Consider the following 178,689-nt stretch of genomic DNA (forward strand, 5'->3'; position numbering starts at 1 on the left):
AACTGCGCGCCCAGCCCCCACCGGCCCGCAGGCACCCACCGGCCGGTCCGGCGCCGCCGAAATCCGCTGTCGTCGGGGAGCGCCGCTGCGGCGGGTAAAGGGTGACGGCGCTGAACGCTGAGCGGCGGGAGGGGCAGCCCACCTAGGGGCGCGGGGAACTGCGCGCCCAGCCCCCACCGGCCCGCAGGCACCCACCGGCCGGTCCGGCGCCGCCGAAATCCGCTGTCGTCGGGGAGCGCCGCTGCGGCGGGAAAGGGTGACGGGGCTGAATGCTGAGCGGCGGGAGGGCAGCCCACCCAGGGGTGCGGGGAACTGCGCGATCAGCCCCCGCCGGGCCGCAGGTGCCCGCCGGACGGGGAGGGGTCAGACCACGGGCTTGCCGGTGAGTTCTACGCCGGCTTCGCGGAGTTCTTCCAGGGCGCGTTCCGTGGTGGCCTCGGCCACGCCTGCTGTGAGGTCGAGGAGGACCTGGGTGCGGAAGCCCTCTCGCGCGGCGTCCAGGGCGGTAGCCCTCACGCAGTGGTCGGTCGCGATACCGACCACGTCGACCTCGTCGATCTTCCGCGCCCGCAGCCACTCCGCCAGCTCGACCCCGTTCTCGTCGACGCCCTCGAAGCCGCTGTACGCCGCGGAGTACGCCCCCTTGCTGAACACCGCGTCCACGGCCCCGGAGGCGACCGCAGGGGCGAAGTTCGGATGGAAGCCCACGCCCTCCGTGCCGGCGACACAGTGCGCCGGCCAGCTGCGGACGTAGTCCGGGTTGTCCGCGAAGTGGCCGCCCGGCGCGATGTGGTGGTCGCGGGTCGCCACCACGTGGCGGTAGCCGGCGGGCGCCTGCCCGATCAGCTCCGTGATCGCGGCGGCCACATCGGCCCCGCCGGCCACCGCGAGGCTGCCCCCCTCGCAGAAGTCGTTCTGCACATCGACGACGATCAAGGCGCGGCGCATGGTGGATGTCCTTCGCTATCGGTAGCGGGTCCGTCGACGGGGGAGACGCGGAAAGAAGGGGTGCGGGCCCGGCCTGAACCTCCGAGCGTAGAGACTTACGGGGGCGTAGGGGAGGGGGCTTTGCAGGGCGCGTACGCGGGCACCCGCTCTAGCTACCCGAGCGCCCCTGTACGTACTCCGTCGGAATGACCGGTTCCCCGCGCGAGAGCTGGGTCGCGGAGAGCGGCAGGTTCGCCCGTGCCGCCTGGTGCCGGGCCCGGGCCGCGTCCAGCGGCTCGCGGGCGACGACCTCGCCGGACTTCACCAGTTCCACCAGGAGCTGCCGGTCGACCAGACCGGCCGGGATCTCGCCGGTGCCGACCACCTCGGCCTCCGCCACCCCGTCGGCGTCCAGCCGCCGCGCCGCCCACTTGCGCCCCCCGACGGACGTCTTCCCGCCGGTCGACTTCTTGGCGACCGGTACCAGCGGCGCCTTCGGGTCGGCGGACTCGGCGCGCGCGACCAGCTTGTAGACCATGGAGCAGGTGGGGTGCCCGGAGCCGGTCACCAGCTGGGTGCCGACGCCGTACGCGTCCACCGGGGCAGCGGCGAGCGAGGCGATGGCGTACTCGTCGAGGTCGGAGGTGACGGTGATCCGGGTGTGCGCCGCGCCCAGCTCGTCCAGCTGCCGGCGCACCTGGTGCGCGACGAGGAGCAGGTCCCCGGAGTCGATGCGGACCGCGCCCAGCTCGGGCCCGGCCACCTCCACGGCCGTACGGACCGCCTCGGCGACGTCGTAGGTGTCGACGAGCAGGGTGGTGCCCCGGCCCAGCGAGTCGACCTGGGCGCGGAAGGCGTCCCGCTCGTGGTCGTGGAGCAGGGTGAAGGCGTGGGCGCTCGTCCCCACCGTCGGGATGCCGTAGCGGAACCCGGCCGCGAGGTCGGACGTGGTGGCGAAGCCGCCGACGTAGGCGGCGCGGGAGGCGGCGACGGCGGCCAGCTCGTGGGTGCGGCGGGCGCCCATCTCGATCAGCGGGCGGTCCCCGGCGGCCGAGGACATCCGGGAGGCGGCGGCTGCGATGGCGGAGTCGTGGTTGAGGATGGAGAGGATCACGGTCTCCAGCAGCACGCACTCGGCGAAGGACCCCTCGACCCGCATGATCGGCGAGCCCGGGAAGTAGACCTCGCCCTCGGGGTAGCCCCAGATGTCGCCGCTGAAGCGGTAGCCGGCGAGCCACTCCAGGGTCGGCCCGTCGACGATGTTCCGCTCCGCCAGGAAGTCGAGGACGTCCGTGTCGAAGCGGAAGTTCTCGACCGCGTCCAGGACGCGTCCGGTGCCCGCCACGACGCCGTAGCGGCGCCCTTCCGGCAGCCGCCGGGTGAAGACCTCGAAGACGCTGCGCCGCTCGGCCGTACCGGCCTTCAGGGCGGCCTGCAACATCGTCAGCTCGTACTGGTCCGTGAAGAGCGCCGTCGACGGGACGTCCACCGGCAGCCCAAGGTCCGCTACATCCACGACAGCTCTCCTAGCTTTGACTCCCGGGGTGTCCCCAGGCCGGCCGGGGGTTCGGGGGGTGTCCCCCGATGTATGCAGCATGACGACAGATGCTACACCCCTTCGCGTCAGTGTGACGATTTGTGGGGCCCGTGGCAGCATGGGCCTTGTGACGTCACCCGCTCCCGTAGAGATCGAACGCACCGAGTCGGCGGAGGAGACTTTCGCCGTCCCCGAGCCCGACGTCCCGTGGATCACGCTTGTGCACAACGATCCCGTCAACCTCATGAGCTACGTGACGTACGTGTTCCAGACGTACTTCGGCTATCCCAAGGACAAGGCCACCAAGCTCATGCTGGACGTCCACCACAAGGGCCGCGCGGTCGTCTCCAGCGGCAGCCGCGAGGAGATGGAGCGCGACGTGCAGGCGATGCACGGCTACGGCCTGTGGGCCACCCTCCAGCAGGACCGGAAGTAGCGCCCCCCCCTTCTCCGCCCGGCCCCGCCCGGCCCCGACCGGCTCCTCCTCGATCAGCTCCGGAAGCAGCGAATCCACTCCATGCCAGGAATCTTCGAACCGCTCCCCGGCGGCGGCGCGGCCGTCGCGCTCGACGACGTCGAGATCTCCATCATCCGGTCGCTGGCCGTCCAGCTCCTGGAGCTCATCGGTCCGGGCCCCGCCGAGGACGCCCCCGACGACCCGCTCGCCGAGCTCTTCGCCGAGGGCCCGAGCGAGGCGCCCGCCGACCCCGTGCTGCGCCGGCTCTTCCCGGACGCCTACGGGGACCCGGAGCGGCTCCCGCAGTCCCCGGAGGCGGCCGAGGAGCAGCAGGCGCACTCCGCCGAGTTCCGCCGCTACACCGAGAACGACCTCAGGGCAGGCAAGCGGGAGACCGCCCTCGCGGTGATCCGCTCCCTCGACGCCCTCGCGCCGGGGGAGAAGGGTGAGGCCGTCCTGAAGCTGACGCCCGCGGAGTCCCGGCAGTGGCTCGGCGCCCTCACCGACCTGCGCCTCGCGATCGGCTGCCGCCTCGACATCACCGACGAGGACGACACCGACCTCCTCTACCGGCTCCCGGACGAGGACCCGCGCAAGCCGATGGTGATGGCGTACCTGTGGCTCGGCGGTCTCCAGGAGACCCTGGTCGCGACCCTTATGCCGTAGTACACCCCGATTTCCTGCCGGTTGCGCGTTCGCTCAGAGGACGCTCAAATCCGGATAACGATCCCGTCACCGTTGCGGCCTGGTATGACCTTTTCGGTCGCGTTTTGTCCGCTTCTTCCAGTGGTGTGCGCCACAATCCCTCTCGGCGGAACCCGGTGATCAGTGTTGCGCCCGTGATAAATCTTCACGACCGCCCGGCGAGCACCACCCACGTGCACGCCGGGTGCGCCACCGAACCGGCCACCACCGGTCAGGCCTAGCGGACCCGGGGAAGCCCGAGCCCGCTCGCTCCAGCAATCCGGGGGGATCGAAACCCGATCCGAGGCCGACGAGAGGCCCGGGTCGGCATGGAGAAAGGCGCACACCACACATGACCTCCGCTCAGGTCGACACGTCGGGGAGTTCCGCGAACTCCCCGGAAGGCTCCGAAGAGGGGTACGAGCGCGGGCTCGGCAGCCGCCAGGTCCAGATGATCGCCATCGGCGGCGCCATCGGCGTCGGGCTCTTCCTGGGCGCCGGGGCGAACATCGCCAAGGCCGGCCCCAGCCTCATCCTGATGTACGCCCTCGCCGGCGGCATCATCTTCTTCATCATGCGGGCCCTCGGCGAGCTCCTGCTCTACCGCCCGGTCTCCGGCTCCTTCGCCGAGTACTCCCGGGAGTTCCTCGGCCCGTTCTTCGGCTACTTCACCGGCTGGACGTACTGGCTGATGTGGGTCGTCACCGGCATGGCCGAGCTGACGGCCGCCGCGATCTACGTGAACTACTGGTTCCCGCAGGTCCCGCAGTGGGTGACGGCCCTGGTCTTCCTGGTGGTCCTCTTCGGGGTCAACCTGATCTCCGTGAAGGTCTTCGGAGAGCTGGAGTTCTGGTTCTCCATGGTCAAGGTCACCGCCCTGATCGGCATGATCGTGATCGGCCTCGGCGTCCTCACCTTCGGCTTCAGCTCCGCCGGTGACACCGCGTCGGTCGCGAACCTCTACCAGTTCGACGGCTTCTTCCCCAAGGGCGTCGGCTCCTCCCTGATGACCCTCCAGGGCGTCATGTTCGCCTACCTCGCGGTCGAGCTGGTCGGCGTCACCGCCGGCGAGTCCGAGAACCCCGAGAAGACCCTCCCCAAGGCGATCAACACCCTCCCCTGGCGCATCGCCCTCTTCTACGTCGGCGCGCTCACGGTGATCCTCTGCGTCGTGAAGTGGACGGAGTTCGCCCCGGGCGTCTCGCCGTTCGTCGCCGCCTTCGCGAAGATCGGCATCCCGGCCGGCGCCGGCATCGTCAACTTCGTCGTGCTGACCGCCGCCCTGTCCTCCTGCAACTCCGGCATGTACTCCACGGGCCGCATGCTGCGGAACCTGGCCGACAGCGGCGAGGCCCCGGCCGCGTTCCGCAAGCTGTCCGCGTCGAAGACCCCGGCGTTCGGCATCACCGTCTCGGTCCTCTTCATGGGCATCGGCGTGATCCTCAACTACGTCGTCCCGGAGAAGGCGTTCGGCTACGTCACCTCGGTGGCCACCGCGGCCGGCATCTGGACCTGGCTGATGATCCTGATCAGCCACGTCCTCTACCGCCGCGCGGTCGACGCGGGCCGCCTGCCGGCCTCCTCCTTCCCGGCCCCCGGCGGCGCCAAGTGCAGCTGGATCGCCATCGCCTTCCTCCTCTTCGTCACCTGCCTGATCGCGTACGACGGCGACTCCCGGGTCTGCCTGTACGTGATGGCCGGCTGGGCCGCCGCGCTCGGCGTGGGCTGGCTGGTCCTGAAGAACCGCAACCCCGAGGTCGCCGAGCGCCGTGAGCCGGCACCGCTGGAGAAGGTGAACTGACCAACCCCTCCGGGACGCCCGCCGCGGGGAGCACTCGTGGCGCTCCCCTGCGGCAGCCGCTCAGGGCGTCCGGCATCCGGGCCGTCCCGTACCAGCCTTCGGTACGGGGCGGCCCCTTGCTTATCCTGGCCAGCATGCTGACCATCACCCAGGCCCTCGTCGACCAGATCGTCGCCCACGCGCGCAAGGACCACCCGGACGAGGCGTGCGGTGTCGTCGCCGGGCCGGCGGGCTCCGACCGCCCCGAGCGCTTCATCCCCATGCTCAACGCGGCGATGTCCCCGACGTTCTACGAGTTCGACTCCGGCGACCTGCTCAGGCTCTACCGCGAGATGGACGACCGCGACGAGGAGCCGGTGGTCGTCTACCACTCCCACACGGCCACGGAGGCGTACCCGTCCCGGACGGACATCTCGTACGCCAACGAGCCCGGCGCCCACTACGTCCTCGTCTCCACCGCCGACACCGACGGCCTCGGCGACTTCCAGTTCCGCTCGTACCGCATCGTGGACGGCGAGGTGACGGAGGAGGAGGTCAGGATCGTCGAGGCGTACTAGGTCTTTCGCCGCTCACCAGAATCTTTCTCCGCCGCAGCGCCGCTCGGCCACGACGGCGGATTCCGGCGGTGCCGGACCGGCCGGTGGGCACCTGCGGGCCGGTGGGGGCCGGTCGCGCAGTTCCCCGTGCCCCTTCACGTCGGCCGGCGGGACCCTCGTCTCAAAGTGCGGTCAGAATCCGTCCAGCATTCGGAATCACACTCCGGAACCGGTACCGGGAATCGATACGATGACCCCATGGTTCTGAAGGACGTGAGCGAGAGGGCGCCGGGCAGCATGCTCGTGGCGCGGCTGCACGTCGACCTGTGCAGGCTGAACAGCGCCATCTGTTGACGTTTCCCTGCCGCCGTACGGCCGTGAGCCGCGGCGTGCTGCTGTGCGCGCCCAACCATCCCAGACTTCCCGACAGGAGCCCGCGATCATGGCCATCGAGGTCCGCATCCCGACCATCCTCCGCCAGTACACCGACGGTCAGAAGGCGGTGGAGGGCAGCGGTGAGACCATCGCCGACCTCTTCAACGACCTCGAGACCCGGCACGCCGGCATCCACGCCCGCATCGTGGACGACGGCAAGCTGCGCCGCTTCGTCAACGTGTACCTGAACGACGAGGACGTCCGCTTCGTCGACGGCATCAACACCAAGCTCTCCGACGGCGACACCGTGACGATCCTGCCGGCCGTCGCCGGCGGCATGGCCTGAGATCGGCATGCGCTACGACTCCCCGTTGGCCGCGGTCGGCAACACCCCCCTGGTGCGCCTGCCGCGGCTCTCGCCGTCCGCCGACGTCCGGATCTGGGCCAAGCTGGAGGACCGCAACCCGACCGGCTCGGTCAAGGACCGTCCCGCCCTGCACATGATCGAGCAGGCGGAGAAGGACGGCCGGCTGACCCCGGGCTGCACCATCCTGGAGCCGACCTCGGGCAACACCGGCATCTCGCTCGCCATGGCGGCCAAGCTCAAGGGCTACCGCATGGTCTGCGTGATGCCCGAGAACACCTCGCAGGAGCGGCGGGACCTGCTGGGGATGTGGGGCGCGGAGATCATCTCCAGCCCGGCCGCGGGCGGTTCCAACACCGCCGTACGCGTGGCGAAGGAGCTGTCCGCCGAGCACCCGGACTGGGTGATGCTCTACCAGTACGGCAACCCGGACAACGCCGGTGCGCACTACGCGACGACCGGCCCGGAGATCCTCGCCGACCTGCCGTCCGTCACGCACTTCGTGGCCGGGCTCGGGACCACCGGCACGCTGATGGGCGTCGGGCGGTACCTGCGCGAGCACAAGCCCGACGTGAAGATCGTCGCCGCCGAACCCCGGTACGACGACCTCGTGTACGGGCTGAGGAACCTCGACGAGGGCTTCGTACCCGAGCTGTACGACGCCTCCGTGCTCACCACCCGCTACTCGGTCGGCTCCGCGGACGCCGTGACCCGGACCCGGGACCTGCTCCAGCAGGAGGGCATCTTCGCGGGCATCTCCACCGGCGCCGCGCTGCACGCCGCGATCGGCGTGGGGAACAAGGCCGTACAGGCCGGCGAGAGCGCGGACATCGTGTTCGTCGTCGCCGACGGCGGCTGGAAGTACCTGTCGACCGGCGTGTACACCGCCGCCACGACCGAGGAAGCCATCGAGACCCTTCAGGGTCAGCTCTGGGCATAGCGCTCATCATGTACGCGCCAAACCCCCTCTATGAGGGGGCTAAGCGCTGCCTATGGCGATGCAAAGATCTTCGTCCGGGGGAACCGGTCCCCGGCGAACCCGGCTAGGTTCCTCACCGTCCTGTCATGCCACGCTCATCGGCATCCCAGGGTGTTCGAAGTGTCATGCTCATGACGCCGCACTCTGCCGCCGCTACGCGCGTCACGGGCCTGCCTTGTAACCCCACCGATGGAGGCAGTACCCCCATGCGTGAATCACGACGGAGCCTGCGAAGACTTCTGGCCTTCGCCTTCCCCGCCCTCGCCCTCGCCGTCTCCGGATTCGTCGCGGCACCGGCCGCGCAGGCACAGGCGCACACCACCACCCCCCAGGTCAGCGCCCAGACCACCCGGGCCACCCAGAACTCCAAGGCCCTCACCGACCCCGCCCGGCAGGCCGTGCACAGCACCGGCAAGGCCGGGCAGAAGGTGCCCACCAAGCACCTGTGCGCCACCGTCTCCAAGCCCGGTGAGGTCAACTGCTTCGCGCAGCGCCGCACCGACATCAAGCAGCAGCTGTCCTCCGCGCTCGCCGCCGCCCCCTCCGGCCTGAGCCCGACCAACCTGCACAGCGCCTACAACCTGCCCTCCACGGGCGGTTCCGGCCTGACGGTCGCCGTGGTCGACGCCTACAACGACCCGAACGCCGCCTCGGACCTCGCGACCTACCGCTCGCAGTACGGCCTGTCGGCGTGCACCGTCGCCAACGGCTGCTTCAAGCAGGTCAGCCAGACCGGTTCGACGACCTCGCTGCCGACGAACGACTCCGGCTGGGCCGGCGAGGAAGCGCTCGACATCGACATGGTCAGCGCCGTCTGCCCGAACTGCAACATCATCCTCGTCGAGGCCAGCTCGGCCACCGACTCCGACCTCGGCACCGCCGAGAACGAGGCCGTCGCGCTCGGCGCCAAGTTCGTCTCCAACAGCTGGGGCGGCTCCGAGTCCTCCTCCCAGACCAGCGAGGACACCTCGTACTTCAAGCACCCGGGTGTCGCGATCACCGTCTCCGCCGGTGACGAGGACTACGGCGCCGAGTACCCGGCGACCTCCCAGTACGTGACCGCCGTCGGCGGCACCGCGCTCTCCACCTCCTCCTCCACCCGCGGCTGGACCGAGTCCGTGTGGAAGACCAGCTCCTCCGAGGGCACCGGCTCCGGCTGCTCCTCCTACGACGCGAAGCCGAGCTGGCAGACCGACACCGGCTGCACCAAGCGCATGGAGTCCGACGTCTCCGCGGTCGCCGACCCGGCCACCGGCGTGGCCGTCTACGACACCTACGGCGGCTCCGGCTGGGCGGTCTACGGCGGTACGAGTGCCTCCTCGCCGATCATCGCCGGCGTCTACGCCCTCGCGGGCACCCCGGGCTCCAGCGACTACCCGGCGAAGTACCCGTACTCGCACACCGGCAACCTGTACGACGTCACCAGCGGCAACAACGGCTCCTGCTCGACGTCGTACTTCTGCACCGCCGGCACCGGCTACGACGGCCCGACCGGCTGGGGCACCCCGAACGGCACCACCGCCTTCGCCTCCGGCACCAGCACGGGCAACACCGTGACCGTCACCAACCCCGGCAGCCAGTCCACCGCGACCGGCAGCTCGGTCAGCCTGCAGATCTCGGCCTCCGACAGCGCGGGCGCCACCCTCACCTACAGCGCCTCCGGCCTGCCCACCGGCCTGTCCATCTCCAGCTCCACCGGCCTGATCTCCGGCACGGCGTCCACCGCGGGCACCTACAGCGCCACCGTCACCGCGACCGACTCCACCGGCGCCTCCGGCTCGGCCTCCTTCACCTGGACCGTCAGCACCAGCGGCGGCGGCACCTGCACCTCCTCGCAGCTGCTGGGCAACCCGGGCTTCGAGTCGGGCAACACGACCTGGACCGCGAGCAGCGGTGTCATCACCAGCGACAGCGGTGAGGCGGCCCACGCCGGCTCCTACAAGGCATGGCTCGACGGCTACGGTTCGACCCACACCGACACGCTGTCCCAGTCGGTGACGATCCCGTCCGGCTGCACCGCCACCACGTTCACCTTCTACCTGCACATCGACACGGCCGAGACCACCACCAGCACCCAGTACGACAAGCTGACCGTCACCGCCGGTTCGACCACGCTGGCCACGTACTCCAACCTCAACGCGGCCTCCGGGTACGTGCAGAAGTCCTTCAGCCTCGGGTCCTACGCGGGCTCGACCGTCACCCTGAAGTTCAGCGGTGTCGAGGACTCCTCGCTCCAGACCAGCTTCGTCGTCGACGACACCGCCGTCACGACCGGCTGATCCCGCCCGTGAGCTGATCAGGTGAACTGACCGGATCCCGCACCCGGAAGCCGTCCGGGTGCGGGATCCGTACGAGGGGCGGATACGTCATATCGGCATCCAGGGTCCGTTCCCCGACGGAAAGGCGGACACCTCATGCGCCGTACGACGTTCCACCGCGCGTCGCTCGCCGCGGCGAGCCTGCTCCTGCTGGCGGGCTGCGGCTCGCAGAGCGGGGGCGACAACAGCGGGGGCAAGGGCAGCGGCACGGTGTCCGCCTCGCCGGGCACGAGCTCGCCCGGCGCACCCGCCACCCGCTGCGTCAGTGCCGGCGAACTCACCGCCGCGGACAACGGCAGCACCTACTGCATGGCGGTCGGCGGACAGCTCCGGCTCAGCCTCGACGGCACCGGACAGCGCCCCTGGAAGGCCGTCACCGCCAGCGGCTCCGCGCTGCGCGCCACCAACGCCGGGATCGTGCTCCAGCCGGGCGACGCCTCCGCCGCCTACGACGCGGTCGCCGCCGGCACCGTCACCCTCTCCTCCACCCGCCCCCTGTGCGCCCAGCCCACCGCGCCCGGCGGCGTCTCCTGCAAGGGCATCCAGGAGTGGCGGGTCACCGTCAAGGTGAGCTGAACCCGCCCCGCGCGCCCTACGGAACCCGCCCCGCGCGCCCTACGCCAGGTGCCGCACCTGGTCCCACAGCACCGGGTCGACCACGCCCACCCGGCGCCGGAACTCCCACAGCGCGATCTCCCGCAGCTCGTCCGTCTCCAGGAAGCTCGGCCGGCCCTGGGCGTCCCCGACCGAGCCCGGCGGCAGCGGGATCACCCCGGCGCGCTCGTCGTGGTACTTGCTGGTGATCTTCGCGATCGTCGCCCGGTTGCCGTGCACGGCCAGCACCAGGCAGGGCCGGTCCTTGGCGCCGGGACCGTCCTCGTAGGGCACGTTGGCCCACCAGATGTCCCCCGGGTGGGGCCGCCCGGTCTGCGGGTGCGTGCCGCGCGGATGTCCGGGAGGGCGGGTGCGGTGCCCGCGCGGCCGGTGTCCCCTGCCCCAGCCGTCGACGAGCGTGGCGACCAGCGCCAGCAGAACGACTGCCGCGAGCGCGAGCCACCAAGACGTGTCCATACGACGACGTTACCGGCGCGAGATAATCAATGCGCGCCCTTGCGCAATCCTCATACGCCCCCGGTCCAGCCGAACCGGTGACACCACAGGTGAGTTCGCCCACAACGGCCCCTGGCAGAGGAGCGACCGGCTCTTTTGCGCCTTACGCTCGACAAACCGCACGACCCCCGTCATGCCCTTTTCCCGACTCCGGTTCCCAGTGCGTCTGGGTTTCCGCCAACGGAGGTTTCTGCTTCATGAAGCTCACCGTCGTCGGCTGCTCGGGGTCGTTCCCGTCCGCGGAATCGGCCTGCTCGAGCTACCTCGTAGAGGCCGACGGCTTCCGGCTGCTCCTCGACATGGGCAACGGCGCCCTGGGCGAGCTGCAGCGCCACTGCGGTCTCTACGACCTCGACGCGATCTTCCTGAGCCATCTGCACGCCGACCACTGCATCGACATGTGCGCCTACTTCGTGGCGCGCTACTACCGCCACGACGGCGGACCGTGCCCCCCGATCCCGGTCTACGGCCCCGAGGGCACCGAGCACCGCCTCACCACCGCCTACGCCGACACGCCCACCGCCTCCTCGATGAGCGAGGTCTTCGACTTCCACACGGTCAAGCCGTCCACGTTCGACGTCGGCCCGTTCACGGTCCACACCGAGCGGGTCCGGCATCCCGTGGAGGCGTACGGCATCCGCGTCGAGCACGCCGGGAAGTCCCTGACGTACTCCGGCGACACCGGCGTCACCCCGGCACTGGAGGACCTGGCCCGGGACACCGACCTGTTCCTGTGCGAGGCCGCCTTCACGCACGGCAAGGAGAACATCCCGGACCTGCACCTCAACGGCCGCGAGGCCGGCGAGACCGCGGCCCGGGCCGCCGCCCGCCGCCTGGTCCTCACCCACATCCCGCCGTGGACCGACCCCGCCGTCAACCTCGCCCACGCCCGCGAGGCCTTCGACGGCCCGGTGGATCTCGCGGCGCCGCGCGCGACGTACGAGATCTGACGCACGTACGGCGTTCAGGGCCGTACGACGGGGAAGGCCCCCGCAGCCGCCGGGCTGCGGGGGCCTTCGCCACACCGTGGAGGGACTCACGCCTTCGTGAGGTCCTCGATCTCCTCCTCGGGCTCGCGGCCCGGGGTGGGGAGGTTGAAGCGGACGATGGCGAAGCGGAAGACGAAGTAGTAGACCGCTCCGAAGACCAGGCCGATCGGGATGATCAGCCAGGGCTTGGTCGCCAGGTTCCAGTTGAGTATGTAGTCGATGACGCCCGCGGAGAAGGTGAAGCCCGCGTGCACCCCGAGCGCCCAGGTGATCGCCATCGACAGGGCGGTGAGCACCGCGTGGATCGCGTACAGCAGCGGCGCGATGAACATGAAGGTGAACTCGATCGGCTCGGTCACACCGGTCACGAAGGAGGTCAGCGCCATCGACAGCATCATGCCCATGACGGCAGCGCGGCGCTCCGGGCGGGCGGTGTGCGCGATGGCCAGGGCGGCGGCCGGGAGGCCGAACATCATGATGGGGAAGAAGCCGGACATGAACTGACCGGCCGTCGGGTCACCGGCGAAGAAGCGGGTGAGGTCGCCGTGGACGATCGTGCCGGACGCCGTCTTGTAGTCGCCGATCTGGAACCAGGAGACGGTGTTCACGAACTGGTGCATGCCGACCGGGATCAGCGCACGGTTGATCAGGCCGAACAGACCGGCACCGAGGGCGCCGAGGCCGGTGATCCACTTGCCGAAGTCGGAGATGCCGTCGCCGACGGGCTTCCAGATCAGGCCGAAGAAGACACCCATGATCGTGCCGACGAAGGCCATGATGATCGGGACGAGCCGGCGGCCGTTGAAGAAGCCGAGCCAGTCCACCAGCCTGGTCCGGTGGAAGCGCTGCCAGACCACCGCGCTGAGCAGACCCATCACCAGGCCGCCGAGCACACCGGGGTTGTTGTAGGTCGCCGCGATGTCCGCGCCCGCCTGGACCTTGGCGTCGGTGACGGGGAACGCGGTGAGGACGTTCTTGTAGACGAGGAAGCCGACGAGCGCGGCGAGTGCGGTGGAGCCGTCCGCCTTCTTGGCGAAGCCGATCGCGACACCGACGCAGAACAGCAGCGGGAGGTTGTCGAAGATCGCGCCACCCGCGGTGGCGAACACCGCCGTGACCTTGTCCGGCAGATGCAGCTTGTCATGGATGTCCTGCTGACCGAAGCGGAGCAGCAGGCCCGCGGCCGGCAGCACGGCGATCGGCAGCTGAAGGCTGCGGCCGATCTTCTGCAGACCCTGGAAAAGACCGGATCCCCACTTCTTTGTGGGGGCCGCCGTCGCGGTGGCGGTTGTCATACTTCCTCCATCGGTGGTGGTCTACACCACTCAGTGGTGTAGACCTGTTGTACACGATGGGGGCGATATAAGGAACCCGTCAATTCCGCAACCGGAGCGCTACGCGGTGTATGTCATTCGGCCACAGCCCGCTCAGGCCCCGGTGACGTCCTCCACCTCCTCCTCCGGCTCCCTGCCCGGGGTCTTCAGGTCGAACCGCGTGATGGCGAACCGGAAGATCGCGTAGTAGACCGCCGCGAAGCACAGCCCGATCGGCACGATCGCCCAAGGCCGCGTCGCCAGCTTCCAGTTGATGACGTAGTCGATGAGCCCCGCCGAGAAACTGAACCCGTCGTGCACCCCGAGACCCCACGTCACCGCCATCGACACCCCCGTCAGCACCGCGTGCACCCCGTACAGCAGCGGCGCGACGAACATGAACGAGTACTCCAGCGGCTCCGTGATGCCCGTCACGAACGACGTCAGCGCCACCGACAGCATCAGGCCGCCGACCTCCTTGCGCCGGTGCGGCCTCGCGCAGTGCGTGATGGCCAGCGCGGCGGCCGGCAGCGCGAACATCATGACCGGGAAGAACCCCGACGTGAACTGACCCGCGTCCGGATCACCCGCCAGGAACATGTTGATGTCCCCGTGCACCGTCTGCCCGCCCGGCGTGGTGTAACTGCCGAACTGGAACCAGAGGGGCACGTTCAGGAACTGGTGCAGCCCCACCACCAGCAACGCCCGGTTCGCGAGCCCGAACACCCCCGCACCCCACGCCCCCGCGTCCCGCAGCCAGTGGCTGAAACTCTCCAGACCGCCACCGATCGGCGGCCACACCCACAGGCACAGCGCGGCGAACGCGATGGCCACGAACGACATGATGATCGGCACCAGCCGCCGCCCGTTGAAGAACCCCAGCCAGTCCACCAGCCTCGTCCGGTGGTACCGCGCCCAGAAGAACGCGGTCAGCAGCCCCAGCGCGATCCCGCCGAACACCCCGGGATTCTGGAACGTGAACGTCGACACCGACCCGTCCCGCACCTGGCACCCGATCCCCGGCACCGTCCTCGACCCACCCGGACAGTCCTCCGGGAACTGGTGCAGCACCCCGTAATAGACGAGAAAGCCCGCCACCGCCGCCAGCGCCGTCGAACCGTCCGCCTTCCGCGCCATCCCGATCGCGACCCCGACGCAGAACAGCAACGGCAGCCCGACCGAACCGTCGAGCAGCGCCCCGCCCGCCCCCTTCATCACCTTCGAGACCGCGGTCCAGCCCAGCCCCTGGTCCCCGAACACGTCCGGCTGGCCCAGCCGGTTCAGGATCCCCGCCGCCGGCAGCACCGCGATCGGCAGCTGCAGACTCCGGCCCATCTTCTGCAACCCCTGGAACAGGGAGTGCCACCGCTCCCGCGCGGGACCCACCGCACTGCCGGCACTCTCGGCACTCACGGGCGCCTCCTCCGGGGTTTGTCGACCGCCCACCAGCTGGTGTAGACCAGTCGGCAGACGGTTCCGCCGCGCTGCTCGCCATCATTCGGCACACGCGGTACGGCCGCTCGCAAAGATGGGCCAACTGTGGGTTACTGCGACAAAGCGGTTCGGATCAGGGAGAAAGAACATGGCCAGCAAGGCTGAGAAGATCGTCGCCGGCCTCGGCGGAATCGAGAACATCGACGAGATCGAAGGCTGCATCACCCGGCTGCGCACCGAGGTCCACGACGCCTCGCTGGTCGACGATGCCGCCCTCAAGGCCGCCGGCGCCCACGGCGTCGTCAAGATGGGCACCGCCATCCAGGTCGTCATCGGCACCGACGCCGACCCGATCGCCGCGGAGATCGAAGACATGATGTGAGCCACCCGCTCACCCGAGAAGGGGCTCTTCCCGCCGTGGGAAGAGCCCCTTCCCGCGCTCCGGATAGGCTCATCGCCATGTCTCGAATCGACGGCCGCACCCCCGAACAACTCCGCCCGGTCACCATCGAACGCGGCTGGAGCAAGCACGCCGAGGGCTCCGTCCTCGTCTCCTTCGGCGACACCAAGGTCTTCTGCACCGCCTCCGTCACCGAAGGCGTCCCCCGCTGGCGCAAGGGCAGCGGCGAAGGCTGGGTCACCGCGGAATACGCCATGCTCCCCCGCGCCACCAACACCCGCGGCGACCGCGAGTCCGTCAAGGGCAAGATCGGCGGTCGCACCCACGAGATCTCCCGCCTCATCGGCCGCTCCCTGCGCGCCGTCATCGACTACAAGGCCCTCGGCGAGAACACCATCGTCCTCGACTGCGACGTCCTCCAGGCCGACGGCGGCACCCGCACCGCCGCCATCACCGGCTCGTACGTCGCCCTCGCCGACGCCATCACCTGGGCCAGGGAACGCAAGCTCGTCAAGGCCGGCCGCCAGCCCCTGACCGGCACCGTCTCGGCCGTCTCCGTCGGCATCGTCGGCGGAGTCCCGCTCCTGGACCTCTGCTACGAGGAGGACGTCAAGGCCGAGACCGACATGAACGTCGTCTGCACCGGCGACGGCCGCTTCGTCGAGGTCCAGGGCACCGCCGAGGCCGAGCCCTTCGCCCGCGACGAACTCAACGCCCTCCTCGACCTCGCCGTCGCCGGCTGCACCGACCTGGCCACGATCCAGCAGGCGGCGCTCGACGAGGCCCTCGGGAAGTAGCGGCGACAGAAGTAAAGGGAAGGGAAAAACCCGAGGTACGACGGGGCAACCCCGGCGGCCCACCCCGCGTCCCTATCCATACGGGCGCACGGCATGTACAACCGTGCGCCCGGCCAGCCGTACCACGGGGAGGGACACCACCATGGCCGCCAGCCGACGCCGAGGACGCCGTCGCGTCACCACCATCGCCGCCGCAACCGCGACCGCCGCACTCACCGCCGCCCTCCTGGCCGGCTGCGACTCGGTCAGCACGGCACTGGACTGCGTCCGCACCGCCGACTCCATCGCCGACAGCGTCACCGCACTCCAGCAGGCCGTGGAGAACGCCGCGAACGACCCCACCCGCACCGAGGCCTCCCTCGACTCCATCCAGCAGAACCTCGGGAAGATCGGCGACAAGACCGACGACGCCGACGTCAACAAGGCGGTCGACCACCTCCAGCAGGCCGTCGACAACGTCCGCACGGCCGTCAGGAACGGCGACTCCACCCCCGACGTCACCCCGGTCACCGACGCGGCCGGCGAACTGACCAAGGTCTGCACGCCGTAAGGCACCGCCCCGGCCCTTGCGATACTGCTGGCCATGACGACCCGCCTGATCCTCGCCACCCGCAACGCCGGAAAGATCACCGAGCTGCACTCGATCCTCGCGGAGGCGGGGCTGCCCCACGAACTGGTGGGCGCCGACGCGTTCCCCGACATCCCCGACGTCAAGGAAACCGGCGTCACCTTCGCCGAGAACGCGCTGCTGAAGGCCCACGCCCTCGCCCAGGCCACCGGCCTCCCCGCCGTCGCCGACGACTCCGGCCTCTGCGTCGACGTCCTGAACGGCGCCCCCGGCATCTTCTCCGCCCGCTGGGCCGGCCGCCACGGCGACGACAAGGCCAACCTCGACCTCCTCCTCGCCCAGCTCTCCGACATCGCCGACGAACACCGCGCCGCCCACTTCGCCTGCGCAGCGGCCCTCGCGCTGCCCGACGGCACGGAACGCGTCGTCGAGGGCCAACTCCGGGGCACCCTGCGCCACACCCCCACCGGCACAAACGGCTTCGGCTACGACCCCATCCTCCAGCCGGACGGCGAGTCACGAACCTGCGCCGAACTGACCCCCACCGAAAAGAACGCAATCAGCCACCGGGGCAAGGCATTCCGGGCGTTGGTGCCGGTGGTGCGGGAGCTGTTGGGCTGAGAACGGGAGAGGGGCCGCCCGTGAAGGTGGCCCCTCGTATGTGCGGTCGGTGGGACTCGAACCCACACGGGATTTCTCCCACGGGCACCTAAAACCCGCGCGTATCGCCTATTTCGCCACGACCGCCCCAAAACGGACATTTCTGGAGCTGCCGTTTTGCTTGGCCCAGTGTACGGGGCTATGCCTTTCTTCGTGAGCCTCCTCGGCACCAGGTGCTCGTGACCGCATGGCAGTTCGGGCACAGCAATTGCAGGTTCTCCTGCCGGTCGTCAATCCAGTCTCCGTTGATGTGATCGACCTCCAGGGTCATGGGCCTCCCGAGCCACTCGGAACCCACTCCGCATTCGGCGCACACCGTCGGCACGCCGATGTCCCGAAGAGCCCGACGTAACAGCACGGTCCTCGTCCGGCGCGAGCCGTCGTGCTTGACCAGGATGTCCTCCGGACGCTTGACCTTGTCCGGGCGGCTCTTTCCGCGCGAATGCGCCTGCCCGAGGAGGTGCGCGGTGGATAGCCCTTCCTCGGTGATCCAGTGGCGGAGCAGTGTGCGCTGAGTGCTGGTATCCGGGCGCCGCAACAGGCGCAGTACCCCGGAGATGGAGACCGACCCGGTCACCGCCGCGCGCAACTCGTCGGCCCCGGGGCGTGGTTGCCGGCCGGAGTCAAGGAAGTGCGAGATGTCGATTCCGAAGTGGGCGAAGCGCTTGCGGAGGTAGCGATCGAGTTTGGCGTAGGGGTCGCTGCCGAAGTGGGCGATCACGGCATCGATGCTGGAGCACAGCCGGGCAGCCTCCTCCAGCCGTTCACGGGTGTACCGCACGCCGCAGCTCATGCCGAGCCACCCTGGGTGCGGCCTTTGCCTCGCCCTCGATAGCTGTCCGTGGTGGAGTGGCAGTTGGGGCAGAGCAGGCGCAGGTTCTGGATGCGGTTGTCGCGCCAGTTGCCGTCGAAGTGGTCGACCTCCAGCGGGAGTGGGTGACCTCGCCAGACTGCATCGGTACCGCACTGGGCGCAGCGCTCCGGTACGCCCATCGCCGTCATTGCCCACCTGAGCCGGTCGCTCGGAATGCGGCGGGCGCGGTCCTCCGACTGCTCGATGAGCAGCCCTTCGGGGGTTCGCGGACGCCACGGCTTGCCCTGCCGAGTCGGCAGCTGGAAGTGCGACGTGTCGATCCCGTACGCCTTGACCCGTCGACTGATGTGCGTGTGATGCCCGCCGACCACCTCCAGCCCCAGCCTCCGCAGCGCCTCCGACAACGTCCGTGCCCCCCCCCGAGCCCCCTCCGCCTCCGGCTGCGTGTTCGCAGTCCGTACGGAGTAACGAACAGGTTGTCGGAGGGTCACGTACGGGTATGGGAAACGGCTCGCGTCCGGAGGGTTCCGGTGCGAGCCGTCTGTGGGGGTGCGTCAGGGGGTGGTCAGATGCCCAGGTCCTTGATGATTTTGGCTACGTGGCCGGTGGCGCGGACGTTGTAGAGGGCCTTTTCCACCTTGCCCTGCTCGTCGACGATGATCGTGGAGCGGATGACGCCCAGGTAGGTCTTGCCGTAGTTCATCTTCTCGCCGAAGGCGCCGTACGCGTCGAGGACCTTCTTGTCGGGGTCGGCGAGGAGGGTGACCTTGAGGTTCTCCTTCTCGCGGAACTTGCCGAGTTTCGCGGGGGCGTCGGGGGAGATGCCGAGGACGTCGTAGCCGGCGTCGGCGAGGAGGGTGAGGTTGTCGGTGAAGTCGCAGGCCTGCTTCGTGCAGCCGGGGGTGAGCGCGGCCGGGTAGAAGTAGACGATGACCTTGCGGCCCTTGTGGGCGGAAAGGGACACCTCGTTGCCGTCGGCGTCGGGAAGGGTGAAGTCGGGGGCTACGTCCCCGGGCTGGAGTCGCTCGCTCATCGGTCTAGCGTAACGGGGGGTCCTGACCGTGCGGCGGCGGCGAGAGCTGACAGACTGTCCGGAACAGGCAGTACGGCAGACTTCGGAGGGCCTACGGTGGCGGAGACGTCGGACACCAGAACCCCGGCGCAGATCGAGGCGGACATCAAGCGCCGCCGCGAGGTGCTGGCCGAGACGCTGGACGAGATCGGGGTGCGGGTGCACCCGAAGACCATCGTCGGCGATGCGAAGGCCAAGGTGGCGGCCAACGTCGATCACACGCTCGGGAGGGCCTACGTCCAGGTCAACCGGGTCGTGAGCGAGGTACGGGCCCAGTTCGTGGACGAAGAGGGCGCGCCGCGACTGGAGCGGGTGGTGCCGGTCGCCCTCGTCGCCGCGGGCGTGGTCGGGCTGCTGGTCTTCAGCGGTACCCGGCGCCGTAAGAGCTGATCAGAGGCGGGTAGGTTCACAGGCGTGAGCGCCAAGAGAGACGAGCAGAGCAGCCAGCACGACAAGCTGCCCATCCGGATGCTGCACGACCGGGTCCTGGTCAAGCAGGACACCGGGGAGGGCGAGCGCCGGTCGGGCGGGGGCATCCTGATCCCCGCCACGGCGGCCGTCGGGCGCCGGCTGGCCTGGGCCGCGGTGGTCGCGGTCGGGCAGAACGTGCGGACGGTGGAGCCCGGCGACCGGGTGCTGTACGACCCGGAGGACCGTGCCGAGGTCGAGGTGCGGGGGGTGGCCTACGTGCTGATGCGGGAGCGCGATCTGCACGCGGTGGCCGCCGACCGGTTCGAGGGCTCGGAGGACTCGACCGGCCTGTATCTCTGATACCGCTGATTCAGAGGCTTGGAGGGGCCTGGTGACTGTGGTCACCAGGCCTCTTTGTCGTTTCTTTGCTATGTTCGAAGGAGCCAGCCCGACGAGACGCGCCGTACCGGGACCGTGAAGGCAAAGACGACGCACCCCGGTTGTACAGAAACGTCTCGGAGGTGCCGTCATGGCCTGGGTTCTGCTTGTCGTCGCCGGTCTGCTGGAGGTCGGCTGGTCGGTGGGGATGAAGTACACGGACGGGTTCACCCGGCCCCTGCCCAGCCTGCTCACCGGCGGTGGGATCGTCGCCAGCATGCTGCTGCTGTCCTACGCCGCGAGGACGCTCCCCATCGGTACCGCCTACGGCGTGTGGGTGGGGATCGGGGCGGCCGGGGCGGCGGTGGTCGGCATGGTGGTGCTGGGGGAGCCTGCCACCGCCGCCCGGATCTTCTTCGTGTGCCTGCTGCTGGTCGCCGTGGTCGGTCTCAAGGCGACCAGCGGCCACTGACCGGAGTCAGTGGCCGACGGTCATTGGACGAACCCGAACCCGCCTCCGTCGCCCGCCGTGGTGCCGGTACTGGTGCCGGTGTCGGTGCCCGAGGTCGTCGTGCCGGTACTGGTGCCGCCGGTCGTGGTGCCGGTGGAGGTTCCGGAGTCCGTTCCCGAGGTGGTCGTACCGGAGTCGGTGCCGGAGGTCGTCGTACCGGACGTGGTCGAGCCGTCGGTGGTGGACCCGTCCGTCGTGGAACCGTCGGTGGTGCCGGCGGTGGTGGAGCCGTCCGTCGTGCCGCCGTTGTCCTGGCCGCCGTCGGTGGTGCCGCCGTTGTCCTGGTTCCCGCCGGTGGTGCCGCCGTTGTCCTGGCCACCGGTGCCCGGGGTGGCCGTGCTCCGGGTGGGCGGGGCCACGGTCTCGGCGCCGGCCTGGAGGTTCAGGTCGAAGTCGGCGGCCGTGGTGCCCTTCAGGGCGTCCTTGGTGTACTGCGCCCAGATCTCGGTCGGGGCCCCGCCGCCGTTGATCCGCTCCAGGCCGAGCGCGCCGTAGAGCGACTTGTGGGCGGCCGTGACCGGGTCCTGGCCCATCACGGAGACGACGGTGGACAGGTCCGGGGTGTAGCCCGCGAACCAGGCGGCGGTGTCCTCCTCGGCGGTGCCGGTCTTGCCGGCGGCCGGGCGGCCCGCGGCCTGCGCGGCGGTGGCGGTGCCGTTGTCGACCACGCTCTGCAGGATGGAGGTGGTGGTGTCGGCGGCCTGCCGGCTGACGGCCTGGGTGGTCTTGGACTCCGGCAGCTTGATGTCCTGGGTGCCGTCCCTGGTGACCTTGTCGACCATCGTGTACGTGCCGTGCTTGCCGTGGTTGGCGAGCGTGGCGTAGGCCTCCGCCATGTCGAGGACGCTGGCGGTGGCGGTGCCGAGGGCGATCGACGGGTACGGCTGGAGGTCCTTGGTGTCGGCGGGGATGCCCAGGCCGACGGCGGTCTGCTTGACCTTGGACGGGCCGACGTCGACGGCCATCTGCGCGTACACCGAGTTCACGGAGAGGTCGGTGGCCTTGCGGACGGTGATCTGGCCGTACGACTTCTCGTCCTCGTTCTCCGGCGCGTAGGCGCCGCCGGGCCAGCCCTGGACGGTGCGCTTGTTGGTGCCGTCGTAGTAGGTGTTCGGGGTGATGGTCTGCCCGGACTGGGTGGTGGAGCCGTTGTCGACGGCGGAGGCGAAGACGAAGGGCTTGAAGGTGGAGCCGACCTGGAAGTCACCGCGGGTCGCGCCGTTGGTGTACTGCTTCACGTAGTCGATGCCGCCGTACATGGCGACGACCTTGCCGGTCTTCGGGTCGACGGAGGCGCCGCCGGCCCGCACGTAGCTGTCGACCTTGTTGTTCTTGCTCAGCTTCGACATCAGCTTGTCGTCGACGGCCTTGACGAAGGCGTTCTGCCGGTTCTTCTGGAGGGTGGTGGTGATGCGGTAGCCGCCGGCCTCCAGGGCGTCCGAGTCGACGATCTTGTTCTTGATCAGGTAGTCGTTGACCGCGTTGACGATGTAGCCGCGCTGTCCGGACATGCCGGTGGAGACGGTCTGCTGCTTGGGCATCGGGAACTTCATGCCGGTCCGCTTGGACTCGGTGAGCCAGCCCTTCTTGACCATGCCGTCGAGGACGTAGTTCCAGCGGGCGACCGCCGCCGCCTTGTTCTCGGGGTGGGCGACGACGTCGTACTCGCTCGGCGCGTTGACGAGCGCGGCGAGGTAGGCGGCGCGGGCCGGGTCGAGGTCGATGGCGTCCACGCCGTAGTAGGCCTGGGCGGCGGCCTGGATGCCGTAGGCGTTGCGGCCGAAGTAGCTGGTGTTGAGGTAGCCCTCGAGGATCTGGGCCTTGGACTCGCTGCGGTCCAGCTTGATCGAGATGAAGAACTCCTTCACCTTGCGGGTGACGGTCTGCTCCTGGGCGAGGTAGTAGTTCTTCACGTACTGCTGGGTGATCGTGGAGCCGGACTGGGTGCCCTTGCCGGTCGCGGTGTTCCAGCCGGCGCGCAGCATCGCCTTGGGGTCGACGGCGGACTCGGTGTAGAAGTCGCGGTCCTCCGCGGCGAGCACGGCGTGCTGGGCGTCCGCGGAGACCTGGGAGAGGTCCACGTTCTCCCGGTTGACCTCGCCGTCGCGGGCGAGCTGGGAGCCGTCGGCGTACAGGTACACGTTGGACTGCTTGGTGGCGAACGTGTTGGCGGCCGGGATGTTCACCATCGAGTAGCCGACGAAGAACAGGCCGATCACCAGCAGTACCCCGAGCACGAAGGTGCCGAGCACCATCCGCCAGGTCGGGATGATCCGCCGCCATCCGGTGCGCTTGGGCCGCTTCATCTTCTTTCCGCCCCCCGTCGTCTGCACGCCGGCCGCGGGCGGCTCCGTGCCGGGCGGTTCCGCCGCGGGCGGTGCGACCGCGGCGAGTGCCTCCGCCTTCGGCGGCCTGACCGCGGCGAGCTGCCGTGTCTCGGTGTCCTGCCCGCCCTGCGTGCGTTGCGTGTGCTGCGTGCTCTGCCTCTGCTGTGCGTCCTGTCCGTCCTGCGGGTTCTGCCCGTCCTGCGGGTCCGGTCTGTCCTCGGCCGCCGCCGCCGGTCGTGCCTTCGGCACTCTGACCGCGGCGAGCTGCCGCGTCTGCGTGTCCTCGGCGGCCGGCCGCCGCTCCGCCCTCGCCTGCCCGGCCGCCGTGGCCGGCTTCGTCCCGGACGGCTCCGCGCCGGAGGGTTCCGCTCCGGACGGTTCCGCGCGGGGCGGTTCCGTTCCGGCCGGTTCCGCTTCGGACGGTTCCGTCCGGGACGGCTCCGGCGTCGTCCTCTCGGCCGCCGCGGGCGGCTCCGGCTGCTTCGTCCCGGCCGTCGGCTGCGCCGGGGTCTTCTTCTCCTCGGCCGCAGCCGGCGGCTCCGTCGGGCCTCCGCCGCCCTGGTTCGGCTGTTGCGGCTGCGGCTCGTCGCTCATGTCGTGCACGGACTCCTGTTTCGCGTCGTACATTCGTTCCCGTACGACCTCGTACGCTTCTGCGCCCCCTGTTGAAGACTCTCGCACCGCGCGTTCCGTTCCCGGATTCCGGCACGCTTCGGTCACGGAAATTGCGTGGCCTGCGATGTCGCCGGCGCAGTAGGCTCCTGCGCTTCGGTGTCGGGCGGTCCGGGAGGTCGGTTGGCGTGGGCGCGGGACGGTTGTACACAGCCGTCGCGGCGGGGGGTTTCAGACGGTACGCGACGTACCGGGCCGCCACCGCCGCCGGGGTGTTCACGAACACCGCCTTCGGGATCATCCTCGTCTACACCTACTTGGCGCTGTGGGACGAGAAACCGCACCTCGGAGGCTATGACCAGGCACAGGCGGTGACCTATGTGTGGCTCGGGCAGTGCCTGTACGCGACGCTCGCGATCCAGGGCGGGGGCGTCGAAAAAGACCTGATGGAGCGTATCCGCACCGGCGCGATCGCGATCGACCTGTACCGTCCGGCCGATCTTCAAATGTGGTGGCTGGCGACCGACTTGGGCCGCTCGCTGTTCCAGATGCTGGGGCGGGGCGTGATCCCCTTCCTGGTCGGCGCGGCGTTCTTCCCGATGGCGCTGCCCACGGACGCCGGCACCTGGGCCGCCTTCCTGGTCGCGCTGCTCCTCGCGATGCTCGTCAGCTTCGGCATCCGCTACCTGGTCGCGCTGAGCGCGTTCTGGCTGATGGACGGGATGGGCGTCAACCAGGTGCTGATGATCACGGGGATCTTCTTCTCGGGCATGACCCTGCCGCTGAACGTCTTCCCGGGCGCCTTCGGCGAGGTCGCCCGTGTCCTGCCGTGGGCGGCGCAGATCCAGATGCCGGCGGACGTACTGCTGGGCGAGACGGGCGCGGCGGGGGCGCTCGCCTTCCAGGCCGGGTGGGCGGTGGTGCTGCTGGCGGCGGGCCGGCTGCTGCAGTCGGCGGCGACACGACGGGTGGTGGTGCAGGGTGGGTGAGCGCATGCGGGACGGTCTGCGGGCGTACCGGCTGATCGCCGCGATGTGGATCCGCTCCACGATGATCTACCGCACGTCCTTCGCCATCACCATGGCCGGGAACCTGCTGGTCACCGGGCTGGACTTCGCCACGATCCTGCTGATGTTCTCGCAGGTCGACTCGCTCGGCGGCTGGTCGCTGCCCGAGGTCTGTTTCCTGTACGGGCTGTCGGCGACCGCGTTCGGGGTGGCCGACCTGGTGCTGGGCTCGATGGACGTGCTGGGCGCCCGGATCCGCGACGGCTCCTTCGACACGCTGCTGGTCCGGCCGGCCCCGGTGCTCGCCCAGATAGGAGCGGACCACTTCGCGCCGCGCCGCCTCGGCCGGATCACCCAGGGCGCGGTGGTGCTGGGCTGGGCGCTGGTCTCCGTGGACGTCGTGTGGACGCCGGCGAAGGTGCTGCTGGTCCCGCTGATGCTGGCGGGCGGCGCGGCGATCTTCTGCGCGCTGTTCGTGGCGGGCGCGGCCTTCCAGTTCCTGGCGCAGGACGCGGCGGAGGTGCAGAACGCGTTCACGTACGGCGGTACGACGCTGCTCCAGTACCCGCCGACGGTGTTCGGGAAGGACTTCGTGCGCGGGGTGACGTTCATGCTGCCGCTGGCCTTCGTCAACTGGGTGCCGGCCGCGTACGTGCTGGGGCGGCCGTATCCGCTGCGGCTGCCGGCGTGGACGGCCTGGTCGACACCGCTGGTGGCGGCGGCGTGCTGCGTGCTGGCGGGCCTGGCATGGCGGGCCGGCCTCAGGTCGTATCGAAGTACGGGGAGCTGATCCGATGCCGGACGTGTCCGACGAGGCCAACGAGGTCGACGAGGCCAACGAGAACGACGAGGTCAACGAGAACGACAAGGCCGGAGGGGCCGGTGAGGTGGACGGGATGGACGAGGTCGACGAGGTGTTCATCCAGGTCGACGGGGTCGAGAAGGTCTTCGAGGTCCGGAAGAAGACCGGCTTCCTGAAACGGGAACGCCGGGAGGTACGGGCGGTCGACTCGCTCTCCTTCACGGTGGCGCGGGGCGAGATGGTCGGCTACATCGGCCCGAACGGCGCCGGGAAGTCGACCACGATCAAGATGCTGACGGGCATCCTCACCCCGAGCGGCGGCCGGCTCCGGGTGGCCGGCATCGACCCGTCCCGCGAACGCACCCGCCTGGCCCACCGCATCGGCGTGGTCTTCGGGCAGCGGACGACCCTGTGGTGGGACCTCCCCCTCATCGACTCCTACCGCCTGATGCACCGCATGTACCGCATCCCCGACGCCCGTTACCGCGAGAACCTGGACCGCCTGGTCGAACTCCTCTCCCTGGAAACCCTCCTGGACGTCCCGGTACGACAACTCTCCCTGGGCCAGCGGATGCGCGGTGACATCGTGGCCGCACTCCTGCACGACCCGGACGTCCTCTACCTCGACGAACCGACGATCGGCCTGGACGTCATCTCCAAGGCCAGGGTCCGCGACTTCCTCCGCGAACTGAACACCGAACACGGCACCACGGTCCTGCTCACCACCCACGACCTCCAGGACATCGAGCAGTTGTGCTCCCGGGTGATGGTCATCGACCACGGGCGGCTGGTGTACGACGGTCCGCTCGCCGGCCTGCACGAGGCGGGGGAGAGCGAGCGCACCCTCGTGGTCGACCTGGAGCGGGAGCTCCCGCCGATCGACGCCGGGCCGGCCGCCCGGGTGGTGAGGGTGGAGGGGCCGAGGCAGTGGCTGGCGTTCCCGGCGTCGGAGTCGGCGGCGCCGCTGGTGGCGCGGATCGCGGCGGAGTACCCGTTGGCCGACCTGTCGGTCCGGGAGCCGGACATCGAGGCGGTGATCGCGAAGATGCTGTATTCCATGGGGGACACCCCCAAATCCCCGCCGGACCGGGCCACCGCATAGTGGAGGCAGCACCCGTGGTCCCCGGCGCCGGGAACTCGTAGGCTGCTTCCATGACCGACGATGCCCCGGAGCTGCGCGCCTCCGACGCCGATCGTGAACGAGTCGCCGAGATCCTGCGGGACGCCCTCGCCGAAGGGCGTCTCGACATGGCGGAGTTCGAGGAACGGCTGGAGGCGACGTACCAGGCCCGTACGTACGGCGAGCTGACGCCGATCACCAGGGACCTGCCCGCGTCACCGGCCGTGTCGCTCTCCAAGCCGCCGGTGCAGAACGGTAGTTGGGGTCACCGGATCGTCGGCGGCGAGGGCTCCTCGTCCTGGGCGGTGGCCGTGATGTCCGGCTTCCAGCGCAAGGGCCGCTGGACGGTGCCGAGGCGCTTCACGTCCTTCGCGTTCTGGGGCGGCGGCGAGATCGACCTGCGCGAGGCGAACTTCGCGGACGGCGAGGTCGTGATCAACTGCATCGCGATCATGGGCGGGATGAGCGTGATCGTGCCGCCGGGCGTCGAGGTCGTGATGCGCGGCATCGGCATCATGGGCGGCTTCGACGAGCGCGAGCACGACATGTCGCCGGACCCGGACGCCCCGCGGGTGGTGGTGACGGGCTTCGCGTTCTGGGGCGGCGTCGAGGTGGCCCACAAGGTGACGAGGGCAGAACGCCAGCGCATCAAGGAAGAACGCCGCCAGGAACAACTCGACCGCAAATCCGCCCGCCACGAACTCCACGCCGCCCGCCAGGAGCGCCACCACCAACGCCGCGAAGACCGCGACCGCCGAAGGCACGACGACTACTGAGCCAGCGCCAACCCATCCACCCCAGAACCGCGCCTGCTCCCCGGCCGGGTATTCCGAGCACCGGTGACGCAGTCGCCCCAAAGGGGCGCGGGGAACTGCGCGACCAGCCCCCACCGACCCGCGGATGGCCACGGCCCGGTTCGGCACCGCCGGACACCGCCGTCGTGGTTGAGCGCCGTGGCGGCGGGGTGTAGGGGACGGCAGCGAGACGGGTTGTTTCGAGCGGCGGTGGCGTAGTCGGCCTGAAGGGGCGCGGGGAACTGCGCGACGAGCCCCCACCGGCCCGCAGACACCCACGGCCCGGTTCGGCACCGCCGGACACCGCCGTCGTGGCTGAGCACCGTGGCGGCGGGGTGTAGGGGACGGCAGCGAGCCGGGTTGTGTCGGGTGGCGGCAGCGAGACGGGTTGTTTCGAGCGGCGGTGGCGTAGTCGGCCTGAAGGGGCGCGGGGAACTGCGCGACCAGCCCCCGTCGGCCCGCGGGGAACCGCGTGGTTAGCCACCGCGGGCTTGTGGGTGTTAGGGGTGGGTGAGGAAGTTTCGGAGTACGGTGGCTGTTTCGTCGGGGGCCTCGAATGGCCAGAAGTGGCCGGAGTCGAAGAGGTGTACGCCGCTTCCGGGTGGGAGCTGTGCGAGCACCTCGGGGTCCGTGTAGAACTCGCGGGGCTGGAGGGGGTCGTCCGCCCCCTGTAGGAGGAGGACGGGACACCTCCACCGGGGAACGAGCCGGGTGCGCCGCTCGATCCACTCCTGGCGGAACGACGACGAGTGGAAGTAGCGGGGGACGGCGGCACTGATCCCCTCGTGCCCGAACTCCTGCACGGTCCGCACGAGGTCGGACGCCCCGACGCCGTGCTCCGTGAGCAGCGTGTACGCGGTGACCACGAACCGGCGGGCGTCGGCCAGCATGCCGGGTGCGTCGGGCGAGACGAACATCGCCTCCTGCGGGTGCAGGTCGGGATGCAGGTGCCAGAGGTGCTGCTGTCCCCGGCCGTAGCGCAGGACGCGGTCGCCGAGCCGGGCGACGAGATGGTCGCCGACCGGGGTCCCCCTGTCGTGCGTGACCAGGCTGAACCGCTCCGTCCCCAGCTGGTCGAGGAGGGCCTCCAACTGGACGGCGACCCCCTCCTGGCGGAAGTCCCCCGTGCCCTTCTCCGACTGGCCGTAGCCCTTCAGGTCGACGGCCAGACAGCGGTGGTCGGAGCCCAGGGCTTCGAGGGCGTGGTGCCACTGCCACCAGGAGTCGGGAACGCCGTGCAGGAACACCACCACGGGAGCGTCGGCGGGGCCGCACTCGACGTAGTGCCAGCGCACGGTCCCGCCGTCACCGGGAGCGTCGGCGAAGCGGTGGGTGACGGTGACGGCGCCCAGCTTCTCCTCGTCGCCGTCCGCGTCGGGCGCGCGGGGCGGGATGTCCGGCAGCGCGGCCACGGACGCGTCGACGCCGGCCAGCCGGACGGCCGCCTCGTTCAGCCCGTCCCGGATACGCGGCGGCGGTGGCGTGTAGGGGTGCGCGGTCGTGTCATGACGCATGGCGAAGTCCTCCAGAAGGCTGCGGCTCGGGACGGCTGCCGGTGGGACCCGAACGTTGATGAGTGTTCGGTCAGAGTTGATTGAATCCTCAGGAGTGGGGGAGGTCAAGAGAGCGGAACAGGTCCGGCCCGCCGCCGGGAACTCTTCCGCCGTTCCGGGAGTAGGTCGGGAAGGGACAATATGTGCGGGGTCACCGTGTGGGGTGACCGGCTGCGAACGGGTGGAGCAGATGGCGGAACCTACGGAGACGGCGGACCGGACGGCGGGCGTGCCCGCGCCGGCCACCCCGTCCTACAAGTCCATGAACGCCTTCACGCCGGCCGACGAGGAGCGCCAACGCGGCGTCCGCCGCATGAAGACCACGGCGACCGGCCTGCTCCTGCTCGTCGCGCTCGTGTACGTCCTGGCGAAGTGGGCGTCGAGCGCCGGCGCCGGCGTCTGGGCGGACTACGTGGCCGCCGCCGCCGAGGCCGGCATGGTCGGCGCGCTGGCCGACTGGTTCGCGGTGACCGCCCTCTTCCGCCACCCCCTCGGCCTGCCCATCCCGCACACCGCGATCATCCCGACCAAGAAGGACCAGCTCGGCGTCTCGCTCGGCGAGTTCGTCGGCGAGAACTTCCTCTCCCAGGACGTCGTACGCCAGCGCCTGCGCGCCGTCGGTATCGGCAGCCGCCTCGGTGCCTGGCTGGCCGAGCCGAAGAACGCCGACCGGGTCACCGCCGAGCTCGCGACGGCGCTCCGCGGCGCGCTCACCGTGCTGCGCGACTCCGACGTCCAGGCGGTCGTCGGCGAGGCCATCACCCGGCGCGCCGACGCCCAGGAGATCGCCCCCGGCATCGGCAAGATGCTGGAGCGGGTCGTCGCCGACGGCGGCCACAAGCGCGTCGTGGACCTCGTCGTCGCCCGCGCGTACGACTGGCTGGTGCTGCACGGAGACTCCGTGATGGACGCCGTCCAGGGCGGTGCCCCCGGCTGGACCCCCCGGTTCGTCGACCGCCGCGTAGGCGAGCGCGTCTACAAGGAGCTGCTCCGCTTCTGCTCCGAGATGCGGGACATGCCCTCCCACCCGGCCCGCGGCGCCCTCGACCGCTTCCTCTCCGACTTCGCCAACGACCTCCAGTCCGACACCGACACCCGCGCCCGCGTCGAGCGCCTCAAGGGCGAGGTCCTGGGCCGCGGCGAGGTGCAGGACCTGATCGCGTCCGCCTGGACGGCCGTACGATCCATGATCGTCTCGGCGGCCGAGGACGAGCGCAGCGAGCTGCGGCTGCGCGTGCGTGCCTCCCTGATGTCCCTGGGCGCCCGGATGGCCTCCGAACCCAAGGTCCAGGACAAGGTCGACAGCTGGGTCGAGGGCGCGGCCGTGCACGTCGTGTCGACCTACCGCAAGGAGATCACCTCCCTGATCACCGACACGGTGGCCGGCTGGGACGCCGAGCACACCACCCGGAAGATCGAGGCGCACATCGGCCGCGACCTGCAGTTCATCCGTATCAATGGCACGGTGGTGGGGTCGCTGGCCGGCGTGCTGATCTTCACGGTGTCGCGCGCGCTCGGGGCATAGGGCTCCCGGAGCCGGGCACCCGGCCGCGGGTTCCGGTACTTCTCCCGGCCGAGGAGGCGCGATGGGTACGGCTGCTGCGGACGTGGGCGCGGAGGGCACCGGCCGGACGATCACCACCCGCATCCCGGCCCGCCTGGACCGGCTCCCCTGGTCCCGCTGGCACTGGACGATCGTCATCGGCCTCGGCACCGTCTGGATCCTGGACGGCTTGGAGGTCACGGTCGTCGGCAACATCGCGAGCCGCCTCTCCGAACCGGGCAGCGGCCTGCCGATCTCCTCCTCCCAGGTCACCGGCACCGCCGCGGCCCTCTACGTGGCCGGCGCCTGCACCGGCGCCCTCTTCTGGGGCCGCCTGACCGACCGGTACGGCCGGAAGAAGCTCTTCATGACCACTCTGGCGGTCTACCTGGCCGCCACCGCCCTGACCTCGCTCTCCTTCGCCCCCTGGTGGTTCTTCACCTTCCGCTTCCTGACCGGCTTCGGCATCGGCGGCGAGTACGCGGCGATCAACTCGGCGATCGACGAGCTGATCCCGGCGTACCACCGGGGCCGCGTCGACCTGGTCATCAACGGCAGCTTCTGGGTGGGCGCGGTGGGCGGCTCGCTGCTCTCGATCGTCGCGCTGAACACGGACTTCCTGGCCGAGGACGTCGGCTGGCGGCTGACCTTCGCGCTGGGCGTCGTCCTCGGCCTGGTCATCCTGCTGGTACGGCGCAACGTCCCGGAGAGCCCGCGCTGGCTGCTGATCCACGGCAGGGAGCGGGAGGCGGAGGAGATCGTCTCCTCGATCGAGCACCGGGTGGCGACGGAGAAGGGCGGGCCGCTCCCCGAACCGGCCGGCGAGCTGGTGATCCACCAGCGCGGGAGCGTCACCTTCGGCGAGATCGCCCGCACGCTCTTCCGCGACTACCGCCGCAGGTCCGTCCTCGGCTTCTCCCTCTTCATCGGCCAGGCGTTCCTCTACAACGCGATCACCTTCGGCTTCGGCGCGATCCTCACGGCCTTCTTCGACGTGCCGACGGGGGACACGGGCTACTACTTCGTGGTCATCGCCGTCGGCAACTTCCTCGGCCCGCTGCTCCTGGGCAAGCTCTTCGACACGGTGGGCAGGAGGGTGATGATCTCGTCGACGTACATCCTCTCCGGGCTGCTGCTCTTCCTCACGGCCTGGCTGTTCGGCCGGGGTGTGCTGACGGCGGGAACCCTGACGGCGTGCTGGTGCGCGGTCCTCTTCTTCGCCTCGGCGGGAGCGTCCAGCGCCTACCTGACCGTCTCGGAGATCTTCCCGATGGAGACGCGGGCGATGTCCATCGCGTTCTTCTACGCTCTCGGCACGGCCGCTGGCGGCATCAGCGGCCCCCTGCTCTTCGCCGACCTCACGGGGACCGGGAAGGTGTCCGACACGGTGCTGGCGTTCCAGATCGGGGCCGGTCTGATGTGCGCGGCCGGGCTGGTGGCGGCGGCGTGCGCGGTGAACGCGGAGCGCCGGCCACTGGAGGACATCGCGCGTCCGCTGACCGCCGCGGCGGCTCCACAGCCGGGGGACTGAACGGCTCAGCGGCCCACGGACACCACGGTCACCGCCGACACCGCCGTCGCCACCAGGGCGACGCCCCCGCACACGGCCACCGCCCATCCCACGCAGCGCGCCCGCAGCGCGCGGTAGCGCCGCTCGTACTCGTCCCGCAGGGACACACACCGGGCGGCGATCCGTTCGAGGTCCTGCCGGGCGCGCCGCAGGCTGTCGTCGACGTAGTGCCGCTCGACCTCGTCGCGCTGGCCCGTGGTCAGCCACTCCATGCGCCCGGTGAACTCCCTCGCCCGCTGCTCGGCCTCCGTGATCCTGGCCCGCCACAGCAGGTATCCCTCCACCTCGTTGCCGAGGTCCCGGCCGCCTCCCGGCCGCGGCCCGCCGCCCACCCGGTGCCCCGGGTCGGTCATGAGCGGACGCCGTGGGCCTCGGCCTCCGCCAGGGCGATGTCGGGGTGGTGCAGGTCGAACGCCGGGGACTCGCTGCGGATCCGCGGCAGGGTGACGAAGTTGTGCCGCGGCGGCGGGCAGGAGGTCGCCCACTCCAGCGAACGGCCGTAGCCCCACGGGTCGTCGACACCGACCGGCTTGCCGTACCTGGCGGTCTTCCACACGTTGTAGAGGAACGGCAGGATCGACAGGCCGAGCAGGAACGAACCGATCGACGAGACCGTGTTCAGGGCGGTGAAGCCGTCGCTCGCGAGGTAGTCGGCGTACCGGCGCGGCATGCCCTCGGCGCCCAGCCAGTGCTGGACCAGGAAGGTGCCGTGGAAGCCGATGAACAGGGTCCAGAAGGTGATCTTGCCGAGGCGTTCGTCGAGCATCTTGCCGGTGAACTTGGGCCACCAGAAGTGGAAGCCGGAGAACATCGCGAAGACGACCGTGCCGAACACCACGTAGTGGAAGTGCGCCACCACGAAGTACGAGTCGGAGACGTGGAAGTCCATCGGCGGCGAGGCGAGGATGACACCGGTCAGACCGCCGAACAGGAACGTGACGAGGAAGCCCGCTGCCCACAGCATCGGCGTCTCGAACGACACCGAGCCCTTCCACAGGGTGCCGATCCAGTTGAAGAACTTCACCCCGGTCGGTACCGCGATCAGGAAGGTCATGAAGGAGAAGAAGGGGAGAAGCACACCGCCGGTGACGTACATGTGGTGCGCCCACACGGTCACGGACAGACCGGCGATCGCGATGGTCGCCGCGACCAGGCCCATGTAGCCGAAGACCGGCTTGCGGGCGAAGACCGGGAACACCTCGGTCACGATGCCGAAGAACGGCAGCGCGATGATGTACACCTCCGGATGGCCGAAGAACCAGAAGAGATGCTGCCAGAGCAGTGCTCCGCCGTTGGAGGCGTCGAAGACGTGGGCGCCGAACTTGCGGTCCGCCTCCAGCGCGAACAGCGCGGCGGCGAGGACCGGGAAGGCGAAGAGGACCAGGGTCGCGGTCAGCAGCACGTTCCAGGTGAAGATCGGCATCCGGAACATCGTCATGCCGGGCGCGCGCATGCAGATGATCGTGGTGATGAAGTTGACCGCGCCGAGGATCGTGCCGAAGCCGGAGAAGGCCAGACCCATGATCCACAGATCGGAACCGAGGCCCGGCGAGCGGACCGCGTCCGACAGCGGCGAGTACGCGAACCAGCCGAAGTCGGCCGCACCCTGCGGGGTGAGGAAGCCGCCGACGGCGATGGTCGAGCCGAACAGGTAGAGCCAGTAGGCGAACATGTTCAGCCGGGGGAACGCGACGTCGGGGGCGCCGATCTGGAGCGGCATGATCCAGTTCGTGAAGCCGGCGAACAGCGGCGTCGCGAACATCAGCAGCATCACCGTGCCGTGCATCGTGAACGCCTGGTTGAACTGCTCGTTCGAGATGATCTGCAGGCCCGGCCGGGCGAGCTCGGCGCGCATCAGCAACGCCATCACGCCACCGATCAGGAAGAACGCGAACGACGTCGCCAGGTACAGCGTGCCGATCGTCTTGTGGTCGGTGGTGGTCATCCACTTCACCACGACGTTGCCGGGCTGCCGGCCCCGCAACGGGACCTCGCTGTCGTAATGGGGGACGGCCGAGGGCTCGGGCTCGTTGAGAACGGTCACCGGTGTGTGTCTCCAGACGCTCGGGTTCACCCTCCGGCCATCCTGGCGGCTGGGGACCGCGACGGAAGGCGCTGAGCCGCCCGCATACGGCCGAACGGGCGGCCAGGACCCACGGGTGGAGCAAGCGCCCGCCCGCCCGGCCACGCACACGCCGGCACCCCTGCCCGCGTACGGTGGGGGCATGGCGCCGCCGCTTCCGGGCCCGCTGGCCCACCTGGCCCCGCTGCTCACCCACTACGGCTACTGGGCCGTCGGTGCCGTGGTCCTCGTGGAGGACTTCGGGGTCCCCGCGCCGGGCGAGACGATCCTGATCGCCGCCGGGGTCTACGCGGGGGCGGGACAGCTGAACGTCGTCGCCGTGGCGGTCATCGCGTTCGCCGCCGCCGTCGTCGGGGACAACATCGGCTACCTGATCGGCCACACCGGCGGACGGGCCTTCGTGCACCGCTGGGGCCGGTACGTCTTCGTCACCCCGGAACGCTTCCGGAAGGCCGAGGAGTTCTTCGCCCGCCACGGCGGCAAGATCGTCGTCGTGGCCCGCTTCGTCGAAGGGCTGCGCCAGGTCAACGGCATCATCGCGGGCACCAGCGGCATGCCCTGGCCCCGCTTCCTCGTCTTCAACGCCCTCGGCGCCGCGCTGTGGGTCGGCCTGTGGACCAGCCTGGCCTATGTGACGGGCACCCACATCACCGCCGTCTACGACGAGATCAGCCGCTACCAGCTCTACGCCCTCGTCGCCCTGGGCGCCCTCGTCACCGCACTCGTCCTCCGGCACCTGCTGCGCCACCGGCACCGGGACTGACGCCGCCCGCGTGCGGCGTGATCCGCCGGGCCGCACCCCCCCGGGGTCAGGAGGTCAGGCCAGGCCCGCTGCGATGGCGCGGCGTACGGCGTCGGCGCGGTCCCGGATGCCGGCCTTGGCGAAGAGGTTGTTGATGTGCGTCTTGACGGTCGCCTCGCTCACGAAGAGCTTCTCGGCGATCGCGCGGTTGGGCAGCCCCTGGCCGATCAGGGTGAGGACTTCGCGTTCGCGGGGCGTGAGGTCCGCGGGCAGCTGCTCTCCGGACGCCGTCGGCCTGGCGCGGACGGTGGCCAGCAGCCGGTCCTGGACCTCGCGGTCCAGGACGGACTGGCCCGCGGCGGCGGCGCGGATCGCGCGGACGATGTCCTGGCGTCCGGCGTTCTTCGTCAGATAGCCGCGGGCGCCCGCGCCGAGGGCCGCCAGGATCGAGTCGTCGTCGGCGAACGTGGTGAGCACGACGACGGCCACCTCGGGGTGTTCGCCGGTCAGCCTGCGGGTGGTCTCGATCCCGTCGAGCACGGGCATGCGCAGGTCCATCAGCACGACGTCCACCGGACCGGCGGCGACCGCCTCCAGCACGCCGGTACCGTCCGAGGCCGCCGCGACGACGTCGATGTCCTCGGCCAGCCCCAGCACCGCGGCGAGCGGTTCGCGGACGGCGGCCTGGTCGTCGGCGACGACCACGCGCAACGGCCGGGAGTTCTCGGTGGGTTCACTCATCGCGGGATCACTGCCTCCACGTGCCAGCCGCCCTGGTCCGGTCCCTCGGTGACCGGTCCCGCGGTGAGGGTGCCGCCCAGCAGGGCGACGCGTTCGCGCATTCCGATCAGCCCCATTCCGCTGCCGCCCCCCGCGTTCACCGTACGGGTGGCGTGCCGGTTGCGGATCGTCAGCGCCGTCGCGGAAGCCGTGAAGGCCAGCTCCACCCGCACCTCACCGCCCGGGGCGTGCCGCGCCGCGTTGGTCAGGGATTCCTGGGCGATCCGCAGCAGGTTCTGGGTCACCTTGGCCGGTATCTCCACGGGGGTGCCGCGGACGGTCAGGGCGTCGCGGTGGCCGGACGACTCGACCATCGCGGTGAGGGTCTCCACCAGCGGCAGCGAGTCCTCGCGGAGTGCGTGGACGGTCCACTGCGCCTGCTTCAGGCTCTCCTTGACGAGGCTGTGGGCCTTGTCGTTGACCGCCCTGACCTTCTCCAGGTCGCCGGTGTCGAGCAGCGCGTCGGCCAGTTCCAGCTGCATGTTGATCCCGGCCAGCGTGTGCGCCAGGACGTCGTGCACGTCCCGGGCGATCCGGCCGCGTTCGGTGAGCGCGGCGGCCTGCGCCTCGGCCCGGGCGGCGCGCTCCGCGCTCTCGGCCGCCGACAGCGCGGCCTCCACGGCCTGGTGCTGGGCGCGGTTGAGTATCCCGACCAGGACCGGTGCGCCGGTGGTGAGGCCGACGGCCCAGGGCAGCAGGTGGTGACCAGGGCCGACCTGGAAGTACAGGACGCCGCCGCAGAGCAGGCTGCAGGACAGGGCCAGGACGAGGGCCGGTCTGGTCGGCAGCCGGTATCCGATGTGACCGGAGAGGAAGAAGGCGAAGAGGTAACCCGATCCGCTGCGGCCCGTGCCGATCAGCGCGGCTGCCGCGAGGACGCCCAGCGACAGCCAGACGACGGCGGCACGCGGCGGGACCCTGCCCGGGGGCAGGCCCCGGGCCAGCAGCGCCGCACAGTTCAGTACGAACAGGACCGCGACCACCAGCCCCCGCCCGCTGACGCCCATCGGCCGGATCGTCAGGGCTCCGCTGGCGATGACCGCCAGGGTGAGGGCCCACTGCACCCGGGGGTCCCGGCCCGGGATCGGCCGGGGCGCGGCCGACGGGGGCGGGACCTGTCCGGGGGCGGCGGCGGTCTCGTCGGTGGGCACGGCCAGACCATAGCTCACGGTCGGACCGGGACGCGGTTCGAGGCGGGGGCGGGCTGCCCGGCGGTCAGCATCCGGCCGCGGATGAAGATCGTGGCCAGCCGGGTGACGACCTCGGTGAGCGCCATCAGGACGAAGGCCGCCACCCATGCCTGGTCGCTGGTGATGTGGTGGGCGAGGCTGAACCGGGCGACGTCGTCGGCGCCGCCGTGCTCGGTCCACAGCTGGAAGCCCATCCGGGCACCCATGCCGAGCACCCACAGGATCGCGGAGACCGCGCCCGCCTTGATCAGGATGTGCTCGCCCGCGGTCCTGACCCGGGTGTAGACGCCGCCGGCGATGCCGAGGACGGCGCCCGCGGCCATGAGCGCTCCGACCAGTACCAGGTCGTTGCCCGCGGTGGGAACGGAGTCCAGGTACGTGTGGGCCACGTAGGCCACGATCCCCAGCGGGATCAGGAAGGTCTTGAGGTCCAGTCGGCCTTCCCGCAGCTGCCGGAAGACGACGAGGATGAGGGCGATGTCGGTGATCCACTCGGTCGTTGTCATGCCCCCAAGCCTGCTGTCGCGGGGCCCGCGACGCCTGGACCCATGGGTGGAACCCGGGGTGGAGAACCACGCCGGGCGGTCCGGAGAACGGGCGGTCCGGAGAACGGGCGGTCCGGAGAACGGGCGGTCCGGAGAACGGGCGGTCCGGAGATCGGGCGGTCCGGAGGTCGGGCGGTCTGGAGATCGGGAAACGCGCGTGCGGTCCGACGTCGGCCGGAGGGACAGGGCCTAGCCGTCCTGGCGCCCGCGCCCCCGCCTGCGGAGCAACAGCAGCCCGCCCGCCAGCGCGGTGATCCCGGTGGCCGCGGTCCATCCGACGACGTCCCCGGAGCCGGTGGCGGCGAGATCGTCGCCCTTGCCCAGGGCGGAAGGGGCTGCCGCGGGCGTGGCTGCGGACCCGGCGACCGACGCCGATGCGGAGGCCGACGCGGAGGCCGAGTCCGACGCGGATGCCTTCGTGGCCGTCGGGGAAGGCGTCGTACCCCCCGCCGTACCCCCGTCCCCAGCGGTGTCCCCGGCCCCCGCGTTCACCCGGTCCCGCGTGAACGCCAATGTCCCGAAGCCCAGTTGGTCGTACCCCCCGCTGTTCGGCCCGTAGTCGCCGCCCCCGCCCTCCGGTGCCGCCTTCGCCGCGATGCGGGTGAGGTACGTCGCGGACATGCCCCGCCGCTTGGTGTAGTGGTTGGCGATCATGGCCCAGATGGGACGGATCATCGACGGGTCGACGCCCGCCGCGGCCGTCACCGTCTCGCTCCCGGACCACCCTCCGATCGCCCCCTTCCGCCGCGTGTTCGCCGTGAACAGCACCTGCCCGCCCAGGTTCCACCTGGCGACGTACTGCGCCCCCTTGAGGAACCGGCTGTCGTCGTAGCCGTACAGGTCGATCCCCTGGTTCCACGCCATCTCGCAGAGCGTGCCCATCAAACCCACCCCGAGCAGCGCATGCCCCTGGTCGCGCCCCGCCTCCAGCCACTCGCCGAGCCCGTCGTCGTAGAGCACGGGAATCGCGTTCCGGACCGCCCCGAGCCCGGCGCCGTGCTTGAAGTAGTCGACCGCTCGGGCGACTTGGGCGCGGTCGTCGCAGAAGATGCCGGTGGCGAGGACGCAGGCCATGTTGGCGAGGTCCCAGTTGGTCCAGTAGTTGGAGACGACGGCGCCGTTGTGCCGGACGAGGAAGTCGTCGCTCATCGCGCCGAAGTTCTTGCTCAGCATCTCCTGGAAGCGGGCCAGCTCGAAGTCCCCGTGGTCCCGGACGAGTTCGGCGGCGTTGGCGAACTGGTAGCCGTACAGCCCGGCGGCCAGGAACCGGTCGGCGGAACCGTTGACCGCGGTGAGCGTGGCGGACCAGGCGTTGAGGACGGCGACCGCGGTGTCGGCGTAGGCGCTCTCGCCCGTCACGTGGTAGCGCAGGGCGTTCTGGTAGGCGGCGTGGATGTCGTTGTAGAGCAGCGAGTAGTTCTCCGGGGTGCCCGACCCCCGGTACACCACGGACTGCGGCCGGGCCTGCCAGCCGCTCTGCGCGTGCCGGTTGGCGGTGAGCCTGGCGAACCCGGCCGCATAGGGCGCGGCGCCCGCCTTCACCTTGGCGGCCATCCGGTCGAGGTCGGTACGGGTGTGCAGCAGGCCGGGGTGGGCGAAGGCCCCGGCTCCGGTCCCGGCGGCGGCTCCGGTTCCGGCGGCTGCGGTTCCGGCGGCTGCGGGAGCGACCGCGCCGCCCACCGCGCCCACCACGGCGATCCCCACGGCCGCGCCCGAGGCCCTCACCATGCTCCGGCGGCTGATCTGTCGAGTCGTGTGCATGCACCGGGAGACGGACCCGCCCGCCTCCCGATAACAGAAACCCGGCTGCCCGATACGAGGGCTCAGGCGCCGGTCGTCGACCCCGGCCGCACGATCATCAGCACCGTCACGACGGCCCACAGGAGGTTGAACACCCCGGTGAACATGGCCAGTTGGACGGTCATCTGCCGGGTACCGGCACCCGCGCCGGCCTCCACCAGTGCGCTCTGCCGGGGCAGGACCAGCGCGGCGAGGACGAGTGCGGCGAGTGCGGTGAGCGCGATCGACGTGATCAGCCAGGCGCTGCCGAGCACGTGCATGTTGCTCGCCGTGGCGAACCCGAACACGGGGACGGCGACGCCGACGACGGCGTACACCCGGCATATCCGGTGCAGCAGCTGGACGGTCTCGGCGGCCCGGACGTCGTCCGGTGCCTCGATGGCGCGGCGGGCGGCCGGCGGGAACATGCTGGCGGCGACGGTGACGGGACCGATCGCGACGATCGCCGCGAGGACATGGACGGCGAGGAGGAACTTGGTCACGGCGACGACGGTAGGCGGCCGGAAGATCGCGTAGAAGCGGCGATACTGCCACCCTTCGACGGATTCCCGCCAGGCAGCAGGTGCCGGTACCAGGGAACCGTACCCACGGTTGGCGACAACCCGTCGACCGACTACGTTCCTGCCATGCACACCGTCGCCGTACTCGTCCTGGACCAGGTCATCCCGTCCGACTTCACCGTGCCGATCGACACCTTCGGCTGGGCCCGGCTGCCCGACGGCCGGGACGCCTACCGGGTGCGGGTGTGCGGGCCGGCGGCCGAGGTGACGGCGGCGGGCGGCGCGTTCACGATCAAGGCGCCGTACGGGCTGGAGGCGCTGGCCGAGGCGGACACGATCATCGTGCCCGGCGTCGCGGATCCCGCCTGCGTCCTGCCGCCCGAGGTGGCCGACGCCCTGCGCGCGGCGGCGGCGAACGGCACCCGGATCGCGTCGGTCTGCGTCGGGGCGTTCGTCCTCGCGGCCACCGGCCTGCTGGACGGCCTGCGCGCCACCACACACTGGGCCGCGGCTGACGCCCTGGCCGCGCTGCACCCGCGCGTCGACGTCGACCCGAACGTCCTGTACGTCGACAACGGCCAGTTCCTGACCTCGGCGGGCGCGGCGGCGGCCATGGACGTGTGCCTGCACATGATCCGCAAGGACTACGGCTCGGCGGTCGCCGCCCACGCGGCCCGGATGTCGGTCATGCCGCTGGAACGGGAGGGCGGCCAGGCCCAGTTCATCGTCCACGACCAGCCGCCGGCCCCGGCCGGGGCGACCCTGGAGCCGCTCCTGTCCTGGCTGGAGGACAACTGCGACCGGGACCTCACCCTGGACGAGGTCGCGGCCCAGGCCGGCATGAGCACCCGTACCCTCAACCGCCGCTTCCGCGACCAGACCGGCACGACCCCGCTGCAGTGGCTGCACCGGGCCCGGGTGCGCAGGGCCCAGCACCTGCTGGAGACCACCGCCCACCCCGTCGAACGCATCGCGACCCAGTCGGGCTTCGGCTCCCCGACCGCCTTCCGCGAACGCTTCAGGAGAGTGGTCGGCACCAGCCCCCAGGCCTACCGCCGGGCGTTTCGCACCTCGGACGTCTAGGGGCTGCGCGGTGGCTGCGGCGGCGGTGGTCAACGCTGCTCGCGTCGGCTGCGGATGCTCAGGGCGATGACGGAGACGAGGAACCAGAAGGCGCCGAACGCCGAGTATCCGGCCACGGTGGAGAGGCTGCTCGTCGCCGAGGCGGACGTGGCGGCGATGGTGGCACCGGCGAGGACGGACTGTCCGCCGCTGACGGCCATGGGCCACTGGGCGCCGACCGTGCGCCGGCGCCGGACCGCCACGACGAGCTGGACGGCTCCGGACAGGAGGGCCCAGACGCCGAACACGAGAAGGGCCCGCCCGATGGTGGAGAAGACGGCGGCGGCCATCCCGGCGGTGGCCGCGAGGCCGAGCCCCATGTTGACGACGCTGACGGTGTCCGTGGCGCCGGTGCCGGTCAGGCGGCGCTCGACGAGCGTGGCGACGGCGTCCCACAGGGGGTAGACGACGAGCAGCACGGCCGCGATCACCGTGGGCTCGTCCGCCGACCCGAGCGAGGCGGAGGTCGTGAGGACGAGCGCCACCCAGATCAGGGAGAAGGCGACCCGGATCAGGTGGAGCGATCGGAGCCCGGAAGACGCCGTCGTCGCTGAAGTGGCTGAAGTTGCCGAAGCGGTTGAAGTGGTCGAAGTCGCGGTGGTCTGAGTCATCGGATGTCCCGTGGTGATCGTGGTGACGGTGCGAGACGGTCGCCTCGACGAGGAGTCTCGGCGGCCTCGGGAGGGGCCGCGTACTTCGAACGAAGTACTTCTGCCGTCTCCGCCCACCGAAGCGGCTCGGCCGTCCACCTCGTCCCTCGTCCACCCCGCCCCGCGTCTACATCATTCGAAGTACACGGCCGCCGCACACGTGAACGAGAATCGGCTCATGGGCAAGGCGCAGAACAGTCAGGACGGGCCGGCCGCACCGCTGTGGGTCCGCCACCCCGAGGCCCTGCACCGGGTCGCCTACGCGGTGGCAGGGCTCGTGTTCACCGGGCAGCTCGTGGCGGCGGCGGTACGGGGGTCGGACTGGCCGACGATCCTGTCCGTGCTCCTCGCCGGCGGCGGCGTCGCCCTCTCGTGGTGGAAGCCGTGGGCAGGACTGGTCGTGACGAGTGCGGCCTCCTTCGCCGTCACGGCGACAGGCGACGACCCCCTGTCGGTGTGGATGATGGCGGTGCTCGTGCTGTTCTCCGTCACCCTCAGGGGAAAGCAGCCGCTGGCCGGGACCGGCATCGTGGCGGCCTTCTTCCTGGGGGCGTTCATGACGGTCGGAGGATTCCGCGGCGGTGCCGTCGTCGGAGCCGCCGCCCTCTTCTCGGCCCTGGCGGGAGGCGCGACGGGGGCCGCCCTCCGCATCCACCGGGAACACTGGTGGACCCTGGAGGAACGGGCCGAGACCGCCATCGCCACCCGTGAGATCGAAGCCACCCGACGGGTGACCGAGGAACGTCTCCGTATCGCCCGGGACCTCCACGACGTCATCGGCCACCAGGTCGCGATGCTGAGCATGCACCTCGGTGCGGCGGAGATCGGGCTGCCCGAGGGCGCCGAGTCCTCCCGGCAGGCCCTCGTCTCGGCCAGGTCCAGCGCCCGTACCGTCGTCGTCGAGACGCAACGCATCCTCGCGCTGCTCCGCCTCGGGGACGACGTCTCCGGCGTCGAGGCGCTCCGGCCGACCCCGGCGCTGAGCGGCCTGGAAGGACTCGTCGCCTCCTTCGAGAGCATCGGCCTCGACGTCCGGCCCTCCATCGACATCCCGGCCGGCTTCGTGGAGCCGAGCGTCGGCGTGACGGTCTACCGGGTCGTCCAGGAAGCGCTCACGAACGCCTACCGGCACGGCGAGGGGACGGCGACGGTGGAGGTGCGCGAGCACGACGGCAGGATCCGCGTCACCGTGGAGAACCGCGTCGCTCACTCGCCGCACGGCTCCGACCCGGGCAGCGGACTCGGACTCGTGGGGATGCGCGAACGCGTCGAGTCCTCCAGCGGGCGGCTGACGATCGACCGTCACGACGGGCGGTTCCGGGTCCACGCGGAGTTCAGCCCGCTGGGAGAGGTCGTCCGATGACACGGATCCTGATCGTCGACGACCAGGACGAGATCAGGGCCGGGATCCGGACGATGCTCCGGCTCGACCCGGGGCTCGTCGTCGTGGGGGATCTCTCCGACGGGCTCCAGGTCGTCCCCTTCCTCCGGGACCACCCCGTCGACCTGGTCCTGATGGACATCCGGATGCCCGGCATCGACGGCGTCGAGGCCACCCGCCGGATCCGCGCGGAGCATCCGCCCGAGAAGACGCGGGTGATCGTGCTGACCACGTTCGACCAGGACGACATCGTCCTCGCCGCCCTGCGCGCGGGCGCCAACGGCTTCCTGAGCAAGACCGTGAGCCCTGCCGAGCTCGTCGCCGGAATCACCGAGGTCGTGAGCGGCGGCGGTGCGCTGTCGGCCGCCGCGACGGCCGCGCTCATCGGTCACATGACCGACAGCCCGCCCCCGCTGATCGACAAGGAGCTGCTGCGCCGCTTCAGCGCTCTGACCCCCAGGGAGCGGGACGTGGTCGTCCTGGTCGCCGGCGGTCTCGGCAACGACGAGATCGCGGCCCGGCTCTCCGTGTCACCGCTCACCGTGAAGACGCACGCGGTCCGGGCGATGACGAAAGTCGGCGCCCGCGACCGGGCCCAGCTGGTCTCCTTCACCTTCCGGGCCGGCCTCTACCCGTGAAGCGGCGGTCGCCCCGGCCGCCGGGCCCCTCCGATCCCGCCGTCGGCCTGCACGACCGGCGCGGTCGGGAGGGCGTTCAGGTCAGGCCCGCCGGTCCGCGACGGCCCAGGACGCCAGTGCCACCGCACCCGCCACCCCGAGTACGGACGGCCAGGCGCCGACCTTCTTGGCCAGCGGGTGCGACCCGGCGAACGCGACGACATACGCGGCGGACAGCGCCCCGGCCGCCTTCCCGCCCGCCCGCTGCCGCCACTGCTGCGCGGCAGCCGCCCCGGCGACGGCCAGTACGGCCCCGCCCAGCGGGCGCTGCTTCGTCCACCGGGCCACGCCGTAGCCCCCGACGAGCCCACTCGCGGCGATCACCGAACTGGGAACCCTGGCCATGCCTGCCTCCTCGCGCCGTTCCTGCCGTCTTCGGGCCGGATCTCCCGAGGCTAACTCCCACCTCACTCCGGAGGTTCCGCAGGGCTCTACGACCGCCACTTCGGGCTGAGCGCGACGGCGCGGAGCTGCTTCATGGTCAGGGCCGGGGCGGTACGGGTCGCGGCGGTCTGCTGGGAGCCGGAGTTGAAGGCGCTGACCACCACGCGGAAGCCGTCGGTGCGCAGGGTGTCGACGGTCCACATGACGACCCCGGAGCCGCCCTTCTCCCCGGGCGTCTTGTGCTCGGCGACCCGGGTCCCGTCGGCGAGCGTCTCGGACCCGGCCCCGAACAGCTGGTCCGCGACATCGGACATGTCCGGCTGCACATTGATCTGGACGAGACTCCGCCCCTTGCCGTCGTCGACCACGACGTAGGTGAACTGCTCGTCGTCGTCGCTCCCGTGCGCCACCACCTTCAGCCCCTTCGGAAGGAGCGAGGCGAGGGTCTGCCGGATCGACGTGCCGTTCCCCTGCGTCTCGGGCGGTTCCTGGGTCTGCCGCGGATCCTCCGGGATGGCCTCGACGACCCCGCGCCACTCCGCCGCAGCCGCCAGCTTCGTCAACTGCGCGGCGGACAGCGGAGGTTCGTCCCGGCTGACCGGCGCGTCCTTCTCGGCGGCGGCGTTCCACTCGCTGACGGAGACGTGATGGCCGTCCGGGGTGACGAGGTTCGCCGTCCAGAGCTTGGTGTCCACCCGCCGGTCGGGATACTCGTATCCCTTCACGACGGTGACGACGGACGCGTCGGGCAGATGGCTGGTGCGGCAACTGTCGTACGGCGTATAGACCTTGTCCGGGCACCGGACGGCCTGCCGGGCGTCGGATCCGCCCGGCAGCACCCGGTTGACGGCGACGCTGACCGCGCCGGGGCCGTGCCCGTCGTCGAACACGACCTGCGCGTACGGCGCCACGAGCGGCTCGCTCACGTCGACGCCCCGCCCCTCCGCCTTGCCGAACTTCCCCTCGGGCAGCAGCTTCTCCAGCATGCCGATCATGTCGTCCGAGGTGACGGCGCGGGCGGTGGGGGAGGAGGTGGCGTGCGGGGTGGTGCTCACGGAGGAGGGGGACTGCGGCCGTCCGGACGGCGACCCGCCCCAGGGCACCAGCAGCGCCCCGCCGACCCCGGCGAGCGCAACCCCGGCGGCGCCGCCCAGCACGGTCGTCCGGCGCCGCAGCCGTAGCCGCCGCCCCCGCACCGTACCGCCGGCGACGAGCGCGCCCCGGTCGGCGTCGAAGGTGTCCCCGGCATCGTGCAGGGCGGCGGAGAGCCGCACCTCGAAGCCGTCGTCGTGACTGTTCCCGCCGCCGTTGCTGTCGCCGCCGCTGTTGCTGTCGTTGTACTGCCGCTCCACGGGCATGACGAACCACCGTCTCCACAAGGTTGATGTCAGGGGCGGGCGTACTCGGCGAGGTCCTCGCCCAGCAGCTCGCGCAACCGCCCGAGGGCGCGCACGCACCGCGTACGGACCGCGGCCGAGCTCATGTTCAGCGCGTCCGCGGTCTCGTGCACCGAACGGTCCTCCCAGTACCGCAGGACGACGACGGCCCGGTCCTTGGCGGGCAGCCGCGCCAGCGCGTCGAGGAGGGTCAGCCGCAGCGAGGGATCGGCACCGCCGGGATCCGCCCCGGTGTCGGCCAGTTCGGGGAACGAGTCCCTGGCCCGCTCCCTGCTGCTGAACCGCCGCCGGTGGGCGAGGAAGGTCCGGGTGAGGACGGTCTGCGCGTACCCGGCGGGGTTCTCGGCGCGGGAGACCCGGCCCCAGCGGACGTAGATCCGCCCCAGGGCCTCCTGCACCAGGTCCTCCGCGAGGTGGGTGTCCCCGGCGGTGAGCAGACAGGCGGACCGGTACAGATGCCCGGCCCGCGCCGATGCGAACTCGGCATAGTCCTCCCCAGCCCTCTGACTCATCCGCAGGCTCCCCCGTCCACGTCCCTGTCACCGTCCCCGTACCGCCCCGGCGCTCCGCCGCTCACCTTGTTGATGCGCTGGACCCGGGAAAATGTTTCAAAGGATTCTCAGAGGAGGCTCACCGGAGCGAGTCGAGCCAGGTCAGGAGCCGGGCGCCTTCGCGGGTCATGACGCCCGGGTCGCGCAGGGCGTTGGCCAGCAGCGACATGCCCTGGTAGCCGGCGACGAGGGTGAGGGCCAGGTCGTCGGGGTCGTCAGGGTGGTCCGCACCGTCCGAGCCGGACAGCCGCATCTCGCGGAACTGGCGTGCCGCCCACTCCAGCAGCCGCCGGATCACCGCGCCGACCTCCGTGTCGAGGCTCCCTTCGCTCCCCTCGCCGCGCTTGCCGAGCTCGGCGGCCAGGGTGCCGGTGGGGCAGCCGTACCGGGCGGCGACGTCACGCTGCTCGACCCACGCCTCGACCAGCGCCTTGAGCCGGTCGCGCGGGTCGGGCAACTGGTCGAGCCGGGCGGTGAGTTCGTCCAGGTGCACGGTGTGTTCGTCGAGCGCGGCCCGGACCAGCTCGTCCTTGGTCTTGAAGTAGTAGTAGACGTTCCCGACCGGGACGTCGGCCTCCCGCGCGATGTCCGCGAGGGTGGTGCGCTCGACGCCCTGCTCGTGCAGGACCCGGGCCGCCGCCGCCATCAGCCGCTGCCGCTTCTGCGACGCCCGCACCCGCCGGTCCACTGAGTTGGTCACCCAACTAACTATAGACAGCGGGGGAGTCGCCCGTGCTAGCGTCTGCGTCAGCCGACTAAGTCAGTCAGCTAACTAACTCGGGTGGGACCCGTAGGGGGAACTGATGATCACTGTGACGGGCGCGACCGGCACCATCGGCCGGACGTTGGTGGACCTGCTGACCGAGGCGGGCGAGGAGGTGGTGGCGGTGTCCCGGCGCCCTCGGCAGGGCTCATCCGCCGTCCCCGGCGTCCGGTGGGCCGAGGGCCATGTCGGGGACGCGGCGAGCATGCGGGCGCCCCTGACCGGCGCCCGGGCCCTGTTCATCGTCCTGGGCGGCGAACTCAACGCCTTCGGCGAGAACCCCGAGCTGTTGCTCCGGGCAGCCTCGGACGCCGGCGTCGAACGGGTCGTCCTGGTCTCCTCCCAGGTCAGCGCCACCCGCCCGGAGGCACCCTCGCACGCCCGCCTGCGCGAGTTCGAGGCGGCGGTACGCGCGTCGGGCCTCGACTCCACGATCCTGCGCCCCGGCGGCTTCGCCTCCAACGCCTTCGCGTGGGCCGACACGATCCGCACCAAGCGCACGGTCTTCGCCCCCTTCGCCGACGTGGCCCTTCCGGTCGTTGACCCGGCGGACATCGCGGCGGTCGCGGCGAAGGAGCTGCGCTCGGTCCGCGAGGACGGCGAGGGCGGCCACGGGGTCCGCGTCTACGAGCTGACCGGCCCGGAGTTGATCAGCCCGCGTCAGCAGGTGGCGGTCATCTCCGCGGCGCTGGGCGAGGAGGTGACGTTCGTGGAGCTTTCGCGCGAGGAGGCGCACGCGGCCATGGCCCGCTTCATGCCGGAGGAGGCGGTCGAGGGCACGCTGGACGTCCTGGGCGCGCCGCTTCCGGCGGAGTCGAGGGTCGGCACGGACGTGGCCACCGTGCTGGGCCGCCCGGCGGGCGGGTTCGCCGGATGGGCCGGGCGCAATGTGCAGGCGTTCCGGTAGGCGGGCGGCGTTCCGGTAGCGGGGCGGCGTCCCGGTAGCCGGGCGGAAGGTGTCCTGGCCGCACGGGATTCCGTGCGCGGCCAGGCCCCTTTCCACCTACTTCCGGCTACCGTGCCCGATCCCCCTGTGCCGTTGCCGGACTCACCCGGTCACAGCGCGGCCCGCACCGCCTCGACGAGCGAGGACGCCCGCGCGTCCTCCGCACCCTCGACGATGCTGTTCATGACGTACCCGAAGGCGATGCCGTGCTCGGGGTCGGCGAAGCCCAGCGAGCCGCCGCGGCCGGGATGCCCGAAGGCGCGGGGGCCGGTGAGCGGGTTGGTCTCGACGGGCAGCATGTACCCGGAGGCGAACCGGACCGGGAACATGATGACCTTGTCCACTCCGCCGGCCTGTTCCGCGGTCGCCGACGCGAGGGTCTCCGGGCTGAACAGCCGTACCCCGTCCACCTCCCCGATCAGCGCCGCGTACATCCGGGCGAGGCCGCGCGCGGTGCCGATCCCGTTGGAGGCGGGCAGCTCCGCGGCCTGCACCTCGGCCGAGTTGAAGTCGATCTCGGCGGGGTCGGTGACGGCGAACGCCCGGTTGCTCAGCGACTCCGGATCCTGCAGCGCGGCGACGAACTCCCGCACCTCCGGCGGCACCAGGTCCAGCGGTACGGTGCTGAGATCGACCTCCGGCTTCGGGTACAGCATCCGGCTGACCCGCCCGCGCTCGGCCGCCGGCAGCCCGATGAAGAAGTCGAGGCCCAGCGGCCCGGCGACCTCCTCGGCGAAGAACCGCCCCGGGGTGCGCCCGGAGACCCGTCGTACGACCTCCCCGACCAGCCACCCGAAGGTCCGCCCGTGGTACCCGTGCGCGGTGCCCGGCTCCCACTCCGGCCGTTGCGCGGCGAGCGCGTCGGCCATCGGCTGCCAGCGCAGCGCATCCGCCAACGGCACGGGCGGCTGGACCGTGACCACCCCGGCCCGGTGCGACAGCAGCCAGCGCACCGGGATCTCCGCCTTCCCCGCCGCCGCGAACTCCGGCCAGTAGTCGGCCACCGGAGCGTCAAGGTCCAACTCCCCGCGCTGGGCGAGCAGATGGGCCACAGTGGCGGTGGCCCCCTTGGTCGCGGAGTACACCAGCTGCAAGGTGTCCCGCTCCCACTCCCGTCCGGTCTCCGGATCCGCCACCCCACCCCACAGATCCACCACGGGCCGCCCGTCCCGGTACACGCAGACGGCGGCCCCGACATCCCCCCGCTCCTCAAAGTTGGCGCGGAACGCGTCCCGCACGCCTTCGAACCCGTCGGCCACTTCCCCGTGGATGGTCGTCATGCCCTCATCCTGCAGAAGAGTCGACGAGGAGGCGGCGAAAGCGATCGTCAATTACAAGTTGACGATTGAGGATCGTCAATTTAAAGTTGACGCATGAGCCCACTCGACATCAGTCTTGCCGACCTGATCGCCCGACTCGACGAGGAACTCCCCGAAGCCGGTGAACTGGCCCGCATCAGCGAGGCCCGGCTGCGCGCCCAGACCCTGTCCGACCTCGGTGACCAGCTCATCGACCACTACGTGAGCAAGGCCAAGCAGCGTGGCGCGTCCTGGACCGAGATCGGCGACGCCATCGGGGTGTCCAAGCAGGCCGCCCAGCAACGCCACGCTCCCGCCGCGTTCGAGCGGTTCACCAACCTGAACCGGCACGGCATCGTGCTGGCCCAGGAGGCCGCCCGCACCCACCGGCACGACTCCATCGGCACCGAACACCTCCTGCTCGGCCTGCTCGGCGAACCGCAGGGCCTGGCGTACGAGGTGCTGGTCGCGAAGACCGGGTCGGAACAGCGCGTCCGCGACGCGGTCCGGGAAGCGCTGCCCCCGGCCGGCAGGAAGGCGCCGCGCGGCCACATCCCGTTCCACGAGGAGAGCAAGGAGGTCATCGGCCAGGCCCGCCGGGCAGCGGCCGACCTCGGCCACGACTGGGTCGGCACCGAGCACACCCTGCTGGGCCTGATCCGCGTCACGGAGAGCCCGGCCGCGCGGATCCTCCGCAACCTCGGCTTCACGTCGGAGGAGTTGCACGAGACCGTCAGGACCGAGACCGCCAGGCGGCTCGCCGCGCGCGACGACCACTGACGCCTACGAAACGCCTACGAAAGGTGCCCAGGAGGCCGGAACCTCCTGGGCACCACATACGCGTGCGTCTACATACGACCGTCGGACCGTCAGCCGCCGGACCGTAGAACCCTCAGTCGTCCGTCGCCGTGACGTCCGAGGCGTACACCAGGGCGACCCGGTGGTTGTACTGGATGGTGTACATCGCCTTGGCGCCGGTGACGACCGTGCCGCTGGACGGGAAGAAGTCGTCCGTGAGCGACGGCGCCGTGGTGGCCACGTACGCCTGACCGGCCGGCACGGTGTACATGCTCAACGCGGCCTGCGTGGAGGGCGACAGACCCGCGGGGTACTCGGCGGCATCAGGGTAGCTGGAGCCGTACACCGCTACCGGGGAGGTCCCGGCCGTCGAGATCACCTTCACGCCGTGGGCGGGCGCGGTGTTGCAGCCGTGCGGGTTGTAGAACCACACCTTCGAGCCGCTGTACCAGACGGCGGTCCAGTCACCGTCCTGGTCCGCGACCACGAACTGCTGCCCGGCCGCGGCCGTGCTGCCCCAGTCGTTGATCCGGTCGGTGCCGGCCGCACCCGGGTGCAGCGCCTGGTCCCCGAAGAGGGGAGCGGTCTCGCTCGGCTCGGTCCGCAGGTACACGAAGTCCGACGGCTGCTGCGTCTCGGTGCACGCGGTGGTGGCGCCGGTCGGGTCGTCGGAGGGGCAGATCTGCACGGTCTGCAGGTTCTTCTCGAACCGGGGGGCGATGGTCACCACCGAGCCGACGGGACCGACCCCGTGCCGCCCGGTGTGCACCCCGAGCAGGTCCATGAGGTGGTTCCAGTCCCAGGACGGGCCCGGATCCCAGTGCATGCCGGAGACGAGGGACGACTTCGGCCCGGCGACGTTGTCGTGGCCGATGATGTGCTGCCGGTCCAGAGGTATGTCGAACCGGTCGGCGAGGTACTTCACCAGGTCGGCCGTGGCCTCGTACTGCGCCTCGGTGTACCAGGTGGCACCGTGCGCGGCGTAGCCTTCGTGCTCGATGCCGATCGAGTGCATGTTGGTCGAGTAGTTGCCCGCATGGAAGGCGAGGTCCTTCGTCGGCACCATCTGCGTCACCGCGCCGTCCGAGGACCGCATGACGTAGTGCGCGGCGGATCCGCCCGGCTGCGTGAAGAGGTTGACGGCCGCGTCGTACGACGTCTCCGTGTCGTGGATGACGATGCTGTCGATCCGGATGCCGTTGGCGGGACGGTTGGACACCTGGCCGTTGGACGGCGACGCCGGCACGAAGGTGCACGCGACGGTGGCCGGGCACTCGGTGTCGGTGGTCGCGGCCGACTTGAGCTCCAGGGCCTTCAACTGCCCGCTGTCCGGGGTGACATCGCTGTCAGCCGCCAGCTTTACCTGCTCACCGTCGGCCGTCGTGCGCCCGACACCCTTCTTGATGCTGGCGAACACCCGCCCGGCGAAGGAGGCGGCACCCTGCCGGTCGGTGGCCTGGCTGTAACGGGCCACGGCCCCGTACCAGTCACCGGGGTCGGCGGACACGGAACCGGCAACGGCCTTCTGGTAGGAGGCGAGCAGCGCCGCACCCCCACGGATGTTGGCCGCCGGGTCCTTGCGCAGTTCGTCTTCGGTCAGCCCGGTCAGCTTCGCCGCCGCCTGAACGGTGTGCAGAGCCGCACTGGCCGCCATCTGCTTCACATCACTGCGCCCCGCCGCCCCCGCGTCACCCCCGGCCATCATCGCCGGAGTCACGTCCGTGAGATGCATCGGCCCGAACCCGCCGTCGGTGCTGTGCTGCCCGGCGTGCGTGTCCCACGCCGACTCCTGGTACCCCACCGCCAACAGCACCTGGAGCGGCACGTCGTACGCGTCGGCGGCGGCAGCGAAGTCCTGCTGCAACGTGGTCACCGCACCCGTGCCCGTGCCCTCGGCCCCACCGTCGGCAAGCGCCGGCACCGGCACGGCCGCCCCACCCGCAACGGCGAGCGCGGCGACAGCGGTCAACAGAGCGGGACGCCGACGCCTCGACGCGTCGTCCCCACGTCTGGAATTGCTTGTGCTCATGAAAAAGTCCCCGAACCTCGGAGGATCAAATGGCGGAATGGAGGATGCATACGACGGCCCATCGGTTCACCGACCGCCCCGGTACGCGCACAACTCCGCGCCCAACGCGGGGTTCTGTCCGCCCACGCCTGGAAGCGGATGATCCCCCTCTGCGCGAAGCCGAGTCAACTCCACCACTTCAAACGGCACTTGAACGCCCGAAGGAGAACCCCGCACAACGCCGCCCCCTCCGGCCACACGGCCACATCCCCCGGCAACCCCTCACAACCCTGCCCGAAGAAGCCCCGAAACCCTGCCCGACGAGCCTCCGGAACCCTGCCCGCGGGGCCCCCGGGAGGGCCCGGCCACACGGAAGACGTACTGTCCCTGAACGACCCTGTGAAGATCACCTCACCGTGCCCGCGCTCGCAGCGCCGGCCGGCGAGAGAAAGCGACCGCGTGAACGAGATCCCGAACCCCGACACCTGCCACAGCGGCGTGGAACTGCAGATCGTCCGGGTGATCGTCGCGTCCCTCGAACAGGCCACCGTCAACGTGCGCTGTCTCCGGGGACCGGTCCGCCGCGGCGCCCGCTTCAACCGCCTCAACGGCTCAGCACAAACCCTCGACCTGACCCTGACCCAGGCCCTCGTCTACGGGCACCGAGTACCGGCACTCGACACCGGCCTCACCGCCTTCGTGACCCTCCGAGGCCAAGGCATCCACCACCTCACTTCGGACACCCCGGCCTCCGACTGCCCGGTCATCCAGGGCACCAACCTGCTGCCTTGACCCCGTCACCCCTCTGACCCGAATCCCCCCGCCGACGGCCCCTTGCGCCCCACCCCACCTTTCCCGGCCGCCCGCTCGCTTCTTCCCCGTGCTGGAGTGAGCCGAGTCAAGGGTCGGCCGAAGGCCGATCGGCGCCAGCCGACGCGGACGCGGAGCGCAGCGGAGCGGGAGCGCCCTTTACTCGGCTCGCGGAGGCACGACACTGACGAAGAAGCGGGCGGCTGGGGCACCTTGCAGCCGCCGGTTCGACAGGCGACCTCGATGCCGAGCCCCACCCCCAGAAGCAGTTCAAGCCCCCGGCACCTCAAGACCGGACATCTGCGCGTGGACCAGCCTCTGCTCCCTCCCGCACACCCGTAGTCCGAACGTCTCCGGTCCCGGACACCCTGCAGACTCGAAGGCGTCGACGACATCCTCAACGCGCTCCCACAACCGCACCGGCCCGGCCTCCCGCACCTCCCACCCACCGTCGCACGGCGTGAGCGACGCGGCCGAGCCACGGACGACGTCGACCAGGTGCACGATCTTCCCCACGGAGGTCATCTGAGTATCAGGCACAGCGCATTGGGCGAGGAAGCGCAGATGGAACGCCTCCGGGCGCGCAGCCGTGATCCGCTCCGGCCCGTGCCGCGCCACCCTCGCCTTCTCCGGCAGTCCTGCCACCCAGTGGGCGGGGTTCCCGAAAACCGGAGCGGCGTGCGCCCGGACCGACATGAAGGAGACGGTGCCCGGCAGCAACGGCCCCTCCGCCGTACCGTCCTCGCCGACCGTGAGGAGGACGCGCGCATAGCCGTACAACCAGCCCGACAGCGTGAGCAGGATCTTCCCGCCCGGCCGGGTCTGCGCGACGAGCGCGTCCGGCACGGAACGGAAGGAACAGGCTCCCACGATCCGATCGAAGCGAGCCTCGGGCCAGTAGCCGTACCGCCCGTCCGCCACGGCGAGCGTCGGCGTGTAACCGCAGCCGTACAGGGCGTCGGCCGCCACCGCCAGCCGGTCGGGATCGACGTCGATGCTGGTGACGTCGGCGGACCCGAGGCGCTCGCAGGCCAGCGCGGTCGAGTAGCCGCTGCCCGTGCCGATCTCCAACACGGTGTGCCCTTCATCCACCTCGGCGTCGGCCCACATCCTCAGGACGAGCGACGGCAGGGTCGAGGAGGAGGTGGGCGCCCCACCGTGCCGCACCTCGGGCGCGCTCCAGTCCGGCTCTCGGTCGTCGAACTGGGTGATCAGCGTGGTGTCGGAGTAAGCGGCGGCCAGCCACTTGCCGTGGTCGAGCTCGGCGGTGACGGGCTCCCACACCGTCAGTCCGTTCTCGTCGTTCTCGCCGGCCGCCAGATAGAACCCCGGCACGAACCGATGCCGAGGCACCTCGTCCGCAGCTGCCAACCAGCGCGGATCATCGACCGCCCCGCCCCGCGCGAGTTCCTTCGCCAGCTTCCGCCGAAGCAGAACGGCGTTGCTCTGAAGGTCATTTGATGTCGTCATGGCCTTCGTTTTCCTCTCTGCTCAGGATCTCGGCGATGGCGTCCGCGATGGCCGGGGCGTCCGGAAGCCAGCCCCACTGCCCGTTCGGATTGCACTCGATCGCCCACCAGTCCTCCGGAGCCGTCCCGTCACCGGTCAGTGCGAAGTCGAAGCAGCCGAAGACCAGCCCGAACGAGGCCAAGTAGCTGTGCAGAGCGGCCCGAACGGACTCGGGTACGGCGACGGAGGTGTGGACGAGACGGGCCCAGTCACCCCGGCGCCAGTCCAGCGCACCGTCCGGCGTGGTGATCTGCTGGGCGAACACCCGACGCCCGACCACGGTGACCCGTACATCCCCGCTCTTCGGAATCTCGGCCTGAAAGAGATGTGCGGTCACCGCGACCGTGTCGTCCTGCGCACCGGGCTCGATGCGCTGCGCCCAGATGGCCCCGGCACGCCCGTCCGCGCCCTCTGGCAGCCCACGGAACGACTTGTAGACGACGCGCTCGTGCTCGGCCGCAAACCTCCGAGCCTCCGCCACGTCATTGGTGATCAGCGTCGCCGGAACACGCAGACCGAGAGCGGCGAACCTCTGGAGCTGGGCGGGCTTGAAGTCGGCGCGGGCCACCGCGGACGGATGGTTGACGTACAACGCACCCCGCAGACCGTGAAGCACACCCCCGAGCCCATGACGTGCCTCGGCGACGGCGAACTCCCCAGCCTGTCGGGGCAACTGCCGAAAGCGCGCGGTGTACGGGGTCGGCCGGCGACAGTAGACGGCCGTCACGGTCTCCACATCCACCTCCCGGCTGGCGGTACGCAATCGCCCACCCCAAGTCGAGCCGCCTCCCGGCCCGAGCCGGAACCCGAAGACAAGTTCCGGCCCGACATCCCCCGGATCAACGCGCACGACGGCCGCGCCGCGATCGTTCAGGGCCTCGATGACCCGGTCCGCGGTGACGTCCTCCAACGCGGTGAGGACCAGAACAACGGACGCCACCGCTCAGTCCGACTCGTAGTCGGTCGTGTTGTCGTCCTGGGTCTGCGGCTGAGGCTTCTGCCCGTCCCCACCACCGGAGACCGACGCCGTACCCGTCGTCTTCGACGTCCCGTGCTTCCCCATCTCGACCACCTGCCCGGTGGCGTCCGTGTACACGGCGGTCTGCGAGGCGGCATCCAGCACCACGGACACGTACGACGGAGCCCCGACCGGCAGCCGATCGGTCACCAACCGCATGGCCCAGGGAGCCTGAACGGCCGTAGTCGTCATGTGATTGCTCACCATTCCCTTCGAGGTACTTCGCGGAGGAGGGTCAGACTTCCGAGCGGGCGGCCAGTCGTGACCGCCCCCTCTTGACCAGGGCCGTGATGGAACGCGGGGTGCAGAGATCGCCCTCGTAGCGCGGCGGAACCAGCCAGTAGGTGCCCGGGGACTGCTGCCGGTCGAGCCGAGGCACACCGAGATAGGTGCCATGCCCCAGACACGTGGCGATGTCGTCGTACGCCCAGACCAGACCGGCGTGCCCCTGGATCAAGGCGTAGTACGTGCCGCCTGCCACGCGGCGGTCGTAGATGATCGAGCCCCCGAGGAGGAGGCCGAGGCAGACGGCGACCTGGCCCGGGTCGCTCGAATCCACGGCTGCATGCACCTCGTCCGACGCCATCCGCACCGCTGCGAACCAGTCGCCGAGCGGTAACAGGGCGACGCCCTGAACCGCCCACTCGTGCCAGGCCTGCGCAGGCGTCGGATGGGCTCGTGCGAGCCATTCGGAGATCGCTCTGTCCAGGGCCTCTTGTGTGTCCACAACCTGCCTCCTGTCCTGGGGACAACACAAAGCCTCCAGTAGCCAGGCGTCAGATTCGAGGACTCAAAGAGGTCGCTGAAGGGACCCAATAGGGGCCTCGATGACTCCTTAGGAGGGAGAGCATGCCTGAAACAGGACTACCTGTGGGAGAGTTGGAAAAGCCGTAGCAGGAGGTGCTCCCATGCCCAGGCCCACCGGCAACGTCCGACTCAAGGCCGCCCGCGTAGCCGCGGGTTTCAACTCCCAGCAGCATCTGGCCGATGCACTCACCCAGCACGCCAAGGAGATGGGCGTTCGAGGGTTGTCGATCGGTGTACGGCAGGTTCGCCGCTGGGAGTCGGACAACCCGCCCTGGCCGCAACCGGACTGCCAACGCGTACTTGTGCACCTGCTCGGACAGAGCATGGAGGCATTGGGGTTCACGCCCCCTTGGGGTACGGACGGGCCGCAGCACTCAGAACACGCGCGGCGGCCCCTGGCCCCCGGCGGCCGGGCATCGCTGCCCCGCAAAGTTGCGGTGGCACCTCAACCCTCGACAGTCGGGGCCGACTTCATGGCGGTGACCCGCGCCCACCGGCGGCTCTACTGGTCGGTCGCACCGGCCGAGTTGCACCCGACCGTTGTCGCGCACGCGACGCTGGGATGCGCCCTTCTGCCGGAGACGGCGGACTCGACACGTCGTGAGGTCGCGGCTGCGATGGCGGAGACCTACCTCCTGGCAGGCCGTATCGAGTTCTTCGATCTCCGCGAGCCGACCACGGCCAATGACACCTTCCTGTTGGCTTTGCAGGCAGCAGGAGAGGCGGACGACGCGTTGCTCGGCTCGGCAATCATCGCGCACATGGCATTCGTCCCGGGGTGGGCGGCGGATCGCGACGGCGCGCTTGAGCGTATGACGGCCGCGCGCACCTACGCCCGACGGGTCCCCGCGTCCGCCGAGTTCCTGGCCTGGCTGGACGCGGTGGAGGCCGAGTGCGAGACGAGGTCGGGCAACAGCCCTACAGCGCTGCACCTTCTCCGCCATGCGGAGGACGTCCTGGCGGTGGGCAACGAACACTCTTCGCCGGAGTGGCTGGACTGGTTCTCCCCGGCCCGTCTGGCGGCCTTCAAGGGCAACACCCAGATGATCGCAGGTCACCTTCCGCAAGCCCGCGAAAGCCTGTTGTACGCCCTGACCGCGATGACACCGGCCGAGGACAAACAACGCTCGGTGGTCTACGGTGACCTGGCAGCCGTCGAGGCGACTTCCGGGAGCCCGGAGCAGGCGTGCGAGTACGCGGGCAAGGCCCTCGACCAGCTGGCGGTCACCTGGTACGCGACCGGCATGGACCGGGTGCGCGAGGTACGCAGGGCGCTTGCGCCCCATCAGGCTGAGCGCTGTGTCCGTGACCTCGACGACCGCTTGTACGACTGGTCGACGACGCTCAGCGCACTGGGCCGTTGAACTGATTGATCAGATCAGGCAGGTCGATCAGTCCCTCGACACGAAAGGTCGGCAGTTCCCTGGCGTCGCGGTCATTCCACTGGATGGTGGCCCAAGGTCCGCGGTGCACGAGAGCGGTGTGCATGCCGACCTGCCGGGCGGGACGGATGTCGTTGTCGCAGCGGTCCCCCACGTACAGGATCTCGTCGACGTCGAACGGCACGGCCTCGGCGACCCGCTTGAAGAACTCCAGGTCGGGCTTGCTGGCTCCCCAGTCGTCCGACGTACCGATCAGATCGACGTCGTCGGAGAACAACTCCCGCAGAATCCGACCTGCCCGGACGGTCTGGTTCCCGGCGATCCCGAGCCAGAGCCCGTTCTCCCGCAGACAGGCAAGCGCGGGCCTTACGTCCGCGTAGAGGTCCTCCTCCCCGAAGGACTCAGGCTGCCCTGCGGCTGCCCGCTTCTCCCGCTCCTCGTAGAGATCGAACCCCGGCCGGAACTCCTGGAAGACCTCACGGTAGTCCCGCCCCTGCGCGATTACGGCACCGAACATCGCGTGAAAGGTATGCCGAGGCACACCGAGCCAGTCGGCCCAGGTCCCGTACTCCCTGGTCTCGTCTACCAGGCACTCACCTACGTCGAAAACCGCTGCGCGAATCATGGGAGCAGGTTATCGGGAGGCTAACAACGTCACTCACTTTCGTCAGAAGTCCGCCCCCTGACCTGCGCGTACGCAAACAGCTCCTCGAAGTGCACGATCAATCTATCAACGGCTTCCTTTGGCGCCCTCTCCTCATCCGGACCTTGGGGCAGCTCGTTCCTTGGCGATGGAAGTGATGACTCTGCGCCCTCGATCCAGTCGCGCAGCGGCTCCCGATCCCTTTCCACATCCAGAGCGATGACGTCGTACATCAAGGTCGCTGCGGCAGCATTCACCGCAGAAGTCAGGGCATTGACTTCTCGACCTGTGCGAACAGTGCCCCGTTCTATGAGCCTGACGAGGGCAAGGGCCGTTGGGCGATGATCGATGACGTCGAGTCGAAGCGCAGAGTTGAGCATATCCTGGTTGCCGCAGGCCACTACGACAGGACGATAGTCAGCACCGTCACGAAAAAGTTCGGCTGCCCACCAGAGCCGGGCGAACGTCTGCTTGTAATGTGGGCCGATGAACCTGTCGCGAGCTACGCGCCCAGGCGATCCATCCGCTTTTGGTTCGGACAGGTGCCGCCACACTACGTAGTCCGGCGCAACTCCAAGGGCGAGATATGTCCAGAACCCCTTCTCGGCCGCTTCCCGGCGCGTGAGCCGAAGGGTCTCGTGCAGACGCGGAGCCAGCCATGCGTCCGCGGTTGTTGGGCGTTCGTTTCCAAATCTGTTCAGCGCGTGTTCGATCAGATCCCGAACTCGGTTCAGTCGCCGGCGCGCGTCGTCACCGGGCAGTCTCTCGGCAGTCTTGTTAAGCGCGATGGAGGGAACGTCCTCGCGTCCCTCGAGCAGTCCTGTCGAGATGAACTCGGCAGCCTGCACATCGGAGATCAGAGCAAGCCGTTCCGGCAGGTGCTCGGGACGGGAAGTCACGCGAGGGTCTCCTGGTCGATTCGTTCAATGTCACGGACAGTGGTGGCCAACGTTTTGGGAACCTCGGCACGGCGTGCGGCGGCGTACTGGATACGAGGTTGCAGGTCCGTCCAACTCCCCTCACCGGTGCGCCGGAGGTGCACTTCACGGAGTGCATCCTCTGCAGCCCGCCCAGGGACGATGTCCGGAAGCATCTCTCGCAGCACCGCGCCTCGCCAGTCGGGCGGGAAGAGTGGCGTCCCGTCGTCCTCGACCTCCAGGTCGCCGATGGCGGTATGAAAGACAGCGGTCCACACATCGGCGCACATCTGGGCCAGCAGCATCTCTCCCACCACGCCCTCCACCTTTGAGCCCCGACCCTCCACCAGCGCTACAAGGCCTTCGAAGTCCGAGTTGAGGCGAACGGTAGGCATGTGGCCCGAAGTGTCCACTACCCAGGGTGCGTCCCGGAAACTACGCAACCAATCGGCACCGCGGGCGAAACTGACTGTGCTGACGTCCAGTTGGCGATCCCTGAGCGGAACGTCGGAAGTGAGGTCGACCACCCAGTCCTGATCGATGGAGCCAATGATTCGTCCCGGCGTGTCCTCTACTGTGGCCACCACATGCACAGCCAGCGACGCGCGGTCCAGATGGTCGTCGCGGTCCAGTTCGATCTCGCCGGTCCACTCCTTGCCACCGTTCACTCCGCGCGCCAACGGAACGCAGGTACGTGTGTTGGTGGCTCCCTCTGTCAGAACGGCCACAACTGTGATGTCGGACCAATGACCCTTCATCTCGATCTCTCGGACCGGAACGGTCGCCGTAAGCGCGATCCGTGCGATCTGCCAGTCGTCACGCTCGGCCATTCCGAGGGCCACGACCTGCTCGACGACGGAGTATCCCTTGGATTCCAGCTGTTCGCGGACGTCTCCGGGGCCGCGCAGCCGGACGGCCGTGACGCGCGCCGTTACGGCACCGGTCAGCCGTGGGTACGGATAAACCCTCACGCGAGGCCCCCCTTGCTCTCGTGGAGTTCGACAACGAGACCGCTCAGTGCTGCGCTCACCGGGTGAGTGGACACGTCAGTGACGCCTCGAAATACGGCACGTCGGCTACCGGGCGGGAAATGCACTACGCCGTCGACTACTTCGCAGTTGCTGACCGCAACGAGCTCGGCCCATTTGACCGCTGGTCGAGGGCCGGATCGAACCTCCAGCTTGGCAACCGGGCTCATCTTCCAAGGGTCGCCCCCGGGTGGCACCTTGACCTCGGCAGTGATCTGCCATGCACCGGAGGCATCGACTACTGCATCCAGGTCATCCAGTTTAGGAGGCGTGACGGCCGCCCTGGCCTTGCCGACTGGCTTGCCCGAGATTTTGAGACGTTTGCTCACTCTGCCGGGCCCGTCGGACTTCTTCTCCTTGGGAACCGCTACGAGTTCGTGCACGGCCTTATTGGTCTCCGACGTCAATGCTGCAATCCGCCGATGGGCCGAAGGCGAATAGCGCATCCTCAACTCCTCCGTCTGGCCCCACTTGTTGTGCTCCGGAGGCTCGGAGGATCGAAGAAACTCCTCGGCTTCGGCGGCGAAGGGTGCGTCGTCACCCGCAGCCCGGCCCACGAGCAGGACTGCCTGGAACGGATTGGTTCCCGCAGGGAGGCCAGGCACCCAGCTGGTCTTGACTGTCATGCGATTGCCGCGCATCGCAGTCACCTGGTTGATCTTGCCATCGGCGTCCGTTGCCTCGGTGATAAGGAGCACGGCCCTGTGCTCACCAGCGGTTGCGGTCAAGCCGTCTCTCTCTGGCACCTTCAACGGCACTGTGACGAGGGCTACCTGACCAGCCTCGGTGAGCCGATCCACCGTAGTGCCGCTCAGAAATGCCTGAAGAGCACGCGAGCGCGCGGGTTGATGTACTTTCGGCTCGACCCGTTCCTCCTCCACGTATTCCACTCCGTTGCGCAACGTGCGCACGGACGCTTCCAGCAGGGGCCGGCGGCTCCCTCCTGCTGTCATGGCAGCCCAGAAATTACGACCGAGTGCACGTACCAACCGCTGGTGCATGCGCTCCAGGCTGTCCTCGTCATCACCCGCATCGCCGTCGAGGTCCTGCCCGGCCCCTGCGAGGCTGGCTACATCATGTGCCCCAACGATCAAGAACGATGTACCAGGGTCATCGCCCTCACGGGTGAGATGCAACTCCTCTGCCGTCTTTTCATCAGCCCACCAGGATCGAACGACCTCACTGTTATCGGCTGCTGGATCCGGCTGCCCGAACCAAGCGGGCCCGGCAAATCTCTTGCCGTCCACTTCTCGCCAGGGCAGATCGAGTCGTCCAATCAGCCGCCGCTGAGTGTGCCCCTCATGGGGCTCCGAGAGCGTGGAATTGATGAGAACGAGCCCTAGTCGGCTCGTCGCCCAGAGCGTGGCCTTTCCGAGTCCGTAAGAACCGCCAGCTGCCGCGTCCGACTTGCGGCTTTCGAGTTGGCGTCGTACTACGGCGGCGAAGCGGCCGTCGTCGTAGTCGTCACCAGTAAGTCCGTTGGCGTTGTAGTCGTCGACGCGAAGCAGGACCAGCCGATCTCGTTCCAACATCTCCCGCAAGCCGGCGCCGATGACTCGCCCGACCTTCTGGTCTTGTGCGGCAGCAGCCTGATAGTGCGGTTGGAGGTCGTGCCAGCGGATCGCAGTGCGGAATCGTTTCAGGGCCTCTCCGGTCAGTTCGTGCAGCGTGTAGCGGACCCTCACCGGGCGATCGTTACCTCTGTCGCGCTCGTCGAGGCTGTTCTGCGTCGCCTCACGAGCCAGAACCTCAAGATCGGCCTCGAAGGCGAAAGCCGCCGCGTTGCCGAATTCCCGCCCACCGTCGTCGTGCCCGGGTCGGTGGTACCACACGACCGATGTCTCCGAGGACGCGTTCGATCGTTCCGTACCACCCGTGAAACCCTGTCCACCTTTCATGTCGACTCCGAGGTTCTCCTGCACCTTGGCCGAAAGGTCGGGGCCGGGGATGGAGCGACCATCGAGCCAGGCTTCGACAAGCGGCTGTGTCACCGTCAACCGGTGTGCCAGTTGGCTTACGTCCATCCCCTCCTCCCCCATCCGCTCGGCCAACCACCGACCGAACTCAATCTCCTTCGAGGCCACTGCTCCCTCTTTCTCGTCGGAATCTCCCGCTGTCGCCGGCTTGCCCGGACCGTCCTTCTGCAGTGTTGCGCTGACCCCCACCTCTGCTCGTCCCGTCGGCCTACTGCGCCGCTCGGCCATCTCGGCGACCTCCTGAGCCATCCTCCGGGCGGCCTTTCTCCGGCGGCGTTCCGCATCGGGGTTGTCGGGATCCAACCCCATCTGGATCCTCAACTCCTCCAGAGCCCGCTTCTCGATCTGCCGGATACGTTCGCGTGTGATCTTGAATTTCTTCCCGATCTCTTCCAACGTCCAGGCCGTGCCGTCGATGAAGCCATTCCGCAACAGGAGAACATTCCGGGTTCTCTCCGTGAACATACATGCGTCGAAAAACTGGAAAAGTTCCTCGCGCTCAAATTCTGACCACAACTCCTGTTCCGGACTCGGAAGGCGTTGAAACTCGTCGACGGCCAAATCTCCGAGAGATGCCTTCTGGCCGACAGGTTGGTCGAGCGACAGAACTACCCGATGTGACAACTTCAAATACTCCGTCACCTTTTCGGGACTGAGTTTGCATGCCAAGGAAAGGTCATCCTCTGTGGGGACTCTTCCGCTGTCAAGAAACGCTCGCTCCTGCCTCCGGACCTTCTCCACATCAGTCCAGACATGAACCGGAAGTCGAATCGTGGCCTCTTCGTTGATCACGGCCCTCGTGATGCGTTGCCGAACCCACCAGGTGGCATAGGTGGAAAACTTGCAACCCATCGAGACGTCGAACTTCTCCAAGGCGCGAATGAGTCCAACCATGCCGTGCTGCGCAAGGTCTTCGTACATGGGGTCACCATCCCAGCGCCCCATACCACGGAGGATCTTGTGCACTAGCCGCTGATTGTGTACGACCATGGCAGAAGCGGCTCTATAGGACTCGCTGTCTCGCGGAAGTGTCCCCAAGTAGCCATGAGGCAACTCCTCCGAGGATTTTCTTGTTCCTCGGAAGAGAAGACAGAGCCCGACCTCCTCCTCTGCGCTCAGCAGGCGTCGGTGCGGGTGCACTCGTCGTCGATCCGTCTCGAGCAGGTCTCGAGCGGCGCGGCGGGCAGCCGACATGTCGCCGACACGTACCGTCCCTCGAAGGGACTCGAGGTCCGGGGCTCCGTCTCCTTCGTCGAAGGAATCCAGGTCATCGACCACCTCATCGAGACCGGTCCGCTCGTCGGGAGCCGGGCTCTCCGTGATGTCCTGTGCTGCTTCCTGTTCGGCCTCCTCCTGCACCGCCGCCACGGCTTCGTACAAGGCCTGGGACTCGTGCGGCTCGAGGCGTGAAGCCCTTATCACGTGCATCAGGGCTGCACTGTGCTCCACCCCTTCGTCCGTCAATCGACCTACGAGCCGGACGAGTAGATCTCGGCCGGATCGATCCAGCCGGATCTCGGATGCATCGCCCCGTTCCGTGGTCATCACGCCCCCGCGCCCCTACTTCGTCGCTGCTCCGTCGTAGTCCATCACTCAACGGGGAGTGGCTGCCAGCACTTCCTCGCCAGAGGTGGCCCGCCGACGATCTGTCGCTCGGTATTTTGGTGACGTCTGGGCGTGACCGTGGGGAGAGTTGATGCGAATTATTCCGAGCGAAGTCTCGAGCAGCACGAGGAGCGAGGCCGAGCGCAGGGTGTTCGCGGCGCTCAAGGCGATCCCCGATGACCAGAGCGTCGCCCTGCACACGGTTCATCTTCCCAAGCACCACAAGAAGCGTGTTGGCGAGATCGACTTCGTCGTCATCATGCCTGACATCCTGCTCTTCATCGAGGTCAAGGGCGGTAGGGTCCACCAGCGCGACGGAAAGTGGTACTACGGGCCTCCCGGCCGTGAAGACGGGCCGAAGGAGGGCCCCTTCGCCCAGGCCAGCGGAGGCATGCACGAGTTCGAGCGGGAGCTGGGTGCCCTGGTGGGGAACTTGAGGGACCACGGCGTCCCGAGTGGGTACCTCGTGATCACCACAGACGTCGACATCCAACGCACGACCGAGTTCGAGCCCCAACAGTATCTGGGCGCCACCGCGTACGACGGCGGACGCGGTCTTGCACAAGGCATCGAAAGAGCCACTCGCTTCTGGCTGGCGCGGAACAGGTGGGCCCGCACCCCTGTCGCCGCCTCCCTTCGCAAGAGGATGCTCGAGGCCGTCCGCCCGGAGTTCGACCTCGTGCCCAATTTGCGGTCCCGGCTGACGCATCTCGACGTCGTCTTCGAGCGCCTCACAAGTGAGCAGATCGACAGGCTCGACGAGTTGGAATCCAATGCACGCCTCGTCTGGACAGGGGGAGCTGGCACCGGCAAGACTTTCCTCGCCGCCGAGGCGGCCCGCCGCAAGTCCGTGACTGGCAGCGTCCTGTTCACCTGTGCGAGCACCACACTGGCTGCCCACATGAACCGGATCCTGACGGACGACTCGATCACGGTCCTGCCCTTCGACCGTCTGGACGAAGTTCGAGGCCACACCTTCGATCAGCTGATCGTGGACGAAGCACAGGACCTGATGACTTTCGACCATCTGGGCACCCTGGAGGAACTCGTCTCGGGTGGCCTTACGGGAGGCCACTGGCTCTTCATGCTCGATCAGAACAACCAGGTTCTGGCACCAGAAGCATTCGACCCCGAGGCCTGGGACTACCTGCGCCCCTTGGGCCTCGTGTATGGGCCTATGAAGCGCAACTGCCGTAACACCGTGCAGATCGTCAAGCAGGTCCATCACTACACGGGAGCCGACCTGGGAGTAGCGTCCGCAGGCGAGGGCGAGCCGGTCCTCTTCGTCGACACACAAGATGTCCGCGGGGAGGCGGTGGTCCTCGACGACTATGTCAATGAACTCGTGCGGGAGGGGGTCTCACTCCGTGACATCACGCTGCTGTCCGCCGCGGGGGAGTGGGAAGCGAGCTCGGCGCGTCTGACACAACGCGCTTCAAAGATCGAGCGGTTCTCCGACGTAGTCGGAACCGACCGCACGAAACACCGCCTCACCTGGTCTTCTGTCACAGACTTCAAAGGCCACGAGAACCACGTGGTCTGTGTGATCGATCTCGAGCCCGAACATCTCAAGGGCCGTCTTGACGCACTTTACGTCGCTCTGACCAGGGCTCGAGCCCAGCTCTGGGTCGCTTGCCGCCCCGGAACCCGCCAGGCGCTAAAAGAACTGGGTATAACCGTGCTCACACGCGAGGGACGTCTCCAGTGAACGACTCCGCATCACAACTCTCTGGCTACCGGTCCGACTTCGCGACGTACCTCCGCAAGCAACTGGTGGGGCCGGCAGGTCCTGAGGACGAGTCGCTCATCGACCCGCCTGACCGGCGTTACCTGATGGGCACGTTGTATCCGCGAGGCGCCTCGTTGCTGGAGCAGTCGCAGGGCGACGGCGAGCAGGACTTCAGCGAGGCGGTGGCGGGAAACGGGGAGGAAGACAGCTTTGCCGACGATCCTGTGGCCGAGGCGAACGCATGGCTTCCGTCCTCGCTTGGCTTCTCCTTCTTCACCAACGCTCGCCACATCGCGGTGACATGTGAGGCGTCCCGCTACCTGACAGTCCGAGAAGGTGGGCGTCGCAGCTGGCGAAGGCAACCGCGGCTGTCCACGACCGAGATCGTGTCCGCCGAGCGACCGACGCCGATTGGCGTTCTGGACGGTCATGGTCTTCTCCATGTCCGGTGGCGCCCTTTCGGTAACGGACATCTCATTACCTGCGTGCTCGCTAACGCGCATGATGAGGAGGAGAGCACGCACAAGGACCGCGAACTGATGCTCTTCCAGGCTCAACTACAGGCGACGACACTCGATGGGTCCTTCATCCTGGAGTACCCGAGTACTCGCCTCAACAGCCGGGATGAGGAAGAGCAGGAACTTCGGGTCCAGTACCGGGACATCGTGACCAGGGCTGTGGGGCACGGTTGTGCCGTCGAGTGGGACTACCGGTCCGACCCCGTGACCACCGTGCGAGCAGAGGTCATGCCACAACAAGTGGTCGAGCACATCAAGCCCGATGGTCCCAGGGACCTACCGGTGCTCAACCTCGCGCATCTTTCACAGCCGGATGTCGCCGTGGACGACCTGAAGGCTGAACTGCACCTCTTCGTTCAGGGCTATCGCGAGTGGTTCGGCACCCAGCGGTCGGATGCGGACTCCTTGCCGACATGGGCTGTCGCACCCACTGGGCGCATCTTGGAACGCATCGGGACGGCAGTTGACCGTATGTCGTCGGGAGTGGAAGCCCTCACAGCAGAGACCCCTGCAGGAACCAGGGCACGTGAGGCCTTCCGGCTGGCCAACCGCGCCATGGCGCTCCAAATGCTCCACAGCCGCAAAGAACTGGCGGGCAGCCGGCGCCGCAGAAACAGCGAAGTGCTCGAACTGTCCGAGCCCGACGGCGACTATGCCTGGCACCCCTTTCAGCTCGCCTATTTCCTCGTCGTGATCGAGGGGTTGATGAAGCCCGAGCACGAGAGTCGCAGGACAGTCGACCTCATCTGGTTCCCGACAGGCGGAGGCAAGACGGAGGCCTACCTCCTCACGGCCTGTTTCGAGATCCTCTGGCGCCGGTTGACGTTCGGTGCTGCTGGGGGTGGCACGGCCGTTCTGAGTCGGTACACGCTGAGCCTCCTCACCACACAGCAGTTCCAGCGCACTGCGACGGCAGTCTGTGCCCTGGAGTACATCCGGAGAGGTCACGACGGAGTGCTGTCTCATGAGCTGGGGCAGGAACCATTTTCCATCGGTCTCTGGGTGGGTAAGGAGACGACGCCGAACAAGATCTCGGCCGCGCAGGACGAACTAGATGCCCTGAAGCAGATGAACAGCCCCGATGATCGCTTCCTGCTCGAGCGTTGCCCTTGGTGCGGCACCGAGATCGTCCCAGAACGGCAGGGGCAGGATCGCGACTTTGGCATTCGGGCGGACGGAGTCACCACCTCGTTCTTCTGCCCGCGCGATGCATGTGTTTTCCACGAGCTACTGCCCGTATCCGTCGTGGACGAGCAGATGTACAAAGAACCGCCGACGTTCGTCCTGGGCACCGTGGACAAGTTCGCGCGACTGGCCTGGGAGTCAGAAGCGGGCAAACTTTTCGGTGGGAACGGCAAACGTGCTCCCTCGTTGGTCATCCAGGACGAGCTCCACCTCCTAGCCGGACCCCTGGGCACGACGGTCGGTCTCTACGAAGCAGCCGTCCTCGAACTCTGCACCCGCAGCGGCACCATCCCGAAGGTGATCGCGTCCACAGCGACGATCCGACGTTCGCAGGACCAGATCCGCAGCCTCTACGGTCGACCCGCACAGCTCTTTCCTCCGGCAGGGATCAACGCCGGTCACTCCTACTTTGCCTCACCCGACAACGACAAGCCCGGACGTCTGTACGTGGGTGTCATGGCACAGGGGCACACCGCCTCGACGTCGACCGTGCATGTGGGGGCGGCCGCGCTCCAAGCCCCGAAGGAGATCTGCGACGACGACAACCTTCGTGACGCTTACTGGACCACGGTCGCCTATCACAACAGCCTTCGAGAACTCGGCAGAACTGTCACGATTGCACGTGACGACATCCCCGCGCGGCTCGAGCATCTGACGAAGGACGACACGCAGCGACGCAGGCTGAACGACGATTCGGTCGTTGAGCTCACGAGTAACATTCCGCGCGCCGCTCAACCACGATTGCTCGAGCGTCTCGGCAAGAGCTTCAAGGAAGCCGGCAGTGTTTCCTTCCTCGCCACGACCAACATGCTGTCCGTAGGAGTCGACGTTCCTCGGCTCGGACTCATGCTCATGAACGGACAGCCCAAGACGACTTCGGAATACATCCAAGCCACCAGCCGAGTAGGTCGTCGTCATGTACCGGGGTTGATCGTCACCCTCTTCCGCTCGACCAAACCGCGTGACAGATCGCATTACGAGTCGTTCAGCGTGTACCACCGATCGCTCTATCGGCATGTCGAACCCACCAGCGTCACTCCATGGTCCATGCCCTCACGTAAACGAGCTCTCCATGCGGTGCTCACCATCCTTGTGCGACATCGAATCGGGCTGGACGCGGAGAACAAGGCCGGAGACATCCTCGATCACGCGGACGACGTCGCCCGAATCCGCGACCTCGTGGTGGATCACGCACGGCGAGCCGATTTGGAAGAGGCTGATGCCGCAGCCGAGCAGCTGGACTCCCTCATCGAAGCCTGGATGCAGGAGGCCGAGATCGCGCGCGGTGAGGGCAGCCGTCTGTACTACCAGCCCCAGGGACGACTGCACCAGGCGCTCCTCAGGGACTTCGGCAAGCAGGGCGGCCTGTGGGAGACGGCGCAGTCTATGCGAAATGTCGACCGTGAATGCCTTGTCAGTGTGAAGGGAACTTGAGGGCCGTGAAGGACATTCGACGCAAGGTTCGCAGATCGCAGACCATCGTCCCGTTCGGTGTAGGTGGAATCCTCGATCTGCGAGGCGAATCGTTTGTAGCCGCCGACATCCGCAGTTGGGCAGCCAATGCCGAGCGGGTTGATTCGCCACGGCTTGCGAGAAAATTGGGAGTCGAGGGATTCCGGTCAGCCCCCGTCATCCCTTCCGGGAAGGCTGCTTACGCGAGCCGCAGTGGGCCCTCGTACGTGCGGTTCCCCAAGTGGCTCTTCTGCCCTCAGTGCAGGGAAATGGAGTACTGGCGCCTGGAACGCGAGCAACGGGACAAGCAGCCGACCTGCGGGCGCTGTGCTGGGAGGCCGCAGTTGGCTCCGATGCGTTTCATTCAGGTATGCCGGGCAGGCCATATGGCTGACATCGACTGGCGTAGATGGGCTCACTCTAGGAGCGAGGGCCACGCTCAGCGTCAATGCCAGGTTCACCGGCTCCGGTTCCTCGCCACTCCTGAGTCCTCCGGATTGGAGGCGCTGCGCGTCGTCTGTGCCGTTTGCCGAGCTGGCCGAAATCTGGCAGGAATCAGCCAAAAGAACATCCTCAAGCAAACAGGTGTGGAGTGCGCGGGAACGCACCCCTGGCAATACGAGACCGACGAGACGGATCCCTGTGAGGAAACACCGCAAGCGGTACAGCGCGGTGCTTCCAACGTGTACTTCCCGATCACCCACTCGGCGATCGACATCCCGGCGCCGGCGGGCCTTTCCGAGGAAGACGAATCGACCCAGAAAGTCGTCAATCATTCTTTGTGGCCGGACTTCAACAGCGAGTACGGCAGCCCGATCTCTGATGCCTACAAGACCGTGATCGCCAACCAATGCGAGGTCACAGAGGAATTCGTGGAAACTGTGCGACGGCGCCATGCCGACGAAGCATTGTCGATGTCGCCTGAATTCGGTCAGGACGAGGACCTCAGTATTGCCGAGTGGGCGGCTTTCTCCGCGCCGGAGTCCGTCGCCGATTCCAAGACGTTTTCCGTGCGTCGGACTCATCTCGGGGTCGGTCGAGACGCCCCAGCATCTATGGAGGAGCTGGCCGCAGGCATAACTGCGGTGGTCGTCGCCGACCGGGTACGTGAAGTACGTGCGTTGCAGGGCTTCTCGCGGTACGAGCCCAGCTCAGGTGATGACGAAGAGGACGAGGGCGGGCGGGTGGTGTCGGTCAACACACAGAGCCGGGCCCGATGGCTGCCTGCCATCGAGACCTACGGCGAAGGCATCTTCATTGCTGTCGACGAGCAACGTGTGAGCGACTGGGAGAAGCTTGATTCAGTGCGCGGCTGGACACGACGCATCATGCGTAACATGGAAGCCTCCTTCAAGGCCGACCGCCTCAGAGAGAAAACGGGGCCGGACCTTCTTCCGAGATTCGTGATGCTGCACACCCTAGCCCATCAATTCATCCGTCAACTCTCCTATGACAGTGGATACAACGCAGCGTCATTGCGAGAACGTGTCTACGCTCGGAGCCACCCGCCAGGAAGTGATCTTCCGCCTCAGGCTGGCGTATTCATCTACACAGCCGCCGGGGACGCTGAGGGAACGTTGGGAGGACTGGTACGTCAAGGTCAGCCACCAAATCTCGTCGAGACTTTGATCCGTCTGCTCGAATCGGCGCAGTGGTGCTCCCAGGATCCACTCTGCGCCGACTCGACCGGTAGGTCGTTGGCCAACCTCAACCGTGCCGCCTGCCATGCCTGCACGCTGCTTCCTGAGACATGCTGTGAGATCGATAACTCACTCTTGGACAGGACACTATTGATCGGCGACGGCGAGGTCCCAGGGTTCTTCCGCGGAGTCGTCCAGGCCGCACTTGAGGAGTCGGCAAGAGCCGTAGATGTGCCGTGAAGATCCCGTCCCTTCTCGACCTCGACACCGAGCAACGGGCAGTTCTCGACCTTCCGTTCCACGGAAGGCATGTCGTCACGGGGGTACCCGGTGCTGGAAAGACCGTGATGGCCGTTTATCGGGCTTGGGCGTTGTCAGTTGCCGGGCGCGATGTGACCCTCTTTACGTACTCCAATCTGCTGCATCAATACCTCGCGCAATTGGCGCCAGATCTTACGGAGGCGCTGAATGTTACCACCTACCATCGATGGTTCAGAGAATTTTGGAAGAAGCGTTTCGGGACCGATCCACCCCTGAGTGGGGAAGATGCTTTTGGCTACGACTGGATCGGGATACAGCGAGAGTGCGTCAGAAAAAGGGTGACATCGAACGCGCATTTAGTGATCGACGAGGGGCAGAACTTGCCCGTCGCCTTCTACCAGTTGTGTCGCATTCTCGGTGTCGGCGTCACCGTGTTCGCAGACGAGAACCAGCGGATTGATGACGCCGACAGCAGCCTGTCCGAGATACGACGGTCTCTTGGTGTACCGACCGTTCCGCTCGTTCTGCGAGAGAACCGTCGATGCAGCAGGGAGATCGCGATCCTGGCATCTGAATTTCGAAATGCGTCGCGAGACCCTATGTGCTTGCCAACGCGTGTAGGGGCCATCCCCACCGTCCTAAAGATTCCGTCGGTGGAGTCTTTCCTCGTGCAAGTTTCCCACTGCTTCAAAGCCCATCCGGAGCGAAGTATCGGCATCATTTGCCGGTCCACGAGACTATTGCGGGACGTCCAGAGTAGACTCACGCGCCTTGGTCTGGCGAAATACACCCAGGCGTATGCACACGACGATCCCTACCGAGATGCCATTGACTTCTCGACTCGACCGATTCGGATTGTGACTGCGGCCAGCATGAAGGGTTTGGAGTTCGATAGTCTTTTCGTGCCGGACTTGGAAGCGTATGCAGACGATCCGACCAGCGTGGAAGCCCGTCTTCGACTTTTCGTGTTGTGTACACGCGCCCGCGACTATCTTCACTTTGCTTATCGTGGTCCCGACGAACCCGCCATTTTGTCAGATATCTCAGAATCTGTATTGGTGCGCAGGAATAGATAGATGAGGCGGTCGCAATGGCCGATCAGCTCCAGCTGTTGCGAGTCAAGTTGCTCCCCAGGCCGTGGAGGCCAACGTCTTTCAGCGCCCCGACCAGGTGGGACAGGAAGCTGACCCGTCTCGTCCTCGTGGCGACGATCAACGTCTCAGATGACCTTGGCTGTCCACGGGTCAGCCCTGGATGAGTCGCGCGTTCCTGAAGTGCTGCGGCGGGTCGCGGTGGCTGCGCTCGTCGTCTACTGCGCGGAGTTGTTCGAGAGGCCTCGGCCGCGGGGCAGACGGCCTTGGGGGGAGCGGGAGGGGGCTATCTGTCCGTGAGCGGGTGCCCCTTCAAGCCGGCATGCATTCGGGGCCTTACCGGGGCAGCAGGCTTCCAGGACTCAAGCCTCTCGGCGACTTGCTTCAGTCTGCTCTTGGCTTTGCTGTCGCTCACCCCGGGTTCAAGTACGTGCTGGAGCACGTGCAGCGCGAGCAGGGGAGGCACGGCGTTTCCGATCTGTTGAGGAACATCGTTGCCGCTCCAGGGGTATTTGACCGGAAATGTTTGGAGTACTCCAGCCTCGGCGTGGGTGAAGCGGTCGAATTCCTCCAGGTCATTGTCGGTTCCCTGGTGAACCAAGCGGTTTCGTGACACCTTTCCGGTGATCGTTGCGGAAGGGACGTTGTGGTCACGTCTACCGCGCGCCTCTGGATCCCCGCCGGTCCCGTAGTTCGAGATGACAGTGAAAGCGGGACGCTTGTGCACCTTCCCCGATGAGATCCTCCGAGCCTTGTTGAGTGCCAGTTCCATGGACATCCACTGCTCTCGGGGAGGGGCTTTGGGAGCCGAATCCGATGTCTCTCCGAAGAGAGTGTCCGGGTGAAGTGCTTTCGGTCGCACGCTCGGGTGGAATCCGGGTCGATAGCGCTTGTGAGTTTCGGGTACTTCGAGGAGGGTGCCGGTGGGCATCTCGTTCGAACGTGCGGTCGGAGCGAGACGGGCCATCAGTACCGCACGTCGTCGGGTCTGCGGAACGCCAAATTCTTCAGTGTGCATGAGCTGCCTTCGGGTCCGATATCCGAGGGATGCGAGCACCTTGGCGTACTCCTTCCATACTGGCATCACCGCAGGTACCTGCTCCAGGATCACGGCTTCGTAAGGCTTCAGGCCGGGACGCTTACTTCGTTCGATAATCCACCAAAGGGGCTGCAGGACCAACCCTGTTCGCTCGTCGCCCAGTTCTTCGAGTTTACTCTTCAGTATCTCGAGGCCGTCAGTAAGATCCCAAAATTCCTTGAGGATTCCCTTGAGTTCGTCATCATTATTCGGGATTTCAGGATATTGCGGGGTTTTGAGCTCTTTCAGGAAAGTTTTGATCTGATTTGGGGACTGCCCGAGCTCTTTCAGTCTGCTTTTTATTGCCTTACGGTTGCTGGCCCTGGCCTCTTCGATCTTGCATTTGTCGGCCCTGACTTCCTTGGCTTCTATTTCTTTCCGTCGGAGCTCCTCCGAGATCCTGCGCCAGGTTCGGAAGATCTTCATCCAGTCTGGAGTCTCGCTACGCACGACGTTGTGCAATTGCTCGATGTACTCCACTACCTGGTCGAGTGCACGTCGCCCTGCCCCGTGTCCGGCGACGGTGAAAGTCTGGCAGGGGGGGCCACCGGTCAGTACCTCGGCAAGAGGAAAGAAGGCTGCACGGTAGTGCCGGACGTCTCCCTGGAAGGTGTCCATTCCCGCTGCTGTGCGGGTGGCGCATGCTCCGGCATCCCATTCGATGCCGGTGACCTCGTACCCGAGGACATGTGCCGCCACATCCAGTCCACCCGGGCCCGCAAATAGGTCCAAAATGCGAAAACTTGCAGGTGGGGAGTGTTCTGGTTCGATGTGGCTCATGGGCTTGAAGTGTAGCCGGCGTTAGAGGTTTCTGGTTGCGCTAATGTCGCTAAACGCGGTGAGCCCCAGCGCTTCGCCCACAGCTGGTGACGCAGAGTTGCCCATCTGTCCGTAGCGAGCGGCCTCGTCACCGGCGAGGAGTCAGTCCTGAACTTTGATGGGCGGTCGTCTGGTCCGATGTGATCTGGACCAGTCCGTCGCTGACCCAGAGACGTGACCCGAAGGCATCCCGCCGCGAGACTTCGATCTACCTGCCGAAGTTGACGCCCACTCGCAGTCTGAGCCGCCCAGCGGTCGACGTCCAGCCAGTCGTGGGAGCGCATCGACAGCGTCGGTGCCTCTCCAACCGATGTGCGTTTCTGGGCGGTGGGGCAAGGCGACCAGCTCCACCGGGCCATTGCTGTGTGGACGGCCATGAGGGTGACCGGTTCTGCGCTGTTCAGAGACTCCGAAGCTGGCAGCGTGTGGGACGAACGAGGTCAAGTTGCAGCCGAGGTGTTCCAACTCATTGCGAGGGGGAGTTCGGTAAACGGGCGAGACGGCCCCTCATCGGCAGAGATGGGCATTCGTGTTGACCGGCAGGCGTGGCTCTGCGGAGTGGACCGGGCAGGTGGCCGCCCTGATGAGGCGGAGATCGGTGTCCGACGATCGCGCGTCACTGTCACGTTCGACTTCGCCAAGGATGTGCCAGCCGCCATCAGGCCGACGCCGTAGGCCTCCGGGGTACCCGCGAGGGCGTGTCGAGAGATCTCCGCACTAAGCAATTTCCGGTGCAGCCGGTGAGTGCGAGCATGTCACTGGTGTTCTGCTCGAAGTCCAGCAGGAGTCGAGGGGCGAGGTCTGCCTCGTTTCGGGCCAGCAGCCAAGCTCCTGGCCGGGTGCACATCGACGGACATACGCTCGGTTATCGAGCCTTCCCCTTTGATCGTCTTCCTGCAAGGGCTGCGCGGCGACGTTGAACTATCTCGGCGACGCGCAACGCCACCGCGTCGGGCGCCTCGTGTTCCCAGAATCGTAGGACCTCCCATCCGGCGGCCATGAGGTGTTCAGTGGTCTCCGCGTCTCGGGCCATGTTGCGGTCTAGCTTCTGACGCCACCACTGTGCATTCGCTTTCGGTTGCGTCGCGTGTTCTGGGCATCCGTGCCAGAAGCATCCGTCGATGAGTACGGCTAGCTTGATCGACGTGAATGCCACGTCGATCCGCCGCCGGGGCATGCCCGGCACGGGGTACTCGACGCGATAACGCAGGCCGGCCGCGTGCAACAGCCGTCTTACGGCCAGCTCCGCCGCCGTGTCTTTGCTCACCTGCTTGCTCATGCGGGCGGAAACGGCAAGAGAGGAAGGGACGACATTGGGCACGGGATTATCCTGCCGGCGTAGGCGGTCGGCGTGTACCCAGGGAGGGACTGCCGCACTGGAGTGGGCATCATCGGCAAAGCGCCCGCCCGCTTCTCCTCAGTGTCGTGCCTCCGCGCCCCGCCTCAAGGGCGCTCCCGCTCCGCTGCGCTCCGCTGCGCTCCGCGTCCGCGTCGGCTGCGCCGATGGCCCTGCGGGCCACCCTTGACCCGGGCCGCTCCAGCACGGGGTAGAAGCGAGCGGGCGGCCCGGGGAAAGTGGGCGGCTTGCCGGGGTGTGCCGTGGGGGTCGGCTGCGTTCCGGGGCGGGGTTGGGGCGCGGCGGGTGCGTGGGGGCACGCCGGGTGGGTTTAGCGGGTGCGGGAGGTGGCCTAAGAGCCGTGGCAGGCGTCGTACGGCTGGGGCTGGCCGCACCAGCAGTCCGACGTGCGCTGCGGCGGCCAGGCTACGGCGCGGCCACGTGCCGCCAGTGTCGTTGCGTACTGGGGGAGCAGGGCCGTGTCGGACGGGGAGGAGCTCTCCGAGGCGGCGAAGGCCTCGTAGGAGGGGACGGTGCCGGTGACGATGCCGAGGTTGCCGGTGCCGGAGACGGAGAGTTCGCGGAGGGAGGACTCTATGGTCGAGAGGTGTTCGGGGTGGGAGGGGTACTCCGTGGCCAGGTCCGGGTAGGCGGACAGGAGCTCGGAGAGTTCGTCCGCCGGCCAGTGGAGGACCGCTACCGGGAAGGGGCGGGAGAGGGCCTCTCGGTAGGTGCCGAGTTCGGCTCGGAGGCGGGAGATCTCGGCCTCCAGCTCCTGCGGGTTGTCGGAGCCCAGGGACCAGACGCGCTTGGGGTCGTGGAGCTCGTCCAGGGAGATGGGGGAGGAGTGGAGGGTGTCGGCGCGGGCGTCCCAGTCGTCGTGGGGGAGGCCGAGCATGCGGCGGACCCGGTGGCGGCCGAAGAGGAGCGGGTGCGTGGCGTAGGGGGGTTCGGCGACCTCCGTCAACAGGAGGGTGGCCGCCTCGGTGAAGGTGTCGTGCGCCGCTTCCAGCTCGTCGTGGGATTCGAGGGACTCCGCGACGATGACCCAGGGGGCCGGGTCCCGGGGGGCCGTGGTGCGGATGCCGTCGATGATCGCCCTGGCCTCTGCCTCGTGGTCGTACTCCCACAGGTTCGACGCCTTGAGGGCCCGGACCAGGGGCGCGTTCTCCAGGGTGTCCGGGGTGGCGAGGAGGCGGTCGTAGAGCGCGGTGGCGGCGGGGCGGTCGTCGGCCAGTTCCAGGTGGGCCGCGGCCTGCAGCAGCAGTGCTTCCGCGTCCTCGGGGTAGCGGTCGGCGGTCCGCTCCAGGCGTGCCGCTTCGGCGGTGTGGTCGACGTTCTCGGCAGGCGTGTCGGGGCGCATGAACGACACGGTACTGCCCGGCGGTGACAAAGAAGAGATAGGGATGGGGGGCAGTCGGTGCAGCGGGTGCAGTCGGTGGCGAGGGGAGTCGTGCGGTGCGGTTCGAGTTCGGTGGGTGTGTCGTGGAGTGGCGGGGGCCCGCTCCGTACTACTTCGTGCCGGTGCCGGCGGAGGAGTGCGAGGAGGTGCGGGCCGTGGCGGGCATGGCCTCGTACGGGTGGGGGGTCGTTCCCGTCGAGGTGACCTTGGGCGGGGTGGTGTTCGAGACGTCCCTGTTTCCGAAGGACGGGGGGTATCTGCTGCCGTTGAAGAGTGCGGTGCGGAAGGCGGAGGGGGTGGAGGCCGGGGACGAGGTGCGGGTCGAGATGCGGGTTCGGGTGCAGTAGGCGGTCGCGGTCACGGTGGTGGCGGTCGCGGTCACGGTCGCGGTGGTGGCGGCGGGGCACGGTGAGCTGCGTGGCCCCGCCGCCGGGTGAGCCCGGTCCGGGCCGTTCGGGTCAGATCGTCACGCCGTCGATCTGGAGGGTCTGGACCGCCTTCGCCGCGACCGACACCGCCACCGTCTTCCCGGAGAGGTAGGTGTCCGAGTACGACTTGTACGCGTCGCCGCCCGTCGTCACCGTGTTCCAGCGCGGGACCAGGCCGTTCGTGCCGCCCGTCACCGTCGTGAAGCCGGAGAGGTTGAAGGTGAAGGTCTGGGCGGAGGTGGCGGTGTTGAGGGCCACGATCACCAGGCGTTTGGCCGAACTGTCGTAGGCGGCCACCGCGTTGCTCACGCCCGTGTCGAGGATCTTCATGCCGGGGCGGATGTGGCGGCTGAACTGGGCCATCACGTAGTACTTGGTGGTGACCGCGCCGGCCGCCAGGGTGTCCGCGTCGTACGCGATCATCGCCCAGTTCGAGGACGGGTCCATGACCTGCCAGTAGACCCAGGCGGTGGGGTGCAGCCAGCGGAAGTCGTAGAGCAGGTTGAAGGCCAGGGTGTAGCCGGTGCCGTCGTTGTCGCCGGTCTCGGAGTTCCAGAGGGCCTTGCCGGCCGTCGTCACGACGTCGGTGTAGAGGAGGTCGCGACGGCCGCCCGAGCCCTGGTAGCCGTGGACGTTGACGCGGTCCACGTAGCCCTTGGTGGTGGAGGAGAAGGCGCTCCAGGTGGTGCGGGCCAGGTCGTAGCTGGTCTCGTCGGAGGCCGAGATCTTGGTGCTGGTCAGGCCTCGGCTGTTCAACTCGCTGCGGAGGTAGGGGAGTACGGCCGACTGGACGGTCGAGTCCATGTGGCAGCCCTCCTGCGTGCCGGTCGCCGTCCACCAGGCGGAGGACGGCTCGTTGAAGGCCTCCACCGTCGCGAAGTTCACGCCCCAGTTGTTCTTGGCGTACAGGGCCACGGAGGCGAGGTGGGAGGCGTGCTGGCGGTAGTTCCAGGACTGGAGGTTGTTGCCGCCGTCCGAGGCGCCGGAGGGGTTGTGGTTCAGGCACATCCACCACATGGGGGAGTTGGCGAAGAGCTCGGCCGTGGCGCCTCGGTTGACGGCTTTGACGAGCATCGCGCGCTGGGTGGCGTCCGCCGTCCAGTCCCAGGCCGAGGAGGTGGGGTCCTCGTTGTTCCAGTCCTGCCAGTAGCCCTCGATCTGCTTGAACGCGGGGATGTTCGCGGAGGCGACCATCGACTCGCCGCTCACGCTGTTCCAGCTGCATGCGCCCAGGTTGTAGCGGGCGATGTTCAGGCCGAGGCCGGGCAGCGAAGTGCTGTTGTACGTCGTCGACTTGGTGGTGAAGAAGATGTCGGCGAAGTCGTCGCGGGTGCCGAAGACATTGCCCCACCAGGCCAGGGAGGTGCCCCAGCCCTCCCAGGTGCCCCACGAGGTCGACGGACTGACGGCTATCGTCGCGTCGGCGTGGGCCGTGCCGGTGGCCAGGGCGCTGCCCAGGAGGCCGCCTCCCGCGGCGGCCAGGAGTGTTCTGCGTCGGATCATGGCTGTCTCTCAACCTCTCCGTGCGGCTCAAACACCGGTTCCCGGACCGGCGTCGACTCGTCCCCCCGCATGCCAACAGGAAGCATCAGGTGTGGTGCGTGAGGTTGTCGAGGGTTGTGACAGCGGTTTCTGACAGTGGTTTCTAAAACCAGTGAAGGAAGACGGTGGAGGGAGACCGCGGAGGAGGAGGTGCCGGGAGGAGTCGTGGGGAGGTGCGGTGACGGGTGGCCGTGCGGCTCTGGTGAGTTGGCGGCGGGCGCCTTATCGTGCGGGACCGACGCGGGGCCGGGGCCGACACGCGAAGGCCGGGGCCGGGGCGGTGGGAGGTGCGCGGTGCGGGTCGTGGGGCACGGTGAGCGGCGGTGGCGGGCCAGGCGGCGGCGGGCGCTGTGGACCGGGGGCGAACTCCTCGTCACGGTGGGCGTGGTGCTCATGCTGCTCGTCGTGCACCAGTTGTGGTGGACCAACCGGGAGGCGAAACAGGGAGCCGCGCGGAAGGTGGCGGCCCTGGAGCGGCAGTGGAGCGGCGGAGGAGCGGCGAACGGCTCCGGGGGATCGGGCGGTGGCGGGGAGAAGGCGGGTTCCGGTGCGGCAGAGGCCCAGGGGTCCGGCGGCGGGCGGCGGCAGACGTCGTACACCACGCGTGTCGTCGCCTCCCAGGCGTACGCCGTCCTCGTCGTCCCGCGGCTCGGGCTGCGCGTCCCGGTCGCCGAGGGCGTCAGCAAGCCGAACGTGCTCAACCACGGGTACGTCGGCCACTACCCCGGCACCCAACAGCCTGGCCAGGCAGGGAACTTCGCGCTCGCCGGGCACCGGAACACGCACGGCGAGCCGTTCCGCTACCTGCCGCGGCTCCGGATCGGGGACCCCGTCGAGGTCGAGACGGCGTCGGCGACCTACACGTACACCGTGGACCAGATCCTGCCGCAGACGTCGGCGCGCGACTCGGGGGTCGTACGGCCCGTACCGCGGTCGATCGTGAAGCCGTCGTACGGGTACAAGGAGCCGGGGTACTACATCACGCTCACCACCTGCACGCCGGAGTTCACGTCCCGGTACCGGATGGTGGTGTGGGGGAAGCTGGTGTCGATGCGGCCACGGGCGTAGCGCCGGGTGGGGACGTCCCGGGGCCGATGGTCCGTGCGGCGCCCGTCCGTGCGCGTATCCGTGCGCGTATCCGTGCGCCTATCCGAGGGGCTTCCGGACTTGCCGCGAGCGGGGGACGCGCTTCGGGGGGTATGTCCGTTTCGGGAAGGGTGACCCCCGGGGACCCTTGGTGGCCCCTGGAAGCCCCTGGAAGCCCCGGCAGGGCTCGGGATCGGTGAGGAGAGCGGCTATGTACGCAGTGGTACGGCGGTACGAAGGGGTGACGGACCCCGCCGAGGCGGGACGCCGGGTGGCCGAGGGATTCGTCCCCCTCCTCCGCCAGGTCCCCGGCTTCGTGGCCTACTACTGGGTCGACGCCGGGGGCGGAGTGATGCTGTCCACCAGTGTGTACGACGACCGGGCCGGGGCCGAGGAGTCGGTGAGGAGGGCGGCGGACTTCGTACGGGACCAGCTCGCGTCGCTGCTGCCCGATCCTCCCCAGGTCACGGCCGGCCAGGTCGTGGCCGCCGGGTAGCGGGCGCCGGCCGGCGGGCGGCTCACGCCCGCTCCCGCAGCGCCACCACTCCCGCCGCCCCCAGCACCGCGACCCCCGCGGACACGGCCATCGCGACGTCCGCGCCGTGCGCCAGGCCGCCGCCGGACGACGTGGCGAGGGCGATGGTCAGGGCGACGCCCGCGCAGGAGCCGATGTAGCGGAAGGTCTGCTGGGCGCCCGAGCCCATCGCCGCGCGGGCGGCGGGGACCGACTCCACCGCCTGGAGGGGGAGCGCGGCGTTGAGGAGGCCGCTGCCGGCGCCGCCCAGGACCAGGCCCGGCAGCAGGCGCGGCCAGGAGCCCGCGTCCAGGGCGCCCAGCATGGTCAGCGCGCCGGCCGCGTGCAGCAGGAAACCGGCGGCGAGTTGCCAACGCGGTGAGACCCGGCCCGCCAGGCGCTTGGCCTGGAGCGCCACCGTGAAGGACAGGCCGGACCAGAGCAGGAACAGCCAGGCCGTCTCCATCGCGGACATCCTCAGCAGTTGCTGGAGCAGCGCCGGGAGGTAGCTGAACAGGCCTATCACCGTCAGGCCCGTGACCAGGCCGCTGAGCGAGGAGACCAGGAAGCGGGGGGTGCGGAAGAGGGCCAGGTCGATCATCGGGGTGGGCGCGAAACGGCGCTCGATCAGGGTGAAGGCGCCCAGCAGGACGACCGTCGCCGCCAGCAGCAGGGCCACCGGTGCGCGCAGCCAGCCGTCCCGGCCCAGGGTGAGGGCCGCCACCAGGGAGACCAGCGCGAGGCCGAACGTCACGGCCCCGGCGATGTCCGGGCGGCCACCGCGCGGTGAGCGGGACTCGGTCAGGGTGCGGGTGGAGACCGCGGCCACCAGGAGGGCGGCGGCGCCCAGTACGGCGTACGCCACCCGCCAGCTGGGCATCGCGCCGGCGACCAGCGGGCCGAGGGCGATGCCGCCGCTCACGAACGCGCCCCACACGCCCGTCGCGTGCAGCCGGCCGCGCGGGCTCGGGAAGGCGGCCACCAGCAGGCCCAGGCTGCTCGCGAGGATCGCCGCGCTCGCCGCGCCCTGTGCCACCCGGGCCAGGGTGAACGCCCAGGTGGAGGTGGTCAGGCCGCCGAGGGCGGTGGTCAGGCCGAGGGCGAGGGTGCCCGCGACGAAGATGCGGCGGCGGCCGTAGTCGTCGGCCAGGCTGCCCGCCACCAGGAGGAGGGCGGCGAGGCCGAGCGGGGTGCCGTTCAGCAGCCAGGCCTGCGCGGAGAGCGGGGTGTGCAGGGCGGCGACCGTGTCCGGGAGTGTGACCACCGGGGCGGTGTACGTCATCAGGGCCACGGCGGTCGCGGCGCTGGTGAGGGCCAGGGTGGGGCGACCGCTACGGGCCCGGGCGTCGGCCTGAGGGGCGGCGGGGGTGTCGGCGCGGGTGTCGGCTGGGTTGGAGTCCGGGACGGGTGCGGGGCTCGTACGCTTGATGGTTCTTTCATTGAACCTACTCATGGGAGTACCGTAGCACCGTTGGTTCGTTCATTGAACCCACACCGGGAAACTGACTAAGGTGGTCCCCATGGCACTGGGCAAGGACTACGCGACACAGGAGTGCTCGATCGCCAGGGCGCTGGAGGTCGTCGGCGAGCGCTGGACCCTGCTCGTCATCCGCGACGCGCTCTACGGCGTCCGGCGCTACAACGACTTCCTCGTCCACCTCGGCATCCCGCGCGCCGTCCTGTCGGCCCGGCTGAAGACGCTCACCGAGGAGGGGATCCTGGAGAAGCGCCGGTACCAGGAGTCGCCGCCCCGGGACGAGTACGTCATCACCGAGCGCGGCACCGAGCTCTTTCCCGTCCTGCGCGCCCTCGCCGTCTGGGGGCGCGAACACCTCATGGACGTCCGGCTGCGCTACTTCCGCCACGTGGTGTGCGGGACCGAACTCGGCTCGTACGGCGAATGTCCCGCCTGCGGAACCGTCGTGCCCGTCGCGGACGTTGTCATCACGCCGGGCCCGGGACTCGACCCCGACCCGGCGGACCCGGTCAGCCGGGCGCTCCTGAAGCCCAAGAGGCTCCTGGAGCCGCTGGAGACCGATCAGGTATAACGATCAGGTACAACGATCATGTGTAACCGGCCGAAGTGGCAGGAGCCGGAGTGAAGGGGGGAGGGGTGCACGTGAATCGCCGTTGGGCCGTCCCGTCGTCCCGTCCTGTCGCCCTCACCCTGCTGCTGCTCCTGCTGTTCGACCTGCTCCTGCTCGACTCCGGCAGCCTCTTCACCACCGTCGCGCTCGCCGCGACCGCCGCCGCCGGCTCGGCCCTCGCCCTCTGCTCGGTCCTCGCCGCCCGCTCCGCGCCCGCCGTGCCGCCCACCCGGGTCCGTACGGCGATACGCGACCGGGCCAGGCGTACGGCCTTCCTGCCGCAACGCGACCCGGACGCCCAGGGCCGCAGCCGCCCGCGAGCACCCGGACACGCCCTCCCGGCGACCCCTGCGTAGACCACCCGGTCCCTGACTCCGGGTGACCTCGCGCGCGTCGTCATGCCGTTCCCCTCTTCACCCACGGCACGACGAGACCCCCCGGAGGGCTCCCACCCATGTCCGCTTCCATGTCCGCTTTCATGTCCGCTTTCGCCGGGCTGGTCGAGCAGCTCGCCGATCTGCTCCAGCCGCTCTGCCACGCCGCCTCGGCCGCCGCCGCGATCGTCCTGTTCACCGCGCTCGTACGACTGCTCGTGCATCCCCTGTCCCGGGCCGCCGCCCGTGGCCAGCGTGCCCGGGCCGCGCTCCAGCCGAGAATCGCCGAACTGCGCGAGAAGCACGGGAAGAACCAGGAGGCCCTCCAGAAGGCCGTCCTCGAACTCCACGCGGCGGAAAAGGTGTCGCCGCTGTCCGGCTGCCTGCCCGGGCTGCTGCAACTGCCCGCCTTCTTCGTGCTCTACCACCTCTTCTCCCACCCCACGATCGGCGGCCAGGGCAACGGTCTGCTGTCCCACGCGCTCTGGGGCGCTCCGCTCGGCGGGCGGTGGAGCGATGTCCTCGCCGGCAGCGGGTTCGGGAGCGGCGCCGGGCTGGTCTATCTGGCGCTGTTCGCCGTGGTCGCCGCCGTCGCCACCTTCAACTTCCGCCGCGCCCGCCGGACGGCGGCGGAGGCCGGTGCGGGTGCGGCGGTGGCGATGGCCGGGGCCGCGTCTGGCGAGGGGGACCAGCAGGTGCCCGGACTCGGCGCGGTCACCAAGGCGATGCCGTACCTGTCGTACTTCACGCTGATCACCGTGGCCGTGGTGCCGCTGGCCGCCGCGCTGTACGTGGTGACCAGCACGACGTGGAGCGCGGTGGAGCGCGCCGTGCTGTACAGGTGAGGAGCTCGGTGCCTACGGTCCAGTACATGAACAGGCTCTTGCCCGCTGCATGTTCATCTTGGAGGATCGACCAGTCCTCCGATGGCTGCACCCATCGGTCGGGCGACTGCTGTCAAGGGAGATGGTGACGACCATGAAGCTGCTGCGAGTCGGTACGGCGGGGGCGGAGCGGCCCGCGCTGCTCGACGCCGAGGGTGTCCTGCGGGACCTGACGGGGATCGTCGACGACATCGACGGGGCGCTGCTCGCCGACGCCGCGGCGCTCGGGCGGGTCCGGGCCGCCGCCGAGGCGGGGGAGCTGCCCGCGCTCGACGCGACCGGGCTGCGGATCGGGCCGCCGCTGGGGCGGATCGGGAAGGTCGTGTGCATCGGGCTCAACTACCACGACCACGCCCGCGAGACGGGGGCCGAGCCGCCGGCCGAGCCGGTCGTCTTCTTCAAGGCCGCGGACACGGTCGTCGGGCCGAACGACACCGTGCTGGTGCCGCGCCGGTCGGTGAAGACCGACTGGGAGGTGGAGCTGGCGGTGGTCATCGGGCGTACGGCCCGTTATGTGGCCGACGACGAGGATCCGCTGGCCTACGTCGCCGGGTACGCGGTCGCGCACGACGTGTCCGAGCGGGAGTTCCAGATCGAGCGGGGCGGGACCTGGGACAAGGGGAAGAACTGCGAGACGTTCAACCCGCTCGGGCCGTGGCTGGTGACGGCCGACGAGGTCGGCGACCCGCAGAACCTGTCGCTGAAGCTCTGGGTGAACGGTGAGCTGAAGCAGGACGGGACCACCGCCGAGCAGATCTTCCCGGTCGCCGAAGTCGTGCGGTACGTCAGCCAGTTCATGGTGCTGTACCCCGGGGATGTCATCAACACCGGGACTCCGGCGGGGGTGGCGCTCGGCGCGCCCGAGCCGAAGCCGTTCCTGCGGGCCGGGGATGTGGTGGAGCTGGAGATCAGTGGGCTTGGTCGTCAGCGGCAGGAGTTCAAGGACGCGTAGGCGCTCCGCTGGGGGTCGGGGAACTGCGCCAGTCGGTCGGCTGCGGGCCGGATGTGGCTGGTCGCGCAGTTCCCCGCGCCCCTTTTTGTCGGCTACGCCTCCAAAAACCGCTCCAGTGCCTCCACCACGAAGCGGTGGTCCTGGAGTTGGGGGAGGCCCGAGACCGTCACCGAGCCGATGACGCCGACGTTCTCGACGGTGATCGGGAAGGAACCGCCGTGGGCCGCGTACTCGTCCGGGTCGAGGCGGGAGGACTCCTCGAAGGTCGTGCCCTTGGCGCGGAAGCGGGCGCCGACCAGGTAGGAGGCCGAGCCGTAGCGCTCGACGACGCGGCGCTTGCGGGTGATCCAGGCGTCGTTGTCGGGGGTGGACCCGGGCAGGGCCGCGTGGAAGAGCTGCTGGCCGGCGCGGTGGATGTCGACGGCGACGGGGGCCTGGCGCTCCCGGGCCATCTCCACCAGCAGGGAGCCGAGCGCCCACGCGTCGTCGTAGGTGAACTGGCGGAACACCAGGCGGCGTTCCTGCTTCTCCAACTCCTCCACGGGCGGGGTGAGTTCGGGAGCGGTCTTCGGGGTGAGCTGCGGGTGGTGCATCAGAGGGTCACCGTCACCTTGTCTCGTGCCGAACGGCGGGCTGCTTCCAGTACGTCCAGGGCGGCGGCTGCCTCCAGCGCGGTCACCGGGTTGGGGCCCTCGCCCCGCAGGGCCCGGGCCACGGCCGCGTAGTAGGCGGGGTAGTCGCCGGGGAGGGTGGGGACGGTACGTCCGCCGCCGGTGACCGGGGACTCCCCGGCGCCGAGGCGGCCGTACAGCGACTCCGGTTCCTCGCCCCAGGCGGCCGAGGTATCCGGGCGCTCGCCCTTGCGCAGGGCGTCCTCCTGCGGGTCGAGGCCGTACTTGACGTAACCGGCCTTCGAGCCCAGCACCCGGAAGCGCGGGCCGAGTTGGGCCGTCGTCGCCGAGGCGTAGAGGTGGGAGCGGACGCCGTTCGCGTGCGTGACGGCGATGAAGGTGTCGTCGTCCGTCTCGGCACCGGCCCGGCGGATCACCGACTCGGCGTACACCTCGGTGGCGGGGCCGAAGAGGACCAGGGCCTGGTCGACGACGTGGCTGCCGAGGTCGTAGAGGAGACCTCCGATCTCTGCCGGGTCGCCGGACTCGCGCCAGCCGCCCTTGGGCTGCGGACGCCAGCGTTCGAAGCGGGACTCGAAGCGCCAGGCGTCGCCGAGCTCGCCGTCCGCCAGCAGCTTGCGGAGCGTCAGGAAGTCGTTGTCCCAGCGGCGGTTCTGGAAGACCGAGAGCAGCAGACCGCGCTCCTCGGCGAGGGCGGCCAGCTCGCGCGCCTCGGCGGCGGTGCCGGCGACCGGCTTGTCGACCACGACCGGGAGGCCCGCCTCAAGGGCGGTCGTCGCCAGCGGGACGTGCGTCCTGTTCGGGGACGCGATGACGACCAGGTCGAGCTCGGCGGTCCGGTCGAACAGCTCGTCGGGGGTGGCGACGGTCCGGACGTTCGGGAACTCGGTCTCGGCCTGCGCCTGCCGCTCGGGGTTCGAGGTGACCACCGTGTCCAGGGCGAGGCCCTCGGTGGCGGCGATCAGGGGGGCGTGGAAGACGGATCCGGCGAGGCCGTAGCCGATGAGGCCGACGCGGAGAGGAGTGGCAGCAGCTGTCATGCGTCCTACTTTCGCAACGCTGTTGCCAAAGTGCAAGTGGGAGGGAGAATGAGTGGCGTGAACAGGACGAGGAGCGGGCGGCCGGGTGTGGTCGGCGGGCGGCCGGGGGCGGTCGGGGCGAATCTGCCGGCCATGCGCAGCCACAACAGCGCGCTGGTGCTGGACCTGCTGCGCACGGCGGGGGAGGACGGCATCAGCCGGCTCGAACTGGCCGAGCGGACCGGGCTCACGCCGCAGGCGGTCAGCAAGATCACTGCCCGGCTGCGGGAGGACGGCCTCGCCGCGGAGGCCGGGCGGCGCGCGTCCACCGGCGGCAAGCCGGCCACCGTGCTGCGGCTGGTGCCGGACGCCGGGCACGCGGTGGGGATCCAGCTCGACCGGGACGAACTCCGGGCGGTCCTCGTCGACCTCGACGGCACGGTGGTCGCGGAGCGGCAGGCGGCGGTGGACCTGGGGGCCGGGTCGGAGGCCGTCCTCGGCGCGGTCGTGGAGCTGGCCGGGGAGCTGGTCGAGCGGGGCGGCGACACCCTGCTCGGGGTCGGAGTCGGGGCGCCGGGGCCGCTCGACCACGGCCACGGGGTGCTGCACCGGGTCACCGGGTTCCCCGAGTGGGACGGCTTCCCGCTGCGGGACGCGCTCGCGGAGCGGCTCGGGGTACCGGTCGTCGTCGACAAGGACAGCAACGCGGCGGCCCTCGGACTCGCCGTCGGAGGCGAGGGCGGCTCCTTCGCCTGCCTGCTCCTCGGTACGGGGCTGGGCGCGGGCCTGGTGATCGGCGACACCGTGCACCGGGGGGTGCGGACCGGGGCCGGGGAGTTCGGGCACCAGGTCGTCCAGCTCGACGGGCCGCCCTGTCATTGCGGCGACCGCGGCTGCATCGAGGCGCTGTGCCTGGCGGCGGTGGCCCGCGGCGACGTGGCCGAGGCGGCGCGCGTCCTCGGCGTCGGCGCCGCGAACCTGGCCGGCCTGCTCGACATCGACCTCGTGCTGCTCGGTGGCCGGACGATCGCCGCGGCGCCCGAGCCCTTCGTACGGGGGGTCGCCGCCGTCCTCGACGAACGCGCTCGCCGCGAGGGCGGCCTCGGCACGACCGTCCCCGTCCGCCTCGCCCCCGGCGGCGACCGCGGCGTCGCGGAGGGCGCAGCCCAACTCCTCCTCGCCCCACTGTTCGGACGCGCCGACGGCTGACGAGGGAGAGGGGGTCGGGTGCGTTGTGAGCGCAGGTGGCGCACCCCACCCAGGGGCGCGGGGAACTGCGCGACCGGCCCCCACCGGCCCGCAGGTGCCCACCGGCCGTCCGGCACCGCCGAAATCCACCGTCGTGGCGGAGCGCCGTCGCGGCGGGGTGAGGAGGAGCGGCGGGGTCGGGAAGTGCGGTGGGGGGAGATGGGACGGGGAGGTGAAGCGGAGCGGCGGGGTGAGGAGGGGCGGTGGGGTCGGCGAACAGGCGGCGGTGGAGTGGGCGCGGTGTGCCGGGGGCGGCTGATCGGGCGGACTGGTGGTCCGGGTGCGGAGTGGCGTGCGGGGACTTTGGTCGGTGGGCGGCAGAGTCACCTGTTCATGCGCATGCGACTGAGCACACCCCTGTCCCTCTGCCTGGCCGCCGCAGCCGCCGTACTCGTCCCCGCCCCGCAGGCGACGGCCGCCCCCGCCGTCGCCGAGGTGTCCTGCGCGGGCGCCGGCCAGCAGGGTTTCCCCCTCACCACCCGCCTCCACGACGGGCCCTCGTCCTACGAGCCCGGCGGCGGCTTCGGCACCTGGTATCTCGACCTGACCAACACCACCGGCCGCACCTGCGCCGCCATCCACCCGGTCGTCGTCCTCGTCGACGACAAGAAGGCCCTCAAGCCGTCCCAGACCGAGCTGGAGTTCTACGACGGCCCGCGCACCCGCGCGGTCCCGCTGACGGAGACCGACGAGTCCGAGCTGGTCGGCGTCTTCGAGGGGACCGGCTTCCCGGGGCTCACCGTGGCACCCGGGGCGACCGTCTCGGTCAAGGTGCGGCTCGCCGTCACCTCCGACGCGGTACGCAACGGGGTCACGGCCAACGCGGCCGTCGTGCAGCGGCAGGGGACGGACGGCGAGTGGGTCGGCGAGTCGAACGCCTACCGCTTCGGCATCGGCGGCGAGGCACCGCCGCTGCCACCCGCGAGCGTCGCGCCCGCCGTCCCCGCCGTCCCCACCGGTCCCGACGTCCCCGCGGTCCCTTCCGGCGGCTCCTCGCAGACCGGCCCGGAGACACCCCCGGAGACACCCCCGGAGGCATCCGCGGGGACCGGCCCCGACAGCAGCCCGGGGGCGAGCCCGGGAGCCACCCCCGAGGGCACCCCCGCCGCCTCCCCCGGCGGCAGCGCCCCGCCTTTCACCGACGAGGCCGGCGGAAACCGGGACGGAAACCGGGACGGCCGGGAGGTCTGGGACCGCCGCAGGGAGGCCTGGGAGAACCGGGGCGCCTGGGGCGCCGGAGGCCCCTGGGAGGCCGGGGAACGCGCCCGCGAACTGGCCCGCACCGGACTCGGCCTGGCCCACGGGCTGTTCACGGCCGCCGTCGCCCTGCTCGCCGTAGGGGCAAGCGCGTTCCTGCTGGCGCGCCGGCGGCGGTGACCACGGTCGGGTGACGACGGTGCCCCCTGTCCGGCCGTACGGGCCCCGTCTGCGACGATCCCTGCGTGGACTACCCGAACGACCAGGCCCCCGGCGCCCCCGTCCGCTCCGGCATCCCGGAGCACGGCCGCATCCCGAAGTACTACGCGGTGAAGGCGCGGATCGATCAGCTCGTCGGCGCGCTGGGGGAGGGCAGCGTCATCCCCACCGAGCGCGACCTGTCGGAGGAGTACGGGGTCGCCCGCGAGACCGTCCGGCAGGCGCTGCGCGAGCTGGTGCTGGAGGGCAAGCTGCGCCGGCAGGGCCGCGGCACGGTCGTCGCGGGGCCCAAGCTGGAGCAGCCGCTCTCCCTCGCCAGCTACACCGAAGGCGTACGGCGGCAGGGCCGCACCCCCGGCCGGAGCCTCGTCACCCTCGACCGGTTCCCCTGCCCGGCCGCCCTCGCCGCCGAGACCGGCCTGGAGCGCGGTGAACCCGTCTGGCACCTGGAGCGCGTGCTGCTCGCCGACGACGAGCGGGTCGGCCTGGAGAGCACGTACGTCGCGGTCGCCCGGGTCCCGCACCTCGACACCGACTTCCACCCCGACTCCTCCTTCTACGGCTACCTGCACGAGAAGGGCATCGCCTTCGGGGACGCCGACGAACGCATCGAGACCGTGCTGGCCACCCCGCGCGAGGCCCTCCTCATCGGCACCCCGCCGGCCCTTCCCATGCTGCTGATCCACCGGGTGTCACGGGACACCGGGGGACGGCCGCTGGAGCGGGTGCGGTCGCTGTACCGGGGGGACCGGTTCTCGTTCTCGGCCCACCTCAGCGGCGGATAACGGACGATTTGCACCACTTCTGATCGCGCTCGGGTGTCACGAAAAGATAACGGGTCTAGTCCAAACGTGATGACCAGTTCACGCTCTCGTTGTCAGCCGGACCTTTCCGGTTCCCCAGTCGCGAGGAGCGTGGCCGTCGTGAGAGTGACAGTCGTCGGAGCAGGCGTGGTGGGCACCATGCACGCCTGGCAGGCAATAGAACGCGGCCACGAGGTCGTGCAGATCGAGCGCGAGGCCGAGGCCCGCGGCGCTTCGCTGCGCAACTTCGGGCAGATCTGGGTGAGCGGGCGCGCGGGCGGAGCGGAGCTCGAAACCGCCCTGCAGGCACGGGAGTTGTGGGAGGAGATCGGCGGCCGGGTGCCTGCGCTCGGCTTCCGGGCCAACGGATCGCTGACCCCGGTGCGCGGCGCGTACGAACTCGCCGTCGCCGAGGCCGCCGTGGCCCGCGACGACGCGGCGGCCCGCGGCCACAAGCTGCTCACCCCCGCCGAGGCCCGCGCCCTCAACCCCGCCCTGCGCGGAGCCTTCGACGCGGCCCTCTACTGCGAACGGGACGCGGCCGTCGAACCCCGCACCGCCCAGCTCGCCCTCCGCGCCGAGCTGCTCAGGTCCCCGAACTACACCTTCCTGCCGGGCCGGGAGGTCCGCGAGGTGACCGGCGCGGGCACGGTCCGCGACGACCACGGCGACGTCCACCGGGCCGACGCCGTCGTCCTGTGCACCGGCGCCTGGCTCGGCGGCCTGGTCCGCGAGCTGGCCGGGCCCGACCTGCCCGTGCGCCGCGTCCGCCTCCAGATGATGCAGACCGACCCGCTCGGCGAGGCGCTCCCCACCTCGGTCGCCGACGCCGACAGCTTCCGCTACTACCCGGCGTACGCCTCCCCGGCCCTGGACGAGCTCAACGCCCGCCTGCCGCAGGCGCCCACCGCACGGGAGCACCGCATGCAGCTGCTCATGGTGCAGCGCGCCGACGGCGGCCTCACCATCGGCGACACCCACGAGTACGAGCACCCCTTCGCCTTCGACACCGTCGAGGAGCCGTACGAGCACCTCACCGGCGTCGTCGAGGCCCTCCTCGGCCGGCCGCTGCCGCGCGTCCGGCACCGCTGGGCCGGGGTGTACGCCCAGTGCACCGACCCCTCGCGGGTCGTGCACCGGCAGCAGGTGGCCGACGGCGTGTGGCTGGTCACCGGGCCCGGCGGGCGCGGCATGACCTGCTCGCCCGCGATAGCCGAACAGACCGCACAGCAGTTGGGCTGGTGACCACAGATGACCACGAACAAGACCGACGGCATCCGGCTCGTCGTGCTCGACATGGCCGGTACGACCGTCGCGGACGGCGGCCTCGTCGAGCAGGCGTTCACCGCAGCCGCCCGCCACCTGGGCGCCGACCCCGACCAGATGATCGACTACGTCCGCGCCACCATGGGCGAGTCCAAGATCTCCGTCTTCCGGCACCTGTTCGGGACGGAGGACCTGGCCCAGGAGGCCAACAAGGCCTTCGAGGCCGCCTACGCCGAACTCGTCGACGGAGGCAGGGTCGAGGCGTTGCCCGAAGCGCGCGAGACCATCGGGGAACTGCGGCGGCAGGGCCGTACGGTCGTGCTGACCACCGGCTTCGCCCGCGCCACCCAGGACGCGATCCTCGCCGCCCTCGGCTGGCAGGACCTGGTCCCGCTCACCCTGTGCCCCGCCGACGCCGGGGGCCGCGGGCGGCCCTACCCCGACATGGTCCTCACGGCGTTCCTGCGGACGCGGGCCGCCGACGGGGTCGGTCAGGTCGCCGTCGTCGGCGACACCTCGTACGACATGCTCAGCGGGGTACGTGCCGGGGCGGGGCTGGTAGCCGGCGTCCTGACCGGGGCGCACGACGCGGATGCCCTGCGGGCGGCCGGGGCGCACCGGGTGCTGGCGTCGGTGGCCGACCTGCCGGGAGCGCTCGCATGAGCAGCGGAACCAGCAGCGGAACCAGCGGTGGGACCGGCGGTGGGACCGGCGGTGGCATCCGGTTCGACTCGGTGAGCGTCGCCTACGACGGGAACGCCGGCAGTCTCGCTCTTGACTCCCTCGACCTCACCGTCGGGCCCGGCGAGGTGATGGCCCTGCTCGGGCCGTCCGGCTCCGGCAAGACCACCGCGCTGCGGGCGGTCGCCGGGTTCGTACGGCCCGTCTCCGGGCGGGTGTTCCTCGGCGACCGGGACGTCACCGGCCTGCCGCCCCACCGGCGGGGGATCGGGATGGTCGTGCAGCAGTACGCGCTCTTCCCGCACATGCGGGTCGCCGACAACGTGGCCTTCGGGCTGCGGGCGCGCCGGACGGCCAAGGACGAGATCAGGGAACGGGTCGCCGAGGCCCTGGAGATGACCGGGATGGCGGCGTACGCGCGCCGCTATCCGCGGGAGCTGTCCGGCGGTCAGCAGCAACGGGTGGCCATCGCACGGGCGTTGGCCATCCGGCCCGGCGTACTCCTCCTCGACGAACCGCTGTCCGCGCTCGACGCACAGCTGCGGTCCGGGATGCTGGCCGAACTGGCCCGGCTGCACCGGGAGTTGCCCGACGTGTCCATCCTGTACGTCACCCACGACCAGGTCGAGGCGCTGACGCTGGCCGACCGGATCGCGGTCATGGACAAGGCGCGGCTGCGGGCGTGCGGGACGCCGACGGAGCTGTACCGGGCGCCGGCCGACGAGTTCACGGCGTCCTTCGTCGGCGGGGCGAACCTGCTGCCGGTGACCGTGGGGGCGGGGGGCGTCGACTTTGCGGGGGTCGGGGTGACGGTGGACACGGCGGGGGCGGTGTCCGGGGCCCGGGCGACGCTGTGTGTACGGCCGCACCTGGTCGGGCTCGGCGACGGGCCGAACCGGCTGGTCGGCACGGTGACCGACGTGCAGTGGCGGGGGGCCACGCACCGGCTGTACGTCGAGGTGGGCGGGCATGAGGTGATGGCCGATCTGCGGGAGTTGCGGGATCCGCCGGGGTTCGGGGACGACGTGGCGTTGCACTTTGCGCCGGAGGACGCGGTGTTGCTGCCGGTTGGTGTCGGCCGTGGGTGAGGTTGTGGCTCGGCTGCGGGCCGGTGGGGGCTTGTCGCGCCCACGCGGCGGCAGCCGCACATCAGATACAGCCCCGCGCCCCTTTAGGTGGGCGGTGGTGCCGCCTGTTGCATTGCTTGCCGTCTTCTTTCTCTATCCGCTCGCCCTCGTCGTCCAGCAGTCCGTGCACCCCGATACCGGTGGGACCTCGTTCCAGCCGTATGTCGATGTGTTCGGCTCGGAGTCGTTCCGTAACGCGCTGTGGACCACCGTGTGGATCGCCGTCTCGTCCACCGTCGGATGCATGCTCCTCGGCTTCGGGCTCGCGTTGGTCATCGCGTTCGTGCCGTTTCCCGGGGCGAAGGCGGTCGCCCGGTTCGTCGACGTCTATCTCTCCTTCCCGTCGTTCCTCATCACGCTCGCGCTGCTCTTCATCTACGGCACGACCGGGATCATCGGGTCGTTCCAGTTCCTGACCACGCCGTGGGGGGTGCTGCTCGCCGAGGTCACCTACTTCACGCCGTTCGTGATGCGACCGCTGCTCGCCGCGTTCTCGCAGGTGGACACCGCGCAGATCGAGGCGGCGGCGAGTCTGGGGGCGCGGGCGCCGCGGATCGTGGCGCGGGTGATCCTGCCGGAGGCGCTGCCCGCGCTGGCGGCCGGCGGGAGTCTGGTGCTGGTGCTCTGCCTGAACGAGTTCGGGATCGTGCTCTTCACGGGAGCCAAGGGCGTGACCACCCTGCCGATGCTCGTCTACAGCAAGGCGATCCTGGAGTCCGACTACCCGGGCGCCTGTGTCGTCGCCGTCGTCAACGTCCTGATCTCCGTGGGTCTCTACGGCCTCTACCGGGTGGTGAGCCGTCGTGCTGGTGCATAGCCGCGGGGCCAGGTGGGTGGTGTGGGCGGTGTTCGTCGTCCTCTTCGTGCCGCTCTTCGCCCTGCCCCTCCTCGTCGTCCTCGGCGCCTCCTTCGCCACCCACTGGTCCGGCGTGCTGCCCTCGGGGGCGACGGTCGCCAACTTCCGGTCCGCCACCCGCGGCGACGCCTTGCAGGCGCTCACCACCAGCCTCGTCACGGCCGTCACCGCGAGTCTGCTCGCGCTGGCCGTCGGCACCTGGGCCGCGCTCGCCGCGGCCGGGCTGGGGAAGCGGTGGCGGCGGGTCGTCGACGCCCTGTTCGTGCTGCCGGTCGCCGTGCCGTCGGTCGTGGTCGGGCTGTCGCTGCTGGTGGCCTTCTCCAAGCCGCCGATGCTGCTCAACGGCACCCGGTGGATCGTGATCCTCGCCCACACCGTGCTGGTGACCGCCTTCGCCTACCAGTCGGTGTCGGCCGCCATCACCCGTCTCGACCCCGCCTACGAGCAGGCCGCCGCCTCCCTCGGCGCCGGGCCGGCGTACGTGCTGTGGCGGGTCCGGCTGCCGCTGCTGCTGCCCTCGCTCACCGCCGCCGCGGGGCTCTGCTTCGCCCTCTCCATGGGGGAGCTGAGCGCCACGATGATGCTCTATCCGCCCGACTGGACCCCGCTTCCGGTCCTGATCTACTCGGCCACCGACCGCGGCGCCCTGTTCGCCGGCTCCGCGCTCGCGGTGGTCCTGATGACGGCGACCCTGATCGTCCTGTTCGCCGTCTCCCGCGTCCGCAACCGCGCTTCGTACCGCTGATCCACGTCCTCAACGACCCTTACCGACGCAAGGAGTTCGCCTCGCCATGCCCAGAAACACGCCCGGAAACAAGCCCGGAAACGCGCTCAAGATCGCCGTAGCCGTCACCCTCCTGGCCACCCCGCTGCTCTCCGCCTGCGGCGGCTCCTCGGCCGCCGCCGACGAGAAGGCCGTCACCGTCTACAGCGCCGACGGACTCAAGGGCGAGAACAACGACGGCTGGTACGACAAGGTCTTCGCCGACTTCACCAAGCAGACCGGCATCAAGGTCAAGTACGTCGAGGGCGGTTCCGGCGAGGTCGTGCAGCGGGCCCTGCGGGAGAAGAGCAACCCGCAGGCCGACGTGCTGGTCACGCTCCCGCCGTTCATCCAGCAGGCCGACACCAAGGGGCTGTTGCAGAAGTACGAGCCCGAGGGCTCGGCGCAGGTCGGCGGCGCCGACAAGGGTGCCGACGGCACCTGGACCTCCGTCGTCAACAACTACTTCGGGTTCGTCTACAACAAGAAGCAGCTGAAGCAGGCGCCGACGACGTGGGAGGAGCTGCTCGACGGCACGTACAAGAACAAGCTCCAGTACTCCACGCCCGGTGTCGCCGGTGACGGAACCGCTGTGCTGATCAAGGCGATCCACGACTTCGGCGGCGAGAAGCAGGCGCTGGCATACCTGGGCAGGCTCCAGGCCAACAACGTCGGCCCGTCCGCCTCCACCGGCAAGCTCGCCCCCAAGGTCGACAAGGGCGAACTGCTGGTCGCCAACGGCGACGTCCAGATGAACTACGCCCAGGCCAAGACCATGCCGAACCTCGGCATCTGGTTCCCGGCGGCCCAGGGCGGCAAGCCCACCACCTTCGCGCTGCCCTACGCGGCCGGCCTGCTCACCGGCGCCCCGCACACCGGGAACGGCAAGAAGCTCCTCGACTTCATGCTCGCGCGGAAGCAGCAGGAGGAGGTCAGCTCGATCGGCGGCGGGTTCACCGCCCGCACCGACGTCAAGGCCACCGACGCCAACGCCGCCGCGCTGACCGGGCTGATGGACGGCGTCGACGTGTTCACGCCGGACTGGAACGACATCGACAAGAACCTGACGTCGTACGTGGACGCCTGGAAGTCCGCCACCGGCAGCTGAACCAGCGCGGGCGGAGCGAATACGCTGGGGGCGTCGGTACGCCGTGGTTCCGGCGCCCCCAGCTCAAGCAAGACCGCATGCACGCATCCGCACGCCAGGAGACGCACCACATGGCAGAGCGCAAGCCCATCGAGTCGTGGCTCACCGACATGGACGGGGTTCTCATCCACGAAGGGGTCCCGATCCCCGGAGCGGACGCCTTCCTGAAGAAGCTGCGGGAGTCCGGACGGCCCTTCCTGGTGCTGACCAACAACTCCATCTACACCGCCCGTGACCTGCACGCACGGCTGCGGCGGATGGGGCTCGACGTGCCGGTGGAGAACATCTGGACCTCGGCGCTGGCCACCGCCCAGTTCCTGCACGACCAGCGGCCCGGCGGCAGCGCCTTCGTCATCGGCGAGGCCGGCCTGACCACCGCCCTGCACGACGTCGGGTACATCCTCACCGACCACGAGCCCGACTTCGTCATCCTCGGCGAGACCCGCACCTACTCCTTCGAGGCGCTGACCAAGGCCGTACGGCTGATCAACGACGGCGCCCGGTTCATCGCCACCAACCCCGACAACGTCGGCCCCTCCGTGGAGGGCGACCTGCCCGCCACCGGCTCGGTCGCCGCGCTGATCACCGCCGCGACCGGCAAGAAGCCGTACTTCGTCGGCAAGCCCAACCCGCTGATGATGCGGGCAGGACTGAACGCGATCGGCGCCCACTCGGAGACCTCCGCGATGATCGGCGACCGCATGGACACCGACGTCCTCGCCGGTCTGGAGGCCGGGATGCGCACCTTCCTGGTGCTGTCCGGCGTCACCCAGCCGGACGACGTCGACCGCTACCCCTTCCGGCCCTCCGAGACCGTGGACTCGATCGCGGACCTCGTCGACCGGATCTGAACCGGTTCAGGCCCCGAGACCACCCGTACGGAGCAAGAAGGCGCCCCCAGAGGATGCGGGGGCGCCTCGTGCGGGGGAGCCTCCAGATGTCTGGAGGTTCACGATGGGCTCAATTCCCCTCACTCTCGGTGCCGGACTCCTGGTCTGTGCCGCCGGTCTCGCCCCGGCGGTCGCCCTCGCGGCGGACGGCCGGGGCGTCACCGTGACCCCTGCTTCCCCGTCTGCCGGATCCGTGGTGGCGCTGCGGGCGAGCGGCTGCTCCGATACGACCGGCACCGCCGTCTCGACGGCCTTCGTCTCGGACGCCCGCCTCGGCGGCACCGGCGGCGACCTGACCGGCCAGGCCCAGGTCCGCTCCACGGCCGGCGCCGGCACCTACACGGTGCAGGTCAGCTGCGGCGGCTCCGCGGTCACCGGCAGCGTCACCGTCGTACGGGAGTCCTCGGCGCAGCAGGACACGCCCGGCGTGCCGCCCGCCTCGCCGTTCGCACCCGTGCACGCGGGCGGCGGCGGTACCGCTCCGCTCGCCTCGGTGGACGCCCGCTCGGCCGGTCCCGGAGCCGCGCAGGCGGTCACCGGCCTGGTGCTGGCCGCTTTCGCCGCGGTCGCCGTCGGACTGCTGAGCGCCCGCCGCCGGCACGGCTCGCGCTGAGGACGGGAGCACGATGTCCGACGACACCGAACGATCCCCCGGCACCGGACGGCTGCTGACCGGGGTGGCCTGGGCGGTCCTGCTGCTCGGGCTGTGGCTGTGGGGCCGCGGGGTGACCGAGATACCCGACGCCATGACGGGGCCCACCACGGGAGACGTGGCCGCTGTCGGCCGCCCGCCCTCGGATCCCGAACTCCCGCCCGCCGCGAAGCCGTTGACCTCGGCCGTGCCCGAGCGGGTCGACATACCGGACCTGGGTGTGCAGGCCCCCGTGGTCGCCCGCGGCCTCGACGGGGACGGCGGGGTCGATCCGCCGCCGCTCGACCAGCCTGGCGTGGTCGGCTGGTACGGCTCCGGGACCGACCCCGGCGCGGCCGGCACCGCGGTCCTGGTCGGGCACGTCGACACCGAGACCCGGCCCGCCGTCTTCTACAAGATCAGCGCGATGCGCCCCGGCGAGACGATCCGCGTGGTCCGCGCCGACAACACGGTCGCCGAGTTCACCGTCGACGACGTCCGGGTCCTGCCCCGCGACCACTTCGACGCCCAACAGGCCTACGGCCCCCGCGAGTCGGGCCGCGCCGAGCTCCGCCTGATCACCTGCGGCGGCACCTTCGACCGGACGACCGACAGCTACACGGCGAACGTGGTCGTCTCGGCGTACCTCACCGGCACCACCGTATAGAACCGCGGCGCCGCACCCACCTGTCGCCCGGTCGACGGCCCGCTCCCCTGAGACCGCCGACCGGGCCGGTCCTCGACCGCGCGCGCTCGGGCTGCGGGAGTAACCCGGCGTCAGGCGCGGGAGGCTGGGAAGGGCGGGCCGGTGTCCGGGCCGCCCGCAAGCGACTCTAGAGGGCAACGGGCGCCCGGGCCTAGGTTCGCGCCCGCCAAGCCTCCCCCACACCCGTCAACTCGCCCGTCAACGAGGGCTGTAACAGCTCACCGACAAGGTTGGGCGATCTCGTGGTGAGTGCGGCGGGTATGTCACGATTGGGCTCTGGCCAAGTGCACCCACCCAGGGGGGAATTGGATGTACGACAGCAGGGGGGCCCGCTCGGCGGCCCGGGCCGGGGCACTGGGGGCGGCGCTGCTGCTCGCCGGCTGCTCCTCGGGCGGCGGCTCGGGCGGGGACGCGCCGGCCGCGAGTGCGCAGGCGGCGATCACCCAACAGCCCAAGGAGGCCGACCCGTTCTGGGTGAACCCGGACTCCAACGCGGCCCGCCAGGTGAAGGCCTACACGAAGGCGGGCAAGGACTCCGACGCCGAGCAGATCCGCAAGATAGCGGCACAGCCGACCGGCGAGTGGATCGGCCCGGAGAACCCGGAGCAGGAGGCGCGCGGCTTCACCGAGGCCGCCCAGAAGTCCGACCGCACGGCCCTCCTGGTCCTCTACGACATCCCGCACCGCGACTGCGGCCAGTACAGCCAGGGCGGCGCGGCCGACGGCGACGCCTACCGGGCGTGGATCGACGGGGTCGCGAACGGCATCCAGGACCGCCCGGCCACGATCGTCCTGGAACCGGACGCGATCCTGCACCTGGTGGACGGCTGCACCCCGGCCCGGTTCGCGGAGGAGCGCTACGACCTCCTGCGCGGCGCGATCACGAAACTCACGTCCCTGAAGAACACCAAGGTCTACCTGGACGCCGGCAACGCCGGCTGGGGCCACCCCGACCAGATCTACCAGTCGCTCCAGCAGGCGGGCGTCGCCCAGGCGGACGGCTTCGCCGTCAACGTCTCCAACTTCTACTCCACCCAGGACTCCCTCACCTACGGCAAGCAGCTCTCGGCAAAGGTCGGCAACAAACACTTCGTCATCGACACCAGCAGAAACGGCAACGGCCCGTACGCGGGCGGCGATCCGGAGGAACGCTGGTGCAACCCGCCGGGCCGGTCCCTGGGGGAGACCCCGACGACGAAGACAGCCGACCCCTTGGTGGACGCCTACCTCTGGGTCAAGCGCCCCGGCGAATCCGACGGCACCTGCAAGGGCGGCCCGCAGGCGGGTGACTGGTGGCCGACCTATGCCTTGAAACTGGCGCAAGGATCACAGACCTAGGGGCGCGGGGCGGAGCTGATGTGCGGCTCCGCCGCGCGGGCGCGACAAGCCACAGCGCTCCCGCACCCGAAAGCCGAACCTGCGGGAGCGCTATGGCACCTTCACCCACTGCGCTGTGCTCGGCGTCCCCTGATCGTCGTCCACGAAAATCATGTACCACCCCGAAGACACCAGGTTCCGATTCCCCGGCACGGTCACCGTGACCTTGTTCCCCGAGGTCCTGAAGTCCAGGGCGACCGACCGCTGGTCCACGTCCGTCACGTGCGTGGTCGCACTGGGCCGGATCAACCGCACCTTCTTGATCGTCGACGCGTGCCGCGACGTGAACGTCCCCGTCCCGCCCCGCGCGATGGTCTGCGGGCCTCCGCTCAGCGACGGCCGGGAGTCCCGGTACAGGTACGGCGGCGTGTAGATCTCGATCCGCTGCTCGAAGACCCCCGGCTTGGTGTCGGCCTTGTCCGCGAACAGCGGGTTGGAGCCGAAGAACATGACCCGCCCGTCCGGCAGCAGGATCGACCCGGAGTGGTAGTCGCGGCCCACGAGAGGATCGGCCACCCTCCGGAAGGAGTTCGTCGTGGTGTCGTAGATCCGCGCCTGCCTGATGTCGGAGGCGCCGCGCCCCCGGTAGTCCTCGGAGCCCCCGGACACCAGCACGCTGTCGTCCGGCAGTACCGAGATCTGCGGATACCGCGTCCCCTTCTCCAGTGCGGGGCCGTCGACGAACCTCGGGTTCGGGTCCTTCAGGTCGATCAGCCGCGTCCTCCTCGTGGACAGCGCGGACTCGCCGACCCCGCCGCCCCCCACCACCAGGTACTTCTCGTCCTGCGCCGGCGGCAGCAGCACCGTCCCGGACGTCTCCAGCATGTTCGGGTCGCTGAGCCCGGGCAGCTTGGTGAACCGGTTGGTGTCGACGTCCCAGACGCCGGGGTCCCGGCCGACGTCGTCCGGTCCGTACCCGGCGTTGGAACCGGAGTAGAAGAGCTTGCCGTTCTGGAGGAGGAACAGCGCGGGGTAGGTCGGGAACTGGCGTTTGTACTTCGTGTACGTCCAGGTCTTCGTCGCCGGGTCGAAGACCTCGTTCTTGCCGGGCACCAGCTGCCCGATGTCGTCGAGCCCGGAGACGCTGAGGATCTTCCCGTCGGACAGGGTCGTCAGCGTCGGATACCAGCGGGCCTCGTTCATCGGGTCGACCTTGATGTACTTCTCGGCGACCGGATCGAATTCGTAGGCGTTCTTGATGCCCTCGAAGTCCCGCTTGTCCATGCCGAGTTTGTTGGCGATGCCGTAGGTGTTGCGGGCGTCGGCGCCGGTGAGTCCCTCGATGCCGTAGTTGTCCTGGGTGCCGGTCTCGTAGCGGGTGCCCTGCTTGGGGGCCTCCACGACGACCCGCGCGTAACCGGGGTTGTTCCGCAGGAACCTGCCGGTCTTCTTGTCGAAGACCTTGGTCGCGCGGGGGATCAGCGCCGAGTCGTCGGAGACGAACGTCTTGCCGTTCTGCTTGCCGGTGAACCGGGTGCCCTTGGGCAGGGTCATCGGTTTGTCCGGGTTCTCGTTGTAGAGGATCATGACGCCGCCGGCCTTCTTGACGTCGCCCTTGAGCTTCTCGTACTGCTTGGTGCCGCCCGCGATCAGGATGTTGCCGTTGGCGAGCTGGGTGTGCCCGGTGCAGAACAGGTCGGCCGGGGTGGGCACCTTCTTGACCGTGCCCTTGACCGGGTCCCAGATCCGGCTGTCGTAGATCTTCGCGTCGAAGTTGTCCTGGTTGTTGCCCGAGCCCGCGACCAGCAGCACCTTCCCGGTGTGCAGGAGCACCGCGTGGATGGTGTCCTGGCGGTACTCCTTCGGGAACTCGATGACGTCCCAGTGGCCGTTCGCGGCCTTGTACTCCGGTCTGTTGATCTTGTACTGGTGGTACCGGTCGGTCCCGAAGCGGTACAGCCACGGCCCGTTCATGCCTGCCAGGGCGAGCACGACCACCGTGGTGATCGCGAGCCGGCGGGCCCGGCGACGGCCGGCGCTGTCGTTCATTCCTCACGACCTCCCGGTCCGCGAAGCGCGATCCGCAGGGTCTGTTCCACTGGGGTGCCGGCGGGCGGTGTCCAGGTCGGCCGCTGCCGCGGTGCGTGTCCCGCGGGCCGGTACCCCGCCGGCACCGCGTCCTCCGGCTCGGCCGGCGGCTCGGGCGCCCTGCTCTCCTTCCGCAGGCTGTACTGCCAGGCGAGGATCGGGGCCGCCGTGATCAGCAGCGCCAGCGTCGCCCAGGTCAGCATCGCCGGGTGCGAGTGGCCGCCGAGGAAGCCGGCGGCGAGCGAGCCGCCGAAGACGAGGATGAAGAACCAGTGGATGCGGAAGGTCCCGAAGAGGGTGTCGGGGCTCGCCGACTCGCCCTTCGGGGTGACCACGAACCTGCTCTTGCGGCGCAGCACCGCGTCCATCAGCGAGCGGGCGTAGATCGGCGCGGAGAGCGCCGACATCACCATGCCGGCGACGCCGCCGGAGCCCTCCGGCTCGTGCGGGGAGACGTTGTGCCTGCGGTTCCAGATGTAGAGGCCGATCTGGAGCGCGGAGGCGTTGCCGTAGAGCATCAGCCACACGGCGGGGTCGATGTTCACGCCCGAGGCGCCCAGGCCCAGGAACAGTGCGCAGCTCAGTGCCGCCAGGATCCAGTTGAGGGCCGACATCGGGTAGAAGATGATCATCATCGTGTAGTTGAAGAGCTTGCCGGGTCCGAGGCTGAACAGGCCCTTCCAGTACTGCTTGAGGATCGTCTCGTACGTGCCCCGGGACCAGCGCAGCTGCTGGGTGAAGAAGTCGGTCCAGGCGTTCGGGCCCTCGCCGACCGCGAGTACGTCCGGGGTGTAGACCGAGCGCCACTTCTTCCCCGTCGCCGGGTTCTCGACGCGGTGCATCTCGAAGCCGGTCGCCATGTCCTCGGTGATCGAGTCGTACAGGCCGCCGATCTGCTGGATCGCCCTGATCCGTACGGCGTTGGAGGTGCCGACGAACATGGGGGCGCCGTAGCGGTTGCCGGCCCGCTGGATCAGGGCGTGGAAGAGGAACTGCTGGGACTCGGCGGCCTTGGTGACGAAGGTGTCGTAGTTGCCGTAGACCTGCGGGCCGATGACGAAGCCGACGTCCGGGTCGCGGAAGTAACCCAGCATCCGCTCCAGGTAGTTGGGGAGCGGGACGTGGTCGGTGTCGACGGAGGCGAAGAAGTCGTACTCGTCGCCGTGCGCCTCCAGCCAGGCGTTGTAGTTGCCGTGCTTGGTCTTCGCGCGGTGCGGGCCCTTCGGCTGGTTCCACCGTTCGACGCCCTTGCGGGTGAAGTGGTGCACGCCCAGGCGCGCGCAGACCTCCTTCACCTCCGGGTCGTCGCCCTCGTCGAGCAGCCAGACGTGCAGCAGGCCGCGGTGGCGCAGCCGGACGGCCGCCTCCAGGGTCCGGGTGACCATGTCGAAGGGTTCCTTGCCGGGCACGAACGTGGTGAGGAAGGCGACCCGGGTGCCGGTCTCCGGGATCACCGGGACCGGGTCGCGGGCGACCAGGGTGGCGTGCGCGTTGGACAGCACGTTCATGCAGCGGAAGAACTCGATCAGGCCGATCGACACCAGCATCACGATGTCGAGGGCCGGGAGGAAGTCGTACGCCGGGTAGTCCCGCTGGGTCCAGTGCTCGGGCTGCAGCAGCCAGGCCAGCAGGACCAGCGAGAGCAGCGGGGCCGCGCCCAGCATCAGCGCGGCGCGCACGCGGTGCGGTTCCTGGGAGAGCAGCGAGCGGTACTGCACGGTGTACGGCCGGCCCGGGTCGGGCTGGGTGAGGGGGCCCGCGAGCCGGCTGTAGTGCTCGTAGTCGTATCTGGGCAGGGTCTTCTTTATGCGGCCCAGCGCGGCGGCGGTGCGGTGCGCGGGCACCCGGAGCTGTGTGGTCCGTGACGGGTCGTAGTCCTGTTCCTGCCGGGCGCCCATCGGCGTCGACGTCATGAGTCATCCCCCCACACGCAGATCAGCGCGTGTTTCATCGATCCCAGAGCCCGCTCGGGTCCCCCTCGACCCTGCCGGGCGTCAATGGCGGTGCACGGTCTTCCCACAGAGAATGGACACGGACCGTGACCGTCCGGTTGCGCGGCGCCCCCCTCGGCGCCGATTCACGATCGGGGCCCCTCAACCCCGCAGATCTGGCAACCGGCTATCTACCCCCCAAGTGCCGCGAAACACCGGCACTTTGGACATCCAGGGTTCTACGGTGCACGGCATGATCGCAAGAGCGAAACACGGTGTTTACCGGTCATAGGCGTTCATTGTGGAGCGTGTGGGGATTGTGTGGATCGGTCGTGTCGGTTGTTGACATAAAGGGGCAAGGGGCGGCAGAGGGTGCCGAAGTCGCCTCGCGTGACCGATGGGATGTACGCCGGAAGGCCCTCCGCTGCTGCGGAGGGCCTTCCCGGTGTCTGTGCGCCGCCAGGGACTCGAACCCCGGACCCGCTGATTAAGAGTCAGCTGCTCTAACCAACTGAGCTAGCGGCGCCTGCTGACATCGAGAACTCTACCCGACGGCGAACCGTGCTCCCGACCATCGGCCACCAGGGCGATCCCCGTCCGCCCTCTGCCGTACATCATTCGGACCGTCAGCATGCGCACCGGGGTCGCAGTTGGGAAACTGATCAACGTGCACAGTCCCGGACATATCAACATGAAGTGTGAGGGGAATCGCATGGCGGCCCCGGTCTTCGAGGAATTCGACCCCGCGACCACCTGCGAATGCCCCGGATGCGTCCACTGGCGGCGGGTCAGCCCCTCCCCGCTGCCCGGCCGCTTCGGCGGGCACCCGGCGGCCCGCAGCGTCCTGGTCGTGGCCGCAGCGTCCGCCGCCCTCGCCGCGGGCGCCCCGGCCGCCGCCGCCCACAGCGCCCCGCCCGCCCCGCACCGGTCCGCCGCTCCCGTGGACCCCGAGCCCCAGACCCCGCAGGGCACCAAGTCCCCCCTGCACGGGCCGGACGGCAAGCCCGTCAAGGGCCCGGTCACCACGCCCCCCATCACCCGCACGCAGATCATCAACCGCGCCAAGACCTGGGTCACCGCCAAGGTGCCGTACAGCATGACCCTCTACTGGACGGACGGATACCGGCAGGACTGCTCCGGCTACGTCTCCATGGCCTGGGGGCTGACCGGCAACGAGTGGACCGGCAGCCTCGACCAGTTCGGCACGAAGATCACCAAGGAGGAGCTCCAGCCCGGCGACATGCTGCTCTTCCACAACCCGGACGACCCCGAGAAGGGCTCCCACGTCGTGCTCTTCGGCGGCTGGACGGACTACACGCACACCTCCTACACGGTGTACGAGCAGACACCCCCGCACGCCCGCAGCCAGGCCACGCCCTACGCCTACTGGACCAACTCCGCCAAGTACGTCCCCTACCGCTACAAGGGCCTGATCGCGGACCCGGCCACGCCCGGCGCCCAGGCCGCGAGGACGTCGGTGCCGTACCCGGGGGCGGCCTACTTCGGGCCCGGCGCCCACAACAAGTACGTCACCCTCCTCGGACAGCTGCTGGTCTCCCGGGGTGCCGGCGGCTACTACGCCAAGGGCCCGGGGCCGGTCTGGGGCACCGCGGACCAGCGGGCCACCCAGGCCTTCCAGAAGGCCCAGGGCTGGACCGGCGCCGCCGCCGACGGCCTGCCGGGACCGGGCACCTGGGAACTCCTCGCCACCGGCCGGGGCAGGAACATCAAGTCCGCCACCACGTCCCCGTCCGCCCCCGCCTCGCACGGGGTCCCGGGCTACCCCGGCAAGAACTTCTTCCGCCCGGGCGCCGCCAACGACTACGTCACCCGGCTCGGCAGGCAGCTGGTCAAGAAGGGGTACGGCCGTTTCTACCCGGCCGGCCCGCACGCCGCCTGGGGCGAGGCGGACCGCAGGGCCGTCGAGGCGTTCCAGCGCGCCCAGGGCTGGCGCGGCGGCGCGGCCGACGGCTACCCGGGGCCGGAGACCTGGCGCCGCCTGTTCCTGTGACGGTCCCGATCCCGACCCCGAACCCGGTCCCCTGAGGATCACCTGAAGCATCTGGCGCGGAGGCTGGAGGCAGGCATGAGTACGACCACCGAACACACCCCTGATGCGGACGGGCCCCCGGACGGCGGGCCGCCGACCCGTCCGGCTCCCCGGCTCATCCAGAACGAGATCACCACCGAGATCCCCGTCCACCTGCTCTTCCGCGACGACCCCGACCCGGTGTCGGTGCCGCTGCGGCCCGCCGTGGTCGGCCGCCGGCAGGGCACCGGCGAACAGCCCCGGCTGCGCCGTCCGCTCCCGGCCAAGCCCCGGCCGACCGCCGCCGTCGACCCCGACCTGGTGGAGCGTCCGGCCCGGGTGCTGCCCGGCGCGGCCGGCGTGTGCGCCGGGCTCGGCGGAGTGGCCGGGGGGCTCGCCACCTCCTGGTGGGCGGGGGTGCTGCCGCCGCTCGCGGCGCACGCGCTGCACCTGCCGGCGTACGGAGGTGCGGGGCTGGGCCCGGCGCAGTGGGCGGCGTACGCCGCGGCCGGTGCGCTCGGTCTCGCCGGTTTCGGCGGGCTCGCGCGCGGCACGACCGGGCGGGCCTGGGTGCTCGGACTGTTCGGCCGCTACCGGGGGACGGTACGGCGCACCGGCCTGCTCTGGGTCAACCCGCTGCTGCTGCGCCGCCGGGCCGACGTCCGGCTGCGGCACTGGCGCAGCGAGGAGATGCCGGCCGCGGACGGCAACGGGGTCGCGCTCCGGGTCGTCGTCCTGGTGGTGTGGCGGGTGCGGGACACCGCGCGGGCGGTGCTCGGCGTCGAGGACCACGAGACGTATCTGCGCGAGTGCGTGGAGGCCGCGCTGGCCCGGGTGCCGGTGGAGCCGCCGGGCACCGCCCGGGGTTCGGTGGAGGTGGCCGCGGACGCGCTGACCCGGCTGGTCTCGGCGGACGCGGGAGGCATCGGCCTGGAGGTGTTCTCCGTGCAGCCGGTCCGCGTGGAGTACGCCCCGGAGGTCGCCGGGGCCATGCAGCGGCGCCGGATCGCCGCGCTCGACGCCCGGCAGCGGGCCACCATGCTCACCTCGGTGGTGGACTCGGTCGAGGACACGGTGACCCGGCTGACCATGCGCGGACTCGTCGAACTCGACGACTACGAGCGCAAGGTGCTGGTGCGGGACCTGACGGTGGCGTTCTGTTCGGGGCGCGCCGACTCCATGCCGTGACCGGTACCCCTTTTGGTATGGACATGTTCAACAGGCGGCAATAATCTGGGACTTGGTCTAGACCTGCACGGCTCAGTGAACCTCCCCCACGTTCTCCAGGAGCGGCAGCATGCGTAAACGGACCAAGGTGTCGGCCGTCGTGCTCGGCGTGGCGACCGCCGGAGCCTTCGCGCTCTCCACCGGCGGCGCCAGCGGGCACGGCTACACCGACCTCCCCATCAGCCGGCAGAAGCTCTGTGCCAACGGCACGGTGACGAACTGCGGCGACATCCAGTACGAGCCGCAGAGCGTCGAGGGGCCGAAGGGCTTCCCGGCGGCCGGTCCCGCCGACGGCCAGCTCTGCAACGGCGGGCTGAGCAGGTTCGCGCAGCTCAGCTCGCCGAAGACCCCGTCGGGCGGCGCCTGGCCGACGACCAAGGTGACCGGCGGTCAGACGTACACGTTCCGCTGGCAGTTCACGGCGATGCACGCCACGACCGACTTCAAGTACTACGTCACCAAGCAGGGCTGGAACCAGAACCACGCCCTCGCCCGTTCGGACCTCAACACCACCCCGTTCCTCACCGTCCCCTACAACGGCCAGCGCCCGCCGGCCACCCTCAGCCACAGCGGCACCCTGCCGTCCGGGCTGAGCGGTCACCACGTGATCCTGGCGGTCTGGACGATCGCCGACACGGGCAACGCGTTCTACGCCTGCTCGGACGTCACGTTCTGACCTGCGTCGTTCGACAACCGGGTAACACCCGGCCGATCTGAGCTTCGCTTGAGGACCCGCCTCGGGCCGCGGGGGTACGTTCCCGCCACACCGGTCAGTCGGACCGGTGTTCGGAGGCGGGGGACCCTCATGGACCTGATGGAAGCGTTCTTCTACATCCTTCCCGGCATCTTCGTCGTCATCGGCGTGCTCGGGTTGGTCAGGACGTTGCGGCGGTCGAGCGAGATCAGCCGGACGTGGCGTCACGGGCGTACCGCCGAGGCGCGCTGTCTGCGGTCGTACACGAGGACCAGCGGCGGTGCGGGGGACACGTCCGTGACGACCACGCTGCACCATGTCTACGAGTTCACGACGGCCGAGGGGCGGGTCGTCCGCTTCGACGAGGCGAGCGGGCGGTCGACCGTGGTCGAGGGCGACTTCGTGACCGTGTACTACCTGCCGGAGCGTCCCGAGGGGGCGACGTCGCGACCGCCGGCGCAGGGGAAGCTGGCGGTGGGGACCGGGTGCACGGTGGCGTTCTTCGGGGTGTTCATCGGGTTCGCGCTGATGTTCATGGGAGTGGCGCACTTCTTCTTTTCGGCGGCGGACGGGATTGGTGCGCCGTGAGTGGGGCGATCGGCGGGTGGGGCGGTGCGGGTTTCGTCGTGGCTGGTCGCGCAGTTCCCCGCGCCCCTAGGGTGTTGATCTGACGGAGTGTCAATTAATCTGCTTCTCCATGGCCGTCGAGGGACGCACCGTCGCTGAAGCTGTTGCCGCCAGGTGGGGGGACCACCGGCCCGGGTTGTGGTTCGAGGAGCGGGTGCTGACGCATCACGACGTGGCCGCCGGGGCCGCTGCCCGGGCGGCGCTGTTCGACGATCTGCTTCCTGCGGGTGCCGTGCCGCATGTCGGGGTGCTGCTCGACAACACCCCCGAGTTTCCGCTCTGGTTGGGGGCCGCCGCGCTCGCCGGGGCTGCGGTGGCGGGGGTCAATCCGACTCGTCGGGGGGCCGAGCTGGCCCGGGACGTCCTGCACACCGAGTGCCCGGTGCTCGTCACCGAGCGGGCCCACCTGCCGCTGCTCGGCGGGCTCGAACTGCCCGGCGTCCGTGTCCTCGTGACCGACGGACCGGAGTACGGCGCCCTGCTCGCCCCCTACCTCGGCGCCGTACCGGACGCCTCCCGGGCCGCGCCCGGCGACCGGATCCTGCTCTACTTCACCTCCGGCTCCACCGGCGCCCCGAAGGCCGCCCTCTGCTCCCAGGGGCGGCTGGCCGCGGCCGGGCACTCGCTCGCCGGGCAGTTCGGGGTCCGCCCCGACGACGTGCACTACGTCTGCATGCCGATGTTCCACGGCAACGCTGTGATCGCCGACTGGGCGCCCGCGCTGGTGGCGGGCGCCGGGGTGGCGCTGCGGCGGCGGTTCTCGGCGTCCGGGTTCCTCTGCGACGTGCGGCGCTACCGGGCCACCTACTTCACCTATGTCGGGCGCGCGGTGCAGTACATACTCGCCACCGAGCCGCGCCCCGACGACCGGGACAACCCGCTGCGGCTCGGGTTCGGGACCGAGGCCGGGGCCGTGGACGCGGCGGCCTTCGCGGAGCGGTTCGGGGTGCGGCTGGTCGAGGGGTACGGGTCCTCGGAGGGCGGGGCGGCGATCCAGTGGTCGCCGGGGACGCCGGCCGGGGCGGTGGGGCGGGCGGCGCCGGGGCTCGTCGTGCTCGACCAGGAGTCGGGCCAGGAGTGCCCGCCGGCCGTCTTCGACTCCGGGGGACGGTTGCTGAACGGGGAGGCGGCGATAGGGGAGCTGGTGAACCGGGCGCCGAACCCGTTCGAGGGGTACTGGCGGAACACGGCGGCGGAGGCCGAGCGGCGCAGGGGAGGGTGGTACTGGACCGGGGATCTCTTCTACCGGGACACGGAGGGATACCTGTACTTCGCGGGGCGCACCGACGACCGGATCCGGGTCGACGGGGAGAACCTGGCCGCCGCGGTGATCGAGAACATCGTGGCCCGGTACGAGGGCGCGGAGGCCGTCGCCGTGTACGGGATCCCGGACCCGGTGACCGGGGACCAGGTGATGGCGACGGTCGCGGGCCGGTTCGACCCGCTGGACTTCGCCGAGTTCCTGCTGGCCCAGCCCGACCTGGGGACGAAGATGGCGCCCCGGTTCGTGCGGGTGGTGGAGCGGATGCCGGTGACGGCGACCAACAAGATCCAGCGGGCGGCCCTGCGCAAGGAGGGCGTGCGGTGCGCCGACCCGGTGTGGTGGCGACCGCCGGGGGAGCGGACGTACCGCCTGCTGACCCCGGAGGACGCCGAAGGGCCCCTCGTGTCCACGAGAGGCCCTTCTTCGGTGCGCCGCCAGGGACTCGAACCCCGGACCCGCTGATTAAGAGTCAGCTGCTCTAACCAACTGAGCTAGCGGCGCATGACTCTCGCCGACCGCTTGAGGTGTGTCTTCGCGGTGGGCGACGAAGAAAATACTACCTGGTCCGGCGGGGTGGTTCCGACCACGGCCGGCCCGGCCTCCGGACCGCCTGGATCGCCTGGACCGTCTAGATCGCCAGGGAGAGGAGCAGTGGAGCCGCGCCGCGGTTCAGGGTGTCGGCGGCCTGGCGGAGCCGGTGCGCGTGCTCGACCGGCAGGGACAGGGCCAGGCAGCCCACGGCCGACCCCGCGGTGATCGGCACCGCCGCGCACACCGTGCCGATGGCGTACTCCTGGAGGTCCAGGACGGGGACCGTCGGCGGCTGTGCCTCCAGCCGGGAGAGCAGCAGCTTGTCGCTGGTGATGGTGCGCGAGGTGAGGCGGGCCATCTTGTGCCGGGAGAGGTGGTCCCGGCGGGCGTTGTGGTCGAGCTGGGTGAGCAGGCTCTTGCCGATCGCGGTGGCGTGCGCGGAGGAGCGGAAGTCCACCCACTCGTTGACCGCGGGGGTGGCCGGGCCGTCCGCGTACTGGCCGATTCGCACCTCGCCGTCGACGTACCGGCTGAGGTAGACGGCGGCGCCGACCGAGTCGCGCAGCCGGTCGAGGGTCTGCTGGAGCTGCTCGCCGAGGGCCTGCTCCCGCTCGTGCGCGGAGCCGAGCCGGCGCAGGGTCTCCCCGGTCACGTAGGCGCCGTCGGCGACCTGCTCGACGTAGCCCTCACGGCGCAGCATGCGCAACAGCGTGGTCAGCCGCTCGGGGCCCAGGCCGGTCCTGCGGGCCAGTTCGGTGTCGGTGACCCCGGTGGCGTGCCCCGCCACCGTCTCCAGGACCCGAAGGGCGTCCTGGGCGGAGTGGTACGGGGCGGTCGGCTCGTGCATCAGCGCCACGGTGGTCCCCCTGCGCTCGCTCGGCGATACTGCTTCGGCAGCACTGCTTGGGCCGCGATCCGGACAGCGGATCCTCTCCACGATAACGGGCAAGCACCCGAAACGGAGGGGGTGTTGGCGAGATTCCGGTCCCCTCAACTGCGGAAAAGACCCTTTGGCATATGCCAGTGGAATGCCCCGGGGTCCGGTCGGCCCGCCGGACCTCGGGTGATCGAGCGTTCACTTCCTGTAGTCGTGGCACGGTGCGGGGAAACTTTTACGTTTCCGGCGGTGGAAATATCTACAGCACCGCGCCGAGGAACTCCCGGGTCCGCTCGTGCTCGGGGTCGCTGAAGATCCGCTCCGGCGGGCCCGCCTCGATGACCCGGCCCGAGTCGAACATCAGGACCTGGTCGGAGATGTCCCGGGCGAAGTTCATCTCGTGGGTCACGCAGAGCATGGTGATGTCGGTGGTGCGGGCGATGTCCCTGAGCAGGTCGAGGACGCCCGCGACCAGCTCCGGGTCGAGCGCCGAGGTCACCTCGTCGAGGAGCAGCACCTTCGGCCGCATGGCCAGCGCCCGGGCGATCGCGACGCGCTGCTGCTGGCCGCCGGAGAGCCGGGTCGGCCGCTCGTCGGCCTTGTCGGCGAGGCCCACCAGGTCGAGCAGCTCCCGGGCGCGGGTCTCCGCCTCCTCCTTGGACAGGCCGAGCACGGTCACCGGGGCCTCGGTGATGTTGCGCAGCACGCTCATGTTCGGGAACAGGTTGAACTGCTGGAACACCATCCCGATCTGCTTGCGGACCTCCCGCAGCTCCTTCTCGGACGCCGGGAAGAGCCGCTGCCCGTCGACGGTGATGGTGCCCTCGTCCGGCTTGGTCAGGGTCATCAGCAGCCTGAGGATCGTGGTCTTGCCGGAGCCGGAGGGCCCGATCAGCGTGACGTGCCGGCCCGGCTGCACGGCGAGGTCGAGCCCGTCGAGGACGGTGTTGTCCCCGAACCGCTTGGTCACCCCTTCGATACGGATCAGCTCGTCGGGCGTCGTACCGGTCGTATTCGGCTGTTTGCTGGTCTCAACGGACAAGGCGACGCTCCAGGGTGCGCAGGAGAAGGGAGGCGAGGTAGGAGATGACGATGAAGGCGACGCCGATCACCGTCACCGGCTCGGTGAACTGGAAGTGCTGCTGGGAGAAGAGCCGGGCCTGGCCGAGCATCTCCAGCACGGTGATCGACATCAGGATCGGCGTGTCCTTCAGCATCGAGATCACGTAGTTGCCGAGCGGCGGCACCACCCGGCGCAGCGCCTGCGGCAGGATGACCGCGGACCAGGTCCGCCGCGCCGGCAGGCTGAGCGCGGTGGCCGCCTCCCACTGCCCGGCCGGGACCGCCTCGATACCGGCCCGGTAGACCTGCATGGTGTACGTCGAGTAGTGCAGGCCGATCGCGAAGACCCCGGTGGTCAGCGCGGAGAACGTCAGCCCCCACTCGGGCAGCACGTAGAAGAGGAAGAACAGCTGCACCAGCAGCGGGGTGTTGCGCACGAACTCGGTCACCACCCCGACCGGCCAGCGCACCCACCGCGTGGGCGTCCGCATCAGCAGCGTCCACACCAGCCCCAGCGAGAACGAGATCAGCGAGCCGAGCGCCAGCGCCTCCAGGGTGACCCACAGGCCGTCCCAGAAGTGCGGCATGAACGCGCGTACGGCACTCCAGTCCCACGTCATGCGACACCACCGACCCCGGTCGTCTCCCTGCGCTTGCGCGCCCGCGCCTCGAGTTCGTTCCCCGGGCCCTTGCCGATCCCGGCCCGGAGCCGCTTCTCCAGACCGCGCATCAGCCGGGTGATCACGAACGCGATCACGAAGTAGATGAGCAGCAGGTACGTGTAGATGTGCGCGCTCTCCTGCAAGGCCAGCCGCACCAGGTTCCCGCTGAAGGCGAGGTCGCCCATGCCGGTGATGGACACCAGGGCGGTGCCCTTGAGCAGCTCCACGAGCAGGTTGCAGTAGGAGGGGATCATCTCCGGCACCGCCTGCGGGAGCAGGATCAGCCGCAGCCGCTGCCAGGGCGTGAAGCTCAGCGCGATCCCGCCCTCCTTCTGCGCCGGGTCGACCGCGTTCAGCGCCCCGCGCACGATCTCCGAGCCGTACGCGCCGTACGTCAGGCCGAGCGCGAGCGTCCCCGCCCACAGCGGCACCAGCTGCCAGCCGAAGGCGACCGGCAGCACGAAGAACACCCAGAAGATCATCACCAGCGCCGAGGTGCCGCGGAACACCTCGGTGTAGAGCCCGGCGAGGAACCGGACGATCCAGAGCCGGTGCGTGCGCGCCACTCCCACCACCAGCGCCACGGCCGTCATCAACAGCCCGCTGAGCACCAGGAGCTGGACGGTCGTCCAGACGCCCCTGAGTACGAGGTCCCACAGTCCGGAGGTCATCCGCTCTTTCCTCCCCCGCACAGCTCCTTCGCCGTCAGGTCGGTCATCTCGGCCCGGGTGAAGCCGAACGGCCGCAGGATCCGCAGCAGTTCGCCGCTCTGCTTCAGCTTGTGCAGCTCCGCGTTGAAGGCGTCCCGCAGCCGCGTCTCCGCCGACCGGAACGCGAACGCGCCGCCGTCGACATGCGGTTTGCCCTCCACGAGCGGCGCGAACGGCTTGGTCGCCTCGGCCTTGGCGGACTTCTTGACGACCTCGCGGACGGTGACCGCGGTCCCGGCGAACACGTCGACCCGCCCCGCCTCCACGGCGTTCAGCCCGGCGACCTGGTCGGGAACGATCAGGATGTCGCTCTCCTTGTACCCGGCCCCCACCGCGTACTCGATCTCCGCGTATCCCGTCCCCGTCGCGAACTTCGCCTTCTTCGAGACGACGTCCTGGTAGTCGTGCAGCCCCTTGGGGTTGCCCTTGCGCACGACGAACGAGTCGAGCATCTGGTAGTCCGGGTCGGCGAAGATCACTTGCTCGCAGCGGTCCGGGTTGACGTACATCCCGGCGGCCACGACGTCGAACTGCTGCGAGTTCAGCCCGGGTATCAGCGAACCGAACTCGGTCGGCACCGGCTGGACCCGGTCCACCCCGAGCCGCTTGAAGACCGCCTTCGCCAGCTCCGGCGCCTCACCGGTCAGGTGCCCGTCCTTGTCGATGTACCCGAAGGGGATCTCACCGGCGATGCCGAGCCGTACGACACCCTGGGCGCGCAGCCGTTGCAGCAGGTCACCGCCGTCGGTGCCGGCCGCGGTGGCCACGCGCGTGCAGCCGGCGGCGCCGAACGCGCCGAGTGCGCCGACCGCGGCGGCACCAGCGAGCACGGCCCGCCGACTGTGTCTGGATTCGTACCCTGATGTGTCTGATTCGTTCCCGTGTGGTGGAGCCATGGCGGCGCGGCTACCCGACCCCAACCGACTTATGCACCATGGAGGGCATGACCGAACGATTCATCGAAGTCTCGCTGGTCAGCCGCGGTGTCACCGCCAAGGCCCGGCTCCTGGACGACCGCGCGCCCGTCACCTGCGCCGCCGTCTGGGACGCCCTCCCGCTGTCCGGCGACGTCTACCACGCCAAGTACGCCCGTAACGAGATCTACGCGCTGTTCCCGCCATTCGCACCGACGGAGCCGCCCCTGGAGAACCCGACGGTCACGCCGATCCCCGGCGACCTCTGCTACTTCTCCTTCGCCGGCACGGAGTTGGGCACCGGGTCCTACGGCTACGACCGCGAGATGCGCCCCGGTACGACGGTGGTCGACCTGGCCCTCTTCTACGAACGCAACAACCTGCTGCTCAACGGGGACGTGGGATGGGTGCCCGGGATCGTGTGGGGCCAGGTGGTGGCAGGCCTGCCGGAGCTCGCCGAGGCCTGCAACGACCTGTGGCGCAACGGGGCGGCGGGGGAGCGACTGGAGTTCCGGGCCGTGTGAGTGGTCGCTGCTCCCCGTTCCTTCCGCCGCTCGTCCTGCCGGTTCTTCCTTTCCGCCGCGACGGCGCTTAAGCCACCACGGCGCTGTTCGGCGGTGCCGAGGCCACCCCTGCCTCGTACAGCGCATGCGCGGCGCGCAGGACCAGGGCGTCCTGGTGGCGGGCGGCCACGATCTGCAGGCCGATCGGCAGGCCGTCGGGGTCCGTCCCGACGGGGACCGTCGCCGCCGGCTGCTGGGTGAGGTTGAACGGGTAGGTGAAGGGGGTCCAGCCGGTCCAGCGCCGGTGACCGGCCCCCTTCGGCACCTCCGCCCCCGCCTCGAACGCCGTGAGCGGCAGGGTCGGCGTCACCAGCAGGTCGTACCGCTCGTGGAAGAGACCCATCCGGCGGCCCAGGTCCATCCGGACGTCCACCGCCGCGAGGTAGTCCAGCGCGGACAGGCGGGCACCGGCCCCGCGGATCTCCCGCAGCCCCGGGTCGAGTCGTGCCCGCTGCTCGGGGGAGAAGCGCTGGGTCAGCCGGGCCGCGCCCGCGAACCACAGCACGTGGAACGCCTCCACCGGGTCGCTGAAGTCGGGGTCGGCCTCCTCGACGTACGCGCCGAGTCCGGCGAGCCCCGCCACCGCCCGCCGTACCGCCGCGGCGACCGCCGGATGCACCGCGACCTGCCCGCCCAGCGAGGGGGAGAAGGCCACGCGCAGCCCGCGCACCCCCGCGGCGAGCGCGGTGGAGAAGGACCCCGGCGCCGGTCCGAGGGCCGACCAGTCCCGGGCGTCCGGGGCCCCGATCACGTCCAGCATCAGCGCCGCGTCCGCCGCGTCCCGGGTCATCGGGCCCACGTGCGACAACGTGCCGAAGGCGCTCGCGGGGTAGAGCGGCACGCGGCCGTACGTCGGTTTCAGGCCGAAGATCCCGCAGAACGCGGCCGGGATGCGGACGCTGCCGCCGCCGTCCGTGCCGAGGGAGAGCGGCCCGGCGCCCAGGGCGACGGCCGCCGCGCTGCCGCCGCTCGAACCGCCGGCGGTGCGCGAGGGGTCGTACGGGTTGCGGGTGATCCCGGAGAGCGGGGAGTCGGTCACGCCCTTCCAGCCGAACTCGGGGGTGGTGGTCTTCCCGACGAACACCGCGCCGTGCTCGCGCAGCCGGGCGACGGACGGCGCGTCCTCGTCCCAGGTCCCGGCCGCCGGGATCGTCGTCGAGCCGCGCAGGGTCGGGTGGCCGCGCATCAGGAGGATGTCCTTGACCGTCACCGGGACGCCGTCGAGCAGGCCCCGCGGCTCGCCCCGCCGCCACCGTTCCTCCGCCGCCCGCGCCTGCGCCAGGGCATCCTCCTCGGTGAGCCGGACGAAGGCGTTGACCTCCGGCTGGATCCTCGCCGCCCGTTCCAGGACCGCCCGGACCGCCGCCACCGGGCCGAACTCGCCCTTGCGGTAACCGTCGAGGAGCTGTCGGGCGGTGAGGTCGGTGAGCTGCATGGGGCCTCCCGGCGTCAGTGACCTGGCACGTATCCGCGCTTCTTGTCGACCACGTTCAGCAGAGATCTGCCCGCGGCCCACCGCTCGTACAACTCCACGAACTGGACGCCCAGTTCGTCCCGCCAGCCGACCGTGTCCCCGCTCATGTGGGGAGAGACCAGCAGACCCGGCACGTCCCACAGCAGGCTGTCGGCGGGCAGCGGCTCGGCCGTGAAGACGTCCAGGGCCGCGGCGGCGATCCAGCGCCGGGTCAGCGCCCGGACCAGCGCCTCCTCGTCGACCAGCCCGCCCCGGCCGACGTTGATGAAACAGGCCGACGGCTGCATCACGCCGAAGCGGTGCGCGTCGAACATGCCGTACGTCTGCTCGGTCAGCGGGGCGGCCGAGATCACCCAGTCCGCGCGGGACATCAGCCGGTCCAGGTCGTCCGGGCCGTGGATGCCGGTACGCGGGACGCGGCCGACCAGGGCCGTGGTGACGCCCAGCGCCTTCAGGGTGCGGACGATCGCCCGGCCGATCGGCCCGGTGCCGACCACGCACGCGCGCGTGCCGGCCACCCGGCGTGCCTCGCGGTGCCGCCAGGTCCGCTCCCGCTGGAGGTCGAGGGTCCGCGGCAGGTCCTTGGCGAGCGCCAGCACCAGCGCGGCCACGTACTCGGCGATGGGCGCGTCGAAGACCCCGCGCGCGTTGGTGACGACCGTGTCGGACGCGGCCAGCTCCGGGCACATCAGATGGTCGACGCCCGCGCTCGCCGTGTGCACCCAGCGCGGCCGGGGCCCCTCGCCGGGCCAGGCCTCGCGGACGGCGTGCGAGGCGAAGTCCCAGACCAGGAGGACGTCGGCCGCCGGCAGCCGGGCCGCCAGGCCCGCCACGTCCGTGTGCACGATCCGGGCACGGCCGGTGAGCCGGCCCAGCCGCGGCGGCGGGTCGGCGTCGAGGACCAGCAGCGTGGGCACAGGCGGCGTCATGCGGTACTCATACAGGGCTCATACGGTGCTCATTCGGGGCGGTCTCCCGGTGTCCGACAGCGTCTGACATGGGCGTACGCAACGTCTCGGATGCGCGGATTGACCACGCTGGCACCCGAACCTACCTTCGTCAACACGGGCGTATCCGTCGACCGTTGCCCCTCGATCGCCAACATGAGGCCGGTGACTTCCCATGGACGTCTCCTTTCTGGGCGGACCTCGCCCCCAGCGCGGCATCGGCGTCGTGGCGCCCTTCGACTTCGCGCTCGACCGCGAGCTGTGGCGCTGGGTGCCGGACGAGGTCTCCCTGCACCTGACCAGGACACCGTTCGTGCCGGTCGAGGTCGGCCTGGACCTGGCCCGGCTGGTCAGCGAGCACGAGACCCTCGGCGAGGCGGTACGGGCGCTGACCGCGGTCGCGCCCGAGGTCGTCGCCTACGCCTGCACCTCCGGCAGTTTCGTCGGCGGCATCGCGGGCGAGCGCGCGATGTGCGAGGCGATGACCCGGTCCGGTGCCGTGCCGTCCCTGACCACCTCCGGGGCGCTGCTGGCCGCACTGACCGAGCTGGGCGTACGACGCCTCGCGCTGGTCACGCCGTACACCGTCTCGGTGACCCGGGTCCTGGAGGAGTACGTCGCGGAGGCGGGCGTACGGGTGGCCGGCTGCGCGTTCATGGGGCTGACCCGGCACATCTGGCAGGTGCCGTACCGGGACGTGGTCGCCATGGCCCGGCAGGCGGTACGGCCCGGGGCCGCCGACGCCCTCTTCATCTCCTGCACCAACCTGCCCACCTACGACGTCATCCCCCAGCTGGAGGCCGAGCTGCGCATCCCCGTCCTGTCCGCCAACCAGGTCACGATGTGGGCGGCGCTGCGCAGGCTGGGTACCCGAGCGGTGGGCCCCTATCAGGCGCTGATCCGTCATCCGGACGACTCGGCGCCGGGACACGGGTGGCCCGCACTGCCGGAAGAACAGCAGGAAGGGTGGACATGACAGCGCTCGGAATCCTCTACCCGGGGCACTCCGCGGAGGACGACTACCCGCGCATCGAACAGCTCCTCGGCAGCGACATCCGATTGGACGTGGTCCACACCGACATCGGCGAGGACGCGCACCGGGTGGACGCGCTGCGCGAGATGGGAGCCGGGGAACGGCTGGCCGCCGGGGTGGCCGAGCTGCGGCTCGCGGGCGCGGACGCGGTGGTGTGGGCGTGCACCAGCGGCAGCTTCGTGTACGGCTGGGAGGGCGCCCGGCAGCAGGTCCGCGAGCTGGCCCTGGCGGCCGGGATGCCGGCGTCGTCCACGTCCTTCGCGTTCGTGCACGCGGCGCGGGAGCTCGGGGTACGGCGGGTGGCGGTCGGCGCGACCTACCCCGACGACGTGGCGTCCCTCTTCGCCGACTTCCTTCGGGCCGGGGGCCTGGAGGTCACCGGGGTCCGCTCCTCGGGGATCGTCACGGCGGCGGAGGTGGGGACGTGGGGGGAGGAGGACGTCCTGACCCTGGCCCGGGCGGCCGACGTCTCCGACGCGGAGGCGGTGCTTCTTCCCGACACGGCACTGCACACGGCCGCACACGTGTCCCTCCTGGAGAAGGCCCTGTCCAAGCCGGTGCTCACGGCGAACCAGGCCACCGTCTGGGAGGGCCTGCGCCTCGCCGACCGCCGAGTGAACGCCCCGTCCCTCGGCACCCTCTTCACCCGCGAACCCATCATCCAGGCCTGACCAACCAGGGGACTCCGCCCCCCTCGCCCACCCACCACCCGACTCGGCCAACCAAGAAGCGAGCAGTCCACCTCGGCGGACCGGAACGTGAGGGGGCGGTGGATCGGAAGGTGGGCGGCGTCTCGGTTGGCTGGAGGTGAGGGGGCGTTTCGGTGGGTCGGAAGGTCAGGGGGCGTCTCGGCTGGTCGGAATGTGAGGAGGACGTCTCGGTCGGTCGGAACGTGAGGGAGGTGTTTCGGCCGGTTGAAAGGTGAGGGGGCGGCTCGGTTGGTCGGGGCGTGGAGCGGGTGTCGCGGTCGAGTGAAGGGCGGGGCCTCCTGATGCCGGGTGGTGCGGCCGACCAAGGGGCGCGGGGAACTGCGCGACCAGCCCCCACTCGGCCGCAGTGGTCACACGGCAGCAAGCGCGGGATGAACGCGACCAGCCCCCCACTCGGCCGCAGTGGCCGCACGGCAGCAAGCGCAGGAATAAACGGAGACCTCCTCCTGTTATCGGCCGACAGCACAGCTCACGGCGAAAAACAGGAGGCCCACACCGTGTCGGCAGACGAGATCCGGGGCATTACGCACGGGACCGCCCCCGTCCCCCTCTCCGTACTGGACCTGGTGACCGTCGGCACCGGCAGTACCGCCACCGACGCCCTGCGCACCAGCGCCTCACTCGCGCGGCTCACCGAAGCCCGCGGCTTCCACCGGTACTGGGTCGCCGAGCACCACTCGATGCCGGGCGTGGCCTCCTCCTCACCCGCGGTGATCCTCGCCAACCTCGCCGCCCACACCGACCGCATCCGGCTCGGCTCGGGCGGCGTCATGCTGCCCAACCACGCGCCGCTCGTGATCGCGGAACAGTTCGGGACGCTGGAGGCGCTGGCCCCGGGCCGGGTCGACCTGGGCCTCGGACGGGCCCCGGGCACCGACGGGGCCACCGCCGCCGCCCTGCGCCGCACCCAGACCCTCAACGAGGGCGCCGACGACTTCCCGCAGCAGCTCGCCGAGCTGACCCGGTTCCTGGACGACGACTTCCCGGACGGGCACCCGTACCGGAGGATCCACGCCATCCCCGGGCCGGTCCAGGCCACCGCCGCCGGCGGTGTGCAGTCGCCGCACCGGCCGCCGGTCTGGCTGCTCGGCTCCTCCGGGTTCAGCGCCCGCCTCGCCGGCATGCTCGGGCTGCCCTTCGCCTTCGCGCACCACTTCTCCGCGCAGAACACGATCCCGGCCCTCGACCTGTACCGCGAGTCCTTCAGCCCGTCCGCCGTCCTCGACGAGCCCTACGCCCTCATCGGCGTCTCCGTCCTCGCCGTGGACGAGGAGCGCGAGGCGCGCCGCCAGGTGCGGGCCGGCGCGGTGAACATGCTGCGGCTGCGCACCGGGCGGCCCGGCCTGTTCCCGGACCCGGACGACGTCGAGCAGCACGAGTTCTCCCCGATGGAGGAGGAGTTCGTGCACTCCTGGACCGCCAACATCGTGCACGGCACCGCCGACGAGGTCCGCGCGGGCCTCGACGACCTGCAGAAGCGCACCGGCGCCGACGAGCTGATGCTCACCACCCACGCCCACCGCGGCGAGCTGCGCCTGCGCTCCTACGAACTGGTCGCCGACGCCTACGGTTTGCCGACCGGGGTGTCCGCGTAGGTCCGGGTGTCCAGCAGCTCGGAGATACGATCCGCCGTCACCGGCCGGGAGTAGAGCCACCCCTGGCCGGTGTCGCAGCCGATGTGACGCAGCCGGGACGCCTGCGCGGAGGTCTCGACGCACTCGGCGGTGACGGTGAGGCCGAGGCGGTGGGCCAGCTGGATCATCGCCTCGACGACGACCTCGTCGGCCGGGTTCGGACGGTCGCCCGGGTCGTCGTACTGGAAGCCGCGGACGAAGGAACCGTCCAGCTTGAGGACGGAGACCGGCAGGCGGCTGAGGTAGGCGAGGTTCGAGTAACCGGTGCCGAAGTCGTCGATGGCGATGCGCACCCCCATGTCGCTGAGCGCCTGGAGGGCCTGGAGCGGGCGGCCCGCCGAGCCCATGACCGCCGACTCGGTCAGCTCCAGCTGGAGCAGATGCGGGGCCAGGCCGGTCTCGGCCAGCGTCTCCGCCACGTCCGCGACCAGGTCCGAGTCCCAGACCTGGCGGACCGCGACGTTGACGCTGACGAAGATCGGCGGCTCGCCGGGGTGGTCCAGCTGCCAGCGGCGGGCCTGCCGGCAGGCGGTGGTCAGGGCCCAGCGGCCGAGCGGGACGATCGAGCCGTCCTCCTCCGCCAGTCCGATGAACCGATTCGGCGTCAGTGTGCCGAACTCCGGGTGGTGCCAGCGGACCAGGGCCTCGACCCCGTTCAGCCGCCCGTCCCCCATGCCGACCAGCGGTTGGTACTCCAGTACGAACTCGCCGCGTTCGATGGCCGGTCGGAGGGTGGAGGAGAGCGCCTGCCGGGTCACCAGGTGGGCGTTGCGCTCCGGGTCGAAGAGCGTCCAGCGGGACTTGCCGTCGGCCTTCGCCCAGTAGAGCGTCGTGTCGGCGGCCTGCATCAGGCCGGTCGCGGTGGTGCCGGCCGCGTGCCGCTCCACCACCCCGATCGACGCCGACAGCGACAGCCGCTGGCCGGCCAGGTCGAACGGCGCCTGGAGGGCGGCGAGCGCGGACTCCGCGAGGTCGGCCAGCTGCTCGGTGCCCGTCGAGTCCTCGACCAGCAGGGCGAACTCGTCGCCGCCGAGCCGGGCCACCAGCGGCGCTCCGGCCCGCGCGAAGCCGGCCTCGTCGGCGACCCGGGTCAGCCGCTCGGCGACGGCGGCAAGCAGCCGGTCGCCGATCCGGTGGCCGAGGGTGTCGTTGACCGCCTTGAAGCCGTCGAGGTCCAGGTAGCACAGGCCGATCCGGCCGGTGCCGCTCTGCTCGTACGACTCCGCCTCCAGCGCCGCCGACAGCCGCTCGAAGAACAGCGTCCGGTTGGGCAGCCGGGTCACCGGGTCGTGCATCTGCAAGTGCCGTAGCCGGGCCTGGAGTTCGCGGCGGTCGCTGATGTCGGAGACCGAGATCAGCACGCCCGGCGCGGTCCTGGCCAGCGGGGCGATGGTGACCTGGACCCAGACGGAGTGCCCGTCAGGGTGCTTCAGCCGGCGGGTGCAGCGCAGCTTGGCCTGCCGGCCGCGCAGGACCTCGCGGTAGGCGTGCCAGGTACGGGCGTCGGAGGCCAGGTCCACCAGGTCCGCCGCGATCCGCCCGGGCAGCCCGGCCTGGTCGGCGCCGATCAGGGTGGCGAACGCCTCGTTGGCGGCGGCGACCAGCCCTTCGCGGTCGACCACCGCCATGGGCAGGGCGGCAGCCGCGAAGACGTGCTCGTAGGTCGCCGGTTCTGTCTTCTGCTCTGTCTTCTCGTACGACTTCCGGTAGGTGTTGTCACTCTCTGTGACGGCGGACCGGTCGAGGTCTGCCGCGGGCGTCGGCCCTTCGGACGTTCCGCTCACCGCTCGCTCCCGCAGTGCACTCGATCTCTGTCCGTGCAGGAAAGTGTGCCGATCATAGAGGCTGGCCCGAGGGCCTTCCAGCCACTGTCCAGTGTCCCCGATGAACCGGTGATTCTGACAGATCGTTTCTGCCCGCACCTGGACGGGTTCTTGAGTCGTACGACCACTTGTGACGTTCCGTTAGCGTCCCGGGGTGTCGGCCGTTCGGGTCTCCCCGCGCTGAGCAGGTGGTTCCTCACCCTTCTGGTTCAGATAAACAGGTCATAAGGTGACAAACTCACACAGGCTGGGTGCGGTGTCCCGCGAACCGCCCCCGGAGGTCCTTCCGTGCCGCGTCTCCTGCTGCGCAGTTCCGCCGCCGTGTTCACCACGATGTCGGCGCTCGTCGCGACGACGATCCTGACCGGGCCGTCGTCCGCGGAGCCGTTCTCCACGGCCCCCTGTGCCCTGCACCGCACCGACGCGCACCACTCCGAGGGCGTCGACACCTGGAACCCCGACTACACCCGCCCCACCCATCCGCTTTCGGCCGTGATGGTGTTCCTCTCCTTCCCGGACGCGACCCCGCAGACCACGCCCGCGGAGCTCGCCGCCGACCACTTCCCGGCCACCAGCCGCTACTACGAGCAGGCCTCCTACGGGAAGTTCACCATCCACCCGCACCCGCTCACCCACTGGCTGCGGATGCCCCGGCCGTCGGTCGCGTACGGCATAAGACGCGACTGGAGCGTCCCGCTGCGGGCCGCCTACCTGCGGGACGCGTTCGCCGCGGCCGATCCCGAGGTCGACTTCTCGCGCTACGACATCGTCTACCTGGTGGCCGACCCGGACGCGCCCGGCGTCGACTCCGACGCCACGAAGGTGGTCAACCTCGACACCCCGCTGCACGTGGACGGCACCGACGTCCGCCGGGTCGTCACGGTCTTCGAGAAGCATCCGCCGGACCGGCTGGTTCTCGCCCATGAGACCGGGCACGTCTTCGACCTCCCCGACCTCTACCACCGCCCGGTGGACGGCAAGGGCGACTGGGACACCTATGTCGGCGACTGGGATCTGATGGGCAGCCAGTTCGGGCTCTCCCCGGACCTGTTCGCCTGGCACAAGTGGAAGCTCGGATGGCTGGATCCGCGCCAGGTGGTGTGCGTCCGGGGGACCGCGCCGACCCGGCTGACCCTGGAACCGCTCTCCGCCGGTCCCGGCGGGTCCGCGCAGGGTGCCGCGGGCGCCCCGGCCTTCGGGCTCGGCGACGGCACCAAGCTGGCGGTGGTGCGTACCGGGCCCGACGCCGTGCTGGCCTTCGAGGCGCGCGGCGCGTCCGGCAACGACAGCGCGGCCTGCCGGCAGGGCATCCTCGTCTACCGGGTCCGCGACGAGACGGCGTCCGGCGGCGGCCCGGTCGAGGTGATCGACGCCCATCCGCGCACCGAGGCCTGCTGGGAGAACTCGGTCTACCCGCCGCTGGCCGACGCCCCGGTCGCCCTCGGCGAGAGCTTCACCGTGCCCGGGGACGGCGTGCGGGTGGCGGTGGAGGGGCGGACGGAGTCCGGCGCCTGGAATGTGAAGATCACACCGGTGAGGCCGGACTGAACCCTGCCGGACCCGGCCGGAACCCGCCGGGGAAAAGCCGAAGGCCAAGCTCACAGGAGCTTGGCCCTCACCTACTTCGCGTGCGCCGCCAGGGACTCGAACCCCGGACCCGCTGATTAAGAGTCAGCTGCTCTAACCAACTGAGCTAGCGGCGCCTGCTGACGTCGTAGACCTTAGCATCCTGATCGGCGGGAGGAAAAATCGATATGCGGACGGTCGAGCGGGCCGCGCGGACGGCCGCCCAGAGCAGGATCTCCGGGCCGGGAAGCCACGGGTGCCGGGTGTCGGGGGCGACCAGCCAGCGGGTGCCGGCCGGGGCGGGGGAGGGGCCGGTGCCCGGCGCCGGGACGGTCACCGCGTCGCCGGTGCCGTGGCACAGCAGCGGCGGTACGGCCTCGCCACGGCCGCCCCACTCCTCCCAGCCCAGCAGCGACGGCAGCCGGGCGGCGGTGCCGGGGGCGGCGAACAGGAGCATCCGGCCCCGGAACACCGCGACCGGCCCGGAGCCCGGCCCCTCGTCCCACAGCCGGTCCAGCATGCGCCGGCCGAAGATCGCCGGGGTGTTCACCACGTCGAACACGGTCCCGCAGGGCAGGACGACCGGGGCGTCCGGCCGCTCCTCCCAGTGCGCGAGCGTGCTCCGCGGATACGTTCCTGCGGAGGCCAGCCAGGCGGCCCCGTCGGAGGTGACCCCGGCCGCGTCGCCGAGGTCGCCGAGGTCACCGGGAAAGGTCTCGTACGGTGTGCGGCTCATGAGGAATTGATACCCCTCGTGAACACCCGCTCGCCGTCGGTTGCGGAAAACCCGGACAGGACGGAACGGAGAGGCGTATCTTGCCCACCCGGCATATGCCACCCGCTAGATCTGCTCGGGCCCCTGCCCTTCCCTCCCCCGCAGCAGATCCCGGCCGAACTCGACCATCTTCTTCGCGTAGTCCTCGGTCCACTCGGCCCGCTCGGCGATGTCGGCCGGGGTCAGACGGTCGAAGCGGCGCGGGTCGGCGAGCTGGGCGGCGGCCATCGCCTGGAACTCCACCGCCCGGTCGGTGGCCACCCGGAACGCCTGGGCCAGCTCCGTCGCACGGGCCAGCAGCGCCCCGGGGTCGTCGACCGACTCCAGGCCGAAGAAGTGCTCGGGGTCGGCGACCGCTTCCACAGGCTCGAAGAGCAGGGGCGCGGGGCGTAGCCGCGGTTCGTTCCGACGCGGCGTGGGCTCCGCCATGTCTGGTCCTCCTCGTACGGTGTCGATGACTACGGTCCGATGACCACCGCCCATTGTCCCGCGCCCGCGCAAGGGGACCCTAAGGCCGGTGGCTGACTCTGCGCTCGTCCGCTCAAGACCGCCACGCCACCCGGTGCTCCGCCGGATGCGCCAGTACCGCGTGGTTCGCCTCCCAGCCGTCGGGGGCTGTGACCGTTGGCCGCCTCCGGCGGCGTGCCGGACTCCGTCCGGCGGGTGGGGGTGCCGGTGACGGTGTCCGTCACGGCCGCCAGGTCACCCGGTGCTCGGCCAGATGCGCCAGTACCGCGTGGTTCGCCTCCCAGCCGTCGGGGAACTTCACGAGGGTTCCGAGCTGGACCGGTTCCGTGGACGGGTAGTCGTCCAGGAGGTCGGTCACGCCGGCGCGGCAGATCATGATGCAGGCGTGGCGGTGGCGGGAGGCGAGGACGCAGAGGCGGCCCGTCTCCAGGTGGAAGGCGGTGGCGTCGGGGCGGCCGGAGAGCGGGTGGAGGACGACCGTCACGTCGTACTCCCGGCCCTGGAGGCGGTTCGCGGTGTCGACGGTGACGTCCGCCGCACCCAGCTCCGCCAGGGCCGCGCGGACCGCCGCCGCCTGGTCGCGGTGGGCGGTGCCGACGGCGATCCGGTCGGCGGTGAGCGGGGCGGGGTCGGGGGAGCGTTCCGAGAGGGCCGAGCCGCCGCGGTCGAGCAGGCGCCGTACCACCGTCGCCACCGCGCGGACCGCCTCCGGGTCGGTGCGCGGGGTGTGCCGGGCGGGCAGCTCCAGCAGGCCCCAGCCGGACTCGGCCGCCTCGTCGATCACCCGGTCGGGGCCCGAGCCGTCGGAGGGGACGGCGAAGGCGAGGCGCCGGTCGCCGTGGCCGGTGCCGCTGCGGAACGGGGTGTACGGGTAGAACGCGCCGGAGACCAGGGGGGCCGCGGACGCGGGCAGGCGCCAGGAGACCGGGAGGCGGTGCTGGGGCAGGCCCGGGTTGTGGGCGAGGAGCGTGGAGACGGCGGAGGCCGACGGGTCGTACGACAGCCCCGCCCACTGCTCGCTGCCCACGATCGCGAACGGGTCCAGCTGGCCGGGGTCGCCCACGAACAGCGCCCGTTCGAACAGGCCGGCCACGGCGAGCAGGGAGTCGGAGCGCATCTGGTACGCCTCGTCGACGATCGCGTGCCGCCAGGGCTCGTCCACCTTCACGTGCGCCCACTTCGCGGCGGTGGAGAGCACGACCTGGGTCTCCCTGAGGTCGGCCGCCTTCGCCGACTTGCGGACGCTCGGCAGGTCGTCCAGCGCCTTGTCGTACGGGTCGGCGTCACTGCTGTGCAGGCGGCCGACGGGCAGCTCCGGGTTCTTCTCGGCGAGCCGCAGGACCAGGTCGTCGACCTGCGCGTTCGTCTGCGCGACCACCATCAGCGGGCGCCCGGCGTCGGCGAGTTCGAGCGCCGCCCGCACCACCAGCGTGGACTTGCCGGCGCCCGGCGGGGAGTCCACGACCACACCCCGGTCGGTGCCGTGCAGGGTGTCGCGCAGGATCGCGGCGGTGGCCTCGGCCGCGGCCGTGCCGGGATCGAAGTCCGTGGTCGTCACAGCACGTCCTCCGCGGTCACGGCGTCGGCCGCCTCGGGGGCGGCCTGGCCCGGCGGTCCGCCGTGCGTCCACGGCGTGTCCTCCGGGTCGGGCAGCTTCGCCCCACCGCGCTGCTCGTGTTCGAACAGGGTGAAGAGGAGCCGGTCGCCCTTCTCCGGCACCGAACCGGGTTCGGGTTCCTTGCCGCGGCCCATCTTGTCCAGGACACGCAGCACCAGGACCCCCTCCGCCTCGTACCCCACGAACTCCGTCGACTGCGGCTTGCCGCCCAGCGAGCGGTACGCCTTGGCGCGCTCGCCCAGCTGCGGCCGGTCCTCCGTGCGCACGGTCAGCAGCGGGCGCGGGCTGGGCCGCTTGCCCTCGCTGTACGCCATGACGACATCGAGGACCTCCCCGGCGAACGCCTCCCCGGACAGCCGCCGCCCCGCCATCACCAGCGGGTCGTCGAGGGCCTCCTGGGCGTCCAGGCGGGCCTGCTCGCGCTCGCGCGTGGCCAGCTTGTTGGCGGCGGTGACCGCATCGTCGCGGCGCGGCTGCGGGGGCTCGCCCGCCAGGACGCGGTCCCGGTGGCCGGTGAACGACCAGCGGTCGCGCGTCCACCGCTCCTCGGCCCGGGCGCCCTCCGGCAGCCCGCGCAGCAGGTCCAGGCCCTGCCAGACCGCGTCCCAGGTGGGCCGGGTACGGCTCTCGACCAGGGCGCGGATCTCCCGCTCGGCGGCGGTGAGGATCACCAGCCGGTCGTCGGCCTGGAGACCGTCCTCGGCCTCCGCGAGGGCGGTACGGGCCCGGTCGTAGCGCTCGAAGGCGGGGGCCAGCAGCCTGTTGTCGAAGGCCGGGTCGGTGGCGGGCCCGGCCGGCGGGCACAGCAACTGCCCGTCGCCGTCCCGCGCCAGCTCGGCCACCCGCGCGGCCTCCGAGCCCGTGCTCCCCTCCGGCGGGGCGATCCAGGCGAGCAGCGCGCCCAGGTGCTGGTCCTCGATGCCGGACTGGCCGGTGGCCCAGTGCCGGGACAGCAGGTCCGTCATGGCGAGCAGCAGGGAGGAGCCGGGGACCCGGGCCCGCTCGCCGAAGTGCGTGAGCCAGCGGCCGAGCAACGGCACCCGGGGCGGCGCCGGGTAGGGCGCCTCCGGGTCCTGCTCCGCCGTGCGCCGGAACCGCATCGACCGCCCCAGCAGCCGTACGTACTCGACGCCCGCACGGCCCGGGACGATCAGCTGGGGGGCGTCCGCGCAGAGTTCGACCTCGACCTTGACCCGCTTGCCGGTCTCCGGGTCGGTCTCGGTGCGCTCGGCCGCCTCGACGGAGTCCGCGTAGGAGTCCAGGTAGGGCAGGACGACGTCGGCGAGCTGGGCGAGGAACGCGAACCGCAGGTCGCGGTCGCGCGGCTGGGGCACGGCCAGCAGCCGCGGGGCGTCCCGGTCGGTGCCGACCAGCGCGCCGAGCGGGGCACCGGCCTCACCGGCGGTGGTGAGCGGGACGAAGACCAGCGGGCGGTCGGAGAGGTGCCGGTGGCGGACGGTCGCGGCGGGCTGCGCGCTGCCCGAGCTCACGGCTTCCAGGCGGGCGAGGGTGGTGATCAGGGACACACGGCCCCCTGGACGCCGAGGCCGACACCGGCACTGACACCGACACCGGCGCTCAGCGCTTCGGCTCGCAGGGTCGCCGCCCGGCGCAGGGCCGCGACCGCGGGGTCGGCCGGGTCGCCGCTCTCGCCGCGCGCCGCCGACAGCACCTCCTCGACGGTGCTCAGTCCGCCCAGCTCGGCGCGGGCCGCGCGGCCCAGCGCGGTCACCTCGTCGGCCGCGCGGGACCGCTGCCGGCAGTGGAAGGCCAGCTCGCAGGCGGACAGGCACTCGGGCGCGTACGTCGCGGGGACCGCGTCCACGGCCGCCGTGAGCTGCTCCGCCGGCAGGTCCGGGGCGAAGCAGGTGCCCGCCGGGAGGGCGTCGGCGATGTCCTGGACGCGGGTGAGCCGGGCCAGCTGGCGGGCGGTGACCGCGCGCTGCTTGCGGACGTCCACGGCCGCGGCGGTCGGCAGGTTGGCGAAGTCCTTGGGGCAGACCAGCAGCACGTCGTGGCGGACGCGCGGGGCCGGGGTGAGCCGGGCCGCGACCTCCTCAAGGGCCAGCACGTACACCGCGGCCTGCCGGGCGGCGGCGCCCACCTTCGCCGGGTCGGCGGAGCCGTCCAGCATCGGGAACGACTTGATCTCCACGACCGTCCAGCTGCCGTCCGGGTGCACGACCACCGCGTCGGGCTCCAGGAACGCGGGCGAGCCGGCCACCTCGAGGGCCAGCATCGGATGGTCGAACAGCGCCCAGCCGCCGGCCGCCACGGCCTCCCGCAGCGCCAGCGCCGTACGGGCCGTACGCCCCTCGGGTCCGATCGCGGTCAGGTCCGGCACGGCGGCCCGCTCGGCGGGCTCGGCGCCCGGGTCGAGGTGGGTGCGCACCAGCCGCAGCAGCTCGGCACCGCCGTCCGCCTTCACCTTCGCCTCGAAGGCGTTGCCCCGGGTCAGCGCGAACTGCGACTGGCCGAAGGCCGAGGGCGAGCCGAGGGCGCCGGCCAGCGCGGTCTTGTCCACCCCGGCGCCGTCCAGGAGCGCCCGCCGTCTGCACCCGGGGTTCGCGGCGAGCGCCGCGAGGGCACGCGCGTCGAGTGCCTTGGCCGGGACGGCGGGGCCGCGCAGCTCAGCGAGCCGGTGCCGGAGCGCCGTCCCCCGCGTCTGTGGGGGAAGCGTCCGGTTCGGCTGCGGCGGCGAGCCGGGACTCGCGCTGCGATGGGATTCGCTCACCCGCCGAAGTCTGGCATCCGCCACTGACAATCGGGGAACCTGCGCCGTCCGAGCGGGCTGCGACGAGGGAGACGCCCGAGGTGATCCGCACCCTGACCATGTCCGCGACCCGCATCACCCGCGGCGCCAGCAGGTAGCCCACGCCCATCACGAACACACCCGCGACCGCGTCCAGGAAGTAGTGGTTGGCGGTGCCCATGACCACGATCGCGGTCAGCAGCGGGTAGGCCACGCCGAGCACCTTGGTCAGGCGGTTGCCGCCGTGGCGCCAGAGCATCACCCCGCACCACAGCGCCCAGCCGCAGTGCAGGCTCGGCATCGCCGCGTACTGGTTGGTCATGCCGCCCAGGCCGCGCGGGGCGCTGGCGTCGCCGCCCCACCAGCCGTACGAGCTGTACTGGGCCATGGTGTCGACGAACCCGTACTTCAGGTCCAGCAGCCGGGGCGGGCAGGTGGGCAGCAGGGTGAAGCCGATGAGGCCGATGAACGTGGACGTCATCAGCCAGGTGCGGGCCCGCCGGTAGACCTCGGCGCGCTTGCGGAACAGGAAGACCAGGATCACCGGGGTGACCAGGTAGTGCAGCGAGGCGTACCAGAAGTCCGCGGGTATGCCGAGCCACGCCTCCCGTGTGAACAGGCGGTTGAGCGGGTGCTCGGCGTTGAGGTGCAGGGCCTTCTCGATGCGCAGGATCGCCAGGCCGTGGTCGACGGCGGTGGCGGTGTTCCCGCGCGCGAGCAGGCGGCCGGCCGTGTAGCAGCCGTACACCAGCAGGATCAGCGGCAGCTCGGTCCACCAGCGCAACCGGGTTCGCGCAGCCACCTCGGTGCCCGGTTTCTCGGTCTGCGGCATCCGACTGCCTCCCCCTTCTCGTCCCCGTCCGCGCGGCACCCGGCGGGCCGACCGTGACACTTTACGTTGCGCGTCATCCCGCCCATGCGGGGCGCTCAGCACTCAAAGACGCGGAGAGCGCGCGGCGGGTTGCCCGCCCTCCCGGGCTGTTCCCTGCGCGTTTCCAGCCTGGGCGATGATGGAGGTGTCCCGCTTCCGAATTTCTCCCGAAAGGTTCTCCCCCCATGGCACCGCGCATCCTGCTGGCCCGGCACGGACAGACGGAGTGGTCACTGTCCGGCAAGCACACCGGCAGGACCGACGTACCGCTCCTGGAGGAGGGCCGGCGGGGTGCCAAGCTGCTCGGCGAGCGCCTGCACCGGCCGCCGTTCGACGGTCTCGCTGACGCCGAGATACGCACCAGCCCGCTGGCACGCGCGCGTGAGACCTGCGAACTCGCCGGGTTCGGCGAGCGTGCCGAGCCGTGGGACACGCTGATGGAGTGGGACTACGGGGCGTACGAGGGCCTGACCCCGGCGGAGATCTCGTCCGTCCGCCCCGGCTGGCTGATCTGGCGGGACGGCGTCCCCGGGGGCGAGACCCTGGCGGAGGTCACCGCGCGGGCCGACGAGGCCGTGGCCTGGGCGCGGTCGGCCGACCGCGACGTCCTGATCTTCGCCCACGGGCACATTCTGCGGTCGATCGGGGCGCGGTGGCTCGGGCTGCCGCTGGACTTCGCGTCCCGCATCCGGCTGAACCCGACGTCACTGTCCGTGCTGGGGTGGGCCTACGGGGAGCCGGCGATCGAGAGCTGGAACGACTTGGGGCACCTGGGCGGGTGACGTGACTGCAGCGCCCTGTAAGGGGCGCGGGGAACTGCGCGACCAGCCCCCACTCACCCGCAGCCGGACGACTACGGACGTACCCCTGTCGGCCCTACACACCCCTTGGCGTGGACGCGTGGCGGTCCAGGAACTCCTGGACCCCGCTCGCCCGCCGGTGCGGCAGCAGCACCCGGGCCGTGCCCGCGAGCATCCCCTGGATCCGGGACGACTGGACCTGGTCCAGCAGGTCCAGGACCCGCATGCCCGCCGTCGCCGCCTCGTCCGGCCGCCCCCCGCGCGCGAGGTCGTCCGCGAGCTCCGCCGTGTACAGCGCGATGTTCCTCGTGAAGTGCGGGTCCTGCAGCTCGGCGGCCCGGTGCGCGTGCCGCGCGGCCCGGCGCCAGTCGCCCAGCATGGACCAGCACTGCGCCTCCAGGCCCTCCAGCTCGGCCTCTCCGTAGAAGCTCATCCACTCGGGGTCGGCGTCCGAGTGGCCCCGCTCGAAGAGGGCCTGTGCGCGGGCCAGCGCCTGTTCGGTGCCGGTGCGGTCGGCGAGCCCCGCCCAGCCGCCCGCCTCACGCAGGGCGAGCAGGGACATGAGGCGGGCCGAGCCCAGCGGCCGGCCGACGCGCTGCGCGGCCTGGGCCGCCCGTACCGCCTCCCGGGGCCGCCCGGCGTCCCGCGCCAGGAACGCCGTGTTGCAGAAGGCGTGCGCCTCCAGCCCGGCGTCCCCGGTCATCCGGGCCGTCGCCAGCGCCTCCGCGTAGTGCGAGCGGGCGTCGTCGAAGCGGCCGGAGTCATGGGCCAGCCAGCCCACCGAGATGGCCAGTTCGCCGGCGCCCGAGTGCAGCCGCTCGGCGGTCGTCTGCCGGGTCGCGCCCGCGTCAAGGAGCGCGTACGCCGCGCGCAGCGGAGCCGCCGCGCGCCGGTAAAGACCGTCCGCGCCGTGCCGGTCGTCCAGCAGCCGGATCCGGCGTACGGCCTCCTCCAGGGCGGTCGCGTGCGAGGACCCGGGACGGCGGACCGGCCGGTCCGCCGCCACGGCGTCGATGGTGAACCCGAGCGGGCCCAGCGTGGCGGCGGCCACGGTGGCGCCCCCGCCGGTCATGAATAGGCGACGCAGCACGTCGCTCTCCTCGTAGTTGTCGTGCGTCTCGTACGGGTCCTGCGGGTTCCGCACCTCGTGCGGATCATGCGGGTCGTGCGGGTGGTAGTGGTCCTGCGGGTCATACGGCTCGACGGCCCCTTGCGTCTCACCGGGGGCGAGAACCAGGGGCACGTCCTCCGGCGGCCGTGCGGTCCGTCCGCGGACGGACGAGCGGGGCGCGAAACCGAGGTCGGCGAGCGTGCGGCCGGGGAACATGTGCAGGAACACCCGTTCGTAGGCGTAGTTGGGGCAGCGGATCTCACCCGCCTCGACCCGGCCGATGTAGCGAGCGTCACAGCTCACCCGCTCGCCGATCTCGCGGGCGGCACGCCGTACCAGCGCGGCGAACTCGGCCGGTGAGTGCCGGCCGCGTACCTGCCGGAAGGCGACGTTCGGCCGTACCGGCCGATCGGGCTGCGACGAGGTCGTGGTTGACGACGCCATGGCCGGGTCCTCTCGTGCGAACCGTCGAACCATGCCGGACTCATGGTGAGTTGTCCGAGTGGACCCTTGATTCCGGCGGGCAAGAACGTACCTGCTGTGTCGGACCCGTGACGCAGGGTTTGGCTACAAACCGGATATCTCATCCACGATCTGCCATGAACTGCCATCCTTTGCGGCTGACTTCTGCCGTAGCCGTTGACGCGGTGGCGCGTTGGACCTCATGGACGGCAAGAGGGCTGCGCGGTGGAGGCCGGGATGGAGACCAGCCAGAGCAACGATCCTTGTGACGATGCGGGATGCGACCTCGTGACGGTGCCGGCCCGGCAGGGCCTGGAGGCGGTCGACATCCTGCGCCGGGGGGCCGGGGAGGCGGTGGGTCCCGTGCTCCACGACGACGGGGGCGGCACCCTCGGCTTCGTGGTGCCGGCCGGTACGGCGGCGGGCTGGGACGTACCCGGCAGCACCTGTACCGGGACCGAGGGGCGCGGACTGCGGCTCCATCCGGAGCCGCCGGTCGAGGGCTCCGACTGGCTGCTGCCGCCCGGCGAGGCCGAGCCGGCGACCGATCCGGCGGTGCTGCGGCGGGCGCTCGGGGAGGCGGCCCGGATGATCGAGGCCGCGGACAGCTGCCGCTGAATTTCCCGGACGGCCGCCGCCTGGGAAAATGGCGGAATGGGCAAGTCCAGGAACGCACGTCGCCGGTCGGCCGCCGCTGCCGAGGCCGTGGTCGAGGCCGTCGACGGCGGCCTCGCCCAGCTCATCCCGGACCCCGACCGGGGCCGGGCCTGGACGCTGCTCATCGACGGCGCCCCGCAGTCGCACGTCGACCTCGACGACCCCGCGTACCTCTCCTTCGAGTACCAGCGTCGGCTCGGCCATGTCATCGACCTGGTGGCACCGCCGGGCAGGCCCGTGCAGGTCGTGCACCTCGGCGGCGGTGCGCTGACGCTGGCGCGGTACGTCGCCGCGACCCGGCCCCGGTCCACCCAGCAGGTCGTGGAGCGGGACGCGGCCCTGGTCCAACTGGTGCGGCGCGAGCTGCCGCTGGACGCGAACGCGCGGATACGGGTGCGGTCCGTGGACGCCCGGGAGGGGCTGGACAAGGTCCCGGAGGCGTGGGCGGACCTCGTCATAGCGGACGTGTTCAGCGGGGCGCGCACTCCGGCGCACCTGACGTCCACGGAGTTCCTGGACGCCGTGCGGAGGGTGCTGCGGCCGGGGGGCGTGTACGCAGCCAACCTCGCGGACGGGCCGCCGCTGGCCCACCTGAAGGGGCAGATCGCCACCGCGGGGGCGAGGTTCGCGGAGGTCGCGGTGGTGGCGGACCCGACGGTCTGGCGGGGGAAGCGGTTCGGCAACGCGGTGCTGGTGGCGGCCGACGTCCAGCTGCCGGTGGCAGAGCTGACCCGGCGCTGCGCATCCGACCCGCACCCCGGGCGGGTCGAACACGGGCGGCCCCTGCGGGACTTCACCGGCGGCGCGACTGCCGTGACGGACGCGGTGGCCGTGGCTTCACCGCCCCCACCGCCTTCGGTGTTTCGCTGACCCTGCGGCCGGTGGGGGCCGGCCGCGCAGTTCCCCGCGCCCCTTACGGGGCTACCCAGCTCCAGGCAGCCGCTCCACCGCAGGCCGGTGGGGGTTGCTCGCGCAGTTCCCCGCGCCCCTTGCGGGGCTTCTCCCCACCCCCCCCGGCCCAGCTGTCAGTACGTCTCCACCTGTACCTGCGGGGCGCTGTCGTGCCACGTGCAGAACACCGACACCCGGTCCGCGCTCTTGCTGAACTGGATGCGGATCCACGTCTCCGTCTTCCAGACCTGCATCGACCAGCCCGTACCCGGCGTCGCCGACACCAGGGTCGCGCTGGCGGTACCCAGGTCGAAGACCGCCCGGCCGCCGGCCGTGTCGTAGGCCTTGACCTCGCCCGAGGCGGACGGGGACGAAGAAGCGGAGGCGGACGGGCTCGGGGTGGCCGCAGGGGTGGTGGACGGCGTAGGCGTGGGAGTCGCCGACGGGCGCGGTGCGGCCGTACGCGACGGGCTCGGCGCGCGGGACGTGGGCGACCCGAGGGACTTGGCACCCTGGACCGTCGGCTCGTCGTCCGCCGCCGTGATCGAGAGGGCGCGCGGCGGCGCATAGGCCGTGGCCGCCATCACCGTGTGGACGCCCCACCACGACAGCGTGACCGCCGCGCCCGTGGCGAGCAGCCAGGCCATCAGGTGTACGAGTCCTCTGCGCATCGCGGGCCATACTGCCTCAGAGGCACCGCCGTGCGCACTCGACCCGAGTTATCCACAGGCCCCGACCGGTGCCTGCCGCATGGCGTACGGTGCGGCGCATGGCAAGTGTGCTCGTGGTCGAGGACGACCAGTTCGTACGCTCGGCGCTCATCCGGCATCTCACCGACGCCGCGCACACCGTGCGCAGTGTCGGCACGGCGCTGGAGGCGCTGCGCGAGGTCGCCCATTTCCGTTTCGACGTGGTCGTGCTGGACCTCGGACTGCCGGACCTGGACGGCTCCGAGGCGCTGAAGATGCTGCGCGGCATCACCGACGTGCCCGTCATCATCGCCACGGCACGCGACGACGAGACGGAGATCGTCCGGCTGCTCAACGCGGGAGCGGACGACTATCTGACCAAGCCGTTCTCCGTCGAGCACCTGTCGGCGCGGATGGCCGCCGTGCTGCGCCGGGCGCGGTCGGGCGGCGGCGAGCCCGCGCCGTCGAGCGTGCTGCGGGTCGGCGGGCTGGCCGTCGACCCGCTGCGCAGGCAGGCCGAGTTGGACGGGGCGCGGCTCGATCTCACCCGGCGGGAGTTCGACCTGCTGGCCTTCCTCGCCGGGCGGCCGGGGGTCGTGGTGCCGCGCAAGGAGCTGCTGGCGGAGGTGTGGCAGCAGTCGTACGGGGACGACCAGACCATCGACGTCCATCTGTCGTGGCTGCGGCGGAAGCTGGGTGAGACGGCGGCCCGGCCGCGGTATCTGCACACACTGCGGGGGGTCGGCGTGAAGCTGGAGCCGCCGGGCGGGGAAGCGAGGCCGGTCGGATGAGATGGGCCCTGGTCAAGGTCTGCCTGGCGGTCACCGCGATGGTCGTGGTCGCCTTCGCCGTCCCGCTCGGCCTGGTCGTCAAGGAGCTGGCCCGCGACCGGGCGTTCTCCAACGCCGAGCGGGAGGCCGCCGCGGTCGCCCCGGCCCTGTCCATCACCACCGACCGGGACAAGCTGGAGCGGGTGGTGGCCTCGGCCGGCGCCGACCGGGGCATGGCCGTGCACATACCGGCGGCCGGTGGCCAGGCCGCCGTCGACATCGGGCGGCAGCGCGCCGCCGACCGGGACATCGCGGCCGTACGGAAGCTGGGGCGGGCCTCGACGACCGGCGTGGCCGGTGGTTCGACCCTGCTGCAGCCCGTCGCGCTGAGTTCCGGTGCCATCGCGGTCGTCGAGGTGTACGTGCCCGAGTCCGAGGTGACCAACGGGGTCGGCACGGCCTGGGCGGTGCTCGCCGCCGTCGGCCTGGCGCTGATCGTCGGCTCGGTCGCGGTCGCCGACCGGTTGGGCGTACGGATGGTGCAGCCCGCTCAGCGGCTGGTGGAGGGCGCGCACGAACTGGGGGAGGGCAAGCTGGGGGCGCGGGTCCCCGAGGAGGGGCCGAACGAACTGCGGCTGGCGGCGGTCGCGTTCAACTCGATGGCCGACCAGGTCGTCCAACTGCTGGCGAACGAGCGGGAACTGGCCGCCGACCTGTCGCACCGGCTGCGCACCCCGCTCACCGTGCTCCGGCTGAACGCGGCCTCGCTCGGGGAGGGGACCGCCGCCGAGCAGACCCGGGCCGCCGTCGCGCAGCTGGAGCGCGAGGTCGACACCATCATCAGGACCGCCCGGGAGGCCAAGCCGCAGACGGCGGCGATCGGGCCGGGCGCCGGGTGCGACGCGGCCGAGGTGGTGCGGGAGCGGATGGGGTTCTGGTCGGCGCTCGCGGAGGACGAGGGCCGCAAGTGGCGGGTGGCCGGCGTGGACCGGCCGGTGCGCATACCCGTGGCCCGCGCCGACCTGGCCGCCGCGCTGGACGCGCTGCTCGGCAACGTCTTCCGGCACACCGCCGAGGGCACCGCCTTCGCGGTCGACGTGCACAACGCGGAGGACGCGGTGATCGTGCTGGTCTCGGACGCGGGACACGGCATCCGGGACCCGGAGGCGGCGATGGCCCGCGGGCGGGGTTCCGGGGCGGCCGGGTCGACCGGGCTCGGCCTGGACATCGTGCGCCGGCTGGCCGAGTCGACCGGCGGTGACGTGCGGATCGGGTCGTCGGTGCTCGGCGGGACCGAGGTGCGGATCTGGCTCCAGCTGGACGGCCGGAAGCCGGAGCGCAAGGGGCACAGGGGAGCGGTGCGCCGGCGCCGTCCGCGCAGGCAGCCGGGAGAACCGGGCCGCAGCGGAAGCGGCGGAACCGGCGGAACCGGGGGAACCACCGGGCAAATTGGTCTCGACCTTTAATCGGTCCCGATGCTGTCCTTAAGCGCACCCTAAGATCCCCAACAGCCGCCCCTATCAGGCCGTTTGTCCGATTCCCGGCCGCTAGCGTGCTGCCGCACCCCACCCCCGTTGGCAGGCGAAGGCAGGCACGGCATGAGCACGCACCGGCGCAGAATCAGTGGCAGGAACAAGGCGATAGGCGGTCTGGTCGCCGCGGCCGTGGTCGGTGGCGGGGCGGTCCTGTTCACCGGGATCGCACAGGCGGCCGGGGTCGGCGCCGCGTACACGAAGACCAGCGACTGGTCGACCGGGTACACCGCGCAGTACGTCGTCACGAACAACAGCGGTGCCAGGGAGCACGACTGGACGCTGGAGTTCGACCTGCCGGCCGGCGCGAAGCTCAGCTCGCTGTGGAACGCCGAGTACACCGTGAGCGGACAGCACGTCACCGTGAAGCCGCCGAAGTGGGACACGGACGGCCTCGCGGCCGGCGAGTCCGACACGGTCGGCTTCGTGGTCAACGGCAGCGGGGACCCGACCGGCTGCCGTATCGACAACGCGAGCTGTTCGGCGGACGGTACGGCGACCCCCGAGCCCAGCGGCCGTCCGACCCAGTCCACCACCCCGACCGCGACCCCGACCCCCACCCGGAGCGCGACTTCGACGCCCACGGCGTCCGCCACCCCCACGGCGTCGGCCACCCCCACCGCCACCCCGACCCAGACCACCGGCACCGGATCCGGTACCACTACCTCCGCCGGGTTCGCCCCCTACGTCGACACCTCCCTCTACCCGGCGTTCGACCTCCTCGCGGCGGCGAACGCGACCGGCGTGAAGAACTACAACCTCGCCTTCGTCACCGACGGCGGCGGCTGCACGCCCAAGTGGGGCGGGGTGACGGACCTGGCGAGCGACGGCGTGGCGTCCCAGATCGGCGCGCTGCGCGCCAAGGGCGGTGACGTCCGGGTCTCCTTCGGCGGCGCGTCCGGCTCCGAACTCGCCACCACCTGCTCCTCGGCGGACGCGCTGGCGGCGGCGTACGGCAAGGTCGTCGACGCGTACAAGCTGACCAAGGTCGACTTCGACGTGGAGGGCGGCGCGCTGCCCAACACCACGGCGAACACCAACCGCGCGAAGGCCATCGCCAAGCTCCAGGCGAGCCACCCCGGCCTGGACGTCTCCTTCACCCTCCCGGTGATGCCCGAAGGCCTCACCCAGGACGGCGTGAACCTGCTCTCCGACGCCAAGGCCAACGGTGTGAGGACCAGCGCCGTGAACATCATGGCGATGGACTACGGTCCCGCCTACAACGGCGACATGGGCACCTACGCCATCCAGGCCGCCACCGCCACCCAGGCCCAGATCAGGAGCGTCCTCGGCCTCTCCGACGCCGCCGCCTGGAAGTCGGTGGCCGTCACCCCGATGATCGGCGTCAACGACGTCTCCGCCGAGGTCTTCAAGGTGGACGACGCCACCCAGCTCGTCGACTTCGCCAGGTCCAAGGGGATCGGCTGGCTCTCCATGTGGTCGGCCACCCGCGACCAGCAGTGCGCCGGCGGCGCCAAGTCCACCGCCGACGCCACCTGCAGCTCCGTCACCCAGGACAAGTACGCCTTCTCGAAGGCCTTCGCCGCGATCGGCTGACCCGCACCGCGAGCACGTCGGCTCAGAAGCCCGGCCCGCCCGGCCCGCCCGGCCCGCCGGGCCCGCCGAACCCCCCGAACCCTCCCGGCCCGCCCATCGGCGGGCCGTGGTGGTGGAACCCGTCGAAGAGGGCGTCGGCCAGGAGCATGCCGCCCACCCCCGCGGCGCCCGCGACCAGGGCCGTCTTCCACCACGGCGTGCTGTACCAGCCGCCGGGGACGGTACGGCCGCCGACCAGGCCGCCGGGGTAGTAGTAGGGGGTGCCCGCGCCCGGGCGGTCCGAGGACGTGTACGTCTGGCCGTTCACCGTCACCTGCCGGCCGGCGGCGGCCGTGCCCGTCGGCGGCAGCGCCGGACCCGGGTCGAGGCCGAGGGCGGTGCGGGCCGCCCGTACGTAGTGCAGGCCCTCGACCGCGGTCTGGGTGACCAGGGCGTACTGCGCCGGGGTGTACGCCGTCGCCAGCTGGGCCTGCGCCGCGCGGTGGCGTTCGGTCGCGTCCGCCAGGGCCTGCCGGGCGGCCCGGTCGTCGCCCGCGGCCAGCGTCGTGATCCCGCCGCCCAGCCGGTCCACCCAGCGGGTGGCCTCCGCCCCCGCGTCGGCGGTGAGGTCCTGCTGGACCGACTGCCCGGCCCCGGCCCCGGCCCCGGCCGCGGCCCGCTCCCGGTTCCGCCCGACGAGAGCCACCACCGAGCCGACGGCCAGCACCAGCAGCACCAGCACGATGAATCCCATGACGTCCTCCGGTGTCCACGAGGATCACCCGATCACCTCGTACCACCCATCAGACGCCCGGGAGTTGAGAGCCCGCTGAGCGCCCCCTGTGAGCGCCCCGTCAGGGGCGCGGGGAACTGCGCGACCAGCCACGACGGCGCCGCAGCCGAACGACGACCCGCCGCGGCCCGAGTCAGGCAACCGCCCCCGCCGCGGGCAACGCCCCCGTACGGGCCGCCTCCCCGTACCACCGGGCGCTCGACTTCGGCGTCCGGGCCAGCGTCGCGTAGTCCACGTACACCGCCCCGAACCGCTTCTCGTACCCGTACGCCCACTCGAAGTTGTCCATCAGCGACCACAGGTAGTACCCGCGCACGTCCGCGCCGTCGGCGATCGCGCGCCGCACCGCCGACAGGTGCCCGTGCAGGTAGGCGATGCGCTCCGGGTCGTGGACCCGGCCGTCCGGGTCGGGCTTGTCGTCGTAGGCCGCGCCGTTCTCGGTGACGTAGAGCGGCAGCCCCGGTGCCTCGCGGGTGTAGCGCATGATCAGCTCGTGCAGGCCCGTCGGGTCGATCGTCCAGCCCATCTCGGTGCGCTCGCCCGGCGTCTGGTGGAAGGCGACGTCGTCGGCGCCCGGCCAGGGCGAGTGGGCGCCGCCGCCGTGGCCGTCCGACCGCGGGCCGGTCACCGCGCCGGAGGCCGCCGACACCAGGGTCGGCGTGTAGTAGTTCAGGCCGAGGGCGTCCAGCGGCTGCTGGATCGCGGCCAGGTCGCCGTCGAGCACGTACGACCAGTCCGTCACCGACGCCGTCGCCGCGAACAGCGTCTGCGGGTAGGCCCCGTGCAGGATCGGGCCGTGGAAGACGCCGTTGGCGAGGTCGTCGATGGTGCGGACCGCCACCAGGTCCGCCGGGTCCTGCGAAAGCGGCCGTACCACCGAGGAGTTGAGGCTGATCGCGACCTGGTCGCGGGCCGGCATCACCGAGCGGAGTGCCGAAGTGGCCAGGCCGTGGGCCAGGTTGAGGTGGTGCGCGGCGCGCAGGGTGGCCGCCGGGTCGGTACGGCCGGGGGCGTGCACCCCGGAGCCGTAGCCGAGGAAGGCGCTGCACCAGGGCTCGTTGAGGGTGATCCACTGCTCCACGCGGTCGCCGAGCGCCTCGCCGACGATCTGCGCGTACTCGGCGAACCGGTACGCGGTGTCCCGTTCCGGCCAGCCGCCCGCGTCCTCCAGCTCCTGCGGCAGGTCCCAGTGGTAGAGGGTGATCGCGGGCCTGATGCCCTTCGCGAGCAGCTCGTCGACGAGCCGGCGGTAGAAGTCCAGGCCCACCTGGACGGCCGGGCCGCGGCCGGTCGGCTGGACGCGCGACCAGGAGACGGAGAACCGGTAGGCGTTCAGGCCGAGGTCCGCCATCAGCGCCACGTCGTCGCGGTAGCGGTGGTAGTGGTCGACAGCGATGTCACCGGTCTCGCCGCCGGCCGTCCGGCCCGGCGTGTGGCTGAAGGTGTCCCAGATGGAGGGGGTGCGGCCGTCCTCCCGTACCGCCCCCTCGATCTGGTACGCGGAGGTCGCGGCGCCCCAGAGGAAGGCGGGAGGAAAGGCCTCGGTCGGTGAATCGGGCATGGAAGCGCTCCCATGGTCGGCTTGTCGCCATTATGCATGGGAGCGCTCCCATGGCAAAGGGGTGCCGCCCGGCTCCGGCGGTCCCGCCGGCGGCCCGGGGCGTCCGGTTCCCGGGAGGCGCCGCGGAAAGCCCATCGTTCACCTCTCGGCGTCCGGTCCGCGCGTGCCGCGTTCTGGCCCGGGAAACCCCGGACGCGCGGTGGTGAGGAGCTCAACTCCTGGGGCATCGACCGCCGTCGCGTCTGTGACCTGCGTGATTCCTGGATGAGGCGGGCTGATGTCGCGCCGGTGAAACCCCCCGGCGCGACACGTTCCCGTGACGTCCGGAACACGCTTAGGCAACAACGCCGTTTTCAAGTCTTGACAGTCGGCCCGGCAGGAACCAGTCTTCCGGCATGCCGCGTGGGAGCGGTCCCACGGGTAGCGGGGGAATCTCTCCCGTGTGGAGCGAACCACCCCATGGCCTTTCCCTCTGTCGTCACCGCACCTCGTTGACCAGCACCTTTTCACCGCACGTCGAGTGCGGTGGGCCGGCCGCTGCTCGCACCGAGAGGGCAGGTCCGGATCGCCGGTCCCCGGCGGTCTGTTTCCTGAGATCCCGTTCCCCACTGGAACAAGGAGTAGTGGAATGCGCATCACCGGTACCGGTCGTCGCGGCCGCAGAGCGGCGGCCCTGACCACAACGGTCCTGACCGCCTCGGCGCTGCTGCTGACCGGTTGCAGCAGCGACAGCGACTCGGACGCCTCGGACTCCAACGGGAACATCACTCTCACGGTGGCGGACTTCGGGCAGTTCGGCTACAAGGAAGCCGACCTGTTCGCGAAGTACCACAAGCTGCACCCGAACATCACGGTGAAGGAAGAGACCACCGCCAACGAGCAGGACTACTACCCCAAGCTCCTTCAGCAGCTGAACACGGGCAGTGGCCTGGCGGACGTCACCGGCATCGAGGTGGGCCGCATCAAGGAGGTCGTCGACACCCAGGCGGCCAAGTTCACCGACCTGAGCAAGACGATCAACGTGGACGACTGGGTCTCCTGGAAGGAGAAGCAGGCCACCGCCGCGGACGGCACGGTCATCGGCGCCGGTACCGACATCGGCCCGATGTCCCTGTGCTACCGCAAGGACCTCTTCGACAAGGCGGGTCTGCCCTCCGACCGCGACGCGGTCGCCAAGGCCGTCGCGGGCGGCTGGGAGGACTACCTCAAGCTCGGCGAGCAGTACAAGAAGAAGGCCCCGTCCGGCACCTACTTCATGGACTCCGCGAGCGCCATGTACAACGCGGTCGTCAGTTCCTCCGCGCAGCAGTACTACGACGCCTCCGGCAAGCCGATCTACAAGGACAGCCCCTCCGTGCAGCAGGGCTGGAACCTGGCCGCCGAGGCCGCCTCGAAGAAGCTGACCCAGGGTCTGGCGCAGTTCACCGACGCCTGGACGGCGGCGCTGCGCAAGGGCAGCGTGGCGACCGTGGCCTGCCCCGCCTGGATGGCCGGGCAGATCTCCACCAACTCCGGTGACGCCTTCAAGGGCAAGTGGGACATAGCCAAGGCCCCCGGTTCGACCGCGGCCAACTGGGGCGGCTCCTTCCTGGCCGTGCCCAAGAGCGGCAAGCACGCCAAGGAGGCCGCCGAGCTCGTCAAGTGGCTGACCGCCCCGGAGCAGCAGGCCGAGGTCTTCAAGGCGATCGGTGTCTTCCCGTCGAACAAGGGCGCCTACGACCTGCCCGGCGTGAAGAACGCGACGCTCCCGTACTTCAACAACGCGCCGATCGGCCAGATCTACGCCGACGAGGCCAAGACCATCCCCGAGGCGGTGCTCGGCCCGAAGGACGCGACGATCAAGGACACCATCTCCACGCAGATCAACAACATGGAGCAGCGGGGCACCAAGCCCGCCGACGCGTGGAAGGCCGCGACCGAGGCGATCGACAAGGTGATCGGCTGACGACCCGCGGTGCGGGCGGCCCCGCCGGCCGCCCGCACCGCGCGCCGTGCCGTACGAGGTTCCGGTGCCCGGCGCGTGGGTAGGGCGCGCCGGACACCGGCGCGCCGCGTCCCCCGGCCGGGTCCGGCGCGGTGCGAGACCCCGGCGTCGCCGTCCGGTCCCGCCCGGTCCCGCCCCCGTTCCCCGGCCGAATCCCCCCAGGAAGGAAATCCCCCGTGGCAACGACGACACCCACACGGGGTGCCCCCACCCCGCCCGCCGGCGGCTCCGGTGCCGTGCCGAACGGACGCGGCACCTGGCGCAGCCGGCTGTGGCGCTTCGACGACCTCGCGTCCCCGTACGCGTACATCGCTCCGTTCTTCCTCGTCTTCGGTGCCTTCGGGCTCTACCCGCTCCTCTACACGGGCTGGATCGCCCTGCACCGGGTGGAGATGACGAGCCTCAGCACGTCGGAGTGGGTCGGCTTCGACAACTTCACCAAGATCCTCCAGGACTCGGAGTTCTGGACGGCCGTCACGAACACCTTCCTGATCGGCGTCATCTCGACCGTCCCGCAGCTGCTCGTAGCCCTCGGCCTCGCCCACCTGCTCAACTACAAGCTGCGCGCCAGCACGTTCTGGCGGACGGTCGTGCTCACCCCGTACGCCACTTCGGTGGCGACCGCGGCCCTGGTCTTCGCCCTGGTGTTCCGGGCCGACGGCGGCATCCTCAACTGGGTGCTGCACTTCGTCGGCATCGGCAACACCGACTGGGGCAACGGCGAGTGGACGTCCAAGATCGCCATCTCGGTCATCGTGATATGGCGCTGGACCGGCTACAACGCGCTGATCTACCTGGCGGCCATGCAGGCCGTGCCCACCGACCTGTACGAGGCCGCCTCCATCGACGGGGCGACCCGCTGGCAGCAGTTCCGCAAGGTGACCATTCCCTCGCTGCGGCCGACGATCCTGTTCACCATCGTCATCTCGACGATCGGTTCCATGCAGCTGTTCGGCGAGCCGCTGCTGCTCCAGGGCGGCACGCTCGGCTCCACCGGCGGCAACGAGCACCAGTACGAAACCCTCAGCATCTACCTCTACAACTACGGCTGGAAGCTGGGGCATCTGGGCCCGGCCGCGGCGGTGGCCTGGGCCATGCTCGCCCTGCTGCTGCTCATCGCCCTGATCAACTTGATCGTCGGCCGGTTCCTGCGCAAGAGCGCGGCCTGACGGGAGCGATATCGATGACCACGACCAGCCCCACCAACACCGCGCCGGGCCTCGACCCGCTGCCGCCGGCCCCGTCCCCGGCCAGGAACCGCGTACGCCTCAAGCTCGGCGCCGGGCAGCAGCTCAAGGGCGGCCCCCTCACCTACCTCGCCCTGGTCGTCGTCGGCCTGGGCTCGGTCTTCCCGCTGTACTGGACGCTGGTGGCCGCCTCGCACGACCAGCAGCGGGTCCTCGACAGCCCGCCGCCGCTGCTGCCGGGCGGCAGGCTGTGGAGCAACCTCCAGACCGCCTGGGAACAGGCCCACCTGGGCAAGGCCATCGTCAACAGCGTGATCGTGGCGGGCTGCATCACCGCGGCCACCCTGTTCTTCTGCACCCTGGCCGGCTACGCCTTCGCCAAGATGCGGTTCCGCGGCCGGGGCGCCCTGATGACCGCGGTCATCGCCACCCTGACGATCCCGCCGCAGCTCAGTGTGGTCCCGCTGTTCATGATGATGGCGGACATCGGCTGGGGCGGAAAACTGGAGTCGGTGATCTTCCCGACCCTGGTCGGTGCCTTCGGTGTCTTCTTCATGCGCCAGTACCTGCTGGAGGCCCTGCCCTACGAGCTCATCGAGGCGGCCAAGGTGGACGGCGCGACCAACATCCGCATCGTGTGGAACGTGGTCCTGCCCGCGGCCCGCCCCGCGATGATGGTGCTGGGCATGCTCACCTTCGTCCAGGCGTGGAACGACTTCTTCTGGCCCTTCCTCGCCCTGAACCAGGACAACCCCACCCTCCAGGTCGCGCTCGGCCAGCTCAGCGCCTCCTACACCCCCGACCAGAGCATCGTCATGGCCGGCGCGCTGATCAGCACGCTGCCGCTGCTGCTCGTCTTCGTGATCTTCGGCAAGCAGATCGTCGGAGGCATCATGGCGGGCGCCGTCAAGGGCTGACGCCGAGCGGGCCGCCCCACCCGTTCCCGGTGGCCCGCCCCACCGCCCCGTTTCCCCCCGCTCGCCTTGCCCCCTTGCCCCCCTTGCTTCCTTCCCCCCTTTCTTCTCCACGCCACTCCGGGAGCGCTCTCAGATGACCGCCGTACGAACCGAGACCACTGCCCAGTCGGCCTCAGACACCTCCTTCCCGCCCGGTTTCGTCTGGGGGGCCGCCACCGCCGCGTACCAGGTGGAGGGTGCCGCCGCCGAGGACGGTCGTACGCCGTCGATCTGGGACACCTTCAGCCACACCCCCGGGCGGGTCCGCAACGGCGACACCGGTGACATCGCCGCCGACCACTACCACCGGTACAAGGACGACGTCGCGCTGATGAAGGACCTCGGCCTCAAGGCCTACCGGTTCTCCGTCTCCTGGTCCCGGGTGCAGCCCACCGGACGGGGGCCCGCGGTCGAGCGCGGCCTGGACTTCTACCGGCGGCTCACCGACGAACTCCTCGAAGCGGGCATCACCCCGGTCGCCACCCTCTACCACTGGGACCTGCCGCAGGAACTGGAGGACGCGGGCGGCTGGCCGCAGCGGGACACCGCGCACCGCTTCGCCGACTACGCCGAGATCATGGCCCGCGCCCTCGGGGACCGCGTCGGGGTGTGGACCACCCTCAACGAGCCCTGGTGCAGCGCCTTCCTGGGCTACGGCTCCGGCGTGCACGCCCCCGGGCGTACCGACCCGGCGGCCACCCTGCGCGCCGCGCACCACCTCAACCTGGCCCACGGGCAGGCGGTCGGCGCGCTGCGGGAGAACCTGCCGTCGACCGCGCAGACCTCCCTCACCCTCAACCTGCACCAGGTGCGCCCGCTGACCGGAAGCGCCGCGGACGCCGAGGCGGCCCGGCGTATCGACGCGGTCGGCAACCGGATCTTCACCGGCCCGGTCCTGGACGGGGCCTACCCCGAGGACCTGCTCGCCGACACCGCGCACCTCGTGGACTGGGCGGAGCTGGTGCACGACGGCGACCTGGCCGAGATCTCCCGCCCGATCGACCTGCTCGGCGTCAACTACTACTCGCCGACCGTGGTCTCCGCGGCCGTCGAGGGCGGCGCCGGCACCCGCAACGACGGCCACGGCGCGAGCGACCACTCCCCGTGGACGGGCGCCGACGACGTCACCTTCCATCTGGCCAACGACCAGCTCACCGCGATGAACTGGGCCATCGACGCGAGCGGGCTGCACACCCTGCTGACCGGCCTGGCCGCCTCGCACCCGGGGCTGCCGCTGATGGTCACCGAGAACGGCGCCGCCTTCGACGACTACGTCTCGCCCGAGGGCCGGGTCAACGACCCGCAGCGGATCGCCTACCTCCACTCCCACCTGGACGCCGTCCGGCAGGCCGTCGCCGACGGAGCGGACGTGCGCGGCTACTTCCTGTGGTCGCTGCTGGACAACTTCGAGTGGTCCTACGGCTACTCCAAGCGCTTCGGCGCCGTCTACGTCGACTACGGCACCCAGCGCCGCATCCCCAAGGCGAGCGCACACTGGTACGCGGAGGTGATCCGCCGGAACGCCCTGCCGAGCGCCGGTGAGCAGGGCTGACCCGGTACGGCCCCGGGGGCGTGACGGGGCCCGGAGCGGCCGGGCCCCGGCTGTTACATTTCCTGGCCTGAGGGCTGCGAACGGAAGGCGGCGACCATGACGGTCAAGGGTGAGCGGGGCCGGGGCGCTCGGCGGCCGACCCTGGAGGAGGTCGCCGCCCGGGCCGGCGTGGGCCGCGGCACGGTGTCACGGGTGATCAACGGCTCGCCCCGGGTCAGCGACGCGACCCGCGCGGCCGTGGAGGCGGCCGTCAACGAACTCGGCTACGTCCCCAACACCGCCGCCCGCGCGCTGGCCGCCAACCGCACGGACGCGATCGCGCTGGTCGTTCCCGAGCCGGAGACCCGGTTCTTCGCGGAGCCGTACTTCTCCGACATGCTCAGCGGCGTCGGCGCCGAACTCTCCGAGACCGAGATGCAGTTGCTGCTGATCTTCGCGGGCAGCGACCGCGAGCGGCGCCGGCTCGCGCAGTACCTGGCCGCGCACCGGGTGGACGGGGTGCTGCTGGTGTCCGTGCACGCCGACGACCCGCTGCCCGACCTGCTCGCCCAGCTGGAGATCCCGGCCGTGATCAGCGGCCCCCGCTCGGCGGAGGAGACGCTGACCTCGGTGGACTCCGACAACTACGGCGGAGCCCGGTCGGCCGTGGAGCACCTGCTGACCCGCGGCCGTCGCACGATCGCCCACATCACCGGCCGGCTCGACGTGTACGGAGCCCAGCGCCGCGTCGACGGGTACCGTGACGCCCTGCGCGACGCGGGCCGTGCGGCGGACGAACTCCTCATCGAGCCAGGCGACTTCACCGAGGAGGGCGGCCGGCGGGCGATGGCCCGGCTGCTGGAGCGCGAGCCCCGCCTCGACGCCGTGTTCGCCGGCTCCGACGTGATGGCGGCGGGCGCCCGCCAGGTGCTGCGCGTGGCGGGCCGCCGCATCCCCGAGGACGTGGCGCTGGTCGGGTACGACGACTCGGCCATCGCACGTCACATGGACCCGCCGCTCACCAGCGTCCGTCAGCCGATCGAGGGGATGGGCCGCGCCATGATCGACCTGCTGCTGGCCGAGATCGCCGACCGGCGTCCGGCCGCCGCCCGGGGGCTGGAGCGCCGGCACGCGGTACTGCCGACGGCGCTGGTGGCCCGGGCGTCCTCCTAGCTCACTTGGTGGCGTAGGCGGCGGTGTAGCCGCCGATCAGGGGACGGGTCTCCACCTTCGCGAAGCCGGCGGCCCGGAGCCACTCGGTGGCGTCCGCGACCGTGTACTCCGACCCTCCCTCCGTGTCGATGAGCATGTTGAGCGACAGCATCAGGCCGTAGGTGTGGTGGCGGCGCTCGTCGTCGATCATGGCGTCGTAGACGATGAGGGTGCCGCCCTCGGGCAGGGCGTCGTAGGCCTTCTTGAGCAGGAACCGGCGCTGCTCCGGGTTCCAGTCGTGGAGGATCTGGCCCATGACGTAGACGTCGGCCGCGGGCAGCGGGTCGGCGAAGAAGTCCCCGCCGTGGAAGGCGAGACGGCCGGTCAGGCCGTGGGCGGCGACGAACTCCTCGAACACCGGGCCGACGGGGGGAAGTTCGAAGACGGCTCCGGTGATGTCCGGGTGGGAGCGCAGGACGGCGGCGGGCACCGCGCCGAGGGCTCCGCCGAGGTCGACGACGTGCCGGCGGCCGGTCCAGTCGAAGTCGGCGGCCAGCGCGGCGGCGAGGGGTGTGCTGACGCCGTTCATGCCGTTGAGGAAGGTGCGCCAGGCGACCGGGTCCTGGCTGAGCGTGGCGAAGAACGGGGCGCCGCTGTGCGCGACCTCGTTCTGCAGGGTGCCGGTCCGCAGCGCGTCGGTGAGGTTGTTCCAGAACCCGAAGAGACGTGCGTTTGCCATCTCCAGGATGCCGCCCACGTACGACGGCTTGGCCCGGTCCAGGAAGACGTCCGCGGCGGGGGTGTTGCGGTAGACGCCGTCCTCGTCGCGGGTCAGCACGTCGAGTGAGACCAGGGCGTCGAGGAAGTCCGCGGCGGATCTGGGATGCAGGCCGACCTCGGCGGCGAGGGACTCGCGGTCCCGGCCGCCGTCGGCCAGTACGGTGAAGACTCCCAACTCCACCGCGCTCAGCAGTGTCTTGGAGGCCATGAAGCCCAGGCCGAGCTGAAGCAGCGGCTCAGGGGTGATCGGGGCGTCGGTAGACATTTCTTCTCTCCACTTGTGTTGTCTGTGCGGGAAGTTGAACGGGGGTTTTCGGCTCGCCGGTCCTCAGAGCGTCTTGGTCTGGCCGCCGTCGACGAGGGTCTCCGTGCCGGTGATGTTCGCGGCGAGGGGAGAGGCGAGGAACAGCGTGAGGTCGGCGACTTCGTGTGCCTCGCTGATGCGTCCGGTCGTGATGCCCATGCTCTGCGGCACGACGACGTCCAGCGCTTCCTGCGCGGTGGTCCCGGCGGCCGAGGCGGTGGCGTCCGCGAAGCCGCCCGGCGCGGTCCAGAACGGCGTGCGGACCGGGCCCGGGGCGATGGCGTTGACGCGCACGCCCTGCGGTGCGAACTCCTCGGACAGGGACTTGTTCAGGTTGGTCAGCGCCGCCTTGGCCGCCGAGTAGTCGACCACCATGGGGAAGGGCAGCCGCGCGTTGATCGAGCTGATGTTCACGATGGCCGCGTCCCCCGTCGCGACCAGATGCGGCAGGGCGGCGCGGCTGGTGCGGACGGCGCTGAAGAAGGTCAGGTCGAAGATCCGCCGCCAGTCGGCGTCGTCGACCTGGAGGAACGACTCGCGGGGTTCGGCGGCGCCGACGTTGTTGACCAGGATGTCCAGGCGCTGGTGGCGCTCCACGGCCTGCTGGACCAGGGTCTCCGCCCCCTCGCGGGTGGACAGGTCGACCGGCACGATCGTGACGTCGTGCTCGGCTGCCAGGGCGTCCAGCTCGGGGGTGGACGAGCGGCTGCCGGCCACCACCTTCACCCCCTCCCGGGCCAGCTTCTCGACCACGGCCAGGCCGATGCCCTTGCTGGCTCCGGTGACGACGGCGACCTTGTCCTTGAGGTGCAGTTCCATGACGGTTCCTTTCTGGATTGATCAATACATAATTACGGTACGGCTTACCGCGCCCAGGTGCGGCGCAGGCACGGCGCGGGTGTGGTGCGGGTGTGGTGCGGGCGAGGCGGGTCGGTCGCGGCGGTCAGTCCAGCGCGCCCATCGCGACGGACAGGGCGTCCTCCGCGAACTCCCTTCCGGTGCGCGCCTGGCCGACGATCCGGATCCCCTGGATGAACGTGGTGAGGAACCGCGCCAGCTGCCTCGGGTCCTTGTCCGGGGAGATCTCGCCCCGCACCTGCGCCTGCTCCAGGGCCCCGGCGAGCTGGGACTCGACCTGCCGGACGGCGAAGGTGACGCGTTCCGTCGCGGCGGGCTGCTCGCCGCACTGCGTGGAGGTGCTGACCACCAGGCAGCCGCGGGTGGGCTCGGCCAGGTCCGCCTCGATCATGGCGGTGAGCACCTTGCGGACCGCGGACCGGATGTCGGCGGACCCGTCGAGGGCCTGCTCCAGGTCGCTGCCCTGGAGGGAGGTGTAGCGCTCCAGGCAGCGGACGTAGAGCTGCTCCTTCGAGCCGAAGGCCGCGTAGAAGCTGCCGCTGCCGATGGCGAGCTCCTGCAGCAGGTCCTGCAGGGACGTCTCCGCGTAGCCGCGGCGCCAGAACAGGTCCGTGGCCCGGTCTATCGCCCGGTCGACGTCGAATTCCCTCGTGCGTGCCATGCCGCAAGAGTAGCCCACTTTCTGGAATAGTCAATCCACAATGAAGGGTCCGGGTCACGGGAGGCAGTACGCTGAGCTTCCAGACAGACCGAGTCCGGGGACCCGGCTGATGGGGGGAACGTGGAGCTCGTCGGTCGGGACGACCAGCTGGATCTGATGCGCCGGCTGCTGGCCGAGCCGCGGAGCCACGGGAGCGCGGTGCTGGTCCGCGGGGCGCCCGGCATCGGGAAGACGGCGCTGCTCGCCGAGACCGCCGCTCTCGCCGAGGGACTCGGTCACCGGGTCCTGCGCACCAGCGGTGCCGAGGCCGAGAGCGACATCCCCTACGCAGGCCTGCAACTCGTCCTGCGCCCGCTGGCCGCGGAGGCCGCCCAACTCGCCGTTCAGCACCGGCAGGCGCTGGACACCGCACTCGGACACGCCGAGGCCGGTGTCCCCGACGTCTTCCTGGTCGGCCTGGCGGTCCTCAACCTCCTGGCCGACACGGCCGCGACCGCGCCGGTGCTGCTCCTGGCCGACGACGTCCAGTGGCTCGACGACGCCACCGTCAGCGTCCTCGCCTTCGTGGCGCGCAGGGTCGGCACGGAGCCGGTGGTCATCGTGGGAGCCGCACGCGAGGGCTACCGGTCGCGTCTGAACTCCGACGAACTCACCTCCGTGACCCTCGGCCCGCTCACGGACGGCCAGGCCGCGCAGCTCCTGGCCGGCCACGCCCCGGAGCTGCGTCCGACCGCGCACCGCCGGCTGCTGGCCGAGGCCGCCGGGAACCCCCTGGCGCTGACGGAACTCTCCCGCACCCTCGGCGCGTCGGCCGATCCGCACATGGCCCAGCTGCCGCTCACCGAGCGGCTCGAACGGGCCTTCACCGACCGCCTGGAGACCCTGCCCGACATCACCCGCAGCCTGCTGCGGATCGCGGCCCTCGACGACGGCTCGTCGCTCCCCGAGATCTACCGCGCGACCCGCCTGTTCACCGGCGCCACGGCCGGACCCGCGGAACTCGACCCGGCCGTGCGCGCTCGGCTCGTCCAGGTCGTCGGCAACGACATCCGGTTCGGGCATCCGCTGATGCGGTCGGCGATCCACCAGACCATGCCCGCCGGCGCCCGCCACGCCGCGCACGCCGCGCTCGCCGCCGTGCTCTGGGAACACCCGGACCGGCAGCTGCGGCACCGGGCCGCCGCGGCCGACGCCCCGGAGGAAGCCGTCGCCGCCGCGCTGGAGGACGCCGCCCACCGGGCCGCGCGCCGCGGCGGCATCGCGGCGGCCGTCACCGCCCTCGAACAGGCCGCCGCGCTCAGCGAGGACGCCGGCCGCCGATCGGAACGGCTGCTGCGCGCCGCCGACTTCGCCGTCGAGCTCGGCCGGCCCGAGACCGTGACCCGGCTGCTGGACCAGGCGCTCACCGGGCCGCTGTCGCGACGGCAGCACGCCACGGTCGTCTGGCTCCGCGGCAGCTTCGACGAGGGGCTGCACAGCCACTCCTCGGGCGCCAACTCCCTGACGGCCCTCGCCGAGGAAATGGTCGCGGAGGACCGTGCGCTGGCGCTGCGGATCCTGTGGAGCGCGGCCCAGCTGTGCTTCTGGTCCGACCCGGGCCCGCAGGGCCGCTCCACGGTCCTGCGGGCCGTGGAGCGGATGGAGCTCGACGAACTCGACCCGTGGCGGCTGGCCATCTGCGCCTACGCCGCACCGGTCGACCGCGGCACCTTCGTCCTGGAGCGCGCCCGGCACGTCGCCCTGAAGGAGGGCGACGACGGCCGCGCCTACCGGATGCTCAGCACCGCCGCGCTCCTCGTCGGCGGCTTCGACCTGGCGCGGGCGTTCTCGGCGGCCGGCAGCGCGCCGCTGCGGGCCCAGGGACGCCTGGGGCTGCTGGCCCGGACGGTCGGCGCGGACGCGTGGAGCGCTCTCGTGGTCGGCGACCTCGGCGCCGCGATCGCCGCGACCGAGGAGTCACGGAGGCTGGCGCGCGAGACCAGCCAGACGATGATGTACGCGCTGATGACCGCCACCGCCGCCAAGCTGGCCGCGCTGCGCGGTGAGGTGGACTCCGCCCTGGCGCTGGCCGAGGAGGCGGAGGGGATCGGGCTGCCGGCCGGGGCCCGTCCGGTGCTGGCCACCGCGTCGACGGCCCGCGGGCTCGCCGCGCTCGGCGCGGGCCGGTTCGAGGAGGCCTTCGGCCAGTTCCGCCGGCTGCACGATCCGGCGGACCCCGCGTTCCAGGTCGCCCTGCGGCTGACGGCCGTGGGCGACCTCGTCGACGCGGCGACGCACTGCGGGCGACTGGAGGCCGTGCTCCCGGTCGTGGCGGAGCTGGAGGAGGTCGCGACGGTGACCTCCGCACCGGTGCTCCACGCCGAACTGCGCCTGGTCCGGGCCCTGCTGGCCGCCGACGAGGACGCCGACCCGCTCTTCGCGGCGGCACTCGAAGCCGACCTCGGCTCCTGGCCGCTGATCAGGGCCCGTACCCACCTGGCGTACGGCGAATGGCTGCGGCGCCGGCGGCGCAGCGTCGAGTCCCGCGACCACCTCCGTGCCGCCCGCGACATGTTCGACGCGCTCGGCGTGATCCCCTGGGGGGAGCGGGCCCGCCGGGAGCTGCGCGCCGCGGGCGAGACCAGCCGCCGCCGGGCCCCGGACGCCCGGGACCAGCTGACCGCCCACGAGCTGCAGATCGTCCAGCTCGCCGCCGAAGGCCTGACGAACCGCGAGATAGGCCAGCGGCTCTACCTCTCGCACCGCACCGTCAGCTCGCATCTCCACCGGATCTTCCCCAAGCTGGGCGTGGCCTCGCGCGCCGAACTGCGGACGGTGGTCAGCGCACTGCGCTGACCACCGTCACATGACGCTCGCTCACGCCCGGGCGGCGCTCCTAGCGTTCTCCACGTCAGGACATCGACAAGCGGGGGAGCGATCCCATGGTGGGAAACGGCGTCCAGCCTGCGTCCGGGCCGCCGATCGTCGGTCGCCATACCGAACGCGAGGCCGTCGACCGACTGCTCGACGCGGTGCGGGACGGCCTCAGCGGCGCGCTGGTCCTGACCGGCGAACCCGGGATCGGCAAGACCCGGATGCTGGAGTACGCCGCGGCTCGGGCCACGGAACTCCGCGTGGTCCGGCTGACCGCGGTCGAGCCGGAGACCGGACTCGGCTTCGGCGCCCTGCACCGGCTGCTGCGGCCCTTCCTGAACCGGACGGACCGGCTGCCCGGACCCCAGCGGGCCGCGCTGGACGCGGCCCTGGGACGGGTTCCGGGACCGCCAGCGGACCGCTATCTGGTCGGGCTGGCGACGCTGACACTGCTGTCCGAGGCCGCCGCCGACCAGCCGCTGCTGTTCCTGCTGGACGACGCGCAGTGGCTGGACCGGGAGTCGGCCGAGGCGCTCGCGTTCACCGCCCGCCGGCTGCATGCCGACTCCCTGGGCCTGATCATCGCCGTCCGCGAGGGGCTCGGGGACAGCGGCCTCTTCGACGCGCTGAGCGTGCACCGCGTGCGGGGCCTGTCGGAGGCGGACGCCAGGGCCCTGCTCTCCTTCGGCACCCGGCGGGTGGACGCGGCGGTGGCCGACCGCATCGTCGCCGGTACCGGAGGCAATCCGCTCGCGCTGCTGGAGCTGACCGAGGCCCTCGCCGCCGAGCAGCTGTCCGGTATCACCCCGTTGCCCGATCCGCTGCCGGTGGGCCGGCTGCTCGAAGGCCACTTCCGGCGCCTGGCCGGCGCCCTGCCGCCCGGGACCGCGACCCTGTTGCTGCTGCTCGCGGCGGCCCCCTCGGACGACATGGGGATGATGTGGCGATCCGCCGGGCGGCTGGGCCTGGCGGCCCGCGCCGTCCAGCCGGCGGTCGCCGCCGGAATCCTCGGCCGGGACACGCCGACCGCCTTCCGCCATCCCCTGATCCGCTCGACGGTGTATGCCGGAGCCGAACCCGGCGAGCGCCGCCGGGTGCACGCCGCCCTGGCCGCCGCCTGCGACGCCGTACGGGACGCCGACCGCCGCGCCTGGCACCGGGCCGAGGCCGCCGAGGGCGTGGACGACGGCGTCGCGGACGACCTGGAAGCCGCCTCCGAGCGGGCCCGCTCCCGCGGCGGATACTCCCAGCAGGCCCTGTTCCTGTCGCGTTCCGCCGAGTTCACCGGCGACCCCGGCAGACGGGCCGAGCGGCTGCTCGACGCGGCGCAGGCCCATCTGATGTCCGGCGACGCGGCGGCGGCGGGGACCGCGCTGGACCTGGCCGGCGCCGACCTCCGCTCCCCGGTGACGCGCACCCGCGAGCTGCGGATACGGGCGACCGCGCAGCTGCTCCAGATCGTCGTCGCCGACGTCCCGGCGATGCTGATGGACGCCGTGACCAGACTCGGCGCGCAGGACCCGGTGCTGACCTGGGAACTGCTCTGCGAGGCGCTGCATGCCGCGCTGGTCGCCCACGACTGCACGCAGGGCACGTCGCTGAAGGAGGTCGCGGACGCCGCCGTCGCCGCGCGGCACGCCCTGGCCCCCGCCGCGCGCGACCGCGACCTGCTGATGGAGGGGCTGGCCCGCCGCGTGGCCCAGGGCTACGAGCGCGGCACCCCCGTGCTGCGCGCGGCGCTGGACGGGCTGCTGGGCAGCGACCGGATCGAGGACGCGAACAGCCCGTTCGCGGTGATGATGTCCACGGCCTGCGACGACCTGTGGGACGTCCGGGCCGGGCGCGAACTCACCGCCCGGCTGGCGGCGGCCAACCGCGAGACGGGAGCACTCTACGCACTGGGCATGGCGCTGCTCGCCGAGGCACGCCACCTCCTGTGGGACGGACGGTTCGACGAGGCGGAGATCCGCTTCGCCGAGTTCGACGACATCGCGGCCGACACCGGCTTCCCCGGCGGCGGCGACCTCAACCGGCTCCACCTGTTCGCCCTGACCGGCCGGGAGGACGAGTTGCGCTCCGCGGTGCGGCGGACCGCGGAGCTGCGGAGCATCGGCCTCGGCCTGCACCAGCTGCTGGCCCAGCACGCGCTGGCCCATTTCGAGCTGGGCCGCGGCCACTACCGGCCGGCGCTGGAGCACGCGCGAGCGGTCTTCGACGCCGACTCTCCGGCCTGCGGAAACCTCGTGCTGCCGCTGCTCGTCGAGGCCGGTGTGCGCACCGGCGACCGCGCGGGCGTGGCCGCAGCCCTGGCCCGGCTGGAGGAACGGGCCCCGCTCGCCGGTACCCCCTGGGCGCTCGGCGGCCTGGCCCTCGGCCGGGCCCTGACGGCCGACGGCGTCGATGCCCGGAAGTTCTACGAGGAGTCCGTCGAACTGCTCGGGCAGGGACCCCTGGCCCTGGAACTGGCCCGGACCCGGCTCCTGTTCGGCGAGTGGCTGCGCCGCCGCAAACGGCGATCCGATGCCAGGAAGCACCTGCGCGCCGCCTACGAGAGCTTCGACGCCTTCGGCGCGGTGCCCTACGCCGAGCGGGCCCGCATCGAGCTGCTGGCCACCGGCGAGAAGGCCCGCAGGCGGACCGAGGAGACCAGGTTCGATCTCACCCCGAGGGAACGGCAGGTGGCCTCGATGGCCGCCTCGGGGCTGACCAACACGGAGATCGCGACGCGGCTGTTCGTCACCGCCTCGACCGTCGAGTTCCACCTGAACAAGGTGTTCCGCAAGCTCGGCATCACCTCCCGGAAGCAGATCCCGCGCGCGATCGGCGAACCGGCCGGACCGGGGTGACGCGGTGCCCCTCGGCGGCACGGCGGCACCGCCGCCCCCGCCGAACCGTCATTTCCCCGCGGTCGCGAAGAAGTCGAGGTAGTGGCGCGCGAGTTCGGCGGGTGCCTCCAACGGGATGTTGTGCCCCGCCCGTTCGATCACCACAGGCGTGACGTCGACCGCGACCCGGGCCATCTGCTCCCCGGGCTCCGCGGCCAGGTAGGCCCGCCCCCCGACGGCCAGCACCGGGCATTCCAGCGGGACGGCGAACTGCGGCCGGTTCTGCTCGGCGTCGGTCTCCGTCGCCCGGTACAGCTCGAACACCGCGTGGTTGCCCCCCGGTTCTTCGAGCCCCCGGGTGTACTCGTCCTCGTCGGCGTCCGTGTACGCGCTCGGGTCCCACATGATCCGCCGCATGAAGTACGTCCAGAAGGCGCGCTCCCGGCCGGTGATCAGCAGTTCGGGGTAGTGCGGCAGGCCGAACAGCGTGCGGTGCCAGCCGGTGCGGGGATCCTCGGCGGCGAGCGGCCCGAGGCCGGGCACCGGGAGGCCGGGCAGTCTCGTCTCCTGGAAGACGAGCTGGGCGACCTTCGGGCGGTGGAAGGCCGCGAGGGCGTAGGCGACGGCGGCACCCCAGTCCTCGCCCACCACGCGGTACCGGTCGTGTCCCAGTGCCGACATAAGCGCGGCGACGTCGGCGGCCAGGGTCCGCGTGTCGTACCCGGTCGCCGGACGTCCGGAGCCGCCGAACCCCCGCAGATCCACCGCGACGACCGTGTGGTGCGGGGTGAGCAGCGGGATGACGTGACGCCAGAAGAACATGGTCTTCGGCACGCCGTGGATCAGGACGACCGGCTCGCCGCTGCCGCCCGTCGCACAGTGCAGGTCGACCCCGTTGACCCGTGGCCGGCCGTGGGTCAACGGGACTCCGTCGTGATCCGTCATCCCCAGTGCCCCGGATCCCGTCATCGCCGCCTCCTCCTCATGGGTTCCCGTCGCCGCCGGAGGCGACGGCTACTTGGCCAGGAAGGCCAGCAGCGCGGCGTTGACCTCTTCGGCGTGCGTCCAGAGCAGGCCGTGCGGGGCGCCCTCGATCTCGACGTACTCGGCCGAGGGCAGCAGCGCGTGGAAGGGCCGCCCGGTGGCCTCGACCGGCAGGATCCGGTCGGCCGTGCCGTGCAGGATCAGTGCCGGTACGTCGATCCTGGCGACGTCGGCGCGGAAGTCGGTGAGCCAGGTGGGCACGCAGGCCACCGACGCGTGCGCCGACGCGCCCGCGGCCACGTTCCAGCTCGCCCGCACCGCCTCTTCGCTGATCCGGCTGCCGAGCGTCTCGTCGAGGTTGTAGAACGCCTCGTAGAAGCCGGTGAAGTAGGCGTAGCGGTCCTTCGTGACCGCCTCCAGGATGCCGTCGAAGACGGACCGGTCGACGCCGCCCGGATTGTCGTCCGTCCTGACCAGGAAGGGTTCGAGGGAGGCCAGGAAGGCGGCCTTGGCGACGCGCTGCGAGCCGTAGGTGCCCAGGTAGCGGCCGACCTCCCCGGTGCCCATGGAGAACCCGACGAGTACCGCGTCGGTGAGGTCCAGTTCGGTCAGCACCGCGTCGAGATCGGCGGCGAAGGTGTCGTAGTCGTAGCCCGTGGTCGGCTGCGAGGACCGGCCGAAGCCGCGCCGGTCGTAGGTGATGACCCGGTGGCCCGCGCCGAGCAGGGCCGGGAGCTGCTTCTCCCACGAGTGGCCGTCCAGCGGGTAGCCGTGGATCAGCACCACGGGCCGCCCGCTCCCGTGGTCCTCGTAGTAGAGCTCGATGTCGGCGGAGTTCTCCTGGCCGACGGTGATGTACGGCATGGCGGTCTTCCCTTTCGTGAGATCTTCAGCGAGATCTTCAGGAGGTCTTTCGTGAGACGGACGGTCCGGCTCACCGGGACGGCGGCGGTCCGGTGACGCGCAGATGGAAGGCCTCCGCGGAGGCCACGACCGCCGCGAGGTCGAACTCCGGCGGGAGGTCGCCGGCCTCGGCCACCGGGGTGCCGTTGGCCCTGAAGTACTCCTCGATGCACGCCGGGCTGAACAGCACCGCTATCCGCGCGCCCGCGGGCGAACGCACCAGGTAGCTGTGCGGCACCCCGCGCGGCCCGTACGCGACCTGCCCGGGCACCAGGTCGTGGCGCTGGTCGCCGACGAAGAACGTCACCTCGCCGTCGAGGACGAACCAGACCTCCTCCTCGTCCTCGTGGACGTGGTGCGGGGGTGCGTGGCCGGCCGGGTCGGCGAACTCCATCAGGCTGAGCCGGTTGTCGGTCGCGGTTCCGGGAAGCAGGATCCTGGCCTGGCCACCGAGGAACCAGAAGGGTTCGCGCTCGGCCGTCGGGCCGAAGGTCGGGAAGAAGCCGGTCATGTCCGCTCCTGAGGTCGTCGTGGGCCGCCCGGGAAGTGCGGCGGCACGTCGGTCGTCCTTTCGGGTGCTCCTCGCGGCGGGCTCGGCGCCCGCCGTGCCGTGACGGCGGGTCAGAGGGATTCGACCAGGCCGCCGTCGACGACGAAGTCGGCGCCGGTGATGTTCGCCGCCCGCGGACCGGCGAGGTAGACCACGAGGTCGGCCACTTCCTCCGGCCGGGTGAAGCGGCCGGTCACCGACTGGCCGGCCGCCCCACGGGCCACCTCCCGCGGGTCGACGCCCCGGGACCGGCCGACCGTGGCGGCGACACCGCCGGCGCCCTGCCACAGCGCCGTCTCCACCGGACCGGGACCGATGGTGTTCACCCGCACCCCGCGCGGCCCCACCTCCTTGGACAGGGCCTTGCAGAAGTTGGTCAGTGCCGCCTTCGCCGCGCCGTAGTCGATGACCAGCGGGTCGGGCAGCCGGGCGTTGACCGAGGAGACGGTGACGATGCGTCCCGCGCCGGTGGCGAGCAGGTGCGGCAGCGCGGCCCGGGTGGTGCGGACGGCGGCCATGAGGTTGACCGTGAACGTCCACTCCCAGTCCTCGTCCGTCACGCCCAGGAAGCCGTCGACCCGCGGCCGTACCGCACCGACGTTGTTCACCAGGACGTCGACGCCCCCGTGGAGCGCGACGGCCTCGGCGACCAGCGCCGCCGGACCGTCGGGCGTCGCGAGATCGACCTCCACGACGGTGAGTTCGGCACCCTGCTTCACATGGTCGTCGAGGGCGTCGGTGCGTTGCCTCGACCCCGCGACGACACGGGCGCCGGCCGCGAGGAAGGCCTCCACGACGGCCAGCCCGATGCCGCGCCCGGCGCCGGTGACCACGACGGTCCGCCCGGCCAGGCCCGGGTCGGCACCGGACGGTGCGGCGGTCCGGGGCGCGGGGGAGGTCATCGCCCGGTCTCCGGACCGTGCTGCCGCAGCCAGCCGAGAACGGTGTCCGCGACCTCGCGCCAGCCGCCGTCGATCGTCAACGAGTGCCCGCGGTCGGGGAAGTTGATGATGTCGGTGACGGCCTCGGAGTGCCGGTACTGCTTGAGGGTGGCCCGGGTGACGACCTCGGGCACCGTGTGGTCCTTGCCGCCCGAGATGAGCAGCAGCGGGCCGCGTCCGCTGTTCTCCGTGTCCACCTTCGCCGGCGAGTGCGGGTTGAAGTTGGCGGAGGCGGCCTCGTACAGCGGCTTGCCCGGCGCGGGGATGGTCCAGCGCTCGTACAGGGCCGCCGATTCCTCCTCCGCGACGGCGTTGCCGAACGCGAACCGGAACTGCTCCGCGGTCAGGGAGATCGCCCGGCGCTTGTTGGCCGGGTTCTTGAAGACGGGGAGCGTCGCCTTCAGCGCGGACAGCGGCAGGGGCAGAACGCCCTTGATCTGCGCGGCGTCGATCGCGACCGCCGCGGCGGCGCGGTCCTGGCCGAGCAGCTTCTGCGCGATCATCCCGCCGAACGAGTGACCGATCACGACGGGCCGCACGGGCAGGGCCTCGATCAGGGCCGCGTAGTGCTCGACGACGTCGTCGATGCCGTGGTCGGCGATGCTCTCGGGGTTCTGCCGTGCGTCCTCGACGGTGTCGGGGTCGCCCGGCCACCCGGGTGCGGACGGGTCGTAGCCCTCGGCGCGGAACAACTCGATCCACGGCTGCCAGGAGGTGCTGTGCAGCCAGAGTCCGTGGATGAAGACCACGGGAAGGGGGGCGGTCATGGCGGGCCTCTCTTGTCGGTGTGGTTCAGGGGTGTGCTTCAGGTCCGTGCTTCAGGTCTGTGGTTCAGGGGTGGACGCCGAACGGTCCGAGGACGCCCGCGTCGATCCGCAGGGACTCCAGCAGCGTCCACGCGTTGTCCCGGGTGAAGACGTCGGCGGCGGCGAGGACTCCGGTGTACTTCGCGGCCACCGGAGCGGCGGCGGCGTCCGCGACCGCGTCGAGGAAGGTCTTGAAGATCGCCCACGAGTTCCCCTGCGCGCCGTACTTGGCGAAGAACGGGGCCGGGTCCACGGAGGCGATCGCGGACCGGGTGCTGGCCTCCAGGTCGTCCATGTACCGGATCTGCAGGGCGCCGTCCGCGCGGACCCCGAGGCGCCCGAGGTGGCCGCCGACGAAGGTCTGCCACGGGTAGTCCATGGCGATGCTCTGGGCCTTGATCCAGTCGGGGATGTCCTGGGAGACCGCGAGGTTCTTGAACGGCACCCAGCCCGGGTACAGGACGTCGACCAGCATCAGGGTGGCGTACTCGGGCGCGTGGACGAAGATGTTGTCGGGGGCGTGGTTGGGCCCGTGGTACGCCAGGTGCAGGGTCTCCCCGCCGACCCTGAGCTGGTACTTGTCCTGGAAGGTGACCGTCGGCAGCGGTCTGTTGGGGTCCGCCGCACGGGCCAGCAGACCGGCCGTCGCCGCGTGCGAGATCCGGACGACGTCGGTGCCGAACAGGCCGGCGGCGCCGATGTGGTCGGCGTGCGAGTGCGAGTAGACCAGGTGTGTGACCTTGCTCGGCCGGCCGTTGGCCCGGGTGATGTCGTCGATCGCGCGGAGCAGGTTGTGCCCGATGGTCGGCGGGGCGTCGACGAGGACGACGCCCCGCCGGGTGGTCAGGAACATTGCCTGGTAGAAGGAGTCCGTGACCCAGTAGAGGTTTCCGGCGATCTGGCCCACGTAGTAGCCGGCCTCGTTCACCTGGGGGCCGGTCGCGGCGGCCGGGACGGGCGCGTAGTCGGGCAGCCCGCCGTCATCGGCGTGGGCGGGCCCGGCCGCCGCGCCCACGCCGACGAGCGTGGCGGCGGCCGGGACGGCGAGTGCCCCGGCGGCGCCCTTGAGGAATCCGCGGCGGCCGGTCGGAGGCTGGAGTTCGGAAGGCATGGAAGGGTGGTCGCCTTTCGGTCGGGGGGACGAAGGCGGCGATCGCCGACCCCGCCAGGACAGCACCCCGCGAGCGACGTTCGCACCGGGGCTCCACCCCAGTCGAACGGACCCCCAACCCTCCCTGGTGTACGGGGGAGTTGAGGGTCTGCGCACGGATGACCGGAATCGGCCGAGTCGACAGGGGACGTAAAGAAACTCCACGGGAAACCCAAAGAATCACTCACGCTGGAAACGCATCTCGACTCACATCTCGACGCACATGACTCGAAAACGGGCTGTAGGCGGTTGCTTGGCGATCAAATTGGTGATGCACCGGGCACATACCGGCCTTCAGAATGCACAGCGGCGCGGACCCGACGGGGGGACCGCCTCTGTCCCGGGAAGGATCCCGACCTCCATGTCCGTCTTCCGCTTCGGCATGCCTGTTTTCAGACGTCCCGCGGCAAGGCCGTTCGCCGCCGTCGTGGTCGCGGCCACGGCCCTTGCGGCCGGATCACTGACGGCGCCGGCCCACGCGGCGTCCGGCACCCCGGCCACGCCACGCCGTGCCGCGTCGCACAGCGCTCTCTCGCAGTCCACCGCCCGACCGACCTGTGCGGTCGACGACACCGACGGCTGCCTGAACAACACCGCCACCAGTACCTTCACCACCACGACCAGTCCCGCCGACGCCGACGGCTCCGGCGACAGCCTCGACGCCGCCGACCTGACGGGCACGGCGGGCTGGCGGAGCGGCGGCACCGTGACCGTCGACGGCGCCACCATCACGCTGCCGCGGTTCGGCACCGGCAGCCACGACAACATGCTGGCCTCCGGTCAGACCCTCACCCTGCCGGGCGGCAGCGTGGCCGACACCGGCGATGCCGTGGTCTTCCTCGCCTTCGCCACCGGCGACGCGGTCAAAGGCGCCACCGGCACCATCACCTACGCCGGGAACAACTGCCTGAACCCGGACGGCGAACCCGCCGACCAGGACTACCGTCTGGACACCGTGCCGGACTGGCTGTCCGGTCCGCCCGCCGCGGCCTCGATCACCCTGGCCCACGAGAACCACAGCGACAACACCCAGACCAGCCCGGGTTCCGGCCCCAAGGTCTACGCCGTCAGCGTCCCGCTGGCCTGCCCCGGCTCGGTCGTCAGCAGTATCTCCCTGCCGCTGCTCGGCGACGGCGGCGGCGACGGCGGCGGCGACGGCGTCCAAGCCGGCCGGCCTGCGCTGCACGTCCTCGGGCTGGGCATCCGGCCGACGACCCTCACCGGCAGCGGACCCACCGCCCGGCACTGGGTCGGCACCTGGGCCGCGGTCCAGGACACCGACCGGGTGAAGTCGTCCGACGACAGCACAGCCACCGTCGACGGCCGGACTCTCCGTGTCCCCGCCCACGTCAGCATCGGCACCGACAGCGGAAACGGGGTGCGCGTCCACTTGTCCAACGCGACGGGCGCCACCCCGGTGACCTTCGACGCGGCCTCCGTCGCCCTTCAGGACACCGGCGCAGGCGGCGCCACCGCGGCAGCGGCTCCGGCGACGCTGACCTTCGACGGTTCCCCGTCCGTCACCGTCCCCGCAGGCGCCGACGTCGTCAGCGACCCGGTCGCCCTGACCGTCCGGCAGCAAGCAACCGTACTGGTCAGCCTGCGGGTGCACGGCCCGGTGTCCGCCATGCCCGGTCACTCCGTGGCCCGCGCTCCCGTCTGGGTCAGCGACCCCGCCGACCGCACCGGTGACACGGCCGCCGCCCACTACACGCGGACCACGTACACCGGTCTGCCGTACCTCTCGGGCATCGACGTCACCACCTCCACCGCACAGCCCACCGGCTCGCTGGTCCTCTACGGAGACCAGAGCGTCAACGGGGACACCGCGAGCGAGGACGGCCGGCATCACCTGAGCGATGCGATCACCGACGCTCTGGTCGACGATCCGCACGGGAACGCCTCCGTGGCCTACGGCGTGCTCAACGCGGGCACCAGCACCAAGCTGCTTCCGCAGATCACCGACAGCACCGTTCCGACCAACGCGCTCAACCCCGAGGACCGGGACGTGCTGGCCCAGGGCAACGTGCGTACCGTCCTCGTCTCCCTCGGCGCCGACGACCTGCTGAACTGCGCCGGCAACGCCGCCACCTGCGCCACCGAAGTGGAGAGGGGACTGGCCTCCCTCGACACCCGGCTGAGCTCGTACTACACCGACGACGGCCAGATCTCCTTCGACCAGCAGCCGGTCACCCAGAACTCCGGCATCACCGTCTACCTCGCCACCATCCCGCCGTTCACCGCCGCCCACCCCGGCACCGCGGCCCAGGAGGCCGCCCGCGAGCAGGTCAACACCTACCTGCTCGACGACTACCCCGGCCGGTTCGTCGACCTCGCCGCAGCGGTCTCCACCGACGGCACCGCCACATCGCCGACCGTCAAGGCCGCCGACCTCTCGGACGGCAACCCGTCCGACGCGTACTACGCCGACCTCGCCGGCCGATACGTCGACGACGTCGACTCCGGCACGCTCCTCTACCCGCCCGACTGATTCCAGCAGACCCCGGACAAACGAAAGAGGCCGATGACCTGTCACCACAGGTCATCGGCCTCTGACCGAAGGGTGAGTGACGGGACTCCACGCGGGCGGTGGCCTCCCCGCGCATGCCGGTCCGAATGCTCGCCCGCACGAACCGGGCGATGCCTTTCGCCCTCAACCAGGCGTCCAGGTCCGAGGACCTCATCGGCGCCATCTGCTCGCGAGATCCCCGCGCGAGCGCACTCCGAGTTTCCGATAGATCTTTCCCAGGTGGTACTCCACTGCCTTCGCACTGATCAGCAGCTTCTCCGCGACCTGCCGGTTGGTCAGTCCGGACGCGACCAGCCCGGCCACCGTTGCCTCGCGTTCCGTCAAGGCGACGTCGGGGCGCGGCGACGCTCCTCGGGTGACGGCCTCCCGGTCCTGGACGCAGTTCCGGACGAATGCGCGGGCGCCGAGCGAAGCGAAGTCGTCCTGAGCCCGCTGGAGCCGCCCGAGGCCGGTCGCCGTCCGCCCGAGGGTGCACAGGAACCGGCCGTACGCATGGTTCAGTTGCGCGCGATGCATGGGCGGCACCTGGGCGCGGACCTCCGCGGCCAGCAAGCCCGCCTCGTACGCGTCTCCGGCCGTGGTCGGGTCGCCCCGGAGCTCGGCCGCCCGGCCCGCGAGCCGATGGAAGGTGACCATCAGGTACGGGCTGTGCCGTGCGTGTGCGCGCAGTTGTGCCAGGCCTGCCTCGGACGCGGTGCTCGCCGCGGTCTCGATCGCCGCTTCCGCATACACCGGCAGCCACAGCGGGACGAACTTGGCCGGCGCGTCCTCCAACCCGGCGGAGTCGGAGGTCAGCCGGGTGATCGCGGTCAGGATGTCCGCGTGGCGACCATGCGCCAGCATGGCGACGACGTCCGCACACGTGGCCAGGGTGAGACGGTCGGGTTCCGCCGAGCCGGGCCCTCTTCCGACCGCCGACGCGGGCGATCCGAGCCGCGGTGCCGCGCCCGCTGCGCGAACGGCCGAGAGCATGGCCCGGAGCGCCGGCCCCGCCGTATCGCCGGCCGTCCTGTCGATGCCGTCCACCGCGGAATCAGCCTCCTGCCAGCTTCCCCGCAGGAAGTGTGCGATCGCCAGCCGCTCCAGCGCTCGCAGCCGGTCCGGATGCCCGAGAGACGTGTCGTGCCGTCGGACGAGGGAATCCAGATCACGGACAGCCGCTTCCAGATCGCCCGCCAGCAAGCGGCACTCGCCGCGCAACAGCAGCAGTCCGGAGTCCCGGGTCTCGGGTAAGGGAGTCCGGTGCCCCGGCGCCGTCGGGCTCGTCCCGGCGACCGCTGCGGATTCGTCGAGGGAGCGCAGCACCCCGTGCGGGCCGTCCGCATAGGACCGGCCCACCAGCAGCAGACGCCGGGCCGTGTGGATCTGGACCGCGTCACAGCTCGCGGTGTCCAGCGCCCTGGTCGCCGCGTTGACGGCGATCACGCCCCGTGCCGTGCGGCACGCCACAGCGGCCTCCATGGTCGCGATCGCCGCGGCGGCCGACAGGTCCCGGTCCCGGCGCGGGCGCGCGGAAGGCACATGGCCCGTATCCGCGTCCGCGTCCGTGCCCGCCTCCGCGTCCGTGCCCGCCTCCGCCTCCGTGTTCGCGTGGGCGTCCTCGGCTGCGAGGGCGCGGGACGCGGCTCGCAGGTGGTCGACGGCGGTACCGAGACGGTGTTCGAGCAAGGCCCGGCCCGCCAGCGCGCAGTACCGCAGCGGCGAAGGAGGCAGCGCCTCGACCCGCGTCCACAGGTCGTCGTTCCCGCACTCCTCGGCGTACACCTCGTGCATCGCGGCCAAGAGCAACCGGCGCTCCCGCTCTCCGCGGTCCGCGGTCAGATCTGCCGCCCACAGCAGCAGTTGCCGACTCGGCACGCCGACCTCGTCCTCCAGCGCGCTTCCGCCGAAGGCGGCCTCCTCCAGGGCGGCGGCCAGCGCAGGGTCGGGGCGGTCGGCCGCCCGAGCACGGTGGGCCAACGCCGGACGCGCGTCGAGTGCCTCCGCGGCGGCGCGGTGCAGGGCCCGCCATCTCGTCGGGGTCAGCCGTGCGCGCACCCGGCGGTAGTCGCTCTCCCGTGCGAACGCGATCCGGCCCGGGCTCTGCGGGCCACCGACCGACACGACGAGTCCGAGGCCGAGCAGCAGGTCGAGGATCCGTGCCGCCGCCGGAACCGCGGCGACGCGGGCCACCGTGGCCGGCGGGTACTCCCCGGCCAGGACGCACAGCGCCTCCAGGAACGCGCTGCTGTCCTGGCAGAGGCGGTCGGCGGCCGGCAGGCGTCGTTCGGAGTCGTCGTCGGAGACGGCCTGCTCGCCCGGTTCCCAGAACTCACAGGGTTCCCGGTACATGTCGGGTGCGAACCTGCCTCTCAAACCCGCGGGGAACGGGAGTGCGCGGATGCGCTCACCGCTGCCGCTTTCGGCACGGCTCCGGGACGCACGCGGGTTTCATGGTGTCAGAGCCCCCGCACAGGACCCCGACCGGCTCGGTCGTCAGCCGAAGGAAGGGACCGGCCCTCGACCGCGCTCGTCGTGTTGCATCATCGCGCACCGGAACCTGCTCCGTTGCCCGCTCTCGCGCGCACGTCAACCGGAGCCGGCGGACCGAATACTGATCGTCGTCGGCCGAGTGATCACCTCGTGGACCATGCGCGGTGTCCTCGGCTGCATCTGACATCTCGGTGTTCGTCCGACATCTCCGTGTTCGTTCCCGGCGGTTCTGAAAGAGGGGCAGAGGGGCAGTGCCTACCTACCATTCCCCTGGCGTCTACGTAGAGGAGGTCTCCTCGGGCTCGCGGCCCATCGAGGGCGTGGGCTCCGCGTTGTGCGCCTTCGTGGGATTCACCGAGCGCGGGGTCTCCAACCAGCCGACGCTTGTGACCAACTGGACGCAGTACACCAAGGCTTTCGGCGGCTTCGTCGACGGTGCGCACCTTCCGCAGTCGGTCTACGGGTACTTCCTGAACGGCGGCGGGGCCGCGTACGTCGTGCGCATCGGTGCCACCGACCCGCACGACGAGGAGCAGGCGTCCCCGAACGGCCGAGCGGCCGGGAACGCGGGGGCGCTCGACTCCGTCGCCCGGGGTGAGGTTCCCGCGGCGGGAAGCGGCGAGCGTCCGGCCCTCCAAGCCAGGGCGCTGGCCCTCGGGGAAGCGGGCAACGAGCTGAGCGTGGAGATCGCCGACGCGAGCGAACCCGGCGAGGAACTGTTCAAGCTGGTCGTCCGCAGGGAAGACCGCGAGGCGGAGGTCTTCGACAACCTCTCACTGCGGCGCGGACCGCGGAACGCCGCCACGGTCGTCAAGGACTCCTCACAACTCATCGCCCTGGACGAGGTCAAGGGCGCGTCGGCACTGGTACCGGCGAAGGGCGCACGGGTCGTGCTGAGCGGGGGAGCGTCCTCGGCGGCCGTCGTGCCGCAGGGGCCGGTCCCGGCCCGGATCACCCCGGCCGACTACGTCGGGGACACCGCCGACCGCACGGGATTCGCCGGGCTGGAGGCGATCGAGGACGTCACCATGCTCTGCGTCCCCGACCTGATGGCCGCCTACCAGCACGGCGCCGTGGACCTCGACGGGGTCAAGGCCGTGCAACTCGCCATGATCGCGCACTGCGAGCTGATGGCGGACCGGGTGGCGATCCTCGACCCGCCGCCGGGACTCGGCGCCCAGCAGGTCAGGGACTGGCGGATGGACGCCGCCGGCTACGACTCCAAGTACGCGGCACTGTACTGGCCCTGGTTCAAGGTCGTGGACCCGGTCAAGGGCAGTCCGGCGCTCATCCCTCCCAGCGGCTACATCGCCGGGGTGTGGGCGCGCAGTGACGAGACCCGCGGCGTGCACAAGGCCCCGGCGAACGAGGTGGTCCGCGGCGTGATCGACCTGGAGACCAACATCACCCGGGGCGAGCACGACCAGCTCAACCCGGTGGCCGTCAACTGCATCCGGTCCTTCCCCGGCCAGGGCATCCGGGTGTGGGGCGCGCGGACGCTCTCCAGCGACCCCGAGTGGCGCTACCTGAATGTGCGCAGGCTGTTCAACTTCGTGGAGAAGTCCATCCTCGACGGCACCAACTGGGTCGTGTTCGAGCCCAACGACCGCTTCCTGTGGGGTTCGGTACGCCGCACCATCACGATGTTCCTGCGCCGGGTCTGGCGCAGCGGGGCGCTGTTCGGCCGTACCCCGGAGGAGGCGTTCTTCGTCAAGTGCGACGAGGAGAACAACCCCCCGGAGAACCGGGACGCCGGGATCCTCACCGTCGACATCGGGATCGCCCCGGTCAAGCCGGCCGAGTTCATCGTCTTCCGGGTCTCGCAGTACGCGCAGGGCGCGGCCCTGGAGGAGTGAGTCAGAGCCTGCCCACGCCGAGAGGAGACCGCACACCGTGGCACAGAGTTTCCAGCCCGCACCGACCTCGCGACCGTTTTCCACCGTCGCGTCCGCACCGATCTTCGTGGTCTCCTCGAACATCCAGATCACCGGTGGGTACCAGCTGCAGAACATAGCGTTCCAGGAACTCGCCGGCATCAGCAGCGAGATCGGCATCGAGCAGTACATCTCGGTGGACACGGCCGGGTTCATCAACCACACCAAGCAGTTCGGCCAGACCAAGCCGCCGACGGTCACGCTCAAGCGCGGCCTGGACAACAGTCTGACGCTCTGGGCCTGGCATCAGATGGCCCTCGACGGCAATCCCGCGGCCCGCGCCCAGTACCTGAGCCTGGACATCTTCGGCGGCGGGCTCGCCGGCATGAAGGACCAGGAGCCGTTGATGAGCTACACGCTCGTCAACGCCTGGTGCGCCAAGATCAACATCTCCTCGGCCAGGGCCGGGGAGGGCGTCGTCACCGAGGACGTCACCATCGCCTGCGACGTGATCACACAGGGCGACGGCGGGTGAGCCGGCCGGCGCGGCGCAGACGAGCACGACAGTGAATTTCGAGTCGAAGGGAGGACAGTCACATGGCGATCGCCAGCGGCAACCCGGCGGTGATGAGCGCGTCGACCTTCGTGATCCAGGTGGACGGGATCAAGGTCGCCACGTTCAGTGAGCTGTCCGGAATCAACACCGAGGTCGAATCGGTCGAGTACATCTCCAGCGGCCCCGAGGGAGTCCTGCACACGAAGCAGTACGGCAAGACCAAGCCGCCGACGGTCACGCTCAAGCGCGGCCTCGACCCGGAGACGTACATGTGGTTGTGGCACCAGGCGGTGCTGCAGGGCGATCCGCTGGCCCGCAAGACCTGCTCGCTGCAGTTGTTCGCGGCGGCTTCGTCCCCGAAGTCGGGTCAGCCGATCATCACCTACCTCCTGGAGAACGCCTGGCCGTCGAAGCTGGAGATCGGCGGGATGAAGGCCGGCGCGACCGAGGTCGTGACCGAGACCGTGGTGCTGCACTGCGACCAGATCCTGATGCAGCCGGCCGGATGACCGAGGAGAGGTCATGCTGACGCAACCGTCCGCCGCCGGCGTCGAGGGCGCACCGCCCGACTCGGCGGCCGGGCTGACGACCCGTTACCCGTTCGTGCTGCCCCGGGGCTACGTGGACGAGCAGGGCACCTTGCACCGGGAAGGCGTGATGCGCCTGGCCACGGCACGCGACGAGATAGCGAGCCAGAGCGATCCCCGGGTCAGACAGAACCCCGTCTATCTCAGCGTGCTGCTTCTCGCACGTACGGTGACCCGGCTCGGCTCGGTCCCCGGGGTGGACAACCTCGTGATCGAGAACCTGTTCGCCTCCGATCTCGCCTTCCTCCAGGACCTCTACCGGCGGATCAACCAGGAAGGGCACACCGAGGCGGACGTCGACTGTCCCGCCTGCGGGCACGGATTCGCGGTGGACATCGCCGGTGATGTCCCGGGGGAATCCTGATGTACACGGCCGACCGGCTCTGGGAGGAGGCCGTGTACCTCGCTTACTACCTGCACTGGCCGCTGCGGGAGATTCTCGATCTCGAACACCCGGTGAGGGCCCGGGTGATCGAGGAGATCGGCCGGATCCACGGCCGCCTCGACAGCGGCGCGGCGGGACCTGCCCAGACCTTCTAGCCCTGGTCCCGGCCTCGGTGTACGGAGAGGAAACGAGATGCGCTGGCTGCCTCGACGGTGGCGCCGCGAGACCCGCGAGACCCGCGACGCGCGGCCCGGCCTCGGTCTGCCGCCCGGCAACACCCACTGGCGACGGCTGCCACCTCTCGTCCCGACCCTCGGACGGCCGCCACTGACCGTGGCCGCCTCGATGGGCGTGGCCGCGGCGGACCGGTCCCGGCCGCTGCTCCACGCGCCGGGTCGCACCCGCCCGGCGAGCCGTCAGACCACGGGCACCCCGGGGTACTCGGCCCCCTCCCACCCGGGGGTGGTGCCCGCTGTGGAGCCGGTCGCCGGGCGGGTGACGGGACTGGTCGCCGTCCGCGCCGAGGCGCCGCCCGAGCAGGAGACGGTCGTGCCGCCCTCGGCACGTGGTCGGCGGTGGGCGCCCGTACCGGAACGCGGCCCCGTCCCGAAGACGCCGCCTGCGGGGCCTCGGTTCGCCCCGCGTGTACTCGCGTCCGCCGGGCCCCGGCCGAACCTGGTGATGGCTGCGGACGAGTACGTGGGCGATCCCACGTCCGACGTGGCACCCAAGGGCTCCGCGGCTCCTGCGCCCGACGACGTGCCCGACGCCTCCTCCGACTGGCTGCGCATGCTCGAGTCCTACCGTCCGCCGTGGGCGACCGAGGCCGGAGCCGCCCCACCTCCGCCGCAGGGTGCTGCGCCGCCGATGCCCGGGGGCGGCACCTCGTGGTCGAGCGAGGCGACGGCCGCACCGCCCCGGCCGTCGCGGGAGCCGCGTACGGGAGGGCCGAAGGCGGCGGCGCGCCGCGCCTCCCTCGCCGAGAGCCGACGGCTCGGCCTCGGCAACCCGCTTCGTCGGCCGGTCTCCCCGGCCGCGCGGATCCCGGTGGAGCCGTCCGCCGACTCCCTCGATGCCCCCGAGCCCGAAGTCCAGGACGAGCGGCCCGGACGCACTCGTGCCACCGAGGCCGACTCGTCGCCTGCTCCGGTCGCCGACGTTGACGTGGTCGCCGATGCCGATGCCGCCGCGGTCGCGGTCGCGGTCGCGGTCGCAGACGCAGACGCCGACGCGGTCGCCGATGTCGTCGTGGTCGCCGAAGCCGAAGCCGAAGCCGACGGGGTCGCGGTCTCCGACGTGGGCCGGTCGCCGCGCCGCGCGGATGCCGGTCCGACGCCATACCTCGCGTCGGACGTCGCCCCGGACGTGCGGCGTGGTTCCGCCGGTCCCGAGGCGCCCGTGCTCGGCCTCGCGGCCCCGATCGACAGACCGGAGTGGCCTTCGCACGGCACGACGGCCGGTGCCCGGTCGCCGCGCGAGCGCACGTCGCCGGAGCCGAGGGAACCGGCGCCGCACGCGCAGACACCGGCCGGCCGCGAGTCAGGGGTTCAGGGCGGGGCCGTCGACGAGGAGGACGTGCGCCCGGTGACGCCGCTTCCGGCCCGTCCGGTCTACCGTTTCGTTCCCGGCGAGCGGTCGGCTCCACCGGTTGCGGAGACATCCCGCCCGACCGGCACCGCACCGACGCCGACCACCCCCACGACCACTCCCCTGGGCAGACCTCTGGTACGTCCGCGTGCGCGGCGTCGGCCGGACGGCGCCCGTCCCGAGCCTGAGCCGCACCCGCCCGCACCGTTCCCGCCGCCCGACCGGACGGCCCCGGGCGAACTCGTCCACGCCGTGCGGCGGGCGCACGGCGTGGACGTCTCCGACGTGCCGATCCACCGCGGTCCCGAGGTGGCGGCCGAGGCACGGTCGCTCGGTGCCCGTGCCTTCACCCGGAACGGCGAGGTGTTCCTGCCCGCGGACGAGGGGCCGTTCGACCAGCCGGTCGCGCGCGGACTGCTCGCGCACGAACTCACCCACGCCGCCCAGCAGCGCGCCCTCGGCCCGGCTCTTCCTCCCGAGGACTCCGACGGCGGCAGCGCTCTGGAGGCGGAGGCCGTGGCGACCGAGATGTGGGCGCGCGGCCTGGGTGCGGAACCGGCGGAAGCAGCCGCGGCACCCGCGGCATCGTGGACCGCACCGTGGCACACGGCGCCCGCGAGCGGGGTGCAGCGGCAGCCCGGCGACGTGACGACCATGGTCCAGCCAGGCGCGGTCGAGCCCCCGCAACCGCAGCCACGGCCGCCGACGACCGCGCCCGGGGACGGGACGCCGTCCGGGTTCCAGGTGTCCCAGGCGTCCCAGGGACCGGTGACCGGGGCACAGACGGCCCGGACGTCGGCGCCCTTCGACGAGGAACTGCTCTCGGTCAGGGACCGGCTCATCGAGCTCAGCGGTCGCCGTCCGCTCGACCTCGACGACCCGGGCGACATCGAGGAAGTGGCCGTCCAGGTCTACGAAAAGATCCACCGGCGGCTCCGGCGCGAGCTCCTGGTCGACCGCGAACGCGCGGGCCGGCTCGGTGCGACCGGGCCGTTCGGCTGGGCGAGATAGACGAGATCCGACGGACGAGACGGACGGGAGTCAGGGGAGCCATGAGCATGATGGGATCGCTGCGCGGCGCGGCCGAGCAGGCCCGGAACATCGCCGGTCCGCTGACGGTCGGCATGAGCCACCGGTACTCGGTGCTGATCGACAACGTCGCCTACCACTTCGGCGACTGGTCCAGGGTGACGGGCCTTTCGGTGTCCTGGCATCAGGTCGAGCACCGGGTCGGAGACAGCGGCAACCAGGTCTGGCTCTTCCCCGGGGCCACCAGGTACGAGCCGATCACGCTCAGCCGGGCGGCCGGGCCCTACTCGCGCGTCGTGCAGCACTGGCTGACGCAGACCTCGAAGAACCCGCAGCCGCAGAGCGGCACGATCCAGCTCGTCGACTTCGCCGGGATTCCGATGGTCCAGTGGCGCCTGAGCGAGTTCTTCCCCATCGCCTGGTCCGTCGACTCCTTCGACGCGGCCGGTGCCAAGCCCGCGGTCGAGACGCTCCGGCTCGCCCACACCGGTTTCCTCGAGGACGACCTGAACTCCTCGGCGCTGTCCCCGACGTCGCCGATGATCTCGCCGTTCTGACCGCCAGGACCAACGCACCCGAAAGGCATCCCGTCAGTGAGCATCGCGTCCTTCGCCTCCGCAGCCGGGCAGGGCGGCGGCCGACTCGGCCTCCCCCTCGCGCAGGCCGGCGGCACAGCCGCGTCCACCGCGGCCTCGGCGGCGCGCAGCGCGTCCGCCGACAGCGCGTTCCGGTACTACGGCCTGTCCATGCGCTTCACCGTCGCCTTCTCCAACGGCGACGGTATCGACCGACTCGGCGAATGGTCCTCGTGCAAGGGCCTGAAGGTCGACTTCCGGACCGAGACGATCAAGGTCGGCGGCGACTACAGCGGCGAGGTGAAGCTGCCCGCCCAGGTGTCCTACTCCCCGGTGGTCCTGGAAAGGGCGATGGAGAGGCAGCCGTCGCTGGCGTTGCAGGGCTGGCTCGGCAAGCTGGTCACGACCTGGATGAACTGCGACGAGAAGAGCGCCAGGGCGCCGAAGGGGACCGTGGACATCTCCCTCCAGGACGTGCACCAGAACGTCGTCGCCTCCTGGAGCCTGCGCAACGCGTACCCGGTGTCGTGGAGCGGCCCCGTCCTGGACGCGAAGCAGAACGCGGTCGCGATCGAGACGCTGACCCTCGAACACGAGGGCTTCCTGCCGACCTCCGCCGCCGTCCACGTATAGGAGCCGGACTCATGAGCGTCACCCCCGAGATGCTGCAACAACAGCGCGCAGCCATGGCCTCGCGGCGCGTCCCGCAGGCCCCGGCACCCCCACTGGCCCCGGACGGCAACGCCAAACTCGGCCCGGCGAAGTCCACCGCCGCCGCCGACTACGTCGAGTTCGACTTCAACCCGGCGACCATCGTGATCTCGCACTCGGCGCCGGTGGCACCGACTGCCGGTCTGCAACAGAGGAGCGAGAGACGCGCCGGGCTCTCCGACCCGAGGGCGAAGGTCGAACTGTCCGCCATATCCGTCGAAGAGGTCGAGAAGGCAAAGGGCACCACGAGCATCAACCTGCGCTCGCTGACCTTCGACGGCACGAACGTGGCGCGCACCTGCCTGCGCCTGCTCACCTGGTCCCACTTCGTGGACAGCAGGGACAGAACGTCCACGCAGCGGAGCGAGCTGCCCCGGCTGAAGTTCATCTGGGGCTCCCAGGTCTACCTCGTCCACCTCAACCAGGTGACGGTCACGTACACCCGGTTCAGTCCGTCCGGGACGCCCGTACGGGCCACCGTCGACCTGACGCTCCACTCGATCCCGGACATCCCGGGGCCGACCAATCCGAGTTCGGGCGGCCTGGAGGGGCGCCGCACCCACCTGCTCTCCGGTGCCGAGTCCTTGCCCGAACTCGCCACGCGGTGCTACGGCGGGCCGGAGCACTGGCGGGAGATCGCCGCGGCGAACCGGTTCGACGACCCGCTGCGCGTGCGGCCCGGGACCCGCGTGTACCTGCCGAGCACGCAGGAGAGTGAGCGATGACCGTGTCGCCGGACCTCGGCGCCACCGTGTGGCCGACGGTACGGGTCGGCGCTCCGGGCCGGGAGCTGTCCGGCGCCGCCGCGAGGTGCCTGGTGCGCACCGAGGTCAGCACCCACCTGCTGCTGCCGTCGATGTTCGCGCTCGGCTTCGCGGACCTCACCGGTGCCGCACTGGACCAGGCCGGTCTCCGGATCGGGACGCGCATCGAGGTGCGCGTCGGGTCCGGGCCGGGCGGCCGGCTGGTCGTCGGCGAGGTCACCGCGATCGAGGGGTACTACCAGGGCACGGTGGGGCGGACCGTGGTACGCGGTTACGACCTGTGCCACCGGCTGCAACGGGCGCGCAGGACAAGGTCGTTCGACGACGCGACCGACTCGGACATTGCGCGGCGGATCGCCGAGGAGGCGGGACTGCCGGTCGGCAGGATCTCCGGGACGCAGACCGTCCACGAGCACCTGTTGCAGTGCAACCAGAGCGACTGGGAGTTCCTGGCCCAACGGGCACGCGAGATCGGCTTCGAATTCGGCATGTCCGAGGGGGACTTCTACTTCCGGAAGGCCTCCACGCTCGCGGACTCCCACAAAGGTCTGCCGGAGCTGGCCATCCCCGGCTCGCTGCTGCGCTTCGAGCCGCGCGTCACGGCGGGGAACCTGGCCCCCGAGGTCGAGGTGCGCGTCTGGGACCCGCTGCGGGCGACGCTCTCCGCCGCGCCCTCGCCACCGAAGCCCTCCGCCACCGCCCCCACCGAGCGCCCGCGGGGCCTGCCCGAGGTCGCGGCGCTCTTCAGCGCGTCCGCCGAAGGCCCGCTGGGCGCCGTCGCGGCGGGCGGGCAGGGCCTGGAGCCCGGGGACGGCCTAGGAACCGGGGAGGGCCTCGGCCCCCCACCGAGCCCGACCGCCCATGTCGTGGGCACCTTGCCGGTCGCGGACGTCGAGGCCGCGTCCGCGGCTCTGGCCGCGTCCGTCGGCGGGACCTTCGCCGAGGCGGAGGGCGACGCGATGGGCGACCCCGCGATCCGCGCCGGCGCCTCCGTCAGGGTCTCCGGAATTCCCGCACACTTTCCCGCCGTCTGGCTGGTCACCCGTGCCCGGCACGTGTTCGACCTGGCGGAGAACGGCTACCACACCGAGTTCGCCGCGGGCGGCGCGCACGACCGCTCCCTGCTCGGCCTGACCGCGGCCGACGGCACCGACCCGGTGCGGATCCCCGGTCTCGTCTGCGCCGTCGTCGACGACATCGGCGGCGACCACGCCCGGGTGCGGCTGACGCTGCCGTGGCTGTCCCCGGACGTGCGCACCGACTGGGCCCCGGTCGTGCAGTTCGGCGCCGGCCGGCGCAGCGGCGCGATGTTCCTGCCCGAGGTCGGCGACGAGGTCCTGGTCGGGTTCGAGTTCGGCGATCCGCGCCGTCCGTACGTGCTCGGCGGCCTCGTCACCGAGCACAGCGCCTACAGCCTCGGCGGCAGCGCCGTCCGGCAGGGGCCGGGCGGCGCGGACTCGTCGGTCGCGCGCCGCGGGTTCGTCTCGGCCTCGGGCAACCGGCTGGTGTTCCAGGACGAGATGGGCGAGGGGCCGAAGCCGGAGCAGTCGCGGATCGCGCTGGGCACCGGCGACGGCGGGCTGGGGCTCGGCGTCGACGTGGTGCGGGGGGCGGTGGAGCTCACCTGCGCGCCCACCGACCCGGCGGGGCAGCTCACCATCAGGTGCGGCCAGGCCGGGACGGTCAACATCGTGACCGGCGAGGGCGGCACGGTGACCATCGACGGCGGGAACGCGCTGACCCTGAAGTCCGCCGGTTCGCTGACCATCCAGAGCCAGGGCACTGTCTCCCTCTCCGGCGCGTCCGTCTCGCTGGGCGGATGAGGGACGGCGATGACCGACTTCACCGGCACCGGCTGGTCGTTCCCGTTCGCCTTCGAACCCACCGGGGCGCCGACCATGGCCTCGGGGACCGCCAAACTGGAGCAGTCGATGCGGCTGATCCTGGAGACCTATCCCGGAGAGCGCCCGATGCGGCCGAGGTTCGGCAGCACCCTGCGGGACTACGTCTTCGACGGGGCCGGCGTCCACAAGGCCGCCGAGATAGCCGACGTGGTCAAGGCCGCGATCGAGCAGTGGGAGCCACGTGTCGACGTGGCCGAGGTGGACGTGTACCCCGACGAGGAGCAGCCAGGCCTGCTCTACATCGACATCCGCTACGTCGTGCCCGGCACCAACAGCCCGCGCAACCTCGTCTTCCCCTTCTACACCATCCCCGAGCACGAAGAAGGCGAGTACTGATGCCCCTGCCGGCCCCCGATCTCGACGACCGCCGGTTCCAGGACCTCGTCTACGAGGCCAAACGCCTGGTGATGCAGCGCTGCCCGGAGTGGACCGACCACAACGTCTCCGACCCGGGCATCACCCTGATCGAGACCTTCGCCCAGATGACCGACCAGCTGCTCTTCCGGCTCAACCAGGTGCCCGACCGGCTCTATGTCACCTTCCTGAACCTGATCGGCCTGCGCATCCTCCCGCCCACCCCGGCGCGCGTACCCGTCACCTTCTGGCTCTCCAGTCCCGCCCGCACGCGGCTGACGATCGCCGCGGGCACCCGCGTGGGGACCGTTCGTACGGCCACCGCCGAATCGGTCGTCTTCACCACCCGGGTGGACCTGGCCGTCGTGCCCTGTTCGCTCGCCAGGATCAGGACCGCGGCCGAACCGGAGTCCGAGGGCGGACAGACCGGCGCGGCCACCGAGGCCGGCCGGCCGGCCGGGACCGCGGACCGCTCCCGGCTGCTCTCGGACGGCAGGCCGTTCCCCGCGTTCCGCCGACGCCCCGGGATCGGGGACGCGCTGATGATCGGTCTCACCGACCCGGTGCCCGGGTGCGCGATCCGACTGGGATTCCGCGGCCGGGTCGAGGGGGTGGGGGTCAATCCGAAACACGCCCCGCTGATCTGGGAGGCATGGACCGGCGACGGCTGGACGGAGTGCGAGACGGGGCTCGACGAGACCGGGGGCCTGAACACCTCGGGCGCGATCGTCCTGCACGTGCCGACCGCGCATCGGGCGAGCGTGGTCGACGGCGACCGCGCCGGGTGGATCAGGGCCCGGGTCACCGAGCCCGAGGAGGGACAACCCCCGTACACGGACTCGCCCGTGGTCGACGGACTGACCGTCTGCACGATCGGCGGCACGGTCGAGGCCATGCACGCCGAACCGGTCGCTCTCGAGAAGCTGGACCGGGCGGAGGGCGTGCCCGGGCAGCAGTTCCCGCTCCGGCACGCTCCGGTGCTGGCCGGTTACGGCCCGCCGGTCGTGGAGACCGGCTCACCGGACGGCTGGCTGGAGTGGACCGAGGTCGAGCACTTCGCGGACAGCCGACCGGAGGACCGGCACTTCGCCCTGGACGCGGTCTCGGGACTCGTCCTGTTCGGCCCGGCGGTACGCGAGACCGACGGGAGCCTGCGCCGGTACGGTGCCGTACCCGAGAAGGGCGCCGAGGTGCGCATCCGCGGGTACGCGACCGGAGGCGGCGCCCGGGGGAACGTCGCGGCCGGGTCGGTCTGCCGGCTCAAGTCCTCGGTCCCGGCGGTCTCCGCCGTGGAGAACCGGCGCCCGGCTCATGGCGGGGTGGACGGCGAGACCCTCGACGAGGCGAAGGACCGCGGGCCGCTGCTGCTGCGTACCCGCAGCCGCGCGGTGACGGCGGAGGACTACGAGATCCTGACCCGCGAGGCGGCACCGGAGATCGCCCGGGTGCGCTGCGTGCCGACCGGCGAGGACCCCGCCGAGGCCGGGGGAGTCCGGGTGCTGGTCGTCCCGGCCGCGGCCATGCAGGACGGCCGGATCCTGTTCGAGAACCTCGTCCCGCCGGAGCCGACGCTGCGCCGGATCGCTGAACGGCTCGACCGCGCGCGGGTCGTGGGCACCCGCGTCATGCTCGAACCGCCGCTCTACCGCGGCGTCACCGTGGTCGCCCGGCTGGTGGCCCGACCACGGGTGAACGCCGAGCGGGTGCGCGAGGACTCGCTCGAAGCCCTCCACCGCTATCTCAATCCGCTGCCGGGCGGCGGGCCCGAGGGCGCCGGCTGGCCGTTCGGCCGTCCGGTGCAGGCCGGCGAGATCTTCGGCCGGCTGCAACAGATACCCGGGGTCGAACTGGTCGAGGACGTACGGCTGTTCTCCGCCGACCCGGTCACCGGCGTGCGCGGCAAGGAGGCCCGCCGGATCGATCTCGACGCCAACAGCCTGGTGTTCTCGTACGAGCACCAGGTCAGAGTGGAGGCACACTGATGCGCGCGGCCGTGGTGGGGTTGGACACCCCGTATCCGATCGGCACGCTGCTGCCCGCGGTCTTCCAGGAGGACCCGGTGGCGATGCGGTGGACCGGGGCCCTGGACGAGGTGCTCGCCCCGGCCGTCTCGACCCTGGACTGTCTGGCCGCCTATACCGACCCGATGCTCGCGCCCGGCGACTTCGTGCGGTGGCTCGCCGGCTGGCTGGGCACGGTCCTGGACGAGAACTGGCCTCTCGACCGGCAGCGGGCGGCCGTGGCGCACTCGGTGCTGCTGCACCGGCTGCGCGGCACCGCCGAAGGTCTGCGCACGCTGGTCGAGCTGGTCACCGGCGGGGAGGTGGAACTCGCCGAGAGCGGCGGGGTCGGCTGGTCGACGGTTCCGAACACCCCGCTGCCCGGCGAGGCGGTGCCCCGGCTGTCCGTCCGGGTGACGCTGCCGAGGAACACGTCGGTGGACGTCACCGCGCTGGAGGAACTGATCGCCGCCGAGAAACCCGCGCATGTCCCGCACGGGCTGGAGGTCGTGGAGAGATGATCGTTTGTCGTAAGTGCGGGTTCCGCAACGGGGAGGACGACGCCTTCTGCGGCTCCTGCGGCGGTTTCCTCGAATGGACGGGGGAGAAGCAGACGTCGCAGGTCGCGCAGGAGGTGGTCCAGGAGATCGAGCAGGAGCAGACGGCCGCCGAACCGCGGGTCGGCGTGCTCCAGCGCGTGATCCAGGGGGCGAACACCCTCATCGCCGGGCCCAGGCCGGAGGCCTCCGAGGCCGCCGGAGGGGAGCAGCAGGCACCGCCGGCCGGGCCACGACCCCCTGCGGGGGCTCCTTCCCCGCGTCCCGGCGCGCCCGCGGCGCCGCGTCCCGGAGCCGCCGCGCCCCCGCCTCCCCCGCCGCCGAGGCCGAGGCCGAGGGCAGGCGCGACCACGCCTCCGCCGCCCGCGCCGCCGGCTCCGGCCAGGAAGAGCGCGGCCGTCGCACCCCCACCGCCACCCCCGCCCCCGGCCCGGAAGGCCTCTGCCGCACCCCCGCCTCCTCCGCCCCCGCAGCCGCCCCGGAAGGCTTCTGCCGCGCCCCCGCCGCCTCCCCCTCCGCCCCCACCGCCGGCCCGGAGGGCCTCTGCCCCGACGCCGCCTCCTCCTCCGCCGCCACCGTCGGCGGCCCGGACGGGCACGGCTACGCCCCCGCCGCCGCCTCCTCCGCCCCCGACCCGGAGGAGCCCGGTGGCTGCTCCGCCCCCCGCGCAGACACCCGTCGTTCCGCCGGCACCCGCGGCCCGGCCCAGCCGGAGCGCGAACTTCGTGCGACGGCTGCTCCGCAGGCGCTTGTGCTCAGCGATCGCCTGCATTG

At 70.8% G+C, this 178,689-nt stretch carries 160 protein-coding genes, 4 tRNA genes, 2 pseudogenes and 1 riboswitch; of the genes and pseudogenes, 92 read left to right on the plus strand and 74 right to left on the minus strand.

Annotated elements, in window-relative coordinates; genetic code table 11:
• Window positions 1-363: 363 nt before the first annotated feature.
• Window positions 364-948, minus strand: a complete 585-nt coding sequence (locus tag AB0D74_RS16900) for an isochorismatase family protein (RefSeq protein WP_362586402.1) — start codon at window positions 946-948, stop codon at window positions 364-366.
• Between the two features lie 148 nt (window positions 949-1,096).
• The gene (locus AB0D74_RS16905; protein ID WP_362586405.1) at window positions 1,097-2,443 is read right to left on the minus strand and encodes a nicotinate phosphoribosyltransferase; all 1,347 of its coding nucleotides are present in this window, start codon (window positions 2,441-2,443) and stop codon (window positions 1,097-1,099) included.
• A gap of 139 nt (window positions 2,444-2,582) precedes the next feature.
• Here AB0D74_RS16905 and clpS point away from each other — a divergent pair, with 139 nt between their 5' ends.
• The 9 genes from clpS to AB0D74_RS16950 all read left to right on the plus strand — a co-directional run bounded on the left by clpS (window position 2,583) and on the right by AB0D74_RS16950 (window position 10,554).
• Window positions 2,583-2,900, plus strand: coding sequence for an ATP-dependent Clp protease adapter ClpS (gene clpS, locus AB0D74_RS16910; RefSeq protein ID WP_362586408.1), 318 nt, complete (start codon window positions 2,583-2,585; stop codon window positions 2,898-2,900).
• An 81-nt stretch (window positions 2,901-2,981) separates the two neighbouring features.
• A complete protein-coding gene (locus tag AB0D74_RS16915; RefSeq protein WP_362586411.1) occupies window positions 2,982-3,587 on the plus strand; it encodes a DUF2017 domain-containing protein in 606 nt (201 codons plus the stop codon).
• Between the two features lie 370 nt (window positions 3,588-3,957).
• Entirely contained in the window at window positions 3,958-5,406 is a 1,449-nt protein-coding gene (locus AB0D74_RS16920) for an amino acid permease (RefSeq protein WP_362586414.1), read from the plus strand.
• A 134-nt stretch (window positions 5,407-5,540) separates the two neighbouring features.
• Window positions 5,541-5,963 (plus strand): M67 family metallopeptidase, encoded by a 423-nt coding sequence (locus AB0D74_RS16925; RefSeq protein WP_362586417.1) that lies wholly within the window; start codon window positions 5,541-5,543, stop codon window positions 5,961-5,963.
• 237 nt (window positions 5,964-6,200) lie between these two features.
• Window positions 6,201-6,296, plus strand: a complete 96-nt coding sequence (locus AB0D74_RS16930) for a putative leader peptide (RefSeq protein WP_362586420.1) — start codon at window positions 6,201-6,203, stop codon at window positions 6,294-6,296.
• 88 nt (window positions 6,297-6,384) lie between these two features.
• On the plus strand, window positions 6,385-6,663 hold the full coding sequence (locus tag AB0D74_RS16935; protein WP_362586423.1) for a MoaD/ThiS family protein: 279 nt from the start codon (window positions 6,385-6,387) through the stop codon (window positions 6,661-6,663).
• 7 nt (window positions 6,664-6,670) lie between these two features.
• On the plus strand, window positions 6,671-7,621 hold the full coding sequence (locus AB0D74_RS16940) for a cysteine synthase (protein WP_362586426.1): 951 nt from the start codon (window positions 6,671-6,673) through the stop codon (window positions 7,619-7,621).
• Window positions 7,622-7,866: 245 nt separating this feature from the next.
• Window positions 7,867-9,939 (plus strand): putative Ig domain-containing protein, encoded by a 2,073-nt coding sequence (locus AB0D74_RS16945; protein ID WP_362586429.1) that lies wholly within the window; start codon window positions 7,867-7,869, stop codon window positions 9,937-9,939.
• A 135-nt stretch (window positions 9,940-10,074) separates the two neighbouring features.
• On the plus strand, window positions 10,075-10,554 hold the full coding sequence (locus AB0D74_RS16950) for a hypothetical protein (protein ID WP_362586432.1): 480 nt from the start codon (window positions 10,075-10,077) through the stop codon (window positions 10,552-10,554).
• A 39-nt stretch (window positions 10,555-10,593) separates the two neighbouring features.
• On the opposite strand, the gene AB0D74_RS16955 is transcribed toward AB0D74_RS16950, so the two are convergent.
• The gene (locus tag AB0D74_RS16955) at window positions 10,594-11,049 is read right to left on the minus strand and encodes a type II toxin-antitoxin system PemK/MazF family toxin (RefSeq protein WP_362586435.1); all 456 of its coding nucleotides are present in this window, start codon (window positions 11,047-11,049) and stop codon (window positions 10,594-10,596) included.
• Between the two features lie 236 nt (window positions 11,050-11,285).
• Between AB0D74_RS16955 and AB0D74_RS16960 the strand changes: the two genes are divergently transcribed.
• On the plus strand, window positions 11,286-12,038 hold the full coding sequence (locus tag AB0D74_RS16960) for an MBL fold metallo-hydrolase (RefSeq protein WP_362586438.1): 753 nt from the start codon (window positions 11,286-11,288) through the stop codon (window positions 12,036-12,038).
• A gap of 86 nt (window positions 12,039-12,124) precedes the next feature.
• On the opposite strand, the gene AB0D74_RS16965 is transcribed toward AB0D74_RS16960, so the two are convergent.
• On the minus strand, window positions 12,125-13,372 hold the full coding sequence (locus AB0D74_RS16965) for a PTS transporter subunit EIIC (RefSeq protein ID WP_362586441.1): 1,248 nt from the start codon (window positions 13,370-13,372) through the stop codon (window positions 12,125-12,127).
• 132 nt (window positions 13,373-13,504) lie between these two features.
• Entirely contained in the window at window positions 13,505-14,803 is a 1,299-nt protein-coding gene (locus AB0D74_RS16970) for a PTS transporter subunit EIIC (protein WP_362586444.1), read from the minus strand.
• Window positions 14,804-14,972: 169 nt separating this feature from the next.
• Here AB0D74_RS16970 and AB0D74_RS16975 point away from each other — a divergent pair, with 169 nt between their 5' ends.
• From AB0D74_RS16975 to rdgB, 4 genes are all read left to right on the plus strand, one after another.
• Complete coding sequence (locus tag AB0D74_RS16975) at window positions 14,973-15,206, plus strand: PTS glucose/sucrose transporter subunit IIB (protein ID WP_089106674.1); 234 nt, start codon at window positions 14,973-14,975, stop codon at window positions 15,204-15,206.
• Between the two features lie 77 nt (window positions 15,207-15,283).
• The gene (gene rph / locus AB0D74_RS16980) at window positions 15,284-16,021 is read left to right on the plus strand and encodes a ribonuclease PH (protein WP_362586448.1); all 738 of its coding nucleotides are present in this window, start codon (window positions 15,284-15,286) and stop codon (window positions 16,019-16,021) included.
• A 142-nt stretch (window positions 16,022-16,163) separates the two neighbouring features.
• Entirely contained in the window at window positions 16,164-16,571 is a 408-nt protein-coding gene (locus AB0D74_RS16985; protein WP_362586450.1) for a hypothetical protein, read from the plus strand.
• A 33-nt stretch (window positions 16,572-16,604) separates the two neighbouring features.
• Window positions 16,605-17,210 (plus strand): RdgB/HAM1 family non-canonical purine NTP pyrophosphatase, encoded by a 606-nt coding sequence (gene rdgB / locus AB0D74_RS16990; RefSeq protein WP_362586453.1) that lies wholly within the window; start codon window positions 16,605-16,607, stop codon window positions 17,208-17,210.
• 41 nt (window positions 17,211-17,251) lie between these two features.
• Here the strand turns inward: rdgB and AB0D74_RS16995 are convergent.
• The 4 genes and pseudogenes from AB0D74_RS16995 to bcp all read right to left on the minus strand — a co-directional run bounded on the left by AB0D74_RS16995 (window position 17,252) and on the right by bcp (window position 19,096).
• Window positions 17,252-17,336, minus strand: a tRNA-Leu gene (locus AB0D74_RS16995).
• 52 nt (window positions 17,337-17,388) lie between these two features.
• Window positions 17,389-18,042, minus strand: coding sequence for an HNH endonuclease (locus tag AB0D74_RS17000; protein ID WP_362586456.1), 654 nt, complete (start codon window positions 18,040-18,042; stop codon window positions 17,389-17,391).
• Window positions 18,039-18,455, minus strand: a pseudogene (locus AB0D74_RS17005) (HNH endonuclease signature motif containing protein); the annotation flags it as partial. The pseudogene AB0D74_RS17005 and the gene AB0D74_RS17000, both read right to left, overlap by 4 nt.
• Before the next feature lie 173 nt (window positions 18,456-18,628).
• A complete protein-coding gene (bcp, locus tag AB0D74_RS17010; protein ID WP_362586459.1) occupies window positions 18,629-19,096 on the minus strand; it encodes a thioredoxin-dependent thiol peroxidase in 468 nt (155 codons plus the stop codon).
• A gap of 96 nt (window positions 19,097-19,192) precedes the next feature.
• On the opposite strand from bcp, the gene AB0D74_RS17015 reads away from it, so the two are divergent.
• From AB0D74_RS17015 to AB0D74_RS17025, 3 genes are all read left to right on the plus strand, one after another.
• Window positions 19,193-19,525 carry a DUF3618 domain-containing protein gene (locus AB0D74_RS17015; protein ID WP_362586462.1) on the plus strand — a complete coding sequence of 111 codons (333 nt, stop codon included), beginning with the start codon at window positions 19,193-19,195 and terminating at the stop codon, window positions 19,523-19,525.
• A 24-nt stretch (window positions 19,526-19,549) separates the two neighbouring features.
• A complete protein-coding gene (locus tag AB0D74_RS17020; protein ID WP_362586465.1) occupies window positions 19,550-19,906 on the plus strand; it encodes a co-chaperone GroES in 357 nt (118 codons plus the stop codon).
• A 67-nt stretch (window positions 19,907-19,973) separates the two neighbouring features.
• Window positions 19,974-20,042, plus strand: a riboswitch (guanidine-III (ykkC-III) riboswitch).
• A gap of 33 nt (window positions 20,043-20,075) precedes the next feature.
• A complete protein-coding gene (locus AB0D74_RS17025) occupies window positions 20,076-20,396 on the plus strand; it encodes a multidrug efflux SMR transporter (RefSeq protein ID WP_362586468.1) in 321 nt (106 codons plus the stop codon).
• A gap of 20 nt (window positions 20,397-20,416) precedes the next feature.
• On the opposite strand, the gene AB0D74_RS17030 is transcribed toward AB0D74_RS17025, so the two are convergent.
• Window positions 20,417-22,741, minus strand: a complete 2,325-nt coding sequence (locus AB0D74_RS17030) for a transglycosylase domain-containing protein (protein ID WP_362586866.1) — start codon at window positions 22,739-22,741, stop codon at window positions 20,417-20,419.
• 836 nt (window positions 22,742-23,577) lie between these two features.
• Here AB0D74_RS17030 and AB0D74_RS17035 point away from each other — a divergent pair.
• The 4 genes from AB0D74_RS17035 to AB0D74_RS17050 all read left to right on the plus strand — a co-directional run bounded on the left by AB0D74_RS17035 (window position 23,578) and on the right by AB0D74_RS17050 (window position 27,079).
• A complete protein-coding gene (locus tag AB0D74_RS17035) occupies window positions 23,578-24,363 on the plus strand; it encodes an ABC-2 family transporter protein (RefSeq protein ID WP_362586868.1) in 786 nt (261 codons plus the stop codon).
• A gap of 4 nt (window positions 24,364-24,367) precedes the next feature.
• Window positions 24,368-25,171 (plus strand): ABC transporter permease, encoded by an 804-nt coding sequence (locus AB0D74_RS17040; RefSeq protein ID WP_362586471.1) that lies wholly within the window; start codon window positions 24,368-24,370, stop codon window positions 25,169-25,171.
• 106 nt (window positions 25,172-25,277) lie between these two features.
• Entirely contained in the window at window positions 25,278-26,285 is a 1,008-nt protein-coding gene (locus tag AB0D74_RS17045) for an ABC transporter ATP-binding protein (protein ID WP_362586871.1), read from the plus strand.
• A gap of 50 nt (window positions 26,286-26,335) precedes the next feature.
• On the plus strand, window positions 26,336-27,079 hold the full coding sequence (locus AB0D74_RS17050) for a DUF1707 domain-containing protein (RefSeq protein WP_362586474.1): 744 nt from the start codon (window positions 26,336-26,338) through the stop codon (window positions 27,077-27,079).
• Between the two features lie 518 nt (window positions 27,080-27,597).
• On the opposite strand, the gene AB0D74_RS17055 is transcribed toward AB0D74_RS17050, so the two are convergent.
• Window positions 27,598-28,611, minus strand: a complete 1,014-nt coding sequence (locus tag AB0D74_RS17055) for an alpha/beta hydrolase (RefSeq protein ID WP_362586477.1) — start codon at window positions 28,609-28,611, stop codon at window positions 27,598-27,600.
• 301 nt (window positions 28,612-28,912) lie between these two features.
• Between AB0D74_RS17055 and AB0D74_RS17060 the strand changes: the two genes are divergently transcribed.
• Window positions 28,913-30,175, plus strand: coding sequence for a DUF445 domain-containing protein (locus tag AB0D74_RS17060; RefSeq protein ID WP_362586874.1), 1,263 nt, complete (start codon window positions 28,913-28,915; stop codon window positions 30,173-30,175).
• A 61-nt stretch (window positions 30,176-30,236) separates the two neighbouring features.
• Window positions 30,237-31,724, plus strand: a complete 1,488-nt coding sequence (locus AB0D74_RS17065) for an MFS transporter (protein ID WP_362586480.1) — start codon at window positions 30,237-30,239, stop codon at window positions 31,722-31,724.
• Between the two features lie 5 nt (window positions 31,725-31,729).
• Here the strand turns inward: AB0D74_RS17065 and AB0D74_RS17070 are convergent, their stop codons facing one another.
• Together AB0D74_RS17070 and ctaD are read right to left on the minus strand one after the other, a co-directional pair.
• Window positions 31,730-32,116, minus strand: coding sequence for a cytochrome C oxidase subunit I (locus AB0D74_RS17070; protein WP_362586483.1), 387 nt, complete (start codon window positions 32,114-32,116; stop codon window positions 31,730-31,732).
• The gene (ctaD, locus tag AB0D74_RS17075) at window positions 32,113-33,807 is read right to left on the minus strand and encodes a cytochrome c oxidase subunit I (protein WP_362586486.1); all 1,695 of its coding nucleotides are present in this window, start codon (window positions 33,805-33,807) and stop codon (window positions 32,113-32,115) included. Before ctaD ends, AB0D74_RS17070 begins: the two co-directional genes overlap by 4 nt.
• Window positions 33,808-33,988: 181 nt before the next feature.
• Between ctaD and AB0D74_RS17080 the strand changes: the two genes are divergently transcribed.
• Window positions 33,989-34,609, plus strand: coding sequence for a DedA family protein (locus AB0D74_RS17080; RefSeq protein WP_362586489.1), 621 nt, complete (start codon window positions 33,989-33,991; stop codon window positions 34,607-34,609).
• 54 nt (window positions 34,610-34,663) lie between these two features.
• On the opposite strand, the gene AB0D74_RS17085 is transcribed toward AB0D74_RS17080, so the two are convergent.
• The 5 genes from AB0D74_RS17085 to AB0D74_RS17105 form a co-directional block, all read right to left on the minus strand.
• Entirely contained in the window at window positions 34,664-35,329 is a 666-nt protein-coding gene (locus tag AB0D74_RS17085) for a response regulator transcription factor (protein ID WP_362586492.1), read from the minus strand.
• Window positions 35,326-36,537, minus strand: coding sequence for a histidine kinase (locus tag AB0D74_RS17090; RefSeq protein ID WP_362586495.1), 1,212 nt, complete (start codon window positions 36,535-36,537; stop codon window positions 35,326-35,328). Before AB0D74_RS17090 ends, AB0D74_RS17085 begins: the two co-directional genes overlap by 4 nt.
• Window positions 36,534-37,064 carry a hypothetical protein gene (locus AB0D74_RS17095; protein ID WP_362586498.1) on the minus strand — a complete coding sequence of 177 codons (531 nt, stop codon included), beginning with the start codon at window positions 37,062-37,064 and terminating at the stop codon, window positions 36,534-36,536. The genes AB0D74_RS17090 and AB0D74_RS17095 overlap by 4 nt, the downstream gene beginning before the upstream one ends.
• A 228-nt stretch (window positions 37,065-37,292) precedes the next feature.
• The gene (locus AB0D74_RS17100) at window positions 37,293-38,831 is read right to left on the minus strand and encodes an alginate lyase family protein (protein ID WP_362586501.1); all 1,539 of its coding nucleotides are present in this window, start codon (window positions 38,829-38,831) and stop codon (window positions 37,293-37,295) included.
• Window positions 38,832-38,926: 95 nt separating this feature from the next.
• Window positions 38,927-39,385, minus strand: coding sequence for a hypothetical protein (locus AB0D74_RS17105; protein WP_362586504.1), 459 nt, complete (start codon window positions 39,383-39,385; stop codon window positions 38,927-38,929).
• Window positions 39,386-39,529: 144 nt separating this feature from the next.
• Between AB0D74_RS17105 and AB0D74_RS17110 the strand changes: the two genes are divergently transcribed.
• Window positions 39,530-40,486 carry a helix-turn-helix domain-containing protein gene (locus AB0D74_RS17110; protein WP_362586507.1) on the plus strand — a complete coding sequence of 319 codons (957 nt, stop codon included), beginning with the start codon at window positions 39,530-39,532 and terminating at the stop codon, window positions 40,484-40,486.
• A gap of 29 nt (window positions 40,487-40,515) precedes the next feature.
• Here AB0D74_RS17110 and AB0D74_RS17115 read toward each other — a convergent pair whose 3' ends face one another.
• Window positions 40,516-41,010 carry a hypothetical protein gene (locus AB0D74_RS17115; protein ID WP_362586510.1) on the minus strand — a complete coding sequence of 165 codons (495 nt, stop codon included), beginning with the start codon at window positions 41,008-41,010 and terminating at the stop codon, window positions 40,516-40,518.
• Between the two features lie 343 nt (window positions 41,011-41,353).
• On the opposite strand from AB0D74_RS17115, the gene AB0D74_RS17120 reads away from it, so the two are divergent.
• Both AB0D74_RS17120 and AB0D74_RS17125 read left to right on the plus strand, forming a co-directional pair.
• Window positions 41,354-42,538: a histidine kinase gene (locus tag AB0D74_RS17120; RefSeq protein ID WP_362586513.1), complete on the plus strand. Its 1,185-nt coding sequence runs from the start codon at window positions 41,354-41,356 to the stop codon at window positions 42,536-42,538.
• Window positions 42,535-43,194, plus strand: a complete 660-nt coding sequence (locus tag AB0D74_RS17125; protein ID WP_362586516.1) for a response regulator transcription factor — start codon at window positions 42,535-42,537, stop codon at window positions 43,192-43,194. Before AB0D74_RS17120 ends, AB0D74_RS17125 begins: the two co-directional genes overlap by 4 nt.
• A gap of 81 nt (window positions 43,195-43,275) precedes the next feature.
• Here AB0D74_RS17125 and AB0D74_RS17130 read toward each other — a convergent pair whose 3' ends face one another.
• The 4 genes from AB0D74_RS17130 to AB0D74_RS17145 form a co-directional block, all read right to left on the minus strand.
• Window positions 43,276-43,578 carry a hypothetical protein gene (locus AB0D74_RS17130; protein ID WP_362586519.1) on the minus strand — a complete coding sequence of 101 codons (303 nt, stop codon included), beginning with the start codon at window positions 43,576-43,578 and terminating at the stop codon, window positions 43,276-43,278.
• 86 nt (window positions 43,579-43,664) lie between these two features.
• The gene (locus AB0D74_RS17135) at window positions 43,665-44,975 is read right to left on the minus strand and encodes a hypothetical protein (protein ID WP_362586522.1); all 1,311 of its coding nucleotides are present in this window, start codon (window positions 44,973-44,975) and stop codon (window positions 43,665-43,667) included.
• Between the two features lie 29 nt (window positions 44,976-45,004).
• Window positions 45,005-45,526: a SigE family RNA polymerase sigma factor gene (locus AB0D74_RS17140; RefSeq protein ID WP_362586525.1), complete on the minus strand. Its 522-nt coding sequence runs from the start codon at window positions 45,524-45,526 to the stop codon at window positions 45,005-45,007.
• Window positions 45,527-45,644: 118 nt separating this feature from the next.
• Complete coding sequence (locus AB0D74_RS17145) at window positions 45,645-46,265, minus strand: TetR/AcrR family transcriptional regulator (protein WP_362586528.1); 621 nt, start codon at window positions 46,263-46,265, stop codon at window positions 45,645-45,647.
• 103 nt (window positions 46,266-46,368) lie between these two features.
• Between AB0D74_RS17145 and AB0D74_RS17150 the strand changes: the two genes are divergently transcribed.
• Window positions 46,369-47,235 (plus strand): NAD(P)H-binding protein, encoded by an 867-nt coding sequence (locus AB0D74_RS17150; RefSeq protein ID WP_362586531.1) that lies wholly within the window; start codon window positions 46,369-46,371, stop codon window positions 47,233-47,235.
• 149 nt (window positions 47,236-47,384) lie between these two features.
• Here AB0D74_RS17150 and AB0D74_RS17155 read toward each other — a convergent pair whose 3' ends face one another.
• A complete protein-coding gene (locus AB0D74_RS17155) occupies window positions 47,385-48,554 on the minus strand; it encodes a serine hydrolase domain-containing protein (RefSeq protein ID WP_362586533.1) in 1,170 nt (389 codons plus the stop codon).
• A 93-nt stretch (window positions 48,555-48,647) separates the two neighbouring features.
• Between AB0D74_RS17155 and AB0D74_RS17160 the strand changes: the two genes are divergently transcribed.
• Window positions 48,648-49,352 carry a Clp protease N-terminal domain-containing protein gene (locus tag AB0D74_RS17160; RefSeq protein WP_362586536.1) on the plus strand — a complete coding sequence of 235 codons (705 nt, stop codon included), beginning with the start codon at window positions 48,648-48,650 and terminating at the stop codon, window positions 49,350-49,352.
• 112 nt (window positions 49,353-49,464) lie between these two features.
• Here the strand turns inward: AB0D74_RS17160 and AB0D74_RS17165 are convergent, their stop codons facing one another.
• Window positions 49,465-51,399, minus strand: coding sequence for an N-acetylmuramoyl-L-alanine amidase (locus AB0D74_RS17165; RefSeq protein ID WP_362586538.1), 1,935 nt, complete (start codon window positions 51,397-51,399; stop codon window positions 49,465-49,467).
• A 438-nt stretch (window positions 51,400-51,837) separates the two neighbouring features.
• Here AB0D74_RS17165 and AB0D74_RS17170 point away from each other — a divergent pair, with 438 nt between their 5' ends.
• Window positions 51,838-52,170, plus strand: coding sequence for a hypothetical protein (locus AB0D74_RS17170; protein WP_362586541.1), 333 nt, complete (start codon window positions 51,838-51,840; stop codon window positions 52,168-52,170).
• 288 nt (window positions 52,171-52,458) lie between these two features.
• Here the strand turns inward: AB0D74_RS17170 and tgmC are convergent, their stop codons facing one another.
• From tgmC to AB0D74_RS17190, 4 genes are read right to left on the minus strand one after another with little or no spacing between them, the layout of a single operon-like run.
• Complete coding sequence (gene tgmC, locus AB0D74_RS17175) at window positions 52,459-53,658, minus strand: ATP-grasp peptide maturase system methyltransferase (protein WP_362586544.1); 1,200 nt, start codon at window positions 53,656-53,658, stop codon at window positions 52,459-52,461.
• A complete protein-coding gene (gene tgmB, locus AB0D74_RS17180) occupies window positions 53,642-54,637 on the minus strand; it encodes an ATP-grasp ribosomal peptide maturase (RefSeq protein WP_362586547.1) in 996 nt (331 codons plus the stop codon). The genes tgmC and tgmB overlap by 17 nt, the downstream gene beginning before the upstream one ends.
• Before the next feature lie 3 nt (window positions 54,638-54,640).
• On the minus strand, window positions 54,641-54,907 hold the full coding sequence (locus AB0D74_RS17185; protein WP_362586550.1) for a putative ATP-grasp-modified RiPP: 267 nt from the start codon (window positions 54,905-54,907) through the stop codon (window positions 54,641-54,643).
• 43 nt (window positions 54,908-54,950) lie between these two features.
• Entirely contained in the window at window positions 54,951-55,442 is a 492-nt protein-coding gene (locus AB0D74_RS17190) for a hypothetical protein (RefSeq protein WP_362586553.1), read from the minus strand.
• A 181-nt stretch (window positions 55,443-55,623) separates the two neighbouring features.
• On the opposite strand from AB0D74_RS17190, the gene AB0D74_RS17195 reads away from it, so the two are divergent.
• Complete coding sequence (locus AB0D74_RS17195) at window positions 55,624-56,886, plus strand: transcriptional regulator (RefSeq protein ID WP_362586556.1); 1,263 nt, start codon at window positions 55,624-55,626, stop codon at window positions 56,884-56,886.
• Here the strand turns inward: AB0D74_RS17195 and AB0D74_RS17200 are convergent.
• The 5 genes and pseudogenes from AB0D74_RS17200 to AB0D74_RS17220 form a co-directional block, all read right to left on the minus strand.
• Complete coding sequence (locus tag AB0D74_RS17200) at window positions 56,867-57,529, minus strand: HAD family hydrolase (protein WP_362586559.1); 663 nt, start codon at window positions 57,527-57,529, stop codon at window positions 56,867-56,869. The genes AB0D74_RS17195 and AB0D74_RS17200 overlap by 20 nt on opposite strands.
• 29 nt (window positions 57,530-57,558) lie before the next feature.
• Entirely contained in the window at window positions 57,559-58,446 is an 888-nt protein-coding gene (locus AB0D74_RS17205; RefSeq protein WP_362586562.1) for a DUF6339 family protein, read from the minus strand.
• Window positions 58,443-59,435, minus strand: coding sequence for a hypothetical protein (locus AB0D74_RS17210; RefSeq protein WP_362586565.1), 993 nt, complete (start codon window positions 59,433-59,435; stop codon window positions 58,443-58,445). Before AB0D74_RS17210 ends, AB0D74_RS17205 begins: the two co-directional genes overlap by 4 nt.
• On the minus strand, window positions 59,432-61,531 hold the full coding sequence (locus AB0D74_RS17215; protein WP_362586877.1) for a transcriptional regulator: 2,100 nt from the start codon (window positions 61,529-61,531) through the stop codon (window positions 59,432-59,434). Before AB0D74_RS17215 ends, AB0D74_RS17210 begins: the two co-directional genes overlap by 4 nt.
• A 258-nt stretch (window positions 61,532-61,789) precedes the next feature.
• Window positions 61,790-63,013, minus strand: a pseudogene (locus tag AB0D74_RS17220) (sigma-70 family RNA polymerase sigma factor); the annotation flags it as partial.
• A 151-nt stretch (window positions 63,014-63,164) separates the two neighbouring features.
• Here AB0D74_RS17220 and AB0D74_RS17225 point away from each other — a divergent pair.
• From AB0D74_RS17225 to AB0D74_RS17240, 4 genes are read left to right on the plus strand one after another with little or no spacing between them, the layout of a single operon-like run.
• Window positions 63,165-64,781, plus strand: a complete 1,617-nt coding sequence (locus AB0D74_RS17225) for an NERD domain-containing protein (RefSeq protein WP_362586568.1) — start codon at window positions 63,165-63,167, stop codon at window positions 64,779-64,781.
• Complete coding sequence (locus AB0D74_RS17230) at window positions 64,778-67,939, plus strand: helicase-related protein (RefSeq protein ID WP_362586571.1); 3,162 nt, start codon at window positions 64,778-64,780, stop codon at window positions 67,937-67,939. The genes AB0D74_RS17225 and AB0D74_RS17230 overlap by 4 nt, the downstream gene beginning before the upstream one ends.
• Window positions 67,912-69,837, plus strand: coding sequence for a DUF1998 domain-containing protein (locus AB0D74_RS17235; protein WP_362586574.1), 1,926 nt, complete (start codon window positions 67,912-67,914; stop codon window positions 69,835-69,837). The genes AB0D74_RS17230 and AB0D74_RS17235 overlap by 28 nt, the downstream gene beginning before the upstream one ends.
• Window positions 69,834-70,934: an AAA family ATPase gene (locus AB0D74_RS17240; protein WP_362586577.1), complete on the plus strand. Its 1,101-nt coding sequence runs from the start codon at window positions 69,834-69,836 to the stop codon at window positions 70,932-70,934. The genes AB0D74_RS17235 and AB0D74_RS17240 overlap by 4 nt, the downstream gene beginning before the upstream one ends.
• Window positions 70,935-71,235: 301 nt before the next feature.
• Here AB0D74_RS17240 and AB0D74_RS17245 read toward each other — a convergent pair whose 3' ends face one another.
• From AB0D74_RS17245 to AB0D74_RS17255, 3 genes are all read right to left on the minus strand, one after another.
• Window positions 71,236-72,807, minus strand: a complete 1,572-nt coding sequence (locus AB0D74_RS17245; RefSeq protein WP_362586580.1) for a DNA cytosine methyltransferase — start codon at window positions 72,805-72,807, stop codon at window positions 71,236-71,238.
• A gap of 904 nt (window positions 72,808-73,711) precedes the next feature.
• Window positions 73,712-74,125 carry a very short patch repair endonuclease gene (locus tag AB0D74_RS17250; RefSeq protein WP_362586879.1) on the minus strand — a complete coding sequence of 138 codons (414 nt, stop codon included), beginning with the start codon at window positions 74,123-74,125 and terminating at the stop codon, window positions 73,712-73,714.
• A gap of 409 nt (window positions 74,126-74,534) precedes the next feature.
• Window positions 74,535-75,545: a hypothetical protein gene (locus AB0D74_RS17255; protein WP_362586583.1), complete on the minus strand. Its 1,011-nt coding sequence runs from the start codon at window positions 75,543-75,545 to the stop codon at window positions 74,535-74,537.
• Window positions 75,546-75,640: 95 nt separating this feature from the next.
• Here AB0D74_RS17255 and AB0D74_RS17260 point away from each other — a divergent pair, with 95 nt between their 5' ends.
• On the plus strand, window positions 75,641-75,931 hold the full coding sequence (locus AB0D74_RS17260; protein WP_362586586.1) for a DUF1905 domain-containing protein: 291 nt from the start codon (window positions 75,641-75,643) through the stop codon (window positions 75,929-75,931).
• 111 nt (window positions 75,932-76,042) lie between these two features.
• Here the strand turns inward: AB0D74_RS17260 and AB0D74_RS17265 are convergent, their stop codons facing one another.
• Window positions 76,043-77,515, minus strand: a complete 1,473-nt coding sequence (locus AB0D74_RS17265) for a beta-1,6-galactanase (RefSeq protein WP_362586589.1) — start codon at window positions 77,513-77,515, stop codon at window positions 76,043-76,045.
• A gap of 342 nt (window positions 77,516-77,857) precedes the next feature.
• Here AB0D74_RS17265 and AB0D74_RS17270 point away from each other — a divergent pair, with 342 nt between their 5' ends.
• Together AB0D74_RS17270 and AB0D74_RS17275 are read left to right on the plus strand one after the other, a co-directional pair.
• On the plus strand, window positions 77,858-78,622 hold the full coding sequence (locus AB0D74_RS17270) for a class E sortase (RefSeq protein WP_362586592.1): 765 nt from the start codon (window positions 77,858-77,860) through the stop codon (window positions 78,620-78,622).
• A gap of 229 nt (window positions 78,623-78,851) precedes the next feature.
• Window positions 78,852-79,136 (plus strand): antibiotic biosynthesis monooxygenase, encoded by a 285-nt coding sequence (locus AB0D74_RS17275; RefSeq protein ID WP_362586595.1) that lies wholly within the window; start codon window positions 78,852-78,854, stop codon window positions 79,134-79,136.
• Window positions 79,137-79,158: 22 nt separating this feature from the next.
• On the opposite strand, the gene AB0D74_RS17280 is transcribed toward AB0D74_RS17275, so the two are convergent.
• Window positions 79,159-80,607 (minus strand): MFS transporter, encoded by a 1,449-nt coding sequence (locus tag AB0D74_RS17280; RefSeq protein ID WP_362586598.1) that lies wholly within the window; start codon window positions 80,605-80,607, stop codon window positions 79,159-79,161.
• Window positions 80,608-80,674: 67 nt separating this feature from the next.
• On the opposite strand from AB0D74_RS17280, the gene AB0D74_RS17285 reads away from it, so the two are divergent.
• The 4 genes from AB0D74_RS17285 to AB0D74_RS17300 all read left to right on the plus strand — a co-directional run bounded on the left by AB0D74_RS17285 (window position 80,675) and on the right by AB0D74_RS17300 (window position 83,451).
• Window positions 80,675-81,202 (plus strand): helix-turn-helix domain-containing protein, encoded by a 528-nt coding sequence (locus AB0D74_RS17285; RefSeq protein WP_362586601.1) that lies wholly within the window; start codon window positions 80,675-80,677, stop codon window positions 81,200-81,202.
• 71 nt (window positions 81,203-81,273) lie between these two features.
• Window positions 81,274-81,597: a DUF6412 domain-containing protein gene (locus AB0D74_RS17290; RefSeq protein ID WP_362586604.1), complete on the plus strand. Its 324-nt coding sequence runs from the start codon at window positions 81,274-81,276 to the stop codon at window positions 81,595-81,597.
• A 110-nt stretch (window positions 81,598-81,707) separates the two neighbouring features.
• Window positions 81,708-82,460 carry a membrane protein insertase YidC gene (yidC, locus tag AB0D74_RS17295; RefSeq protein WP_362586882.1) on the plus strand — a complete coding sequence of 251 codons (753 nt, stop codon included), beginning with the start codon at window positions 81,708-81,710 and terminating at the stop codon, window positions 82,458-82,460.
• Window positions 82,461-82,593: 133 nt separating this feature from the next.
• Window positions 82,594-83,451: a fumarylacetoacetate hydrolase family protein gene (locus AB0D74_RS17300; RefSeq protein ID WP_362586607.1), complete on the plus strand. Its 858-nt coding sequence runs from the start codon at window positions 82,594-82,596 to the stop codon at window positions 83,449-83,451.
• Between the two features lie 92 nt (window positions 83,452-83,543).
• Here AB0D74_RS17300 and AB0D74_RS17305 read toward each other — a convergent pair whose 3' ends face one another.
• Both AB0D74_RS17305 and AB0D74_RS17310 read right to left on the minus strand, forming a co-directional pair.
• Window positions 83,544-84,044, minus strand: a complete 501-nt coding sequence (locus AB0D74_RS17305) for a heme-degrading domain-containing protein (RefSeq protein ID WP_362586609.1) — start codon at window positions 84,042-84,044, stop codon at window positions 83,544-83,546.
• Window positions 84,044-85,123, minus strand: coding sequence for a Gfo/Idh/MocA family oxidoreductase (locus AB0D74_RS17310; RefSeq protein WP_362586611.1), 1,080 nt, complete (start codon window positions 85,121-85,123; stop codon window positions 84,044-84,046). Before AB0D74_RS17310 ends, AB0D74_RS17305 begins: the two co-directional genes overlap by 1 nt.
• Window positions 85,124-85,255: 132 nt before the next feature.
• Between AB0D74_RS17310 and AB0D74_RS17315 the strand changes: the two genes are divergently transcribed.
• From AB0D74_RS17315 to AB0D74_RS17375, 13 genes are all read left to right on the plus strand, one after another.
• Window positions 85,256-86,311, plus strand: coding sequence for an ROK family transcriptional regulator (locus tag AB0D74_RS17315; protein ID WP_362586885.1), 1,056 nt, complete (start codon window positions 85,256-85,258; stop codon window positions 86,309-86,311).
• 372 nt (window positions 86,312-86,683) lie between these two features.
• Window positions 86,684-87,727: a hypothetical protein gene (locus AB0D74_RS17320; protein WP_362586613.1), complete on the plus strand. Its 1,044-nt coding sequence runs from the start codon at window positions 86,684-86,686 to the stop codon at window positions 87,725-87,727.
• Between the two features lie 65 nt (window positions 87,728-87,792).
• On the plus strand, window positions 87,793-88,551 hold the full coding sequence (locus tag AB0D74_RS17325; RefSeq protein WP_362586616.1) for a GntR family transcriptional regulator: 759 nt from the start codon (window positions 87,793-87,795) through the stop codon (window positions 88,549-88,551).
• 138 nt (window positions 88,552-88,689) lie between these two features.
• Window positions 88,690-89,814 carry a TIGR03364 family FAD-dependent oxidoreductase gene (locus tag AB0D74_RS17330; protein WP_362586619.1) on the plus strand — a complete coding sequence of 375 codons (1,125 nt, stop codon included), beginning with the start codon at window positions 88,690-88,692 and terminating at the stop codon, window positions 89,812-89,814.
• Between the two features lie 6 nt (window positions 89,815-89,820).
• Complete coding sequence (locus AB0D74_RS17335; RefSeq protein ID WP_362586623.1) at window positions 89,821-90,498, plus strand: phosphonatase-like hydrolase; 678 nt, start codon at window positions 89,821-89,823, stop codon at window positions 90,496-90,498.
• Window positions 90,495-91,604, plus strand: coding sequence for an ABC transporter ATP-binding protein (locus AB0D74_RS17340; protein ID WP_362586626.1), 1,110 nt, complete (start codon window positions 90,495-90,497; stop codon window positions 91,602-91,604). The genes AB0D74_RS17335 and AB0D74_RS17340 overlap by 4 nt, the downstream gene beginning before the upstream one ends.
• Before the next feature lie 31 nt (window positions 91,605-91,635).
• Window positions 91,636-92,460 carry a 2-aminoethylphosphonate ABC transporter permease subunit gene (locus tag AB0D74_RS17345; protein WP_362586888.1) on the plus strand — a complete coding sequence of 275 codons (825 nt, stop codon included), beginning with the start codon at window positions 91,636-91,638 and terminating at the stop codon, window positions 92,458-92,460.
• Window positions 92,447-93,244 (plus strand): ABC transporter permease subunit, encoded by a 798-nt coding sequence (locus AB0D74_RS17350; RefSeq protein WP_362586629.1) that lies wholly within the window; start codon window positions 92,447-92,449, stop codon window positions 93,242-93,244. Before AB0D74_RS17345 ends, AB0D74_RS17350 begins: the two co-directional genes overlap by 14 nt.
• Window positions 93,245-93,290: 46 nt before the next feature.
• Window positions 93,291-94,370: a 2-aminoethylphosphonate ABC transporter substrate-binding protein gene (locus AB0D74_RS17355; protein ID WP_362586632.1), complete on the plus strand. Its 1,080-nt coding sequence runs from the start codon at window positions 93,291-93,293 to the stop codon at window positions 94,368-94,370.
• A 110-nt stretch (window positions 94,371-94,480) separates the two neighbouring features.
• Window positions 94,481-95,260: an HAD-IIA family hydrolase gene (locus AB0D74_RS17360; protein WP_362586635.1), complete on the plus strand. Its 780-nt coding sequence runs from the start codon at window positions 94,481-94,483 to the stop codon at window positions 95,258-95,260.
• 103 nt (window positions 95,261-95,363) lie between these two features.
• The gene (locus AB0D74_RS17365; protein WP_362586637.1) at window positions 95,364-95,912 is read left to right on the plus strand and encodes a hypothetical protein; all 549 of its coding nucleotides are present in this window, start codon (window positions 95,364-95,366) and stop codon (window positions 95,910-95,912) included.
• A gap of 13 nt (window positions 95,913-95,925) precedes the next feature.
• Window positions 95,926-96,597, plus strand: a complete 672-nt coding sequence (locus tag AB0D74_RS17370; protein ID WP_362586639.1) for a class F sortase — start codon at window positions 95,926-95,928, stop codon at window positions 96,595-96,597.
• Window positions 96,598-96,945: 348 nt separating this feature from the next.
• Window positions 96,946-97,974, plus strand: a complete 1,029-nt coding sequence (locus tag AB0D74_RS17375; protein ID WP_362586642.1) for a glycoside hydrolase family 6 protein — start codon at window positions 96,946-96,948, stop codon at window positions 97,972-97,974.
• Window positions 97,975-98,064: 90 nt separating this feature from the next.
• On the opposite strand, the gene AB0D74_RS17380 is transcribed toward AB0D74_RS17375, so the two are convergent.
• From AB0D74_RS17380 to AB0D74_RS17390, 3 genes are all read right to left on the minus strand, one after another.
• Window positions 98,065-100,002: a kelch motif-containing protein gene (locus AB0D74_RS17380; RefSeq protein ID WP_362586645.1), complete on the minus strand. Its 1,938-nt coding sequence runs from the start codon at window positions 100,000-100,002 to the stop codon at window positions 98,065-98,067.
• Window positions 99,999-101,954 (minus strand): cellulose synthase catalytic subunit, encoded by a 1,956-nt coding sequence (locus AB0D74_RS17385; protein WP_362586647.1) that lies wholly within the window; start codon window positions 101,952-101,954, stop codon window positions 99,999-100,001. The genes AB0D74_RS17380 and AB0D74_RS17385 overlap by 4 nt, the downstream gene beginning before the upstream one ends.
• Window positions 101,955-102,424: 470 nt before the next feature.
• Window positions 102,425-102,498, minus strand: a tRNA-Lys gene (locus AB0D74_RS17390).
• A 186-nt stretch (window positions 102,499-102,684) separates the two neighbouring features.
• On the opposite strand from AB0D74_RS17390, the gene AB0D74_RS17395 reads away from it, so the two are divergent.
• From AB0D74_RS17395 to AB0D74_RS17415, 5 genes are all read left to right on the plus strand, one after another.
• Complete coding sequence (locus AB0D74_RS17395) at window positions 102,685-103,983, plus strand: peptidoglycan-binding protein (protein ID WP_362586650.1); 1,299 nt, start codon at window positions 102,685-102,687, stop codon at window positions 103,981-103,983.
• 75 nt (window positions 103,984-104,058) lie between these two features.
• A complete protein-coding gene (locus AB0D74_RS17400) occupies window positions 104,059-105,189 on the plus strand; it encodes an SPFH domain-containing protein (RefSeq protein ID WP_362586653.1) in 1,131 nt (376 codons plus the stop codon).
• A 109-nt stretch (window positions 105,190-105,298) separates the two neighbouring features.
• On the plus strand, window positions 105,299-105,904 hold the full coding sequence (locus AB0D74_RS17405) for a lytic polysaccharide monooxygenase (RefSeq protein WP_362586656.1): 606 nt from the start codon (window positions 105,299-105,301) through the stop codon (window positions 105,902-105,904).
• Window positions 105,905-106,033: 129 nt separating this feature from the next.
• Window positions 106,034-106,510, plus strand: coding sequence for a DUF3592 domain-containing protein (locus tag AB0D74_RS17410; RefSeq protein ID WP_362586659.1), 477 nt, complete (start codon window positions 106,034-106,036; stop codon window positions 106,508-106,510).
• Between the two features lie 109 nt (window positions 106,511-106,619).
• A complete protein-coding gene (locus AB0D74_RS17415) occupies window positions 106,620-108,275 on the plus strand; it encodes an AMP-binding protein (RefSeq protein ID WP_362586662.1) in 1,656 nt (551 codons plus the stop codon).
• On the opposite strand, the gene AB0D74_RS17420 is transcribed toward AB0D74_RS17415, so the two are convergent.
• The 6 genes from AB0D74_RS17420 to ehuB form a co-directional block, all read right to left on the minus strand.
• Window positions 108,241-108,314 (minus strand) — tRNA-Lys (locus AB0D74_RS17420). The two genes, AB0D74_RS17415 and AB0D74_RS17420, sit on opposite strands and share 35 nt — an antisense overlap.
• Before the next feature lie 127 nt (window positions 108,315-108,441).
• Window positions 108,442-109,200 (minus strand): IclR family transcriptional regulator C-terminal domain-containing protein, encoded by a 759-nt coding sequence (locus AB0D74_RS17425; protein WP_362586665.1) that lies wholly within the window; start codon window positions 109,198-109,200, stop codon window positions 108,442-108,444.
• Between the two features lie 280 nt (window positions 109,201-109,480).
• Window positions 109,481-110,263 carry an ectoine/hydroxyectoine ABC transporter ATP-binding protein EhuA gene (gene ehuA / locus AB0D74_RS17430; RefSeq protein WP_362586668.1) on the minus strand — a complete coding sequence of 261 codons (783 nt, stop codon included), beginning with the start codon at window positions 110,261-110,263 and terminating at the stop codon, window positions 109,481-109,483.
• A complete protein-coding gene (gene ehuD / locus AB0D74_RS17435) occupies window positions 110,253-110,903 on the minus strand; it encodes an ectoine/hydroxyectoine ABC transporter permease subunit EhuD (protein WP_362586671.1) in 651 nt (216 codons plus the stop codon). The genes ehuA and ehuD overlap by 11 nt, the downstream gene beginning before the upstream one ends.
• The gene (ehuC, locus tag AB0D74_RS17440) at window positions 110,900-111,616 is read right to left on the minus strand and encodes an ectoine/hydroxyectoine ABC transporter permease subunit EhuC (RefSeq protein ID WP_362586674.1); all 717 of its coding nucleotides are present in this window, start codon (window positions 111,614-111,616) and stop codon (window positions 110,900-110,902) included. The genes ehuD and ehuC overlap by 4 nt, the downstream gene beginning before the upstream one ends.
• A complete protein-coding gene (gene ehuB, locus AB0D74_RS17445; protein WP_362586677.1) occupies window positions 111,613-112,551 on the minus strand; it encodes an ectoine/hydroxyectoine ABC transporter substrate-binding protein EhuB in 939 nt (312 codons plus the stop codon). The genes ehuC and ehuB overlap by 4 nt, the downstream gene beginning before the upstream one ends.
• A 47-nt stretch (window positions 112,552-112,598) precedes the next feature.
• On the opposite strand from ehuB, the gene AB0D74_RS17450 reads away from it, so the two are divergent.
• Complete coding sequence (locus AB0D74_RS17450; RefSeq protein ID WP_362586679.1) at window positions 112,599-113,093, plus strand: DUF3830 family protein; 495 nt, start codon at window positions 112,599-112,601, stop codon at window positions 113,091-113,093.
• Between the two features lie 67 nt (window positions 113,094-113,160).
• On the opposite strand, the gene AB0D74_RS17455 is transcribed toward AB0D74_RS17450, so the two are convergent.
• Window positions 113,161-114,567, minus strand: a complete 1,407-nt coding sequence (locus tag AB0D74_RS17455) for an amidase (protein ID WP_362586682.1) — start codon at window positions 114,565-114,567, stop codon at window positions 113,161-113,163.
• A gap of 14 nt (window positions 114,568-114,581) precedes the next feature.
• Entirely contained in the window at window positions 114,582-115,535 is a 954-nt protein-coding gene (locus tag AB0D74_RS17460; protein ID WP_362586685.1) for a D-2-hydroxyacid dehydrogenase, read from the minus strand.
• A gap of 193 nt (window positions 115,536-115,728) precedes the next feature.
• On the opposite strand from AB0D74_RS17460, the gene AB0D74_RS17465 reads away from it, so the two are divergent.
• The 3 genes from AB0D74_RS17465 to AB0D74_RS17475 all read left to right on the plus strand — a co-directional run bounded on the left by AB0D74_RS17465 (window position 115,729) and on the right by AB0D74_RS17475 (window position 118,891).
• Window positions 115,729-116,529: an aspartate/glutamate racemase family protein gene (locus AB0D74_RS17465; RefSeq protein ID WP_362586688.1), complete on the plus strand. Its 801-nt coding sequence runs from the start codon at window positions 115,729-115,731 to the stop codon at window positions 116,527-116,529.
• Complete coding sequence (locus AB0D74_RS17470; protein WP_362586691.1) at window positions 116,526-117,257, plus strand: aspartate/glutamate racemase family protein; 732 nt, start codon at window positions 116,526-116,528, stop codon at window positions 117,255-117,257. The genes AB0D74_RS17465 and AB0D74_RS17470 overlap by 4 nt, the downstream gene beginning before the upstream one ends.
• A 536-nt stretch (window positions 117,258-117,793) precedes the next feature.
• The gene (locus AB0D74_RS17475; RefSeq protein ID WP_362586693.1) at window positions 117,794-118,891 is read left to right on the plus strand and encodes an LLM class flavin-dependent oxidoreductase; all 1,098 of its coding nucleotides are present in this window, start codon (window positions 117,794-117,796) and stop codon (window positions 118,889-118,891) included.
• Here AB0D74_RS17475 and AB0D74_RS17480 read toward each other — a convergent pair.
• Window positions 118,861-120,714 (minus strand): EAL domain-containing protein, encoded by a 1,854-nt coding sequence (locus tag AB0D74_RS17480; RefSeq protein ID WP_362586697.1) that lies wholly within the window; start codon window positions 120,712-120,714, stop codon window positions 118,861-118,863. The two genes, AB0D74_RS17475 and AB0D74_RS17480, sit on opposite strands and share 31 nt — an antisense overlap.
• Before the next feature lie 372 nt (window positions 120,715-121,086).
• Between AB0D74_RS17480 and AB0D74_RS17485 the strand changes: the two genes are divergently transcribed.
• Window positions 121,087-122,301: a M6 family metalloprotease domain-containing protein gene (locus AB0D74_RS17485; RefSeq protein ID WP_362586891.1), complete on the plus strand. Its 1,215-nt coding sequence runs from the start codon at window positions 121,087-121,089 to the stop codon at window positions 122,299-122,301.
• Between the two features lie 81 nt (window positions 122,302-122,382).
• Here the strand turns inward: AB0D74_RS17485 and AB0D74_RS17490 are convergent.
• The 7 genes from AB0D74_RS17490 to AB0D74_RS17520 all read right to left on the minus strand — a co-directional run bounded on the left by AB0D74_RS17490 (window position 122,383) and on the right by AB0D74_RS17520 (window position 128,764).
• Window positions 122,383-122,456: transfer RNA gene (locus AB0D74_RS17490), tRNA-Lys, on the minus strand.
• Window positions 122,447-123,055, minus strand: coding sequence for a bifunctional DNA primase/polymerase (locus AB0D74_RS17495; protein ID WP_362586700.1), 609 nt, complete (start codon window positions 123,053-123,055; stop codon window positions 122,447-122,449). Before AB0D74_RS17495 ends, AB0D74_RS17490 begins: the two co-directional genes overlap by 10 nt.
• A gap of 105 nt (window positions 123,056-123,160) precedes the next feature.
• Window positions 123,161-123,523, minus strand: a complete 363-nt coding sequence (locus tag AB0D74_RS17500; protein WP_362586703.1) for a hypothetical protein — start codon at window positions 123,521-123,523, stop codon at window positions 123,161-123,163.
• A gap of 259 nt (window positions 123,524-123,782) precedes the next feature.
• Entirely contained in the window at window positions 123,783-125,120 is a 1,338-nt protein-coding gene (locus tag AB0D74_RS17505) for an AAA family ATPase (protein ID WP_362586706.1), read from the minus strand.
• Window positions 125,117-126,706, minus strand: a complete 1,590-nt coding sequence (locus tag AB0D74_RS17510; RefSeq protein ID WP_362586709.1) for a hypothetical protein — start codon at window positions 126,704-126,706, stop codon at window positions 125,117-125,119. Before AB0D74_RS17510 ends, AB0D74_RS17505 begins: the two co-directional genes overlap by 4 nt.
• Window positions 126,697-127,914: a hypothetical protein gene (locus AB0D74_RS17515; protein WP_362586712.1), complete on the minus strand. Its 1,218-nt coding sequence runs from the start codon at window positions 127,912-127,914 to the stop codon at window positions 126,697-126,699. Before AB0D74_RS17515 ends, AB0D74_RS17510 begins: the two co-directional genes overlap by 10 nt.
• A complete protein-coding gene (locus AB0D74_RS17520) occupies window positions 127,811-128,764 on the minus strand; it encodes a phosphatase PAP2 family protein (RefSeq protein WP_362586715.1) in 954 nt (317 codons plus the stop codon). Before AB0D74_RS17520 ends, AB0D74_RS17515 begins: the two co-directional genes overlap by 104 nt.
• A 224-nt stretch (window positions 128,765-128,988) precedes the next feature.
• Here AB0D74_RS17520 and AB0D74_RS17525 point away from each other — a divergent pair, with 224 nt between their 5' ends.
• Window positions 128,989-129,585 (plus strand): histidine phosphatase family protein, encoded by a 597-nt coding sequence (locus AB0D74_RS17525; RefSeq protein WP_362586717.1) that lies wholly within the window; start codon window positions 128,989-128,991, stop codon window positions 129,583-129,585.
• Window positions 129,586-129,679: 94 nt separating this feature from the next.
• On the opposite strand, the gene AB0D74_RS17530 is transcribed toward AB0D74_RS17525, so the two are convergent.
• Window positions 129,680-131,158 carry a hypothetical protein gene (locus tag AB0D74_RS17530; protein ID WP_362586720.1) on the minus strand — a complete coding sequence of 493 codons (1,479 nt, stop codon included), beginning with the start codon at window positions 131,156-131,158 and terminating at the stop codon, window positions 129,680-129,682.
• Window positions 131,159-131,413: 255 nt separating this feature from the next.
• Here AB0D74_RS17530 and AB0D74_RS17535 point away from each other — a divergent pair, with 255 nt between their 5' ends.
• Both AB0D74_RS17535 and AB0D74_RS17540 read left to right on the plus strand, forming a co-directional pair.
• The gene (locus AB0D74_RS17535; RefSeq protein ID WP_362586723.1) at window positions 131,414-131,794 is read left to right on the plus strand and encodes a hypothetical protein; all 381 of its coding nucleotides are present in this window, start codon (window positions 131,414-131,416) and stop codon (window positions 131,792-131,794) included.
• A 36-nt stretch (window positions 131,795-131,830) separates the two neighbouring features.
• Window positions 131,831-132,703 carry a fused MFS/spermidine synthase gene (locus AB0D74_RS17540; protein ID WP_362586725.1) on the plus strand — a complete coding sequence of 291 codons (873 nt, stop codon included), beginning with the start codon at window positions 131,831-131,833 and terminating at the stop codon, window positions 132,701-132,703.
• A gap of 155 nt (window positions 132,704-132,858) precedes the next feature.
• On the opposite strand, the gene AB0D74_RS17545 is transcribed toward AB0D74_RS17540, so the two are convergent.
• Window positions 132,859-133,395 (minus strand): hypothetical protein, encoded by a 537-nt coding sequence (locus AB0D74_RS17545; RefSeq protein ID WP_362586728.1) that lies wholly within the window; start codon window positions 133,393-133,395, stop codon window positions 132,859-132,861.
• Window positions 133,396-133,493: 98 nt separating this feature from the next.
• Between AB0D74_RS17545 and AB0D74_RS17550 the strand changes: the two genes are divergently transcribed.
• The 3 genes from AB0D74_RS17550 (at window position 133,494) to AB0D74_RS17560 (ending at window position 137,272) form a co-directional block, all read left to right on the plus strand.
• Complete coding sequence (locus AB0D74_RS17550; protein WP_362586731.1) at window positions 133,494-134,204, plus strand: response regulator transcription factor; 711 nt, start codon at window positions 133,494-133,496, stop codon at window positions 134,202-134,204.
• Window positions 134,201-135,649 carry a HAMP domain-containing sensor histidine kinase gene (locus AB0D74_RS17555; protein WP_362586734.1) on the plus strand — a complete coding sequence of 483 codons (1,449 nt, stop codon included), beginning with the start codon at window positions 134,201-134,203 and terminating at the stop codon, window positions 135,647-135,649. The genes AB0D74_RS17550 and AB0D74_RS17555 overlap by 4 nt, the downstream gene beginning before the upstream one ends.
• Window positions 135,650-135,781: 132 nt before the next feature.
• Window positions 135,782-137,272: a cellulose binding domain-containing protein gene (locus AB0D74_RS17560; RefSeq protein ID WP_362586737.1), complete on the plus strand. Its 1,491-nt coding sequence runs from the start codon at window positions 135,782-135,784 to the stop codon at window positions 137,270-137,272.
• A gap of 22 nt (window positions 137,273-137,294) precedes the next feature.
• On the opposite strand, the gene AB0D74_RS17565 is transcribed toward AB0D74_RS17560, so the two are convergent.
• A complete protein-coding gene (locus AB0D74_RS17565; RefSeq protein ID WP_362586740.1) occupies window positions 137,295-138,005 on the minus strand; it encodes a hypothetical protein in 711 nt (236 codons plus the stop codon).
• Between the two features lie 172 nt (window positions 138,006-138,177).
• Window positions 138,178-139,605 carry a GH1 family beta-glucosidase gene (locus AB0D74_RS17570; RefSeq protein WP_362586743.1) on the minus strand — a complete coding sequence of 476 codons (1,428 nt, stop codon included), beginning with the start codon at window positions 139,603-139,605 and terminating at the stop codon, window positions 138,178-138,180.
• 628 nt (window positions 139,606-140,233) lie between these two features.
• Between AB0D74_RS17570 and AB0D74_RS17575 the strand changes: the two genes are divergently transcribed.
• From AB0D74_RS17575 to AB0D74_RS17595, 5 genes are all read left to right on the plus strand, one after another.
• Window positions 140,234-141,550: an extracellular solute-binding protein gene (locus AB0D74_RS17575; protein ID WP_362586745.1), complete on the plus strand. Its 1,317-nt coding sequence runs from the start codon at window positions 140,234-140,236 to the stop codon at window positions 141,548-141,550.
• Between the two features lie 215 nt (window positions 141,551-141,765).
• Window positions 141,766-142,758: a sugar ABC transporter permease gene (locus AB0D74_RS17580; RefSeq protein ID WP_355710650.1), complete on the plus strand. Its 993-nt coding sequence runs from the start codon at window positions 141,766-141,768 to the stop codon at window positions 142,756-142,758.
• 14 nt (window positions 142,759-142,772) lie between these two features.
• On the plus strand, window positions 142,773-143,693 hold the full coding sequence (locus AB0D74_RS17585; protein ID WP_362586749.1) for a carbohydrate ABC transporter permease: 921 nt from the start codon (window positions 142,773-142,775) through the stop codon (window positions 143,691-143,693).
• Between the two features lie 133 nt (window positions 143,694-143,826).
• Window positions 143,827-145,284, plus strand: a complete 1,458-nt coding sequence (locus tag AB0D74_RS17590) for a GH1 family beta-glucosidase (RefSeq protein WP_362586752.1) — start codon at window positions 143,827-143,829, stop codon at window positions 145,282-145,284.
• A 96-nt stretch (window positions 145,285-145,380) separates the two neighbouring features.
• Window positions 145,381-146,436, plus strand: coding sequence for a LacI family DNA-binding transcriptional regulator (locus AB0D74_RS17595; RefSeq protein ID WP_362586755.1), 1,056 nt, complete (start codon window positions 145,381-145,383; stop codon window positions 146,434-146,436).
• Window position 146,437: 1 nt separating this feature from the next.
• On the opposite strand, the gene AB0D74_RS17600 is transcribed toward AB0D74_RS17595, so the two are convergent.
• The 3 genes from AB0D74_RS17600 to AB0D74_RS17610 form a co-directional block, all read right to left on the minus strand.
• On the minus strand, window positions 146,438-147,460 hold the full coding sequence (locus AB0D74_RS17600; RefSeq protein ID WP_362586758.1) for a methyltransferase: 1,023 nt from the start codon (window positions 147,458-147,460) through the stop codon (window positions 146,438-146,440).
• A gap of 63 nt (window positions 147,461-147,523) precedes the next feature.
• Window positions 147,524-148,318 carry an oxidoreductase gene (locus tag AB0D74_RS17605; protein ID WP_362586761.1) on the minus strand — a complete coding sequence of 265 codons (795 nt, stop codon included), beginning with the start codon at window positions 148,316-148,318 and terminating at the stop codon, window positions 147,524-147,526.
• A gap of 124 nt (window positions 148,319-148,442) precedes the next feature.
• Window positions 148,443-149,018, minus strand: coding sequence for a TetR/AcrR family transcriptional regulator (locus AB0D74_RS17610; protein WP_362586764.1), 576 nt, complete (start codon window positions 149,016-149,018; stop codon window positions 148,443-148,445).
• Window positions 149,019-149,138: 120 nt separating this feature from the next.
• Here AB0D74_RS17610 and AB0D74_RS17615 point away from each other — a divergent pair, with 120 nt between their 5' ends.
• Window positions 149,139-151,853, plus strand: coding sequence for an AAA family ATPase (locus AB0D74_RS17615; protein ID WP_362586767.1), 2,715 nt, complete (start codon window positions 149,139-149,141; stop codon window positions 151,851-151,853).
• An 86-nt stretch (window positions 151,854-151,939) separates the two neighbouring features.
• Entirely contained in the window at window positions 151,940-154,717 is a 2,778-nt protein-coding gene (locus tag AB0D74_RS17620) for a LuxR family transcriptional regulator (protein WP_362586770.1), read from the plus strand.
• 48 nt (window positions 154,718-154,765) lie between these two features.
• Here AB0D74_RS17620 and AB0D74_RS17625 read toward each other — a convergent pair whose 3' ends face one another.
• The 6 genes from AB0D74_RS17625 to AB0D74_RS17650 all read right to left on the minus strand — a co-directional run bounded on the left by AB0D74_RS17625 (window position 154,766) and on the right by AB0D74_RS17650 (window position 159,991).
• A complete protein-coding gene (locus AB0D74_RS17625; RefSeq protein ID WP_362586773.1) occupies window positions 154,766-155,665 on the minus strand; it encodes an alpha/beta hydrolase in 900 nt (299 codons plus the stop codon).
• Between the two features lie 45 nt (window positions 155,666-155,710).
• Window positions 155,711-156,544, minus strand: coding sequence for an alpha/beta hydrolase (locus AB0D74_RS17630; RefSeq protein ID WP_362586776.1), 834 nt, complete (start codon window positions 156,542-156,544; stop codon window positions 155,711-155,713).
• 70 nt (window positions 156,545-156,614) lie between these two features.
• Entirely contained in the window at window positions 156,615-157,094 is a 480-nt protein-coding gene (locus AB0D74_RS17635; protein ID WP_362586779.1) for a cupin domain-containing protein, read from the minus strand.
• 110 nt (window positions 157,095-157,204) lie between these two features.
• Window positions 157,205-158,035, minus strand: a complete 831-nt coding sequence (locus AB0D74_RS17640; protein ID WP_362586782.1) for an oxidoreductase — start codon at window positions 158,033-158,035, stop codon at window positions 157,205-157,207.
• Entirely contained in the window at window positions 158,032-158,841 is an 810-nt protein-coding gene (locus AB0D74_RS17645; protein WP_362586785.1) for an alpha/beta hydrolase, read from the minus strand. Before AB0D74_RS17645 ends, AB0D74_RS17640 begins: the two co-directional genes overlap by 4 nt.
• 64 nt (window positions 158,842-158,905) lie before the next feature.
• Complete coding sequence (locus tag AB0D74_RS17650; RefSeq protein WP_362586788.1) at window positions 158,906-159,991, minus strand: MBL fold metallo-hydrolase; 1,086 nt, start codon at window positions 159,989-159,991, stop codon at window positions 158,906-158,908.
• 400 nt (window positions 159,992-160,391) lie between these two features.
• On the opposite strand from AB0D74_RS17650, the gene AB0D74_RS17655 reads away from it, so the two are divergent.
• Window positions 160,392-162,521: a hypothetical protein gene (locus AB0D74_RS17655; RefSeq protein ID WP_362586791.1), complete on the plus strand. Its 2,130-nt coding sequence runs from the start codon at window positions 160,392-160,394 to the stop codon at window positions 162,519-162,521.
• A gap of 189 nt (window positions 162,522-162,710) precedes the next feature.
• On the opposite strand, the gene AB0D74_RS17660 is transcribed toward AB0D74_RS17655, so the two are convergent.
• Entirely contained in the window at window positions 162,711-164,891 is a 2,181-nt protein-coding gene (locus AB0D74_RS17660) for a helix-turn-helix transcriptional regulator (protein ID WP_362586794.1), read from the minus strand.
• A 392-nt stretch (window positions 164,892-165,283) separates the two neighbouring features.
• Here AB0D74_RS17660 and AB0D74_RS17665 point away from each other — a divergent pair, with 392 nt between their 5' ends.
• The 13 genes from AB0D74_RS17665 (at window position 165,284) to AB0D74_RS17725 (ending at window position 177,879) form a co-directional block, all read left to right on the plus strand.
• The gene (locus AB0D74_RS17665) at window positions 165,284-166,888 is read left to right on the plus strand and encodes a phage tail sheath subtilisin-like domain-containing protein (protein WP_362586797.1); all 1,605 of its coding nucleotides are present in this window, start codon (window positions 165,284-165,286) and stop codon (window positions 166,886-166,888) included.
• A 37-nt stretch (window positions 166,889-166,925) separates the two neighbouring features.
• Complete coding sequence (locus AB0D74_RS17670) at window positions 166,926-167,441, plus strand: phage tail protein (RefSeq protein ID WP_362586800.1); 516 nt, start codon at window positions 166,926-166,928, stop codon at window positions 167,439-167,441.
• A gap of 62 nt (window positions 167,442-167,503) precedes the next feature.
• On the plus strand, window positions 167,504-167,971 hold the full coding sequence (locus tag AB0D74_RS17675; RefSeq protein WP_362586802.1) for a phage tail protein: 468 nt from the start codon (window positions 167,504-167,506) through the stop codon (window positions 167,969-167,971).
• A gap of 13 nt (window positions 167,972-167,984) precedes the next feature.
• Window positions 167,985-168,413: a hypothetical protein gene (locus AB0D74_RS17680; RefSeq protein ID WP_362586804.1), complete on the plus strand. Its 429-nt coding sequence runs from the start codon at window positions 167,985-167,987 to the stop codon at window positions 168,411-168,413.
• Complete coding sequence (locus AB0D74_RS17685; RefSeq protein ID WP_362586894.1) at window positions 168,410-168,589, plus strand: DUF6760 family protein; 180 nt, start codon at window positions 168,410-168,412, stop codon at window positions 168,587-168,589. Before AB0D74_RS17680 ends, AB0D74_RS17685 begins: the two co-directional genes overlap by 4 nt.
• Before the next feature lie 37 nt (window positions 168,590-168,626).
• Window positions 168,627-171,032 (plus strand): DUF4157 domain-containing protein, encoded by a 2,406-nt coding sequence (locus AB0D74_RS17690; protein WP_362586807.1) that lies wholly within the window; start codon window positions 168,627-168,629, stop codon window positions 171,030-171,032.
• A 41-nt stretch (window positions 171,033-171,073) separates the two neighbouring features.
• The gene (locus tag AB0D74_RS17695) at window positions 171,074-171,607 is read left to right on the plus strand and encodes a phage tail protein (RefSeq protein ID WP_362586810.1); all 534 of its coding nucleotides are present in this window, start codon (window positions 171,074-171,076) and stop codon (window positions 171,605-171,607) included.
• Window positions 171,608-171,643: 36 nt separating this feature from the next.
• Window positions 171,644-172,258 carry a phage tail protein gene (locus tag AB0D74_RS17700; RefSeq protein WP_362586813.1) on the plus strand — a complete coding sequence of 205 codons (615 nt, stop codon included), beginning with the start codon at window positions 171,644-171,646 and terminating at the stop codon, window positions 172,256-172,258.
• Window positions 172,259-172,269: 11 nt separating this feature from the next.
• Complete coding sequence (locus AB0D74_RS17705) at window positions 172,270-173,061, plus strand: hypothetical protein (protein WP_362586816.1); 792 nt, start codon at window positions 172,270-172,272, stop codon at window positions 173,059-173,061.
• Complete coding sequence (locus AB0D74_RS17710; RefSeq protein ID WP_362586818.1) at window positions 173,058-174,923, plus strand: phage baseplate assembly protein V; 1,866 nt, start codon at window positions 173,058-173,060, stop codon at window positions 174,921-174,923. The genes AB0D74_RS17705 and AB0D74_RS17710 overlap by 4 nt, the downstream gene beginning before the upstream one ends.
• A 9-nt stretch (window positions 174,924-174,932) precedes the next feature.
• Entirely contained in the window at window positions 174,933-175,340 is a 408-nt protein-coding gene (locus AB0D74_RS17715; RefSeq protein WP_362586821.1) for a GPW/gp25 family protein, read from the plus strand.
• Window positions 175,340-177,340, plus strand: coding sequence for a putative baseplate assembly protein (locus AB0D74_RS17720; RefSeq protein WP_362586825.1), 2,001 nt, complete (start codon window positions 175,340-175,342; stop codon window positions 177,338-177,340). The genes AB0D74_RS17715 and AB0D74_RS17720 overlap by 1 nt, the downstream gene beginning before the upstream one ends.
• Window positions 177,340-177,879 carry a phage tail protein gene (locus AB0D74_RS17725; RefSeq protein ID WP_362586828.1) on the plus strand — a complete coding sequence of 180 codons (540 nt, stop codon included), beginning with the start codon at window positions 177,340-177,342 and terminating at the stop codon, window positions 177,877-177,879. The genes AB0D74_RS17720 and AB0D74_RS17725 overlap by 1 nt, the downstream gene beginning before the upstream one ends.
• Window positions 177,880-178,689: the final 810 nt, after the last annotated feature.

Source organism: Streptomyces sp. NPDC048278 (assembly GCF_040652195.1).
Taxonomy (GTDB): domain Bacteria; phylum Actinomycetota; class Actinomycetes; order Streptomycetales; family Streptomycetaceae; genus Streptomyces.

Excerpts from the sequence above, each read along its gene's own strand:
- AB0D74_RS16900 (WP_362586402.1), bottom strand. The coding sequence starts at position 948 with ATGCGCCGCGCCTTGATCGTCGTCGATGTGCAGAACGACTTCTGCGAG.
- clpS (WP_362586408.1), top strand. The coding sequence starts at position 2,583 with ATGGGCCTTGTGACGTCACCCGCTCCCGTAGAGATCGAACGCACCGAG.
- AB0D74_RS16915 (WP_362586411.1), top strand. The coding sequence starts at position 2,982 with ATGCCAGGAATCTTCGAACCGCTCCCCGGCGGCGGCGCGGCCGTCGCG.
- AB0D74_RS16920 (WP_362586414.1), top strand. The coding sequence starts at position 3,958 with ATGACCTCCGCTCAGGTCGACACGTCGGGGAGTTCCGCGAACTCCCCG.
- AB0D74_RS16925 (WP_362586417.1), top strand. The coding sequence starts at position 5,541 with ATGCTGACCATCACCCAGGCCCTCGTCGACCAGATCGTCGCCCACGCG.
- AB0D74_RS16930 (WP_362586420.1), top strand. The coding sequence starts at position 6,201 with ATGGTTCTGAAGGACGTGAGCGAGAGGGCGCCGGGCAGCATGCTCGTG.
- AB0D74_RS16935 (WP_362586423.1), top strand. The coding sequence starts at position 6,385 with ATGGCCATCGAGGTCCGCATCCCGACCATCCTCCGCCAGTACACCGAC.
- AB0D74_RS16940 (WP_362586426.1), top strand. The coding sequence starts at position 6,671 with ATGCGCTACGACTCCCCGTTGGCCGCGGTCGGCAACACCCCCCTGGTG.
- AB0D74_RS16945 (WP_362586429.1), top strand. The coding sequence starts at position 7,867 with ATGCGTGAATCACGACGGAGCCTGCGAAGACTTCTGGCCTTCGCCTTC.
- AB0D74_RS16950 (WP_362586432.1), top strand. The coding sequence starts at position 10,075 with ATGCGCCGTACGACGTTCCACCGCGCGTCGCTCGCCGCGGCGAGCCTG.
- AB0D74_RS16955 (WP_362586435.1), bottom strand. The coding sequence starts at position 11,049 with ATGGACACGTCTTGGTGGCTCGCGCTCGCGGCAGTCGTTCTGCTGGCG.
- AB0D74_RS16960 (WP_362586438.1), top strand. The coding sequence starts at position 11,286 with ATGAAGCTCACCGTCGTCGGCTGCTCGGGGTCGTTCCCGTCCGCGGAA.
- AB0D74_RS16965 (WP_362586441.1), bottom strand. The coding sequence starts at position 13,372 with ATGACAACCGCCACCGCGACGGCGGCCCCCACAAAGAAGTGGGGATCC.
- AB0D74_RS16975 (WP_089106674.1), top strand. The coding sequence starts at position 14,973 with ATGGCCAGCAAGGCTGAGAAGATCGTCGCCGGCCTCGGCGGAATCGAG.
- rph (WP_362586448.1), top strand. The coding sequence starts at position 15,284 with ATGTCTCGAATCGACGGCCGCACCCCCGAACAACTCCGCCCGGTCACC.
- AB0D74_RS16985 (WP_362586450.1), top strand. The coding sequence starts at position 16,164 with ATGGCCGCCAGCCGACGCCGAGGACGCCGTCGCGTCACCACCATCGCC.
- rdgB (WP_362586453.1), top strand. The coding sequence starts at position 16,605 with ATGACGACCCGCCTGATCCTCGCCACCCGCAACGCCGGAAAGATCACC.
- AB0D74_RS17000 (WP_362586456.1), bottom strand. The coding sequence starts at position 18,042 with ATGAGCTGCGGCGTGCGGTACACCCGTGAACGGCTGGAGGAGGCTGCC.
- bcp (WP_362586459.1), bottom strand. The coding sequence starts at position 19,096 with ATGAGCGAGCGACTCCAGCCCGGGGACGTAGCCCCCGACTTCACCCTT.
- AB0D74_RS17025 (WP_362586468.1), top strand. The coding sequence starts at position 20,076 with ATGGCCTGGGTTCTGCTTGTCGTCGCCGGTCTGCTGGAGGTCGGCTGG.
- AB0D74_RS17030 (WP_362586866.1), bottom strand. The coding sequence starts at position 22,741 with ATGAAGCGGCCCAAGCGCACCGGATGGCGGCGGATCATCCCGACCTGG.
- AB0D74_RS17040 (WP_362586471.1), top strand. The coding sequence starts at position 24,368 with ATGCGGGACGGTCTGCGGGCGTACCGGCTGATCGCCGCGATGTGGATC.
- AB0D74_RS17045 (WP_362586871.1), top strand. The coding sequence starts at position 25,278 with ATGGACGAGGTCGACGAGGTGTTCATCCAGGTCGACGGGGTCGAGAAG.
- AB0D74_RS17050 (WP_362586474.1), top strand. The coding sequence starts at position 26,336 with ATGACCGACGATGCCCCGGAGCTGCGCGCCTCCGACGCCGATCGTGAA.
- AB0D74_RS17055 (WP_362586477.1), bottom strand. The coding sequence starts at position 28,611 with ATGCGTCATGACACGACCGCGCACCCCTACACGCCACCGCCGCCGCGT.
- AB0D74_RS17060 (WP_362586874.1), top strand. The coding sequence starts at position 28,913 with ATGAACGCCTTCACGCCGGCCGACGAGGAGCGCCAACGCGGCGTCCGC.
- AB0D74_RS17065 (WP_362586480.1), top strand. The coding sequence starts at position 30,237 with ATGGGTACGGCTGCTGCGGACGTGGGCGCGGAGGGCACCGGCCGGACG.
- AB0D74_RS17070 (WP_362586483.1), bottom strand. The coding sequence starts at position 32,116 with ATGACCGACCCGGGGCACCGGGTGGGCGGCGGGCCGCGGCCGGGAGGC.
- AB0D74_RS17080 (WP_362586489.1), top strand. The coding sequence starts at position 33,989 with ATGGCGCCGCCGCTTCCGGGCCCGCTGGCCCACCTGGCCCCGCTGCTC.
- AB0D74_RS17085 (WP_362586492.1), bottom strand. The coding sequence starts at position 35,329 with ATGAGTGAACCCACCGAGAACTCCCGGCCGTTGCGCGTGGTCGTCGCC.
- AB0D74_RS17095 (WP_362586498.1), bottom strand. The coding sequence starts at position 37,064 with ATGACAACGACCGAGTGGATCACCGACATCGCCCTCATCCTCGTCGTC.
- AB0D74_RS17100 (WP_362586501.1), bottom strand. The coding sequence starts at position 38,831 with ATGGTGAGGGCCTCGGGCGCGGCCGTGGGGATCGCCGTGGTGGGCGCG.
- AB0D74_RS17110 (WP_362586507.1), top strand. The coding sequence starts at position 39,530 with ATGCACACCGTCGCCGTACTCGTCCTGGACCAGGTCATCCCGTCCGAC.
- AB0D74_RS17120 (WP_362586513.1), top strand. The coding sequence starts at position 41,354 with ATGGGCAAGGCGCAGAACAGTCAGGACGGGCCGGCCGCACCGCTGTGG.
- AB0D74_RS17125 (WP_362586516.1), top strand. The coding sequence starts at position 42,535 with ATGACACGGATCCTGATCGTCGACGACCAGGACGAGATCAGGGCCGGG.
- AB0D74_RS17130 (WP_362586519.1), bottom strand. The coding sequence starts at position 43,578 with ATGGCCAGGGTTCCCAGTTCGGTGATCGCCGCGAGTGGGCTCGTCGGG.
- AB0D74_RS17135 (WP_362586522.1), bottom strand. The coding sequence starts at position 44,975 with ATGCCCGTGGAGCGGCAGTACAACGACAGCAACAGCGGCGGCGACAGC.
- AB0D74_RS17140 (WP_362586525.1), bottom strand. The coding sequence starts at position 45,526 with ATGAGTCAGAGGGCTGGGGAGGACTATGCCGAGTTCGCATCGGCGCGG.
- AB0D74_RS17150 (WP_362586531.1), top strand. The coding sequence starts at position 46,369 with ATGATCACTGTGACGGGCGCGACCGGCACCATCGGCCGGACGTTGGTG.
- AB0D74_RS17155 (WP_362586533.1), bottom strand. The coding sequence starts at position 48,554 with ATGACGACCATCCACGGGGAAGTGGCCGACGGGTTCGAAGGCGTGCGG.
- AB0D74_RS17160 (WP_362586536.1), top strand. The coding sequence starts at position 48,648 with ATGAGCCCACTCGACATCAGTCTTGCCGACCTGATCGCCCGACTCGAC.
- AB0D74_RS17165 (WP_362586538.1), bottom strand. The coding sequence starts at position 51,399 with ATGAGCACAAGCAATTCCAGACGTGGGGACGACGCGTCGAGGCGTCGG.
- tgmC (WP_362586544.1), bottom strand. The coding sequence starts at position 53,658 with ATGACGACATCAAATGACCTTCAGAGCAACGCCGTTCTGCTTCGGCGG.
- AB0D74_RS17185 (WP_362586550.1), bottom strand. The coding sequence starts at position 54,907 with ATGACGACTACGGCCGTTCAGGCTCCCTGGGCCATGCGGTTGGTGACC.
- AB0D74_RS17195 (WP_362586556.1), top strand. The coding sequence starts at position 55,624 with ATGCCCAGGCCCACCGGCAACGTCCGACTCAAGGCCGCCCGCGTAGCC.
- AB0D74_RS17200 (WP_362586559.1), bottom strand. The coding sequence starts at position 57,529 with ATGATTCGCGCAGCGGTTTTCGACGTAGGTGAGTGCCTGGTAGACGAG.
- AB0D74_RS17215 (WP_362586877.1), bottom strand. The coding sequence starts at position 61,531 with ATGGGGGAGGAGGGGATGGACGTAAGCCAACTGGCACACCGGTTGACG.
- AB0D74_RS17225 (WP_362586568.1), top strand. The coding sequence starts at position 63,165 with ATGCGAATTATTCCGAGCGAAGTCTCGAGCAGCACGAGGAGCGAGGCC.
- AB0D74_RS17235 (WP_362586574.1), top strand. The coding sequence starts at position 67,912 with ATGCCTTGTCAGTGTGAAGGGAACTTGAGGGCCGTGAAGGACATTCGA.
- AB0D74_RS17245 (WP_362586580.1), bottom strand. The coding sequence starts at position 72,807 with ATGAGCCACATCGAACCAGAACACTCCCCACCTGCAAGTTTTCGCATT.
- AB0D74_RS17250 (WP_362586879.1), bottom strand. The coding sequence starts at position 74,125 with ATGAGCAAGCAGGTGAGCAAAGACACGGCGGCGGAGCTGGCCGTAAGA.
- AB0D74_RS17255 (WP_362586583.1), bottom strand. The coding sequence starts at position 75,545 with ATGCGCCCCGACACGCCTGCCGAGAACGTCGACCACACCGCCGAAGCG.
- AB0D74_RS17265 (WP_362586589.1), bottom strand. The coding sequence starts at position 77,515 with ATGATCCGACGCAGAACACTCCTGGCCGCCGCGGGAGGCGGCCTCCTG.
- AB0D74_RS17275 (WP_362586595.1), top strand. The coding sequence starts at position 78,852 with ATGTACGCAGTGGTACGGCGGTACGAAGGGGTGACGGACCCCGCCGAG.
- AB0D74_RS17280 (WP_362586598.1), bottom strand. The coding sequence starts at position 80,607 with ATGAGTAGGTTCAATGAAAGAACCATCAAGCGTACGAGCCCCGCACCC.
- AB0D74_RS17285 (WP_362586601.1), top strand. The coding sequence starts at position 80,675 with ATGGCACTGGGCAAGGACTACGCGACACAGGAGTGCTCGATCGCCAGG.
- yidC (WP_362586882.1), top strand. The coding sequence starts at position 81,708 with ATGTCCGCTTTCATGTCCGCTTTCGCCGGGCTGGTCGAGCAGCTCGCC.
- AB0D74_RS17300 (WP_362586607.1), top strand. The coding sequence starts at position 82,594 with ATGAAGCTGCTGCGAGTCGGTACGGCGGGGGCGGAGCGGCCCGCGCTG.
- AB0D74_RS17305 (WP_362586609.1), bottom strand. The coding sequence starts at position 84,044 with ATGCACCACCCGCAGCTCACCCCGAAGACCGCTCCCGAACTCACCCCG.
- AB0D74_RS17310 (WP_362586611.1), bottom strand. The coding sequence starts at position 85,123 with ATGACAGCTGCTGCCACTCCTCTCCGCGTCGGCCTCATCGGCTACGGC.
- AB0D74_RS17315 (WP_362586885.1), top strand. The coding sequence starts at position 85,256 with ATGCGCAGCCACAACAGCGCGCTGGTGCTGGACCTGCTGCGCACGGCG.
- AB0D74_RS17320 (WP_362586613.1), top strand. The coding sequence starts at position 86,684 with ATGCGCATGCGACTGAGCACACCCCTGTCCCTCTGCCTGGCCGCCGCA.
- AB0D74_RS17335 (WP_362586623.1), top strand. The coding sequence starts at position 89,821 with ATGACCACGAACAAGACCGACGGCATCCGGCTCGTCGTGCTCGACATG.
- AB0D74_RS17340 (WP_362586626.1), top strand. The coding sequence starts at position 90,495 with ATGAGCAGCGGAACCAGCAGCGGAACCAGCGGTGGGACCGGCGGTGGG.
- AB0D74_RS17355 (WP_362586632.1), top strand. The coding sequence starts at position 93,291 with ATGCCCAGAAACACGCCCGGAAACAAGCCCGGAAACGCGCTCAAGATC.
- AB0D74_RS17360 (WP_362586635.1), top strand. The coding sequence starts at position 94,481 with ATGGCAGAGCGCAAGCCCATCGAGTCGTGGCTCACCGACATGGACGGG.
- AB0D74_RS17365 (WP_362586637.1), top strand. The coding sequence starts at position 95,364 with ATGGGCTCAATTCCCCTCACTCTCGGTGCCGGACTCCTGGTCTGTGCC.
- AB0D74_RS17370 (WP_362586639.1), top strand. The coding sequence starts at position 95,926 with ATGTCCGACGACACCGAACGATCCCCCGGCACCGGACGGCTGCTGACC.
- AB0D74_RS17375 (WP_362586642.1), top strand. The coding sequence starts at position 96,946 with ATGTACGACAGCAGGGGGGCCCGCTCGGCGGCCCGGGCCGGGGCACTG.
- AB0D74_RS17380 (WP_362586645.1), bottom strand. The coding sequence starts at position 100,002 with ATGAACGACAGCGCCGGCCGTCGCCGGGCCCGCCGGCTCGCGATCACC.
- AB0D74_RS17385 (WP_362586647.1), bottom strand. The coding sequence starts at position 101,954 with ATGACGTCGACGCCGATGGGCGCCCGGCAGGAACAGGACTACGACCCG.
- AB0D74_RS17395 (WP_362586650.1), top strand. The coding sequence starts at position 102,685 with ATGGCGGCCCCGGTCTTCGAGGAATTCGACCCCGCGACCACCTGCGAA.
- AB0D74_RS17400 (WP_362586653.1), top strand. The coding sequence starts at position 104,059 with ATGAGTACGACCACCGAACACACCCCTGATGCGGACGGGCCCCCGGAC.
- AB0D74_RS17405 (WP_362586656.1), top strand. The coding sequence starts at position 105,299 with ATGCGTAAACGGACCAAGGTGTCGGCCGTCGTGCTCGGCGTGGCGACC.
- AB0D74_RS17410 (WP_362586659.1), top strand. The coding sequence starts at position 106,034 with ATGGACCTGATGGAAGCGTTCTTCTACATCCTTCCCGGCATCTTCGTC.
- AB0D74_RS17415 (WP_362586662.1), top strand. The coding sequence starts at position 106,620 with ATGGCCGTCGAGGGACGCACCGTCGCTGAAGCTGTTGCCGCCAGGTGG.
- ehuD (WP_362586671.1), bottom strand. The coding sequence starts at position 110,903 with ATGACGTGGGACTGGAGTGCCGTACGCGCGTTCATGCCGCACTTCTGG.
- ehuC (WP_362586674.1), bottom strand. The coding sequence starts at position 111,616 with ATGACCTCCGGACTGTGGGACCTCGTACTCAGGGGCGTCTGGACGACC.
- ehuB (WP_362586677.1), bottom strand. The coding sequence starts at position 112,551 with ATGGCTCCACCACACGGGAACGAATCAGACACATCAGGGTACGAATCC.
- AB0D74_RS17450 (WP_362586679.1), top strand. The coding sequence starts at position 112,599 with ATGACCGAACGATTCATCGAAGTCTCGCTGGTCAGCCGCGGTGTCACC.
- AB0D74_RS17455 (WP_362586682.1), bottom strand. The coding sequence starts at position 114,567 with ATGCAGCTCACCGACCTCACCGCCCGACAGCTCCTCGACGGTTACCGC.
- AB0D74_RS17460 (WP_362586685.1), bottom strand. The coding sequence starts at position 115,535 with ATGACGCCGCCTGTGCCCACGCTGCTGGTCCTCGACGCCGACCCGCCG.
- AB0D74_RS17465 (WP_362586688.1), top strand. The coding sequence starts at position 115,729 with ATGGACGTCTCCTTTCTGGGCGGACCTCGCCCCCAGCGCGGCATCGGC.
- AB0D74_RS17470 (WP_362586691.1), top strand. The coding sequence starts at position 116,526 with ATGACAGCGCTCGGAATCCTCTACCCGGGGCACTCCGCGGAGGACGAC.
- AB0D74_RS17485 (WP_362586891.1), top strand. The coding sequence starts at position 121,087 with ATGTCGGCGCTCGTCGCGACGACGATCCTGACCGGGCCGTCGTCCGCG.
- AB0D74_RS17495 (WP_362586700.1), bottom strand. The coding sequence starts at position 123,055 with ATGAGCCGCACACCGTACGAGACCTTTCCCGGTGACCTCGGCGACCTC.
- AB0D74_RS17500 (WP_362586703.1), bottom strand. The coding sequence starts at position 123,523 with ATGGCGGAGCCCACGCCGCGTCGGAACGAACCGCGGCTACGCCCCGCG.
- AB0D74_RS17520 (WP_362586715.1), bottom strand. The coding sequence starts at position 128,764 with ATGCCGCAGACCGAGAAACCGGGCACCGAGGTGGCTGCGCGAACCCGG.
- AB0D74_RS17525 (WP_362586717.1), top strand. The coding sequence starts at position 128,989 with ATGGCACCGCGCATCCTGCTGGCCCGGCACGGACAGACGGAGTGGTCA.
- AB0D74_RS17530 (WP_362586720.1), bottom strand. The coding sequence starts at position 131,158 with ATGGCGTCGTCAACCACGACCTCGTCGCAGCCCGATCGGCCGGTACGG.
- AB0D74_RS17535 (WP_362586723.1), top strand. The coding sequence starts at position 131,414 with ATGGAGACCAGCCAGAGCAACGATCCTTGTGACGATGCGGGATGCGAC.
- AB0D74_RS17540 (WP_362586725.1), top strand. The coding sequence starts at position 131,831 with ATGGGCAAGTCCAGGAACGCACGTCGCCGGTCGGCCGCCGCTGCCGAG.
- AB0D74_RS17545 (WP_362586728.1), bottom strand. The coding sequence starts at position 133,395 with ATGCGCAGAGGACTCGTACACCTGATGGCCTGGCTGCTCGCCACGGGC.
- AB0D74_RS17550 (WP_362586731.1), top strand. The coding sequence starts at position 133,494 with ATGGCAAGTGTGCTCGTGGTCGAGGACGACCAGTTCGTACGCTCGGCG.
- AB0D74_RS17555 (WP_362586734.1), top strand. The coding sequence starts at position 134,201 with ATGAGATGGGCCCTGGTCAAGGTCTGCCTGGCGGTCACCGCGATGGTC.
- AB0D74_RS17560 (WP_362586737.1), top strand. The coding sequence starts at position 135,782 with ATGAGCACGCACCGGCGCAGAATCAGTGGCAGGAACAAGGCGATAGGC.
- AB0D74_RS17565 (WP_362586740.1), bottom strand. The coding sequence starts at position 138,005 with ATGGGATTCATCGTGCTGGTGCTGCTGGTGCTGGCCGTCGGCTCGGTG.
- AB0D74_RS17570 (WP_362586743.1), bottom strand. The coding sequence starts at position 139,605 with ATGCCCGATTCACCGACCGAGGCCTTTCCTCCCGCCTTCCTCTGGGGC.
- AB0D74_RS17575 (WP_362586745.1), top strand. The coding sequence starts at position 140,234 with ATGCGCATCACCGGTACCGGTCGTCGCGGCCGCAGAGCGGCGGCCCTG.
- AB0D74_RS17585 (WP_362586749.1), top strand. The coding sequence starts at position 142,773 with ATGACCACGACCAGCCCCACCAACACCGCGCCGGGCCTCGACCCGCTG.
- AB0D74_RS17590 (WP_362586752.1), top strand. The coding sequence starts at position 143,827 with ATGACCGCCGTACGAACCGAGACCACTGCCCAGTCGGCCTCAGACACC.
- AB0D74_RS17595 (WP_362586755.1), top strand. The coding sequence starts at position 145,381 with ATGACGGTCAAGGGTGAGCGGGGCCGGGGCGCTCGGCGGCCGACCCTG.
- AB0D74_RS17600 (WP_362586758.1), bottom strand. The coding sequence starts at position 147,460 with ATGTCTACCGACGCCCCGATCACCCCTGAGCCGCTGCTTCAGCTCGGC.
- AB0D74_RS17605 (WP_362586761.1), bottom strand. The coding sequence starts at position 148,318 with ATGGAACTGCACCTCAAGGACAAGGTCGCCGTCGTCACCGGAGCCAGC.
- AB0D74_RS17610 (WP_362586764.1), bottom strand. The coding sequence starts at position 149,018 with ATGGCACGCACGAGGGAATTCGACGTCGACCGGGCGATAGACCGGGCC.
- AB0D74_RS17620 (WP_362586770.1), top strand. The coding sequence starts at position 151,940 with ATGGTGGGAAACGGCGTCCAGCCTGCGTCCGGGCCGCCGATCGTCGGT.
- AB0D74_RS17625 (WP_362586773.1), bottom strand. The coding sequence starts at position 155,665 with ATGACGGGATCCGGGGCACTGGGGATGACGGATCACGACGGAGTCCCG.
- AB0D74_RS17630 (WP_362586776.1), bottom strand. The coding sequence starts at position 156,544 with ATGCCGTACATCACCGTCGGCCAGGAGAACTCCGCCGACATCGAGCTC.
- AB0D74_RS17635 (WP_362586779.1), bottom strand. The coding sequence starts at position 157,094 with ATGACCGGCTTCTTCCCGACCTTCGGCCCGACGGCCGAGCGCGAACCC.
- AB0D74_RS17640 (WP_362586782.1), bottom strand. The coding sequence starts at position 158,035 with ATGACCTCCCCCGCGCCCCGGACCGCCGCACCGTCCGGTGCCGACCCG.
- AB0D74_RS17645 (WP_362586785.1), bottom strand. The coding sequence starts at position 158,841 with ATGACCGCCCCCCTTCCCGTGGTCTTCATCCACGGACTCTGGCTGCAC.
- AB0D74_RS17650 (WP_362586788.1), bottom strand. The coding sequence starts at position 159,991 with ATGCCTTCCGAACTCCAGCCTCCGACCGGCCGCCGCGGATTCCTCAAG.
- AB0D74_RS17655 (WP_362586791.1), top strand. The coding sequence starts at position 160,392 with ATGTCCGTCTTCCGCTTCGGCATGCCTGTTTTCAGACGTCCCGCGGCA.
- AB0D74_RS17660 (WP_362586794.1), bottom strand. The coding sequence starts at position 164,891 with ATGTACCGGGAACCCTGTGAGTTCTGGGAACCGGGCGAGCAGGCCGTC.
- AB0D74_RS17675 (WP_362586802.1), top strand. The coding sequence starts at position 167,504 with ATGGCGATCGCCAGCGGCAACCCGGCGGTGATGAGCGCGTCGACCTTC.
- AB0D74_RS17680 (WP_362586804.1), top strand. The coding sequence starts at position 167,985 with ATGCTGACGCAACCGTCCGCCGCCGGCGTCGAGGGCGCACCGCCCGAC.
- AB0D74_RS17690 (WP_362586807.1), top strand. The coding sequence starts at position 168,627 with ATGCGCTGGCTGCCTCGACGGTGGCGCCGCGAGACCCGCGAGACCCGC.
- AB0D74_RS17695 (WP_362586810.1), top strand. The coding sequence starts at position 171,074 with ATGAGCATGATGGGATCGCTGCGCGGCGCGGCCGAGCAGGCCCGGAAC.
- AB0D74_RS17705 (WP_362586816.1), top strand. The coding sequence starts at position 172,270 with ATGAGCGTCACCCCCGAGATGCTGCAACAACAGCGCGCAGCCATGGCC.
- AB0D74_RS17710 (WP_362586818.1), top strand. The coding sequence starts at position 173,058 with ATGACCGTGTCGCCGGACCTCGGCGCCACCGTGTGGCCGACGGTACGG.
- AB0D74_RS17715 (WP_362586821.1), top strand. The coding sequence starts at position 174,933 with ATGACCGACTTCACCGGCACCGGCTGGTCGTTCCCGTTCGCCTTCGAA.
- AB0D74_RS17720 (WP_362586825.1), top strand. The coding sequence starts at position 175,340 with ATGCCCCTGCCGGCCCCCGATCTCGACGACCGCCGGTTCCAGGACCTC.
- AB0D74_RS17725 (WP_362586828.1), top strand. The coding sequence starts at position 177,340 with ATGCGCGCGGCCGTGGTGGGGTTGGACACCCCGTATCCGATCGGCACG.